A 228682-nucleotide genomic window follows, 5' to 3' on the forward strand; every position below is an offset into this window, starting at 1 on the left:
GGTTCCGGGGGCGCCCCCGGCCCCGGGGGGGGGGGGGGGGGGGCGGGCCCCCCCCCCCCCCCCCGCCCCCCCCCCCCGCGTCCGGTCCGCCCCCGGTGGGGGCGTCCCGGCGATCAGAACTGGCGGGCCAGAATGGCCTGCTTGACCTCGGCGATGGCCTTGGTCACCTGGATGCCGCGGGGGCACGCCTCCGAGCAGTTGAAGGTCGTGCGGCAGCGCCACACGCCCTCCTTGTCGTTGAGGATCTCGAGGCGCATGTCACCGGCGTCGTCGCGCGAGTCGAAGATGAAGCGGTGCGCGTTGACGATGGCGGCCGGGCCGAAGTACTGGCCGTCGGTCCAGAACACCGGGCACGAGGACGTGCACGCGGCGCACAGGATGCACTTGGTCGTGTCGTCGAACCGCTCGCGGTCCTCGACCGACTGGATGCGCTCCTGGGTCGGCTCGTGGCCCTTCGAGATGAGGAACGGCATGATCTCCCGGTAGGACTGGAAGAACGGCTCCATGTCCACGATGAGGTCCTTCTCGACCGGAAGGCCCTTGATGGGCTCGACCGTGATCGGCTTGGACGTGTCGAGGTCCTTGAGGAGCGTCTTGCACGCGAGGCGGTTGCGGCCGTTGATGCGCATGGCATCGGAGCCGCAGATGCCGTGGGCGCACGAGCGGCGGAACGAGACCGACCCGTCGTGCTCCCACTTGACCTTGTGCAGCGCGTCCAGGACGCGGTCGGTCCCGTACATCGTGAGCGTGAAGTCGTCCCAGCGGGCCTCCTCGGAGACCTCGGGGTCGTAGCGGCGCACGCGCAGAGTGATGTCGAAGCTCGGCACGGAGCCGCCGCTGGACCCGGCGGGGAGCTCGACCTTGGATGCGGGTTCGGCAGTAGCAGCAGACATCAGTACTTACGCTCCATCGGCTCGTAGCGGGTGAAGACGACGGGCTTGGTCTCGAGCCGGATTCCAGCCACGCCCTCAGCGGAGGACGCGGCGGTGACCGTCTCGTCCCGGTACGCCATCGAGTGCTTCATGAACTTGGCGTCGTCGCGGTCCGGGAAGTCCTCGCGGTAGTGTCCGCCGCGGGACTCCTCGCGGTGCAGGGCGCCGACCGTCATGACCTTGGCGATCTCGAGGAGGAACCCGAGCTCCACGGCCTCGAGCAGGTCGAGGTTGAAGCGCTTGCCCTTGTCGCCGACCGCGATGTTCCTGTACCGCTCCTCGAAGGAGGCGATGTCGGCCAGCACGGTCTCAAGGGACTCCTTGGTGCGGAACACCTGCATGTTCGCGTCCATGGTCTCCTGCAGGTCGCGGCGGATGTGCGCGACGCGCTCGGTGCCGTTGGAGCTGCGGAGCATGCCCAGGAGGCCCTCGGTCGCGGCCGCGGGGGCCTCGGGGAGCTCCACGTACTGGGCCGTCCTGGCGTACTCGGCGGCGTGGATGCCGGCGCGCTTGCCGAAGACGTTGATGTCCAGGAGGGAGTTCGTGCCGAGGCGGTTCGAGCCGTGCACGGACACGCAGGCCACCTCGCCGGCAGCGTAGAGGCCCGGGATCACGGTGTCGTTGTCCTGGAGGACCTCGGCCTTGATGTTGGTCGGGATGCCGCCCATCGCGTAGTGCGCGGTCGGGTACACCGGCACGGGCTCCGTGAACGGCTCCACGCCGAGGTAGGTCCGGGCGAACTCGGTGATGTCCGGGAGCTTGGCCTCGATGTGCTCGGGCTCGAGGTGCGTGAGGTCGAGGTAGACGTAGTCCTTGTTCGGGCCGGCGCCGCGGCCCTCGCGCACCTCGTTCGCCATCGCGCGTGCCACGATGTCGCGCGGCGCGAGGTCCTTGATGGTCGGTGCGTACCGCTCCATGAAGCGCTCGCCCTCGGAGTTGCGGAGGATGGCGCCCTCACCGCGTGCACCCTCGGTGAGGAGGATGCCGAGGCCGGCCAGGCCCGTCGGGTGGAACTGGAAGAACTCCATGTCCTCGAGCGGGATGCCGCGGCGGAAGGCGATGCCCATGCCGTCGCCCGTGAGGGTGTGCGCGTTCGAGGTCGTCTTGAAGACCTTGCCGGCGCCACCCGAGGCGAACACGACCGACTTGGCCTGGAAGACGTGCAGCTCGCCCGAGGCGAGGTCGTAGCTCACGACGCCGGCCACGCGCTTCTGCTTGAACGGCGTGCCGTCCTCACGGGTGGCGTCCTCCTCGACGAGCAGGAGGTCGAGCACGTAGTACTCGTTGTAGAACTCCACATTGTGCTTGACGCAGTTCTGGTAGAGCGTCTGGAGGATCATGTGCCCCGTGCGGTCCGCGGCGTAGCACGCGCGGCGCACCGGCGCCTTGCCGTGGTCACGGGTGTGGCCGCCGAAGCGGCGCTGGTCGATCCGGCCCTCGGGGGTGCGGTTGAACGGGAGGCCCATCTTCTCGAGGTCGAGGACCGCGTCAATGGCCTCCTTGGCCATCACCTCGGCAGCGTCCTGGTCGACGAGGTAGTCGCCGCCCTTGATCGTGTCGAAGGTGTGCCACTCCCAGTTGTCCTCTTCGACGTTGGCGAGTGCCGCGCACATGCCGCCCTGAGCGGCGCCCGTGTGCGAGCGGGTGGGGTACAGCTTGGTCAGCACGGCAGTGCGGGCGCGCTGGCCGGACTCGATGGCCGCGCGCATGCCGGCGCCGCCGGCGCCGACGATGACCACGTCGTATTTGTGGACCTGCATGCTTGGATGCTCTCTTTCTCGGGCCTTAGACCGCGGGGCAGTAGTCGGCGGCGTGGCGCACACCGTCGATCACGGGGCACGGGTCGAACGTGAAGATCACGAGGGTGCCGAGGATGACGATGAGGGCGCTCGCCGCGTACAGCACGACCTTGAGCCAGAACCGGGTCGCGTCCCGCTCGGCGTAGTCGTTGATGATCGTGCGGACGCCGTTGGTGCCGTGGAGCATGGCGAGCCACAGCATCGCGAGGTCCCAGAACTGCCAGAACGGATCGGCCCACTTGCCGGCCACGAAGCCGAAGTCGATCGCGTGGACACCCTCGCCCACGAGGAGGTTCACGAAGAGGTGGCCGAAGATGAGGACCACGAGGACGATGCCCGAGAGGCGCATGAAGAGCCACGCGAGCATCTCGAACTGGCCCCTCGAGCCGGTCGAGCGCCGGTACTCCGGGGCGATGCGCCCGGTGGCGGAGGTCGTGCGCGGGGCGCGGATCTGCGGTGCTGCGCTCATGTCAGTGGCCTCCCAGTGCAAGCGACAGGTGGCGGATCGCGAAGCCGGCGAAGGCCACGGCCCAGATGGCGAGCACGGCCCACAGCAGCTGGCGCTGGTACTTGGGGCCGCTCTTCCAGAAGTCGACCAGGATCACGCGGAGGCCGTTGAAGGCGTGGAAGAGGATGGCGGCGACGAGACCGGTCTCGCCCAGGGCCATGAGTGGGTTCTTGTAGGTGCCGATGACGGCGTCGTACGCCTCGGGGGACACGCGCACCAATGAGGTGTCCAGGACGTGGACCAACAAGAAGAAGAAGATGACGACTCCGGTGACCCGGTGTCCGACCCAGGACCACATGCCTTCACGGCCGCGGTACAGGGTGCCAGCTGGTTTTGTCGGCACTGAATAAACCTCCCTGCGGGCACCGGCGCCCGCATGGGGCCCATGCGGAGGGGGCAGCCGGCGCGGAGTGGTCCCATCGTGCGGCACGGCGTGCAGCAGGAGAGGGGACTCGCTCGCTTTCTAGAGCTCAAGCCTAAATCTAGGCTTCGCCCAGAGCTTACTCAATTCGGCTTCCATTGGGCGGCAGGGGGGTGGGAATTATCACATCCCGCGGCCTTGCGGTGGGGACGGGGACGTGCGCGGCCCCTGTCCTGATCTACAGTATGGGCGATGAACATGCCTTCCGACTCCACCGTGCCCGCGGCCGCGCCCAATCCCCTCGAGCGCTTCGTCGCGGTGATCCCGGCCGGCGGCGTCGGTACGCGGCTGTGGCCGCTCTCCCGCGCCGCCGCCCCGAAGTTCCTCCATGACCTGACCGGCTCGGGCAGCACGCTCATCCGGGCCACCTATGACCGTCTCAAGCCCCTCGCGCAGGGCCGGTTCCTCGTCGTCACGGGCCGCGCCCACGAGGCGGCGGTCTGCCGGCAGATCCCGGAGCTCGCCGCCGAGGACCTCGTGCTCGAGAGCGAGCCGAAGGACTCCGGCGCGGCCATCGGCCTCGCTGCGGCGATCCTCTACCGCCGTGACCCGGAGACGATCATGGGCTCGTTCGCGGCGGACCAGGTCATCAGCCCGGACTCGGTCTTCCAGGCCGCCGTGCTCGAGGCCGTGCATACCGCGGCTTCCGGCGGAGGCCGGGGCAAGATCGTCACGATCGGCATCGAGCCCACGCACCCGTCCACGGGCTTCGGCTACATCCGGGAGGGCAGCGCCCTCGAGGTCGAAGGCGCACCGAGTGCCCGCTCGGTCGCGGAGTTCGTGGAGAAGCCGAGCCTCGAGGTCGCGGAGAAGTACCTTGCCTCGGGGGAGTACCTGTGGAACGCGGGCATGTTCGTGGCGCCCGTTGCACTCATGCTCGAGCACCTCGCGGCGAACCAGCCCGAGCTCCATGCCGGGCTCATGGAGATCGCCGATGCATGGGACACGCCGGAGCGGGACGAGGTGACGGCCCGAGTGTGGCCCACGCTCCCGAAGATCGCGATCGACTACGCCGTCGCGGAGCCTGCCGCCGCCGCGGGGGACGTCGCCGTCGTGCCGGGTGCCTTCAGGTGGGACGACGTCGGCGACTTCGCCGCGATCGGCCGGCTCAACAGCGCGCGGGAGGACGAGGCCGTGACGGTCATCGGCGAGGGCGCGCGCGTCTTCGCGGACTCGGCGTCCGGCGTCGTCGTCTCCGACACCAAGCGGGTGATCGCGCTCATCGGCATCGAGGATGTCGTCATCGTGGACACTCCCGACGCACTGCTCGTCACCACCAAGGAGCACGCGCAGAAGGTCAAGGGCGCGGTGGACGCGCTCAAGGCCAGCGGCGACACGGACGTGCTCTGAGCGCTCCGTGACGGCCCGCGTCGGCGCGCCGCGGGCCGACCGGGCGGTGACGATAGAGTGAACGCGTGCGGAACTACACGACCGAAGCCGAGCCCACGCCGCTGGTGGGGCCACGCGCCGAGGCGCTCCTGAAGGACCTGATCGCTTTCCGGAGGGACATCCACGCCCACCCCGAGCTCTCCTTCCAGGAGTTCCGGACCACGGACCGGATCATCGAGCGGCTCGAGGCCGCGGGCCTCGCGCCGAAGCGGCTCGACCCGACCGGGGCCGTTGTCGACATCGGCTCCGGCCCCATCGCCACGGCGATCCGCGCAGACATCGATGCACTGCCGATCATCGAGGAGTCCGGCCTTCCCTTCTCCTCCCGCAACCACGGCGTGACCCACGCGTGCGGCCATGATGTCCACACGACCGCTGCGCTCGGCGTCGCGCTCCTGCTGGCGGAACTGGACCGGGAGCGTCCTCTTGGAGCCACCGTCCGCGTCATCTTCCAGCCCGCCGAGGAGACGATGCCCGGCGGTGCGCTCGCGTGCATCGAGCAGGGCGTGCTCGCCGGGGTGCCCCGGATCATGGCCCTGCACTGCGACCCGCGCCTCGAGGTGGGCCGGATCGGCACGCGCATCGGGTCCATCACCTCTGCATCCGACACGATCCGGATCGAGCTCACGGGCCGCGGAGGCCACACCTCGCGCCCGCACCTGACCGAGGACCTCGTCTTCGCCCTCTCCCAGATCGCGATCAACGTGCCCGCGGTCCTGTCCCGGCGCGTCGACGTGCGCAGCGGCGTCTCGATGGTGTGGGGGCAGATCTCCGCGGGGTCGGCCCCGAACGCCATCCCGGCCTCGGGCTCCATGTCCGGGACCATGCGCTGCCTCGACCGGGACGCGTGGCACAGTGCCGGCGAGCTCCTCGACGACGTGGTCCAGCAGGTCGCTGCGCCCTACGGGGTCGACGTGAGCCTCGAGCACACGCGCGGCGTCCCCCCGGTCGTGAACTCCGAGCACGAGACCGCGCTCATCGAGGCCGCGGCGCGGGCCGAGCTCGGGGAGGACGCAGTGGTGCTCACCCCGCAGTCCATGGGCGGGGAGGACTTCGCGTGGTTCCTCGCCGAGGTGCCCGGGTCCATGTTCCGGCTCGGCACCCACACCCCCGGCGGCGAGGAGTACGACCTCCACCGCGGGGACCTCGTCGTGGACGAGCGCGCGATCGGGTACGGCGTTCGGGTCTTCGCCGGCGCGGCACTCCGCAGCATCCGCGACCTCGCGTAGGGCCGGCCCCCGACGGGCAGGTGTACGCGCAGGTAACAAATCGTGAACGATTTGCTTGGGGGCGCACGTCTGTGCGGGGGTGGCGGTCCCCACGGCGGGTAGCCTGTGGGACGTACAACACGTCTGCGTCCGCATCCCGGCGCGATGCCTGCACCCGGGCACCGTGCCCCGTGCTCCTGGAGGACCCCATGACCCCGATCCGCAACCGCTCCGCCAAGGCGCCCCTCACGGGCATTGCGCTGGCCGGCGTCTCCGCCCTTGTGCTCGCCGGCTGCGGCGCGGCCCCCGAGTCCTCCGGCCCTGAGGCCAGCGCGACCGACTTCACGGGCTGCATCGTCTCCGACTCGGGCGGCTTCGACGACCAGTCCTTCAACCAGTCCTCGTACGAGGGCCTCAAGAAGGCGGAGTCGGATCTGGGCATCGAGGTCAAGCAGGCCGAGTCCAAGAGCAACAACGACTTCGCGACCAACCTCAACGGCATGGTCTCTGCAGGGTGCGACCTGACCGTCACGGTCGGGTTCCTCCTCGGCGATGCCACCAAGGCCGCCGCGGAGGCGAACCCGGACTCGCACTTCACGATCATCGACTTCGCGTACGAGAAGCCGATCGAGAACGTCAAGCCGATCGTCTACGACACGGCCCAGGCCGCCTACCTCGCGGGCTACGCGGCGGCAGCCACGAGCAAGACGGGCAAGGTCGCCACCTTCGGCGGCATGAAGATCCCCACGGTGACCATCTTCATGGACGGGTTCGCGGACGGCGTCGAGGCCTACAACAAGGCCAAGGGCAAGGATGTCAAGCTCCTGGGCTGGAACAAGAAGTCCCAGGACGGGACGTTCACCGGCGACTTCGAGAAGCAGGACAAGGGCAAGCAGTTCACCCAGAACTTCCTCGACCAGGGCGCCGACATCGTCATGCCGGTGGCCGGCCCCGTGGGCAAGGGCGCGGGCGCCGCGCTCAAGCAGGCCAAGGCCGCGGGCAAGGACGTCTCCCTCGTCTGGGTCGACTCCGACGGCTACCTCACGGCCCCGGACTACAAGGACCTCATGCTCACCTCGGTCATGAAGAAGATGGGCGAGGCCGTCGAGACTGTTGTCAAGGATGACACCGAGGGCAAGTTCAGCAACGAGCCGTACATCGGCACGCTGGAGAACGACGGCGTCGCACTCGCCCCGTTCCACGACTACGAGTCCAAGGTGAGCGAGGAGACCAAGGCCGAGCTCGAGCAGCTCAAGAAGGACATCATCGACGGCAAGATCACCGTCACGTCCCAGGCCAGCCCCAAGAAGTAGCCGACTGCGTCACGCCATGCGCCGCCAGCGCCGGGTCCCGGTGCTGGCGGCGTCTGTGTGCCGTCACTAGGCTGATGCTGCCGGCCGGCGCCGGAGCTCACCGAAGTGCGCATGCCCAGGACGTGGCCCACAACCAGAACGGTGGTGTCGTGAAGCTCGAACTGCAGGGGATCTCGAAGGCCTTCGGATCCTTCTATGCCAACCAGGACATCGATCTGACCGTCGAGGACGGGCAGATCCACTGCCTCCTCGGTGAGAACGGTGCAGGCAAGTCCACTCTCATGAACGTCCTGTACGGGCTCTACGAGCCCACGGCCGGGCACATCCTCGTGGACGGGAAGCCCGTGGTGTTCCGAGGCCCTGGTGACGCTATGGCGGCCGGGGTCGGCATGGTGCACCAGCACTTCATGCTCGTCCCCGTCTTCACGGTCGCCGAGAACGTTGCCCTGGGCGCCGAGGCGACCAGGGGAGCCGGCCTCCTCGACCTCGAGGTCACGCGGCAGCGCATCCGCGAGATCTCCGCGAAGTACGGGTTCCACGTCGACCCCGACGCCCTCGTCGAGGACCTCCCCGTGGGCGTCCAGCAGCGAGTGGAGATCATCAAGGCCCTCGTGCGCGATGCGAAGGTGCTCATCCTCGACGAGCCGACCGCCGTGCTCACCCCGCAGGAGACGGACGAGCTGCTGGACATCATGCGCCAGCTCAAGGCGGCCGGAACCTCGATCGTCTTCATCTCCCACAAGCTGCGCGAGGTCAAGGCCGTCTCGGACGTCATCACGGTGATCCGCCGTGGGCGGGTCGTGGGCGAGGCCCCGCCCAGCGCGCCCCCGGCCGACCTCGCGGCAATGATGGTGGGCCGCCCGGTGAGCCTCACGATGGACAAGGCTGCTGCGCAGCCCGGAGAAAGCACGTTCGAGGTCGAGGACCTGACCGTGACAGCGCCGAACGGGACGAAGGCCGTGGATGGGCTCTCCTTCCGGATCGCGCGCGGCGAGATCCTTGCCGTCGCAGGCGTCCAGGGCAACGGCCAGACCGAGCTCACGGAGGCGATCCTCGGGCTGCAGCCCCACGTGAGCGGCTCGGTCCGGCTCGAGGGCCGCGAACTGCTCGGCCGCAGCGTCAAGGAGATCCTCCGCTCCGGCGTCGGATTCGTCCCCGAGGACCGGACTGTGGACGGTCTCGTCGGCTCGCTGTCCGTGGCGGAGAACCTCGTCCTCGACCTCTACGACCGCGAACCGTATGCCCGCGGGCTCGCCATGCGCCCTGCGGAGGTCCGCGCGAACGCGGCGCGGAGGGTCGAGGAGTTCGACATCCGCACTCCGTCCCCGGAGGCCGCGGCAGGAACGCTCTCGGGCGGGAACCAGCAGAAGGTCGTCATGGCGCGGGAGCTCTCGCGCCCGCTCAAGCTGTTCATCGCCTCGCAGCCCACACGGGGAGTGGACGTCGGCTCGATCGAGTTCCTCCACCGGCGCATCGTGGCGGAGCGGGACGGCGGCACGCCGGTCCTCATCGTCTCCACCGAGCTGGACGAGGTGCACGCGCTCGCCGACCGCATCGCGGTCCTCTACAAGGGGCGGCTCGTCGGCATCGTCCCCGCCGGGACGCCGCGCGAGGTCCTGGGCCTCATGATGGCGGGGGTGACCCCGGATCGGGCCGAGGCGGCCGCGACGGCCCGCGAGGACGCCTTGGAGGACAACGGAAGCGACTACGACGGAGGCGCCCTGTGAGCCAGCACGACCCGGCGGGCAGCGCCCCGTCCGAGGACACCACCGAGGCAGTCCAGGCGCCCACTGCGGCGCCGGCCGCCTCGACGACCGCGGCAAGGGCGCACGGGGTGAGCGTCCTGCGCGAGATCGTCATGGGCAGCGGCCTCGTCTCGGTGCTCGCCGTCGTCGCAGCGCTCGTCCTCGGCGGCCTGCTCATCGCGAGCACCGACGAGCGCGTGGGGCGCACCGTCGGCTACCTCTTCGCCCGCCCGACCGACTTCCTCTCGGCCTTCTGGAAGGCTGCGACCGGCTCCTACGCGGCGCTCTTCCAAGGTGCCGTGTTCAACCCGCGGGAGGGCTTCGCGCCGCTGCTCGAGACGCTCACGGTGTCCACGCCGCTCATCTGCGCGGGCCTCGGAGTCGCGCTCGCCTTCCGGGCGGGCCTGTTCAACATCGGCGCCCAGGGCCAGATCATCATCGGCGGCACGCTCGCCGCCTATGCCGGATTCGCGTGGCACCTGCCTGCAGGCCTCCACCTCCTCCTCGTGATCGTGCTCGGCGTGGCCGGCGGCGCCGTCTGGGGCGGACTGGTCGGCTACCTCAAGGCCCGCACCGGTGCCCACGAGGTGATCCTCACGATCATGTTCAACTACGTGGCGCTCTACCTCCTGGACTTCCTGCTCAACACGAGCGCCTTCCAGAGGCCGGGGGAGACGAATCCCATCTCCCCGCGCCTGGACGAGACGGCCGTGTACCCGGCGCTGTCCGGCTCGCGTCTGCACCTCGGGTTCCTCGCGGCCATCCTCCTCACGGTCGCCGTGTGGTGGATCCTCAACCGCTCGACGGTCGGCTTCGAGTTCCGCGCCGTCGGCGCGAACCCGGACGCCGCCCGTACCGCGGGAGTCGACGTCGGGCGCGCAACCGTGCTCGTCATGGCCCTCGCCGGTGCGCTCGCAGGCGCCGCGGGCGTCGCGCAGGTGGCGGGCACCGAGAAGGTTCTCACCACCGGCGTCGCCGCGAGCTACGGCTTCGACGCCATCACGGTGGCCCTCCTGGGACGGTCCACGCCGTGGGGCACGTTCGCGGCAGGCCTCCTCTTCGGCGCCTTCCGCGCCGGGGCGGTGCAGATGCAGATCCAGACGGGCACCCCCATCGACATCGTCCTCGTGGTCCAGTCCCTCATCGTCCTGTTCATCGCGGCGCCGCCGCTCGTCCGCTCCCTGTTCGGCCTCGGCCGGGGCGCCAGGAAGCGCGCGGCACAGGCCCGTGAGGGTGCTGACCAGCCCGCCACTGCCACGACCACCGGAGGTAACGCATGAGCGCCGCAGCCCCCGCCGCGACCGCCCCCGCCACGGCGTCCGCCGCCCCCGTCAGCTGGAAGGTGCCGGCCACGCTCTCGGTGCTCGCCGCCGTCGCCCTCGTGGTCTTCGGCCTCTTCGGCTCGGCGCAGACCGCCGAGTTCGGCATCAGCGTGAGCGGCGACGCATTCGCCCTCCCGCCCGTGCGCGTGCCCGGCATGGCGACCTCGCTCGTGCTGGGCGTCGTCATGGCCGCGCTCGCGGCGTACTCGGTGCGGCTCAAGCTCGCAGGGCGTCCGACGCCGGGCTGGGCCGGGCCGGTGTTCGCCGTCCTGTTCGTGTTCTCCTTCCTCGTGTGGGTCGTGGCGAGCGCCCGAACGCCGTCCATCTCCCTGGCCGGACTCATCGCCGGCGCCGTCACGCTGGCCGTGCCCCTCGTCTTCGGGTCGCTCTCGGGCGTCCTGTGCGAGCGGTCCGGCGTCGTGAACATCGCCATCGAAGGCCAGCTCCTCGGCGGGGCGTTCAGCGCCGCCATCATCGCGAGCGTCACCGACAGCCCCGCACTCGGTCTCGTGGCGGCCGCGCTGGCCGGCGCCCTGGTCTCGATGGTCCTCGCCGCCTTCTCGATCCGGTACCTCGTGAACCAGATCATCGTCGGCGTGGTGCTCAACGTGCTCGTCTCGGGCCTCACGGGGTTCCTCTTCACCACGGTCATGCAGGAGGACCCCGAGCTGTTCAACAGCCCCGGGCGCCTCCCGATCATCGAGGTGCCCGTCCTCAGCGCCATCCCGATCCTCGGCCCCATCCTCTTCAAGCAGTCGGTGGTCGGCTATCTCATGTACGCCGCCGTCATCCTCGTCTGGGTCGGACTGTTCAAGACGCGCTGGGGTCTGCGGCTCCGCGCGGTCGGCGAGCACCCCAAGGCGGCGGACACACTGGGGATCAAGGTCAACGCCACGCGGTTCTGGAACGTCACCCTCGGCGGGGCCATCGCGGGAATCGGCGGCTCCTTCTTCACGCTCGTGGCCATCGACTCCTTCACCAAGGAGATCTCCGGCGGCCGGGGGTTCATCGCCCTCGCTGCCCTCATCTTCGGACGGTGGAATCCAATCGGCGCGTTCTTCGCCGCGCTGCTGTTCGGATTCGCCGACAACCTCCAGGCCATCCTGACCATCATCGGCACCCCCGTGCCGAGCCAGTTCATGGCGATGATGCCCTACCTGGTCACGGTCTTCGCCGTGGCGGGGCTCGTGGGCCGGTCGCGGCCCCCGGCGGCGGAAGGCATACCTTATGTCAAGGGCTGACGCCGCTGCCGCGGCCGGGGGGTCGCCCGTGTCAAGGGCTGACGCCGCTGCCGCGGCCGGGGGGTCGCCCGTGTCAAGGGCTGACGCCGCTGCCGCCGTCGACTGGGACGTGCTCACCGCGGCGGCCACGGACGCGATGCGCCGGGCGTACGCCCCCTACTCGCGCTTCCCCGTCGGCGCGGCTGCACTGGTCGACGACGGCCGGGTCATCTCCGGCTGCAACGTCGAGAACGCCTCCTACGGGCTCACGCTCTGCGCGGAGTGCTCCCTCGTGAGTGCACTCGCGATGGGCGGCGGGGGCCGGATCGTGGCCTTCGCGTGCGTCGACTCCGAGGGGAAGGCCCTCATGCCGTGCGGCCGCTGCCGGCAGCTCCTCTACGAATTCCGGGCACCGGGAATGCAGCTCATGACCGTCTCGGGCGTGCGCACCATGGACGAGGTGCTCCCCGACGCGTTCGGCCCCGAGAACCTGGACACCGACAGGAAGGACCCCCAGTGACCGCGAACAGCCCCGCGATCGCGGGCAGCCCCGGGACGTCCGCGGAGCGCTACGACGCCGTCGACGTCATCCGCACCAAGCGCGACCGGCGCGAGCTCTCCGACGGCCAGATCGACTGGGTCATCGACGCCTACACCCGCGGCGCCGTGGCGGACGAGCAGATGTCCGCGCTCGCCATGGCCGTCCTCCTCAACGGCATGACGCACCGCGAGACCGCGCGGTGGACGAGCGCGATGATCGCCTCGGGGGAGCGCATGGACTTCTCGTCCCTGCGCAGCCGCGCCGGCCGCACGCTCCCGACGGCGGACAAGCACTCGACCGGGGGAGTGGGGGACAAGATCACCCTCCCGCTCGCCCCGCTCGTAGCGGTCTTCGGCGTCGCCGTCCCGCAGCTCTCCGGCCGGGGACTCGGCCACACGGGTGGGACGCTCGACAAGCTCGAGGCGATCCCCGGGTGGCGCGCATCCCTCACGAACGACGAGATGATGTCCCAGCTCGGCGATGTCGGCGCGGTCATCTGCGCCGCCGGGGCGGGCCTCGCCCCAGCGGACAGGAAGCTCTACGCACTGCGCGACGTCACCGGGACGGTCGAGGCCATCCCGCTCATCGCCTCGTCCATCATGAGCAAGAAGATCGCCGAGGGCACCGGCGCGCTCGTCCTGGACGTGAAGGTCGGCTCGGGCGCGTTCATGAAGGACGAGGCATCCGCACGCGAGCTGGCCCAGACCATGGTGGCGCTCGGGCAGGACGCCGGGGTGAACACCGTGGCCCTCCTGACGGACATGGACACGCCGCTCGGGCTCACGGCCGGCAACGCCATCGAGGTCGAGGAATCGCTCGAGGTGCTCGCCGGCGGCGGTCCCGAGGACGTCGTCGAGCTCACGGTCCGCCTCGCCGAGGAGATGCTCGCCGCGGCGGGCGTGCACGACGCCGACCCCGCCCGCGCGCTCAGCGACGGCCGCGCGATGGACGTGTGGCGGAGGATGATCGCGGCCCAGGGCGGCGACCCCGACGCCCCCCTGCCTGCCGCACGGGAGTCCGAGACCGTCTATGCCCCCGCGGACGGGGTCCTGGTGGGCCTCGACGCGCTCGCCGTCGGCGTCGCGGCCTGGCGCCTCGGCGCGGGACGGGCCCGCAAGGAGGACGCGGTCCAAGCGGGAGCGGGCGTGCGCCTGCACGCCAAGCCCGGCGCATTCGTGCGGGCCGGCGAGCCGCTCATGACCCTCCTGACGGACACCCCCGAGCGGTTCGCGCGGGCCAAGGAGGCGCTCGAGGGGGCGGTCACGATCGCCCCGGAGGGCGCGCGGCCGGCCCGCCGGCTCATCATCGACCGGATCGCCTGAGCCCCCAGGGGGCGAATGGGGCACCCGGGCCCGCCCCTGGACCCGGCCCGGAATCCGTACTGAGGGGACCGCACGACCGGCGGCGCGTGGGACACTGCTGGGATGATGGAGCAGATCAACGAGGTGATCCTCGCTGCCGCGTCCCAGCCGTGGGTCCCGCCCGCCGTCCTGGCGTTCTGCACCATCGACGGCTTCTTCCCGCCGGTGCCGAGCGAATCGCTCGTGGTGGGGCTCGCCTCGGTCTCCGCCTCGGCCGGGGCGCCCTCGGTCTGGGCGCTGTTCGCGGCCGCCGCGGCGGGGGCGTTCGCGGGGGACAACATCGCGTATGCGATCGGGCGGGCCGTGGGCGTGCACCGCTGGCGCTGGATGCGCTCGATGCGCATGCAGGCAGCGTTCCACTGGGCGCGCCGCGAACTGGACAAGCGCGCTGCCTCGCTCATCATGGTGGCCCGCTTCATCCCCGGCGGCCGGGTCGCCGTCAACTTCACGGCCGGCGCAACCCGGTTCGCCCGCCCGCGATTCGTGGCGCTCACGGCGCTCTCGGCGGTCCTGTGGGGCGCCTACTCGGTCTTCATCGGCCTCTTCTTCGGGCAGTGGTTCGAGGACAACCATCTCCTCGGGGCGGTCATCGCGATCGTCGTCGCGGTGGCTCTGGGGATCGCCATCGACCTCGTGGTCGCGAGGGTCCGGGGGAGCCTGCCCGTGGCCGTCGACCCCGAGCCCGAGGCCCGGGCGGACGGGCGCCACGCTGATCCGCCGCGCGGATGATGCCCGTGTGAAACACGTCATGCGACACTTGGTGAGATCAAGTTCGTCATAGGAGCACCCCGGGCATGCTGGACAGCATCAACGACGTCATCCTCCATGCCGCGGGGCAGTGGTGGATCTACCCCATCCTGCTGGTGTTCTTCTTCGTGGACGGGTTCGCCATGGTGGCGCCCAGCGAGACGCTCATCGTCGCGCTCGCAGCCTACTGGCGCCACAGCGGCGAGCCCAACCTCTGGGTCCTGGGGACCACCGCCCTCGTCGGCGCCATCGCCGGGGACAACATGGCGTACCTGCTGGGCCGCAGGATCGGCACCAACCGCTGGAAATGGATGCGGCGCCCCAGAGTGCAGAAGGTGTTCGCGTGGGCCCGGCACGAGCTCGACAAGCGCGGTGCCGTGCTGATCTTCACGGCCCGCTACGTCCCATGGGGGCGGGTCGCCGTGAACTACGTGGCGGGCACCACCCGGTTCCGCCACCGCACCTTCTTCTGGCTCGATGCGTTCGCCTGCCTGACCTGGGTGGGGTACTCGCTCGCCGTGGGCCTGCTCGCGAGCTCGTTCCCGTGGCTCCACGACAACCCCCTGCTCGGCGTCCTCGTCGCGGTGGTCTTCGCGGTGGTCCTCGGCGTGATCCTCGACCACGCGATCACGCTCTTCCACCGGTGGCGTGACACGGTGGACGCCCGGAACGCCGCCGTCACCGCGGTGGCGGAGCACGCACACGAGCACGAGCACGAGCGCGCGGCCCGCCCCGAGGCTGCCGACGACTACTCACCGCGGCGGCCCGTGGCCCCCGAGCCGGCGGATGCCCCGGACCGCACGCCCGGCGACTGACCCCGTGGCGCGCCTGTCTGGCACGGCCCCCGCGGCTTCTCTACAGTGGGACCGTGACTGAGCCGAATATCGACACCGCCCCGGATCTGACCTTCGATCTGCGGAGCCTGCCCAAGGTCTCCCTCCACGACCACCTGGACGGCGGGCTGCGGCCTGCCACGATCATCGAGCTCGCCGCGGAGGTGGGCCACGAGCTGCCCTCCACTGACCCGGTCGCCCTCGGCGCATGGTTCCGCGAGTCCGCGGACTCCGGCTCTCTGCCCCGCTACCTCGAGACGTTCGACCACACGATCGCGGTCATGCAGACCGAGGCGGGCCTCCGCCGGGTCGCGCGCGAGTTCGTCGAGGACCTCGCGGACGACGGCGTCGTGTACGGGGAGGTGCGCTGGGCACCCGAGCAGCACCTCACCCGCGGGCTGAGCCTCGACGAGGCAGTCGAGGCGGTGCAGGCGGGCCTCGAGGAGGGCATGGCCGCGGTCGAGGAGTCCGGCCGCGTCATCGCCGTGGGCCAGCTCATCACCGCGATGCGCCACGCCGACCGCGGCCAGGAGATCGCCGAGCTCGCCGTCCGCCACCGGGACCGTGGGGCGGTCGGCTTCGACATCGCCGGCGCCGAGGACGGCTTCCCGCCGTCGCGCTTCGCCGAGGCGTTCACCTATCTGGCCCAGAACAGCTTCCCCGCTACGGTCCACGCCGGCGAGGCTGCCGGCCTCGCGAGCATCCAGTCGGCGCTCGTGGACGGCCGCGCCCTCCGCCTCGGCCACGGCGTCAGGATCGCCGAGGACATCGCGGTGGAGTCCACGGACGAGGTCGACGAGGACGGCGTGCCGATCCTCGACGTCACGCTCGGCCCACTCGCCGCCTGGGTGCGCGACCGCGGGATCCCGCTCGAGGTGTGCCCGTCGTCGAACCTCCAGACCGGCGCGATCTCCCAGTGGGGCGAGGACATCCTCGACCACCCCGTGGACATGCTGTTCGAGCTCGGCTTCAACGTGACGATCAGCCCGGACAACCGCCTCATGAGCGGGGTGACCCTCACGGACGAGTACGAGCTGCTGGTCGAGGCGTTCGACTACGACCTCGACGACCTGCTCGAGCTCACGCTCAACGCGGCAGAGGCTGCGTTCCTGCCGCTCGAGGACCGCGAGGACCTGGTCGAGTACATCAACCAGGCCTACGCGAACCTGGCCGAATAGGCAGAGCGCAGATAGGCAGGGCACAGGCAGGCAGGGACACCGAGGACGTGAGCACCGCCGTCGACCGTCTCGTGGAGGTCATCCGACTCCTCCGCGAGCACTGCCTGTGGACGGCGGCGCTCACGCACGCCTCGCTCGTCACGTACCTCATCGAGGAGTCCTACGAGCTCGTCGAGGCGATCGAGGACGGGCATCCTGAGGAGGAGCTGCGCGGAGAGCTCGCGGACCTGCTCCTGCAGATCGTGCTGCACGCCGAGATTGCGCGGGAGCGCGGCGCGTTCGACCTGGACGGCATCGCCGAGGCGCTCACCGCGAAGATGGTGCGGCGCAACCGGCACGTCTTCACGTCCGACGGCGGGCTGCAGCCGAGCTTCCCCTCGTCGGTCGAGGAGATCATCGCCTCGTGGGACGAGGCGAAGCGCGCCGAGAAGGAGCTCAAGACGGGCGCGGACGACGGCGGGTCGCCTCGGCTCGTCGGGCCCGGTGCGCTCGAGGGGCTCCCGCGGCACCTGCCCGCGCTCTCGCTCGCGCAGAAGGCGCTCGGCCGGGCGGAGCGGCGCCGGGCGCTCGACGGCGTCGACCGCCCGGACGGTGCCGGCGGCGCGGGTGCCCCCATTTCGGCGGACGAGGCCCCCATTTCGGCGGACGAGGCCCCCATTTCGGCGGACGAGACCCCCATCTCGGCGGACGAGGCCCCCATTTCGGCGCTGGCCGACGAGGCTGCGCTGGGGGACTTCCTCCTCGGGGTCGTGCAGGCGGCCCGCGCGCGGGGGCTGGACGCCGAGCGCGCCCTGCGCGCCGCTGTCGGGCGCCTGGGGACCTGACCGTTCCGGAGCATGACGGCCGAGCCCGCCCAGCCAGCCCGCCCAGCCAGCCCGGGCCTGCCAGGGTCGCCGCACGCGGGGGCCGTGCGTCACATGGTCGCGGCCCACCGAGGGTGCGACTAGGCTTGGGGCGACACCGCCGTCACCTCCGGTACCACCACCGAAGTCAGCACGCTAGTCAGCACGTTTCCACCAAGGAGCACATCCATGGCGCTTATCGATGCCATCCACGCCCGCGAGATCCTGGACTCCCGCGGCAACCCGACGGTTGAGGTCGAGGTCCTTCTCAGCGACGGCTCCCTGGGCCGCGCTGCAGTCCCCTCGGGCGCCTCGACGGGCGAGTTCGAGGCCGTGGAGCGCCGTGACGGCGACAAGGGCCGCTACCTCGGCAAGGGCGTCCAGCAGGCGGTCGAGGCGGTCCTCGACCAGATCGCCCCGGCACTGACCGGCTTCGACGCGACGGACCAGCGCGCGATCGACCAGGCGATGATCGACCTGGACGGCACCGCCAACAAGGCGAACCTGGGCGCCAACGCGATCCTCGGTGTGTCCCTCGCCGTCGCGAACGCTGCCGCCGACTCGGCGAACCTGCCGCTCTACAAGTACCTCGGCGGCCCGAACGCGCACGTCCTGCCGGTGCCGCTCATGAACATCCTCAACGGCGGCTCGCACGCCGACTCCGACGTGGACATCCAGGAGTTCATGATTGCGCCGATCGGCGCGGAGACGTTCTCCGAGGGCCTCCGCTGGGGCGTCGAGGTCTACCACAGCCTCAAGGGCGTCCTGAAGGAGAAGGGCCTCTCCACGGGCCTCGGCGACGAGGGCGGCTTCGCCCCGAACCTGCCGAGCAACCGTGCCGCGCTCGAGCTCATCACCGAGGCCATCGAGAAGGCCGGCTACACCCCCGGCAAGGACATCGCGCTCGCCCTGGACGTGGCCTCGAGCGAGTTCTTCCAGGACGGTGCCTACCAGTTCGAGGGCAAGTCCCTCTCCGCCTCCGAGATGAGCGCGTACTACGCGGGCCTCGTGGCCGACTTCCCGCTCGTCTCGATCGAGGACCCGCTCGACGAGAACGACTGGGAGGGCTGGAAGATCCTCACCGACACGATCGGGGACAAGGTCCAGCTCGTGGGCGACGACCTCTTCGTGACCAACCCGGAGCGCCTCCAGCAGGGCATCGACGCCAAGACGGCCAACTCGCTGCTCGTGAAGGTCAACCAGATCGGCTCGCTCACCGAGACGCTCGACGCCGTGTCGCTCGCCCAGCGCTCCGGCTACACGACCATCACCTCCCACCGCTCCGGCGAGACCGAGGACACGACCATCGCGGACATCTGCGTGGCCACGAACGCCGGCCAGATCAAGACGGGCGCGCCCGCCCGCTCGGAGCGCGTGGCCAAGTACAACCAGCTCCTGCGCATCGAGGAGGAGCTCGACGACGCCGCGCGCTACGCCGGCCGGAGCGCCTTCCCGCGCTTCAAGGGCTGACCACTGGCCCGACTGCCGGCGGGTCCGCTGCGCTGACAGCTGACGCTGATCGGCGCCGGCGGACTGTTCCCCGGGTTCCTGCGCCGCGGCGGCTATGGTGGAAAGACACCGGCCGCCGCGGCGCATCCGTGTCCGCAAGGATGCTTCCGCATTGTCACGAGGGGAGGACGCTCCATGGCAGCACGCCGTCCTCCCGTGCCCCGGGTAGCCCGCGCCGCCGCCCGGACCTCCCAGACTGCCGGGGCGCCGTCGGCCGCCGACAGGGCCCCGGCTGACCCCATCCGGACCTCGCCCGCTCCCGGCAGGACGACTGATGCCGGTCGGACTGCCAAAGGCAGCCGGACTGCCGATGGCAGCCGGGCCACGCCCGGGGCCGCCTCGCCGCTGCCTTCCGGCGCGCCCTCGTCCGCCCCGCAGCCGGGGCCGCGGCAGCCGGAAGCAGCTGGCGCCGCGCCCCTGCTCCCGGAGTCGCGCGCGCACCGCGGCCGCCGCCCGTCCCGGCTCCGCGTGGGCTCGGGCGCAGCGGGGGTCAGCCCGGGCGAGCGCGAGTCAGTGCCCGCTGCAGGGGGACAGGGAGCGGCGGCCCCTCCGGCGGAGGACGCGCCCGTCCCGGCCCGCGCCTTCTCGGGCCGCATGCTGGCCCTCGCGGTGGTCCTCGTGGCCATCACGATCATGCTCGCCCCGACGGTGAGGGTGTTCCTCAACCAGCGCGCCGAGATCACGGCACTCGAGGCGGACATCGCCGCCAAGGAGGCCGAGCAGCGGGCGCTCGAGCAGGAGATCTCGCGCTGGGAGGACCCCAACTACGTCCAGCAGCAGGCGCGGGACCGCATTAACATGGTGATGCCCGGCGAGACCTCCTACTGGGTGTTCGGGGATCCCGGAGCCCCCGCCCAGGGGAGCGCCGCGGCCCCCGACGTTGGGACCGACCAGCCCTGGACCGCCACCTTCTGGGACGCGCTGCGCCGCGCGGCGACCGACTGACGCCCGGCCGCCGGGGGACGCCCGCCCGCGCCCGGGAACGAGCACGCCCGCACCGAACGAGAGCAAGGACCGTACGTGACCGAGAACCTGCCGCCGCTGGGCGACGAGCCCACGCCGACCGACCTCGAGGTGCTCAGCCGCCAGCTCGGCCGACCCGTGCGGGACGTGGTGACGATCCCCGCCCGCTGCGTGTGCGGGAATCCGCTCGTGGCCGCCACGGCCCCACGCCTCGCCAACGGCACGCCGTTCCCGACCACGTTCTACCTCACGCACCCCGTGGTGACCTCCGCCGTGTCGCGCCTCGAGGCCGGCGGCACCATGGCCGAGATGAATGCGCGGCTCGAGGAGGGTCCCGAGCTCGCCGCCGCGTACAGCGCCGCGCACGAGGCCTACCTCGCCGCGCGCGAGGAGATCGGGCGGCGCGCGGGTACCGGCCCCGTTCCCGAGATCGACGGGATCTCGGCAGGCGGCATGCCCACGCGCGTGAAGTGCCTCCACGTCCTCGTGGGCCAGTCCCTCGCGATGGGCCCGGGCGTCAACCCGCTCGGCGACGAGGCGATCGAGGCCATCTCGCCGTGGTGGACCCGCGACCGCTGCTGGTGCGAGGGCGCCTGGGACACGGAGGGCGCCGTGCCGGACAGGGACCTCTCGCGCCACGGGCCACAGGGGCTGCCGGCGATGACCGGTCGGCCCGCGCCCGTGCGCGCGTCCCGCGCGGCAGGGGAGCCCGACGGATGGACAGGGGAAGCACGGCCCGGAGCCGACGCGGCTGCGCATGAGCCGAGCAGGCCGAACGAGCCGAACAGGCAGAGCGAGCCGAACAGGCAGAGCGAGCCGAACAGGCAGAGCGAGCCGAACAGGCAGAGCGAGCCGAACAGGCAGAGCGAGCCGACCAGGCAGGGCCAGCCGAACCAGCCGAACGAGGGGGAGCAGGGAGCATGAGGGTCGCCGGGATCGACTGCGGAACCAATTCGATCCGCCTGCTCGTCGCGGACACGGACACGCGCGCGGGAGGCGGCGCCGCCCTGAAGGACGTGCACCGCGAGATGCGGATCGTGCGCCTCGGGCAGGGGGTGGACGCCACGGGCATGCTCGCCCCCGAGGCACTCGAGCGCACCTTCGCCGCCGTCGACGAGTACGCGGCCACGATCCGCAGCCTCGGCGCCGAGCGCGTGCGCTTCGTCGCCACGTCAGCGACCCGCGACGCCGGGAACCGGGACGAGTTCACCGAAGGAATCGAGGCCCGCCTCGGCGTGGAGCCGGAGGTCGTGACCGGGATCGAGGAGGCGTCGCTGAGCTTCGCGGGCGCAGCGAGCGTGCTCCCGCTCGAGCCCGGCCGGCCCGTGCTCGTCGTCGACCTCGGGGGCGGGAGCACCGAGTTCGTCCTCGGCGACGCGGACGGCGTCATGGCCGCGCGCTCGGTGGACATCGGCTGTGTGCGGCTCACGGAGCGCCACCTGCGCTCGGACCCGCCCACTGCCGCGCAGATCGCGGCGGCGGAGCACGACGTCGATGCCGCCATCGACGCGGTCCTCGCCGAGGTGCCGCTCGGCCGGGCGACGGCGGTGGTCGGCGTGGCAGGGACGGTCACCACGGTCACGGCCCATGCCCTCGCGCTCCCGGAGTACGACCCCGCGCTCATCCACGCGACCGAGCTGCCGCTCGACGTGGTGGACGCGGCATGCGCCTCGCTGCTCTCGCTCACACACGCCGAGCGGGCCGCCCTGCCGTACATGCACCCGGGCCGCGTGGATGTCATCGGGGCCGGTGCTCTCGTCTGGCGGCGGATCCTGGCCCGGGTCGCGGACCTCACGGGGGGCGGCCTCCGCACCGCCGTCACGAGCGAGCATGACATCCTCGACGGCATCGCCCTGAGCACGCTCGCGGGACGGCCGCGGTGAGCCGGGTGGAGGGATCGGCGCGCACCCCGGCCCGGACGCGCACCGCGGGCCAGGCGTTCCGCGCGCTCGCGGCATTCGCAGCCGCCGTCGTCGGCCTCATCCCCGCGCTCGCGGCCGGACTGCTGGTCCCCGCCGCCCCGGCCGCTGCGGACAGCATCCGGGACCGCGAGTACTGGCTCGAGGAGTACGGCATCGAGAAGGCCTGGGACGTCTCCAAGGGCGCCGGCGTGAAGATCGCGGTGATCGACAGTGGGGTCGACGGGAAGCACCCGGACCTCAAGGGCGCGGTGGCCGGCGGCTTCGATGCCTCGGGGGCCGGCGCAGCCAACGGCCAGAAGCCGATCGGTGCACGTACCGAGCACGGGACGCTCGTTGCATCGATGCTCGCGGGCCGGGGGCACACCGACGGCAGGAAGACGGCCACGGGCGGCCCGGACGGTGTGGTGGGCGTCGCCCCGGAGGCGAAGGTCCTCGCGGTCTCGACGTGGCTCGGATCGCCGAACCCCGCAGGACGCTCCGACCAGGACCAGATCCCCGAGGCCGTGCGCTGGGCAGTGGACCAGGGCGCGAAGGTCATCAACATCTCCCTCGGCAGCACGCAGCAGTCCTGGCCCGAGAGCTGGGACGCCGCATTCCTGTACGCCGAGCAGCGGGACGTGGTGATCGTGGCCGCCGCGGGCAACCGCGAGGGCGGGAACGTCCAAGTGGGCGCCCCGGCCACGATCCCGGGCGTCCTGACTGTCGCGGGGCTGGACCGCAAGCGCAAGGCCAGCGTCGACTCCTCGTCTCAGGGCATCAGCATCGGCGTCGCGGCGCCGGCGGAGGACCTCGTGGGCGCGCTGCCGGGGAGCGGATATGCCGAGTGGGCTGGCACCTCCGGCGCCGCACCGATCGTCGCCGGCGTCGCTGCACTGATCCGCTCGAAGTGGCCCGAGCTCACGGCCGCCCAGACCATCTCCCGCATCGTATCGACCGCGAAGGACGCCGGGACCCCCGGCCACGACCCGCTCTACGGCTTCGGGGTCCTGGACGCCGAGGCGGCGCTCACGGCCAAGGTGGCGCCCGTCAGGGCCAACCCGCTCGGCTCGATCGCCGAGTGGATCCGGGTCCACCGGAAGGGCGCCCCGGTGGCGCAGGTGCCCTCGAACGGCGCGCCCGCGGCCCCGGGCGAGGGCAATCACGCCGTTCCCGAGCCGGCCGCCCCGCAGGCACAGCCCCCGGCGACCGGAACGAATCCCTGGCCGGGCGTCGTCGTCCTCGGAAGCGCCGCGGCGATCGCGGCGATCCTCGTGGCCGGGGCGCTGCACCTGCGCCGGATCGCGTTCGCCCCGGCCCGCGGGCGTGCCGTCGCGGACGCCGACGACGCCGACGGTCCGGGTCCCGCCGGAGGGCCGGAACCGGCCCTGAGGGAGGCCCGCCCCGAGCGCTAGTGAATATTTTCACAAGCTGCTATGCTGGCGTCATGCCTTCCTCGCTCCAGCTTGTCGACCGCCCCCGCGTCCTCGTCGTCGGTGGCGGCTATGTCGGCCTCTATGTGGCCCTGAACCTGCAGAAGAAGATCGCCAAGGCCGGCGGCATCGTCACGGTCGTGGATCCGCTTCCCTACATGACGTACCAGCCGTTCCTGCCCGAGGTGGCCGGCGGCAACATCGAGCCCCGCCACGCGGTCGTCTCGCTCCGCGAGCACCTCAAGGGCTCCGAGATCATCCAGGGCTCTGTGACCGCCGTGGACCACGCCAACCGCAAGGCCGTCGTGACCCTGCCGGGCGGCCAGGGCACCCTCGAGGTCCCGTACATGGACGTCGTCCTCGCTGCCGGCGCCATCACGCGGACGTTCCCGATCCCCGGCCTGGCCGAGAAGGGCATCGGCAACAAGACCATCGAGGAGGCCGTGGCCCTGCGCAACCAGGTCATCGAGCGCATCGAGTTCGCCTCGACCGCCTCGGACCCGGCCGCACGCAGGCGCGCCCTCACCTTCGTCGTCGTGGGCGGCGGCTTCGCCGGCATCGAGACCATCGCGGAGCTCGAGGACCTCGCCCGCGAGGCGGTCCGCAACAACGGCCGCGTGAGCCAGGACGAGGTCCGCTTCGTCCTCGTCGAGGCCATGGGCCGCATCATGCCCGAGGTCACGGCCGAGCAGGCCGAGTGGGTCGTGGAGCACCTCAGGGGCCGTGGCGTGGAGGTCCTCCTCAACACGTCCCTCGCGAGCGCCGAGGGCCCGCTGAAGCTCATCAGCCTGCCGGACAAGTCCCCTGCGGACGAGTTCGAGGCGGACACCCTCATCTGGACCGCCGGCGTGCAGGCGAACCCCATGGTCCGCTCGACCGACTTCCCGCTCGAGCCGCGCGGCCGCGTGCGCGTCCTCCCGGACCTGCGCATCGCCGGTGACGAGGGCATCATCGAGAACGCGTGGGCCGCCGGCGACATCGCCGCTGTCCCCGACCTCACCGGCAAGGGCCTCCCCGACGGCACGTGCGTTCCGAACGCCCAGCACGCCCTGCGCCAGGCCAAGGTCCTCGCGAAGAACCTGTGGGCCAACCGCTGGGACAAGCCGATGGCCGACTACAAGCACAAGAACCTCGGCGCCGTGGCCGGCTTCGGCCCGTGGAAGGGCGTCGCGAACATCAACCTGCTGGGCCGCATCGGCCTCAAGGGCCCGCTCGCGTGGCTCGCGCACCGCGGCTACCACGGCATGGCCATCCCGACGTTCGAGCGCAAGTTCCGGGTTGTGCTCGACTGGTTCTCGTCGCTGTTCTCCGGCCGCGACACGACCCCGCTCCAGGGCCTCGAAGCCCCGCGTGCAGCGTTCGAGGCGGCGGCGCGTCCCGCGCCCAAGCCCGCGGCAGCACCGGCGTCGGCCCCCGCTCCCGAGGCCGCCACGGCCGCAGGCGAGAAGGAGAAGGTGGGCGCCGAGGCGAAGTAGCCCCTGCGGAAACGCCTGCGGCCCACGGAGGCCATCCACGACGGCGATCGTCGCCCCGCGCGGGCACGGTCGCCGTCGGCGTCTCCACCGTGCGTGCCAGTAGGCTGGTGCCGCGCCCCAGTAGCCCAATCGGCAGAGGCAGCGGACTTAAAATCCGCTCAGTCAGGGTTCGAGTCCCTGCTGGGGCACCGTGCCCGAAGGCCCGTCTTCCCCCGCGGAAGTCGGGCCTTCGGCGTCTCCTGAGCAGAACTTACCGAGGCGTTACAAGGATGTGACCTGAAACACTGTATTGAGAGTTAAGTGCTCTATTAGCCTGTCTCTCAATCAGGAATACCTGATTGTTCGCATCCGGGGGGCCACAGTCCCCCGATGGAGGAGATTGAGCATGATTCCACGTCCTTCGGCCCTGCCGCGCGCTGCGAAGCTGAGCGCGCTCGGGATCGGTGTTGCCCTGCTTGCCACCGCGTGCGGCGGCGGCTCGGGAGCGCCCTCGGGCACGTCCACGACCACTGCGGCCGACGGCAGCGCCATCGCGTGTCCCGCTCCGTCCGGCTCTGCTGGCAGCGAGGCCGCTGGCGGCACCCAGGCTGCGGGAGACGTCCCCGCGTCCAAGACCACCACGGCTACGCCCCTCAAGATCGGCTCGCTGCTGCCGACCACCGGTTCGCTGGCCTTCCTCGGCCCGCCCGAGATCGCGGGCGTGAACCTGGGCCTCAAGGAGGTCAACGCCGCTGGCGGTGTGCTCGGCAAGCCTGCCCAGGTCATCCACCGCGACTCCGGCGACACCAAGACGGATATCGCGACCCAGTCCGTGACGAACCTGCTGGGCCAGGGTGTGGGCGCCATCATCGGTGCAGCATCCTCCGGCGTTTCCAAGACCGTGATCAACCAGATCACGGGCGCGGGCGTCGTCCAGTTCTCGCCGGCCAACACGTCGCCGGACTTCACGACGTGGGAGGACAAGGGCCTCTACTGGCGCACCGCGCCGTCCGACGTCCTCCAGGGCCGCGTGCTCGGCAACTACATGGCCAGCTGTGGCGCCCAGACCCTCGGAATGATCGTCCTCAACGACGCCTACGGCACGGGACTCCAGAAGAACATCAAGGAGGCCTTCGAGTCCGCTGGCGGCAAGGTCGTCGCGGAGGAGCTCTTCAACGAGGGCGACTCGCAGTTCAGCACCCAAGTGGACAAGGTCCTCGCGGCGAAGCCGGACGCGATCGCCCTGATCACGTTCGACCAGGCCAAGCAGATCGTGCCTCTCATGACGGGCAAGGGTGTCAAGCCGACCCAGATGTTCTTCGTGGACGGCAACACGTCCGACTACAGCAAGGACTTCAAGGCCGGCACGCTCAAGGGCGCGCAGGGCACCATCCCGGGCACCTTCGCGAAGGAGGACTTCAAGAAGAAGCTCCTGGCCGTCGACCCCAAGCTCAAGGACTACAGCTACGCAGGCGAGTCCTACGACGCGGTCAACCTCATCGCGCTCGCGGCTGAGGCCGCAGGCAGCGTCAAGGGGACCGACATCGCCAAGCAGCTCAAGGCAGTGTCCGAGGGCGGCGAGAAGTGCAACGACTACGCAAGCTGCGTGACCCTGCTCCGCGACGGCAAGGACATCGACTACGACGGCCAGTCCGGCCCCGTGACGTTCTCCGACGCCGGTGACCCGACCGAGGCGTTCATCGGCATCTACGAGTACGGCGAGGACAACAAGTACAAGCCGGTCCGCGAGGAGTACGGCAAGCTCTCCTGAGCCGCCGGCCTTTCGGAACCGCTGTATCAGAAGGCCCCGTCCCGCAAGGGACGGGGCCTTCCCCGTGCTCAGGGCGCCGCGCCGAGCCCCACAGCCGTCCTCTGGCGCATGGCAGGCGGGGATGCAGTCCGCAGCGGTTGCGGTCGCCCCAGCGGGCTCCAGAGCGCCGTGCAGGGCCACAGGAGCCCTGAGGCGCCGGATCGCGTGCCTGCCGCGGGCGGCGACAGCCCGCCTTTCCGTGGGGGAGGGGCGCGCTGGCGGGCGCCTTCCGGGGGCGTCCTCCGGCGCGCTGAGCGCAGACGACGGCGCCGCCCACCTGGTGCGGTGGACGGCGCCGTCGACAGGGCGGGAGAGAGCGGACGCTACTGCCCGCTGCCCTCCACGGTCTCGGCAAGGGTGCCGAGGTAGAGCTGGATCACCTTGGGGTCCTTGAGCAGCTCCCGGCCCGTGCCCGTGTACGCGTCGCGGCCCTGGTCGAGGACGTAGCCACGGTCGCAGATCTGCAGGCAGCGGCGGGCGTTCTGCTCGACCATGATCACGGAGACGCCTGCCCGGTTGATCTCGTGGACCCGCAGGAAAGTCTCGTCCTGCTTGACGGGGGAGAGTCCGGCCGAGGGCTCGTCGAGGAGCAGCACGGCGGGGTCCATCATGAGCGCTCGGCCCATGGCCACCATCTGCCGCTCGCCGCCGGAGAGGGAGCCGGCGCGCTGGGCACGCCGCCGTCCCAGCTCGGGGAAGAGCTCGGTGACGAAGTCCCAGCGCCTGCTGAAGTCCTTGGGGCGCTGGAACATGCCCATCTGCATGTTCTCCTCGATCGTGAGGGTCGTGAAGACGTTGTTCGTCTGGGGGACGAACCCGATCCCGCGGCTCACGAGGCGGTTGGCCTTGAGGCCCGTGAGGTCCTGGCCGCGCACCACCACGGAGCCGGAGTGGACCTTCACGAGGCCGAACATCGCCTTGAGCAGGGTCGACTTGCCGGCGCCGTTGGGGCCGATGATGCCGATGAGCTCGCCCTTGCGCGCCTCGATGCTGCAGCCGTTGAGGATGTTCACCCCGGGCAGGTAGCCCGCGACGAGATCCTTCACGGTGACGACGGCCTCGTCTGTGGCGGCCGCTGGGGCCGCAGAGGCGGTGCTGTGCTTGGTCACCGGTCCTCCTCCTTGCGTGTCTCGGTGTCGACGTGGAGGGTCTCGGCACGCTCGCCGAGCACGGCCTCCGGGGCGATGATCCCGGCGTCCGAGGTCCCGACCACGGACTTCTCGTCCTCGGCCAGCTCTTCCTCGAGTGCCTCGACCCCGCCTGCGGCGCCGAGGTCGACGTCATGGTGGGCGCCCAGGTACGCGTCGATCACGGCCTGGTCCTTCATCACGGTGGCGGGCGGCCCCTCGGCGACGATCTTGCCCTCGGCCATGACCACGACCCAGTCCGCGATGTGCCGGACCATGTGCATGTCATGCTCGACGAACAGCACGGTCATGCCCTCTGCCTTGAGGTTCTTGATGTGGTCGAGGAGGCTCTGGGTCAGGGCGGGGTTGACGCCGGCCATGGGCTCGTCGAGCATGACGAGCTTGGGGTTGACCATGAGCGAGCGCGCCATCTCGAGCAGCTTGCGCTGTCCGCCCGAGAGCGAGGCCGCGTAGTCGTCCCGCTTGGCATCGAGCTTGAACTTGGCGAGGAGTCCCTCGGCCTGCTCGGTGAGCTGCTTCTCGCGGCTGCCCCAGATGCCCTTGAACAGGGCGTTGCGCAGCTTCTCGCCGGGCTGCTGGGACGCGCCGAGCCGCATGTTCTCCATGACGGTCAGCTTGCCCATCACCTTGGTGAGCTGGAAGGTGCGGACCATGCCCATGCGCGCGACCTTGTAGGAGGCGACGCCGGCGAGGTCATTGCCCTCGAACTGCCACGTTCCCGTGTTCGGGGTGTCGAACCCCGTCAGAAGGTTGAACAGCGTGGTCTTGCCGGCCCCGTTGGGGCCGATGAGCGCCGTGATCTTGTGGCGGGGGATCTCGAGGTACTCGACATCGACCGCGTTGTTGCCGCCGAAGCTCCGGCTCACGTTCTCCGCGACCACGATGGGATCGCGCTTGCGGCATCCGGGCGCGGCCTCCCCGACCGCGATCGGCCGGGCGTCCGTCATGTAGTCGGTACCGGACGGCACCGGCTGGCCGGCCTCCGGTCCTGGCCCTTGGGGGGTGGGTGCAGCGTGGCTCATGCGAATGCCAGCTCCTTCTTGTTGCCGAACACGCCCTGGGGCCTGAAGATCATGAGCAGCATGAGCGCGACACCCACGAGGATGTAGCGCAGCTGGCCGGCCTGGGTCGTGGAGAGCCAGGTGATGGCATCGGACTCGATGAGCCCGTACAGGACGCCCTGGGTGAGCGAGAGCACGACCCAGAACATCATGGCGCCGACCACCGGGCCGAGGACAGTGGACATGCCGCCGAGGAGGAGGCAGGTCCAGAGGAAGAACGTGAGCTCGGTGCCGTAGTTGGCGGGCTGGACGACATCGCGGGGCAGGGTGAAGACCATGCCTGCGAGTGCGCCGAGGATGCCGCCGATCACGAGCGCCTGCATCTTGTACGAGTAGACATTCTTGCCGAGCGAGCGGACGGCCAGCTCGTCCTCGCGGATGCCCTTGAGGACGCGGCCCCACGGGCTCCGCATGAGGAGCCAGACCACGAGGCATGCGACGATGACGATTCCCCAGCCGAACACCCGGTAGAAGAAGTCGTTGCTGCTGAAGCCGAAGTAGTCGCCCTCGGGGAACGGGTTGAGCTTCAGGAAGTCCTGGCGGAACGCTGCGAGGCCGTTGGCCGAGCCCGTGACGTCGGTCAGCGTGTTTGTCGTGACCACGTAGCGCACGATCTCGGCGGCGGCGATCGTGACGATCGCGAGGTAGTCGGCCCGCAGGCGCAGCGTCGGGATACCGAGCAGGAGCGCGAACAGCACGGCGGCGACAACCGCCACGAGAAGGCCCACCCAGAAGTTGGCCTGGAAGTGGATCGTGGTCATGGCGAAGCCGTAGGCACCCACGGCCATGAACCCGGCCTGCCCGAAGTTGAGCAGGCCCGAGTAGCCGAAGTGGACGGCGAGGCCGAGCGCCGCGAGGGCGTACGCCGCCGTCGTGGGGCTGACGATCTCCGCGAGAGCGCTGCTGAGAATGAATCCGAAGTCCATGTGTGCCTCCTCAGCCCACTCGCTCGCGGCGGCCCAGGATGCCCTGCGGCCGGAACAGGAGAACGGCGATCATGATCGCCAGGGCCCCCACGTACTTGAGGTCGCTCGAGACGCCGAACACGGTGGTCAGCTCGACGAAGACGCCCACGACCACTGAGCCGACGAGGGCTCCGAAGACGGTCCCGAGCCCGCCGAGGGTGACGCCGGCGAAGATCATGAGGAGGATCTGCTGCCCCATGTCGAACGTCACGCCCGGGCGGTAGTAGGCCCAGAGGATGCCGCCGAGCCCCGCGAGGAGGCCGCCGGTGACCCACACGATCCGGATGACGGCGTCGACGTCGATGCCGGAGGCGGCGGCCAGAGCGGGATTGTCCGCGACGGCGCGGGTCGCCTTGCCCAGACGGGTCTTGAGCAGGACGAAGCCGATGATCAGGATCACGATGAGCGAGATGACGAGGGACCAGAGGTTGTTCGGCGAGATCGAGATGGGCCCGAGCTGGATGTCCGGGCTCTGGGCGAAGGGCAGCTGCTGGGTGGCGCCGCCGAAGAAGAACAGGATGACGTAGCGCGCAGCGAGCGCGAGCCCGATGCTGACGATCATCATCGGTACGAGGCTTGTGCCGCGCCGTCGGAGGGGCTTCCACAGCCCGGCGTCCTGGACGTAGCCGGCAGCTGCGCTGGCCACGAGCGCGAGGATGATCGCGAGCCAGAAGGGCAGTCCGGCGGCGCTCAGGCCGAAGACAGTGACAGCTCCGAGCGTGACCATCTCGCCGTGGGCGAAGTTCGTCAGGCCCGTGGTGCCGAAGATCAGGGAGAGGCCCACCGCGGAGAGGGCGAGCAGCAGGCCGAAGCTCAGCCCCGCCACGAGGCGATTGAGCAGCTCCTGGCCGAAGTTGCCCTCGACCACCTGGATGCCCTTGCCGAAGGCGAAGATCGCACTCACGTTCGAGGTCTGGTTGAAGGTGACCGAGCGCGGGTTCTCCTGGCCCTCCGCGAGCGCGACGCCCTCGGGAAGGGTCGACTCGTCCAGCTCGAGCTGGTATGTGCCCTGAGTGGGGACGCCGATCGACCACGCGCCGTTCTGGGCGGAGGTGGCGACGCCCTCGAAGCCGTCGCCCGTGACCTTGATCTCGACGCCGGCGAGGGGCTTGCCCTCGTTGCGGAGGAATCCGCTGATCGAGTTCTGGTACTGGGTCTGGGCCGGACTGGGGGACGGGCTGGGCGAGGTGGTCGCCACGGCCGCCGGGGCAAGCGCCAAGAGCACTGCGAGGAAGGCGCCGATCAGGGCGCCCGCAGCAAGGATCGCCCTCGGCAGCCGCAGCGGGTGTGCGGCCTGGGCTGTGCGTTTCACTTAATGGGCCTCCGTTATCCGGGAGTTCTGCTGGCGCAGTGCCAGCGGGCGTTCGGTGCGCGGGCGTGCGGCATCGTCAGGGATGTGATGCAGCTCACCCATGGAACGCAATGTTACTCGCGGGACAGAGGCCCTCGGTGCGGATTCCGGGGACCGCAGGGTAGCGATCCGGTAACAACTGTGAAGTTCCGGCTCGATCTGGAAGTAGTCGCTCTTACCTTTCCGGAGGGGAGTCCTTCGGAGGGCTAATGGCTCGCCCCGGTAGCCGGCGCCGCGCGCGGGGGGATCAGAGGTAGAGGCCGTGCCCGCTTGCGGGTTCGCTGCTCTCGGCAACCGCGTGCAGATCGCGCTCGCGCAGCAGGATGTAGTCATGGGCGGACACCTCGACCTCCGCGCGGTCCTCGGGGTCGAACAGGACGCGGTCGCCCTCGGACACCTGGCGGACGCTCGGGCCGGCCGCGACCACTCGTGCCCAGGCGAGGCGCCGGCCCAGCACAGCCGTGGCCGGGATCACGATGCCCGACGCCGAGCGGCGCTCGCTCGCGTCCTTGTCCAGCTCGACGAGGATGCGGTCGTGGAGCATCCTCAGCGGCAGGCGCGGCGGCCTCCCCGGTCCGGCGGAAGGAGGGCTGGCGGCGGACGGAAGGGCAGGCTTGCTGGGCGCGGGACGTTCGCTGGGCACCCGACCATTCTAGGTTCGTGCGCCGCTGCGGCTCCCACGGGGCTCGGCTGCCCCGCGGGGATCCTGCGGGCAGGCCGTACGCGCCCCGGCTGGGAACTTTCCGCCTGTCCCGTTCGTGGCCACAATTGAGCAGGGCCCACGAGCATCGAACGGGCCACGAGTGCGAACACCGTCATGAACACCCAGTGCCTGCCCACGGAGCAGGCCGTCGACAAGGAGCCGACATGGCAATTGGGGGCAACCCGGTCTTCCGGGGCAAGAACTTCAGGTCCGCGGTGGCCACCGCCCCGCCCGTTCCCCAGGCCCCGTACGGCCAGAACCCGTACGGCCAGTACGGACAGCCGGCCGGCCAGAGCGGCTACGGGCAGAACCCCTACGGCCAGAACCCCTACGGCCAGCCCTCTGCGCAGCCGCAGGGTCAGCAGATGACGCCCGAGCAGCTCGACCAGATGTACAAGGCGCCGTCCGCGGGTCCGGTCGAGACGGGGCGCATGACGTACGACGACGTCATCATGAAGACTCTCGCGTGCCTGGGCCTCGTGGTGCTGGGCGCGGGCGTGACGCTGTTCGTCTCCCCGGCGGCCTCCCTGGGCCTCATGGTCCTGGGCGCGATCGGCGGGCTCATCCTCGCCCTGGTCAACTCGTTCAAGCGCGAGCCGTCTCCGGCGCTCATCCTCGCGTACGCGGCCCTCGAGGGCCTCTTCCTGGGCGGCCTCACGCGCATCATCGACGCCTTCGCGCCGGGCGCGGGCTTCCAGGCCGTGCTGGGCACCGTGGTCGTCGCCGGAGTGACCCTTGCCCTCTACAAGAGCGGGAAGGTGCGGGCCACGCCCGGCCTGGCCAAGTTCTTCCTGATCGCGATCGTCGGCTACCTCGCGTTCAGCCTCGTGAACCTCGGCCTCGTGCTGTTCGGCGTGGTCGACAGCCCATGGGGCATGCGCGGGATCGAGATCATGGGCATCCCGCTCGGGGTCATCGTGGGGCTGTTCGCCGTGGTCCTCGCCGCGATCGCGCTCATCTTCGACTTCAACAGCATCGAGGAGGGCGTGCGTGCAGGCGCTCCGCGCCGCTTCGCCTGGACGGCCGCGTTCGGCCTCACCGTGACGCTCGTGTGGCTCTACACCGAGATCCTGCGCCTCATCGCGATCTTCAACAGCAACGACTGACGCCCCACCCGGGCGCACTGCACCACTGTCTGGGCCAAGCGCCCCGCGTGCTCTGCACGCGGGGCGCTTTCCGTGTCTGCCTCCGACGGCCCCCGACTGCAGGGCTTCACAGGAGGCGGCGTGCGCCGTCCGCCGGCAGCACAGTGAACACGTCCGGTGCGGTGAACCCGGCTGCGGCGAACGCCTCGGCGACGGCCGCACGGACCGCGCCTTCCGCCGTCGTGGGCACGAGCGCGATGGCCGAGCCTCCGAACCCGCCGCCGGTCATCCTCGCCCCGAGGGCGCCCGCGCCGCGTGCCGCCTCGACCGCGAGGTCGAGTTCGGGGCACGAGATCTCGAAGTCGTCCCGCATCGAGGCATGGCTGGCGTCGAGGAGGGGGCCGATCGAGGCCGGGCCCGCCTCCCGGAGGGCCCTGACGGTCTCCAGGACGCGCCCATTCTCGGTGACGACATGGCGCACCCGCCGGAACGTCACGGGATCGAGGAGCCCGCGCGCCTCGTCCAGGTCCGCGGCTGAGACGTCCCGGAGTGCTTCGACGCCGAGCACCTCGGCCCCGAGCTCGCATGAGGCACGCCGGCTCGCGTACCCGCCGTCGGCGTGGGAGTGGGCCACCTTCGTGTCCACCACGAGGACGACGAGGCCGGCCTGGGCGGGGTTGAACGGGATGAGCTCGGCGCTCTGGTCCCGGCAGTCCAGGAACACTGCGTGCCCCGAGGCGCCCCGCAGCGAGGCCGACTGGTCCATGATGCCGGTCGGCGCGCCGACGAAGTCGTTCTCGGCCCGCTGCGTGAGGAGCACGAGCTCCTCTGCGGAGAGAGAGGTGCCCGAGAGGTCTGCGAGCGCCGTCGCCACCGCGCACTCGATCGCGTGCGAGGACGAGAGCCCCGATCCGAGGGGCACGTCCGAGTCCAGGACGAGGTCCGCTCCGGGGACCCCGATGCCGCGATGGGCGAGCGCCCAGGCGACCCCGGCGGGGTATGTGGTCCAGCCGGGCGCTGTCCCCGGCGCAAGGGATCCGAGCTCGAGCTCGACGACGCCGTGCCGCCCGTACGTCGAGACGAGCCGCAGTATGCGGTCGGGCCGGCGCCGCACCGCGACCCTCGCGGCGCGGTCGATCGCGAAGGGCAGGACGAAGCCTGCGTTGTAGTCCGTGTGCTCGCCGATGAGGTTCACCCTTCCCGGCGCCTGCCACACGCCGTCGGGCGTGCCGCCGAAGTGCGCTGCGAAGGCGTCGAGGACGGCGGCGGCTGGGGTGTCGGGGGAGGGCGCACCGGACGCGGACGGGGCGCCGGACGTGGGGGGAGTGCTCATACCGCGGCCTTTCCGGCGACGGCGGCGCGCACGCGCTGGGCCGTCTCCTCGGGTGTCGTGTCGTTGATGAAGGCGCCCATCGCGGCCTCGGAGCCGGCGAGGAACTTGAGCTTGTCCGCGGCCCGCCGCGGCGAGGTCAGCTGGAGGTGGAAGCGCGAGGCGGGGCGCAGCACCCGGTCAAGGGGCGCCTGGTGCCACGCGGCGATGTAGGGGGTGGGCGTCCCGTAGAGCGCGTCGAAGCCCTTGAGGAGCCGGAGGGTGAGATCCGCGAGCTCGTCCTTCTCGGCCCCGGTGAGGGCGGCGAAGTCGGCGGCGTGCCGGTGGGGCACGAGGTGCACCTCGAGCGGCCATCGCGCGGCGAAGGGGACGAACGCACTGAAGTGGCCGCCCTCGATCACCATCCGCTCGCCCGCGGCGCTTTCGCGCTCGAGCAGCGTCCCCAGGAGCGTGCTCCGGCCGTCCTCGGCGTCGAAGAACCGGCGCGCGGCGGCCCCCAGCTGTGCCGCACGGGGCGTGATGTACGGGTACGCATAGATCTGGCCGTGGGGGTGGTGGAGCGTGACGCCGATGTCCGCCCCCCGGTTCTCGAAGGGGAACACCTGGCGCACGCCGGGCAGGGCGCTGAGCGCGGCCGTCCGCTGGGCCCAGGCCTCTACCACCGTCCGCGCCCTCTCGTACGGCAGCTCGGCGAACGCTCCGGTGTGCGAGGGAGTGAAGGACACCACTTCGCAGCGGCCCGCCGCGGCGGCGACGGTGCCCCAGGGGAGGGCATCCGGCAGGTCCGCCGCCACGGGGCCCAGGGAGGGGAAGCGGTTCTCGAAGACGACCACGTCGTAGTCCGGATCCGGGATTTCGGAGGCGTTCGACGGCGTGGTGGGGCAGAGCGGGCACGCGTCGGCAGGCGGGAGGTGGGTCCGGGTCTGGCGGTGGGCAGCGACGGCGACCCAGTCGCCGCTGAGCTCGTCGTACCGGACCTGGCCAGGCTCCGGGCGGGCCGGAAGGGCGCGAGCGTCCGGGACAGGGACCCGCGGCGCGGTGGCGGGGTCGTCGAAGTACAGGATTTCGCGGCCGTCGGCGAGCCTCGCGGAGGCGACGCGGGCGGAGGAGGTGTGGTGCATCGTTTCCTCGCTGGGCAGGGTGGGGGGCTGGGACTGGGCTGGGTGGCTGGGCCGGGTCAGGGGACGTCGGCGACGACGACGTCGGGGACGCTCTGGCGCACCTCTTCGAGCGCGGCGTCGGAGAGCTGGTTGTCGGTCACCAGGGTGTCCACGGCATCGAGGGGGAGGATCGTCGCGAGGCTCACGAGCCCGTACTTGCTGTGGTCCGCGAGGACCACGAGACGGGCCGCCGCCCCCGCCGCCGCCCGGTTCGCCTCGGCCTCGAGCATGTTGGGCGTGGTGAGGCCGGCGCGCGGGTGGAGTCCGTGGACGCCCATGAAGCAGGTCTCGACGTGGAGCTGCGCGAGCGTCGAGGTCGTCAGGGGCCCCACGAGTGCCTCTGACGGCGTGCGCTCCCCGCCCGTGAGGATGGTGCGCACCCCGTGGCCGGGGTCCCCGAGTGCCTCGGCGACCTTGATCGAGTTGGTGGCGACCGTGAGATCGGGCACGGTTGCCAGGAGGCGTGCGAGGGCGAAGGTCGTGGTGCCCGCGGTGACGAAGATCGTCGCGCCGGGCCGGACGAGCTCGAGGGCGCGGGCCGCGATGGCCTCCTTGGCGTCCGGCCGGTGCCCGATCTTCGCGGCGAACCCGGGCTCGGCGAAGCCGACGTCCGCCGGTCGGGCTGCCCCGCCGTGCACGCGCCGGGCGAGACCCTGCTGCTCGAGGTGCTCGATGTCCCTGCGGATCGTCATCTCCGAGACGCCGAGGGCAGCCGCGAGCTCGGCGACGCGCACGGCCTCGCGCCCCTCGAGCTCGTGCACGATCCGCGCGTGCCTTTCCGCTGCCAGCATGATGTCCCCCTCGGTGGAGCCCCGGTGAAGCCGGCCGCCAGCAGGCGGCCGATGTCACATCGTCGATCTATTTCTAACAAAAGATAACATTGGAGCGGCCGCTGCGGAAGAGGTCCAAGGACTGTAGCGTGGCGGTCATGGCCTCGTCATCCGTTCCCCCGCCACCCTCTGCCCCCACTGCCCCCGGTGCCGCGCGGCGCGCGGCCACCGGCATCCAGCACACCATCGCCCGCGGCGGTGGCACCGCCGTGGTGACCGAGCTGGGAGCAGCCCTCCGCTCCTACTCGCGCAACGGCGTCGTGCTCGTGGAGACGTTCGGCGACCACGAGATCCCGCCGGGCGCGTGCGGGCTGACCCTCGCACCCTGGGCCAACCGGATCGAGGACGGCCGCTGGACCCTCAACGGCCAGGTGCAGCAGCTGGACATCACCGAGCCCTCGAAGGGGAACGCGAGCCACGGGCTCCTGCGCAACACCGGGTATGCGGCTCTCGCTGCGACGGAGGCCTCGGTGGTCCTCGAGGCCGTGGTCTTCCCGCAGCACGGCTACCCCTTCCTGGTCCGCCACAGGGTCGAGTACGCCCTCGACGATGACGGCGGCCTGAGCGTGACGCAGACGCTCTCGAACGATTCGGCCGAGCCCGCCCCGTACGGGCTCGGTGCGCACCCGTACCTGCGCCTCGGCGAGGTGCCCACGGAGGAACTCGTGCTCACCGTGCCCGCCGCGACCCGGCTGGCGGCCGACGAACGGAAGATCCCCCGGTCTGCCGAGCCGGCCCAGGGGGAGTGGGACCTGCGCCCGGGCCAGCGCGTGGGCGGGCTCTCCATCGACGCCGCGTACACCGGCCTCGCGAGGGAGGGGGGCGTGGCCCGCAGCACTCTGGCCGCCCCGGACGGCCGCGCGGTCTGGCTGTGGCAGGACGACGCGTGCCCGTACGTGCACGTCTACATCTCGGACCGCTTCCCGGGCCGGCCCAAGGCGGTCGCGCTCGAGCCGATGACCGCGCCCGCCAACGCGTTCAACAGCGGCGACGGCCTGCGCTGGCTCGGGCCCGGCGCGGCGGCCTCGATGCGCTGGGGGATCGGATCCCGCCTCTGAAAGGATGGGCCCATGGAGGACAGAACTGCACGCATCCAGTCCGAGCAGCCCCCGGCCCCGGCCGCCAGCGCTGCGGCCGCCGTCGAGCGGCGTCGCTCCGCCCGGCCCGTGACGGAGGCAGAGCTCCCGTTCGCTCTGCGCATCGCGGCCGCCTGGTCGTGGCGGCTGGCCATCATCCTCGTGGTGGGCTACGGCGTGGTGTGGGCCCTCGCACAGCTGAGCTTCCTCGTCATCTCGGTCCTCGTCGCAGCGCTCCTCGCGGGGCTCCTGCTGCCCGTGGTGAGGCTGCTCCACAGGGCAGGCCTCCCGCGCGGGCTCGCCGTGGCGCTGACCGAGGTGGGCTTCATCGCTGCGGTCGTCGGCGTCCTGGTGCTTGTGGGACGTCAGCTGACCGCCGGGTTCCGCGCCCTGTGGAACCAGGCGCTCGAGGGCGTGGCCGAGGTCCAGCGGTGGCTCGCCGAGGGTCCCCTGCAGATCAGCGCCTCGCAGCTCGACGCATACCTCAAGGAGGCCCAAGACCTCCTGAGCTCCAACCAGGGCTCTCTCGTGAGCGGGGTCCTGAGCGTGGGCAGCTCGGCCGGCCACCTCATCACCGGGGCGCTCATCGCGCTCTTCGTCCTCGTGTTCTTCCTCCTCGAGGGGGAGCGGATCTGGACGTTCCTCGTGCGGCTCCTCCCGCGCCGGGCGCGGCCCGCGGCAGACGGCGCCGGGCGCAGCGGGTGGGCGTCCCTCGTGAACTATGTCCGGGTCCAGGTCCTCGTCGCCGCCGTGGACGCGATCGGCATCGGCGTGGGCGCCGCGATCCTCGGCGTCCCGCTCGCCCTGCCCCTGGGCATCCTCGTCTTCCTCGCCTCCTTCATCCCGGTGGTCGGTGCGCTCGTGAGCGGCGTGGTCGCCGTCCTCCTCGCCCTCGTCGCGAACGGGTTCGTCAACGCCCTGATCATGCTCGTGATCGTCGTGGCGGTGCAGCAGATCGAGAGCCATGTGCTGCAGCCGCTCATCATGGGCCGCGCGGTGTCCCTGCACCCGGTCGCCGTGATCCTCGCGGTCGCCGCAGGGTCCTACCTCGCAGGAATCCCCGGCGCCCTGTTCGCGGTGCCCACGCTCGCCGTAGCGAACTCGGCCGTTCGCTACATCGCGGCCCGGGCGTGGGACACTGAAAGGGTGCCCGCGGCCGTCGCCGACGCGCCGCCGGGCGGCCAAACCCCCGTGGACCCCAAGGAGACCTGAGCATGGAAGCCCTCTCGACACTCGCTGTGACGCTGGACGATGTCCTGGCCGCGCAGGAGCTGCTCGAGGGCATTATTGCCGTGACGCCGATCGAGACCTCGAGGGCCCTCGGGCAGATGGTGGGCGGCGAGGTCTACCTCAAGTGCGAGAACCTCCAGCGCGCGGGCTCGTTCAAAGTGCGCGGCGCGTACGTGCGCATGGCACGGCTCAGCCCGGAGGAGAAGGCCCGGGGCGTCGTGGCCGCCTCCGCCGGCAACCACGCCCAGGGCGTGGCCGTCGCCGCGAGGCGGCTCGGGATCCGCGCCCGCATCTACATGCCCGTGGGCGTCGCGCTGCCCAAGCTCCAGGCCACCCGCTCGCACGGGGCAGAGGTGGTCCTCCACGGCCACAACGTGGACGAGGCTCTCGCCGAGGCCAAGCGCTACGCCGAGGAGACCGGCGCCGTGTTCGTCCATCCGTTCGACAACGCGGACGTCGTGGCCGGCCAGGGCACGGTGGGCCTCGAGATCCTCGAGCAGGTCCCGGACGTTGACACGATCGTCATGGGCGTGGGCGGTGGGGGCCTCCTCGCCGGCGTCGCGGTGGCCGTCAAGGCGAGGGCCCGCGAGCTCGGCCGCGAGATCCGTGTGATCGGGGTCCAGGCGGAGAACGCCGCGGCGTACCCGCCCTCGCTCGCGGCGGATGCCCTCGTCCCGCTCGCGTCCGTCTCGACGATGGCGGACGGCATCGCCGTGGGCCAGCCCGGCCAGATCCCGTTCAGCATCATCCGCGAGCTGGTCGACGACGTCGTGACCGTGAGCGAGGAGTCCCTCGCCCGCGCCCTCATCTTCCTGCTCGAGCGCGCCAAGCTCGTGGTCGAGCCCGCCGGCGCGGTCGGCGTCGCCGCCCTCATGGACGGCAAGCTCGCCGAGCTGGGGATCCAGCCCAAGAAGACGGCCGTGATCCTCTCCGGCGGCAACATCGACCCGATGCTCATGCTCAAGGTCATCCAGCGCGGCCTCTCCGCCGCGGGCCGCTACTTCACCGTCCGCATGATGCTGGACGACCGCCCCGGCTCCCTCGCGACCATCTCCCGCATCATCGCCGAGAACGACGCCAACGTCACGGGCGTGGACCACACGCGCGTGGGCGGCTCGATCAGCATGGGAGACGTGGCCATCACGATCGACATGGAGACGAAGGGCCACGAGCACTGCGAACAGGTCCTGCGGGCCCTGCGTGCCGAGGGCTTCCAGCCCATCGTCATCCACGTCTGAGCGCGAGCGCGCCGGGCAGGCGCGAAGAGGGGGAGCACATGGGGGCGGAGCTCGCTGGCAGGGCGCGCGCGGGCCTGGTCACGATGATCGCGGTCACGGCGGTGCTCTACGCGCTCCAGATCGCCAACATGGCCACGCTCGGCTGGCTCGCGAGCACGTTCGGGATCCGGCCGCGGGACCCGGAGAGCCTCCCGGACATCCTCACCTCGCCGCTCGTGCACGACCCGACCGGGTGGGGCCACCTCGCCGCGAACACGCTCCCGCTGATCGTCTTCGGCTTCCTCGCGTTCCTCGCCGGGGTGCGCGAGTTCCTCACGGCCGTGGCGCTCTCGTGGCTCGCCTCGGGGATCGGCGTGTGGCTCTTCGGCGGGAGCATCTTCGGCCTGCCGTCGATCACGGTCGGTGCCTCCGGGGTCATCTTCGGGCTGTTCGGCTTCCTCCTCGTGCGCGGGTTCCTCAACCGGCGCTGGGGCCAGATCCTGCTCGCCGTCGCCCTGTTCATCGCGTACGGCGGGGTGCTGCTCGGCGCGCTGCCCACGCTGGAGCGCGGCATCTCATGGCAGGCACACCTCTTCGGGCTCCTGGGCGGGGTCGCCGCCGCGGTCGCACTGCGCTCGCGCGAGCGGGGCCCGCGCCCGCGTTCCCAGACGCGCTCGCGCTGACGCACGCCAGCCAGACGACGACGGCGCCGCCCCCGCGCAAGGGGGGCGGCGCCGTCGTGCGCTGGCCGGGTGGGCCGGGCCGTCAGCCGGAGTACGGCGTGGCCGAGACGATCTCGACCTCGATCTCGCGGCCGTTGGGCGCCGTGTAGGAGAGCTTGTCGCCCTGCTTGTGGCCCACGATCGCGGCGCCGAGCGGGGACTTCTCGCTGAAGACGTCCAGATCGGTGCCGCCGTCGGCGATCTCGCGGGAGCCGAGGAGGAAGCGCTCCTCGTCCCCGGCGATCTTGGCGACGACGATCATGCCGGGCTCGACGACGCCGTCGTCCGCGGGCTTCTCGCCGACGTGCGCGTTGCGCAGCAGCTCGGTCAGCTGGCGGATGCGGGCCTCGATCTTGCCCTGCTCCTCCTTGGCGGCGTGGTAGCCGCCGTTCTCCTTGAGGTCGCCTTCCTGGCGGGCGGCCTCGATGCGCTCGACAATCTCGTGCCGGCCGGGTCCCGAGAGGTGGTCCAGCTCGGCCTTGAGACGGTCGTAGGCCTCCTGGGTGAGCCAGGCGCCGCCCTGATGGGTCGTGGTGGACATCTCGTCTCCTCGTTGGGTTTCTTCCAAGCAAAGACCCCGCCTGCGGGCTGGGCGCGCCTACGGCATGATGCCTCGGGAGCGCTTTCTCGACCACCGGCGGGGCAAGGGCTGTTGATCCATTCTAGTGACACTGCGGGGCGAACCCAAGCTGGGCGGGCCCGCGTGTCCCGGGCCGGGGCTCAGCCGCCGGTGATCCAGCAGGAGTCGACGACGGCGCTCACGGCGCCGCTCTCGGTGCGCAGGGGCACGGTGACCGGCGTGGTGACAGTGCCGCTCGCGCCTGCGCTGGGACCGACGGCGATCTCCTTCCAGCCCACGACGGCGTACGACTCGGAGAGTGCCTTGACCGCGCACACGGCGCTCGCCGAGGCGTCCTTGGACACCTCGAAGTCGATCTCGGCGTGCCAGGGGTCCTGGACCCGGAAGCCGACGTCCTTGGACCTGACCTCAGGCTGCCCGACGCCCACGGCGAGCCACGCGGCGACCGCGATGCCCAAGGCCAGGCCCACTGCCACCAGCACGCGGGCGGCGGTGCGGGAGAGGCCTCTGCGGGGGCTGCCGTAGCGTGCCGCGAGGGCAGGGTTCGCGCTGATGTCCGGGTCCACCCGGCTATTCTAGGAGCCGTGTCTGAGAACGAGCGCCCGCTGAGGCTCCTCGCGGTCCATGCCCATCCCGACGACGAATCGAGCAAGGGCGCGCCCATGATGGCCAAGTACCTTGCCGAAGGCCACGAGGTCATGGTCGTCTCCTGCACCGACGGCTCCCGCGGGGACATCCAGAACCCGCGCATCCTCGACGCGCCCCACCCCCTGCGCGACATGGCCGGGGCGCGGCGGCTCGAGATGGCCGCGGCCCAGCGGGTCATCGGCGTGCAGCACCGGTGGCTCGGCTTCACGGACTCTGGCCTGCCTGAGGGGGACCCGCTCCCGCCCCTGCCGTGGGGATCCTTCGCGACGCTCCCGCTCGAGCAGGCCGCGGCGCCGCTCGTGCGCCTCATGCGCGAGTTCAGGCCGCACGTCGTCGTCTCCTACGACGAGAACGGCGGCTACCCGCACCCGGACCACATCATGGCGCACCGGATCGCGGTGGAGGCCTTCCACGCAGCGGGGAAGGCGGACGCCTACCCGGACGCGGGCGAGCCGTGGGAGCCGGCCAAGCTGTACTACGACGTCCCGTTCAATCCGGACCGCGTGCGCAGGATCCACGACGCGCTCGTCGCGGCGGGGCTCGAGTCGCCCTACGCGGACTGGATCGCCAAGGCCGCGGAGAACGACGCCGAGGGGCACCGCCCGTGGAAGTCCCGCCATCGGGTCACGACCCAGGTGGAGTGCTCGGCCTACTTCGCGGTGCGCGACCGCGCGCTCGCGGCGCACGCCACCCAGATCGATCCCGACGGATGGTTCTTCGCCGTCTCCCTCGAACTCCGGGAGCGCGAATGGCCGTGGGAGGACTACTCGCTCATGTCCTCGAGCGTCGGCGGCCCTGCAGAGGGCGAGACCGAGACGGACCTCTTCGCCGGGCTGCGCTAGGCGCATCTCTTGCAGGGCCGGCCCTCCGCGCCCCCGGGATAGGATGTTCCGGTGCTGAACCTCCTCGTTGCCCTCACGCCCACGCCGTCTCCCGACGGGACCCTCAGGCCGGGGCTGTCCGAGGACCAGATCACCCCCGGCACATGGGGGTTCCTGCTCACCGCGTTCGTCGTGGTCCTCACCATGCTCCTGATCGTGGACATGGTGCGCCGCCTCCGCCGCGTGCGGTACCGCGCGCAGGTCGAGGAGCAGCGTGCCCAGGCCCAGCAGGCTGATGAGCGGGGAGACACCGGGGAACAGGACAGGGCCGGCCAGTAGCGACGGCCCCTGGCCCACCGGGCCCCGCGCTTTCCTCTGCTTGCGCCTTCTTGTCCTTGTGCCTTCCCCGCCCTTGTGCCTTCTCGGCACCCGGCGGGCAGGGCAGACTGGCCCCATGGCCAACCGACTCGCAGGCTCCCCGTCCGCCTACCTCCGCCAGCACGCCGACAACCCCGTCCACTGGCAGCCCTACGGCGAGACGGCCTTCGCCGAGGCGGCCCGCAGGGACGTCCCCGTCTTCATCTCGATCGGCTACGCGGCCTGCCACTGGTGCCATGTGATGGCCCATGAGTCCTTCGAGGACCCCGCGGCCGCCGCAGTGCTCAACGAGGGCTTCGTGTCGGTCAAGGTGGACCGCGAGGAGCGCCCCGATGTGGACACGGTGTACATGGCCGCGTGCCAGGCCATGACGGGGGAGGGCGGCTGGCCTCTGAGCATCTTCGCCCTGCCGGACGGCCGGGCGTTCTACGCCGGCACCTACTTCCCGCCCACGCCGCACCCCTCCCGCCCGAGCTTCCGGCAGGTGCTCGACGCCGTGCGCGAGGCGTGGACCGAGCGCCGCGAGGCGGTCGAGCGCCAGGCAGGCTCCCTCGCCGAGGGCCTCGGCGGGCTGTTCTCGGCGCAGCTCCTGCGCCTCGACGCTCGCGCCGGGGAACAGGGAACCGGCGGGCTGGCCGCCCTGACGGCGGACGCCGTCGTGCGCCTGGGGAAGGCCGAGGACCCCGAGAACGGAGGCTTCGGGCGCGCACCCAAGTTCCCGCCGTCGCCTGTGCTCGCGTTCCTTGTCCGGCACGCCGCGACCCAGGCGCCCACAGCGGGGGCGGCGCGCGCACTTGCGGGGCGCACCCTCGCGGCGATGTGCCGTTCGGCGCTCTTCGACGTGCTCGGCGGCGGGTTCGCGCGCTATTCGGTGACCGCCGACTGGTCCCTCCCGCACTACGAGAAGATGCTCTACGACAACGCCCAGCTCCTGCGCGTCCTCGCGCACTGGGTGCGCCTCGGCGGTGACGCCGGGTTCCCCGCCGAGGAGGCGCGCGCGGCCGCGGTGCTCACGGCGGACTGGCTCGTGCGGGAGATGGGCCTGGCCGGCGGCGGTTTCGCCTCTTCGCTCGACGCCGACTCGGAGCGGGACGGCCACGCGGTGGAGGGCGGCTACTACGTGTGGACCGCCGCCGAGCTCGCGGAGGCGGCGGGGGAGCGCGACGCCGCCCGGCTGGCCTCGGTCTTCGGCGTCCCCGCGGGCGGGGCACGCCGGGGCGGCGCGCACGCCGGGGGCGCTGCGCCCGGCGCGGCAGAGGGCGTCGAGGGGCGCTATGGCGGGCCGCTCCACGCGGCCCGCGAGCTGGGCCCGGACGAACGCGCGCTGCTCGAGCGGCACCGGGAGGCCCTCGCGGCAGCGCGGTCCAGCCGGCCCCGCCCCGGCCGGGACGAGAAGGCCGTGGCCGGCTGGAACGGCCTGGCCGTCGCCGCGCTCGCGGACGCCGCGGCAGTCCTCGGCCGCCCCGACCTGCTCGGGCATGCACGGCGCGCCGCCGTGCTCCTGTCCGAGACGCACTGGGACGGCAGCCGCCTGGCCCGGGTCTCCCACGGCGGGGTGGCCGGAGGCGTGGAGGGGATGCTCTCCGACTACGCGGCGTGCGCCGAGGGCGCCTACGCGCTCTACGCCGCGAGCGGCGAGGACCGATGGTTCGTGTGGGCCGGGGAGCTGCTGGACGCAGCGCTCTCACGGTTCGTGGCGGACGGCCTGCTCTCCGATGTGCCGGTCGGGGCGGGCACGGACGCAGGGGATGCGGTCGGGCTGGCCGGTGCTGGCGCAGCGGGGCCCGGCATGGCCGCAGCCGGCGGGGCGCGCCTCCTCGATGCGATGGACAACGAGGCCCCGAGCGGCGCCTCCCTGCTCGCCGGCGCGCTCCTGGCCCGGAGCGCCTACACAGGGTCGTCCGCGGACCGTGAGGCCGCGGCTGCGGTCCTCGCAGGGCTCCCCGGCCTCGTGGGCCAGTCGCCCCGGGTGGCGGGCTGGCTGCTCGCCGTCGCGGAGGCCGCCGTCGCGGGCCCGCTCGAGGCGGCGGTCGTAGGGCCGCTCACGGGCCCGCGCGCGGCCGAGACGCTGGCGCTGCACCGCGAGGCGCTCTCCTCGCCGAGCCCCGGGCTGGTCATCGCGCTCGGCGAGGCCGGCACGCCGGGCGAGGCCGGCACGCCGGGTGAGGCTGGCAGCTCCGGCGAGGGGGCCGGCGTCGTGCCCCTCCTCGCGGGGCGCACCGGCGCGGACGACGGCGGGCCGCTCGCCTACGTGTGCCGCGGCTTTGCCTGCCGCCTGCCAGTGCGGGCCCCGGAGGCGCTGCGCGCCGAGCTCGCGGGGGAGGCCGCGCGAGCCTGATCAGGACGGCTGGGGCAGGCCAGCGTTGTCAGGCGGCCCGGATGCTGAGGACGGCGATGAGGATCGCCGCGAAGTGCGTCGCGAAGGCCACCACGGTGAACGCGTGGAACATCTCGTGGAATCCGAAGTGCCGGTAGCTGAAGTTGGGACGCTGGAGGCCGTAGAACACGGCGCCGGCGATGTAGAGGGCGCCGCCCGCGCAGACGAGCACTGCCGCGGGGACGCTCGCTGCGAAGAACTGCGGCAGGAACAGCAGCGCCGCGCAGCCCAGCACCACGTAGACGGGAACGTAGAGCCACCGGGGCGCGCCGAGCCACAGGACGCGGAACAGGACGCCGAAGAGCGCCGCCGCCCAGATGGCCGTGAGCAGCCCGGCCGCCAGGGGGCGGGGGAGGAGCGCGATCGAGAGGGGCGTGTACGTGCCCGCGATGACGAGCATGATGTTCGTGTGGTCGAGGCGCTTGAGCACGGCCTTGGTGCGCGGGGCCCACGTGCCGCGGTGGTAGACCGCGCTCACGGCGAAGAGCGAGAGGCCCGTGGCCGCGTAGACGGCGACTGCCGCCTTGTTCTCCGGCCCTGGCGCGACGACGAGCAGCACGATCCCCGCGGCGAGCGCGAAGGGCGTGGCCACGGCGTGGATCCAGCCCCGCCATGAGGGCTTGATGGCCAGGAGTTCGGCCCGGGCCTCCGGTGTCGCCTGCATGGCCCACACCCTATCCTACTGGCGAGTAACCTGAAAGGGGCCGGGCGCGTGCTGCGGTAGCCTAGAGGGGCATCAGCGGCAGGCCCGGCAGGGCGCGGACCCACGGGCGGGAGGGGCATTTGGAACTGCCCGGTTTCCTCTACGGCTACTACGAGCGGCGCCTCATGCGCTCGCTGGACCGGACCAGCATCCCCGGGCACATCGGCGTCATGGTGGACGGCAACCGCCGCTGGGCCCGCCAGTTCAATGCCCCCACGAGCCAGGGCCACCGCGCGGGGGCCGACAAGATCCACGAGTTCCTGGGCTGGTGCCGCGACCTCGGCGTCCGGGTCGTGACGCTGTACATGCTCTCCACGGACAACATGAGCCGTTCCAGCGAGGAGCTCGACGAGCTCACGGCGATCATCGCCGAGACCCTGGACCGGCTCGACGAGGACCCGACCGTGTCCGTCCACGCGATGGGCGCCCCCGAGCTGCTCCCCGACCACCTCGCCGAGCGGCTCGCGCGGCTCTCGTCCAAGCCCAGCCCCTCCGAGCCGCTCCACGTCAACGTCGCAGTCGGCTACGGCGGGCGACGGGAGATCGTCGACGCCGTGCGGGAGCTCCTGCGCGACGCCGTGGCACGCGGCGAGGACATCGCCGCCCTCGCCGAGCGGCTCGATGTGGAGGACATCTCGCGCTTCCTCTACACCGCCGGCCAGCCCGACCCTGACCTCGTGATCCGCACCTCCGGGGAGCAGCGGCTCTCCGGATTCCTCATGTGGCAGAGCGCGTACAGCGAGTTCTACTTCTGCGAGGCGCTGTGGCCCGCCTTCCGCAAGGTCGACTTCCTCCGCGCCCTCCGCGACTACGCGGGGCGCAACCGGCGCTTCGGCGCCTGAATGACACCAGCGTAGTTTTTCGGGACCGACGCGCGCCGTTCACCGTCCCGTCACGTGAGCGGGCTTACATTGACCGCATCGGGAGGCAGCCCGCCGCCCGATGCGGGGAGGCCGAGAATGGGCTTGCGTCACAGCAGCGCCAGGGGGCCGGTCCCGGCCTCGCGGCCGAGCCGGACGGAACTGGATGACGCCGGGGGTCACTCCCTGGGGGCTGGAGTCGACGTGACAAGCATCGGGGCAACCCACACCGCACTGCCCGCACAGTCCGCTGCAGCGCACAGCACCGACGACGGGGCGCGCAGGACCTACGTGCTGGACACGTCCGTGCTGCTCTCGGATCCGAGGGCGCTCCTGCGCTTCGCCGAGCACGAGGTGGTGATCCCCGTCGTCGTGATCACCGAACTCGAGGGCAAGCGCCACGATCCCGAGCTGGGCTACTTCGCCCGCAAGGCACTGCGCCTCCTGGACGACCTGCGCGTCCGCCACGGGAGCCTCAACCAGGCTGTGCCCCTCGATGCCGACGGTGGAGCGGCCGGGGGGACGCTCGTCGTCGAGCTCAACCACATCTCCGCCGACGTCCTGCCCGCCGGCTTCCGCAGCGGGGACAACGACGCGCGCATCCTCGCAGTAGCGCAGAACATGGCCAACGAGGGCAGGGCAGTGACGCTCGTGTCCAAGGACCTGCCGATGCGCGTCAAGGCCTCGGCCATGGGACTCGCGGCCGACGAGTACCGCAACGAGCAGATCGTCGACTCGGGTTGGACCGGCGTCGCGGAGGTCGACGCGGACGAGGAGCAGGTCTCCGCGCTCTACGGCCACGAGGCGGTCCTGCTGCCTGAGGCCGCCGAGATGCCCGTCAACACCGGCCTCGTGATCCTCTCCCCGCGCGGTTCCGCGCTCGGACGGGTCGGCGCGGACAAGCAGGTGCGCCTCGTCAAGGGTGACCGGGACGTCTTCGGGCTCCACGGCCGCTCCGCCGAGCAGCGCCTCGCGATCGACCTCCTCATGGACCCGGGCGTCGGCATCGTGTCCCTCGGCGGCAAGGCGGGCACGGGCAAGTCCGCGCTCGCGCTGTGCGCAGGACTCGAGGCGGTCATGGAGCGGCGTGAGCACAAGAAGATCGTGGTGTTCCGGCCCCTCTACGCCGTGGGCGGCCAGGAGCTCGGCTACCTGCCGGGCTCAGAGACCGAGAAGATGAACCCCTGGGCGCAGGCCGTGTTCGACACGCTCGGGGCGCTCGTGAGCAAGGATATCCTCGACGAGGTCATGGACCGCGGGATGCTCGAGGTCCTTCCGCTCACCCACATCCGGGGCAGGTCGCTGCACGACTCGTTCGTGATCGTGGACGAGGCGCAGTCGCTCGAGAAGAACGTCCTCCTGACCGTCATGAGCCGCATGGGCCAGAACTCGAAGATCGTCCTCACGCACGACGTCGCGCAGCGGGACAACCTCCGCGTGGGCCGGCATGACGGGATCGCCGCGGTGGTCGAGACCCTCAAGGGCCACCCGCTCTTCGGGCACGTGACGCTCACGCGCTCGGAGCGTTCGCCCATCGCCGCACTCGTCACCGAGATGCTCGAGGGCGCCGAGATCTAGGAGCCGACGCCGAGGAAGGCGGCGGCCTGCGGGCCGCCGCCGACCTCGAGCTCCCAGCCGGGGCGGCGGAAGGCCTCCTTGGTGGCCCGCGCCTCGAGGCCATAGCCGCGCCCCTGCTCGTCGCGTCGCAGCCACGAGCCGGTCTCGACCGTCCTGCGGTCCGCGAAGCGGGAGGCGCTGATGTCCTGCGCCCCGAGCATCGCGCCGTCGTGCGCGAAGATGCCGAACTGGACCGTCCACGCGTCGGCGCCCACCTCCGAGCGGCGCCCCCAGACCCAGCGGGCCGTGTTCGCCGCGAGCTCTCCGGGGGGTGCTCCCGTCCACGGCACCGCGAAGGGCATGCGGGCCGGGTCATGGATCCCGGAGAGGACGGCCTCGGCCAGAGCCGGGAGGTCGTCGTCCCGCAGGGGGCGCAGGACGAGTCGCGGCGTGCCCAGGCGGAGCCCGAAGAGCGGCCACACGTCGTTGAGGGTCAGCATGGCGCTACGCTAGTGCACGCCGTGGCGGGACACCCGCGAGGGCACGGGTCCGATAAGGTCCAACCGTGACCAACCGTCTTCCCGAACTGTGGCAGGACAGCCCCGTCGCCTTCTGGCTCGTGGTGGCGTGCCTGTGCTATTTCGCGTGGATGGCCGCGCGCCTCGCCGTCATCGACATCCGCAGCCACCTCCTGCCCAACCGCATCGTCCTACCGAGCTACTGGGCCGCGGTGCCCCTCGCCGCCGCTGCGGCGATCGGCACCGCGGGGGCGGTGTTCGACCTCGCGGCCGTGCTCCGTGTGCTCGGCGGTGGAGCCGTGCTGTGGCTCGTCTACTTCGTCCTCCGGGTCGTCTATCCCGCTGGCATGGGGTTCGGAGACGTCAAACTCGCGGGGGTGCTCGGGCTGTACCTGGGCTTCCTCAGCTGGGGCCACCTCTTCTGGGGCACCGCTGCCGCGTTCCTGCTCGGGGGGCTGTCCGGGATCGCGATCATCGTGTCCCGGCGCGGGAACGCCAAGTCCGAGATGCCGTTCGGCCCTTTCATGCTGGCCGGCGCCGCCCTCACGCTCCTCCTCCCGGCCTGACCGCCCCGGCCCACACCCTTTCCGGGGTCACCTTCCTGCGACCCGGGGTCACCTTCCTGCGACGCGGGGTCACCTTCCTGCGACGCGGGGTCACCGGGCCGGTTCCACATAGTGCGTACGCCCGGCCGGGTCCAGCGCCCAGTCAATGGCCCGGCGATGAAGAGGCGGAAGGTCCGGCAGTTCGCCAGGGGGGAACCAGCCGACCTCGAGGTTCTCGTCATCGGCGACCCGGGCCTCGCCAGAGAGGTACCGGCATCCCATCACGACGTCGAGGTACTGTGCGTGGTCGCCATTCGGGTACACGACAGGCGCCGTCGTCCCGACACCGGCCACGTGTGTGACCTCGACGTCTACACCGGTCTCCTCGAGGACCTCGCGCACCGCTGTCGCGGCCGGCTCCTCGCCGGGTTCGATGATGCCGGCTGGCACCGTCCACCGTCCGTTGTCGGCCCGCCGCACCAGGAGCAGCCGTCCGGCATCGTCCGTGACCACGGCCTTGACTCCCGGGAGCCAGAGGGGATGGCCGCCGATCTTGTCACGCAGGGCCAGGATGAAGTCGGGGATCGGCATGGTCCAAGCCTAAGCCGGGTACGACGGCGGCCGCGGCCTTGGGCGGAAGGCCGCGGCCGCCGTCGTGCGCGCCGGGGTGACCCCGGGACGCAGGGAGGTGACCCCGGGACGCTGGGAGGTGACCCCGGGACGCTGGGAGGTGACCCCGGGACGCAGGGAGGTGACCCCGGGTGCAGGGGGCTGCTACTTGTTGTTGCCCGTCATCGTGGTGACGTCGAGCGCCTTGTCGAGGTCGGCCTCGGAGACCTTGCCCTCGCCCTCGCCGACGAAGCCGAGCTTCTCGGTGGCCTGGCGGATGGTCAGGCCCTCCTTCACGGCGGTCTTGGCGATCTTGGCGGCGTTCTCGTAGCCGATGTACTTGTTCAGCGGCGTCACGATCGAGGGCGAGGCCTCCGCGAGGAAGCGCGCGCGCTCCTCGTTCGCGGTGATGCCGTCGATCATCTTGTCCGCCATGACGCGCGAGGTGTTCGCGAGGAGGCGGATGGACTCGAGCAGGTTCGCGGCCATGACCGGGATGCCGACGTTGAGCTCGAAGGCACCGTTCGTGGAGGACAGGGCGATCGTCGTGTCGTTGCCGACCACCTGTGCGGCGACCATGATCGCTGCCTCGCAGATGACCGGGTTGACCTTGCCCGGCATGATCGACGAGCCCGGCTGGAGGTCCGGGATGGCGATCTCGCCGAGGCCCGTGTTGGGGCCGGAGCCCATCCAGCGCAGGTCGTTGTTGATCTTCATGAACGAGTACGCGATGCTGCGCAGCTGGCCCGAGGCCTCGATGAGGCCGTCGCGGTTCGCCTGGGCCTCGAAGTGGTTGCGGGCCTCGGTGATCGGCAGGCGCGAGTCCGCCGCGAGCAGCTCGATGACGCGCTGGGGGAAGCCGGCGGGAGTGTTGATGCCGGTGCCGACCGCGGTGCCGCCGAGGGGCACCTCGGCGACGCGGGGGAGGGAGGCCTGGATGCGCTCGACGCCGTAGCGCACCTGTGCTGCATACCCGCCGAACTCCTGCCCCAGGGTCACGGGAGTTGCGTCCATGAGGTGCGTGCGCCCCGACTTCACGATTCCCGCGAACTCGGCTGCCTTGCGCTCGAGGGACTCCGCGAGGTACTCGAGGGCCGGGACGAGGTCGTTCAGGAGCGCATCGGTCGCGGCCACGTGGACCGAGGTCGGGAAGACGTCGTTGGAGGACTGCGACGCGTTGACGTGGTCGTTCGGGTGCACGGTCGTGTCCGAGCCGCCCTCGGCCAGTGCGCGGGTCGCGAGCTCGGCGATGACCTCGTTCGTGTTCATGTTGCTCGAGGTCCCCGAGCCCGTCTGGAAGACGTCGATCGGGAAGTGGTGGTCGAACTCGCCCGAGGCGACACGGTCGGCAGCCGCGGCGATCGCCTGGGCGCGCTCGTCGTCGAGCACCCCCAGCTCGGCGTTGGCGAGCGCGGCGGCCTTCTTGACGCGCGCGAGGGCCTCGATGTGCTTGCGCTCGAGGGTCTTGCCGGAGATCGGGAAGTTCTCGACCGCGCGCTGGGTCTGGGCGCGGTAGAGGGCGGCGGCGGGGACGCGGACCTCGCCCATCGTGTCATGCTCGATGCGGTATTCGGAGGCAGGGGCCTGCACTGCAGAGTCAGTCATGGCTCCCAGAATAGGCCCCTGCGCGGACCGGCTCCGAACTGTGGCTAGACGTTGCCGAAGCCCGAGACGAGCTCGGCCTTGCCCTCCGCGAGGCGGTACGTCACGCCCAGGACAGCGGTGCGTCCCTCGTCCACGGCGCTCGAGATGGTCTGCGAGGTGGCCAGCAGCCGCTTGGCGGTCTGCTTGACGTGCTCGACCACGGTGTCGTTGACCTCGGTCACGCCGTTGCGCTGGGCGGTGATCACCGAGGGCATGATGCGCTCGACGAGGTCGCGGACGAACCCGCCGGGCATCTCCCCGCTCGTGTACGCGTCGATCGAGGCCGTGACGGCTCCGCAGGAGTCATGGCCGAGGACCACGATGAGCGGGGCCCCGAGCACGCCGATCGCGTACTCGAGCGAGCCGAGCACGGCGTCGTCGATCACCTGGCCGGCCGAGCGCACCACGAACGCGTCGCCGAGGCCGAGGTCGAAGATGATCTCTGCCGCGAGGCGGGAGTCGGAGCAGCCGAAGATCACGCAGAAGGGGTTCTGGCCGCCCACGAGCTCGTCGCGGCGGGCGGAGTCCTGGTTCGGGTGGCTGCTGGTGCCGTGCACGAATCGCTGGTTGCCCTCGCGCAGGGTGCGCCAGGCCTGGGCAGGGGTGAGAGTCTCAGACACACGCACACTCTAGCGCGGGGCGCCGCCGGCCTCAGCTGCGGAGCGACCCGATGACGGCCGCGGCAACGGCGTCCAGCTCGTCGAAGCCCGCAGAGCCGCTCAGCACGACAGTCGTGCCGCCCACCTCTGCGACGAGGCTCTTCTCCGTCCCGGGCCTGTCGTAGAGCGTGAAGTCGACGCCGGCAACGGTGCGCGTGCCCGTGACAGGCGCCTGCTTGACCTCCGTGAGGAGCCAGGTGGGGTTCGCCGAGGCGGTCTGGACGAGCGAGACGAACTGCTGCTGGGGCGTCGTCCACCCCACATCCCAGTGCGCCACCCCGTCCGCGCCAGCAGGGTTCCACCTCGCGTAGTTCGCGGAGTAGCCAGCGGGCAGCTCCGGCGCCGCGGGCTCGAAGCCCGCCACCGGGGCAGCGTTGCGCGCGACGGCGGTCACGTCCGCGGCGGGGCGCGTCACCTCGCCCTTGGGGGCGACATTCAGGAGGACCACCGGCAGGATCGCGAGCACGCTCACCACGAGGGCCATGACCATGCCGATGACCGAGGCGTTGGCGCGCTTCGCGGCTGCCTGGCTCAGGACCGGCTTGACGGGGGAGGACATTTCGCTGCTCACCCCTCCATGGTCCCGCATGGGCGCGCGTGCAGGCGAACCGGGGTGCCGGCGTGGGGCACGTCATCGTGGGCAGGAGGCGGAAGAGGAAGACTATGATCGAGACAAAGCCCGCTCGAAGAAGAGGTCACCGTGCCCCCAGCGCCGATCGACAGCCAGTACTCGACCCTGTCCAGCTCCCTCAATGTCGGAGTCCATGAGCCGGACCGCAACCTCGCTCTCGAACTCGTCCGCGTCACCGAGGCCGCGGCGATCGCCGGCGGCCACTGGGTCGGCTTCGGCGACAAGAACAAGGCGGACGGCGCCGCGGTCGACGCGATGCGCTCCTTCCTGCAGACGGTCCACTTCAACGGCGTCGTGGTGATCGGCGAGGGCGAGAAGGACGAAGCGCCCATGCTCTACAACGGCGAGCGCGTCGGCGACGGCACTGGGCCTGAGGTGGATGTCGCCGTCGACCCGATCGACGGCACCCGCCTGACGGCCCTCGGCATCAACAACGCACTCGCGGTCCTCGCGGTCGCGGAGCGCGGGACGATGTTCGACCCGTCCGCGGTCTTCTACATGGAGAAGCTCGTCACCGGCCCCGAGGCCGCCGACCTCGTGGACCTCCGCCTCCCGGTCAAGCAGAACCTGCACCTCATCGCCAAGGCCAAGGGCGTCAAGATCAACCAGGTCACGGTCTGCGTCCTGGACCGCGACCGGCACAAGCCCCTCGTCGAGGAGATCCGCGCGGCGGGTGCGCGCACCAAGTTCATCATGGACGGCGACGTCGCGGGCGCGATCGCCGCGGCCCGCTCGGGCACCGGCGTCGACGCGCTCATGGGCGTCGGCGGCACCCCCGAGGGGATCGTCGCGGCATGCGCGATCAAGTCCCTCGGCGGCGTCATCCAGGGCCGGCTCTGGCCGACGAGCGACGAGGAGAAGCAGAAGGCCATCGACGCCGGCCACGACCTCGACCGCGTCCTGACCACGAACGACCTGGTCACGAGCGACAACTGCTACTTCGCGGCCACGGGCATCACGGACGGCGATCTGCTCCGCGGCGTGCGCTACGAGAAGGACCGCGTCAAGACACAGTCGATCGTGATGCGCAGCAAGTCCGGCACTGTCCGCTTCGTCGACGCCGAGCACCACGCGAGCAAGTGGGAGCCCTGGGCGCGCCAGGCCTGAGCACGGTCCGGAGGGCCAGGTCCTCCAGGCCCTGCTGCACCGGCTCAGCCGCGCTGCAGCAGGGCCTTCGTGCGTGAGAGCACCGTCCGCGCCACCGAGCGAAGGACCCCGCGCAGGCCGCGGAGGCCCTGGTAGGCGGCGTAGCGCCCCTTGTCCACCGGCAGGTCCCACGTGCCCGTGCGCGCCACCTCGTGGCCCCCGAAGGACTTCTTGAACGCGCTGAACCCCGCCCAGCGGTGGTCCGGCTGGTCCGCTGGCGCAACGCCCCAGAGGTCCACCCAAGCGAGCCCCTTGGCCTTCGCATCGAGGATGAGGGCGACGACGAGGGGGATGCCGGCGCTGAGCCGGCGGTGCGCGTCATCGATGGCCGCGTGCGCATAGGTGCGGGTGTCCGCGGTGTCGTAGACGAGTGCCGCGGCGATCGGGGTTCCCTCGAGCTCGGCGATCCAGAGGCTCGCGGCTCCGGCAGGCATGAGCGTCTGGGCGACGGTGCGAAGGTAGGAGTCGCTCTGCGGGGTGAAGCGGCCTCGCGCCGCCGTCGCATGCAGAAGCCGGAGCAGGATCCCGAGCTCGGCCGGATCGTCGCTCGAGCGGACCGTGACGCCCTTCTTGTGGATGTTCCGGTGCAGGTTCCGGTTGGTGGACTTCATCGCCCCGAGGATGTCCTTCTCGTCCCCGTCGAGTCCCACGAGCCACGTCAGCTCGGGCTGCAGGTCCGAGGGCGCCCGCGTGAGGCCGAGGCCGCGGAGCGCGGCCGCTGGGTCTCCGCCGAACGGCGCCTCCACCGGCTCGATCCGCACTGCCATCGCCCCGAGGCGGCGCGCCTCCGCCTCGAGCGAGCCGAGGGCAGCGCGCAGGGATTCAGCGGTGGAGGCCACGGGGCCATAGGGCGCGTAGAGGATCGTGCCGAGGGCGTTGCGCTCGAGCGTCGCGAGGTACCGCCAGCCCGGTCCGCCGCGCTCGACGACGGTCTGGCCGAGGGCCCGCTGCACCTCGCCCCACAGCGGTGTCTGGAGGAAGTGCTCCATCAGGCGTGCACCCCCGCGTCCGTTGCCTCGATCCGGTGGACGGCCAGGCCCGTGGTGACCGCGAACGCGAGTGCTCCCTCGGGGCCGGGGTGCGCGATGGCGGGCGCCTCCGCGGCGGGGACGAAGGCGCTGTCCCCGCGGTGCATCACGAGGTCGCCCCTCGGCGAGTCGAGGGTCAGGCTCCCGCTCACGCACAGGACGACGGCGGGCCCGGACTGGGCGACCGGCACCGGTTCGCCGCCCGGGCGGGCATCGATGCGCTGGAGCTGGAACTCGGCGAACGGAGGGCGGTAGACCTCCTGGCCGAGCTCCGATTCCTCGGCCGCGAGGCGCGGGACGCCGACGGCGGCGAACACGACCGTGCGCAGGAGTTCGGAGACGTCGACGTGCTTGGGCGTGAGGCCGCCGCGCAGGACGTTGTCGGAGGACGCCATGACCTCGATTGCGAGGCCCTTGAGGTAGGCGTGGACGTTGCCCGCCGCGAGGTAGAGGGCCTCGCCGGGTTCGAGCGAGACGCGGTTGAGCATGAGCGAGATGAGCACACCCGGGTCCGAGGGGTACTCGGCGGCGAGCTGGGCTACGGTGAGCAGGTCCCGATCGTCCGTGCCGGACGCCCTCACTGCCGCGGCGGCCGCGTCCACGCAGCCGCGCACCTGCTCGCCGCCCGCGATGAGCCGGGCGAAGGCAGTGCGGAGGGCCTCGGCCTCGTCGGGGGTGCGCAGGAGCTCGGCCACCTGCTCGGTGACCTCGGCAGCCTCGGAGTACTCCTCAGCGGTCAGGAGCGCTGTGAGCTCTTCGAAGAGGACGGCCGCGCTTCCGGGCGACCGGAAGCCGGAGAGCGCCTCGAACGCGGTGAGCGCGAAGACCATCTCGGGCTTGTGGTTGTCGTCCCGGTAGTTCCGGTGCGGGGCGCCGCGGTCCACCCTTGCGGCCTCCTCGGCGGCGAAGCCCGCCCGCGCCTGCTCGAGGGTCGGGTGGACCTGGAGCGAGAGCGGGCCCGCCGCCGCGAGCACCTTGAGCAGGAACGGCAGCCGGGGTCCGAAGGCCTCCACGCTCTCGGGCCCCAGCATGCCCTCCGGGTCCACGGCGATGAGCTCCTCGAGGGTCATTCCGGGGTCCCCGTCATCGGGATCGGAGCCGCCGGCGAGGACGGAGGGGGAGCCGGGGTGCGCGCCGATCCAGAGCTCGGCCTCGGGGTCGCCGCTGGGGGTCCGCCCGAGCAGGTCGGCGATGGCGGTCCGTGATCCCCACGCGTAGTCGCGCAGGGTGTTGTGCAGAAGGTGCATGGAAGGTTTCCTCGCTGTTCCAGGCGGTGTCAGAGGGGCGTGCATTCGCCGTTGCCGGCGACGATCGCCGTCAGGAGCTCGTTCTGCCCGGTGCTGAAGAGGTGGTCCAGCCGCTCCGCGGTGACGGGCACGCCGTCGGGGCCGACCTCGTTGTAGGGCCCGGCCGGCACGGGGACGGCACCCGCGCGGGCAGCAGCCACCGGGAGGGACGGGATCAGGGCGGGGGCTGCGAGCCCGACGCCGCCGGAGTGGCCCGAGACGCCCCCGGCCGTCGTCGTCGTGCGCGCGCCGGAGGCCGAGCCCTTGGGATCGTCCGCCGAGCCCGAACTCGCGGCGATGACCTCGTCGACCTTCGCGTGGATGGCGTCGAAGTCGGGGTATGTCGGGAAGGAGGCATCGAAGTCCGGCGGGCCCACGACCATGCGGCCCACGGGCTCGCCCTTGCCCTTGAGCGCGAGGTCGACGAAGCTGCCGAGCTGGCCCGAGGAGATGTTGGACTCCACGACCTTGGTGCCGGCCTCTGCGATGTCCTGGAACTTGGTCAGGACGGCCGTGGGATTGAGCTGGTTGATCATGGCCTGCTGGATGCACTGCTGGCGGGCGATCCGGTCGTAGTCGCTCGCGAACTCCCGGCTGCGGCCGTACCACAGGGCGTGGTAGCCGTCGAGGCGCTGTTCCCCGGGAGCGATCCAGCCCTTGGGCTGCGCATGGCCGCCGTAGTCGTCGAGCGACTCTCCGCTGATGGGGACCCAGCCGCCGGCCTTGACCCGGACGCCTCCGAGCGCGTCGATGAGCTGCTCGAACCCGCCCATGTCCACGATCACGTAGGCCTGGATGGTGAGCCCGAGCGTGCCTGAGACCGCCTCCATGGTCGCGTGCGCGCCGGGGTCGTCCACACCGGGGTAGAGGTCCCGGTGGTCCGAGTTGACCTCGGTGTTGATCGCGTTGATGAGGCACTCGTTGCCGCAGTTGTAGCCCTCCGGGTACACCTGCCGCATCGGGGAGCCCTCGGCGAACTGCGCGTTCTGGAGGTTGCGGGGGATCGAGATGAGCGCCGTGCGGCCGCTCTCCGCGTCCACGCTGACCACCGAGAGGCTGTCCGGTCGGCGTCCCACCCTGTCCTCGCCCGCGTCCCCGCCCATGACGAGGAAGTTGTACCGGCCGTCCACCGGCTCGATGGCGGGGCCGCCGCCGAAGATGCTGCCGATCGCCGAGCGGCCCACGCCGATGAGGTAGGCGGCATAGGCGAGGCTCCCGCTCGTGGCCACCATGGCGAGGACGAGCGCGATGACGACGACGGGCCGCATCCGCTTCTCGAGGAGGGGCACCCGGATGAGCCGGAGGGTGTCGATGAAGAGCACCGCCCAGCCGATCGCGAGCGCCGTGAGCACCGCGACGAGGACGAGCGAGAGCACAGGGTGGGTCACCGCGGTGAGCGCAGCGCCGCGGTTCACGAGGGCGACGACGATGGCGAGGCCGAGCAGGGCCCAGGCCGCCACGGTCACGGCGAGCGCCCGGCGCCCGAGGCGCCGGTTCCCGGCCATGAGCTGGGCGCTGCCGGGGACGAGCACTGTGAGCGCGAGCAGGGTGAAGGCCCGCTTGGTGAGATGGGCGGGGGACGCGCCCTCGGGGTGGCGGAGCGGGTCGGTGTGCTGGATGCGGCCGGGGCTTCGGAGGGCCATGCTCTGTCCGCCCGGCCCTAGCGGGCGCCCCGCGGCGGGATGTTGCCGGAGGCGAAGACCTCCGCGGCCTTCGCGCGGAGGGACTCGCCCTTGCGTGCGGCCGTGGCGTTGAGCTCGTCTGCGAACCCGGCCAGCTCCGAGGCGAGGCGCTCGCCGAGCGCGTCCGGTGAGGACGCGAGGATGCGGACGGCCAGGAGCCCGGCGTTGCGCGCACCTCCGATCGACACGGTCGCGACGGGGACGCCCGCCGGCATCTGGACGATCGAGAGCAGCGAGTCCATGCCGTCGAGGGTCTTGAGGGGGACCGGGACGCCGATCACGGGAAGCGTGGTCACCGAGGCCAGCATGCCCGGGAGGTGCGCCGCGCCGCCGGCGCCCGCGATGATGGCGCGCAGCCCGCGCTCCCTCGCACCCTTGCCGTAGGCGATCATCTCCTGGGGCATGCGGTGGGCAGAGACGACGTCCGCCTCGAAGGGGATGCCGAACTCCGCGAGGGCGTCCGCCGCGGCCTCCATGACGGGCCAGTCCGAGTCCGAGCCCATGACGAGGCCGACGAGGGGGGCGGGCGTGCTCATGCATTCTCCTGGGTGGTGGCGGGGACGGCAGTGGGCGGCGCCGGGTGATCGGCGGACGCCCCGTCGCGGATGATCGCAGCGACGCGCGAGGCGCGGGCGCGGAGGTCCTCGGGGGACGAGCCCGGCCCGCCCACGAGGTTGACGTGGCCGATCTTGCGGCCGGGGCGGACGCCCTTGCCGTAGCTGTGGACCTTTGCCGCGGGATCGGCAGCGAGGGCCGCCGGGAACGCGCTGAAGAGGTCCTGGTTCGCGCCGCCGAGGTAGTTCTTCATGACCGCCCAGTCGCCGAGGACGTCGGTCGCGCCCAGGGGCAGGCCCAGGACCGCGCGCAGGTGCTGCTCGAACTGGCTCGTGACCGAGCCGTCCTGTGTCCAGTGGCCCGTGTTGTGGGGTCGCATGGCGAGCTCGTTGATGAGGAAGCCCGGCCCGCGGCCCGGCGTCTCGAAGAGCTCCGCCGCCATGACGCCCGTGACCCCGAGTCTCTCGGCGATCTCCAGGGCGGCTGACTGCGCGGCGCGGGCGACCTCGGGGGCCAGGCCCGGTGCGGGGGCGACGACCTCGTCGCACACCCCGTCGACCTGAACGGTGTGGACCACAGGCCAGGCCCGCATCTCGCCGCCGGGCGTGCGGGCCACGAGGGCGGAGAGCTCGCGCGAGAAGCCGACCATTTCCTCTGCGAGCAGTGGAGACATGGTGCCGAACCAGTCGATGCACTCCTCGGCGTCGGCCGCCGAGCGGAGCACGCGCACTCCCTTGCCGTCGTAGCCGCCGCGGGGGGTCTTGAGCACGATCGGCCAGCCGGTGGCGTCCCCGAACGCGATGAGGTCCTCGACATGGTGCACCGCCGCCCACCGTGGGTTCGGCAGGCCGAGCCCGTCGATCGCAGCGCGCATGCGCAGCTTGTCCTGGGCGTGGACCAGGGCGTCGGGGCCGGGCTGGACGTTGACGCCATCGGCGATGAGGGCCCGCAGGTGCTCGGTGGGGACGTGCTCGTGGTCGAACGTGAGGACGTCGACGCCGTGGGCGAACCCGCGCAGGTCCTCGAGGCTGCGGTAGTCCCCGACCGGGGCGTGGCGGACGGAGGGGACGGCAGAGACGTCGTCGGACTCGGCTAGGACACGCAGCTCGAGGCCGAGGGCGGTGGCAGCGGGGGCCATCATGCGGGCCAGCTGGCCGCCGCCGACCACGCCAATCACAGGGAAACTCACCAGCCCAGCCTACCCAACCTGCGTCAGACCCAAGAGTCCGCCGAGGCTGCGGCGGTACAATTCACACGCCCCGCACGTCGCCACGCCCGTCCGGCACCGTCGGCGGGGCGCCACACCACCATCAGCGGAGGATCATGATCAGCACCATCTCCGAGCGCCTGCGCGGCCTCGTCTCGCTCTTCTGGCGCGAGGTCGCCAAGTTCGGAACGGTCGGCGGGATCGCGTTCGTGATCGACTCCGCCGTCTTCATCTGGCTGCTCAACGGCCCGCTCCACAGCGGCGAGGTCTGGGCCAAGTCGATCGCGACGGTCGTGGCGAGCATCTTCTCGTGGGTCGCCAACCGCTACTGGACCTTCCGCCACCGCAAGCAGGCGAACGCGCTGCGGGAGGCCGTCATGTTCGCCATCATGAACGGGATCGGCCTGCTCATCGCCGCCGGATGCGTCGGCTTCACGAAGTACATCCTCGGCATGACGGACAAGGTGTCGATCTTCGTGGCCGGGTCGATCGTCGGCCTCGTGCTCGGCACCATCTTCCGCTTCTTCGCCTACCGCTTCTGGGTGTTCAACGAGGAGCTCGACGCCGAGCCCGGCTACGAGGACGACCACGAGATCTTCGAGGTGCACGAGCACCGCCAGGGACCGGGCCCGCAGCGCGCGGAGTCCGCGTCCGGCCCGGGCCAGCCGGCCCCCGAGCACGGCCCCGACGTCCCGGGCGCCTGAGCGTCAGCCGGCGTCCGGGTGGGCGCCGGCGTCCGCGCCGGTGACCTGCTCCGTCGCGAGGAGGTGGTCGGTGACCTCGACTGCCGGGTGCACGAGCACCGCCGAGCCGTCCGCCGCCCACGCGCCCAGGAGGCCCGCGAGCACCTGGGGCAGGCTTCCGTCCGCGCCCACGAGCACCCGTGCGCGGGCGGGCGCGCCGCTTGCGAAGCCGGACATGAGCGCGCTCTGCGTGTAGGAGCTTCCTGCCGTGCGCAGCGCCTCGTCCGAGCCGAGCGGGGGATCGAAGGGCTCGTAGGAGTCGGCGAACTGCCGCACGAGCGCCGCATAGTCGAGGGTGCCGGCAGGCAGGGGTCCCGGGAAGGACATCGCCAGGGCGGGCAGGGCCACTGCCACCTGCGTGCCTGTCCCTGCCGGCGTCTGTGCCTGCGTCCCGGCGCCGGCTCCAGCATCTGGCGCCGCCGTGAAGACGAGGTCCGCATCGCCGTCGTCCACCACGACCGCCCCGGCCTGCCAGGCCGCGAGCGCCAGCACGGCGCTCTTCCAGTGCCCGGGCAGGTCGATCCGCACGCGGGTCCCGCGCTCGGCGTCGAGCTCCTCGGTGAGGAAGTTGGACGTCTTGGCCACCCAGTTGTCGAGGACGCGGCCCGAGAGCTCCACCCGTTCGCCGTCCGGGCCGTACCACGTTAGCCGGGGAGAGGCCGAGTTGCCGGCGCGCAGCTGGTGCAGGAGGTCGAGGATCGTCGATGCCATGCCCCCATTGTTCACCTCGCCGGGTCGCATGGGCAGGTTCCCAGCGGATTCCCAGATTACCTTGATGTGATTTTCCGCGTCATGGTCTGGGTACATCACCCTCGGATCCGGCGAGAGCACACCGCGCGCATCGCTGGTCCGGTCCACAGGCGCACGCGCTCCGTGCCGCCGGTCGGTCCGCCCCGAGGCGTGTTGACTTGGCATCTTGAGCGCAGGATTCGTAGAATCCGCGCTCACCGCTTGACGGGCACGAGTTACACGCGTGTAATTAGGACCGGACAGTAACTGCGCCGGAGTCCATCGGATGAACCTCATCCGATGGACTGGGGGACCGGCACCCGGGGGCAACTCCTGGCGCTGGTCACCTGCCGGTATGGGGGCAGGACTACGACCAGAGGAGGAGCACCGTGGGACAGGCGGAGCGTATCCAGTACACGTTCGAAACAGCTGTGGCAGGGCAGGCGTCGGAGAGCTTCCGATCGCGCGGGATTCCCGCGGATTGGTATGTGGACCCAGCCGATCCAGAGGCCCAGGGTAAGTACCAGATCCAGAGCGTCGCCACTCTCGAGGACGCGGCCACCGCCTTCCTCGCGGCACACGACGAAGACGACGACGAGGCGGACGGCCTCGACGAGATGCCGGCCGACGAGGCCGTGGAGCGGGCGCTTGCCCTGCTCGCAAGCCCCGAGGAGCACACTCCGCGCCCGATCATGCTGGACCTCGTCCAGCCGGGGGAGCCCGAAGAGGGCGAGCTCGCCTGGCAGGCAGAGGCCCTGTGCGCCCAGACCGACCCCGAGGCGTTCTTCCCCGAGAAGGGCGGTTCGACCCGGGACGCCAAGAAGGTCTGCGGCTCCTGCACGGTCCGTGCCCAGTGCCTCGAGTACGCGCTCGCCAATGACGAGCGCTTCGGCATCTGGGGCGGCCTGTCCGAGCGCGAGCGGCGCCGGCTGCGCAAGCGGGCGGTCTGACCCTGGAGTCCGTGAACGTCACCGCGGTCGTCGTCGCGCACGACGGCGCCCCGCACCTCCGCACGACCCTCGCCGCGCTCGCGGCCCAGACCCGCCCAGCCGACGCCGTCGTCGGGGTGGACGCGGGATCCCGCGACGGGGCGGCCGAGGTCCTGCGCGAGCGCCTCGGCAGCGCGAACGTCACCGCCGCCCGGACGCCCGGCGGCTTCGGCGGCGCCGTGCGGCGGGCGGTGGAGGCGCTCGTTCCCGCAGGGCAGGGCGCGGAGCACGAATGGCTCTGGCTCCTGGCCGACGACTCCGCGCCCGCGCCCGATGCGCTCGCCGAGCTCCTCGCGGCTGTCGAGCGAGCGCCGAGCGTGGCGGTCGCCGGCTGCAAGCAGCTCGACGCCGACGAGCCCCGGCGTCTCCTCGACGTCGGGCTCTCGGTGAGCCGCTGGGCCGAGCGGCTAGCGCTCATCGACATCGACGAGCAGGACCAGGGCCAGCACGATGCGCGGAGCGACGTCTTCGCCGTGAACTCGGCGGGCATGCTCGTGCGGCGGGACGTGTGGGAGCAGCTGGGCGGATTCGACCCCGCGCTCCCTGCCTCCGGTGACGACATCGACCTGTGCTGGCGCGCGAGGCTCGCGGGGCACCGCGTCGTCGTCGTCCCATCGGCGCGCCTCTACCGGGTGGATCGCCCCGAGGCCGCCGGCGCCGCCTTCGCCGCCCGGCGCGCAGAGGTCTACTCGCGCCTCAAGCACGCCCCATGGTGGCAGCTGCCCTTCCAGGCGGTCGGCGCACTGCTCGGGGGGCTCTGGCAGCTCCTCGCGGGAATCGTGCTCAAAGAGCCCGGCCTCGGCATGGCCCGCCTCGGCGCGAGCCTTGCCGGCCTCGGCGCCCTGGGGCACCTCGTCCGCGGGCGGCGGCGCGCGGCGAGGACGCGGAAGGTGTCCCGCTCGGTGCCGCTCGCCCTCACCACGTCGCGCTCCGAGATCTGGGCGCACCGCCGCGCCCTCCTCGAGTCGACGGCCGCGGAGACGGACTCGGTGATCGGAGACGGAACCGGCAGCGCCGAGGGGATGAGCGAGCCCACGGGGGACTCGCAGCACGACTTCGCGGCCCTCGCGGTCGCCGCCCGCGGCTGGGCAGGGACCGGCGCCCTCGTGGTCGCCGGCGTGGCCCTGCTCGCCTCGGCCCTCGCATTCCTTCCGCTCCTGGGCGCCGACGCGGCCTCGGGGGGCGCCCTCCTGCCGGTCTCGCCGGACCTCTCGGACATCGTCGCGAACGCCACCGCCTGGTGGGCCCAGATCGGGGCCGGCGAGCCCGGCCACGGCGACCCTTTCGATGCCGTGCTCGTCCTTCTCGGCGCCCTCGGCCTCGGCGAGACGAACCGGGCTGTCGTCATCGCGCTCCTCATCGCAGCTCCCGCGGCGGCCATCGGCGCGTGGGCCTTCGCGGCCGCGTTCACCGGCCACCGCGCTCCGAGGGTCCTCGCCGCGCTCGTCTGGGCGTCCGCCCCGGCCCTCCTCTCGGCTCTCGCCGAGGGCCGTCTCGGCGCCGCGGTGGCGCACGCTGCCCTTCCGTGGGCTGCGCTCGGGATGCTCCGTGCCGTCGGCGGCGCACGCGTCCGCGGCACCCTCGGGGCGCACCACGTCCCCCGCCCCGGCTCGGGCGGCACCCCCTCGTGGACGGCAGCCGCTGCCGGGGGGCTCGCGCTCGCCGTCGCAACGGCCGGCTCCCCGTCCCTGCTGGTCCTCGCGGCCGTCCTCGTGGCCGCGGCCTCCCTCGCGCTGCGGGCTCGCGCTCGCACGCTGTGGTGGTCGCTCGTCCCGTCCGCCGCGCTCGCGCTCCCGGTGTGGACGGCCGCGCCCGAGGACCCGCGGGCATGGATCACCGATCCTGGGCTCCCGCTCCCGTACGGGGCGCCGGAGCCCTGGCAGCTCGTGCTGGGCCAGCCGAGCTGGTTCGAGCCGGGGGCACCGCTCGCGGGCCTCGCGTCGCTTCCCGCAGGTGTGCCCTGGTCGCTCGTCGCCGCGCTCGCGCTCGGGGTCCCGGTGCTCGCCGCAGCCGCGGCGGCAGCCGTGCTCCTGACCGGGCGCCGCGGTGCCGCGGCACGCTCGTTCCTTGCCGCCGCCGTCGTCTCCTTCGCCTTCGCGTGGGGCATCTCGCGCCTCCCCACGGCCGTCGCGGGCGACTCGCTCGCGGCCCCCTTCGCCGGACCGGCCGTGGGAGCCGGTGTCCTCGCGCTCCTCGCTGCGGGCGCGCTCGGGGCGGACAGGCTCCTCGAATACCGCCGGGAGGCGGCCGCGCGCCCCTCCTCCGGGGACGCCCGGCCGCGGCTCGGCACCGCTGCGACTGCCGTCGCAGCGGTGCTCGTGGCCCTCGGTCCCGTCGCCGCGCTCGCGCACTGGGGAGCAGCCGGCCTCATGCCGGCCGCCCCGGTCGCCGGCGCGCTGGGCCCCGAGGTCCTCGTCTCCCCCGCACGCGAGCGCACGCTGCCCGCCACCGCCTCCGACCTCGGCGAGGGACTGCAGCAGACGCGCACCCTCGTCCTGCGCAGCACGGACGCCGGCGGCTTCAGCGCGGCGCTCATGCGCGGCGGCGGCACAACCGCAGACGCCCTGTCCGCCACCGCCGCTGCGAGCGGCGTGGTCGGCCCCTGGGGCTCGGAGCGGGTCGCGGACGACGACGGCGCTGACGCCGCCGTCCGCGAGGCGGTCGCCACGATCGCCGCAGCCCAGGGAGTCGACCCGGGGGAACGGCTCGAGCAGCTGGCGGTGGGCTTCGTGGTCCTCCAGGAGCGCAACGGCGCCGATGCGTCCACGGCCGCCCGGATCGATGCGGTCCCCGGCCTCGTCGCTGTGGGCCGCACCGAGGCCGGCTGGCTGTGGCGCGTCACTCCCCGGTCGGGCACGGCGGCGGACGGCCTCGCCATCGCGCACCGTGCCCGCATCGTGGATGCCGCCGGGGCCACCGTGGCCTTCGTGCCCTCCGGGCCCCAGCGCGTCTCGTCCTACGTGCCTGCCGGCACTGAGGGGCGCCGCCTCGTGCTGGCCGAGAGGACTGCGCCCGGCTGGTCTGCGACTCTCGACGGCCGACCGCTCAAGGCGTCACCGAGCGGATGGGCCCAGGGGTTCGTGCTCCCCGCCGCGGGCGGACACCTCGACGTGCGCTACGACCACCCGGCCGCCGTGCCGCTCGCGGTGCTCGCGGCCGCGGTCTTCGGGGTGACGCTCCTGCTCTCGGTCCCGGCCCGGGCGAGGCGCCACGCCACCGGGACCGGCCTGGGCCCCCGGCCTCCCCGGCCGGGGGCCGGACCGACCAGCGCCGAGCGCAGCGCCATGCCGAGACCAGGGCGCGCAGTGCCCCCCGTTTCCGAGGACCAGGAGAAGGAGGCACGCCGTGACGAAGCCCGCGTCTGAGCATCCGAAGGGCTCCCGCGAGGCGCGCACAGGCCGTTCCGGGACGGACGGATCGAGCGTCGGAGCGCGCCGGCGCGCCCGAGCAGCAGCCGCTGCGACCGTCGGAGGGCTCATCGTGCTCATCGGCGGCGGTCTCGCGGCCGCAGGGTCTGCGCTCCCGGTCCCGGCGTCGCTCACGGACTCGGGGCCCCGGATGGCGGAGGTCCCGGCAGGGGACACAGTGAGGGCCTGCCGCGGCCCCGCGCAGCTCCTCAAGGGCACGCCCGTGGACGGCGATGCCGAGTTCAGCCCGGACAGCACGATTGCCGCGAGCTCCGTGACCGGAGCGGTCCTCTCGGGACCCACCGGGACTGTCCCGCCGCTCGAGCTCGCCGCCCCGGAAGGCCAGGCCATCCGCTCCGTGCCCGGATCCAAGGCACCCGCCGGCTCGGCGAGCCAGCCCCGGGCATCGGTGGTCGCCGGCCAGCGGGCCACCGGCCCGCTGGCCTTCACGGCGCGCGCCGAGGGGGAGACCGCCCCGTCCGCGGGCGCCTTCATGGCCTTCTCCGCCGGAGACGGCGACCTCGTGGGGCTCGCGGCGGCGGCGTGCACTGCGCCCGCCAACGACCAGTGGATCGTCGGCGCCTCGACCCTCGTCGGCCGCACCTCGGTGCTCACCCTGACCAACTCCAGCACCACACCCGCGACCGTGAGCCTCGAGTTCTACGGCGACGAGGTGCTTGCCCAGGCCCCGCCAGGCAGCCGCGGCCTCCAGGTCAAGCCGGGCGGGTCGACCTCGCTCGTCCTCTCCGCGTTCGTGCCCGACCAGAGGAACCTCTCGGTGCGGGTGCGCAGCACGGGCGGCCCCGTGGCCGCGTCGGTCCAGCAGTCGACCCTCCGGGGCCTCGTCCCGGGCGGGGTGGAGTTCCTCACGCCGGCCGCCGCCCCCGCCCCGAGCCAGACTGTCACGGGCCTCGAGCTGCAGGACCCGGGCGCCGTGCGCAGGCTCGCCGCCGAGCCCGGGTTCGAGGACGCCGCCCCCGCCGTCCAGCTGACCGTCCCGGGTGCGGTGGACGCGGTTGTGCAGCTGAAGGTGTACGGAAGGAGCGGGCCGGTGCCGCTGCCCGGCGGCGGCGTGGTGACGGCGAAGGCCGGCACTGTCACCGAGGTCCCGCTGGCCGGTCTGCCGGCCGGGACGTACAGCGTCTCGGCGACCGCGGATGTGTCGTTCACGGCCGGGGCCCGCGTCCCCCGGGGGACAGACGGCACGAAGGTCCTCGACTTCACCGCCCCAGGCGCGGCCGTCCGGCTGGGCGACAGCCACGTGGTGCCCGTGGGCCGCGACGGCACGCGGGCCCTCGTCTTCGGAGTCCCCGAGGGGCGGGCAGCCATCCGTGCGGTCCCGGTCACCGAGGACGGCCGCAGGCATGCGCCTGTCTCCCTCGACGTCGAGGGAGGCACGACGGCGGTCCTCGAGGCTGCGGAGGAGGCTGGCGGTTCTCCCGTGGTCGCCTATGTCGTGGACGCTTCGGGGGACCCGGCCTTCGGCACGTTCGTCCTGATCGGGCGGGGGACCTCGATGGCGGAGGCGGCGTTCGTGCCGCCTGCGGCCGGGACCCCGGCCCTGCCTGTCAGCCTCGGCTACTGACCACTGCCCCGGCTGCCGGGATGCCCGGGCTGCCGAAAGGCCTCAGTGCAGCCCGCGGTAGTACGGGTCGAGGGTCTCGGGGGCGACGTTGAGCATGAGCGCCGTGTACTCCACCACCACGTCGTGGACCAGCTCCTGGGCCTCGGCCGGGCTTCCGGCGGCCGTCTCGACGACCCTCCGGTAGACGGTGATGCGGGGCGCGCGGCCGCGTCCGCCGGGCGTGTACCGGCCCTGTGCTGGACGGCCGCCCTCGCGGAGCAGCCGCTCGAGGCCGGGCGGGATCTCCTCGACTGCGTACTCCACGCCGTCGAGCTCCGAGCCCCGCAGCTCCTGCAGGCGGTCGGCTGCATCGAACACCCAGTCCTCGAACCGTTCCGCACGGGTCCGGCTTGCCGGGAGGACAGAGGGGAGGATCTCGCCGCGGAGGCCGCGGCCGTGCCGATCGCGGCGCCGCGATCGGAAGCTGCGGCGTCCTCGGCCCGCGCCAGTTCCCGCGGGCCCTGCGCCCGCCTCCGGAACTGACCGGACGGTGAGGCTGTGCCCCGGCCCGGGTCCCGGTGAAGGCTCCGGCGACGGGGGGAACGGACGATCCTGCATGTATCGACTGTAGTCTCCTCCGGCACGGCGGGCGAGCCAGGTTCCGCGTCGGGCATCCGGGGACGGACGTGCGCTCCGGACCGCGGCGCGCGGGCGGCGGTGGCGTGCCCAATGTCCCGTCCGGCGTCCACGGCGCGGTAGTGTGCTGTGCCGTGGGCCCACTACGCCAATGTTCTCGATCTGCCTGCCGCCTGGCCGCGGTGGCCACACTCACGTACGTCTACGCTGACTCCACCGCCGTGCTCGGCCCGCTCGCGACCTTCGCGGAGCCCCACAGCTACGACCTCTGCGCGATGCACGCCGAGCGGCTCACCGTGCCGCGCGGGTGGGAGGTCCTGCGGCTCGCCGTGCCGGCCCAGCCGCCGGCCAGCGCGGACGACCTCCTCGCCATCGCAGAGGCCCTCCGCGACCCGGAGCCCAAGCCCGAGCAGGCCGAGCAGGCCCCCGAGCGCACTGCCCGCCCCCCGCTCGAGGCACCTCCGGGCACGGAGCTCCTCTCCCGCCGCCACCTGCGCCTCCTGCGCGAGCCGTTCTAAGCCTGCCCCCTCATCCCGCCGCGCACGGGCGACCGGCTCGCTCCTGCCGCTGGACGCGGCTGTAGGCTAGTGCCCATGCCGAATCTCAGCCCCTCGCTGCTTGCAGTGCTCCGGTGCCCGCAGACGGGATCCGCCCTCGTCCAGAAGGGCGATGCCCTCGTCGCCACCGCGGTCGGCGCGGACGGTTCCGTGCCCGAGTACGCGATTGAGGACGGCATCCCCGTCCTGCTGGTCCCCGAGCACACGACCGATTCCCGCACCGTCCAGGAGCACGCATGACCCTCGAGTACAAGGTTGCCGACATCTCCCTCCACGAGGCAGGCCGGCACCAGATCCGCCTGGCCGAGCACGAGATGCCGGGGCTCATGGCCCTGCGCGAGGAGTACGGCCCGTCCCAGCCGCTCAAGGGCGCGCGGATCGCAGGGTCCCTCCACATGACGGTCCAGACCGCGGTCCTCATCGAGACCCTTGCCGCACTCGGCGCCGAGGTCCGCTGGGCCTCGTGCAACATCTTCTCGACCCAGGACGAGGCGGCCGCGGCCGTCGTCGTCGGATCCGGCACGGCCGAGGAGCCCAACGGCATCCCGGTCTTCGCATGGAAGGGCGAGACGCTCGACGAGTACTGGTGGACGGCCGAGCAGATCCTCACCTGGCCCGGCGCTGCGGAAGACCCTTCGCTCGGCCCGAACATGATCCTGGACGACGGCGGGGATGCGACCCTGCTCGTGCACAAGGGCGCCGAGTTCGAGGCCGCGGGAGCGGTCCCGCAGGCATCCGAGGACGACCCCGAGGAGTACCGCATCATCCTCGACGTCCTGCGGGCGGGCCAGGCGCGTGACCCGAAGAAATGGACGAGGATCGCCGCCGGGATCAAGGGTGTCTCCGAGGAGACCACCACTGGCGTCCTCCGCCTCTACCAGCTCGCCGAGCAGGGCAGTCTGCTGTTCCCGGCGATCAACGTCAATGACGCCGTGACCAAGTCGAAGTTCGACAACAAGTACGGCATCCGCCACTCGCTCCCCGATGGGATCAACCGCGCCACCGACGTCCTCATCGGCGGCAAGGTCGCGGTGGTCTGCGGCTACGGTGACGTGGGCAAGGGCGCCGCGGAGGCACTGCGGGGCCAGGGCGCGCGCGTCATCGTCACCGAGATCGACCCCATCTGCGCGCTCCAGGCGGCGATGGACGGCTACCAGGTCTCGCGCCTCGAGAGCGTCGTCGGGGTCGGGGACATCTTCATCACCACGACCGGCGGCAAGGACATCATCATGGCCTCGCACATGGCCCAGATGAAGGACAAGGCCATCGTCGGCAATGTCGGCCACTTCGACAACGAGATCGATATGGCCGGGCTCGCGAAGGTCCCGGGCATCGGCAAGGTGGAGATCAAGCCTCAGGTGCACGAGTGGGTGTTCCCTGCGGCAGGCGACGGCTCCACCGCCGAGCACTCGGTCATCGTCCTCTCGGAGGGCAGGCTCCTGAACCTCGGGAACGCCACAGGCCACCCCTCGTTCGTGATGAGCAACTCGTTCACCAACCAGACGATCGCCCAGATCGAGCTCTGGACGAAGCGCGAGCAGGGCGAGTATGCCAACCAGGTCTACGTCCTGCCGAAGATCCTCGACGAGAAGGTGGCGCGCCTGCACCTGGATGCGCTCGGCGTGGAGCTGAGCGAGCTGACCAAGGAGCAGGCGGAGTACCTCGGGATCGACGCCGCAGGACCGTACAAGTCTGACCAGTACCGGTACTGAACCCCCTGCCGGAAACGGGCGCGCGCGCCGGAATCGTCTCCCGACCGTGGTCGGGACGTGACCGGGGCGCGCGCCGGCCTGCCGTACCCTTGATGGAGGATTTGCCCGCCCTGGAGGCGAGGCGCGCGAGAGACGGGGGACAGCCATGGGTGACCGGACGGGGATGGGCCGAGGGGCGAAGATCGGGCTCGCATCCCTGCTCGTCGTCGGTGTGCTCGGGGGTGCGGCAGGAGTGGCCACATCACCCACCTGGGCGCGCCCCGCACCGACGTCGGAGGCCGCGAGCCCGGTGCGCTCGGAGCCCGGCCTCGTCGTCCCGGTCGTCAAGCCGCTCGAGCTCGGCGTCACCCCCACGGACGGCGCTGCCGAGGTCAACCCCGCCGTGATCCCGCAGGTCAAGGCCATCAACGGCACGGTGGTCTGGGTCCGCCTTGCCGACTCTGCGGGCGCCGTGGTGCCGGGCGAGACGAGCGCCGACGGCACGACGTGGACGGCCACCGAGCCGCTCGCCTTCAACACGGCGTACACCTACGAGTTCACGCTCGCCGACGGTGCAGGGCGCGAGACCGCGAAGAAGCAGTCGTTCCACACCGTGACGACCGCGAACGAGGCCGACGCGGCCGTGTTCCCGGAGAACGGCTCCACGGTCGGGACGGGCCAGCCGATCCAGATCACCTTCAGCGAGCCCGTGCTGAACAAGGCCGAGGTCGAGAAGGCGGTCAAGATCACCTCGACGTCCAAGCAGGCCGTCAAGTGGCACTGGTACAGCGACCGGATGGTGCGCATCCGCCCCAAGGCCTTCTGGGCGCCCAACTCCACCGTGCGCATCTCCCTCAAGCTCTTCGGCGTGGAGTTCGGCAACGGCATGGTGGGCAACTTCAACGCCGACGTGAGCTTCAAGACCGGTCCCACGCGGCTCGCGGTGGTCGATGACCGGACCAAGACCATGAAGGTGTACATCAACGGCGCCCACGTCAAGACATTCCCAGTCACGCTCGGGGAGCCCGACTGGCTCTCGCCCACGGGCTACGCGCCCATCATGGAGCAGCAGCGCCGCTCGAAGTTCAACGCCGGCAGCATCGGCCTCAAGCCCGGCGACAAGGGCTACTACCCGCCTCTGACGGTCGAACACGCGAACCGGCTCACCACCTCGGGCGTGTACGTGCACCAGGCGCTGCCGTCCGCGTACTCCTCCGTGGGCGTCCGCAACGTCTCGCACGGGTGCGTCGGGCTCCTCCCCGCGGACGCGGCCTGGTTCTTCAACACGTTCAAGCCCGGAGACGTCGTCCAGACCCTCAACACGGGCGCCCCCGCTGTCGAGCCGCTTGAGGGCTGGGGCGACTGGAACATGGACTGGAACACCTACGCCAAGCGGTGACGGCGCCAGCGGTGCCGGCGGGTACAGTGCCATAACGCTTCAGTCACACCCGGCTCCATGGTCAGGGGCCACTCCGGCCAGCCGGTACGGTTGGAGCAGACCATGCTTGCAGAAGGCCCCCCGGGCCGTGAGTGGACGGTGGCAGTGTTGACCGACAGACGAACCGGACAGGACCCGCAGACGGGCCCCGACGACTCCCCAGCCGGGGGTGGTCCCGCTGGCGAGCGCCTGCGCCGAGGCGGCGGAGTGGGCCGGCATGCGGCCTCGGGTGCCCGCAACGGGGCGGCGGCAGATCCGCCTGCAGGCGGACTCACCGACGGCCCCTCTGGGGGCCTTGGCGGCCCGGCCGGCGCCCCAGACCACGAACTGCCGGCGCACACGAGTGCACTCAACATGCGGCCTCCGGCGGAGGACGTGGAGCGTCGCCGCGCCGAGCGTGAGGCTGCCGCGCGGGCCAAACCCGTGGCACCGCGCGTGACGCAGGTGTTCATGGCGATGCTGCTGCCGTTCCTCATCCTCATCGGGGCCGTCCGTGCCGTCGCGAGCCCGGTGTTCCTGTGGGCGGAGTACTTCCGCCCCGGCTTCCCCGGAGACGGGTACGGCTTCTCGTCGGAGGACCGGCTCACCTACGGCTCGTATGCCGTGGACTACCTCGCCAACTTCGCCTCCCCCCGCTATCTGGGGGACCTCGTGCTCGCCAGCGGCGAGAAGCTCTTCAGCGAGCGGGAGGTGGCGCACATGGCGGACGTCAAGCTCGTGGTCCTCTCGGCCTACGGCGCCGGGGCGGCCCTCCTGGTCTTCTTCGTGGTGGTCTACCTCGCGATCCGGCGCACGCGGGGGGCGTTCGCCCGCGGGCTGTTCGCGGGATCGCTCGTGACGGTCTTCCTCGTGGTCGCCCTCGCCGTGCTCGGCCTGCTGGGCTGGCAGCAGTTCTTCACGGAGTTCCACCGCATCTTCTTCGCGGACGGCACGTGGACCTTCAGTCTCGAGGACACGCTCATCCGGCTGTTCCCCGGCCAGTTCTGGATCGACGCGGCCCTCGCGATCGCCGTCCTGACCTTCGTGACCGCTGTTCTCATCGCCGTCTTCACGTGGCCCCGGCGCGTCCGCGAGGACGACGGCGGCACTGCCCTCGAGGAGAGCGGTTCGGACGAGGCGGGGCCCGCTGCCTAGCTTTCCGCTGCCTGGCGGTCTGCGAGCCCGAGGACGCTCAGGAAGCCCTCGTCATCGAGCAGGCCGAGGCGACTGGCTTCGAGCACCTCGATGCCCGCACCGCGGAAGAAGTGGATGAGCCCCGGGTCCAGGCTCCCGGGCCCGGAGACGACCGTGGCCAGTGACCCGCCGAACCCGGCCCTGAGGGCCCGGTAGACGAGGCGGTCGAACACCGCATGGCGGGCCCGGAGCCTCCGTCCGGGTCCCTCGCCGTGGCCCGCCGCAGCGGCGGCCAGTGCGGCCGAATACTCCCGCGCCGTGTCCGCGGCACGTTCGAAGACGGCCCCGCGGACGCCCTCGCCGGCGCGCGCCCGGGCCGTGGCGTAGCCCGTCTCGAGGACCCGTGGGACCGCGAGGAGGAACGTGGGGCGGAAGGCTGCGAGGTCCGCTGCGCGCTCCTGGGCGCGGCAGTGGCCGATGACGGCTCCGCCAGCCACGCAGGTGATCTGGACCGTGCGGGCGAGGAGCTGGTCAAGCGGGAGGAACAGGAGGGTCCTCGCACCGGCGCCCACGACGTCAGGCAGGAGGGCGGCGAGGTTGAGCGCGCCCCCCGTGAGGCGGCCATGGGTGACCTCGTGGGGGCCGCCCGCCCTCTCGGCGCCGGTCGGGTACACGAGCGTTGCCGCGGAATCCGCCCGGGCAGCGGAGCGGTGCCGTTCGAGCTCGGCATCCGAGACCCCGAGCCCGGGGCCGGCGAGGCTGCGCAGGGTGGCGCCCTCGGCGTCGTCGTCCATGAGGGTGACTGGCAGCCAGCCGTCGCCGAGAGCGGGCGCCGCCGCCACCGCCTCGTCGACAGCCCGAGCGAGGCTGGCGTCCTCGACGAACACGCGGCGCACCCGCGCATCGGAGAGGACGGCGGTGATCTGCTCGGGGGGCGCGCTCGGATCCAGGGGGACGGTGACACCGCCGGCGAACCACACCGCGAAGTCTGCCAGCGCCCACGCATAGCTCGAGGCGGACATGATGGCGATGCGGTCGCCCGGCCCGGTCCCGGCGGCGATGAGCCCTCTCGCGAGCGCCCGGACCTCGTCGAGGAAGTCTGCTGCACCCACGTCCGTCCAGCCCTGGGCTGTAGGGCGGGCGAAGAGCGGCGCGTCCGGGGCGGCAGCGGCCCTCTCGAGCAGGAGCGTCGCCGTGCAGTCAGGCCGCGTCCCGACCGAGGCCGGGGTCGAGGCCTCACGGCGCAGGGCGTTCGGGGTGGCCGGTGTCATGGGCTCCTCACGTCCAGCTGGGCATCCACAGGCGTAGCCGCCATTCCAGATAGGGGATGGGCTCCGCGGTCCAGAGGGGCACGAGGTAGGCCGAGACCGCCAGTGCCGCGAGAACGAACACTCCGACGGCGAGGAAGCCTCCCTGCCGCCGCCACGCGGGGGCCCCGGGCCGCCCGAGGAGGAGCCCGAGGGCCAGGGTGAGCGCGAGCACGAGGTACGGCTCGAACGCGACCGAGTAGAACGCGAACATCGTGCGGTCCGGGAACGAGAACCAGGGCAGGTACCCGGCGGCGACCCCGGCCAGGACGGCTCCCGCGCGCCAGTCCCGCCGCCCGGCCCAGAGCAGCAGCACCACACCCAGGGCAAGGGTCCCTGCCCACCAGATGAGCGGGTTGCCCACCGCCAGGACCGCGGAGGAGCAGTGGTCCGTCCCGCACGCCCCGGAGGGCTCCGTGTAGTAGAAGGACGTGGGCCGCCCCTGCACGAGCCAGCTCCACGGGCTCGCGGCATAGGGGTGCGGAGAGGACAGGCCGCTGTGGAAGCGATAGGCCTCCGAATGGTAGTGCCACAGCGAGCGCAGGGCTTCGGGCACCCACGCCCATGCCGGGTCAGGATGCTCCGCGGCCCAGGTGCGGAAGTAGCCCTCCCCGGACGCGAACCACCCCCACCACGTCGCCGTGTAGACGGCCGCCCCGACAGCCACGATCGAGGCGAAGGCCAGGGGGGCATCGCGCACGACGGCGGCGGGCAGCCATGCGCGGATCCCGGCCGTGCGTCGCGCGCTGGCGTCCCAGAGCACCGTGAGCAGGCCGAATGCCGCCACGAAGGCGAGGGCCGACCACTTCACGCCCACGGCGAGGCCGAGGCACACCCCGGCCGCGATGCGCCACCACCGCACGCCGAGCCACGGACCGAGCACGAGGGCGCTGGGCGCGAGGCGGCCGTCCGGGGAGGCGAGGCCGCCGAGGCGGGCGGCCAGCCGGCGTCGTCCGTCCACGCGGTCAGCGAGGAGCGCGCAGAACGCCGCGAGGACCCAGAACGAGAGGAACACGTCCAGGATGCCGGTGCGGGAGAGCACGAGGTGGTGGCCGTCCACCGCCAGGAGCAGGCCCGCGGCAGCGGCGAGCGTGTGCGAGCGGAAGAGCGACCGGGCCGCCCACGCGGTGAGCATGACGGAGAGCGTGCCCACGAGCGCGGCCGTGAACCGCCACCCGAACGGGTCCCCGGGACCGAAGAGTGCCAGCCCCAGCGCGATCATCCATTTCCCGACCGGGGGGTGGACCACGTACTCCGGGGTGGCGAGGAGTCCGCTCATGTCCCCGCGCACGAACAGCTCGTTGGCCTTCTCCGCCCAGTTCCGCTCGACCCCGGAGACAAGGTAGGAGTAGGCGTCCTTGACGTAGTAGGTCTCGTCGAAGACGAGCGCGTGCGGGCGGCCCAGGTCCGTGAACCGGAGCACGGCCGCCACGAGCCCCACCGCGAGGGGGACGGCCCACACGAGCACCCGCTCGGCCCGGGGAAGGGCCCGCCGGGGGACCATGCCGCCCAGGAGCCGCTCCCTCAGCGCATCCGGGGTCTGGGAGCCAGACGGCGGGACGAGCCACGTGCGCGGCGAGTTCCACCCGGCTCTCTGCGCGCGGGTCTGCGTGGGAGTGCTCATCCCGGCCCATGCTACCTGCGCTGCTCCCTCCCGCCCTGCGCCGATCCCGCCCCGGGCCGCTCCCTCCGTCCCGTCCTGTGCCGCTCGCGTAGGCTTGGCGCGTGCACCAGCCTGGAGAACCCCTGACCGAGCCCGCCGTAGAACGCGGGGGGACGGGCGCCGTCGTGCTCGCGGCAACGCCGATCGGGAACCTCGGCGACGCGAGCCGCCGTCTCGTGGAGCTCCTCGCGGAGGCGGACGTCGTCGCGGCGGAGGACACGCGCCGCCTCCAGCGGCTCGTCCAGGGGCTCGGGGTGCGCCCGAAGGGGCGGGTCGTGAGCTACCACGAGCACAACGAGGCCGCGAAGACGCCCGAACTGCTCGAGGATGTGCGCGCCGGTCGGACGGTGCTCCTCGTGACGGACGCCGGCATGCCCGCGGTCTCCGACCCGGGGTACCGCCTCGTGGAGGCCGCCGTGGCCCAGGGGCTCACCGTGACGGCGGTGCCGGGGCCGTCCGCCGTGCTCACAGCGCTCGCGCTCTCGGGCCTGCCCACGGACCGCTTCTGCTTCGAGGGCTTCCTGCCCCGCAAGGCCGGGGAGCGCGCCCAGCGGCTCGCCGAGCTCCGTGACGAGCGCCGGACCATGGTGTTCTTCGAGGCGCCGCACAGGCTGGGCGCCATGCTCGCGGCGGTGGCCGCAGCGTTCGGCGACGACCGCCGACTCGCGGTGTGCCGGGAGCTGACAAAGGCCTACGAGGAAGTGCTGCGCGGGAGCGCGGGCGAGCTGGCGGCCTGGTCCGCGGCGAACGAGCCGCGCGGTGAGATCGCCGTCGTGGTCGAGGGCGCAGCCGAGGCGGCGCCGGCACGCGTCGAAGACCTTGTGGAGGGAGTCGAGGCGCTCGTGTCCGCGGGGACCCGCCTCAAGGAGGCTGTCGCGCTCGTCGCCGAGGAGGCAGGCGCGAGCAAGCGGGAGCTCTACGCCGCTGTGCTCGCGGCCCGCTGACGGGTCGGGACGGCGCGTCGAAGCCCCGGGATTCCGCGGAAGCCCCCTGTGCACCTGCACAGTACGGTCGGGTGATCGTGGTGCCGTAATGCGTGGACACGGGCGCCGGGCGCGTCCTAGCGTGGAATCAGTCCACTCACGCTCGCTGTCGAGCGTGCTGCCAGAAGGAGCCGACGTGTCCCAGAACACCGCTGTCACCCCTGAGCGCGAGCGGGAGCTGCTCGCCTCCGTCCCGACGGGTCTGCTGATCAACGGCGAGTGGCGTGAAGCCGCCGGCGGCAAGACGTTCGACGTCGAGGACCCCGCCACCGGGAAGACCCTCCTCTCGATCGCGGACGCTTCGAGCGAGGACGCGGTCGCGGCCCTCGACGCCGCCGACGCGGCGCAGGCCTCGTGGGCCCGGACCGCCCCGCGCGAGCGGGCCGAGATCCTCCGCCGCGCGTTCGACCTGGTCACCGAGCGCGCCGAGGACTTCGCTCTCCTCATGACCCTCGAGATGGGCAAGCCGCTCGCCGAGGCCCGTGGCGAGGTCACCTACGGGGCCGAGTTCCTCCGCTGGTTCTCCGAGGAGACGGTCCGCGACTACGGCCGCTACGTCACGACGCCGGAGGGCAAGAACAAGATCCTCGTCCAGCGCAAGCCGGTGGGACCCTGCCTCCTCATCACGCCGTGGAACTTCCCGCTGGCCATGGCCACCCGCAAGGTGGGCCCGGCGCTCGCAGCGGGCTGCACGGTGATCATCAAGCCGGCCAAGTTCACCCCGCTGACCACGCAGCTGTTCGCGTCGGTGCTGGTCGAGGCCGGCGTGCCGGCCGGGGTGGTCAATGTGGTGTCCTCCTCGAGCGCGTCCGGCATCTCCGGCCCGCTCATGAAGGACTCCCGCCTGCGCAAGGTCTCCTTCACGGGCTCGACGCCGGTGGGGCGCCGCCTGCTCGCCGACGCCGCCCAGAACGTCCTCCGCACGTCCATGGAGCTGGGCGGCAATGCGCCGTTCATCGTCTTCGAGGACGCGGACCTGGACAAGGCCGTGGAGGGCGCCATGGCGGCGAAGATGCGGAACATGGGCGAGGCCTGCACGGCTGCGAACCGCTTCCTCGTCCAGGAGTCGGTGGCCGCCGAGTTCACGGCCAAGTTCGCTGCGGCCATGGGCGCCCTCACCCTGGGCCGGGGCACCGAGCCGGAGTCGAAGGTGGGCCCGCTCATCGATGGCGGTGCGCGCAAGGACGTCCACGCCCTCGTGACCCAGGCCGTCGACGCCGGCGCGACGGTGGCGACCGGAGGCTCGCCGGTGGAGGGCGAGGGCTACTTCTACGCCCCGACCGTCCTCGCGGATGTCCCGAACGACGCCGAGATCCTCAGGAACGAGATCTTCGGCCCCGTCGCCCCGGTCACGACCTTCGCGACCGAGGAGGAGGCGATCCGCCTCGCCAACGCCTCGGAGTACGGCCTGGCCTCGTACCTCTACACCCGTGACTACGCGCGCATGTTCCGCGTGGCCGAGCAGATCGAGTTCGGCATGGTCGGCTTCAACGCCGGCGTCATCTCCAACGCGGCGGCCCCGTTCGGCGGCGTCAAGCAGTCCGGCCTCGGCCGGGAGGGCGGGGCCGAGGGCATCGCGGAGTACACGACGACGCAGTACATCGGCATCGCGGACCCCTACGCGGGGTGACCCGCTCAGCCGGTCACAGCGGGCGGAGGGATGGCCCGCATCGCGGACCCCTACGCGGGCTGACCCGCTCAGCCGGCTAGCCCCTCCGGGTGACGCGCGCCCAGAGGGCACGGGCTCTGGTCCCTGCAGCTGCGGCTGCGGGGGCCAGCCGCGTGAAGGGGCGGGCGAGCCAGGCCACGGACGAGGGCGGCACGGCAGCGATGCGTGCACGGCTGAGGGGGGCCTGGGAGGCCTTCCCGGCGCGGTGGATGAGCTCGACGGCGCGGCGCGCGGCGTCCTCGTCGGCGGTGTAGCCCGGGCGTCCGAAACCGTGGCGTTCGTATTCGCGCGTGAGCGTCGCGAGGGCGGCGCGGACGCTCCCGTCGTCGCCCGGAGCGGGGCCTGGCGGGTCGGGGCCGTCCGCGCCGTCGCGGCCGTCCCACACCGCCAGGCGTGCAGTGTAGGTCCGCGGGGTGTCCGAGGGCCTGGGGGCGAGGCCGTGGTCGGTGCCGATGGCTTCGAGCTCCTCCCAGATGCCGCCCAGGCCCCGGGCGAGGCGGCGGCGGCGCTGCACAGCCCGGACCGTCGCCGGGAGCGCCACGGCGAGGAGGATGGCGAGGGCGGCGAGGACGGCGAGCACTGGCGAGGCGCCCGAAGTGGGCCTCGCGTCCGGGGTGCCGTCTCCCGCTGGCGGGGTCGGCGTGGGCGTGGCCGTCGGAACGGGTGCTGCGGATTCGGGCGAGAGGGCGTCGCCGGGCACATCCCGGTTGGTGCTGGCCCCGGCGCCGGCGTCTTCGGAGGTTGCGTAGTCGGGCACCACTCCGCGTGAGGGGGTGGGCTCGAAGGGGACCCAGCCGAGCCCCTCGAAGTAGAGCTCGGGCCACGCGTGGGCGTCCCCGCCGTCGACCGCGAACTCCGGCAGCTCTCCCGCCCCCGGCACGGCGACGGTGCGGCCAGTCGCCGTGCCGGGGGCGAACCCGACGGCGATCCGGCTCGGGATGCCCAGCGTGCGGGACATGACGGCCATGGCCGCGGAGAAGTGGATGCAGTAGCCGGTGCGCTTCTCGAGGAACGTCTCGAGGACGTCCATGCCGGTGCCGTCGTAGCCGTCCTCCGCGGGGGTCTCCTCGGAGTAGGCGAAGCCGCGGAGGTATGACTGCAGGGCGAGCGCCCGGGCGTAGGGCGTCTCTGCGTCCTGGGTGACGGTCGCAGCCGTGTCCCGGACGAGGTCTGGAACCCCGCGCGGGACCTCCTGGACCGCGGAGCTGATGCCGCGCGGGGCATCCTGTGCGGCCGCGAGGCTCCGCCTGGTGATGACGGGCATGACGGAGCGCACCACGTAGGACTGGTCTCGGCTGGCCGCGGGCTCTCCCTTGATGCTCAGGTCCGCGGGGTCCCAGCCGAACCGCCCGCGCTCGCCCGTGACGGAGACGGGCGCATACGGGGCTGGCAGGTAGGGGCTCGTGAAGCCGCCCGTGGTCACCGCCGTGGTCGCGGCGCGTGTGCCCGGGGCCGCAGCGAGCGAGAGCCGCGGCGAGATGCCGTCGAGCGGGTACTGGCGCTGGCCGTCGCGGTTCGTGGGCGCCCAGGTCCCCCCGTCGAACCGGTCCACCGTGACCGTGCGCAGGTAGAGGGGCCTGTCCGAGTCGGTGGCGTAGCGGAGCACGCTCACCCCCGTGGCACTGCGCAGGTCGCTGCCGAGGGAGATGAGGGGATTGAGGCCCACATTCTGGCCGAGCGCGCCGAGACGGGAGCCTTCGGGGAAGAGCCCGCGGTCGAACCCCGGCACAGCCTGCGCGAGCACGAGCGCGGCGGCCACGATGCCGGCGGCCAGCGCCGCGATCCTCGCGGGGGAGGCGGCGGCGGCGAGCCTCGTCGGGGCCGCTCGGGGCCCATCACGGTGCCTCTCCGGCACCCGGACCGCGCCCTCGGGCGGGGCGGCCGCGAGGAGGCAGAGGTACCCGCCGGCGGCCGCGGCGAATCCGGCCGCTCCGATGCTCTCGGGCTTGAGCATGGCGGGGACCGTGAGCAGCGCGAGCAGGGCGATGCCCGAGAGCGCGGGGAGGCGGCACGAGAGCGCGATGGTCTCCGCGACGAGCGCGAGGAGTGCGATCGCTCCGGTCAGGAGTGCCACCGTCCCGACGTTCGGCGATGCGGGCACGGTCTCGTACAGCACCGTGTCCCAGGCCTGGACGGCGGCCTCGCGGGCAGCGACAAGCGCCGGGGGGCCCGGGACGAACCCCGCGATGCTCTGGTCGCGGAAGAAGAGGAAGCACATGGACGCCGTCCAGCCGGCGAGGCCGGCGAGCGCCACCGGGACGGGGTGCCATCGGAGGGCGCGCGCGACGCCGGCCGCCGCCAGGGTGGCGCACGTCACCATCGCGACGGGGTACAGCCAGCCGTACCCGCGCAGCACCCCGGCAAACGAGACGGAGCCGCCGATGACCGCGAGGGCCAGGGCGAGCTCCGCGGCGGCGAGGCGCCAGGGGGACGCCGTCATGGTGCCCCCTCTGCGCCGACCGCGCGGGCGAGGGCGGAAGGGTCCCGGTCGAGGGCCAGCCAGGCGGCCCTGACCTCGGTGCGCGGGCTGGCCTCGGCGACCTGCCAGCCGGCATCGCGGAGGATCTCGGCGGCGTCCCGCGAGCCGCGGGCGTGGTCGGTGACGATCAGCGCGAGGGCACGCTCGCTTGTCGCCGCGCTCGGGGCGAGGCTGCGTGCCGCGGCCGCACTGGTGCGGCCGAGCACCGCGACGACCGGTCCCCGGCCGCGGTGTGACTCGAGCCTGTCCAGAAGCCGGTCGGCGAGCCCGTCTCCCTCGTCGGCCGCGTGCGTGGGCGCGATCGCCGCGAGGCCCTCGGCGATGGCGGCGACCCCGCGTGGGCCGGCGTGGAGGGCGTCGTGCAGTCCCTCGTGCCCTCCCTCGCCCGAGGGGGAGGGCGCCGACGGGGAGGACGCGAGGGCGGGGGAGCCGGAGGTGTCCACGAGCCGCAGCGAGTAACCGAGGCCAGCGAGGTGGGCGGCGGCGGACATTGCGGCCGTGACGGCCCACTCGAAGGACGGGGACGGGCCGGCCCCCGAGGGGAAGGCGTCGTGGCGGAGGTCGAGCACGAGCGTGGCCTCGGGGGACGTGGCGGACTCCTCCTGCCGGACCATGAGCTCGCCCTGGCGCGCCGTGGCCGCCCAGTGCACGCGCCGCATGGGGTCCCCGGGCCGGTACTCCCTCGTCATGACGTCGTCGTCGTTGGGACTCGACTGCATGCGCGTGGGGACCGAGCCCTCCGCCCCGCGCAGGCCCGCGAGCACCGCGGAGGCGAGCGGCACGGCGGCGGGGGTCACCACGAGCCGGGTGTCCCCGCCGAGCCGGGCGCTCTGGGAGGCGAGCCCGAAGGGGTCGGTGTACCGGGCCTCGACCGGGCCGATCCGGTACAGGCCGCGCTGGCGGCACCCGAGCTCGTAGCGGTAGCTGCTCGCCCCGTCGCGCCCCACCACACGGCCGGGGTAGGCGAACGCGGGCCCCTGGCCGAACGCGGCGGGCAGGACCTCGGCCATCGCCAGAGTGCCGGCGAGGATCCCGCTGTGGCGCAGGCGCAGCGTCACCTCCGTGGCGGACCCCGCCTCCACCACCTCGGGCCGGGGCTCGCGCCGGACCTCGAGGCTCGGCCTCGTGAGCGCATTGGAGGCCAGCGCCGCGAGGGGCACGAGGGCGAGGAACACGGCCAGCTGGAGGAGGTCCCTCCGCCCCAGGACCTGGGCGGCCACGAGCACGACGACGGCCGCCACCACGAACGCCCACCCCCGGCGGGTGAGCGCCCCGCGCCAGTCGCGGACGCCCCGCGCCCTGCGGTCTGGCCCCCGCCCCGCCGGCATGGGAATCGCCTCCTCAGGCCCGTCGCCGCATGCTGCCGGCCCCGGGAGCCGGCACCGCCACGCCTGCGACGATCCCGTCCAGGACCGATGGGGCCGTCATCCCGCTTCCGGCAGCACGCCGGTCCAGGACCAGCCGGTGGGCGAGGACGGAGGACGCCATGGCGGCGACGTCGTCCGGGAGCACGAAGTCCCTCCCGGAGAGCGCCGCCCGGGCCTTCGCCGCGCGCAGGAGCTGGAGGACCGCCCGGGGGCTGGCCCCGAGCCGGAGGCGCTCGCTCGCCCTCGTCGCCCGCCCGATCGCGACCGTGTACTCCTTCACGGCTGCCGAGACGAAGACCGACCGGACGGTCGCGGCCATGGCGCGGACGTCATCGCCGGAGACGACCGGCTCGAGGCCCACGAGCGGTGAGACGGACTGGTGCGTCTCGAGCATCTCGGCCTCCGCGGCCGCGTCCGGGTAGCCCATCGAGATGCGGGCCATGAACCGGTCGCGCTGGGCCTCCGGGAGGGGGTAGGTGCCCTCCATCTCGATCGGGTTCTGGGTGGCGACCACCATGAAGGGCTCGTCCAGGGCGTAGGAGGTGCCGTCCACGGTGACCTGGTGCTCCTCCATGCACTCGAGGAGCGCGGACTGGGTCTTGGCGGAGGCGCGGTTGATCTCGTCGCCGATCACGATGTTCGCGAACACGGCCCCGGGGCGGAACTCGAACTGCCGTGTGGCCTGGTTGTACACGGACACCCCGGTGACATCGCTGGGGAGGAGGTCGGGGGTGAACTGGATGCGGTTCACGGTGCAGTCGATGGTACGCGCGAGGGTCTTGGCCAGCATCGTCTTCCCGACGCCGGGGACGTCCTCGACCAGGAGGTGGCCCTGTGCGAGCAGGACCGTGAGGGCGAGCCGCGCGGCCTCCGCCTGCCCGTCGATCACCCGTCCGATCGAGGCGAGGATCCCCTCGCAGAGCTCGCCGAACCGCTCCGCGCCCATCGGTTCGGGGACGGCCACCGAGCCATTGCGGGACGGGTCTACGCGCAGCGCTGTGGGGTGGTCGCCGAGCCGCGCCGGTCCGCCGTGATGTGACTCCAAGGGATCCCCCTCACCGTGCGCTTCACCGTGCTGCGCCTCTGCGCTTCCCACGTTACCCTTGCGGCCCGCCCGCTGGCACCCGCCGCTGGCACCCTCCGCTGGCCGGTGCTCCTTGCGGTGCCTGCGGTCTGGCTAGAGTGGGGGCCATGTGCTCTTCCGCGCCCCCTGCCGCCTACCGTTGGACAGACGAGACCGGCGGGGCCGCCGGGAGCGGAGGCCAGGACAGGGATGGCCAGCGCAGGGCATCGACCGACGAGTCAGGGCGCCGACGCAGGCTCGAGTACCCGCCGGCGCCGGAGCCGCTCCCGGTACCGGTGGTGGACAACCACACGCATCTCGACTTCCGCGACGGCCTCGTGGAGGTCGGCGTCCGCGAGGCGCTCGACGCCGCGGAGGCCGTGGGCGTGCACCGTGCCGTCCAGGTGGGCTGCGACCTGCCCTCCTCGCGGTTCACGGTCGAGGCGGTCGACGCCGACCCCCGCCTGCTCGGGGCCGTGGCCCTGCACCCGAACGACGCCCCGCGCTACGCGGCCCGCGGAGAGCTCGAGGCGGCCTATGCCGAGATCGAGTCGCTCGCAGCCCACCCCCGCATCCGCGCGATCGGGGAGACGGGGCTGGACTACTTCCGCACCCACGGCGAGGCGCTGTCGGTGCAGGCCGACTCGTTCCGATGGCACATCGACCTCGCCAAGCGACTCGGGAAGACCCTGCAGATCCACGACCGCGACGCGCACGACGACGTGGTGCGGGTGCTCGCGGAGGAAGGCGCCCCGGAGAGGGTCGTCTTCCACTGCTTCTCGGGGGACGAGGCCCTGGTCCGTGTGTGCAATGAGAACGGCTGGTTCATGTCCTTCGCGGGCACCTTCACGTTCAAGAACGCCGCAGGGCTCCGCGAGGCGCTCGCCGTGGCGGATCCGGGCCGCGTGCTGGTCGAGACGGACGCGCCCTTCCTCACCCCGCACCCCTACCGCGGCCGGCCCAACGCGAGCTACATGGTGCCGTACACCGTGCGGGCGATGGCCGAGGTCCTCGGTGCCGACCTCGCGGCCCTCTGCGCGCGGATCGGCACCAACACCGAGGAGGCCTACGGGCTCTGGGACTGAATCCTGCGCCCGCCGGTCACTGACGGGTGCGTCTGTGACCGTCCTGTGATTCTCGGCACGCTTTCCTTGGCCTACGGTAACGGTTCGGTTACAGTGGATGACCATAGCCGGGGTCGGAAGAGGCCACCGGACGCGCGCCCTCCCTCCCGGGACCACCGGCGAGGGGGAGGCAGCCGGCATCTGGTGCCCGCCCGGCGTCGTACGACGGCGGCAGGAGCCCCCTGTGCCGGGCGTCCAGTGCCCGCCGTGCCCGGGACCACCGAGGATCGGGCACCACGTGAGCAGACACTCCGCGCACCGCGCACTGACGACGCCGGCATGGCACTCCCTGCGCACCCCGCGCTCGCCCCTCCGAGTGGCGTCCCAGGCCGCCGTCGTCGCCGCCCTCGCCCTCGGCACCACGGCCTTCGTGGCCAACGGCAAGACGGTCACGCTGAGCGTGGACGGGGAGACGAGCACTGTGACGACGTTCGCGGGAACGGTCGGGCAGGTCGTCCAGAGCGCTGACGTGGAGCTGGCCGGAGCGGACCGGGTGAGCCCGGCGCTCGACTCGGCCCTCGCCAACGGCGCCGTCATCACGGTGGCGCGCGCCAAGGAGGTCACCGTGCAGCTCGACGGCGCCGAGCGCACGGTCCAGACGACCGTGCCCGACGTCGGCGGCCTCGTCGACGAGCTCGGCGTGGCCTCCAACTCGGTCGTCTCCCTCGACGGAGACGCCCTCGAGGGCGGAGCGCGCCTCGCCGCCGCCGGCACCGTCCTGCAGATCACGACGCCGAAGGACGTCACCGTCGTCGTGGACGGCCGCGCGGTCAAGCGCACGACGACGGCCGCGACCGTGGGCGACCTCCTCACCGAGCTCGAGACCGCGCCCCGCCCGGGCGACCATGTCTCCGCGCCGGCGAACGCCCCCGTCGTGGCCAACATGGTCCTCAAGCTCACCAGGGTGGGCGCCTCGAACGCCCCGACGGTGACCGAGACCCTCCCCTACAGCACCGAGAAGACCTCGGACCCCCGGCTCGCCAAGGGCCAGACCAAGGTCCTGCGCAAGGGCGTCGCCGGCGCGGTCCAGAAGACGTACCGCGTGGTGACGGTGGACGGACGTGTGGCGGTGCGCAGGCTCGTCTCGGAGACCGTCACGAAGGAGCCCGTGGCCGAGCGGATCGCTGTGGGCACGAAGTCCGCCGCTCCCGTCGTGGCGAACGCGGCCATGTGGGAGGCCATCGCGCAGTGCGAGTCCGGCGGCAACTGGTCGATCAACACGGGCAACGGCTACTACGGTGGCCTCCAGTTCGACATCCCCTCCTGGATCGCCAACGGCGGCGACAAGTACGCCCCCAACGCCTCCCTGGCCACGAAGGACGAGCAGATCGCGGTCGCCAACACGTACTACGCCAAGGCCGGCCTCGCCCCGTGGGGCTGCGCTCACGTCGTCGGAGGCTGAGGCCCCCGCTCCGGGGCCTGCCGGGCCTCGGAGGGGCGAGTACGATGCTTTGGTGACAGACGCACCCGGATCCCGCCCCCTCCTCGGCGCCGCAGACATCCGCTCCCTCGCGTCAGAGCTGGGGATCCGGCCCACCAAGACGCTCGGGCAGAACTTCGTGATCGACGGCAACACGATCCGCCGGATCGTGTCCGCGGCGGGCGTGGGCCCCGAGGAGACGGTCCTCGAGGTCGGTCCCGGGCTCGGATCGCTCACGCTCGGCCTCCTCGACGCGGCGGCCCACGTCGTCGCGATCGAGATCGACCCGGTCCTCGCCGGAAGGCTGCCCGCCACCGTCCAGCGGTGGCGGCCGGACGCGGTCGGCCGGTTCGACCTCGTGACCTCGGATGCGCTCAAGGTCACCCGGCTGCCGGCCGAGCCCACGGCAGTCGTGGCGAACCTGCCGTACAACGTGGCCGTCCCCGTGGTCCTGCACCTGCTCGAGCACTTCCCGAGCCTGCGACACGGGCTCGTCATGGTCCAGGAGGAGGTCGCGGACCGGCTCGCCGCCGGGCCCGGCTCCAAGGTCTACGGCGTGCCGAGCGTCAAGGCCGCGTGGTACGGCACCATGCGCAAGGCGGGCGTGATCGGCATGAACGTCTTCTGGCCCGCGCCGAAGATCCACTCGGGCCTCGTGGGATTCGTCCGCACCGACCCGCCGCAGACCACGGCGTCGCGTGCCGAGGTCTTCGCGGTGGTCGACGCCGCGTTCGCCCAGCGGCGCAAGACCCTGCGCGCGGCCCTCTCGGGCTGGGCGGGGAGCGGCGCGGAGGCCGAGGAGATCCTGCGCGCGGCCGGCGTCGAGCCGAGCGCCCGCGGCGAGGTCCTCGGCATCGCGGACTTCGCCCGCATCGCGGAGCAGAAGGCGCTCCGCGCCGCCGCCCGCTAGCGTGGAGCCCATGAGCACCCCCACACGCCCCGGCTCCGGCCGCATCCCCGCAGGCCCTCCCGCGCGCCCGCGCTCCGTGCGCGCCAAGGCCCCGGGGAAGGTCAATGTGTCCCTGAGCGTGGGCCCGGCGCGTCCCGACGGCTACCACTCGGTGGCCAGCGTGTACCTCGCCGTCTCCCTCTTCGAGGAGGTCACGGCGACCACCACGGCCGAGCCCGGCGTCACGGTGAGCCTCAGCCCGGAGAGCACGCTGGACCTCGAGGGCGCCGAGATCCCCCTCGACGAGCGCAACCTCGCCGTGAGGGCCGCGCGCCTCATGGCGGAGGTTTCCGAGAAGGCCACCGGCGTGCACCTCGAGATCACCAAGCGCGTGCCTGTGGCCGGCGGCATGGGCGGCGGATCGGCCGACGCCGCGGCGACCCTCCTCGCGTGCGACGCGCTGTGGGACAGCGGCCTGTCCAAGGAGGAGCTCGCCCACCTCGCCGCCGAGCTCGGGGCCGACGTCCCCTTCGCGCTCCTCGGGGGCGCCGCGGTGGGACTCGGGGTAGGCGACCGGCTCTCCCCGGCCCTCGCCTCGGCCCGGCTCGACTGGGTTCTCGTCCCCGCCGACTACGGCCTCAGCACGCCCGCGGTGTTCGCCGAGCTCGACCGGCTCCGAGGCGCCGAGGGCATCGACGTCCCCGAGCCGACCGAGGTCGAGGCCGGCATCCTTGCGGCCCTCCGCAGCGGCGACTCGGGCGGGCTCTCCCACCTGCTCGTCAACGACCTCCAGCGCGCGGCGATCAGCCTCGCGCCCCAGCTGCGGGACACGCTCGGCTGGGCGGACTCCCACGGCGCGCTCGCGTCCCTCGTCTCCGGCTCGGGCCCCACGGTGGCCGTGCTCGTCCGGGACGCCGCCGCCGCTGCCGAGACAGTCGCCTCGCTCGCGCACCTCGGCGTCGAGGCCCACGCGGTCCACGGCCCGGTTCCGGGTGCGCGCATCCTGAGCGATACCCTGCTGTAGTCCCTTTTCGCGTCTGCACAGGAGGATCCCCTTTGGCGCACCTGCTCGGCGGCGAGAGCCTCTCCATCTCCTTCGGCACCCGCACCGTGCTGGACGGCGTCACGGTGGGGCTCGACGAGGGGGACCGGATCGGGATCGTGGGGCGCAACGGCGACGGCAAGTCGACCCTCATGCGCCTGCTCGCCCAGCGGATCACGCCGGACTCCGGCCGCGTCACGAAGCGCCGGGACGTCACGGTCGGCTACCTCGACCAGTCTGACGTCCTCGACGGCGACCTCACGGTCGGCGTCGCGATCGTGGGGGAGCGCGCGGACTACGAGTGGGCTTCCAACCCCGCGATCCGGGAGATCATGGGCGGCCTCGTGGAGGACGTGGACTGGCACGCCCAGGTGCGCTCCCTCTCCGGGGGGCAGAAGCGCCGGGTGGCGCTCGCGAAGCTCCTCATCGAGCCCCATGACGTGATCATGCTCGACGAGCCCACCAACCACCTCGACGTGGAGGGGGTCGCGTGGCTCGCCCGCCACCTGAAGACCCGCTGGCGCGCCAACGAGGGGGCGTTCCTCGTAGTGACCCACGACCGCTGGTTCCTCGACGAGGTCTGCACCGACACGTGGGAGGTCCACGACGGGATCGTGGACCCGTTCGAGGGCGGCTACGCGGCCTACGTCCTCGCGCGGGCCGAGCGGGACCGCATGGCCGCCGTCGTGGAGGGCAAGCGCCAGAACCTCATGAAGAAGGAGCTCGCGTGGCTCCGCCGCGGCGCACCCGCCCGCACGTCCAAGCCGAAGTTCCGCATCGACGCCGCGAACGACCTCATCGCTGACGTCCCCGAGCCGCGCGACACGGTGGCCCTGTCCCGCATGGCCAGCGCGCGCCTCGGCAAGGATGTGATCGACCTCGAGGACGTCACGCTCGCGTACGACGGCGATGCCTCCTCCGGGGCTCCGCCCCTCTTCGACCACGTCACCCTGCGCCTCGCGCCGGGGGAGAGGGTCGGAATCGTCGGCGTCAACGGCGCCGGCAAGTCCACGCTCCTGCGGCTCCTCGCCGGCGAGATCGCGCCGACCGCGGGGCGGGCCAAGCGCGGCAAGACCGTGGTCCCTGCGGTGCTCAGCCAGGAGGTGCGCGAGCTCGACGAGGTGGCGGACCTGCGCGTCGTGGAGGTCATCCAGCGCGAGAAGCAGACCGTGGTGGTGGGCGGCAAGGAGCTCAGCGCGGGCCAGCTCGTCGAGCAGCTCGGCTTCACGAACGAGAAGCAGTGGACACGTGTCTCCGAGCTCTCCGGCGGCGAGCGCCGCCGGCTCCAGCTCCTGCGGCTGCTCGTGGGCGAGCCGAACGTGCTCATGCTCGACGAGCCCACCAACGACCTCGACACCGACACGCTCGCGGCCGTGGAGGACGTCCTGGACGGCTGGCCCGGCACGCTCGTCGTGGTGAGCCACGACCGCTACCTGCTCGAGCGCGTGACCGACCACCAGCTCGCCCTCCTCGGCGACGGGAGGATCCGCGACCTGCCCGGCGGCGTGGACCAGTACCTGCAGCTCCGCGAGGAGGCCCTCGCCGTGGCTGAGTCCGCGGCAGGCTCGACCGCGGCCGCTGGCGGCACTGCCGGCGGAAGCGGCGCCGCGAGCGGCCGGGGGAGCGCTGCCACCCCGGCCACGGCGGGCGGCGGGCCAACCATTGCCGGCGGCTCCGCACCGGCGTCGCGCTTCACGGAGGCGCAGAAGCGCGAGGCGCGCAAGGAGCTGGCCAGGATCGAGCGGCAGCTCGGGAAGCTCGCCGCGCAGGAGGAGAGGCTCCACGCCGACATGGCGGCCTCGGCGGACGACTACGGCCGGATCGGCGAGCTCAACACCCAGCTGCAGGACGTCCTCGCCCAGAAGGACGAGCTCGAGCTCGCGTGGCTCGAGGCCTCCGAGGTGCTCGAGTAGCCGGTGCCCGAGCAGGGGGCGCCGGTGCAGCCGCGCGCTCACGGTCCCCGGGATCCGGGGAGTGCCGGCGGGGTCGAGCGGTATGCGTGGCCTGTGGGCGTCCTGGTCTCGACGGTGTGGCGGGCCGGCCCCCTGGGTGAAGAGAAGCGTCTGATTCGGGGTATGGGCGGGGTCGCGGAGCTGCCGGTCGCCGAGCCCTCGGCCGCGCCGATGAGCAGGGGCCAAGCCCTGGTCGGCGCCCCGTGCCGGGTCCCGCCCCCATCCATGGGCGGGACCCGCCCGCGCGTGGCGGGGCCGCGCGCCATCCATGGCAGACCATGGCAGAATTGACCACTGTGCTGCGCGCGCCGCGCCCGCCCGGGATGCTCCCCGGGTCCCGCCGCGCACCGCACTCCGCCCTGGTGTAACGGCAGCACGCCGGCCTTTGGAGCCGTGCAGTCTAGGTTCGAATCCTAGGGGCGGAACGCGAGCGGCCGGTGGCCTGGGGGACAGCCGGCTGCGGCACCCCGGCTAGAATGGCCGGAGCCAGCCGCCAGTGCGCACCCGCGCGCTGGCCGGCAGGCGCGAGTGACGAGCTGATCGACGCGTTGAGTGACGAGGAGAGCCACCGACAGTGAATGCGGACCCCACCGGACAGAGCGCACCCGCACCCGAGAGGCAGGATGCGCGGCATTCCGGGCCCGCCGCCGTCATCGTCCTCGCCGCAGGCGCCGGCACGCGCATGAAGTCGCGCACGCCCAAGATCCTCCACCCCCTCGGCGGGCGCTCCATGATCGCCCACGCCCTCGACGCGGCGCGCGCCCTCGCACCCGGCCGGCTCGCCGTCGTCGTCCGCCACGAGCGTGACCGCGTGGCCGAGCACATCGCCGCCCTCGACCCCGACGCCCTGATCGTGGACCAGGACGACACGCCCGGGACGGGCCGCGCGGTGGAGGTCGCCGTCGACGCGCTCGACGCCGCCCTCGCCGCCGAGGGCGCGGAGCTCGCGGGGACGGTCGTGGTCACCTACGGCGACGTGCCGCTCCTGACTCCGGGACTCCTCGGCGAGCTCGTGGCCGCGCACGAGGCCGGCGGCAACGCCGTCACGGTCCTGACCGCGGTGCTCGAGGACGCGACGGACTACGGCCGGATCCTCCGGGGCGAGGACGGCAGCGTGACCGCCATCCGCGAGCACAAGGACGCGGACGAGGCCGAGCGCCGCATCCGCGAGGTCAACTCCGGCATCTACGCCTTCGACGCCGCGGTGCTGCGGTCCGCACTGCACGAGGTGACCACCGAGAACGCCCAGGGCGAGAAGTACCTCACGGACGTGCTCGCGATCGCGCGGGCCGCGGGCGGCCGCGTCGCCGCGCTCTCCACCGAGGACCGCTGGCAGGTCGAGGGCGCGAACGACAGGGTGCAGCTCCAGGCGCTCGCCGCCGAGCACAACCGCCGCACGGTCGAGGCGTGGATGCGCGCCGGTGTCACGGTCGTCGACCCGGCCACGACGTGGATCGACTCCACCGTGCGCCTCGCCGAGGACGTCACGGTCAAGCCCAACACGCAGCTGCACGGCGCCACCGTGGTGGAGCGCGACGCCGTGATCGGCCCGGACACGACCCTCACCGACGTCGTGGTCGGCGAGGGCGCCACCGTCAAGCGCACCGACGGCACGAAGGCGGAGATCGGCCCGGGCGCCACGGTGGGCCCGTTCACCTACCTGCGCCCCGGGACGCGGCTCGGGGCCGACGGCAAGATCGGCGCGTTCTACGAGACGAAGAACGCCGTGATCGGCGCCGGGGCGAAGCTGAGCCACCTCGGGTACGTCGGCGACGCCGAGGTCGGCGAGGGCACCAACATCGGCTGCGGCAACATCACGGCGAACTACGATGGCGTGAAGAAGCACCGCACCGTCATCGGCGCCCACGTCCGCACGGCCTCCAACACGGTCTTCGTGGCGCCCGTGAGCGTCGGCGACGGCGCCTACACGGGCGCGGGCGCCATCGTGCGCAAGGACGTACCTGCCGGCGCCCTCGCCCTCTCGATCGCGCCCCAGCGCAACGCCGAGGGATGGACCGAGGCCAACCGGCCCGGTTCGCCGTCCGCCGAGGCAGCGGCGCACGCCCGTGCCGCAGTAGCCCGCGCCGCGGCCGAGAACCAAGCCCCCGCTGATTCCCCCGCCCCGACAGAAGAAGGCAAGTAGATGACCGAGATCACGGCCCACGGCGAGAAGCGCCTGGTCCTCGCTTCCGGGCGCGCCCACCCGGAGCTCGCGCAGGAGATCGCCAAGGAGCTCGGCACCGAGCTGCTGCCCACGAGCGCCTACGACTTCGCCAACGGCGAGACTTACGTGCGCTTCGAGGACAGCGTGCGGGGTACTGACGCCTTCGTGATCCAGGCCCACCCGGCGCCGATCAACAACTGGATCATGGAGCAGCTCATCATGATCGACTCGCTCAAGCGCGCGAGCGCCAAGCGGATCACGGTCGTCTCGCCGTTCTACCCGTACGCGCGCCAGGACAAGAAGCACCGCGGCCGCGAGCCGATCTCGGCCCGCCTCATCTCGGACCTGTACAAGACCGCGGGCGCGGACCGGCTCATGAGCGTGGACCTGCACACCGCGCAGATCCAGGGCTTCTTCGACGGCCCGGTGGACCACCTCATGGCCATCCCGCTCCTGGCCGACTACGTGCGCACGCGCGTGGACCTGAACAAGGTCACGGTCGTCTCACCGGACACGGGCCGAGTGCGCGTCGCGGAGCAGTGGGCCGAGCGGCTCGGAGGCGCCCCGCTCGCGTTCGTGCACAAGATGCGGGACGTCAACGTGCCGAACTCGGCAGTGTCGAAGACCGTGGTGGGCCAGATCGAGGGCCGTGACTGCGTGCTCATCGATGACATGATCGACACCGGCGGCACGATCGCCGGCGCCGTCGCGGTGCTCAAGAACGCCGGCGCGCGCTCGGTCATCATCGCCGCGACCCACGCCGTGTTCTCGGACCCCGCCGCGCAGCGCCTCGCCGAGTCCGGCGCGCGCGAGGTCGTCGTGACGAACACGCTGCCCCTGCCGCCCGAGAAGCGCTTCGAGCAGCTCACGGTGCTCTCGATCGCCCCGCTCATCGCGCGCGCCATCCACGAGGTCTTCGACGACGGCTCGGTCACGAGCCTCTTCGACGGCCGCAGCTGATCCCCCAAGAGGGAGAGCGCAGCACGACGGCGAGGCCCGCCCCGCGCGGTGGGCCTCGCCGTCGTGCGTTCTGGTAAGCTGGACGGCGAACCTTGGCGAGGGAGCGGCGAGAAGCGCCCTCCGTGATCGACTGGGTCAGATCTCCTTCGGCGATGCGCCCCGGAACGGGCCGGCTGGAGGCGTGACGGCTCACGCCTCGCCTTCCGAATCGAAGGAGACACCCATGAGCGAGAAGCTTGCAGCCGAGCTGCGCACCGAATTCGGCAAGGGCTACGCCCGCCGCACGCGCGTCGCCGGCAAGATCCCCGCCGTCATCTACGGCCACGGCGCCGAGCCGGTCCACGTTGCCCTCCCGGGCCGCGAGACCACGCTCGCCCTCCGCGTCGCCAACGCGCTGCTGACCCTGGACATCGCGGGCGACGAGCACCTCGCGATCGTCAAGGACGTCCAGCGCAACGCGGTCCGCCAGACGATCGAGCACATCGACCTCCTCACGGTCCGCCGGGGCGAGAAGGTCACCGTGGATGTCCCCGTGCACGTCAACGGCGAGGTCGTCGCCGGCGCGGTCGCCAACCAGGAGGCCGTGACCGTCTCGGTCGAGGCCGAGGCCACCCACCTCCCGACCGCCCTCGAGGTCAGCGTCGAGGGCCACGAGCCGGGCCAGCACGTGCACGCCTCCGACATCGTCCTCCCCAAGGGCGTCACCCTGCTCACCGACCCCGAGACCCTCGTCGTGAACGTCTCCGAGCCGGCCGTCCTGGCCGAGGAGGAGCCCGCCGCCGAGGGCGAGGCCGCTGAGGGCGAGACCGCCGAGGGCGAGGCCGCCGAGGAGTCTGCCGAGTAGTCTCGTGCACCAGGACTGAGGCGGCCCGCCACGAGATGGCGGGCCGCCTTTTCCCTGCCTGCGCCTGTTCGGCGCCTGCACCGACTGTCCGCCGCCCACCAGCACCCCAGGAGCGAGAATGACCGACACATGGCTCATTGTGGGCCTCGGCAACCCCGGGCCCGAGTACAGCCAGAATCGCCACAACGTGGGCCAGATGGTCCTCGACGAGCTCGCCGCACGGGTCGGCGGCAGGTTCGCCTCGCACAAGGCGGCGCGTGCCGCAGTGCTCGAGGGCCGGCTCGGCATCGGGGGGCCGCGTGTGGTGCTTGCCAAGCCGCTCACCTACATGAACACCTCCGGAGGGCCGACCTCGGCGCTCGCGAAGTACTTCGGCGTCGGCCCGGGGCGCGTTGTGGCGGTCCACGACGAGATCGACATCCCCTTCAACACGGTGAAGCTGAAGCTCGGCGGGGGAGAGGGCGGCCACAACGGCCTGCGCGACATCTCCAAGGCACTCGGGACCAAGGACTACCTACGCGTGCGGGTGGGCGTGGGGCGCCCGCCGGGGCGCATGGACACGGCCGACTACGTGCTGCGCGACTTCGGCACGGCGGAGCGCAAGGAGCTCCCGTTCCTCATCGACGAGGCAGCGGACGCCGTGGGCGTGCTCGTCGACGACGGGCTTCTCGCCGCCCAGCAGAAGTTCCACCCCGCCAAGCCGTGAGCCTGCTGCGGGCTGCCCAGTCCTGTAACTAGGGGCTTTGGTCCTTGCCGGTCCCCACAGGCTGGCATGTACTCTGGCCCCAGCGGGTTCGATGGGGGACTGCGCTGCTGGGGCGGAGGGTGCCATGAGGGTGGGTCTTGGCGTGGCGGGAGCGGGTGCGCTTCCCCATGAGGCCACCCTGCGCGCCACCGACCGCCTCCAATGGGCCCGGAGCACGCGCCGCCGCGAGATCGGCCAGGCCCTCGCGGCGCTGGGCGAGCCGGAGACGTACGGAGTGGTCATCACCGGCGAGACCCGCTTCGGGAAGTCCGCGGTGGCGAGCGCGCTGCTCGAGCAGATCGATCCATCGGTGCACACCGTGCGGCTGCGCAGCACCATCGTCGGAAGCGAGACGCCCTACGGCGCTCTCGCCGCCCTCATCGCGCGGCTGCCCCCCGAGACCCCCGGCGACCCGGCATCCACGATGCGCGGGATCCAGGACATCCTGGCCGCGGACGCGGACGGCAGGCCGGCGGTACTCGCCCTCGAGACCTCGAGGAACCTCGACGAGCTGAGCACGGCGGCCCTCGTCAACATCGTCGTGACGGGGACGGCCAAGCTCGTCATCGTCGCCGACCGCACCTCGGACCTGCCCCCGGACTTCCACTGGATGCTGGCCGAGGACCGCCTCCGCGACATCCCGCTCCCTCCCCTCACGCCCGAGGAGACCGCGGCCGCCGTGACGGAGCTCCTCGGCGGGCTTGTGCCGCAGACCGTGAGCCTCGAGCTGCACACCCGGGCCCGGGGCAATCCCCAGATCCTCCTCATGACGGTGGCCGAGATGCTCCGGACGGGTACCCTGCGGGTCTCCGGCGGCGTGTGGATGACCGCCGGCGCCGACGAGGAACGCGGAGCGGGACCGCTGCGGCAGGTCGAAGACCTCGTCCGGGCACGGGTGGAGCGCGAGCCGCCTGAGATCCGGGCCGTGGTCGAGGGCCTGGCCTGCGCGCGCCGGCTGCCCCTCGAGATCCTCGTCCGCGTCTACGGCCCCGACGTGGTGGTCCGCATGGAGGAGTCCCGCCTCATCGTCGTGGACGACGGGGGCCGGCACATGGTCGCGCTGGCGGACCCGCTCATCGGCGACGTGGTGAGGTCCTGGCTGTCGGTCACGCGGCGCCGCGAGCTGCGCGATCTCATCATGGGCGGAGGGGAGCCGGCGCCGGAGCTCCTCACGACCTTCGAGCTCCTCGGCTTCGCGGCGTGGACGCGCGAATGCCACTCCGTGCTCTCGCCGCGGCTCGCGATCGCGGCGGCCACTGCCTCGCTGAGGCTCTACGATGCCCAGTTCGCGCTGCGCTGCCTCGAGGGGGTGGCCCGCGAACAGGACACATGGGCCGCTGTCCAGCGCCTCCGCGCCCGCGCCTCCCTCCTGCTGCAGGTGCCCCGTCAGGCGCTCGCGAGCCTGGACGCCGTGGCCGCCGAGGAGTCGGCCGCCCAGAGCGCGTCGGACGCCGCCTGGTCGGCCGCGGCGAGAGCGGAGGCCCTCCGCTGGATCCCCGGCCGGAGCGACGAGGCGCCGCGCGTGCTCGAGGACGCCCGCGGAGAGGTGCTCGTCCGCTCCGGCATGGGCCGGGAGGACGCCGACCTGGAGCGCGAGACTGGGCACGCTCTCGAGATCCTCGACCTCGCCGAGTTCGAGCACTTCGCCTTCAGGGGGGACTTCGCAAGGATCATCGACCGCCTCGAGGCCGCGAACGCCGCCGGAACTGCCCATGACCCCGACTTCCCGCTCATGGTCCAGTGCCTCCTCATGGAGGCCCGGACCGCGATGGGCCGGGAGCAGGAGGGCCTGGCGCTCATGCACGAGGTGGCGAGCGCGCTCGGCGGGGCCGTCCACGAGGCGAAGATCCGTCACGAATTTGGGGTGCGCGCCTTCAACGTCCTCCTCCTCAACGGGCACTGGAGGCAGTGCCTTGCACTCGTCAAGGGAACTGTGAAGACGCCGCTCGCACGCGCGTCGGCGCTGGGCGGCTCCCTCGAGCTCGGCATCGGCCTCGCCCACGTCTACGCCGGCAGGGGAGCGGAGGCGCTGCCCTCGCTCCTGGCCGCCACCGCGATGCTCGAGCATCAGCCCGTCTTCAACACCCTCGGCGCAGCGTACGCCGCGACCGCCTTTGCCTATGCCCAGCTCGGGGACACTGCGTCCGCGCAGCACTACCTCGCGAAGCTGGATGCGCTGCCCGTACTGCCCTGCTCGCACGCGACCTCCGCGTCCACCGAGTTCTGCTCACTCCTGGCACGCCGCTGGGCCGGCGACTCCGGGGCCGTGGCCCGGCTCGTCGAATCGGCCCGTACGGACATCGCCGCAGGGCGGTGGACGATGGCCGGCCTCAAGCTCGTGGGCGCCACCGTGGGAGCCACGGACGACGAGCTCCGGCTGCTCGAGGACGTGTGCGGGCGCCGTCAGGGGTCGCTCGCGCGTCTCGGGCTCCTCCTGGCCCGTGGCACGCGCACCGGGGCCCTCGAGGACCTCATCGCAGCGGGCGACCTCGCCGCCGAGCTCGAACTGGACGCGCTCGAGGCCCGCTGCGTCGCGGTCGCGATCGACGCTGCCAGGGATGCAGGGGACACCGTCACCGTGCGCCTCCTGCAGACCCGGCTCGACCGGTTGGCCGGAACCCGCGTGCCCGTGCTCCCCGTGGTCCCGCGCACCTCGCTCCCGTCTCTCACAGTGCGCGAGCAGGAGGTGGCAGCACTCGCCGCCCGCGGGACCTCGAACCGCCAGATCGCCGAGGACCTCAGGCTCTCGGTGCGCACAGTCGAAGGGCACCTGTACCAGGTCTTCTCCAAGCTCGGTGTCGCCAACCGCGCCGAGCTCGCGGCGGTCCTATGAGTGCGCAGGCGGCACGCGGCCGATGAAGACGGAGAGCGCGCTCGGCAGGACCCGCGACCTCGAGAGGTGCCTCGGCCTCCTTCGGGAGCCCGGAGTCGCCGGCGTGCTCATCATGGGAGAGATCGGCGCGGGCAAGTCGATGCTTCTCGACGCGGCCGTGCGCGAGCTCGCAGGCGAGATGCAGGCGCTGCGCGTGCACGGCAGCCCGGCCCTCGGCAAGGTCCCTTTCGGTGTCCTTGCCCCCTTCCTCGGAGCGCTGCCGGCGGACGAGGCCGATTCCCGTGTGGCGGTGCTGCGCGCCTTCTGGCGCGAGGTGGAGTCCCTGCGCAGCGGCGGACAGGGGCCGCTGCTCCTCGTGATCGACGACGCGCACGAGCTCGACACGGCCTCGAGCGAGGTCATCGCCGAGCTCATCGGTGCTCGCTGGGCCAAGGCGGTCATCGCCTCCCCGAGCGGCGCTGCCCTTCCGCGGCCTCTCCTCGAGCTGTGGCTCGACGGCGGGATCGAGCGCCTCGACCTTGCGCCACTCACTGTCCAGGAGGCCGCGCACTACCTCGAATCGACGCTCCTCGGGCGGGTCCTGCCGGCCACGGTGCGGGTACTCTGGCGCGAGGCCGGCGGGAACCCCCTCGTCCTGGGTCGGCTCGCCGAGGAGGCGCGGCAGGCAGGCTCGCTCCTCCAGCACGGGGGAACCTGGCTCCTCACGGGCGAGCTCGTGCGGGCGGGGGACGGGATCGTCGGCCTCGCCCGGGAGCAGCTCGCGCGCCTCACGCCCCATGAGCGGGAGGCCCTGAGCCTCATCGTCGTCGCCGAGCCTGCGCCCCTCGAGCTCGTCGAGAGGCACTTCAGCGCCGAGGTGGTGGACGCGCTCGTCGCCAAGCGGATCGTCCGCCGGCCGGTGGGTCCCGACGGGCTCCTCAGGCTGAGGCACCCCGTGTACGGAGATGCGATGGTCCAGCTCATCCCGCTCACTCGGTCCCTCCAGCTGCGCCAGTTCGCCACCGACTACGTGACCCAGCAGACCACCACTGCAGAAGGGCTCCTCCGTGCTGTCTCGTGGGCGCTGGACTGCGGCTTCGCCATGGACGATGCGACCCTGCTGAGGGCTGCCCAGCTCTCCGTCAGGCTCTTCGAGAACGCCCTGGCGGTCCGGGCAGCCGCTGCCGTGCAGGGACCCGACGCGCGTGGGGCCGCAAAGGGGATCCTCGCGACCGTCGCCTACAACCGGGGCCAGTACGCCGAGGCCGCAGCGATGCTCGAACCCACGGTGGACAGTGCAGGGCGCGTCCGACCGCATCTTGCAGGGTGCCTCATGTGGATCGCGTGCCGGGCTGCCCTCGGCCATGATCCGCAAGCGATCCGCCGCGACGTGCTTGCCCTCGGGCCCGCCGGGCAGGAGGACGGCGCGGCAGCGGAGCCCGGGGTGCGCGGCGCGGCAGTGGAGCCCGGGGTGCGCGGCGCGGACCTGGCCCGGGGCGCCGAGGCACGGTTACTCGGCTTCGTCGCCGATTCCCTCACCGGCGAGTACGGGGCGTTCGAGGCCTGGCAGGCAGGGGAGCCGGAGCGGACGGCCGACGCCGCCGCGGACCCCGCACCGCTGCACCACGGCGAAAGCACTGGCGAGGCGCCGCGGGAGCCCAGCGATGGCCCGGCGGCCGCTGCCGGCCCCGAGGAGCTGACAGCCGGGATAGTGCGCGCCTCCCTCGCGGCCGAGATCCTCGTGGCGCGCGGGGAGCCGCACCGTGCCATGGCCGTGACGGCCGTGGCCCTGACAAGACTCGAGGCTGTGCGGCCCAGGGACCCGTTCGTGGTCGGCATGGGGGCTGCCCGCCACGTTGCCGCGGCCTGCGCGGCGGGCGAGTGGGAGACCGTGGAACGGGCCCTCGAGGGCTTCCTCGCCGAATCGAACGCGGGCCTCATCTCGGTCGGTGCCGCCGCTGAGGCCGGGAGGGGGCTCTCCCTCATCCGGCAGGGCAGGCTGCGCCAGGCGTGGGCGCGGCTCGCCCCCGCCGTGGACGCGCTCAACGAGCGGGACCCCCAGCAGGTCCTCGGGCTCACCGCCGCGCTCGCGGCATACGCCGGGGCGAGGACGGGACGCACGGCGGACGCGCTCACGCTCCTCGCCGGCTCGGCGGAGAACGGCGTCCCGACGGCGGCATTCCTCAGGCCGCTCGCCGAGCTCTTCGGCGCGGCCGCCGCCTGCGCCCTCGATGCCCAGCCGACGGCGCGCGAGGCGCTCGCCGCCCGTGTCCGGGCAGCAGCGCAGGCCGGGCACCGCGACGTCGCCCTCCAGGCGGAGCTCCTGTGGTTCGAAGCGGGCGGACGCGACCGCATCCCCGAGCTGCTCGCGGCCGCCCAGGCCGTGAGGGGACCCTGGGCGGGCCAGGCCGCAGAGCTCGCACGGGCCTTCGCCGACGGCGAGCCGGACGCGCTCCTGGCCGCGGGGGAGAGGCTGCGCGAGGCCGGACTGCTGCTGTACGCGGGCGAGGCGTTCGCCGAGGCCTCCCGGGCTCTCGACCGGGCCCTGCGCCGCAGCGAGGCGAAGGCCGCGTGGGAGGCCAAGTGCGCGTGCGATGCGGAGCTCGGAGAGGAGGCCGCGGCCGCCGCGGTCACTGAGGCCAAGTCGCTCACGCGCCGCGAGCGGGAGATCGCCGCGCTCGCCGCCGCCGGGCTCAGCGACCGTGAGATCGCAGACCGCCTGATCGTGTCCGTGCGCACCGTGGAAGGCCACTTGTACCGCTCCTACGCCAAGCTCGGGGTCACGCGGCGCGAGCAGCTTGCCGCCGCTTTCAGCGCGCTCGCGGAGGACCGCGGGCTGGCGCCCGAAATGCCGCACGACGACGGCCGGGAGCCTGAGTACACCCCGCATGGGGCCAAGTAGTCCGCGCCCGGGCCCCAGCGCAAAGTCGAGTACCCAGCGGGAGTGCACGCCCGGCGCGGCGAGTGCGAGAGTTGTGGTGTGGCCGAAGTCCCGACAGGCGGAGGCCGCATCAGCCGCAGGACTGAGCCGGCGACGTCGGAACCTCCCCGAGACCAAGGTTCCTCCCCCAGCCGCCGCCGGCTCGCCTGCGGTCTTCTCTGTGTCCGGAGCCGGTCTCCGGACGGCCCGCGGGGGCCACGTTTTCCGCATGGGACAATGGATTCCGGCACGGTGATGTGCCGTAATGAAGAACCTCTCCTGCTCCGGCAGCTGTCCCACCCCTAAGGAGCCAGTCCGTGGCCCTGGCCAAGACCCCGACCACCCTCCAGCAGGCCGCGCGGGCCCTCGACGACGCCGAGGTCCTGCGCATCAGGAACGACTTCCCGGTCCTCGCCCAGGAGGTCCATGGGCATCCCCTCGTCTACCTCGACTCCGGGGCCACGAGCCAGAACCCGCGCAGCGTCCTCGAGGCCGAGCAGGAGTTCTACGAGCAGCGCAACGCTGCAGTCCACCGCGGCGCCCACGAGCTCGCCGTCCAGGCGACCGACGCCTTCGAGGACGCCCGCGCCGCAGTCGCCGGCTTCGTGGGCGTGGACCCGGACGAGCTGGTGTGGACCTCGAACGCGACCGAGGGCATCAACCTCGTGGCCCAGTCCCTCGCCACCGCGAGCGTATGGGCCGAGAAGGGCCGCGGCGGCGAGGAGACCCGCGCCCTCGCGATCGGCCCCGGGGACGAGATCGTCGTGACCGAGCTCGAGCACCACGCGAACCTCATCCCGTGGCAGGAGCTCGCCTTCCGCACGGGTGCCACGCTCCGGTGGATCCCCGTGGACGACGACGGCCGCCTCCGCCTCGAGGAGGCCGAGTCGGTTGTCGGGCCCCGCACGCGGGTCCTCGCGTTCGCGCACACCTCGAATGTGCTCGGCACTCTCGCCCCGGTCGAGGAGCTCGTGGCCCTGGCCCGGCGTGCCGGCGCCCTCGTCGTGCTCGATGCCTGCCAGTCGGCCCCCCACCTCGCTCTGGACCTGCGTGCGCTGGACGTGGACTTCGCCGTGTTCTCGGGCCACAAGATGCTGGCGCCGACCGGGATCGGCGCCCTCTACGGCCGCCGCGCCCTGCTCGACGCGCTCCCGCCGTTCCTCGTGGGCGGCTCCATGATCACCACAGTCACGATGGAGCGCGCGGAGTACCTCCCGGCGCCCCAGCGCTTCGAGGCCGGGACCCAGCGGATCTCCCAGGCCGTGGCGCTCGCAGCCGCGGTGCGCTACCTGAAGGAGACCGGCATGGACCGCATCCACGCGTGGGAGGAGCAGCTGGGCGCGCGCCTCGCCGAGGGCGTCGCCGCGCTCGACGGCGTGCGCCTCCTCGGTCCCCGGGCGGGGGAGGAGTGGCATGGGAGCCAGCGGATCGGCCTGGCCGCGTTCGATGTCGAGGGCGTCCACGCGCACGACGTCGGCCAGTACCTCGACGCCCGCGGCATCGCCGTCCGCGTGGGGCACCACTGCGCGCAGCCGCTGCACCGCCGGCTGGGCCTCACGGCGTCCACCCGGGCGAGCGCCTACCTGTACACGACCACCGCCGACGTCGACGCGTTCCTCGACGCGCTCGGAGACGTCCGCGCCTACTTCGGAGCAGCACGATGAGCCTCGACTCCCTGTACCAGCAGCTCATCCTCGAGCACTCCAAGGCCCGCCATGGCTCCGGGTTCGCCCCCGAGAGCGCAGACGGCACCGAGGGCGGCGACATGACGGGTGCCGACGGCGGCGCGCCCCGCGGACGCGGCGAGTCGCACCAGCTGAACCCGGTGTGCGGCGATGAGGTGACCGTTCGCGCGGAGGTCGCGGACGGCGTCGTGCGCTCGCTGCGGTGGGAAGGCGCCGGGTGCTCCATCTCGATGGCGTCCGCCTCAGTCCTCCACGGGCTCGCCGAGGGCGCGCCGCTCGCCGAGTTCGACGAAGTGGTCGCGGCCTTCCGGGACATGCTCCGCTCGCGCGGCAGCGTGGCCGGGGACCCCGAGGTCCTCGGCGACGCCGCGGCCTTCGAGGGGGTCTCCCGGTACGCTGCGCGCGTCAAGTGCGCGATGATCGCGTGGGTCGCCGCGGAGGACGCCGTTCGCCAGGCCCGCGGCTAGCCGCACCGGCCCCGAACGGCAGGCCCCGGAGGGCCGTCAGCTGCTGCCCTCGGAGCGCTGGAAGAGGTCCGGCACGCCGTCGCCGTCGGCGTCGACCTTCTCGAGCGCCTCGACCCGCTCGTAGTGGCGGTTGCGGGCGCGCAGGACCACCGTGGCCAGGAGCGCCGCGGTGAGGGACCCGGTCAGGATCGCGACCTTCGCATGCTCGTCGTGCGCGCTCCCGAGGCCGAAGCTGAGCTCCGCGATGAGCAGCGAGACGGTGAAGCCGATGCCGGCCAGCACCGAGAGGCCGAACACGTCGATCCACTTGAGGTCCGGGTCGAGGTTCGCGTGGCGCGTCTTGGTGACGAGCCACGTGGAGCCGAAGATTCCCAGCGTCTTGCCCACCACGAGGGCCAGGGCGATCCCGATGGCCACAGGATCCTTCGCCGCATCCACGAAGCCTTCGAGGCCGCCGAACGCGACGCCGGCGGAGAAGAACGCGAAGACGGGCACCGCGACTCCCGCGGAGAGCGGGCGGAGCCGGTGCTCGAAGACCTCCGCGAGGCCCGGCCCGGCCTCGGGCCCGCCAGCCTTGGCGCTGCGCAGCACCGGCACGGTGAAGGCAAGGACCACGCCGGCCACGGTCGCGTGGACCCCGGAGGCGTGGACGAGCGCCCACGTTGCGAAGCCGAGGGGAGCCAGCAGGTACCAGGCACGGATCCGCTTCTGCACGAGGAAGGCGAAGAGGCCGAGGGGGATGAGTGCGAGAAGGAGGAAGACCGGCTCGAGGCCGGTCGAGTAGAAGAACGCGATGATGCCGATCGCGATGAGGTCGTCCACGACCGCGAGGGTCAGGAGGAACGTGCGCAGCGCGGCGGGCAGGTGCGTGCTGATGACCGCGAGCACGGCGAGGGCGAACGCGATGTCGGTCGCTGTGGGGATGGCCCAGCCCTTGAGGCCCTCGGAGCCCGTGGTGAGGAGGACACCCACGTACAGCAGCGCCGGGACCACGACGCCGCCGCAGGCAGCGACGATCGGCACGAGCGCCGTCGACGGCTTGCGCAGGTCTCCGGCGACGAACTCGCGCTTGAGCTCGAGGCCGGCCACGAAGAAGAAGATGGCGAGGAGGCCGTCCGAGGCCCAGTGGCCGAGCGAGAGGTCGAGGTGCCACGGCGCGTAGCCGAGATGGAGGTCCCTCAGCGCGAAGTAGGCGTCCCCGGCGGGGGAGTTGGCCCACACGAGCGCGGCGACGGTCGCAATGAGCAGCAGTGCGCCGCCCACCGTCTCCTTGCGGAGGATCTCGGCGACGCGGCGGTACTCGAGGTAGCTGCCGCGCGCGAACACGCGGGGCTGGGGAGGGGTTCCTCCGGGTGGTCCGGGGCGGTTGGACGGTGCGGACGCCATGCAGGGCTCCTTCGTGCGGGGTCGACAGAGGACTCGCCGACCAGACTTCCCGGCACACCCTGCGTCCACTGTACCGGCCACCCCCGAAGGTCACGAAACGGTAAAGGTCAGTGCTAGGATCGGCATCCGATGCAGACACAGACGACGACGCAGCCAGCGATGACCCTCCAGCCCGCCCCGCCGGAGACGGGGACCCGGGCCCCCGCACGCCTCGAGTCGCTCGACGGGCTCCGCGGCGTCGCGGCCCTCGTCGTGCTCGTCTGCCACCTCCTGCTGACCGTGCCCCAGCTGGGCGCACTCGCCTTCCACTCGGGGACGCCCTCCGCCGGCACGTGGGAGTGGTGGCTCGTCGAGACCCCACTGCACGTGGCGTGGGAGGGCACCGGCGCCGTCTACGTCTTCTTCGTCCTCTCGGGCTTCGTGCTCGCGCTCCCGTTCACCCGGGACGCCGGGCCGCGCGGCTGGGCGCAGTGGCGCGCCTACTACCCGAAGCGGCTCGCCCGCCTCTACCTGCCGGTGTGGGGTGCGGTGGCGTTCGCGGCCCTCGTGTGGGCCCTCATCCCGCGGCCCGAGACCGGGAGCGGGTGGGTGGACGCGATGGGCGCGCCCGTGACGTGGGGGCGGATCGCGGGGGACCTCACGCTCCTGTTCACGGACGGCCTCGTGGTCCCGCCGCTGTGGTCGCTGCGCTGGGAGATGTGGTTCTCGCTCCTGCTCCCGCTGTACGTGGCTCTCGGGATCGTGCTCCCCGCGCGGCTGCGGGCACCGGCGTGGGCTCCCTGGCTCGTCGTCGCGGCGCTCCTGGCGCTCGCGGCTCCCTCGAACGACGGCGTGGCGCGCTGCCTTCCGCTGTTCATGCTCGGCGTGCTCCTCGCGGCACAGCAGGAGCGGCTCGCTGTCCTCGCTGCCCGGGTTCCGGCGCCGGCCTGGCCGCTCGTCCTCGCCGGGGGCCTCGCCGCCATGTGGCTGCCCTGGATGTGGGATCCGCACGCGTCCCCGAGCCATCTCGCGCGCGCCGTCGGCGCGGTCGTCCTCGTGGTCGTGGCCGTCCACTGGGCACCCGCCGTCCGCGGCCTCTCGGGGCGGCTGGCCGGGTGGCTCGGGACCGTCTCGTTCAGCCTCTACCTCACCCACGAGCCGATTGTCGTGGCCGCCTACCACGTGGCCGGACCCGGCGGGACGCTCGAACGCGCCGGGATACCCGCCGGCCTGTGGCTCTCGGTCCCTCTCGGGCTTGCCGGCTCGCTGGCCATGGCCGCCGTCTTCCACCGGGCAGTGGAACGCCCCAGCCACCGCATCGCGCAGTGGCTGGGGCGCCGGTTCCGCTGAGCCGCAGGCAGGGCTGGCCCGCCGGCCTCAGGCCAGCAGCGTCCTGAACCCCACGACCGCGACGGCCGCACCGAGCGTCATCGAGACGGCCACGAGGAACAGGTGCACGGTCAGGAACCGTGTGGCACGCCCGCTCTCATCACGGGCCCTGGGGTCCTTCATGACGCGGCGGAGGAACTGGGGCCACACCACGAGGTTCCAGGCCCCGGCGACGATGAGCAGCCAGGAGAGGGCGGCGGGCAGCTGCACTACTGGGCCTGCTTCGCGAGCCAGGCGTCGGCCTCCGACGCCTGGAGGTTGAGGGCCTTGCCGACCATGGGCTCGGCCGCCGAGGCGATCTTGCCGCCGAGGAGGGGGACCGAGGAGGTCACCGAGCCGGTGAGCTCGACGCGCGTCGAGCCGCCCTCGGCCACGAGGCGCTGGACCGCGGCCACGTCCACCGGGGCGCCGGCGACCTTGACCGTGATGTCGGCCTGACGCGAGCCGTCGGCCTCCGGGGCGCTCCACACCTCGGTCTGGGTGACGTTGAGGTGCTCGCCCACGACCTTGCGGGCGATCTCGGGGAGGCGCTGGGTCGGCACCTGGCGGACCACGGTGGCCGTGAACGCGCCGGCCGGGTCGCCCTCGATGGAGAACGACTCGAGCCGGCCGCCGACGAGCTCGCTGACGTGGCGCTGGAACGCCTCGTCCGTGAGCACCGCGGCGACGCGTGCGACGGGGTGGGACAGGGTGGTGCTGGCTTCGAGTGCCATGGGGTCCTTCCGTGAGGATCTGGGGGTGGCAGCCCGCCTCCGGCCATGGGGTGCCGGGGCCGGGCCGTGAACCATACTAGGCGCTGGCCGGAGCGGGTCAGGCTGCCTCGGACCCGTCCGCAGATGTGCGACGGGCACGCACCGCGAGGGCGGTCCCGAGGGCCGTCCCGAGCACCGCGCCCAAGGCCGTGCCCAGTCCGTTGGCGGCGATGTCCCACGCCGACGGGGTCCGCTCCGGGAGGAACGCGAACTGCGCTGCCTCCGCCGCGGACGAGGCAACGACGGCCGCGGCCGTGGCCGCCCACACGCGCCAGCCGAGCAGCGCGGCGATCACGCCGAAGGGCACGAAGAGGGCGACATTCGCGAGCCACTCGGCCTGCCGGTAGCCGAGCCAGCGGGGAAGCCCGTGGCCGTGCAGCCACGCGAAGGCCTCGGCGAGCTGGGCCGCAGCCGGCCGGTCCACGGGCGCCGGCCACAGGAGGACCCCCGCCACGCAGGCCGCGTACACGGCCGCGGCCGCCACCAGGGCTCGGCGGGTGCGCGGGGAAGTGTCCATCGTCCCCATGCTATTGGCTAAGCTGGGACAGCCCCGGACCCTGCCCAGTGTCCGGGCTTTCGTGCTGCGACACCGCTGGCGTGGCGCGGACCGGCCGGCCCCGGGCCGACCGGTCCCGGCTGCCCGCGGCGTCAGTGAGGAGTCCTTACGTGACCGTCAACGCGCTCCGCCCCGCCGGCCTGCACCGCGTGCCCGTCCTCGACGGCCTGCGCCGCGCCGTGGGAGAGGACCCGACCGTCGCCCGCTTGCGCGACTACGCCGCCAAGCCCGGCGGCCGCCGCAGCCAGGACCTCCAGATCGCCGCCCCCGCAGGGCTGCGGCCCGTGGTGCTCGCCGAGGTTCTCGAGAACCTCCCCGAGCCCGGCGCCGTCGTCCTCGCCGTCACAGCGACAGGACGCGAGGCCGAGGACCTCGTCGCCGCGCTCGGCGCCTACCTCCCGCCCGAGGCGGTCGCGCTCTTCCCCAGCTGGGAGACGCTCCCGCACGAGCGGCTCTCCCCGCGCTCGGACACGGTGGGGCGCCGCCTCGCCGTCCTGCGCCGGCTCGCGCACCCGAACGGAGGCAGCACAGCCGCCGCGCCGGCCGCAGCGGCAGGTGACGGGGCGGCGCACGCGCTGCGCGTCGTCGTCGCCCCCGTCCGCGCGGTGCTCCAGCCTCTCGTGGCCGGCCTGGGCGACCTCGTCCCCGTCTCGCTCTCCGTGGGCCAGGAGCGGGCGTTCGACGACGTCGTGCGCGCGCTCGCGGACGCTGCCTACGCGCGGGTGGACATGGTCACGCACCGCGGCGAGTTCGCCGTGCGCGGCGGGATCATCGACGTCTTCCCGCCCACCGAGGACCACCCCGTGCGCATCGAGTTCTTCGGCGACGAGATCGAGCACATGCGGTGGTTCGCCGTCGCCGACCAGCGCTCACTCGCGGGCCCCTCCGTGCACCATCCCACCTCGCTCTTCGCACCGCCCTGCCGGGAGCTGCTCATCACGCCTGCGGTGATGAGCCGCGCCGCGAAGCTGCGGGGGCGGCTGCCCGCCGCGGACGAGCTGCTCGAGAAGATCGCCGGCGGGATCGCGGTGGAGGGCATGGAGTCCCTCGCGCCGCTGCTCGTGGACCGGATGGTGCCCTTCATCGGGGAGCTGCCCGAGGGCTCGCTCGTGCTCGTCATGGAGCCCGAGAAGGTCCGCACGCGCGCGCACGACCTCGCCGCCACGAACGAGGAGTTCCTCGCCGCGGCGTGGGCCACGGCGTCCGACGGCGGGGCGGCGCCCCTCGACGTGAGCCTCGCCGCGGGCACGGGGTCCGGGGACGACGCCGGGCATGCCGGCCGGCTCGAGGACGCGAGCTTCGCGACGCTCGCCGACACCCGCGCCGCTGCCCAGGGCCGTGGCGTGTCCTGGTGGTCCATGACCTCCCTCGGGATCGACGAGGAGACCGTCCTGGACGTGGACGTCCTCACGATCGCGGCCCGCGAGCCCCGCGGCTACCAGGGCGACGTCGCCGAGATGATGGCCTTCATCGGCGGGCGCGTGAAGGACGGGTGGCGCGTGGTCGTCGCGACCGACGGCCCCGGTCCTGCCCAGCGCCTCGCCGAGCTCTTCCACGACGCCGGTGTCCCGTGCAGCCGCGTCGACGGGCTCGAGCGCGCCCCCGAACCGGGCATCATCGAGATCACCACCGCCCCCGCCGGGAAGGGCTTCGTCCTCGACACGCTCACACTCGGCCTCCTCACGGAGGCGGACCTGCTCGGCCGGTCGAGCGCCGCGGGGACCCGCGACATGCGGAAGATGCCCTCCCGCCGGCGCAACGCCGTCGACCCCCTCTCGCTGCACGCGGGGGACTTCGTGGTGCACGAGCAGCACGGGATCGGGAAGTTCGTCGAGCTCGTGCAGCGTCGGGCCGCAGGCAGTGCCCAGGCGGCGCGGGAGTACCTCGTGCTCGAGTACGCCCCGAGCAAGCGGGGCGCGCCCGGGGACCGGCTCTTCGTCCCGACGGACCAGCTCGACCAGGTCACCCGCTACGTCGGCGGGGACACCCCCGCCCTGTCCAAGATGGGCGGCGCCGACTGGGCCGCCACCAAGTCCAAGGCCAAACGGGCCGTCAAGGAGATCGCCGGGGAGTTGATCCGCCTCTATTCGGCGCGCATGGCCTCACGCGGGCACGCGTTCGGCCCGGACACGCCGTGGCAGCGGGAGCTCGAGGAGGCGTTCCCGTACATCGAGACGCCGGACCAGCTCACCACGATCAACGAGGTCAAGGCGGACATGGAGCGCGAGATCCCCATGGACCGGCTCGTCTCCGGGGACGTCGGCTACGGCAAGACCGAGATCGCCGTGCGCGCCGCGTTCAAGGCCGTCCAGGACGGCAAGCAGGTGGGCGTGCTCGTGCCGACCACCCTGCTCGCGCAGCAGCACTACGAGACGTTCTCCGAGCGCTTCTCAGGCTTCCCCGTGCGCGTCCGCGCCCTCTCCCGCTTCCAGAGCGCGGCCGAGGCCAAGGACACGCTCGAGGGCGTGAAGAACGGCTCGGTGGACGTCGTCATCGGCACGCACCGGATCCTGTCCAAGGAGGTCGCATTCAAGGACCTCGGCCTCGTGATCATCGACGAGGAGCAGCGCTTCGGCGTCGAGCACAAGGAGGCGCTCAAGAAGCTGCGCACCAACGTGGACGTCCTCGCGATGTCCGCCACCCCGATCCCGCGCACGCTCGAGATGTCCCTGACCGGGATCCGCGAGACCTCCACGCTCGCGACCCCGCCCGAGGAGCGGCACCCGGTGCTGACCTACGTGGGGCCGTACACCGACAGGCAGGTCTCCGCCGCCATCCGGCGCGAGCTCATGCGCGAGGGCCAGGTGTTCTTCGTGCACAACCGGGTCTCCTCGATCGAGCGGATCGCGGCGCAGATCCGCGAGCTCGTGCCCGAGGCGCGCGTCGAGGTCGCGCACGGGCAGATGTCGGAGAGCCGGCTCGAGCAGATCATCGTGGACTTCTGGGAGAAGCGCTTCGACGTCCTCGTGTGCACTACGATCATCGAGACCGGCCTGGACATCTCCAACGCCAACACGCTCATCGTGGACGGCGCGGACAAGTACGGGCTCTCCCAGCTGCACCAGCTGCGCGGGCGCGTGGGCCGCGGGCGCGAGCGGGCGTACGCGTACTTCCTCTACGCGGCCGAGAAGCCGCTCGGCGAGGTCGCGCTCGAGCGGCTCAAGGCCGTCGCGGCGCACAACGAGCTCGGCGCGGGCATGCAGCTGGCCATGAAGGACCTCGAGATCCGCGGCGCGGGAAACCTGCTCGGAGGCGAGCAGTCCGGCCACATCCAGGGCGTCGGCTTCGACCTCTACATCCGGCTCGTCGGCGAGGCCGTGGCCGACTTCCGCGGCGAGGGCGAGGAGAAGGCGGCCGAGATGAAGATCGAACTGCCGATCAACGCCCACCTCCCGCACGACTACGTGCCGGGGGAGCGGCTCCGGCTCGAGGCCTACCGCAAGCTCGCCGCCGCGACGGACGATGCCGCGATCGAGGAGGTCATGGCCGAGCTCGCGGACCGCTACGGCACACCGCCGGCGCCGGTCGAGAACCTCGCGGCCGTGGCCCGCTTCCGGGTGCGGGCCCGCGCCGCCGGCCTGACCGACGTCGCCCTCCAGGGGAACATGGTGCGCTTCGCGCCCGCGGACCTTCCCGAGTCGAAGCAGATGCGGCTCACGCGCATGTACAAGGGGGCGCAGTACAAGCCGGCGCTGAACGCGGTGCTCGTCCCGAAGCCCAAGTCCGCGCCCATCGGCGGCCACGACCTCGCGGACGGCGAGATCCTCGCGTGGGCCGGGCAGGTCATTGATGCGGTCTTCACCCCCTAACCGTTTCGGGCACAGCTATTTGCCCCCAGGAGCGTTTTGGGTACAGCTATTTGCCCTCAGAAGCGTTCCGGGTACAGCTGCTGGCCCTCAGGAGCCTTTCGGGTACAGACAGCAGGCCCACGAGGGTCAGCCTCGGTAGCCGTGGGCGCGGAGGGCCGCAACGACCTTCGCCACGACAAAGGCCTCGCCTCGGGCCATGTCCTCCTTGGTGATCTTCACTTGGAGCCATCCGGCTGAGCGCGTGCGGCGGTCCCGGACGTCGTCCGACGCGCGCTGGGGCCCCGTGAGGTGGTGCTCGCCTTCATACTCAAGGCACACCCGGAACTTCGGATTGCCCAGATCCACCCAGATTGTCGCGCCCCAGGGATCGGTGACTGGGCAGTTCGGGGTGAACTTGGGGAGCCCGGCTCGTTCTAGCATCTGGCGCAGATGCGACTCCTGCGGGGAATCCACGCCGACCGCAAGAAGCTCGAGCGCGATCCTCGCACGACCGAGTCCCACAACGCGGTGCCGGCTTTCGACGAACGAGCGGAGACCGGCGAGCGGCACCACGGCGGTGCGCGGGTAGTAGGCGCGTTCGTGTTCGGAAACGAGGTACTCCCCGGCGGTGATGACATCGTCCATGCTGAGCCGCTTGATCGAGCACAGGTCCAGCCACGTCCTCGAGGGTGTAGTGACCCGGGTTCCGTCGAGAAGGGCGACTTCGTCGTCCTTCAGACGGAGGCGGTGCCCCCGCACCTGAGCGCGCCGCGGCTGGCCGAGCCGGTCGTTCGCCGAGGGATCGGGCGGTGCGGCCCGGGACAAGTCGATGAGGGTCGCGTCTTCGGCCCACGAAGGCAGCGGAATCCTGTGGACCATCGCCGCGCTGAGGTGGCTCAATGCCGTCGTCGGGTGCAGAACGGTGTACGGCCGTGCCCTCTGGAGCAGCGTTTCGCGGGAATGCACCGGTGTGCGGATGCCGCGGCTCGGCACCAATACGCCCCGGTCGCGGAGGCTCCGTTCATCAACGCCGAGATCGGGCGCCTCTTCAACCGTGTAGGAAGCAGTGGGCGGAATGGCGGGGGCTGACTGGAGGACCATGGCCCCATTGAGCCATAAGCACTTGGCTGGCCGCAGAAGTTGTCCACAGGTCCGACATCTCGGGTACAGGAGACCCCCCCCCGTGGAGTGCAGAAAGGCCCGGCCGAGGTGGTTCGGCCGGGCCTTATGCGTACCCGAAACGCTCTGGGGTGGGTTTATGTGTACCCGAAACGCTCTGGGGTGGGTTTATGTGTACCCGAAACGCTCTGGGGTGGGTTTATGTGTACCCGGAACGGGGAGGGTCAGCGGTGCTCGTCGCCGGAGTCCGAGGCGCCCGTGATGGTCATCGGGACGAAGTAGGCGAGCGCGAAGAGCCCGATGAGGGCCGCCATCGGCCACACCGTGTCCAGCGTGAGGAACTGCACGAGGTAGAGCCCGACGAGGAAGATGGCCATGAGCACCACGAAGATCACGACGCTCCCCGTGAGGCTGTTGTTGTTCTCGAGGGGGCGCTTGCTGTTCTCGTCCATGTCTCTCCCTGGTGCGAAAGGTCCTAGTAGCCGCCGGTGCCGGAGCCGCCGGTGACGATGGCCACGCCGGAGCTCGCTCCGATCCGGGTGGCGCCAGCTGCAATCATAGCCCGCGCGTCGTCCGCCGTGCGCACGCCGCCGGAGGCCTTGACACCCAGCGTCGGGCCGACCGTGGCCCGCATGAGCTGGATGTCCTCGACCGTCGCGCCGCCGCCGTTGAACCCCGTGGACGTCTTGACGAAGTCCGCGCCGGCCTCCACGGCCGCCTCGCACGCCAGGACCTTCTGCGCATCGGTGAGCAGCGAGGTCTCGATGATGACCTTGAGGATCGAGGAGCTCCCGTGGACAGCCTCGGCCACCGCCTGGATGTCCTCGACGAGTGCGCCGCGGTCGTCGGCCCGTGCGGCGGCGATGTTGATGACCATGTCCACCTCGTCGGCACCGTCCAGGACGGCCCCGCGGGCCTCGAAGACCTTGACGTCAGTGGGCGTGGCACCGAGCGGGAAGCCGGCGACGGCGCACGTGAGCACGCCGGAGCCCTTGAGCGCCGTGACGGCGGTCTTGACCCACACCGGGTTGACGCACACGGCCTTGAACCGGTGCTGCACCGCCTCGCTGCACAGGCGCAGGACGTCCGCCTCGCTCGCCTCAGGCTTGAGCAGGGTGTGGTCGATGTAGCCGGCGAGGTCCGCGGGGCTCAGCTCTGCGGGGTCGGAAGGCACGGCGGCGTCCTTTCGTCGTGGTATGGGCCGGGACGCGCGGTGGCGCGGTCCGGAATCCCATACTGGCACATCCGGCGGCCGCACTTCGCGGCGCAGGGGCGGCGGGGTCCGCGGAACGCCAGCGGCGGGGAAGGCCCAGAGGGCGGGTGGGCATGAGAGCGCCGCACCGCCGCGCGCGGCCGGATGGCCGGGCGCGCGGCAGCGCGGCGTCGAGGGGAGGGCGCCCGACGGCGTTCCCCGGGCCTGTCCCTAGACGGTGGGCGGCGGGGTGGTTCCGGTGGAGTGGACGCCCGACGGCGGGGTGGTTCCGGTGGAGTGGGCGCCCGACGGCGGGACGTTGCCGCTGCCGGAGACGGCGCCGGCAGTGGTGCCGGCCCCGACGGACGCGCGGCCCGGTGCGGCACCCGTACGGGCACGGGCCTCGGACTCGGCGCGCTCGAGGTATCCCTCCCAGCGGCGGCTCATCGGGCCGATGAGGCCACCGCCGACCCCGACGATCGCGATGCCGGCCACGGTAGCGAGGGCAGCGATGAGGACCGGGGTGGTGACGGTGACCGCGATGTCCACCTGGTTGAGCGCGGCGATGATGCCGAGGGCGAGGATCGCCACGTAGCTCGCGGTGGCGAGGGCCCTGCCGTAGGACGCGCCGGAGAGCGCGGCACCGACGAGGTTCCGCACGGCGCCCGCGATCGCGGCGGCGATCACCACGATGATGAGGGCCACGGCGACCTTGGGCAGGAACGCAACGATGTCCGTGAGCAGGTCGCTGATCGGATTGGGCCCGAACACGCCGAATGCGAACTGCAGGACGAGGAGCACGAGGGCGTAGTAGATGACCTTGACGATGATGTCCGTCGGATCGAGGGCCGACTTCGCGAGGGCCTGGCGGAGCCCGCCCCGCTCGATGAGGCGGTCGAATCCGAGCCGGTCCAGAAGCATCGTCAGGCCCTTGGCGATGAGCCGGGCGACGATGAGGCCGACGATGAGGATGAGGAGGAACAGCGCGAACTTCGGCACGAAGTCCGCGATCGAGCTCAGGCCCCTGTTGATGGCATCTTGCATTGTCCAGTCTCCTGTCGATGTGGCAGCAGTGGCTGATATGGCGCGTGGGACGCCGGGGATCCCACGGGCCAGCCTTGGGCCAGCCTTGGGCCAGCCGCCCGTTCAGCGCAGGACTCTGAGCCGGTATCCCCTCTTGACGACCGTCTGCACGAGGTCCCTACCCCCGAGGGCACTGCGCAAACGGTTGACTGCCATGTCGAGTGCATGGTTCGAGCCGCTGGCCGAGACGAGCTGCGTGAGGGGCTCCCGGTGCACGACGTTCCCGGCGGCGTCGAAGAGCGCCCGGAACAGCGCCATGGGCGCGGGCGCGAGCGGCACCTCCTCGCCGTCCACGAGCAGCGCGCTCCCGCGCACCTCGACCTGCCCGGCCGCGGTGGCGAGGCTGCGGCCTGCACGCTCCGCGAGGCGGTCGGTGACGAGCTTGACGAGCGCGCCCATCCGGTAGCGCTCCGGCACCCAGGGGCGCAGGCCCACGGCCTCGAGAGGTGCGGCGGTGACGGGGCCTACGGCCGCGGTCGCCACAGGCCCGCGCAGCGCGGCCAGGAGCGCGTCGTAGGCGCCGAGCTCATGCGCGGTGCTGAAGAGTGCGTCCACGGCGGGCGCGCTCGTGAACGTCACGACGTCGAGCTCCCCAGCGCACACGGCCGTGATGAGCGCCTCGAGCCGGTCGCCGCCGTCGGGCCGCACCCACCGGTACGGGGTCACGGTGACGAGCTCGGCGCCAGCGTCCCGAAGCCGCGCGAGCTGGATGCGGTCCGTGAACCCGTGCAGCTGGACGCCCACGGTCTTCCCGTCGAGACGCCCCCCATGCGCCTCGAGGATGAGGTCCACGAGCGAGGCGGTCGTCTCGTCCGGGGAGATGCCGGAATCGGACAGGCCCGCGGCACGGACGGCCCCGCGCGCCTTGGGCCCGCGCACGTACACCGCGGACGCATCCAGGGCCGAGTGCAGCTCCTCGCCGAGCCCGGCGGCGTCTGCCACCTCGGTCCAGCGCCGCAGCCCGTAGGCCGTCGTGACGATCACGAGGTCCGGCCGGGCCGCGATGAGCCGCTGCGTGTCCTCGATGACGCCGAGGTCCTGCTCGACCGGGGCGATCGTGAGCGCGGGCGCGTGCAGGACCCGGGCCCCGCGGCGCGTGAGCGCTTCGATGAGGTCCTCCGAGCGCCGGTGGGACGTCACGCCGACCCGGAAGCCCTTGAGCGCCGACTCGAGGGCCTCGGGCCTGCCTGGTTCTGCGGTCCTTGCGGGACCCGCCGCCATAGCGGGCGCCTCAGTCCTGGCCGGATCGTGTGCCACGGCTGGGGTCATGCGCGGCCTCCGGCCGGCGCTGCGCCCACTGGCTCGGCTCCTGCCGGATGCGCCAGGAGCTGCTCCGCGAGCCCCTCGAGCTCCGCGGCCGCCCCCGCGGCCCCGAACCCGGCGAGCCGCACGACCTCCCCGATGACGATCACGGCCGGGTTGGCGCACCCGCCCGTCTCCGCTTCGGCACGGCCGAGCTCCGTCACCGTGGTGCGCTGCCCGGCGAGGTGGCCGCGCTCGACGACGGCGAGGGGGGTCCCGCTGTCCAGCCCGGCACGGCGCAGGCCGGCTGCGAGGTGGGGCAGGGTCGCTATCCCCATGAGCACGACGACGGTGCCTCCTTCGGCTGCGAGGCCGGCCAGGCTCTCGTGCTCGGTGGAGGTCAGCGGAGCGTGGCCGGAGACGACCGTGAAGGAGTGGCTCACGCCGCGGTGGGTCACGGGGATCCCGGCGGCCGCCGGGACGGCGACCGCGCTCGAGATGCCGGAGACCACGCGCACGGGCACGCCCGCGGCGGCGCAAGCCGCCGCCTCCTCGCCCCCGCGGCCGAACACGAACGGGTCCCCGCCCTTGAGCCGGACCACGTTGGCCCCGCGCCCCCCGCAGCCGTGCTGGGCATGCTCGACGATCAGCCGGTTGATCTCCTCCTGCGGCACCTTGTGGTGGCCCGGGAGCTTGCCCACGTCGATGAGCTGCGCGGCCGTGAGCCCAGCGAGCTCCTGCCACGGGGCGAGCCGGTCGTACAGGACCACGTCGGCGTCGCGGAGGGCCTCGAGGGCGTCGGACGTCAGCAGGCCGCGCGAGCCCGGGCCACCGCCCACGAGCGTCACGTGCCCGCGGGGGCCGGCCGCCGGCTCCTGCACCTGGGGGACGCCGAGCGTGCGGTAGTGCGCCAGCACGGGCGCCCACCCGGCGTCGGGCGCGCCTGCCGCCGAGCGCTGGGCGGCACTGCCGACCACGGCGACGAGCGCCGGGCGCGAGGGCACCGCCACGGCGCCCAGGTACGCCTCGGGCGAGTCGTAGAACGCGATCCTCGCACCGGCACGGCGGTAGCGTGCGAGGGCCTGGCGGGACTCCTCCGCGTCGCCGAGCACCACGACGGGCAGGCCCTCGAGGGAGAGGGAGAGCGAGAGGTTCGGCTGCATGGCTCAGGCCTCCTGGCCGACTGCGACGGACCGGACGGGGATGGTGGCGCCGAGCGAGACCTTCTCGCGCTCTGTCGCAGGGCGGATCTGGTCGCGCTCGGCGACGTGGACGATCGAGTCATCGGATGCGTCGGGGGCGTTGACGAACGAGCGGAAGCGGCGCAGGCGCTCGGGGTCCGCGAGGGTCGCGGCCCACTCGTCCTCATAGGAGTCGACGTGCTTGGCCATGGCCGCCTCGAGCTCGTCCGCGATCCCGAGCGAGTCCTCGACGACGACCTCGCGCACGTGGTCGATCCCGCCGTCGAGCTCCGCCTGCCAGTGCGCGGTGCGCTGGAGGCGGTCCGCCGTGCGGATGTAGTACATGAAGTAGCGGTCGATGTACCTGATGAGCGTCGTATCGTCCAGGTCCTTCGCGAGGAGCTGGGCGTGCGCGGGGGTCGCGCCGCCGTTGCCGCCCACGTAGAGGTTCCAGCCGTCCGCGGTCGCGATGACGCCCACGTCCTTGCCGCGCGCCTCGGCGCACTCGCGCGCGCAGCCGGAGACGCCGAGCTTGAGCTTGTGCGGGCTCCGCAGGCCTCGGTAGCGCAGCTCGAGCTGGATGGCCATGCCCACCGAGTCCTGCTGCCCGTACCGGCACCACGTGGACCCGACGCAGCTCTTCACGGTGCGCAGGCTCTTGCCGTACGCCTGCCCGGACTCCATGCCGGCGGCGATGAGCTCTCCCCAGATCTCCGGGAGCTGCTCGAGCCGGGCGCCGAACATGTCGATGCGCTGGCCGCCCGTGATCTTCGTGTACAGGCCGTACTTCTGGGCCACCGAGGCGATGACGCCGAGCTTCTCGGGCGTGATCTCGCCGCCGGGGATGCGCGGGACCACCGAGTAGGTGCCGTCCTTCTGCATGTTCGCGAGGGCCCGGTCGTTCGTGTCCTGGAGGGCGCCGCGGCCGGCGTCGAGGACGTAGGCCGAGTGCTGCGAGGCGAGGATCGAGGCGATGGTCGGCTTGCAGATGTCGCAGCCCGCGCCGCTGCCGTAGCGGGACATGATGTCCTCGAACGAGGTCAGCTGCAGGACGCGGATGTTGTCGAAGAGCTCCTGGCGGGACAGCGGGATGTGCTCGCACAGCGCCTTGGAGACCGTGACGCCGGACTTCTGCAGCTCGGCCTCGAGGAGCTTCTTGATCATTGGCACGCACGAGCCGCACTGCGTGCCCGCCCTGGTGCAGGCCTTGAGGCCCGCAACGTCCTGGACCGGATCCTGTCCTTCGCACGTCCCGCAGCCGTTCACCGCGTCGCGCAGCGCCCCCGCAGCGACGTTGTTGCACGAGCAGAGGATGGCGTCGTCGGGCAGCTCGGTCTCGGGGGCCTCGCCGCCGGATGCCGAGAGGAACGCGCCCGGCTCGGCGGGGAGCTCGCGGCCCAGGAGGGGGCGCAGGCTCAGGTACGGGGAGGCGTCCCCGACGAAGATGCCGCCGAGGAGGGTCCGCGCGTCGTCCGTCGTGACGATCTTCTGGTAGACGCCGCGGGCCGGGTCCGCGTACACGATCTCGAGCGCGCCCGGCTCCTCGGCGAAGGCGTCGCCGAAGCTGGCCACGTCCACCCCGGAGAGCTTGAGCTTGGTGGCGGTGTCGAACCCGGGGAAGGTCGCCTCGCCGCCGTGGAGACGGTCCGCGACGATCTCCGCCATCGTGTTGGCCGGGGCGACGAGGCCCAGGCACATGCCGCCGAAGCTCGCGACCTCGCCGATCGCCCACACGTTCGGCGCGCCGGTCGCGCACGCCTCGTCGATCACGACGCCGCCGCGTGGCCCGAGTTCGAAGGCTCCATCCGTCTGGGTGCCCGGGGCGTCCCCGGCTTCCCCGGACGCGGCCACGGCGTCCCGGACGAGCTCGTCGCGGGGACGCACGCCGATGGCGACGACGACGAGGTCCGCGGGGATGACGCGCTCGTCTGCCATGAGCACGCCCGTGACGGCGCCCGCCCCGCCGTCCTCCGTCTTCTCGAGAAGGACCTCGGACGGGAACACGCCGCCGTGCATCGTGAAGCCCTTGGCCCCGATGAGCCGGGTGAGGGCCTGGCCCGCGCCCTCGTCGAGCTGCCGGTTCATGGGCCACGGGGAGCCGTCGATGATGACGGACTCGGCGCCGAGGGACTGTGCGCCGGCCGCGGCCTCGATGCCGAGGAGCCCGCCGCCGATCACGGCCACGACGGGCGTGCGGCCCAGGGTCTCGGCCAGCCGGCCGATCTCGGCGCGCAGGAACCAGACGTCCTCGAGGGTGCGGTACACGTACGTCCGGTCCGCGCCGGGGATGGGGAGGCGTGCGGCGTTGGAGCCGGTGGCGAGCACGAGCTCGTCGTAGGGGACCGCGACGGGCTCGCCCGAGGCGTCCTCCGCGTGGACCGTGCGCGCCCCAGTGTCGATCCGCACCGCGCGGGTGCCGGTCCTCAGGTCGACGCCGGGCGCCTCCCACAGCGCGGCGTCCCCCAGGGTGAGGTCCACGTCGCCGAGGAGGGCCTTGGAGAGCGCCACGCGGTCGTAGGGGAGGTGGGCCTCCTCGGTCAGGACCGTGACCTCGAAGCGGCCGGCGCCACCCGGGCCCTCGAGGGCCCGGGCCGTCATCGCATCGACGAAGCGGTGCGCGGCGGGGCCTCCACCGATCACGACGACGCGGCGGGGCGACGCGGCGTCGGAGAGGGTCTCTTCCGAGGTGCCAGCGGCGGGCTGGCTCGGGGTGGGGATGCTCACGGTGCGGCCTTCCGGTCGGGGAAATCGAGGACTTCCTCCAGCGTAGGAAGAGGCGATTTCGCACCCGTTGCCCGGGTGTAACGGTCCTTCGACGCATATGTCACAGGGGTGTTTCACCGTGGTGAGGCCGGTTTAACGTGCCGGTGACACGGCATCAACCCGGGTGAAATCGCCCCGGCCCTAGCGTGGATGCATGACCACCACAGCCCTCCCCACCGACTCACCGGCCGACCTCGAGACAGCAGCCGTCGAGACCTGGCACAGCGTCTGCGTCGTCGAGGACCTCGAGCCGAACTGGGGCGAGGCGGCCCTCGTCGCCGGCCGCCAGATCGCCGTCTTCCGCCTCTCCACAGGAGAGGTGTACGCCGTGGACCAGCGCGACCCCGTGACGGGGGCCTACGTCATGTGCCGCGGCATCGTCGGGTCCCGCGGGGACCGCCCCACCATCGCCTCGCCCCTGCACAAGCAGGTGTACGACCTGCGCACTGGCGAGCGCCTCGACGGCCCCGGCGCCGCGATCACCGCATTCCGAGTCCGAGTGGCGGACGGGATCATCGAGATCGCGCGCTAGAGGCCCAGCGCCTCCCGCACGTCCTCGAGCGCGGCGTCCATGGCCTGCCGGGCGGCGAGGCGCACGTCCGGGAGCTCGAGGACGCTGTCCACGGGGCGTACCACCTCGAGGTAGCACTTGAGCTTCGGCTCGGTCCCGCTGGGCCGGACGATGACGCGCGTGCTGTCCCTCGTGGTCCAGAGCAGGCCGTCCGTGGGCGGGAGGCCTTCTGATCCTGCCGAGAGGTCGACGGCCTCCTCGATGGGGGAGCCGGCGAAGGACTCCGGCGGGGTGTCCCGCAGGCGCGTCATCATGGCTCCGAGGAGCCCCAGGTCTGCCACCCGCACGCTCAGCTGGTCCGTCACGTGCAGGCCGTGGAGGAGCGCGAGCTCGTCGAGCCGGCGCGTAAGGTCCGCGCCCTCGGCCTTGGCGGCGGCCGCCAGCTCGGCCACGAGGAGCGCCGCTGAGATGCCGTCCTTGTCCTTCACGAGCTCTGGCGCCACGCAGTAGCCGAGCGCCTCCTCGTACCCGTACACGAGCCCGGGCACGCGGGAGATCCACTTGAAGCCGGTGAGGGTCTGCTGGTGGCGGAAGCCCGCCGCCTCCGCGATCCGGGCGAGCAGGCGCGAGGAGACGATCGAGTTCGCGAAGACCGCCTCCGCGGAGGCACCGGCTCCGACCCGCGCCACGATGTGGGCGCCGAGCAGCGCCCCGACCTCGTCTCCCCGCAGCATGCGCCATTCGCCCGTGGCCAGGTCCGGCACGGCCACTGCGCAGCGGTCCGCGTCCGGGTCGTTCGCGATGACGATGTCCGCACCCTGCTCGCGCGCGGCCTCGAGCGCGAGGTCGAGCGCCCCCGGCTCTTCGGGGTTCGGGAAGGCCACGGTGGGGAACGCCGGGTCCGGGGCGGCCTGGGCCTCGACGAGGCGCACGTCCGTGAATCCGGCCTCGTGCAGCACGTCCCGGGCCGTCTCCCCGCCTACCCCGTGCAGCGGCGTGAGGACGATCCGCAGGTCCCGGGCCGGGAAGAGGTCCGGCCGTGCCAGGGCCACTACCGCATCGCGGTAGTCGTCCGCGACCGAGCCCGGGAGGATGGTCCACCCCTCCTCGGCCAGCGGGATGCCCTCCACAGGCCCGGCGGCGTCGATCAGCGCGGCGATCTCGGCGTCGACCGGGGCCACGATCTGCGCGCCCCGGCCGGCCTCGTCCACGGCCCGGCCGCCGAGGTACACCTTGTACCCGTTGTCCTGGGGCGGGTTGTGGCTTGCGGTCACCATGACGCCGCCGTCGCACCCGAGCGCGCGCAGCGCATAGGCGAGCACCGGAGTCGGCAGGGGGGCGGGCAGCAGGAACGTCTCGATCCCAGCCGCGGTGAAGACGGCGGCTGTGTCCCGCGCGAACGCGTCGGAACCCGTGCGGGCGTCGAAGCCGACGACGGCGCGCGGCCGCCCGGCGTCGTCCGCTGCCCTCTGCCTCAGGAACGCCGCGAGCCCCGCGGCCGCCCGGCGGACCACCGCGCGGTTCATGCGGTTCGGCCCCGGGCCGAGGGCTGCCCGCAGGCCCGCCGTGCCGAACTGCAGCGTGCCGGCGAACGCGTCGGCGAGCTCCTGGAGGGCGGCCGGCTGTCCCTCGGAGGCGTGGGCGATCGTCTCGCGGAGCTGGGCCGCGGTGCCCGGGTCCGGGTCCGCCTCCGCCCACGCGCCGGCGCGGGCGAGGAGCTCGTTCAGCTCGGGGTCGGGGGTGCTCATGGCTGGGGTCCTTTGCGGGGTCAGGCAGGGGGAGGGCGCGCGCCGGTGTCAGACCGCGGCGATCACGTCCGCGAGCAGGCGGGAGATGCGCGGGCCCGCGGCGCGGCCGGCCTCGAGGACCTCCTCGTGGCTGAGCGGCTCGGGGCTGATGCCTGCGGCGAGGTTGGTCACGAGGGAGATGCCGAACACCTCGAGCCCCGCGTGCCGGGCCGCGATGGCCTCGAGGGCCGTGGACATGCCGATGAGGTCGGCCCCGATCCTCTTCGCGTACTGCACCTCGGCAGGCGTCTCGTAGTGGGGGCCGGGGAACTGCGCGTACACGCCCTCGGAGAGGCTCGGGTCCACGCCCCGGGCCAGCTCGCGCAGGCGCGGCGAGTAGAGGTCGGTGAGGTCCACGAACGTGGGGCCCTCGAGCGGGGACGTCGCCGTGAGGTTGATGTGGTCGCTGATGAGCACGGGCGTTCCGGGGGCCCAGTCCGGGTTGAGGCCGCCGCACCCGTTGGTCAGGACCAGCACCCGGCAGCCGGCGGCGGCGGCGGTGCGGACCCCGTGGACCACGGCGCGGACACCCCTGCCCTCGTAGTAGTGGGTCCGGGCGCCGAGCACGAGGGCGCGCTTGCCGTCCGCGGTGAGGACGGAGCGGATGGTGCCCACGTGGCCCTCCACCGCGGGCGCGGAGAAGCCGGGGACCTCGCTCGCGGTGAGGGTCGCCGTCGTCTCCCCGATGAGGTCCGCCGCGCCGCCCCAGCCCGATCCCAGGACGAGGGCGATGTCGTGGCGGGGCACGCCGGTTGCGCGGGCAATGTGGTCTGCGGCGGCCTGGGCCAGCTCGAAAGGCTCGGAAGTCACAGGACGAACCTACCAACGCGCCGCCCGCGTGGCACGCAGCCACTCTCGAGGGGCAGAATGGTCTTCCGTGACGATGAATCCTGACTTCGCGGCCCCCCATATCGCAGTCCTCGGCGGAGGCCCCGGCGGCTACGAGGCCGCCGCAGTGGCGGCAGCGCTCGGAGCGCAGGTGACCCTCGTGGAGCGCGCGGGCCTCGGCGGCTCCGCCGTCCTCACCGACGTGGTCCCGTCCAAGACCCTCATCGCGACCTCGGACCTCATGACCCGCGTCGAGGAGGCGGCGGCCCTCGGCATCCGGCTCGGCGGCCCCGGCGCGAGCGCGCAGGCCGCCTCGGACCAGCCCATCACGCGCGACGACCTCCACGCCGACCTGCGGGTGGTCAACGAGCGCCTCCTGGGCCTGGCCCGCCAGCAGTCCGAGGACATCCGGGCCGGCCTCGCGGCCCAGGGCGTGCGGATCGTCATGGGCTCGGGGCGGCTCGCCGACTCGGGCGCCCTCGAGGTCGCCACCGCGGAGGGGACCGAGCGGATCGAGGCGGACGCCGTCATCGTCGCCGTCGGCGCCCACCCCCGCGCGCTGCCCACGGCCCGGCCGGACGGCGAGCGCATCCTGAACTGGGCCCAGATCTACAGCCTCGAGGAGCTCCCCGAGGAGCTGATCGTGGTCGGCTCGGGCGTGACCGGCGCGGAGTTCGCCTCGGCGTACAACGGGCTCGGCTCGAAGGTGACGCTCATCTCCTCGCGGGACCGCGTGCTGCCCGGCTCGGACACGGACGGCGCCGAACTGCTCGAGAAGGTGTTCGAGCGCCGCGGCGTGCGCGTCCTGTCCCGCTCGCGTGCGGAGGCCGTGGAGCGGACGGAGGGCGGCGTCGTCGTCACCCTCGGCGACGGCACCCAGGTGACGGGCTCGCACTGCCTCGTGTGCGTCGGCTCCATCCCCAACACCGCCGGGATCGGGCTCGAGGAGGCGGGCGTGGCGCTCACCGAGAGCGGCCACGTGAAGGTCGACGGGGTCTCCCGGACCACCGCGACCAACGTGTACGCCGCGGGGGACTGCACAGGCGTGCTCGCCCTTGCGTCTGTGGCGGCGATGCAGGGGCGCATCGCCGTGGCGCACATCATGGGCGACCATGTCACGCCGCTCAACCTCGGGCACGTGGCCTCGAACATCTTCACCTCGCCGGAGATCGCCTCTGTGGGCGTCTCGGAGGACGACGTGACGAGCGGCCGGATCGCCGGTGACGTGGTCACGCTGCGGCTCAAGAGCAATGCCCGCGCCAAGATGCGCAACACCACGGACGGGTTCATCAAGATCATCTCGCGCAAGGGCTCCGGCACGGTGATCGGCGCCGTGGTGATGGGCTCGAACGCGTCGGAGCTCATCTTCGCCCTGGCGCTCGCCGTGGAGCAGAAGCTGCACGTGGACGACGTGGCGAACACGTACGCCGTGTACCCCTCGCTCTCCGGCTCCCTCGCCGAGGCCGCGCGCCGCCTCCACGTACACCTCTGACCCGGGCCGGTCTCCTGACCCGGGCCGGCCCGGCGCAGGCCTTCCGCGATCGGGGCGGGCGGGCGCACACTGCCTGCATGGAACCCCGGACCGCGGCCCAGGCCGCCGAGGACGCATCGGCGCCGCCGGGCGCCGACGAGAGGTTCGCCGGCTACGGAGTCATGGGCGTCCCGTTCGCCTTGGGGCATGTGCTCGCGCTGCGGCGCTTCCCCGTCTCCACCGTGGGCCCCGCCTACAGCGCCGTCTGGATCCGGGATCCGGCCGGGCGGTGGACCATGGCCGCGAGCGCCCCACCGGCCCAGTCCTGCGCCCGGTACTTCGGCGCGGCGGTCGAGCTGCAGGTCGAGGCGCCCGTGGAGATCGCCTGGACCGGCGCGCGGGAGCTGCGCGTGGAGGTCCCGGCCCCCGTCTCGCTCGAGTGGTCGCTCTCGCTGCGTGCCACCCCGCTCACCTCCGCCATGTCCGCGGCCTGCGCCGCGATCCCGGACGGCGTGTGGCGGGGTCGGGCCTTCTCCCGGGCCATGGGGCTCGTCGCGGCGGGCGCGCTGCGGACCGGGACGCTCCGGCTCGCGGGCACGACGCCGAACGGGCACCATTTCGTGGCGCGTCCCCGCCGCGTGTGGCTCGTGGAGGACTCCACGGCAAGCCTGGACGGGACGGCCCTGGGCCGCCCGGCCCCGCTCCCACAGCAGGCGGCGCTCGGGGACTTCTGGCTCCCGCAGCGCGGGCTGTTCATGGCGGGCTGGTCGGCTTTCGCGACGGCCTCGTGACTGCCAGCCCTTGATGCGCGGCGGTGGGGCCCCCACCATGTGTGCCATGGGACACACGCATTCGGATGACGACGAGGCGCTCGCCTCGATCGAGAGGCACCACTCGCACATGCTCGAACGCGCCACGGCGCTCTCCGACGCCCTGATCGCCGCGGTGGACGCGGGGGATGTGAACACGGCCTACGACGAGAAGGCCAATCTCGTCTCGTGGTGCGAGGACGAGCTGATCCCCCACGCGCTCGCCGAAGAGGGGCCCCTGTACGGGGGAGCCCGCGGAACACCCGAGGGGCGCCTGCTGGTCGAGGGCATGCTCCAGGACCATCAGGCCATCGTGGGGCTCGTCGACGAGCTGCGCGCGGCGGACGGGGCGCATGCCGCGGCGCTCGGCCTCGCCGTCACGAGGGCGTTCAGGCTCCACCTCCAGAAGGAGAACCGCCTGCTGTTCCCGTTCATCGCCGGGAGGGAGGATCTCTCGCTGGCGGACTCCGTGGCGGGGCTGGAGCAGATCGTCGGCCCCTAGGCCCGCGGGGTCACACGGCCACGGCCGCGAAGTGCGCCTCGATGAGGTCCCGCACGGAGTCCCTGCAGCCGCCGCACCCGGTGCCCGCACGGGTTGCCTTGGCGACCTCCTCGACGGTCGAGCACCCGCCGGCCACTGAGTCGGCAACCTCGCCGTGGGTCACCCCGGCGCAGCGGCAGAGGGTGGCCCCGGGCCCTGCGTGCGGGGCGGAGGCGGCCCCCAAGGCTGCCTCCGGCCCGTCCAGGCGGAGGATGACCGACCGGTCCGCCGGCAGTTCGGCGCCGGACTCGAAGAGCAGTGTCAGCTCCGCCGCCGCGCGCGGCATGCCGAGCGCCACGAAGCCCTGAAGCACGCCGCCCCGCGTGGCCATCTTCACGTAGGCCCCGTGCTCGGGGTCCGCCCACACCGCCACCCTGAGCGCGGTGGGGGAGCACGCGTCCTCGAGTGGGTCCGCGTCCCACGGGTCCGCGGTCACGGCACCGGCGACTGCGAGGTTGACCCCCCGGGCCTTGAGCAGGATCACCCCGGGCCTCTCCGGCGCGAGGGGAGCGGGCTGCGCCTCGCCGAGGAGCTCGTGGCGGAACTGCGCGGCGAGCCAGTCGGCCTGCCGCCAGCCCGGCGCGATGAGCCCGCTCGGGGCCCCGCCCCGGCCGTCCTCGGTGCAGTCGGCGCACATCGGGTCCGCGCAGCAGACCTGGGCGCAGTCGCCGATCGCGAAGACGTGCTCGGTGTGCAGGGCACGCAGCGAGTGGTCGACGAGGATCCCGGCCTCGACCGCGAGTCCGCCGCCCTCGGCGAGCTCCCGCCGGGGCCGGGCCCCGCATGCGAGGAGCAGGAGATCGCCGTCCACCGCCGAGCCGTCCTCGAGCAGGAGCGCCCGGAACGCGCCGTCCGGCCCCGTCTCGATCCCCGTGGAGCGTGCGTTGCCCGCCACCCGGACGCCCTGCCGGCGCAGGGACGCGGCGAGGGTGCCGCCGCCGGCGCGGTCGATGGAGCGGCCGAGCGGCCGGTCGCCGTGGTGGACGACCGTGACCGTGGCTCCCTCCTCGCTCGCCGCGAGCGCGGCCTCGAGTCCCAGCACCCCGCCGCCGAGGACCACGATGCGGCGGTGCCCCTCGACCGCCTCGGCGAGGCGGCCGGCGTCGTGCACGTCCCGCAGCGCCGTCACCCCCGCGGGGAGCACGGGGTTCAGCGGGTCCGGGTTCAGCCCGGTGAGGTTGGGCACGACGGCGCGTGCCCCGGTTGCGAGGACGACGCGGTCGTAGGGGAGGGCGGTGCCGTCCGCGAGGAGGACGCGGCGGCGCGAGCGGTCCAGCCGCACCGCCCGCGTGCCCGTGATGACGCGCACGCCGTCAGCGGCCAGCTCGGCGGAATCGGCGAGGCTCATCGAGGCCAGGCTCGTGCGGCCCACCCCGAGGTCCGCGACGAGCACCCGGTTGTAGGCGGCGTGCTCCTCCTCGCCCACGACGGTGAGCTCGACCAGCCCGCTGGCTGCCGCCGGGCGGAGCTCGTCCACGAAGCGGGCCGCGACGGGGCCGAAGCCGACGACGACGATGCGGGTCATGATGCCTCCTGGCGGTCCAGCGGTGCTTCAGCGGGCTCGACGAGCACGCGCGTGGTCTTGAACTCGGGCATGCCCGAGATGGGGTCCGTCCGCTGCTCCGTGACCTGGTTCGCTGCCCCGAGGCCCGGGAAGTGGAACGGCAGGAACACTGTGTCCGGCCGGATCCCGGCGGTGAGCTCGGCTCGGGCGAGGACCACGGGCTCGGGCTGCGCCGCGCCCGGGGTGCCCGCTCCGCGGGGCCCCTGCGGGGCCGCGTGCTCGCGGCGGACACGGACCCACGCGCCGTCGGCAATGCCGAGCCCTGCCGCCGCGGCAGGGTGCACGGAGAGCCTGACCTCTGGCTGGGCGGCGGAGAGGGCCTCCACGCGGCGCGTCTGGGCGCCGGACTGGTAGTGCTCGAGGAGCCGACCGGTGGCGAGCTGGAAGGCGCCGGCGCCCGCGCTCGGCGCCGGCGCGGACGCGCGCACTGCCACGAGCCGCGCGCGTCCGTCCGGGTGGGCGAACCCGTCCGTGAAGAGCCGCGGCGTGCCCCCGGATCCGGCGGGGCACGGCCAGTGCAGGGCCTCCCCGGCGTCGAGCCGCTCGTACGTGATGCCCGAGTAGTCCGCGAGGCCGCCGGAGGACGCTGCCCGCAGTTCCTCGAACACCTCGCGCGGGTCCTCGGGGAAGGCCGAGGGGGCGTCCAGCAGGGCCGCGAGCCGGTTCATGATCCACAGCTCGCTGCGCGCGCCGGCGGGGGCCTCGACGGCGCGGCGCCGGCGCAGCACCCGGCCCTCGAGGTTCGTCATGGTCCCCTCCTCCTCGGCCCACTGCAGGACGGGGAGGACGAGGTCCGCCTCGCGGGCGGTCTCGGAGAGGAAGAAGTCGCACACCACGAGGAAGTCCAGTGCCCGCAGCCCCTCGCGCACGGCGGAGACGTCTGGCGCCGAGACCACCACGTTGGCCCCGTGCACGAAGAGGCACCGCACACCGCCCGGAGCGTCCGCAGTGGCCGGCTTTCCCAGCGAGGCGAGGAGTTCGACGGCGGGAACGCCCGGGCCGGGGATCGCCGCCTCGGGCACGCCCCACACCCGTGCGACGTGCTCGCGGGCGGCGGGGTCGGTGATCTTGCGGTAGCCGGGGAGCTGGTCCGACTTCTGCCCGTGCTCGCGCCCGCCCTGGCCGTTGCCCTGGCCCGTGAGCGTGCCGTAGCCGCCGCGCTCGGAGCCCGGAAGTCCCAGCAGGAGGGCGAGGTTGATCGCCGCAGTGACGGTGTCCGTGCCGTCCGCGTGCTGCTCGATCCCGCGGCCGGTGAGGATGTAGCAGGAGCCCGTGCGGGCCGAGGAGGCGAGCCGCTCGGCGGCCTCCCGCAGCACGTGCGCCGGGACGCCGGTGGCCGCCTGCACCCGTTCGGGCCACCACGGGGCCACGGAACGGATCACGGCCTCGAGGCCCGCGGTGCGCTCGGCGACGTAGGAGTGCGCGAGCAGGCCGTCGTTGATCACGATGTGCGCGAGGCCCAGCAGGAGGATGAGGTCCGTGTGCGGGGCCGGCTGCAGGTGCGTGCCCGCACCGTCCGCCGTGAGCTCGGCGGTGGCGGAGCGGCGGGGGTCGACGACGATCAGGCCGCCCCCCGCCCGCGCGCCGGCGAGGTGCTGGACGAACGGCGGCATGGTCTCGGCCACGTTCGAGCCCAGGAGGAGGACCGTGTCCGCCGTGCCGAGGTCCGTCACGGGGAAGGGCAGGCCACGGTCGATCCCGAACGCGCGATTGCCCGCGGCCGCGGCGGAGGACATGCAGAACCTGCCGTTGTAGTCGATCCGGGATGTGCCGAGCGCGAGCCGGGCGAACTTGCCCAGGAGGTAGGCCTTCTCGTTGGTCAGCCCGCCCCCGCCGAACACGCCTACCGCGTCCTTCCCGTACCGCTCCTGGGCGGTGCGGACCTCCGCCGCCGCCCGCTCGAGGGCGACGTCCCACGGGACGGGGCGGAGCACGCCGTCGTCCGAGCGGAGGAGGGGCTCCGTGACGCGATCCGGATGCGCCAGGAGCTCCGCCGAGGTCCAGCCCTTGCGGCACAGTCCGCCGCGGTTGGTGGGGAACTCGCGGCCCGCGACCTCGGGCTGCGCGCCGGACGCGGGGCCGCCCGCCCCCGCCGGAGCGGGAGCGAGCGACATCGCGCACTGGAGCGCGCAGTACGGGCAGTGCGTGGCGGTAGGCCGGGATGCGGTGCCGGCGGTGGAGACTGCCGGGGCGGGCGCGGAGCTCATGTGTCAGGCCTTCGTTGTGGCGACGAGGCTGCCCTTGCGGAGGTAGCAGAAGGCGGTCACGCCGAGCATGAGGACGTACGCGGCCACGAAGCCGAAGAACGCTGGGACGTAGGAGCCGGTAGCGGTGCTCGAGGCGCCGAGCAGCTGGGGGATGAGGAACCCTCCGTAGGCGCCGATCGCCGAGATGAGGCCCAGGGCGGCCGAGGCGAGGCGGGCGGTCTGGGCCGGCTCGGCGCCGGCGCGGGCAGCGCGGCTGGCGGTGCCGAAGATCACCGGGATCATGCGGTACGTGGTGCCGTTGCCGAAGCCGCTCGCGGTGAAGAGCGCCAGGAACAGGGCCAGGAAGAGCCAGAAGTTCTTCAGGGGCAGGGTGGCGATGAGCGTCAGGGTGATGACCGCCATCGTGGCGAACGCCGCGACGGTCATGCGGGCGCCGCCGAACCGGTCCGCGATGCGGCCGCCGTACGGGCGGGCCAGCGAGCCCACGAGAGGGCCGAGGAAGGCGAGGGAGAGTGCGGCCGCGCCGATCTGGAAGGAGGAGAACTCGGGGAACATGTCCTTGATGAGCTTCGGGAACACCCCCGAGAAGCCGATGAAGGAGCCGAAGGTGCCGATGTAGAGGAACGCCATGACCCACAGGTGCGGCTCCTTGAGCGCCGCGATCGAGCCGGCGAGGTCGCCCTTGGCATTGGCGAGGTTGTCCATGTTCTTCCAGGCCCCGAACGCCGCGAGGAGGATGAGCGGAACCCAGATGAGGCCCGCGACGGCGAGGCTCGTGCCGGTCACGAGCACCGCGGTGATGCTGACCGCGACCGGGACCACGAGCTGGGCCACCGCTGCGCCCAGGTTCCCGCCGGCAGCGTTGAGCCCGAGCGCCCAGCCCTTCTCGCGGGCCGGGTAGAAGAAGGTGATGTTCGCCATCGAGCTCGCGAAGTTGCCGCCGCCGACGCCCGCGAGCGCGGCCACCGCGAGGAGGGCCCAGAACGGCGTGGCCGGATTCGAGACGCACACGGCGAGCCCGATCGCGGGGACGAGCAGCAGCAGGGCCGAGACGATCGTCCAGTTGCGGCCGCCGAACCGCGGCACCATGAAGGTGTAGGGGATGCGGAGGGTTGCGCCGACGAGGGCCGGCATCGAGATCAGCCAGAACGTCTCGGAGGTGCTCAGGGTGAAGCCTGCGCCCGGGAGCTGGACCACCACGATGGACCACAGCTGCCACACGACGAAGCCGAGGAACTCGGCGAAGATCGACCAGCGCAGGTTGCGGCCGGCGATCGCACGGCCCTCGGTCTCCCACTGCCGGGTGTCCTCGGGATTCCAGTGCTCGATCCAGCGGCCGCGCCTGGTGGAGAGGCGGATGCTCGGGGCCGAGCCTGTCTGGGGGTGGGTGGCGCCCACGGTGGGTGCGTCCGTCGATTCTGTGCTCACTGTTCCTCCTGGAAGGAAGGGGGTGGGGGATCACTTCCTACGCTAGGAACGGTGCGTTTCACCGAGCGGCATGAGGTGTAACAACGCTGTGACATCTCCCTCTCACCGTGCGGGGGTGCGGGTGAGCGCAGGACCGCCTGCTGGGAAGCAGAGCCGATGTCTCACAATGTGGACTTGATGTCCGATGGGCGGAATGCCCGTGACTAGGATTGCGCGTACCCACGTTCCGGGCCGATGTCAATGAGCGGCCCCTTCTGCGAAGGCGAATCGTCATGTCCACCTCACCAGCGGTGACACAGCCGGCTTCAGGGAAGTCGGCCAACACCCGTGGCCGCGTCATCTTCTCGAGCCTCATCGGCACCACCATCGAGTTCTTCGACTTCTACGCGTACGCGACAGCCTCGGTCCTCGTGTTCCCGAAGCTCTTCTTCCCGAACGCCTCGGACATCAACGCGATCCTGTCCTCGTTCGCGATCTTCGGCGTCGCCTTCATTGCCCGTCCCGTCGGCTCGGTCCTCTTCGGGCACTTCGGCGACCGGCTGGGCCGCAAGGGCACGCTCGTGGCGTCGCTGCTGACCATGGGCCTCGCCACCTTCTTCATCGGCCTCCTCCCGCCGGCCACCACCGCCGGCTGGCTCGTCCTCGCGCCGCTGCTCCTCGTCGTCCTGCGCTTCTGCCAGGGCCTCGCGCTCGGCGGCGAGTGGTCAGGCGCCGCGCTGCTGGCCACCGAGAACGCGCCCGCGAACAAGCGCGCCGTGTGGGGGACGTTCCCGCAGCTCGGGGCCCCGATCGGCTTCATCCTCGCCAACGTGCTGTTCGTGGTCCTCAACATGACCATGACGCCCGAGCAGTTCATGGCCTACGGCTGGCGCATCCCGTTCCTCGCGAGCATCGTCATGGTGGCCGTGGGCCTCTACGTGCGCCTCAAGCTCGTGGAGAGCGCGTCCTTCCAGAAGGTGGTCCAGGAGGACAAGGTCGCGAAGCTCCCGCTGGCCGCGACGTTCAAGCACCACTGGCGCGCGGTGGTCGCCGGGACGTTCATCATGCTCGCCACCTACGTGCTCTTCTACCTGACCACGAGCTTCACCCTCACCTACGGCACCGCCACCAACAGTGTCGAGGCTGCCCGCGCCGCCGCGGAGAAGGCGGGCAAGCCGTTCAACGAGGCCGCCTTCGTCCCCGGTCTGGGCATCGACCGCAGCGAGTTCCTCTGGATGCTCATCCTCGGCGTGGTGTTCTTCGGCATCTTCACCGCGGTCTCCGGCCCGCTCGCCGAGAAGTACGGCCGCCGGAAGTTCCTCCTCTGGGTCACGTCCGGAATCCTCGTGTTCGGCCTCACATGGGGCCTCATGTTCGGCCCGGGCAAGGGTGCGGCCCTGGTCGGCCTCATCGTCGGCTTCACCCTCATGGGCCTCACTTTCGGGCCGATGGCGGCGATCCTGCCCGAGCTGTTCCCGGCGAACGTCCGGTACACGGGCTCGGCTGTCGCGTACAACCTCTCCTCGGTGATCGGCGCGGCGCCGGCCTCGTTCGTGGCGATCGCCCTCTGGCAGGCGGGCAAGGGCAGCACCGTCTGGGTCGGGGTCTACCTCGCCGTCGCGGCCGTCCTCACGATCGTGGCGCTCCTGCTGACCAAGGAGACGAGGGACCGGGAGTTCGAGGCGAACGTCTCCGCCTGACCCCCACGCCCTCGCAGCGGCCCCGCATCCTGATCCGGATGCGGGGCCGCTCCCGTTTTGCGGGTCAGGGCATTGCTATTAATCAATTCGATGGTTATATTCGGGGTGGCCGCCCTTTCGGAGGGCGGCGGGGGACCAGCGGCGCGGGACAGGCGCCGCCACGAATCCTTCTCGTGCGTGCCGTGGAACGCCACGGCAGGATGACGCCCGGCCTGGTCCGCGGCGTCGACATGGAACAACATGCCGCACTCTCACCGGAGAACTCCCATGCACCAGCACGCCCTTCGCCGCGCCGCCGTCGCCTGCGCGGCCGCCGCACTCACCCTGACAGCCCTCCCGGCCCACGCCGTCACGTCAACGACGGATCTCACCACTCTCACGGCGGGGGACCTCGCCGCGACCCTCCTCGGCCCGGGGATCACGGCCGCCAACATCGTCTACACCGGCGCGCCGGGAGCGTCCGGCACGTTCGCCGGCGGAGCCACGACCGTCGGGTTCGACACTGGCGTCATCCTCACGACCGGCTCCGCGGCGGGCGCCCTCGGGCCCAATGACGCTGGGAACACCACGACCGCGAACGGCGCGGCCGGCGACGCCGACCTGACGGCCCTCTCCGGCGTGGCAACCCATGACGCCAGCGTCCTCGAATTCGACTTCACGCCGAACGCCGACACCGTCTACTTCGAGTACGTGTTCGCCTCCGAGGAGTACCTGGAGTTCGTCAACTCGTCCTTCAACGACTCCTTCGCCTTCTTCGTCAACGGGGTCAACTACGCGCTCGTCGACAACGCCGGCGTCCTCGAGCCGATCACGATCAACAACATCAACCCCGGGAAGAACGCGGCCCTGTACGTGGACAATCCCGGAACGCTCAACGTCGAGTACGACGGCCTCACGACGGTCCTGACGTTCATGGCACCCGTGAACACGGGGGTGCCGAACCACATCAAGCTCGCCATCGCCGACGGCTCGGACTCCATCCTGGACAGCGGAGTGTTCCTCAAGGCCGGCTCGTTCAGCACCACACCGCCCGCTGGGGACGCCAAGGTGACCGGCGGCGGCTCCATCGCACAGGCGGATGGGAAGGTGACACTCGGGACGCAGGTGATCCGCGACGACCAAGGCCTGCGCGGCAACCTCCAGGTCAATGACCACCGCACGGGGACGAAGTTCCACGGCTACAGCGTCAACGCCCTGTCCGTGACCGGTTCCACGGCGGTCTGGAGCGGCGAGGGCAGGCTCGACGGCGTCGACGGCTACACGTTCACGGCCACGCTCGAGGACAACCGGAACGGCAACTCCGCCAAGAAGGGCCCGGCGGACACCGTGCACGTGGTCATCAAGGACGGCGCGGGAACGACAGTCTGGGAGAACACGGCCGTTGACCTTTGGGGCAACGTGACCGTCCACGACGAGTAGGGCCTCCGCCAAGGGGACGAGACCCCACAACAACGGGGACGAGACCCCGCAAGTGGGGGGGACGGGACCCCGCAACGGATTCTCTCCGTTGTGGGGTCCCGTCCTGTCCGCTGTGGGGTCCCGTCCCGCTTGGTGCGGGGTCCCTGCGGGTCAGTCCTCGATCGTCGCGATGACGGCGCCCGCGGAGACGGTCTGGCCCGCCTCGGCGGCCAGGCCGCGCACGGTGCCGGCGCGGTGCGCGGTGAGGGGCTGCTCCATCTTCATCGCCTCGAGCACGACGACGAGATCGCCTTCCGCGACCACGTCCCCGTCCGCGACGGCCACCTTGACGATCGTGCCCTGCATGGGCGCCGTGAGCGCGTCCCCGCCTGCCGCGCCGGCGGAAGCACCACCGCGCACGGCGCGCGCCTTCTTCGCCTTGCCCTTCGCCGCCTTGCCGCCGCCGATGGCGAGCCCTGCGGGGATCGTCACCTCGAGGCGCTTGCCGCCCACCTCGACGACCACGCTCTGGCGCTCGCCGGCGTCGTCCGCGCCAGCAGGGGACGCCGGGTGCGCGTACGGGGCGAGCGTGTTCTCGAACTCCGTCTCGATCCAGCGCGTGTGCACGCCGAACGCCCCCTCGGCCGGCGCGAACGCCGGATCGCGGACCACTGCGGCGTGGAACGGGACCACGGTGGGCATCCCGGTGATCGTGAGCTCGTCGAGGGCCCGGCGTGACCGCTCGAGGGCCTGGCCGCGGTCGCGGCCGGTGACGATGAGCTTGGCGAGCATCGAGTCGAAGCTGCCCGAGATGACCTCTCCGGCCTCGATCCCGGAGTCCACGCGGACTCCCGGGCCCGTGGGGTAGCGCAGCGTCTCCACCGTGCCGGGCGCGGGCATGAAGTTGCGGCCCGGGTCCTCGCCGTTGATGCGGAACTCGATGGAGTGGCCGCGCACTTCGGGATCGTCGTAGCCGAGCGCCTCGCCGCGGGCGAGCCGGAACTGCTCGCGCACGAGGTCGATGCCCGTGACCTCCTCGGACACGCAGTGCTCCACCTGGAGGCGGGTATTGACCTCGAGGAAGCTGATGACGCCGTCCTGCCCCACGAGGAACTCGCACGTCCCCGCGCCGAGGTACCCGGCCTCCTTGAGGATCGCCTTGGAGGACTCGTAGAGCCGCTTGTTCTGCTCGTCCGTGAGGAACGGCGCGGGCGCCTCCTCGACGAGCTTCTGGTTGCGCCGCTGCAGGGAGCAGTCGCGGGTGGAGACGACGACGACGCTGCCGTGCGCGTCCGCGAGGCACTGGGTCTCCACATGGCGGGGGGAGTCGAGGAAGCGCTCGATGAAGCACTCGCCGCGGCCGAACGCCGCCGTGGCCTCGCGCACCGCCGACTCGTACAGCTCGGGGATCTCCTCGAGCGTGCGCGCGACCTTGATGCCGCGCCCGCCGCCGCCGTACGCGGCCTTGATGGCCACGGGCAGGCCGAACTCGCGGGCGAAGGCGAGGACCTCCTCGGCCGATCCCACCGGGTCCGCGGTGCCCGGCACGAGCGGGGCGCCGACCTTCTCGGCGATGTGGCGTGCCCGGACCTTGTCCCCGAGCGCCGCGATCGCCTCGGGCGAGGGGCCGATCCACGTGAGCCCGGCGTCCATGACGCGCTGGGCGAACTCGGCGTTCTCGGACAGGAACCCGTAGCCGGGGTGCACGGCGTCCGCGCCGGAGGCCCGGGCCGCGTCCAGGACCTTGTCCATGACGAGGTAGGACTCGGCCGCGGTGGAGCCGCCGAGCGCGAAGGCCTCGTCCGCGAGGCGCACGTGCAGAGCGTCGCGGTCCGGCTCGGCGTACACGGCGACGGAGGCGATGCCCTCGTCACGGGCGGCTCGGATGACGCGCACGGCGATCTCGCCGCGGTTGGCGATGAGGACCTTCGTGATGGGGTGGCTGGCGGCAGTGGGGGACAAGGCGACTCCGTTCTCTACTGCCCGCAGCCTAGCGTCCCCTTGGTGGGATCGCCCATACAGGTGGCGGTATCCGCGCCGCAGGACCGTTTTATTTGTAGGGTTCGTACAAACGCGTGCTGGTCAGCGCACGACGGCGGCGGCCCACCAGTCCGTGAGCCTCACCCCCGCGCCGGCCAGCAGGGTCCGCAGCGTGGAGACCGAGAGGCCGACCACGGCGTGCGGGTCGCCGTCGACCCGGGCCAGGAACGCCCCGCCCAGGCCGTCGATCGTGAAGGAGCCCGCGCAGTGCAGCGGCTCGCCCGTGGCGACGTACGCCTCGATCTCCTCGGCGCTCATGTGCGCCAGCTCGACTGACGCCGAGGCGAGGGCGCCCGCGCCGGGCGGCAGGACGGCGTCGTGCGCTGCGGCCCCTCCGTCAGCCGTTGCCGCACTGTGCGCCCCGGCGCGCCGGTCCACAAGCCAGTGCCCCGTGTGCAGCACGCCGGCGCGCCCGCTCATCACCGCGAGCCGCTCCCGCGCGACCTCGGCGGTGTACGGCTTGCCGTGCGCCTCGCCGTCGAACTCGAAGACCGAATCGCACCCCAGCACCAGCGCGCCCGTGGCGGCGGGGAGCGCCGCCACGGCCTCGGCCTTGGCGCGGGCCAGCAGGAGGGCGGTGTCCGACGGGCTCGCGCCGGGATGCGCCGCGGCGACGGCCTCCTCGTCCACATCCGAGACGAGGACCCGGTGCGGGATGCCGGCCTCCTCGAGGAGCTTGGTGCGCGCCGGGGACTTCGAGGCGAGGATGAGCTCGGGCGGGCCCTGCTGGGCGGCATGGACGGTCGGGGCCGTGCGGTGGCTCGGGGCAGCGTGGTCGGTCACGCGGCCCAGCCTAGCGCCGGGCTGCCCGGATGTGGCGGGCCAGGTACCTCGGGTTCATTGCTGGACTCCTTCCGGTGCTGCGGCCCGGGGCTTGCGGGCGAAGCGGATGTACCACGCGAGCATGAGCGCCATGGCGAGGGCGTAGAACGCGTGCAGCGCCCAGATCGGGCCGGGCGGGAGGCTCAGGACGTAGACCGTGTGGATGGCATTGCCGAGGTTCGCGATCACGAGGAACGCGGGGCTGTACGAGGACAGGTCATGGGTCCGTGCCGCCTTGGCGAGCATGGGCAGGTTGCCGGCCGCGAACAGTGCGGTCGAGGCCATGCCGGCGATCAGTGCAGCATCCATGGCTCCACGGTAGGACTGCGGCCCGGCCGCGGCATCGGCAGTATTGACCCTCTTCCGCGAAAGGGCGTGGTCAGTTCTGACCAGACGCGAGTCCGTGCTCGTAGGCGTAGGCCGCCGCCGCGGTCCGTGAGGCCACCCCGAGCTTGGCCAGGATGCTGCCGACGTGCCGCGCGATGGTCCGCTCGCTCACAAAGAGCCTGCGGCCCAGTTCGCGGTTGGACAGCCCCGCGCTCATGTACCGCAGGACCTCGAGCTCGCGCGGGCTGAGGGCCCCGGGGGCGGGGACGGACGACGGCGTGCGGCCGGCGGGGGCGGCCCCGTCCGCCGGCCGCTCGGGAAGCCCCAGCGCGGCGAGCTCGGCGAGGGCCGGTCCCGCACCCAGCCCTTCGAACACCGCCCGGGCCGAGGCGAATGCCGCGCCCGCGCGGGCAGTCTCGCCCAGCGCGAGGCAGATCCTGGCCTGCAGCGCGAGGCAGCGGGCCGCCTCGTACACGCCGCCGATCTCGGACCAGAGCGCGAAGGCGCGCCGGGCGGACTCGTGGGCGGCAGCGGCGTCGTCGTGCTCGAGTACCCGCGCCCGGGCCGCGGCCGCGAGGGCGAGCGACCACGGAGTGGCGTGGGAGGCCGCGACCTCCGCGAGCTCCCGGGCGGCGTCGCGCGCGGCGGCAGGATCGCCGGCGGCGAGCTCGACCTCGACGACGGCGGGCAGGAGGGCGCGGGCGTAGGCGTCGTTGGTGCGGATCGCCGTCCCGCGCAGGAGCTCCTGGGCCTCGGCCGGGCGGCCCTGGTCGAGGCGCAGGAGCGCGAGCCCGGGCAGCGGGTCCCACCCGCACGCGTGGGCCCGCGCGTACGCGGCCTCGGCACCCGGGGCGTCACCGCGCAGGCGGCAGATCTCCGCCTCGGCGTAGAACCCGCCGAAGCCCGCGTTGACATTGCCCTGCTGGTAGAGCGCCTGGGCGGCGCGGGCGGTCTCGAGCGCCTCGTCCCACTCGCCGTGGAGCTGGTAGAAGAACGAGCGGTGCATCTCGCACTCGCCGGTGAAGCTGATGAGCGAGGGCTGGGCTCCGCACCAGTGGTCCAGGGCGCGCGTCCATTCGCGGGCGCGGGACAGGTCCAGGGCGAGCTCGCAGATCTCGATCGCCCCGCAGAAGAGGACGCCCGATGCCACGGGGCCGGCCAGATTGGCCAGCGCGACGGCGATGACGTCGTCGAGGAGGCGCAGCGCATCGTCGAACCTCCCCATCCCGACCCACGCATGGCTCAGGCCGAGTCGGGCGATCGCGAGGATCTCGTCGTCCCCGAGGGGCTCCGCAAGCGCCACCGCGCGCTGGAGCGCGGGCTCCGCAGCGCCTCCGCCCTCGGTGTAGAGCCTCATGATGGCCGTGGGAAGCATTCCGAGGACGTGCTGCGGCGTCGGCCCGTCGAGCCGGTCCAGGATCTGGTTGGTGCGCGCGGACCAGCCCGCGGCCGCCGAATGGCGCCCGTGCGTCGCGAGGAAGAGGGTGAGCCAGCCCGCCGTGTCGGCCGCGGCGAGGAGGTCCCCTCGTGCGGCGTGGCCCTCGTGGGCGCGGGCGAGGGCGGCCGCCGCGTCGTCGATCCTGCCCATGAGGGCGTAGGAGCGGCCCAGCGCGTCCAGGTCCGCGGGGGAGAGCGCGTCGCCGGAGGTGGCCAGCTCCGAGGCGGCGCGCTCGAAGCCCGCGGCAGCGTCGCGCCACTGCCGCCCGCGGAACGCCGAACGCGCGAGGCCGAGGGTACCGGGCATAGGGCTCCTCGGGCCGGATCAGTCCTCGATGCCGTCAGGATAGATCCGCCCCGGGCCGTGCTCAAGGCGGCCCCACCAGCCCACGCGGCTGCCCCGCCTACCGGGCCAGCGCCTCCGGCTCGCCTTCGACGCGGTGGCGGGGGCCCGCCGTCGTGCGCTCGAGCTGGGCGCCCTCGATGTCCAGGTCCGGGAGGAGCCTCTCGAGCCAGGCCGGAAGCCACCACGCGCCCCGCCCGAGCAGGCGCATGACGGCGGGCACGAGGGTCATGCGCACCACGAACGCGTCCAGGAGCACGCCGAGCGCGAGCCCGAACCCGAGCGGCCGGACCATCGTCAGGTGGCTGAAGATGAAGCCCGCGAAGACGCTCACCATGATGATCGCCGCGGCCGTGATGACGCGGGCCGCGTGGTGGAAGCCCGTGCGGACCGCGAGGTGCGCCTCCTGGCCGTGCACGTAGGACTCGCGCATGCCGGAGGTGATGAACACCTGGTAGTCCATCGCGAGCCCGAACAGGATGCCGATCAGCAGGATCGGCAGGAAGCTCAGCACCGCGCCCGGGTGCGTCACGTCGAAGACCGGTCCCAGCCAGCCCCACTGGTACACCGCGACGATCGCGCCGAACGCTGCGCCGAGGGAGAGCAGGAAGCCGCCGGTCGCGAGCAGCGGGACGAGGAGGGAACGGAACACGAGCATGAGGAGGAGCAGGGAGAGGCCGACGACGATCGCCAGGTAGGGCGGGAGGGCATCGGCGAGCTTCGCCGAGATGTCCACGTTCGCCGCCGTCTGGCCCGTGAGGCCGATCGTGGCGCCCGTGTCCTCCCGGATCTGGGCGCCCTTGGCGCGCAGGTCGTGGACGGCCTGGACCGTGCTGGCGCTCGCGGGGCCGTCCGTGGGGATGACCTGGAAGACGGCGGTGCGGCGGTCCTCGCTCAGGGCGCTCGGCACGGCCGCGACGACCCCGGGGACGTCCCGGAGCTCGTCCGCGATGTCGAGCTGCTTGGCCTTCGCGGCCGCCTCGTCGAGGCCCGCGGGGAGCTCTCCGACGACGACGATCGGGCCGGTCATGCCTTGGCCGAAGTAGGTGCCCGTGGCCGAGTAGGCCTGGTAGGCGCTTGACTCGACCGGCTCGGATCCGCCGTCGGGCAGTGCGAGCCGGAGTGAGGCGGCGGGGACCGCGAGGGCACCGAGCAGCACGACCGAGGCGGCCACGGAGACCCAGGGGTGCCGGGTGACCCACGCGCCCCAGCCACGGTTGGACGCAGCGATGTCTGCGCGCTCCTCCTCTTCCTCGTGCCCCGCCCGGGCGTTCTCCGCTGTGTTCTGCCTGGCGGCCTCCGCCCACCGGCGCCTGGAGATGATCCGGCGTCCCGCGAAGCCGAGCACGGCCGGGAGGAGGGTGATGGCGACGAGCACGGCGACGGTCACGGTCGCGGCGGCCGAGAGGCCCATGACTGCCAGGAACGGCAGGCCGGGGACCACGAGCGCCGCGAGGGCGATCACCACGGTCATGCCGGCGAAGACCACCGCGTTGCCCGAGGTGCCAGTGGCAAGGGCCACCGATTCCCGCGGGTCCATGCCGTGCAGGAGCTGGTTCCGGTGCCGGTTGACGATGAACAGCGAGTAGTCGATCCCGACCGCGAGGCCGAGCATGAGGCCCAGCATCGGGGTCACGGAGCTCATCTGGACCATCGACGTGAGGGCGAAGGTGCCGCCCACTCCCACTGCCACGCCGGCGAGGGCCATGAGCAGCGGGAGGCCTGCCGCGACGAGTGTTCCGAGCATGACGATGAGCACGAGCGCGGCGACCGTGACGCCGATGGCCTCGGCGGCGCCGAAGATCGAGGAGATGTCCTGGGTCAGCTCCTTGCTCGCGTGCGCCTCGACGCCCGGGACAGAGCCGGCGAGGCTCTGGATCTCCTCGCGCAGCGCCACGGGGAGCGCATCGGTGGACTTGGTGAACTGGATCGACGCGATGGCGGCATGTCCGTCGTCGGAGACGAAGCGGAGCCCTTCCGCGGACTGGGCCTCGCGCTCGCCGAGGGCGAGATCGGCCTTGCCGTCGGCGAGCTTCGCGGCGCCCTCGTCCGCCTCCTTGCGCCCGGCGTCGTAGCGGGCCTGGCCCGCCTCGAGCTGCGCGCGGCCGGCGTCGATCTGCGCCTGCGCGGCCGCGGTGGCCTGGGCGACCGCGGCCTCGGGGAGGCCCTGGGCGGCGAGCGCCTGCTTCTGGGCGTCGAGCTGGGCCTGCCCGGCGTCGAGCCGGTCGCGGTTGGCGTCGAGCTCCGCCTTCGCCGCGGCGAGCTTCGACTCGCCGGCCGCCAGCCGGGCCTCGTTCGCGGCGATCTCCTGCTTCCCCGCGGCGATCCTGTCCGAGGCGCCGTCGAGCTGGTCCTGGCGATCGAAGGGGTCCACGACCGCCTGGACGTCCTCGAGGTCCCCGATCCGCTCCAGGGCACCCCCCACGGCGTCCTTCTGGGCATCGGTGAAGGAGCCGTCCTGGGCCTCGAAGACGATGCTCGCGTTGCCGCCGGCCGCCGCCGGCAGGTCCGCCTTGAGCTTGTCCAGCACGCGCTGGGTCTCGGTGCCGGGGATCTGGAAGTTGTTCGTCATGGTGCCGTGGAACGCGGCAGCCGAGCCGCCCACGGCCGCGATGACCACGAGCCAGAGGGCGAGGACGAGCCCACGGCGGTCGTAGGCGAAGCGGCCGAGGCGGTAGAGGAGGGTAGCCATGGGAATCCTTCTGCGAGAGGGACGGAGTGTGGAGGGAGGAGTCTTGACGGAGGAGTCTGGAGGGGGACGGGCGGCGGGGCCGGGGGCTACTGCGCGAACCCGGCCTTGAGGTGGGTGATGGCTGCGGTCAGCAGCTCCCGGAGGCGGGTGAGGGACGACGGCGAGAGGTCGCCTCTCGCCTCCGCGAGCCAGACCTCGAGGGCGGCCTTCCCGCAGGAGATGACGCTCCCGGCGAGGGCCTGGACGTAGAGGTCGTCGAGGGTTCCCGCCTCGTCGCGCTCGCGGATCGCGGCGACGATCTTCTCGCCGCACTCCTCGAACGCCTGGAGCTGGTAGCGGGTGACGGGGTCGTGGCCGTGTGCCACGAGGAACGACTCGGCCATGGGGGCGATGAGCTCGTTGTCCGCGAGGCCCAGGATGACGGTGAGCGCCGATTCGAGGAGGGGCTCGCCGGGGGGCCGGTCCCGGAGCTGCTCGAGGGCGCGGTCCAGGAACCCGAAGGTCGGGGCCGCGATGGCCTCCTCGGGGCTCGTGAAGTAGTTGAAGAAGGTCCGGCGGGAGACGCCGGCCGAATCGGCGATGTCCTCGACCGTGAACCCCCCGAGTCCGCGCTCGCGGGCCAGGGAGAGGACGGCCGAGACGATGGCGTCCCGCGTCGCGGCCTTGTTCTGCTCGCGGCGGGAGAGGGTCTCAGGGGTCACAGCATTACACTAGGTGCAAACTTGCACTCCGTGCAACATCAGCCCTGGCGAATCGGGACCAGGCCTTGGCGGGCCAGCTCAGGCTTCGATGACGTACGGCCGCATCATGTCGTTGTCCTCGTGCTCGAGGATGTGGCAGTGCCAGACGTAGGGCCCGGTGAATGACGAGCCCATCGCGAGCGGCGCCCCGCCCGCCGCGCCCGCGCCGAAGGGCACGAGGATGCGGGTGACCTCCCCGGGCATCGCCACGATGGTGTCCTTCCAGCCCCGCTCCGGCGGCGGGGACGGGCGGCCGATGAGGAAGGGCTCGGGCGAGACCGCCGCACCCCGCCCCGGGACGACGAGGCCGGTCTCGGGGTCGGCGAAGTCGGTGGCCTCGATGTAGCGGTCCACGTGCAGCCGCTGCCTGTCCAGCACTTGGAACTGGACGAAGTGCAGGTGGATCGGGTGGGCGTCGCCGGTGGTGTTCACGAGTTCCCAGAGCTCGAGCGAGTCCTTGGCGACCACCGTCGGATAGGGGTCCGCGAAGTGCCGGTTGTTCAGGAGCGCAGTGATCGGCACGTCGTCCTCGTCGACGACTTCGACGAGCGCCATGGGCCGCACGGTGAGGTCCTCGAGGCCGGCAGCGACGTGCGCGAGGCGTGTCATCGGCGTCGGCCGCAGCTGCACAGGGATGGGGGCCGTGAACCCGGGAGCCGAGGTGACCCTGAACTGCATGATCTGGGGGAGCGGCATGCCGCCTCGGCGGACGGCGACCGGGCCGTCGGGGAACGGCGACCGGGCCGAGTTGGCGAGGACGACGGCGCTCCCCGCCGCGAGGAGGGAGAAGTCGACGACGATGTCCGCGCGCTCGCCGGGCCCCAGCACGAGCCTCGTGAACCGCACGGGCGCGTCGAGGAGCCCGCCGTCCGTGCCGATCTGCTCGAAGGGCAGCGACTCCCCACCGTGGGAGAACCTCAGGAGGTAGAAGCGGGCGTTCGAGCCGTTGTAGACGCGGAAGCGGTACTTGCCCCGGGCGACGTCGAGCGTCGGCCACGCCGTGCCGTTCACCGTCGCGACGTCGCCGAAGAACTCGGGCGACCAGGGCCGGTCGAGGTCCGGGTTGGGCGGATAGGCGAACGAGCCGTCCTCGGCGAACACGCGGTCCTGGATGATGAGCGGAACCTCGAACGGGCTGGCGGGCAGGTGCACGCCGTCGCCGGTGTCGATCCCGGAGCCCGGGGCGTCGCGGAGCAGGTAGCCCGAGGCGAGCCCCGCGTACACGTTGAGCCGGGTGATGCCGAGCGCGTGGTCGTGGTACCAGAGCCCCGCGGCGTCCTGATGGTTGTCGTAGTGGTAGTCGTAGGACTGGCCGGGCAGGAACGTGTCCGTCGGCCCCCCATCCGAGTCCGAGCGGGTGTTGCCCCCGTGGAGGTGGAGGGAGGCGCGCGGCGCCGTGCGGTCCGCGGAGCCCGGCGGGACGAGCCCGTCGTCGACGGCGAACGCGAGCGGGTGCGGGCCGAGCTCGTTGTGGACCCGGAGGGTGAAGGGCTGCCCCTTCTGCGCGACGATGACCGGGCCCAGGTACGTCATCGGCAGGGACGCGTGCTGGTAGCTCAGCGTGCTCGTGGGGCCGAGGCCAGGGTGGAAGCGGTGCTGCGCGTTGCGCATGGTCAGCTCCGCCAGGCCGCCGCCTCGCATGTCGAGGATGCCGGGCACGGCGAGGGCCTCGGTGAAGGGAGTGAGGCCGAGCGGTACCGCCGCCTGTGCTCTCTGGGCTCTCTGGGCCGTCAGCGGGGGCACGAGCGCCGCGGTGCCCGCCGCCGCGAAGCCTGCCTGGATCAGCCGCCTGCGTGAGATTTCCATGGCCCGGCTCCTCATGAGCTATGACGTCCGTCGCTCCACGGTAGGCATGCCGTGCGACGGGCCGACAGGGCTATTGGACCCGGCTCAGAGGGGCGGGCTCGGCGGGTGCGGCTGCGCGCCGGAAGGAGCCGGGGGGGCCTGCACGTGCTGGCCCGCCCGGCCCAGTTGGCCGGCATGGTCCACGAGGTACGCCGACTGGCCCGTGGCCCCCGCCTCTCCGCGCGCGAGGGGGATGACCCACACCGCCGTGCCATAGCAGCACACCTCGGTCCAGTTGGGCCCGAGCTCGGATGTGTCGAAGCGCATCGCCACGATCGCGTTCGCCCCGCGCTGCTGGGCCTCGGTGACCATGCGGTGCATGACCTGCCGGCGGCTCTCGTAGAGCGCCTGGGTCATCTCGGGCAGCTCGCCGCCGCCGATCGAGCGGAGGTTGGCCATGAACTGCGCCCCGACGTCGCGGGCGCGGACCGTGAGGCCCATGACCTCGCCGAAGACGGCGTCGATGCGATGCCCGGGGATGTCGTTCGTGGTGACGATGAGCATGGCCCCAGCGTAGCCACGCATCGGCACCCGTGGACGCCAGAACGCCGCATCGCGACACGCTGGGATCCGGTCCGGATAGCGGCGTGTTGCGATGCGGCGTTGGGAAAGGGTGGCCCGGCAGGCGGTGGGCTAGGAGCGGGAGGCGGCCAGCTCGGCGTCGTGCGCGGTGCGGTCCTCCTGGGCGCCCTCGCCCGTGCTCGACTCGTCGTTGAACGGGTCGCCCTGGCGCGGGGCGTTGTAGAGGCCCTCGTCGAGGATGCCCTGGCGCTTCGCGACGATCGTCGGGACGAGCGCCTGTCCGGCCACGTTGACCGCCGTGCGGCCCATGTCCAGGATCGGGTCGATCGCCAGCAGCAGGCCCACACCGGCCAGCGGCAGGCCGAGGGTCGAGAGGGTCAGGGTGAGCATCACGACAGCGCCCGTGGTGCCGGCGGTCGCGGCGGAGCCGAGCACCGAGACGAGGACGATCAGAAGGTACTGGCTCAGGTCGAGGTCGATCCCGAAGAACTGCGCGACGAAGATCGCGGCGATCGCGGGGTAGACCGCGGCGCAGCCGTCCATCTTCGTGGTGGCGCCCAGCGGCACGGCGAAGGACGCGTAGCCCGAGGGCACGCCGAGGTTGCGCTCGGTGACGCGCTGCGTGAGCGGCAGCGTGCCGACCGAGGAGCGCGAGACGAATGCGAGCTGGATCGCCGGCCACGCGCCCGAGAAATACTGCTTGACTGAGAGGCCATGCGACTTCACGAGCGCCGGGTAGAGGACGAACAGCACGAGCGCCAGACCGGCGTAGACGGCGAGCGTGAACTTCCCCAGCGCGCCGACGGTGTCCCAGCCGTACGTGGCCACGGCGTTGCCGATGAGGCCGACCGTGCCGATGGGGGCGACGCGGATGATCCACCACAGGACCTTCTGGATCACCGCGAGGGCGGAGCGCGTGAAGCCGAGGAACGGCTCGGCCGTCGCGCCGACCTTGAGCGCCGCAACGCCGACCGCGATCGCGATGACGAGGATCTGCAGGACGTTGAAGCTCACGGTCGTGGTCGCGCCGGTCTCGGTGATGGCGGTGGTGGCACCGAGGCCCAGGAAGTTCTTGGGGAAGAGGCCGGTGAGGAAGGCCCACCAGTCGCCGGTCCTGCCCTCATACGCGGCCTCCTGCGTGATGCCCGTGTTGGCGCCCGGCTGCAGGAGGACCCCGAGGCCGATCCCGATGAGCACCGAGGCGAACGCCGTGATGGCGAACCACAGCAGCGTGTTCCACGCGAGCCGTGCGGCGTTGGCCACGTCGCGCAGGTTCGCGATGGAGCTCACCACGGCGGTGAAGATGAGGGGCACGACGGCGGTCTGCAGCAGTGCGACATAGCTGGACCCGAGCGTGGCGAGGGTTGCGCCGAGGCCCGTGGGGGTCGCCTTGGTGTGGCCCGTGTACTTCGCGACGAGGCCCAGGGCGAGTCCGACGACGAGCGCGGCGATGATCTGGGGGCCGAACGAGGTCGCCCAGGCGGGCAGCCGGCGTCCGGCGGGGGTGCTGGTGGAGGTGGTCACCCGGACACGGTACGGACGTGACGGATAGCAGAGAAACTGGATGTTGAGAAGTGTTACCCCGAATGTGACGGCGCGGATCCCCGGGATGCCCCGGAAATCCGCGCCGTCACAGGCAATTATTACGCTATTCGCGCCCCCCCGCTATGGCGAACATCTCAGCCAGCGCGCCCCTCCTGCCCAGCCTGCCTCAGCCCAGCAGCGCGCGCCGCAGCGTGTCGAGGCCCACGGACCCCAGCCCGAGCGCCTGGGTGTGGAACGCCTTGAGGTCGAACTCGCGGCCCTCCGCCGCGGCCCGCTCCTCGAGGCCTGTGCGGATCTGCTCCCAGAGCCGCTGGCCCACCTTGTAGGAGGGGGCCTGCCCCGGCCAGCCGAGGTACCGCGTGAACTCGAACTTCAGCTGGCCCTCGCTGATCGGCAGGTTCTCCCGCAGGAACGCGTAGCCCTTCTCGGGGGTCCACGAGCCCGAGCCCCAGCGCTCGGGGATCTCGAGCTCGAGGTGCACGCCGATGTCGAACACGACGCGCGCGGCCCGCATGCGCTGCATGTCCAGCATGCCCATGAGGTCGCCCGGGTCCGAGAGGTAGCCGAGCTCCTCCATGAGCTTCTCGGCGTACAGCGCCCAGCCCTCGCCGTGGCCGGAGACCCAGCAGATGTTCCGTCGCCAGGAGTTCAGGGACGCGCGCAGGTATGTCGCCGTGGCCACCTGCAGGTGATGGCCCGGGACCCCCTCGTGGTACACGGTGGTGGTCTCGGCCCAGGTGGTGAACGTGTCCTCGCCCTCCGGAACGGACCACCACATGCGGCCCGGGCGCGAGAAGTCGTCCGAGGGGCCCGTGTAGTAGATGCCGCCCTCCTGGGTCGGGGCGATGAGGCACTCGAGCCTCCGCAGCGGCTCCGGGATCTCGAAGTGGGTCCCGGCCAGGTCGGCGACCGCCTGGTCGGACAGCCCCTGCATCCAGGCGCGCAGCGCCTCCGTGCCCTCGAGCTTCCGGCCCGGGTCCGCGTTGAGGATCTCCTTGGCCTCCGCGATCGAGGCGCCGGGGCGGATCTGCTCGGCCACGCGCTCCTGCGCGCGGATCAGCCGGTCCAGCTCCTCGACTCCCCACGCGTACGTCTCCTCGAGGTCCACCGTGGCGCCGAGGAACTGGCGGGAGGCCAGCGCGTACCGCTCGCGGCCAACGGCGTCCTTCTCCGGGGCGGCCGGCAGGAGCTCGGCCTCGAGGGCGTCCGCGAAGCGCGCGTACGCCGCGGCAGCGCTCGCGCACGAGTCCGCGAGGGCCGCGGCGAGATCGTCTGGGAGGCGCACGACGGCGTCGTCCGCACGCCCGTCCGCATCCGCGCTGGGGCCGCTGCCCGCCTCGCGCGGGAGGGAGGCGCTGGAGGCGAGCTGGGCGAAGAAGCCCGTGCCCTCATCGGCGTACTTGCGCGTCTGCTCGACGACGGTCCGCACCTGCCGTGCGGACGCCACGCGCCCGCCCGCCGCGGCCGCGCGGAGCGACTCGAGGTACCCCTCGAGCGCGGCGGGGACGTTCGCGGCGCGGCCGGCGATGTGCTCCCACTGCTCGGCGGTGTCCGTGGGCATGAGGTCGAAGATCGCGCGGATCTCCTGCGCTGGCGAGGCGATGTTGTTCAGCTCTGCGAGGTGCCAGCCGCTCGCGTGCTGCTCGAGGACGAGTCCGAGCCGCTCGCGCATCGCGTCCAAGGTGACCGCATCCGTCGGGTCCGCGGCCTCGAGTCCGTCCAGCCGTGCGAGCGTCTCGCGGGCGAGCGACGCCTGGGCGTCGTGGCCGGCGGGGGAGTAGTCGCGGTACTCGGTCTCGTGCCCGGGGAAGCCGAGCTCGGTGGCGAGCGCGGGATCGAGGGCGAGCAGCGCGTCCGTGAACGCGTCCGCGGCGGCGTCCACGGCGGTGCGCTGCCGTGCTGCGGGGACCGCGGGGGTGTCCCCGGCCGGGCGGCCCGTGGGATCGATGGCGGGGTCAGTCGTGTTCTGCGTCACCGTCCGAGCCTATCCCTCCCGCGCGAATCTGTGAAACACATGGTGCAGATTTTCTCGTTTGCCCGGCGGAGGCGGGGGTAGCGAGCCGGTGACCGCCTGGACGACCCAGGACCCCTGATCGAGGAGGAACCCGTGGCCGAGCGACCCAACCCCATCCAGATCCAGCAGTTCCTCGAAGGCGTGGACTACCCCGCGGACAGGGCAGCCCTCGTGGCCGCGGCCGAGGAGCAGGGCGCCGATGCAGACGCGCTCGCCGCGCTGCGCGCCATCCCCGAGGGCACGTACAGCAAGCCCACGGACGTCAGCTCCGCCGTCGCGGACGCAGACCGGCAGGGCGGGGACCAGCCCGCCGACGACGAGGACGAGCGCAGCGGCGAGCGGTTCGACGCCGGCTGAGCCCCTCGGCCCCGAGGCCGCCGGGCAGCCGGAACCGGCCTCGGGGCGGGCCCGGCGCCCCGAGCACTGGGCGGCCCCGCACGAGGGCGCAGGGCCCGTCGAGCTGGATGTCCTGATCCCCACGCGCGCCCGCCCCGCCGAGCTCGCGGCCGTCCTCGCCGGGCTCGCCGCGCAGGAGGACGCGTCCTTCAGCGTCCTGGTGAGCGACCAGAGCGACGGGCCACCCTCCTGGGAGCACCCTGCCGTCGAGGCGATGGCGCGCGTCCTGCGCGCGCAGGGCCGCCCGGTGCGGCTCGTGCGGCACCTCCCGCGCCGAGGCCTCGCCGAGCACCGGCAGTTCCTCCTCGAGGAGTCCGCTGCGGAGCGCGTGCTCTTCATGGACGACGACGTGTGGCTCGCCTCGGGGGCGCTCCGGCTCCTCGTGCAAGCCCTGGACGACCTGGGCTGCGGGTTCGTGGGGATGCCCGTCCAGGGCCTCTCGTACCTCGGGGACCGCAGGCCGGCCGAGCTCGAGCCGTTCGAGCTGTCCGACGCCCCGGTAGAGCCGGAGGCGATCGACCGCGACGCCGAGGCGTTCGGGCGATGGACCCTGCACAACGCCGCCAACCCGGCCCACCTGGCCGACTCCCTCGCGCAGTCCTCAGGCTTCGGGCCCCGGGGATGGGCCGCCTACAGGGTCGCGTGGATCGGCGGATGCGTCCTCTACCGCCGCCACGCCCTCGTCGAGTGCGGGGGGTTCGGCTTCTGGGGCGAGCTGCCTCCCGAGCACGCCGGAGAGGACGTGGTCGCCCAGTGGCGCGTCATGGAACAGCATGGCGGCGCGGGGATCCTCCCCTCGCACGCCGTGCACCTCGAGAGCCCGACGACAGTGCCCGTGCGGGATGCCGAAGCGTCCGAGGTCCTCGCCGGGAAGGAATGAACCGGCCCCGCGTCCCGCTACAGCCGGCCGCGGCGCTGGCTGTCCACGTTGCGCGGGCGCAGGGCCGCCCGGCGGATGCGCTCGCGGCGCGTGGGAGCCACCCGCTCCTCGTCCGGCTCGCCCCCCGAGGCCGCGGCGAGGACAACCGCCACAGCGGCGAGCTCCTCCGGAGTGGGCAGGCCCTTGTCCACCGAGAACAGCACCGGGACCGCCGGCACCTCGGGCGCAGCAGGCGACTCCCCGGCGTCGTACGCCCCGGCGGACACCGGCCCGCCGTGCACCCGGCCTGCGGGCTCCGGCTGGGAATCGGGGGTGCTCACAGCGGGATGTTCCCGTGCTTCTTGGCCGGCATCGCCACGTGCTTGTCCCGCAGCGCGCGCAGGCCGCGCAGGAGCTCGACGCGGGTCTCGGACGGGGCGATGACCGCGTCGACGTACCCGAGCTCGGCGGCCTGGTACGGGTTGAGCAGCTCCTCCTCGTACTGGCGGATGAGCTCCGCGCGCCTGGCCTCGACACTGGCCGCCGTCGCGCCCTCCACCGCCGCTGCGGCCGCGAGCTCGCGGCGGTACAGGATGTTGACCGCGCCCTGCGCCCCCATCACGCCGATCTGCGCCGTGGGCCACGCGAAGTTCAGGTCCGCTCCGAGCTTCTTCGAGCCCATCACGATGTACGCGCCGCCGTAGGCCTTGCGGCAGATCACGGTCAGCTTCGGCACGGTGGCCTCGGCGTATGCGTACAGGAGCTTCGCGCCGCGGCGGATGATCCCCTGGAACTCCTGGTCCTTGCCCGGCAGGAAGCCGGGGACGTCCACGAGCGTGACGATCGGTATGTTGAACGCGTCGCAGTGGCGGACGAACCGCGCGGCCTTCTCTGAGGCGGCGATGTCCAGCGTGCCCGCGAACTGGATGGGCTGGTTGGCCACGATGCCGACCGTGTGGCCCTCCATGCGGCCGTACCCGATGATGACGTTGGGCGCGTAGAGGGCCTGCATCTCGAGGAAGTGGGCGTCGTCCACGATTCCCTCGATCACGGTGCGCATGTCGTAGCCCTGCGCCGCCGAGTCCGGGACGAGCGTGTCGAGGGCGAGGTCGGCGTCGCCGGCCTCGAGCTCCTGCTCGTGCTCGAGCACGGGGGCCTCCACGAGGTTGTTCGACGGCAGGAAGTCCAGGAGCTCGCGGACGAACTCGATCGCGTCCTTCTCGTCCGAGGCGAGGTACGTCGCCGTGCCGGTCGTCGCGTTGTGCTGCCGCGCGCCGCCGAGGGTCTCCATGTCCACCTCCTCGCCCGTGACGGTCTTGATGACGTCCGGGCCGGTGATGAACATGTGGCTCGTCTTGTCCACCATCACCACATAGTCGGTGAGGGCGGGGGAGTAGGCCGCGCCGCCGGCGCAGGGACCCATGATGAGCGAGATCTGCGGGACCACGCCCGAGGCTGCGACGTTGTTCCGGAAGATGTCCGCGAACATCGCCAGGGAGGCCACGCCCTCCTGGATGCGCGCGCCGCCGCCGTCGTTGATGCCCACCACGGGGCACCCGTTGCGCAGCGCGAACTCCTGCACCTTGACGATCTTCTCGCCGTTGACCTGGCTCAGGGAGCCGCCGTAGACGGAGAAGTCCTGGCTGTAGACGGCAACGAGGCGTCCGTCAACAGTGCCGTGCCCGGACACGACGCCGTCGCCGAGCGGCTTCTTCTTCTCCATGCCGAAGGCGGTGGAGCGGTGCACCCGGAGCGTGTCGAACTCGACGAACGAGCCCTCGTCCAGGAGCATGTCGATGCGCTCGCGGGCCGTGTTCCTGCCGCGCGCGTGCTGCTTCTCGATCGCCTCCTGGCCGGAGGGGGCAAGGGAGCGTTCCCGGCGCTCGCGGAAATCCGCGATCTTGCCTGCAGTGGTGGTCAGGTCGTGGGTCACGCTCTCTCCCGCTCGTGAAGTGGCCATGTAGGTTCCGCACAAGCTGCGGAGACATCACCCCAGTCTAGTCAGGCCCCCCGGGCGCGCGCCTGTAGGAAACCTACAACGTCTCGGCGCCGCGCAGCCGTCCCGCCGCCAATGGCCGCGACCCGTTGTTACTGGTCAGTAACATGTGCCGTACACTGTGGCGTATGACGACGATCACACCCGGCGCGTCCAGCGCACCGCACGCGCCGCTCGCCGGCCGCACCCTCCTCATGAGCGGCGGCAGCCGCGGGATCGGGCTCGCCATCGCACTGCGGGCCGCCCGCGACGGCGCGAACGTCGCCCTGCTCGCGAAGACCGCCGAGCCGCACGCGCGGCTCGAGGGCACGGTGTACACGGCCGCCGAGGAGATCGAGGCGGCAGGCGGCCGCGCCCTGCCCATCGTCGGGGACGTGCGGGACGACGACGCGGTGGCCGGCGCCGTCGAACAGGCCGCGGCGCACTTCGGCGGCATCGACGCGGTCGTGAACAACGCCTCGGCGATCGACCTCTCGGGCACCGAGGACATCCCGATGAAGCGCTACGACCTCATGGCGGACATCAACGCGCGCGGCACGTTCCTGCTCTCCAAGCTCTCCATCGGCCACCTGCGGGCCTCGGCACGCGCCGGACGCAGCCCGCACATCCTCACCCTCTCCCCGCCGCTGAACCTGGACCCGAAGTGGGCCGGGGCCCATCTGGCCTACACGATGGCCAAGTACGGGATGAGCCTTACCACGCTCGGCCTCGCAGAGGAGCTGCGGCCCGACGGGATCGGAGTGAACTCGCTGTGGCCGGCCACGCTCATCGACACGGCCGCGATCCGCGCGATGCCCGGAGGGGACGCCCTCGCCAGGGCGGGGCGCTCGGCGCAGATCGTCGCCGACGCCGCCCATGCCGTCCTGACGAGCGATCCGAGGTCCACGACCGGGAACTTCTTCACCGACGAGGAGGTTCTGCGGGCCGCGGGCGTGGAGGACTTCGCCCCCTACAGCCTCGGCGCACCCGAGGACCGGCTCGTCCCTGACATCTTCCTCTGACGCCGTGGGGCCCGCCTGGGTTCTGCCCGGCGGGACCCGTTCCGGGGCCCGCCGCTCCACGACCGGACCGCGCGCACCCGCGCTGGATAGGATTCACGCATGGACATCCCCGAGCGCCCGGGCCGCGCGCCCCTCGACCGGACACTCCTCGGGCCGGACCTCGCCTCCGCTGCCGGCCTGTCCCGGCTCGAGGTCGTCGACGAGATCGGCTCGACCAATACCGAGCTCGCACGCCTCGCCGCCGTGGAGCCGGACGGATGGGGCGACCTGTCCGTGCTCGTGGCCGAGCACCAGAGCGCCGGCCGGGGCCGTCTCCAGCGCCACTGGGAGTCCCCGACCGGCACGTCACTCTCTGTCTCCGTGCTCCTGCGGCCCCGCAGCCGCTCCGGCCGGCCGCTGCCCACGCAGGGCTATTCCTGGTTCTCGCCCCTCGCAGCGCTGGCCCTGCGCGAGGCGCTCGCCGAGGCCGCCGGCCTCGAGGCAGGCGTGAAATGGCCCAACGACGTGGTCATCGCGGGACGCAAGGTCTCCGGGATCCTCGCCCAGCTCGCCCCCGGCGCGCACGGCGGGCCCCCCGCAGTGGTCCTGGGCACCGGGATCAATGTGGGCCAGACCGAGGACGAGCTCCCGGTCCCGACCGCCACGAGCGTCGCGATCGAGGCGGGGCGCCCCGTGGCGCGCGAGGCGGTCCTCACCGCCTATCTGAAGGCCTTCGGGCGCAGGTACCGCGAGTTCTGCGCGGTCGACGGCGACCCGGACGCCCCTCTCGTGGCGGGCCGGGGGCTCGTGGGCCAGGTCCAGGACGCGACCATCACCCTCGGCAAGCGCGTCCGGGTCGAGCTCCCCGGCGGCCGCTTCCTCGAGGGCAGGGCCACGGGCCTCGACCCCCACGGGGCACTCCTCGTCCTGGAGGACGACGGTTCCCGGCACGCGGTGGCCGCGGGCGACGTCGTCCACCTCCGCCCTGCCGACGGCGGCTATGCGTAGGCTCCTCGCACCGGGGGAGCAGGTCATCGCGGTCACGCGCCAGCACCGGCGCCTGCTCGTCCTGCCCGCACTCGTGTTCGTGCTCGCATGCGGCGCGGCGGCGTTCACGGCCGGCTGGCTCTCCCGCGGGCACCTCGAGGAGGCCTTCCCCTGGATGCCGGCGGCGGCCCGGCCCTGGCTCATGCTCGCTTCCGCCGTGCTGGCCGCATGGGCCGTCGCTGCCTACAGCGTGCGCCGCTTCCTCGCATGGAACGGCCTCACCTACGTGCTCACGAACCGGCGGGTCCTGCGGCGCCGCCGTGGCCTGCGCAGCCAGGAGCAGGAGATGCCGCTCGCCTTCGTGACGGGCGTCGAGGTGCGCCAGGGCGTCCTCGAAGGCTGGCTCGGGTCGGGGACGCTAGCCTTGGCCTCGGGCAGGTCGGGCCAGCTCACGCTCGCCGACGTGCCGGAGGTCCGCCGCTTCCGGCAGTTCGTCCTGGACGCGGTGGACGAGCTCCCGCGCGCGCTCGTGGGTACCGACGACGCGCGGCCGGGGGAAGGCCCGGCGGCCGACGGACGGCCGTGGGAACGGGACGGGCAGCAGTGGGAAGGGAGGGATGACTGATGGAGCAGACGGGCGGGGAGGACGAGTCCCGCGCAGCCGCCGTGCCAGAGGAGTCCCGCCGCACCGCCAAGGAGCTCGAGTCCTTCCTCCTCGGCGGCGAGCGCACCCTCAAGAGGCGCGAGGTCGCGGCCGGCGTGGGGCTCTCCCTCTACTCGGCGCGCAAGCTCTGGCGCGCGCTCGGGATGCCGAACTTCACCGATGACGACCTCGCCTTCACGCTCGCAGACCTCGAGCACCTCAAGGTCATGCCGCGGCTCGTGCGCGAGGGGGTCCTGACCGAGGACGCCGCGCTCTCCGTGACCCGCGCCATCGGCCAGATGACCGACCGCATGGTGGTGTGGCAGGTCGAGGCCCTCGTCGAGGACATGGTGTCCACCCAGGGGATGAGCGATGCCGAGGCCCGGCTTGCGCTCGTGGACCTCATCCCGGACCTCGTGGCGCCGCTCGAGGAGATGCTCGTGTACTCGTGGCGCCGCCAGCTCACCGCGGGCGTCCAGCGCCTCGCGCTCCGCGCCCAGGCCGGACTCGAGTCGAGCGCTCCCGGACGCGACGGCAGCGAGGACGACTCCCCGCTGCCGCTCGCGCGCGCCGTGGGCTTCGCCGACCTCGTCTCCTACACGTCCCTGTCCCGGCGCATGAACGAGAAGACCCTGGCCCAGATGGTGCAGCGGTTCGAGAACCGCTGCGCGGAGATCATCTCGGTGGGCGGCGGGCGCCTCGTCAAGACCATCGGGGACGAGGTCCTCTACATCGCCGAGACGCCCACCGCCGGCGCGCTCATCTCCCTCGCCATGGCCCGCGAGTTCGCCGAGGACGAGATCCTCCCGGAGTGCCGGGTCGCGATGGTCTGGGGCCGGGTCCTGAGCCGGCTCGGGGACATCTACGGGCCAACCGTGAACCTCGCCGCGCGCCTCACTGCGCTCGCCGAGCCGGGCGAGGTGCTCGTGGACGACGTGACCGCCAAGGCGCTCGCCGGCGACGAGCGCTTCGTCTTCACCCCGCGCGAGGCGCAGACCGTGCGCGGGTTCGGCGAGATCCACCCCGTGACCCTCCAGGCGGGCTCGGGGCCCGGCATCGTCCTCGACTGACCGGTCCCGCAGCCGGGCTTCCGGCCGGCCGAGTCCGCCCCGCTGGAGCGGTGGGGAGGGCTCCCCATCGCCGGTGCGCGCGCGGGCGGGCTAGGCTGGTCTGCGGGCTGCGCGCGCTTCGGGGAGGGGCGGCGCCGCCTGCCGTCATTCGCACAGGAGGGGAACGAGTTGACGCTCACATCGGAACAGGCCGCGTGGTTCGCGGAGACGTTCGAGAAGCTGGTCGCGAACGTGGGCCAGGCGGTCCTGGGCAAGCCCCACGTGGTGCGCCTCGCGTTCACAGCGATGCTCGCGGAGGGCCACATCCTCCTCGAGGACGCGCCGGGCACCGGCAAGACGTCCCTGGCCCGCGCGCTGGCCGCGACCGTCCAGGGGACGAACTCCCGGATCCAGTTCACGCCGGACCTGCTTCCCTCGGACGTCACCGGCGTGACCATCTACGACCAGAAGACGCAGCAGTTCGAGTTCCACAAGGGCCCGATCTTCGCCAACATCGTCCTCGCGGACGAGATCAACCGGGCCTCGCCCAAGACCCAGTCCGCGCTCCTCGAGGTCATGGAGGAGTCCCGCGTGACGGTGGACGGTGCCACCTACGAGACCGGGCGGCCGTTCATGGTCATGGCGACCCAGAACCCGATCGAGCAGGCCGGGACCTATCGGCTGCCCGAGGCGCAGCTGGACCGGTTCCTCATCAAGACCTCGATCGGCTACCCGGACCACGCCGCCACCGTGCAGCTCCTGGGCGGCTCGGCGGTGCGCGACCGCTCGCGGGGCCTCTCGCCGATCATCACGACCCAGGCCGTCGCGGAGATGGCGGACCTCGCCGCGGCCAACCACGTCGACCCGGCGGTCCTCGAGTACATCTCCCGCCTCTGCGAGGCGACCCGCGAGGCGTCCGAGACCCGTCTGGGGGTGAGCGTCCGCGGCGCGATCGCGATGGTGCGCGCAGCGAAGGTGTGGGCCGCCGCGTCCGGGCGGAACTTCGTGCTCCCTGACGATGTCAAGGAGCTCGCCGCGGTCGTGTGGACGCACCGTTTCGTCATGGACGCCGAGGCGGAGTTCGCCGGCGTCACGGCCGAGCGCGTGCTCGAGCGCGTCCTGGCCGAGGTGGCCGCACCGCAGTCCCGCGCCGGCGTCTGAACCGACGCCCATGGTGACCTCTGCCGCGCGCGTCCGCGACGCCGTCGTCCGCGCCGCCGTGATCTGGAAGCGCTGGCTGCGCCCCGTCCTCAAGGCCGTGAGCCCGCTCGGCTGGGCCGTCGCGGCCGCCGCTGCCGCCCTCGGCGCCGCCGGTGCCCTGTGGGGCTGGCAGGAGGCGAGCGCCGCCGCGGTGCTCGCTGCGGCTCTGTTCGTCCTCGCCGTCGCGTTCGTGCTGGGCCGCAGCTCCTACGCCGTTTCCCTGGACCTCGCGCGCAGCAGGGTCGCGGTCGGGGACAGCGCTGTGGGCAGCGTCGAGGTGGTCAACACCGCGGCGCGGCCCGTCCTGCCGTCCCTGCTCGAGCTGCCCGTCGGCGCCGCCACCGCCGTCTTCCACCTCCCGCGCCTGCGCCCGGGTGTGCCGCACGAGGACCTCTTCACCATCCCCACGCAGCGGCGCGCCGTGATCGTGGTGGGCCCCGTCCGCTCGGTGCGGGCGGACCCTGTGGGGCTGCTCCGCCGCGAGGTCATGTGGACCGAGCCCGAGGACCTCTACGTCCACCCGCGGACCACCGTGCTGGGGACGTCCGCGGCCGGGTTCATCCGGGACCTCGAGGGCCAGCCCACCAACGAGCTGGCCACCTCGGACGTCTCCTTCCACGCCCTGCGCGAGTACGTGCCCGGGGACGACCGCCGCCACATCCACTGGAAGACCACCGCCCGCACCGGGACCCTCATGGTGCGCCAGTTCGAGGAGACCCGCCGCGCGCACCTCGCCGTGTGCCTCTCCGTGAACCTGGACGAGTACGGCGGCGAGGAGGAGTTCGAGCTGGCCGTCTCGGTGGCCGGCTCGATCGGCCGCCAGGCGGTCGCCGAGCAGCGCGAGCTGAGCGCGATCACCCAGCGGGGCCCGCTGCGCACCGAGAGCGCGCGGCACTTCCTCGACGACCTCACCCGGCTCCAGGGCGCCTCCCTGCGCGCGGGGGCCGTGGACGCAGCGCGCCTCACGGCGGACGCGGTGCCGAACGCCTCGGTGGTGATCCTCGTCCTCGGGTCCCTCGTGCGCCCCGCCCAGCTGCGCGCGGCGGCGGCCATGGTGCCGGTCGGGATCCGCTCGGTCGCGGTGCGCTGCGAGGAGGGCGCCGCTCCCGGGAAGGCCTCGATCGGGGACCTCACGGTGCTCACCGTGGGCTCCCTCGAGGACCTCGGCCCCGTCCTGCGGAAGGCGGCGGCATGACGGCGGCGTCGCGGCCCCGCACGACCGTGGGCAGGCCTGCACGCACGGAGCCGCGGCGCAGCGCCCGGCTGCGCGCCCTCGATTCCGCCGCGGTGCTCGCGCTCACCGCGCTCTCCGCCTTCGGGCTCCACCTCGCCTACGGCGGCGACCTGCGCTATCTCCTCGCGGCGATGGCCGGCGCCGTGCTCGGGCTCGGCGTCGCGTACGCCTCGGCAGCGCTCCGGCTCGGCGTGCTCGTCACGGCCGCGGCTGCCGTGCTCGCCTACCTTCTGGGCGGGGGCTTCGTCGCGACGCCGGACGAGTCGGTGGCCGGATTCCTGCCCTCCCTCGAGTCCCTGCGCACCCTCCTGCTCGGCGTCGTGGTGGCGTGGAAGGACAGCCTCACCGTCGCCGCACCGCTCGGGACGGGTTCGGGCCTCCTCGTGCTCCCGTACCTGGCCTCCTTCGCCGCGGGGCTCGCGGCCGGCCTCGTCGCCTGGCGGCTGCGCGGGCCGTACTGGCCGCTCCTCCCGCTCGCAGCGCTGTTCGGCGTCGGAATCGCGTTCGGCACCAACGAGGCGTTCGCGGCGATGCCGCGGGGGATCGCGTTCGCCGTCGTCGCTGTGCTGTGGGCCTCCGTCCGCCGCAACGCCGCGCGCACGGACCCGTCGCTGCGCGCGTCGGGCGAGACGACCGTGCCGGACGCGGCGGCCGCCCGCACCGCCCAAGTCCGCCGGCTGGGCCTCGGCGCCCTCCTCGTGGCCGCCGCGACGGCCCTGAGCCTCCTCGTGGCGCCCGCCCTCACCGCCGGTGCCCAGCGGGAGGTGCTCCGCGACCGCGTGGTCCCGCCCTTCGACCCGCGCGACTACATCAGCCCGCTCTCGTCGTTCCGCAGCCTCGTCAAGGACCAGCGCAGCGACACGCTCTTCACCGTGACGGGGCTGCCTGAGGGCGCCCGCGTTCGCCTCGCAGCGCTGGACTCCTACGACGGCACTGTGGCGAACGTGGACCAGAGCGGCTCGGGGAGCTTCGCCAAGGTCGGCGAGGCGGCCTCGCTCGCCTCGGGGGACCGCAGCGCGACGGCCGGGCGCACCTACACCCTGGGTGTGACCGTGGGGGACTACTCGGGCTTCTTCGTCCCCGGCGGGCGCACGACGACGGGCATCGCCTTCGCCGATCCCGGCAGTCCCGCGGCGGAGGGACTCTACTTCAACGAGGCCACCGACACAGCCATCACGACCGCGGGCCTCGCCGAGGGCGATGCGTACACGGTCCAGGTGAGCGAGCCGGCACGCCCCGACGACGCGGTCCTCGCCCAGGCGCCCTTCGCGAAGGTCCCGCTGCCCTCGGTCGAGGGGGTCCCGCAGGTCCTCCAGGCCAAGGCCGGGGACATCCTCGGCGACAGCCAGAGCCCCATCGCGAGGGTGCGCACCCTCGAGTCGTACTTCCAGAAGTTCGGTGCGTTCAGCAGCGGCCTCGTCGCCGAGGGCCAGGTGCCGAGCCTGTCCGGGCACGGGGCGGGGCGGCTGCGTGCGATGCTCACGGCCAAGCAGATGGTGGGCGACGACGAGCAGTACGCCGTGGCGATGGCCCTCATGGCCCGGCAGCTCGGGATCCCGGCGCGTGTGGTCATGGGGTTCTACCCCGCGCAGCCTGCACCCGCTGGAGGCCGGCCCGGACAGCCGCTCGAGATCACCGGCAAGGACGTCCACGCGTGGGTCGAGGTGGCGTTCGAGGGGCACGGATGGGTCGCATTCGACCCCACCCCGCCGACGGACAACGTGCCGATCCCGCCGGACCCCGAGGCCCAGTCCAAGCCGCGCCCGCAGGTCCTCCAGCCCCCGCCCCCGCCGCAGGCGCCGGTCGAGCTCCCACCGGACTCGCGCCCGGACGTGCTGGACGAGGAGGAGCGCGAGAACGACCTCTGGCTGTTCCTCGGCCCAATCCTCGCCGTGGTCGGGATCGCGATGGTGCCGCTCGCCGTGCTCGCGCTGCCGCTCATGCTCATCGCATGGCTCAAGCTCCGGCGCCGGCGGCGGCGGTTCGGTGCCGCGCATCCCGCGGACAGGGTGGGCGGCGCGTGGAGCGAGGTCACGAGCTTCGCGGCGGACGCCGGCGCTGCCCTGGACTCCCGGGGTACGCGCCGCGAGAACGCCGCCTCCCTCGGGGACGCCTTCCCCGCGGCGGCAGGCACGACGACGGCGCTGGCCGTGCGCGCGGACGCCGCCGTGTTCGGGGCGGGCCAGCCGAGCGAGGACGAGGTCCGCGCCTACTGGTCCGACATGGACGGCTCTCTCGAGCAGATCCGCGCATCGATGGGCTTCTGGCAGCGCCAGCGGGCCAAGTACTCGCCGCGATCGCTCGTCCTCGAGGCCGGGCTCGCGTCGGCGCTGCGCGGGCGGCGCCGGGGACGGGGGAGGTCATGATCCGCTGTGGCAGGATGGTCCGGCGGGGGGCGCTGCAGGGCGCCGGATGCGGCGCACCCGCGCTGCGTCGAGCACGGGGAATGGTGGCTGATGGTTAATCTCGAGCTGGTCAATGCATCGACGGGTCGGAGGGCGGGTGCGAAGCTCATCGACCTCGCCCTCCTCTGGGTGCTCCAGGGCATCCCCTTCGCGCTCGCATCCAGCGCCGCGCTCGGCCTCTCGGGCAGCCGGTACCCCACAACGGACGACCAGCGCGCGCTGTTCGCCGCCGCCGTCTGGCTCACGGTGGGGTCCGTTCTCGGGCTCGCGCTCTGGATCTTCTCCTGGGCGTGGGAGGCCACCACGGGGAAGACGCCGGGCCAGGCCATGCTCGGGATCCGCACGAGCGGACCCGACGGGCTGGCCCCCGGGTGGGGCAGGGTGTTCGTGAGGAACCTCGTCTTCGGGCTCGTGTGCCTCATCCCGGTCGCCGGGACCGTGCTCGCGCTCGTCTCGAACGCCTTCGACGCCAACGGAAAGCGCCAGGGCTGGCATGACAAGGCCGCGAAGACGTTCGTGTTCGACGTCCGCCTCGGCCGCAACCCGCTCACGAGCGGCGGCATCAACGGGCCCGCCTCGTTCGCGCCGCGGATCGAGCTTCCGCCGGTCCAGCAGGTCGTCTCGCCGGTGGCCGCCGCCTCCGCGGGCCCCGCGCCCGTCATCCCGTCGCCGCCCGCCGCGCCGTCGCCGACTCCTGTGCCTGGGCCGGCCACCGCGCCTGCTCCGGCAGAGTCCATCTCCGCGCCTCCCGCTGCGCCTGCCCATGCTGCGCCTGCCCAGGCTGCTGTACCTGCGGCCGCGACCGCGCCCGTCGCCATCACCCCGCACCCCGACGATGACGTCGCAGCCACGCGTGTCTCCTCCCGGGCAAGGGGACTGCTGGGCCGGGAGGGCGCCGTCTCCGGGATCGACACGGTCCTCAGCTTCAGCGACGGGCGCTCGGTGGCGCTGCGTGGTCCCGTGCTCGTGGGCCGCAACCCGGCCGCCTACGAGGACGAGACCGTCCAGGAGCTGGTCGTCGTGGAGGACCCGGCCAAGAGCGTGTCCAAGACGCATCTCGCCGTCTGGGGCGAGAACGGCCGCGTGTGGGTCCAGGACCGCAAGTCGACCAACGGGACGCGCCTCGTCCGGTCGGACGGCTCGGCGATCGCGGCACCGGCCGGCACACCCGTCGAGGTCGACGCGGGGGACGTCGTCCACTTCGGAGACCACTTCTTCTCGATCGGCAGGTCGCGCGCATGAGCGATGAGGCCGGCGACCCCCGACTGTCCCTCGCGGTCGGCTTCGCCACCGACAGGGGCCTGCGCCGGGAGATCAACGAGGACGCCTTCCTCGCGGCGGACCCCGTCTTCATGGTCGCGGACGGCATGGGAGGGCACGAGGCCGGAGAGCTCGCGAGCCAGCTGTGCGTCGCCACGCTGCGTGAGGCTCCCGCGCTCAGGCCGGGCACGCACAGCGCGACCGCGCAGGACATCCAGCGGACGATCGAGCTCGCCGACCAGCGGATCCGGGACGCCGTGGGCTCCCGGGCCGGCACCACCCTGAGCGGCGCCGTGCTCATCGAGATCTCCGCGGTCCCGTACTGGCTCGTGGCGAACGTGGGGGACTCGAGGACGTACCGGCTCGCGCGCGCCGGAGGCCTCGAGCAGATCAGCGTGGACCATTCGGAAGTGCGCGAGCTCCTGGACGCCGGCCGGATCACCCCGGAGGAGGCGCTCGTGCACCCCCGCCGCCATGTGGTCACGAGGGCGCTCGGCACCGGTGAGGACGCCGAAGCCGACTTCTGGCTGCTCCCCGTCCAGGACGGGGACCGGCTGCTCGTCTGCTCGGACGGCCTCACGTCCGAGATCTGCGACGGCGAGATCCAGGCGATCCTCAGGGGCCACGGGCACCCGCAGGACGCCGCGGAGGCGCTCGTCGACGCCGCGATCCGCGCCGGCGGCAGGGACAACATCACCGTAATCGTCGTGGACGTCCACGACGAGGCCGACGAGCTCGGGCTCCCCGAGACCGCCCCCCGCCTGCGCTCCGACGAGGACACCCTGGACCGCGCGGGCACCACAGAGCCCACGGACGAGCGGGAGGCGGGCCGATGACGGTCGAGCCACTGGAAGGCGGGCCCCTGCGGGAAGCGCCGATGACGACATGCGACTACCGCCCCGGGAAGGGGTGGCTCCTCGTGGCCCGCGGGCCGCTCACCGTCCTCCTCCCTGCGGACGCGGGGGCGCCGCTCGCAGGCCGCCTCTGGGAGATCCTGGGCAGCGGGACCGACCTGTACGGGGTCCTCGACGCCCTCACGGCCGAGTTCGGCTTCGCGCGCCTGCCGGCGTTCGGGATCGCCGAGCGTGCCGATCGGCTGCGGCTCCTCGTGCGAGGTGGCGTCACGGCGGCGGTCACGACGCCGGCCGGCACCGAGTCGCTCAGCGGCGCCGAGGTCGGCACGTGGCTCGAGCGGGGGTTCGCGGACTGGTCCTCGCTCGAGATCACGGGCGCTGCGAGCAGCGAGCCCGCGCTTCCCCTCGCTGCGGGGGCCGTGGCGGCCGCGTCGATGACAGTCTCCGCAGCCCGTGGAGGGACTGAGGCCCGCTACGGGGCCTCCGCGCCCGAGAAGGCCGCTGGGCCCGAGAAGGCGGCAGGGCCCGAGAAGGCGGCAGGGCCCGAGAAGGCGGCAGGGCCCGAGACGCGGGACGCTGTGCCCGAGGCGACGGCTGTGCCTGAGGCGACGGCTGTGCCTGAGGCGACGGCTGTGCCTGAGGCGACGGCTGTGCCTGAGGCGACGATCCTGCCGGATGACGAGACTCTGTCGGCCGGCGCTGCGGTGCCCGTTGGCGCGGTGCCCGTGGGCGAGGCGCCCGCTGGCGCAGGTACTGCTGGACCCGAGGCCCCGGGCGGCGCTCGAGGGTCCGACGGGCCCGTGGATGCGGCGACGGCGGATGACCACGCGACCAGCACGTCGTCGTACGACCTCCTGTGGGGGAACACGGTGGTGCGTTCCGTGGAGGACGCGGCAGTCCGGACCGAAGAGGTCCCCGACGAGGGCGAGGCCGAGACAGCGGCCGACGGGCGGGCGGCCGACGGGCGGACCACCGACGGGCGGGCGGCCGACGAGCAGACGACCGAGGAGCACGTGCGGGCGGAGCAGGCGACGCTCGAGGAGGCACCGGTGGAGCAGCCGGGCTCGTGGACGCCGCCGAGCCTGCTCATCGAGTCCGTGCCGCAGGCGCAGGACGAACAGGGCGGCGAGCGGCGGTCCATCACGTCGGAGCTCTTCGGGGACCACGACGGGGAGACGGTCCTCCGCAGCGACCTCGCGGACATCGGAGCGGATACGCCGGAAGCTGGAGGAGGCGCCGGAGCGGCCGCCCCGGGTGGGACAGGCTCTGCAGCGGCCCCGGGGACGGACCGGGACGAGCGAGGGCAGAGCCCGGTGGGCGCATCGGCCCCGATGCCCAGCGCTGGCGACGACGGCCCACGCGTGCTGGGCCGCGTGTGCCCGCGCGGCCACGCGAACCCGCCGTCGGCTGCCCAGTGCAGCGCGTGCGGGGAGCCAGTGACGGGCGAGGCGCGCGAGGTGCCGCGCCCCGCGCTGGGACGGGTGAGGCTCCCGGGAGGCGAGGCGATCGAGCTGACCCAGCCGCTCGTCGTCGGCCGCCAGCCGTCCGTGTCCCGCGTGGCGAGCGGGGGCATGCCGCGCCTCGTGACGGTCGCGAGCCCCTCGGGGGACATCTCCCGCAACCACCTCGAGGTGCGCCTCGAAGGCTGGCACGTCATGGTCCGCGACCTCAAGGCCACCAACGGCACGGTCGTGGAGAGGGCCGGGCAGTCGCCGCGGCGGCTCGCGCAGGGCGAGATGATGATCGTGCTCGACGGCGACGTGGCCGACCTCGGCGACGGCGTCACCCTCCGCTTCGAGGCGGTGCCGTGAGCTCGAAGCGCCCTCCCGCCCCACCGCCCGAGCTCCCGGGCTTCCGGTACCTGAGCCTGCTCGGCTCCGGCGGGTTCTCGGACGTGTTCCTCTACGAGCAGGACCGGCCGCGCCGCAAGGTCGCGGTCAAGGTCCTCGTCTCGGACCTGCGCACCGAGAGCGCCAGGCGCCAGTTCGAGTCCGAGGCCAACCTCATGGCCCAGCTCTCCTCCCACCCGTACATCGTCACGATCTACGAGGCGCGCACGACCGCGGACGGGCACTCCTACCTCGCGATGGAGTACTGCTCGCGGCCCAGCCTGGACATCCGGTACCGGCGCGAGCGGCTGAGGGTGGACGAGGTCCTCGCGATCGGGGTCCAGGTGGCCTCCGCGGTGGAGACCGCGCACCGGGCGGGGATCGCGCACCGGGACATCAAGCCCGCTAACATCCTCGTCACGGACTACAACCGGCCCGCGCTGACGGACTTCGGGATCTCCGGGACCGTGGAGGGCAGCGGGGACACGGACCTCGGGCTGTCCATCCCGTGGTCCCCGCCCGAGTCGTTCCGCGGCGGGGCGGCGGACGGCGTGCGGCTGGACGTGTGGGCGCTCGGTGCCACCCTGTACACCCTCCTCGCGGGGCGCTCGCCGTTCGTGGTGACGGGCGGGGACAACTCCCAGCGTGCCCTCATCCAGCGCATCCACTCCTCGCCCGTGCCCCCGATCGGCCGGGCAGACGTCCCCACGTCCCTCGAGCTCGTCCTCGCCACGGCGATGGCGAAGTCCCCGGCCGGGCGCTACTCCTCGGCGCACACGCTAGCGCTCGCGCTGCAGAGGATCCAGAGCGAGCTGAGCCTGTCCGTCACCCCCTTCGAGGTGCTGGAGGAGGCCGCGGACGACGACGACCCGGACGCGGGATTCGAGGCGACGCGCGTGCGCGGGGTCGTCTCGATCGACGCCCAGGGCCCGGCGCCCCAGTCTGGGGGCGGGCCCAGGACAGGGGACCGGCGCCAGCCAGGGGCCGGGAACCCGCCAGGAGCCGCGAACCCGCCAGGGGCCGCGAACCCGCCAGGGACTGGGCACCACGCGGGGCCCGGGGGCCAGACGGGGCCCGTCACCCGTCCCGTGCCTCCGCCGGACGACCCGACGGTCGCCCGGCCGGAGCCGGCCGCCGGTTCGCCGGACGAGACGGTGCTCCGCGGCGCCGCGGCCGGCGTCGGAGGCGACGCGACGGTCCTGCGCGGGCATGGTCTGGCCGGCGACGCGACGGTGCTGCGCGGGCAGCCTCCGGGTGGGCATTCCCCGGGAGACGCTGCCGGGGACGCGCCCGAGGAGGCCGGGGCGCGGGAGGCCCGCGGCCGGCGTCGTGCGCTCATCGCGACGGTCGCGGCGGGCGCCGTGCTCGCTGCCGCTGTCATCGCGGGCGCGATCGTGGCCCCGGGCCTCGCCGACCGGCCCGCCCCGGACGCGCCGACCCACAGCGCCCCGCCGGTCGATGCCGCGGACACCGGCGCCGTACCGGACGTCGAGGCGCTCAAGGCGGCGGACGCGGGAGCATCCGTGGCCTTCACGTGGAAGAACCCGGACCCCGAGCCGGGCGACTCCTACCTCGTCTCCGTCCTGCGGCTGACCGGCCAGGAGCCGCCGCGCACCGTGGCCGGCACGAGCGCCACGGTTCCCAAGGAGCCCTCGGGGCCCACGTGCGTGCGGGTCGTGGTCAGGCGCAGCGACGGCTCCGTCGGCGCCATGGACGAGACCGCGCCGAAGGCGTGCCTCCCATGACGCGCGGGGACATGGACCATGGGACGCCGAGGACGGGCGCACCGGGAACGGGCGCACCGGGAACCGGGGCCGCGCGGGCCGGGGACCTCGTCGTCGACTTCTGCGGCGAACTGTACAGACCGCGTCCGGAGGCGGTGTTCGGGATAGGGCGCGAGGGCGACCTCGAGATCGACGACAACCCGTACCTGCACCGGCGCTTCCTCGAGATCACCCACACCGAGGGGATCTGGTGGCTGGCCAACGTCGGCTCGCTGCTGTCCGCGACCGTCGCGGACGTGACCGGCGGCCTCCAGGCGTGGGTGGTGCCGGGGGCGCGGATCCCGCTCGTGTTCGGGCACACGAACGTCGTGTTCACGGCCGGGTCCACGACCTACGAGTTCGCCGTCCGCGTCCGCACGCCCGCGTTCCTCCAGCGCGCCTCGGGGCCGGACCCCGAGGATGCGGCGGGGGACACGACGATCGGGCCCATCACGTTCACGGAGTCCCAGAAGGCGCTCATCGTGGCGCTCGCGGAACCGCTCCTGCGCCGCGACGGGACGGGCCTGAGCTCCATCCCCACCTCCGCCGCGGCGGCGAAGCGGCTCGGATGGGCGCTGACCAAGTTCAACCGCAAGCTGGACAACGTGTGCGACAAGCTCGACCGCGTCGGGGTGGCGGGGCTGCGCGCCGGCGGCGGACGGCTCGCCACGAACCGGCGGGCGCGGCTCGTCGAGCACGCCGTGAGCTCGCACCTCGTGACCGCCGAGGACCTCGCCCTGCTCGACGCCCAGACGCCCGCAACGGAAGGAGACTGATGCGGATCAGGCTCACCCTCAGACGCGATCCCGCACCGGCCGCAGACCTCGCGGTCACCGTGGACGGGCTCGCGACCGTCGGCGACATGGCCCGGGAGCTCTGCCTCGCGGACCCGGCCCGGGCGGGCGCGGGCGCGGGCGCGGCGGACCTCGAGGGCCTCACCCTGAGGATCGAGGAGTCCGTCCTGGCCGGCGGCATGACCGGACGCGTCCTGGACCCCGCGGAGAACCTGCTCGAGTCCGGCCTGAGGCAGGGCTCCACCGTCTCGATCTCGCGGGTCGACCCCCGCGCGGGCAGCACGGGCACTCCGAGGATCGACCGCGGCCCGGCCGCCGCGACCCTCCGCGTGGTCTCCGGGCCGGATGCGGGGGCCGAGTTCTCGCTCCCGGTCGGCGCGAGTGTCCTGGGCCGCGGCGCAGGCGTTGACGTGTCCCTCACGGATCCCCTCGTGTCCAAGCGGCATGCCCGCATCACGGTGGGGGAGACCATCGAGATCGTGGACCTGAACTCGTCCAACGGGCTGGTCATGGACGGCCACACGGTCTCGCGCGCAGCGCTGGCCTCGTCGGACACCGTCACGGTCGGGGACACGGTCCTCTCGGCCGTGGCCCTCGGGCACGGCGCGGGCCGGGGCCAGACGTCCCCGCTCGTGCCGTTCAACCGCTCACCGCGCGTCGTGCCCAGGTTCGCACTGCAGGAGCGCGAGCTGCCCGAGGGGCCGCAGCGGCCCCGGATGCAGCCGTTCCCGCTCGTCATGCTCCTCGTGCCCATCGCGATGGGGGCGGTGCTGTTCGCCGTCCTGCAGAACGCGCTCTCCATCATCTTCATGGCCATGATGCCGCTCTTCGCGGTGGGCATGTGGCTCGAGTACCGACGGCAGGCCAAGAAGGAGCTGCGCGAGGAGACAGCCCTCTTCGAGGAGCGGCTCGCGGAGGCCGCCCGCCAGATCACCGGACTGCAGACCCTTGAGAGGGCCGTCCGGCTCCAGGAGGCGCCGTCCGTGGCGGAGACGGTGGACTCCGTCTACCGGCTCGGGCCGCTGCTGTGGACCCATGCCCCCGAGCACCGGGAGTTCCTCACGGTGCGCCTCGGCCTTGGAACCGCCCCGAGCAGGGTCAGGATCGTCGCACCGCCTCAGAACCAGACGCTGCCCGAGTTCACCCGCCGCCTGCACGAGGCGGTCGAGCGCTTCTCGGACCTCGAGGCCGTTCCCATCACGGCGAGCCTGCGCCAGGGCGGCGGGCTCGGAGTCGCCGGCCCGCGCGGGCTCGTCGAGGACATCGCCCGCGGGATCGTGCTGCAGATCGCCGGCCTCCACTCGCCCGCCGAGGTGGCGATCGCCGGTCTCGCCTCGCACGCGTCCAAGGAGCGCTGGGACTGGCTCCAGTGGCTCCCGCATGTCGGCTCGCCGCACTCGCCGCTCGCCGGGGACCACCTCGCCGCCGGCTCCGCGGCCGGCACCCTCCTGCTCACACGGCTCGAGGAGCTCCTCGCCGTCCGCCTCCGGGAAGCGGACGGCGCGCCCCGCGGACGCCGCGGCCCCCTCGCAGGAGATCACGAGGGGATGGACGAGCCCACCGTGCCGAGCGTCGTCGTCGTCATCGAGGACGATGCCCCCGTGGACCGGGGCCGGCTCACGCGCCTGGCCGAGCTCGGCCCCGACGCCGGCATCCACGTGGTGTGGGTCGCCGCGAGCGCCGAGCAGCTCCCGCAGTGCTGCCGCGACTTCATTGTGGTCGACGCCGGGCACGGCGCCACGAGCGGGCATGTCCGGCTCGGCCGCCACACGCACCCCGTGAGCTGCGAGAGCGTGGACGAGGCACTCGCCGTCCAGCTCGGCCGCATGCTCACCCCCATCGTGGACGTGGGCAAGCCGGTCGACGACGACTCCGACCTCCCGCGGTCCGTGAGCTACGTGACGCTCGCCGGGGCGGAGATCGCCGACGACCCGGGAGCGGTCGCGGAACGCTGGCAGCAGTCCAACTCCGTGCGCGCCACCGCAGTGGCCCAGCCCAAGGCCAAGGGCACGCTGCGTGCGCTCGTCGGCTCCAAGGGCGTGGAGCCGTTCTTCCTCGACCTCAAGAACGAGGGCCCGCACGCGCTCGTGGGCGGCACCACGGGCGCGGGCAAGTCCGAGTTCCTGCAGTCGTGGGTGCTCGGCATGGCCAGCGCGTACAGCCCGGACCGGGTGACCTTCCTCTTCGTGGACTACAAGGGCGGCGCGGCCTTCGCAGAGTGCGTCGACCTCCCGCACACGGTGGGGCTCGTGACGGACCTCTCGCCTCACCTCGTGCGCCGGGCGCTCACGTCCCTGCGCGCCGAGCTGCACTACCGCGAGCACCTGTTCAACCGGAAGAAGGCCAAGGACCTCCTCGCCATGGAGCGCGCCGCGGACCCGGAGACGCCCCCGTACCTCGTGATCGTCGTCGACGAGTTCGCCGCCCTCGCCGCCGAGGTGCCGGAGTTCGTGGACGGGGTGGTGGACGTGGCCGCGCGCGGCCGCTCGCTCGGGCTGCACCTCATCCTCGCCACCCAGCGCCCCGCGGGCGTGATCAAGGACAGCCTGAGGGCCAACACGAACCTGCGCATCGCGCTGCGCATGGCGGACGAGGCGGACTCCGAGGACATCCTCGGGGAGAAGACCGCCGCATCCTTCGACCCGGGCATCCCCGGCCGCGGCGCGGCCAAAACGGGGCCGGGGCGGATCCAGGGCTTCCAGACCGGGTACGCCTCCGGATGGACCACGGAGGAGCCCGCGGAACCCCGCATCGACATCGTGGAGATGGACTTCGGCTCGGGCCAGGCCTGGGAGCGGCCGGCCGCGGACGCCCTGGGCGCGGACCCTGGGGCCGGGGCGCGGACCGAGGGCCCGAACGACATCGCCCGCATGGTCGCCGCGATCTCGTCCGCGGCGGACCGCACGGGCATCTCCCTGCCCCGCAAGCCTTGGCTCGCCGAGCTCGCGCACACGTACGACCTCGCGCGGCTGCCCAACCCTCGCACGGACGAGAGGCTCCTGCTCGGCGTGGTGGACGACCCCGCCCGCCAGAGCCAGCCCACGTTCTCGTACGAGCCCGACCGGGACGGCAACCTCGCCCTGTACGGCACGGGCGGCTCCGGCAAGTCCGCCGCGCTGCGCACCGTCGCGGTGGCCGCGGCGGTCACGGTGCGCGGCGGCCCGGTCCAGGTCTACGGGATCGACGCGGGCTCGCGCGGCCTGCACATGCTCGAGGGCCTGCCGCACGTCGGCGCCGTCATCGACGCGGACGACACCGAGCGGGTCGGGCGGCTCATGCGCCGCCTCGGCGCACTCGTCGACGAGCGCTCCGAGCGCTACGCCGCGGCCCGCGCAGGCAGCGTGGGCGAGTACCGGCGCCTCGCTGGCGCCCCCGACGAGGCGCGCATCATCGTCCTCATCGACGGCATGGGCGCCTTCCGCGAGCTCTACGAGTACTCCTCGGACAGCGCCGTGTTCGACCTCCTCACGCAGCTCGCCTCGGACGGCCGGGCCGTGGGCGTCCACCTCGTCATGACCGGGGACCGCACCACGTCCATCCCCGCATCGATCGCGTCCTCGGTGCAGAAGCGGATCGTCCTGCGCATGACCGGGGAGGACGACTACATGATGTTCGGCGAGCCCAAGGACGTCGTGACCCCGCAGTCGCCGCCCGGGCGCGGCGTCGTCGGGGGCCTCGAGGTGCAGCTCGCGATCCTCGGCGGCAACGCGAACGTCGCCCTCCAGGCGCGCGAGATCGGGCGGCTCGCCGCTGCCATGCGGCGTCAGGGCGTGCCCGAGGCGCCGGGCGTGCAGAACCTGCCGGACGTCGTCCTCGGCGCTGAGCTGCCCGCGGACGGCGGGCGCGTGCCCCTCGGGATCGAGGACGCGAGCCTCGAGCCGCTGTGGGTGGACCCCTCAGGTGCGTTCCTCCTCGCGGGGGCGCCGGGCTCCGGGCGCACGACGGCGCTCGTCGCCCTCGCGGCAGGGCTGCGGCGGGTGCGGCCCGGGGTGCGGCGTGTGTACGTCGGGGCGAGGAAGTCCGCGATCGCGTCGCTTCCCCTGTGGGACGCCTCCTATACGGGAGAGGACGCCGTGGCGCAGGCCGCCGAGGAGCTCCAGCTCGACGTGGGGACCCGCGAGTTCGCGCTCTTCGCCGAGGGGATCGCCGACTTCGACTCGACCCTGGCCGAGAGCGCCCTCACGGGGCTCGTGACGGCGATGGACCGCGAGGGACTGTGGGTGGTGGGGGAGGCCGAGACCTCCGCGTGGAGCTCCGCGTGGAGCCTCTCGCAGCCCTTCAAGAACGGCCGGCGGGGCCTGCTGCTCAACCCCGGCGAGCATGACGGCGACTCGCTCCTGAACACCTCCCTGGGCCGCATCCGCAGCCCGCAGTACGTGCCCGGTCGCGGCTACTACGTGGCGCGCGGGCGGGCCTCGAAGGTGCAGACGGCGTTCGAGGACCTCGCAGGGCTGGCGCGGGGGTAGGGCAAGATAGTTCCCGTGAGCCCTGAACCCGCGCAGCCTGAGACCGAGACCACGAGCCAGCCCGACGCCGTCGTGCCCTCTGCCTCCCTCCGCGAGGAGTACGAGGCGCTCGCCGACGAGGTGCGCCGCCACCGCGCCCTGTACTACAACCAGGACGCGCCGGAGATCTCGGACGCCGAGTTCGACGAGCTCTTCCGCCGCCTCGAGGAGTTCGAGGCCCTGCACCCGGAGCTCGTCTCGAACGACTCGCCCACGCAGGAGGTGGGCGGCGCGGCGACCTCGGCGTTCGCGCCGGTCGAGCACCTCGCGCGCATGTACAGCCTCGAGGACGTCTTCTCGGTCGATGAGCTCGAGGCGTGGGTGCGCCGCGCCGAGGCCAGCGTCGCCGCGCTCGGCCTGCCCGCGGCGAAGTGGCTCACGGAGCTCAAGATCGACGGCCTCGCCGTCAACCTGCTCTACCGCGACGGCGAGCTGGTCCGGGCCGCGACCCGCGGCGACGGCCGCACGGGCGAGGACGTGACGCACAACGTGCGCACCATCAAGGACATCCCGCAGCGGCTCGCCGGCACCGGCCACCCCGCCGAGGTGGAGATCCGCGGCGAGGTGTACATCCCCACGAAGGCATTCAACGAGTTCAACGACGCGCTCATCGCCGAGGGCAGGGCGCCGCTGGCCAACCCGCGCAACGCCGCCGCGGGCTCGCTGCGGCAGAAGGACCCCGCGGAGACGGCGAAGCGGCCGCTGAGCATGTTCGTCCACGGCATCGGCGCGCGCGACGGCCTCCCGGCCGCGAGCCAGGCCGAGGCCTACGCGCTGCTGACGTCCTGGGGCCTGCCCACGAGCCCCTACGCCGAGGTGCTGGGCTCCTACGAGGAGGTCCTGGCCTTCATCGAGCAGTACGGGGCGAAGCGGCACAGCCTCATCCACGAGATCGACGGGATCGTGGTCAAGGTCGACGACTTCGCCACCCAGCGCGCGCTCGGGCACACCTCCCGCGTCCCGCGCTGGGCGGTCGCGTTCAAGTACCCGCCCGAGGAGGTCCACACGAAGCTCCTCGACATCCGCGTCAACGTGGGCCGCACGGGCCGCGTGACCCCGTACGGCGTCATGGACCCGGTCAAGGTGGCCGGCTCGACCGTGGAGATGGCCACGCTGCACAACCAGGACGTGGTCAAGGCCAAGGGCGTCAAGATCGGCGACATCGTCGTGCTGCGCAAGGCCGGGGACGTCATCCCGGAGATCGTGGGGCCGGTGCTCGCGCTGCGGGAGAAGCAGGACCCGCCGGTGCGGGACTTCGTGATGCCCACCGAGTGCCCCTCGTGCGGGACCACGCTGGCCCCCTCGAAGGAGGGCGAGGTGGACATCCGCTGCCCCAACGCCCGCTCGTGCCCCTCGCAGCTGCGCGAGCGCGTGTTCCACCTCGCCGGGCGTGGCGCGTTCGACATCGAGGCGCTGGGCTGGGAGGCCGCGATCGCGCTCACCCAGCCGGCCGCGCCCGAGGTCCCTCCGCTGACCGACGAGGCCGGCATCTTCGACCTCGCCCCGGAGGACCTGCGCGAGGTCATGATCCGCCGGGAGAAGCGCTCCAAGGGCGTGGCCACGGGGGAGTGGGAGCTCGTCCCGTACTTCTGGACCAAGCCCACGGCCAAGACCCCCTCGAAGCCCAGCGCGAACACCGAGAAGCTGTTCCGCGAGCTAGAGAAGGCCAAGTCCCAGCCGCTGTGGCGCGTGCTCGTGGCCCTCTCGATCCGGCACGTCGGCCCCACCGCCTCGCGCGCCCTCGCGACGCGGTACGGCTCGATGGACGCGCTCCGGGCGGTCCTCGCGGCGCCCGACGCGCGCGAGCAGCTCTCCGACGTGGACGGCGTGGGCCCGATCATCGCTGACGCGCTCATCGAGTGGTTCGCCGAGGACTGGCACACCGCGATCGTGGACCGCTGGAAGGCGGCAGGCGTCGTCATGGCGGACGCGCACGACGAGAACGTGCCCCGCACGCTCGAGGGGCTCACCGTGGTCGTGACCGGCACGCTCGAGGGCTTCTCGCGGGACGAGGCCAAGGAGGCCATCATCGTCCGCGGCGGCAAGGCCTCCGGGAGCGTCTCGAAGAAGACCGACTACGTGGTGGCAGGCGAGAGCGCCGGCTCGAAGCTGGACAAGGCCGAACAGCTCGGCGTCCGCGTCCTCGACGAGGACGGCTTCCGCGCGCTCCTCGCGGAGGGGCCTGCGGGCGTGGGAGGTGCGGCCGGCGTGGGCTATTCCGTGCCCGAGGGCGCCGCTTCCAGCGGGGAGGCCGCTTCCACCGGGGAGGCCGCCGCGGATACTGCAGCCGACGAGGACGAGATCGCGGCCGCCATCGGCGAGGCCGAGGAGGACGCATGAGCATGGGCCCGCAGCACTCCGACGGCCCCCTGGACGCCCTCCTCGCGACGGCCCGCCGCGCCGCGGCGGCGGGGGCGGCCGTCCTCGCGGCCCGCGACCCGGGGATGCTCGCCGCCGAGGACGCCGGCCAGGAGACCAAGAGCTCCGGGAGCGACTGGGTCACGGCGTTCGACCTCGCCGCAGAGAAGGCCGTCCGCCGGGTCCTCGCCGAGGAGCGCCCGCATGACACGGTGACGGGCGAGGAGCAGGGCACCACCCGCACCGAGCGCCCGAGCGGCTTCCGCTGGTCGATCGACCCCCTCGACGGGACGACGAACTTCATCCGGGACATCGTCTACTACGGCACGAGCGTGGCCGTGGCCGATTCCGACGGCAGGTGGCTGGCCGGCGTCGTGCATGCGCCCGCCCTGGGCCGTGAGTACTGGGCGGTGCGCGGAGGCGGCGCATGGCGCAGCGACCGGGGCGGGCAGCCCCGGCGGCTCGAGGGGCCGGTGCCGGGGCGCGACGCGGAGGGCTCGGCGCTCCTCGCCACAGGCTTCAGCTACGACCCGGCCGTGCGGGCCGAACAGGCGGAGGCCATGGCCGCCCTCATGGACGGCTTCGGGGACATGCGCCGGCTCGGCTCGGCCGCCCTGGACCTGTGCCTCGTGGCGGACGGAACGCATGACGCCTACGGCGAGCGGGGCCTCAACGAGCACGACTTCGCCGCCGGTGCCCTCATCGCCGAGGAGGCCGGGTGCTGGGTGCGCCGGCCCGCGCTCACGAGCACGCTCGAGGGCGGCCCGTCCGACGACGAGCGCCTCGCCGCGTGGACGTGCGCGGGCGGGATCGAGTTCTCCGGGAGGTTCCCTGCCGGTGGCTGAGCGGAACGCCCCGGAGGGGACGCGCGGGCCCGCGGTGCGCGAGGCGGCGCCGGCGGACTACCCCGAGATCGCCCGGATCACGCGGGACGCCTACCTCGGCGCTGGCTACTTCGAGGGCCCCGAGCACCCCTACATGGTCCAGATCGAGGACGTCGCGTACCGGGCGGCCCGGGGCACCGTCCTCGTCGCGGAGCGGGCGGGGCGCATCGTCGGCTCGGTGACCGTGATGGCCCACGGCGACGGGTTCGACCAGGTCGCGCGCGAGGGCGAGTTCGAGTTCCGCCTGCTCGTCGTCGATCCCGGCGTGCAGCGCACGGGGGCCGCCACAGCCCTCGTGGACGACGTCGAGGCGCGGGCCAGGCGCGCGGGCGCGTCCGCCGTCGTGCTCACCACCGGGCCGGACTGGGACGCCGCCCACGCGCTGTACGCGCGGCTCGGGTACAGGCGCGCCCCCGAGCTGGACTGGCCGGTGCCGGGCGCGGACATCATGCTGCAGGTCTACCGCAAGGCCCTCTGAGCCAGGAATCCTGCACACGCCGGCCTCCTCCGGACGGAACGGCTGGTGCGGGAGCCGCGGCAGCGCGCCGTCGTCCGCGCGCCGCGACTAGACTGGACGGCGAACCTTCTGCACCCACTTCACAGGGAGATCCATGGCTGAGATCACTCGCGACGACGTTGCGCACCTCGCGCAGCTCGCGCGGATCGAGATGAGCGAGGCGGAACTCGACAAGATGGCGGGCGAACTGGCCCACATCGTCGACGCCGTCAAGAGCGTGAGCGAGGCCGCTGGCCCCGACGTCCCGGCCACGAGCCACCCGATCCCGCTGAGCAACGTCTTCCGCGAGGACGTGGTCGGTCACGTCCTGACCCCCGCCGAGGCGCTCTCCGGCGCCCCCGACTCGGACGAGGACCGCTTCAGGGTCCCGGCCATCCTGGACGAGGAGTAAGCCATGACCGAGAAGAACCTCAACGAGCTGATCACGTCCAGCGCCTCCGTCCTCGCCGAGCGTCTCGCCGCGAAGGAGGTCTCCTCCGAGGAGGTCACCCGCGCGCACCTCGACCGCATCGCCGAGGTCGACGGCGGGGAGCGCGGCGTCCACGCCTTCCTGCACGTCAACACCGAGGAGGCGCTCGCCGTCGCCCGCGAGGTGGACTCGATCCGCGCCGCCGGCGGGGACGACGCCCCCGCCCTCCACCCGCTCGCGGGCGTCCCGATCGCGATCAAGGACCTCATCGTCACGGTCGGCCAGCCCACGACGGCCGGCTCGCGCATCCTCGAGGGGTGGCACAGCCCCTACGACGCGACCGTGATCAAGAAGATCCGCGCCGCGAAGCTGCCGATCCTCGGAAAGACCAACCTCGACGAGTTCGCGATGGGCTCCTCGACCGAGCACTCGGCCTTCGGCCCCACCCGCAACCCGTGGGACCTCGACCGGATTCCCGGCGGCTCCGGCGGCGGCTCCGCAGCTGCGGTCGCGGCGTTCGAGGCTCCGCTCGCGCTCGGCACCGACACGGGCGGCTCGATCCGCCAGCCCGGCGCCGTGACCGGCACGGTCGGCGTCAAGCCCACCTACGGGGCCGTGTCCCGCTACGGCGCGATCGCCATGGCCTCGTCGCTGGACCAGATCGGCCCCGTGTCCCGCACGGTGCTCGACTCGGCCCTGCTCCAGGAGCTCGTCGGCGGGCACGACCCCTTCGACTCGACCTCGCTGGCCGACCCGTTCGACACGCTCGTGGCCGCCGCGAAGTCCGGCGCCGGGAGCGGTCTCGAGGGGCTGCGCATCGGCGTCGTCCAGGAGCTCGGGGGCGAGGGCTACCAGGCCGGCGTCGAGAACCGGTTCCACGAGGCACTCGAGCTCCTCAAGGGCGCGGGTGCGCAGATCGTCGAGGTCTCGTGCCCCAACTTCAAGTACGCCCTGGGGGCCTACTACCTCATCATGCCGAGCGAGGTCTCGAGCAACCTCGCGAAGTTCGACGGCGTCCGGTACGGCCTGCGGGTTCTGCCGCAGGACGGCCCGATGACGATCGAGCGCGTCATGGCCGCGACCCGCGCCGCCGGGTTCGGCGACGAGGCCAAGCGCCGCATCATCCTCGGCACCTACGCCCTCTCGGCCGGCTACTACGACGCCTACTACGGCTCGGCCCAGAAGGTCCGCACGCTCATCCAGCGCGACTTCGACGCCGCGTTCGCCCAGGCCGACGTGCTCATCTCCCCGACGGCGCCCACCACGGCGTTCCGCCTCGGCGAGAAGCTCGACGACCCGCTCGCGATGTACCTCAACGACGTCGCGACGATTCCCGCCAACCTGGCCGGCGTCCCGGGCCTGTCCCTGCCGGGCGGCCTGGCCGACGAGGACGGCCTGCCCGTGGGCATCCAGCTCCTCGCCCCGGCTCGCGAGGACGCCCGCCTCTACCGCGTCGGCGCCGCGCTCGAGTCGCTGCTCGAGGCGCAGTGGGGCGGCCCGCTGCTCGCGAAGGCCCCGTCATTGACGGCTGCCACTGCTGCGACGGCCGCGACGACCGAAGGAGTGAAGTAGAGATGGCTTCCACTGACGAGATCCTGACCTTCGAGACGGCCATGGAGCGCTTCGACCCGGTCCTCGGCTTCGAGGTCCACGTCGAGCTCAACACCAAGACGAAGATGTTCTCCTCGGCACCGAACGCGTTCGGCGACGACCCGAACACGAACGTCAACGAGGTGGACCTCGGCATGCCCGGCGTCCTGCCAGTCGTGAACAAGGCGGCCGTGGAGTCGAGCATCAAGATCGGCCTGGCCCTCAACTGCCAGATCGCCGAGTCCTGCCGCTTCGCCCGGAAGAACTACTTCTACCCAGACACGCCGAAGAACTTCCAGACGTCCCAGTACGACGAGCCGATCGCGTTCGACGGCTGGATCGACATCGAGCTCGAGGACGGGACGGTGTTCCGGGTCGAGATCGAGCGCGCGCACATGGAGGAGGACGCCGGCAAGCTCACCCACATGGGAGGCGCGACCGGCCGCATCCAGGGCGCCGACTACTCGCTCGTGGACTACAACCGCGCTGGCGTCCCGCTCGTCGAGATCGTCACGAAGCCGATCGTCGGCGCCGGCTCCCGGGCGCCTGAGCTGGCCCGCGCGTACGTCTCGGCGATCCGCGAGATCGTGAAGAACCTCGGCGTCTCGGACGCGCGCATGGAGCGCGGCAACGTCCGCTGCGACGCGAACGTCTCGCTCATGCCGAAGGGCACCACGACGTTCGGCACGCGCTCGGAGACGAAGAACGTCAACTCGCTGCGCAGTGTCGAGCATGCCGTGCGCTTCGAGATCCAGCGCCACGCAGCCGTCCTCTCGGCGGGGGAGAAGGTCACGCAGGAGACGCGCCACTGGCACGAGGACACGCGCACGACGACGGCCGGCCGCCCCAAGAGCGACGCCGACGACTACCGCTACTTCCCGGAGCCGGACCTCGTCCCGGTGGTCCCGAGCCGCGAGTGGGTCGAGGAACTGCGCGCGACCCTCCCCGAGCCGCCGGCAGAGCGCCGCAAGCGGCTCAAGGAGGCCTGGGGCTACGCCGACGCCGAGTTCCGCGACGTGGTCAATGCCGGCGTCATGGACGCGATCGAGGAGACCATTGCCGCGGGCGCGTCCCCGCAGGCGGCGCGCAAGTGGTGGATGGGCGAGATCGTGGGCCGCGCCAAGACGGCCGACGTCGACCCGGCCGAGCTCGGCGTCACGCCGGCTGCGATCGTCGAGCTCAACGGGCTCGTCGAGGGCGGCAAGCTCAACAACAGGATGGCCGGCCAGGTGCTCGACGGCGTGGTCGCCGGCGAGGGCACCCCGACCGAGGTCATGGAGGCCCGCGGCCTCGTGCTCGTCTCCGACGACGGTCCCCTCCTCGAGGCCATCGACGCCGCCCTCGCCGCCCAGCCCGACGTCGCGGACAAGATCCGCGGCGGCAAGGTCCAGGCCGTCGGCGCGATCGTGGGCGGGGTCATGAAGGCCACGCGCGGGCAGGCCGACGCCGGCCGCGTCCGCGAGCTCATCCTCGAGAGGCTCGGCGTCAGCGCCTAGCAGCGCCCGCGCACGACGGCGCCTCCTCCTTTCGGGTCTTCGGAACCTTCTGGCGGGGGCGCCGCGTGCGTATTCTGGCGCCGTGACCGCCTCATCGAGCCCCCTCATCCAGTACCACGCGACCGTCCTCGGGAGCCCGGACCCGCAGGCCGCGGTGAGGTTCTACGCGAATCTCCTCGGCTGGGAGATCGGCAATGACGAGCGGGACTGGTGCACCCTGCGCAACCCGGCCGGCGGGCCGGGCCTGTCCTTCCAGCTCGAGGAGGACTTCGCGAGGCCTGCTTGGCCGGAGCAGCCGGGGGAGCAGCAGATGATGATGCACCTCGACCTCCTCGTCGGGGACCTCGGGAAGGCTGCCGCCCACGCAGAGTCCTGCGGGGCGGAGCGGGCCGCCCACCAGCCGCAGGACGACGTCCTCGTGTTCACCGACCCGGACGGCCACCCGTTCTGCCTGTTCGAGAAGTGAGCCTGCTCGGGCACCACGGGCGTGCCGAAGGAGTCCGGCGAGGCCCGGGATTCCAGGCACGCGATCGGAGGTGCCCAGCTGGAGACACCGCCTTGCCCGCGCCCTACCCTTGAGGCATGGACGTCGCAGCATCGCTGCGCCATGCAGTCCGGAGGCACCCCGTGCTGAGCGCCACGGCAGGAATCGTGGCGGCCGCAGCCTTGGCCATTGCGCTGTACCTCTTCCAGCCGTGGCGGCTCTTCACGAGTTCGACGCTCGTCGAGGCAGTGCCCACAGCCACCGCGCCGGCCACCCCGCCTGCCGCGGACGCCCCCACCGGCGGGCCGACCACTGCGTCGTCTGGCAAGGCCCCGGCCACCTCCGCCCCGCCCGCGGCCACCTCTGTCCCGTCCCCGGCCACCTCCGCCCCGCCCGCGGGCCCGCGGGTCCTCGCCCGGGGCCAGGTCATCAGCCACGAGCACCCGAGCTCGGGAACGGCCATCATCCTCGAGCTGCAGGACGGCTCCCGGATCCTGCGCTTCGAGGGCCTCGACACGTCAGACGGCCCGGACCTGCGCGTCTGGCTCACGGATGCGCCCGTCATCGAGGGCCCCGCGGGCTGGCACGTGTTCGACGACGGGCGGTACCTGGATCTGGGCGAGCTCAAGGCCAACAAGGGCGACCAGAACTATGCGATCCCCGCCGAAGCGGATCTGGGCGATCTCACGTCGGTCTCGGTGTGGTGCCGGCGCTTCGCGGTGTCGTTCGGCGCGGCATCGCTCGCGGCGGCGTAGGGTTCAGCGCCCCTCGGCCTCGGCCACGAGCTCGCCCACGAGCGCCCGGAGCGCTTCTGCGACCATGCGGACCGAGCGGCGCCTGGCGTTCTCGGGCCGCACGAGCAGGTCGATGCTGCGGTGGGTCGCGATGCCCGAGAGAGGCCGCAGCACCACCCCCGCGGGCAGTCCGATCGCCGCGGTATACCGGGGGAGCAGGCCCAGGACGCCCCCGCCGGCCACGATCGCGGCCACGGTCGAGTAGTCGTTGACCCGGTGCGCCACCTCGGGTGCGAGGCTCGCCACCGCCCCGATCGCAGCGAGGACGTCCGCGGGCGAATACCCCGCCCGGCTCGAGACCCAGCGCTCGCCCGCGACGTCCTGCGGGGCGAGCGCGCCCTGGGCGGCGAGCGGGTGACTGGCCGGGAGGGCCACATCGAAGGGCTCGCGGACGAGGGGGACCACCTCGAGGCGGTCCGCCGGCCAGCCTTCGCTGTGCGCCATGCGATGGGCCAGGACGATGTCGTACCTTCCGGTGAGCGCCGGGAAGCCGTGCTGCGGCACGTCCTCGTCCGCGAGCCGCAGCCGGGGCACGCGGGGTGCGGGCCCGGCGTCGTGCGCGCCAGCCACCTCCTCCTGCGCGAGCCGAGCAGCGAGGCGGCCGAAGAGCGCCTGCGCGGCGGAGTGGAAGGCGCTCACGCTCACCGTGCCGGCGGGGTCCTCGTGGTAGGCGCCGATCGCCGCGCGCGCGTCCGCCATGGCGCGCACGACGGCGCCGCCCGCCTCCGCGAGCACCCTCCCCGCATCGGTGAGCACGAGGGTGCGGCCCTCCTTGCGCGTGAGCGGCACCCCAGCGCTGCGGGCGAGGAGCGCGAGCTGCTGGGAGACGGCCGAGGGGGTGACCATGAGCTCGTCGGCCACCGCCTTGACGCTTCCGAGCTCCCCGAGCTCGCGGAGGATCTGCAGCTGCCGGACATCCATGCCCCAAGGATAAGCAGAAGCTAAACCATCTGTTGAGAAGGAAGCGGTTGTTCTAAGCCGTCGGCTGGCCTTGAATGGGCTCATGAAAGCCCTCTACAAGCCCGCCCCCGGCGCCGGCTTCGAGTTCACCGAGCGTCCTGAGCCGGAGGCCGGGCCCGCCGAGGTCAAGATCCGCGTCCTCGCCGCCGGCATCTGCGGGACGGACCTCCACCTGCAGTCCTGGGACGCCTCTGCACAGGCCATGGCCAGTGCGCCGTTCATCCCCGGCCACGAGTTCTTCGGCGAAGTGGTCGAGGTGGGCGAGGACGTCCGGGACGTCAGGGTCGGCGACCGCGTCTCGGGCGAGGGCCACGTCGTGTGCGGCGTGTGCCGCAACTGCCGCGCGGGGCGCCGCCAGATGTGCATCCACACCGTGAGCGTGGGCATCCAGCGGGACGGGGCGTTCGCCGAGTACGTCGTGATCCCGGAGACCAACGTCTGGGTGCACCGCGACCCGTCCATCACCCCCGAGCTCGGCGCGGTCTTCGACCCCTTCGGCAACGCCGTCCACACGGCCCTGAGCTTCCCGCTCGTGGGCGAGGACGTCCTCATCACCGGGGCTGGGCCGATCGGCCTCATGGCCATCTCGGTGGCCCGCCACGCCGGCGCCCGCAAGATCGCGATCACGGACGTCTCCGCCCCGCGCCTCGCCCTCGCGCGGCTCATGGGCGCGGACCTCGCCGTGGACGTCTCCACCATGACCCTCGAGGACGCCCAGCGGGAGCTGGGCATGGTGGAGGGCTTCGACGTGGGGTTCGAGATGTCCGGGCGGCCCTCGGCACTGCAGGGGATGATCGAGAACATGAACCACGGCGGCCGGATCGCCATGCTCGGCCTGCCGGCCGGGCCCGCGGAGATCGACTGGGGCAAGGTGGTCACGCACATGCTCACCCTCAAGGGGATCTACGGCCGCGAGATGTACGAGACCTGGTACGCGATGAGCGCCATGCTGTCCTCCAACCCCGTGCTCCGGCGCAACATCGCCGCAGTGGTCACGGACGTCCTCCCGGCCGCGCGCTGGGAGGAGGGTTTCGAGACCGCCCGGTCCGGCAGGGGCGGCAAAGTGGTGCTGGACTGGTCGGGCGTCTGAGCCGGGTCCGGGAGAACGCGAGAAGAGGAGACACAGGATGTTCACGACAGTCAGGGACCAGCTCGCCGCAGAGCTCGCCGAGATCCGCGCCGCGGGGACGTTCAAGGAGGAGCGCCACATCGACTCGCCGCAGTCGGCGCACATCCAGGCCGGCCCGCTCGGGCAGCCGGCGGGGGAGGTGCTGAACTTCTGCGCCAACAACTACCTCGGCCTCGCCGACCACCCCGACCTCATCGCCGAGGCCAAGCGCGCCCTCGACGAGCGCGGCTTCGGCATGGCGTCCGTCCGGTTCATCTGCGGCACCCAGGACGCCCACCTCGAGCTCGAGGCCCGCGTCTCGCAGTTCCTCGGCACCGAGGACACCATCCTCTTCGGAAGCTGCTTCGACGCCAACGGCGGGGTGTTCGAGGCGATCCTCGGGCCGCAGGACGCGGTCATCTCCGACGCGCTCAACCACGCCTCGATCATCGACGGCATCCGCCTGTGCAAGGCCGCCCGCCTGCGGTACGCGAACCGGGACATGGGCGAGCTCGAGGCGCGCCTGCAGGAGGCCGCGGCGATGCACGACGGCGCCGGCGCACGCCGGGTGCTCATCGTCACCGACGGCGTGTTCTCGATGGACGGCTACCTCGCCCCGCTGGACGAGATCTGCGGCCTCGCCGAGAAGTACGGCGCGATGGTCATGGTGGACGACTCCCACGCGGTCGGCTTCATGGGCGCCACCGGGGCGGGGACCCCTGAGCACGCGGGCGTGTCCGACCGCGTGGACGTCTACACGGGCACGTTCGGCAAGGCCCTCGGCGGCGCCTCCGGCGGGTACGTCTCGGGCCGCGCCGAGATCGTGGCGCTCCTGCGCCAGAAGGCCCGCCCGTACCTCTTCTCCAACTCGGTGGCCCCGGCGATCGTCGCCGCGACCCTGCGTGCGCTCGACCTCGTGGCCGGGTCCGGCGAGCTCCGCGCCCGGCTCTTCGAGAACGCCGCGCTGTTCCGGCGCCGCATGGGCGAGGAGGGGTTCGAACTGCTGCCCGGCGAGCACGCGATCGTGCCGGTGATGTTCGGGGACGCAGCGCTCGCGGGCCGCATCGCCGCCGGGATGCTCGCCCACGGCGTGTACGTCACGGCGTTCTCGTACCCCGTGGTGCCCAAGGGCCAGGCGCGCATCCGCGTCCAGCTCTCGGCAGCGCACACGCCGGACGACGTCGAGGCGGCCGTCCGCGCGTTCGTCGCCGCGCGCGAGGCTGTCTCCGCCGGCGGACCGGCTGACCACGAAACGGCGGCCCGCGCGGAGTAGGGTGGCGCTCATGACGGGCACCAACAGCTACGGAAGCGCCAACGATGTCGACGTCCTGATTGTGGGAGGCGGGATCGCGGGCCTCTCGCTCGCGGCCGAGCTCGCGGGCCGGTGCCGCGTTGCCCTCGTCGAGGCCGAGCCGTCCCTTGCCTACCACACGTCCGCGCGCTCGGCCCAGCAGCTCATCCCGAGCTACGGACCCGCGCCGGTCCAGGAGCTCACGCGGCGCACGCTCGCCCGGCTCGCCGCGGTCCAGGAAGAGGCGCACGACGCCGTCGGGCGGCTCGCGTGGCCCAGCCGCTTCATGCTCGTGGGCACTGAGGCGGAGGTGGCCGAGGAATCCCACGCGGGGATGCAGCGCCTCGACGTCGGCCAGGCCCGGGCCCTCGTCCCCGTCCTGAGGGAAGGCGCCTTCGAGGCCGCTGCCCTGGACACCGATTCCGTCCGCACCGACGCTACGGCCCTCCTCGCCCACCACGAGCGGACCGCCCGGGCCGGCGGGGTCGCGGTCCATGTGGGCAGCCCGGTCCACACGGCCCAGCGCGTCGGCGAGGGCTGGCTCGTGGGCGCTGGCGCCGAGGGCTTCCACGCGGCGAACGTGGTCAACGCCGCGGGAGCCTGGGCGGACGACCTCGCGGTGCTCTTCGGCGTCGAGCGCCTGGGCCTCCAGCCGTACCGGCGCACGGCCGCCCTCGTGTCCCTCGCGCGCCCGCTCGACCCGGACACGCCCATGGTCGCCGCGGCGGACGGGACCTGGTACTTCCGCCCGGACGCTGCGGGCGCGCTCGTCTCGCCGTCGGAGGCCGAGCCGTCCCGCGCCGAGGACGCTGTGCCCCGGCCGGGGGACATCGAGCGGACGCTGACGCTCATCCGCAGCGTCGCCGACTTGGAGGTGACCGGCGTCGTGAAGGCCTGGACCGGGCTGCGCACCTCGCCGAAGGACGGCCTGCCGGTGCTCGGGTTCGACCCCGAGGCCCCCGGATTCTTCTGGCTCGCCGGACAGGGCGGGTACGGGTTCCAGACCTCCTCGGCGATGGCCGAGGAGGCGGCGGGGCAGCTCCTCGCCGGCCGCGACGCGCTGCGCGCCGGGACACATCCGGTATCCGAGACAGCGCGGGCGCTGGACCCGCACCGGCTGTCCGTGCGGCAGTAGACGATAGCTGCATGACCCTCCTCATCGACAACATCGGCGAGCTGTCCACCCAGCACCTCACGGAGGAGCCGGACGCCACGGCCCTGTCCGCACGCGGTGACGCCGCGGGCGTGCTCCGGGACGCCGCCGTCGTGCTCGAGGGCGAGCGGATCGCCTGGGTGGGGCCGTCGTCGTCCGCCCCCGCCGCCGACGAGCGCTACGACGCGGCCGGCCGTGCCGTGCTGCCCGGCTGGGTCGACTCGCACTCCCACCTCGTCTTCGCCGGGGACCGCACCGCCGAGTTCGAGGCCCGCATGGCCGGCCAGGCATATGCGGCCGGCGGCATCGGCGTCACGATGGGTGCCACCCGGGCGGCGTCCGACGACGAGCTGCGGCGCCTGCTCGGCGCACGCGTCGCGGAGGCGGTCGCCGGGGGGACGACCTACCTCGAGACGAAGACCGGCTACGGCCTCGATGTGGAGAACGAGGTGCGCAGCGCCGTCCTCGCCGGCGAGTCCGTGGACGAGGTCACGTACCTCGGGGCGCACCTCGTGCCGGGGGGCGCCGATGCCGAGGAGTACACCGACCTCGTGTGCGGGCCCATGCTCGAGGCCGTGCTGCCGCACGTGCGCTGGGCCGACGTGTTCTGTGAGGCAGGGGCCTTCACCGAGGAGCAGTCGCGTCGCGTCCTCGAGGCCTGCCGCGCGGCCGGGCTCGGCCTGCGGGTGCACGGCAACCAGCTCGGGCCCGGCGCCGGGGTGCGCCTCGCGGCCGAGTTCGGGGCAGCGAGCGTGGACCACGTGAACTTCCTCGACGACGCCGACGTCGCGGCACTCGCGGCGACCTGGGCGTCATGGGCCGGCCCCGGGTCCGCGGAGGGGGCGGGGACCGTCGCGACCGTCCTGCCCGCGTGCGACCTCTCGACCCGCGCGCCCCTCGCGCCCGCCCGGCGCCTCCTCGACGCGGGGGTCCAGATCGCCATCGCGTCCAACTGCAACCCCGGCACGAGCTACACGAGCTCCGTGGGCTTCTGCGTCACGACCGCCGTCCTGCAGATGGGCCTGTCCGTGCAGGAGGCCGTCCGCGCCGCGACCTTCGGCGGCGCGCTCGCGCTGCGCCGGCATGTGGGCCAGGACGCGGACGGGAAGCGCGCGGTGGGCTCGATCGCCGTCGGGCACCGCGCCGACCTGCACATGCTCGACGCGCCCTCGGCCACCCACCTCGCGTACCGCCCGGGGATGCCGCTCACCCACGCCGTGTGGCGGGCGGGGCGCCGCGTCCGCTGACCATTGCGGGGTCGCGTCCCTCTCGTTGCGGGGTCGCGTCCCTCTCGTTGCGGGGTCGCGTCCCTCTCGTTGTGGGGTCGCGTCCCTCTCGTTGTGGGGTCCCGTCCCTCTCGTTGTGGGGTCCCGTCCCTCTCGTTGCGGGGTCGCGTCCCTCTCGTTGCGGGGCCCGCACCGCGGCAGGGGAGAATGGGCGCATGCCGGAAGCACCCGCCGTCGTCCGTTCCACCTCGCGCGCGAGATGGCGCGCCCAGCTGCTCATCGTCCTGGGGCTGTCGCTCGGGCAGTCCGCCGTGTACTCAGTGGTGCAGCTTCTCGACAAGGCCACCCGCGCGCCCCTGGCCGAGGGCACCAGCACGCTCAACCGCTCGCTCAGCTCGCGCGAGTACTTCGACCTCGCGTACCAGCTCCTGGACATCCTCTTCGCCCTCGTGCCGGTCGCGCTCGTGCTCTACTTCGTCTGGGACACGGTGGCGCGGCAGGTGGCGCCCGGCGGGGCGGCGCTCCCATGGACGACGCCGTTCACCCGCCTCGGCCTCGACGCCGCGCGGCCGGCGCGGGATGGGTTGTGGGGCGTGGGGCTGTTCCTCGCGATCGGGATACCGTCGCTCGGGCTCTACTGGGCGGGCCGTGCCCTCGGGATCACGACCGCGATCATACCCAGCGCCCTCGACGCGCACTGGTGGACCGTGCCCGTCCTCGTCCTCTCGGCCTTGCGCCACGCGGTGCTCGAGGAGGTGATCGTGGTTGCGTTCCTGCTGGGCTGGCTGCGGCGGCTGGGGTGGGGGCCTGCGGCCGCCGTCGCCGCGAGCGCAGTGCTGCGCGGGAGCTACCACCTGTACCAGGGGATCGGGCCGTTCGTGGGGAACGTGGTGATGGGGATCGTGTTCGCGCTCGTGTACCGGAAGTACGGGCGCGTCATGCCGCTCGTCATCGCTCACGCCCTCTTGGACATCGTCGCGTTCGTGGGCTTCAGCCTGGCGGGACGGGCGATGGGCCTCGGGTAGGGGACGGGACCCCGCAGCGAAGGGGACGGGACCCCGCAGCGAAGGGGACGGGACCCCGCAGCGAAGGGGACGGGACCCCTCAACGCTGTGGGGTCCCGTCCCGGCGGTTGTGGGGTCCCTGGCGCTCAGATGGTGACGAGGCCGTTCGCGGTCTCGAAGGTGACGCTCATGATGCCCGGCGTGCCCTTCGGGGCGATCCACTCGACGTCGACGTCCTCGAGCGGCTTCTCGACCGGCTCGCCGAGCCACTCGGTCACACGCTCCGCGGAGCCCGCGATCGTCAGCTTGCTCACCTTGACCGTGCCCGGGTACGCGTTCGAGGGGTGGAGGGACGGGTCGCCCTCCCACTTGAGCATGTACGGGACCTGCGGGTCGGCGATGAGCCCGAGGATGCCGATCTGCTTCCAGACGAGCTCGCGCCCGTCGGGGAACTTGCGGTTGCCGGGGACGGCCTGGCGTCCGAGGCGCTCCTCGAACGGCGCAAGGTCCTGGACCTCGACGCACCAGCCCATCCAGCCGCCGCCCGCAGCGCTGCGGGCGCGCACGGCCTGGCCGAACGGCGCCTTGTCCGACGCCGGGTGGTCCAGCACCTCGACGACCTCCAGATAGTGGTGGTCCGTGAGGGGGATGATCATGTTGCGGGTGCCGAAGCGCGGGTGGACCCCGCCCTTGACTGCCTCGACCCCGAGCGCGTTGGCGATCCGCTCCGTGGTGGCCATGAGGCCGTCTCCGTCGCAGGCATAAGAAACGTGGTCCATACGCATGTGAGTCATGGTGCCACTTTGTGACCGGCACCTCAGCTTAGGGTTGCCTTACCTGGGGTGCAGGCGGGGCGGGCGGCCGTCGGGGGATCCCGAAGCCGTCGCCGGGCGGGCCCGCGACTGGTGGTGCGCAGCCCGGCCCCGTCCCGGAGGAGGGGCCCGCGGGCCGGTCCTCTCGAGGATCGAGGCCGCGCTGCGGCCAGGCGATGAGCTCGCCTCGGTTCACGGGCACGTGTCCGGGGCGCCCTGGCTCTTCGGCGGGTTCGTCGTGCAGGCGGACTGCAGGTCCTGCGGCTCGGGGCTCGTGTTCGTCGTGTTGCCCTGCGTCTCGGTCGTGGACGTGGAGCCGACTCCGGCCTGGTTCTTGCCCGGACCCGTGAAGGTCGTGCAGGTGACGGTGCCCTTGTCCTTCGTACAGTTGTCGGGCAGCGGCGCCGCCAGGACCGGCCCGGCCGAGGCGCCGAGCAGAAGGGCTGCGAGCGAGAGCGAAGCGAGTGTCTTGCGCATTGTTCTGGTCTTCCTTGAGTGGAAGCGGTGCTCTTTGGCCCGAGCCCAAAGAAGAGCTCCCCCGGGCGGCTCCCGCCACGGGAGCCAGGCCGCCGCCGCGTCCTCCCCATGCTCGCCGGCGGCCGCTGGTGCGGCACCGCAGCCGGAGCGCGGGCTCCTTGATCGCCGGCCTCGAACTGCGGGATACATGGTAGAACCCACCGCGCAGCTCCTCCAGACGGAGCGAACTCCCAATTCGGGTCTCCCGGGCGGAGGCCCCCCCGGCGCCCCTCTCGGCTCTAAGGCGGAGGCCACGGCGCGAGCCGGCGCTGTCCGGAACGAACGTTCCGATCGCGGCGCAGCGCTGTGGCTTGACTCACGCGCTCCACAGCACGAGGCTGGGAATCGGAATGAACGTGCCGACGAGCCCCCAGCGGACCTCCGCTGCCGCTTCCGCCCGAGGCGGCCACGACGCGGGCCGAGCCCTCGCCGCCGAGGTGCGGGCCCGGCGTCGTGCGCTCGGCCTGAACCAGCGCGACCTCGCCGAGCTGGCAGGGGTGAGCGAGCGGTTCGTGCGCTTCGTCGAACAGGCAAAGCCGAGCATCCAGCTCGACGCCCTCCTCGCGGTCCTCGACGCGCTCGGGCTCGGGCTCGCGGTCCGCCCGCACACGCCGCGCAGCCCGGAGAGCGCGCCGTGAGCCGCCACCGGATCGCGGACGTCTACAAGGCGGGCGTCCTCGCGGCCCGCCTCGAGCGGCATGCCGGGGGCACCCGCTTCTCCTACCTCCCGGGCTACCTCGCGGCCGGAGGGGAAGCCGTCGCGACCACGCTCCCGCTCAGCCCCCGCCCCGTGGACGCCGCCGCCGGCGCGGTGCCCCCGTTCTTCACGGGACTCCTGCCGGAGGGGCGCCGGCTCGCCTCGCTGCGCCGGGCGGTCAAGACGAGCGCCGACGACGAGCTGGGCCTCCTCATGGCAGCCGGCTCCGACCCGGTCGGGGACGTCCAGATCGTCCCGCATGGCGAGCCGCTCCCCGCGGACGGCGGTAGCCCGCCCGGCGCGGGCACCGAGCACGCCGTCGAGCTGGACCCGCGCCGGCCGCCGGATTTCGCCGCGCTCGTGGACGACCCCACCCTCGTGGACCCGAAGGCCCTCGCGGGGATCCAGGACAAGGTGAGCGCGGGCATGATCTCCGTGCCCGCCGCGGAGACCGGGCGCCGCTACATCCTCAAGCTCAACGCGCCCGAGTTCCCGCATGTGGTGGAGAACGAGCACCTCATGTACCGGTTCGCGGCGAAGCTCCGCATCCCCGTGAGCCCTGCCCGGCTCGTGCATGACGTCGCCGGGCGCGCAGGGCTGCTCGTCGAGCGCTTCGACCGGCCGCCGCAGCCGGACGGGAGCACCCTGCGCCTCGCGGTCGAGGACGGCTCGCAGCTGCTCGGGCTCTACCCGGCGGACAAGTACAACGTCTCCTACGAGGAGCTGTGCCGCGCGGTCGCCGGGCAATGCGCGGCCTGGCTGCCGGCGCTGCGCAGCCTCGCGGTTCAGGGCGCGTTCGCGTGGCTCACGGGCAACGGGGACCTGCACGCGAAGAACGTCTCCGTGGTGCGGGCGCAGGCCGGGGCGGGCGGGCCAGGCGGGCCCGTCGCGCCGGGGGAGTGGCGCGTGGCTCCCGTCTACGACATCCCCTCCACGGTCCCGTACGGGGACAGGTCACTCGCCCTGCCCCTCGGCGGCAAGCGCACCGGGATCTCGCGCCGGCACTTCCTGGGCTGGGCGGTGGAGCTGGGCCTCCCGCCTCGGGCCGCGGAGGGCGTCGTGGACCTTGCGCTCAAGGCCTCGGCCCCGCTCGTGGCGGCGCTCGGGGCGGACGACGCCGGGCCCTCGCCGTTCGCGCCCAGCGTCACCCGGGCGTGGCTCAAGGAGCTGCGCCACCGGCGGCGGCTCATGGAGGGGTAGGGCAGGGACCCCGCAAGCGTCCGGCAGGGACCCCGCAAGCGTCCGGCAGGGACCCCGCAAGCGCTGGGGGTCACAGTCGGTCACACTCTTGGCCCGCCGACGGGCCCCGCCCCTACACTCGCCAGTAGGTCATGAGCGCCAGCACGAAGCCCCGGCTTGCTGGCCGGCAACCCTCCTGATGCGGTGGGGTGCCCCGGGTGAGGACCTGGTCCGGCGAGAGCCGCCGGGCAAGCGCAGCGCGTGAGGAGCTTGCTATGTCCAGCAACCCCGAGTGGTCCTTCGAGACCCGCCAGATCCACGTCGGCCAGGCCCCGGACGCCGAGACCGGCGCCCGGGCCCTGCCGATCTACCAGACCACCTCGTTCGTCTTCCCGAGCACCGAGAGCGCGGCGAACCGCTTCGCCCTCGCAGAGCTCGCGCCCATCTACACCAGGATCGGCAACCCGACCCAGGACGCGGTCGAGCAGCGCATCGCGAGCCTCGAAGGCGGCGCTGCCGCGCTCCTGCTCTCCTCGGGGCAGGCGGCCACGACGTACTCGGTCCTCACGGTCGCCGAGGCCGGGGACCACGTCGTCGCGTCCGCGAGCCTCTACGGCGGCACATACAACCTCTTCAAGCACACCCTGAAGAAGTTCGGCATCGAGACCACGTTCGTCGAGGACCCGGACAGCATCGAGGAGTGGAAGGCGGCTGCCCGGCCCAACACCAAGGCCTTCTTCGCCGAATCCGTCTCGAACCCGCGCCAGAACGTCCTGGACATCGAGGCGGTCGCCGCCGCGGCCCACGGAGCCGGCGTCCCGCTCATCGTGGACAACACGGTGGCGACCCCGTACCTGCTGAACCCGCTCGCCCACGGCGCGGACGTCGTCGTGCACTCCGCGACGAAGTACCTCGGCGGGCACGGCTCCGCGATCGCAGGCGTGATCGTGGACGGCGGAACGTTCGACTACGCCAGGGACCCCGAGCGCTTCCCCGGCTTCAACACCCCGGACGAGAGCTACAACGGCCTCGTGTTCGCGCGCGACCTCGGCGTGGGCGGCATCCTCGGCGCGAACCTCGCCTACATCCTCAAGGCCCGCGTCCAGCTCCTCCGGGACCTCGGCTCGGCGGTCTCGCCCTTCAACGCCTTCCTCATCGCCCAGGGCCTCGAGACCCTGAGCCTGCGGGTCGAGCGCCATGTCGCCAACGCCCAGAAGGTCGCCGAATGGCTCGAGGCGCGCGACGACGTCGCCTCAGTGGCGTACGCGGGCCTCGCCTCGAGTCCGTGGCACGGGCTGGGGAAGAAGTACGCGCCGAAGGGCACGGGCGCGATCGTCTCGTTCGAGCTCGCCCCGCGCACCGGTGGCTCCGCGCCCTCGGCGGCCGCCGCGGCCGACGCCGGCAGGGCATTCGTGGACGCGCTCGCCCTGCACTCGCACGTGGCGAACATCGGCGACGTGCGCTCGCTCGTCATCCACCCGGCCTCGACCACGCACGCACAGCTGACCGAGGAGCAGCAGCGCGCGGCGGGCGTGACCCCGGGCCTCGTGCGCCTCGCGGTCGGGATCGAGAACATCGCGGACATCCTCGCGGACCTCGAGGCCGGGTTCGCTGCAGCAGCAGCTGTCGCCGGCGCCGCCCAGGCCGCCGAGCCCGCTGCGGAGCCGGTCGCGTGACCGTCGTCGACCGTTCCGCCCAGATGGCCGCGGCCCCCGGCAGGACGACTGCTGAGCGCGCCGAGGACGGCGTGCTGCGCACGCTCGCCGTCGGCGCGCTCCAGCTCGAGGCGGGCGGCGCGCTCCCCGAGGTCGAGCTCGCGTACGAGACATGGGGGGCCCTCAACGCGGACGCGTCGAACGCCGTCCTCATCCAGCATGCGCTCACGGGCGACACGCACGTGGCCCAGGGTGCCGGCGACGAGCCGGGCTGGTGGGACGCTCTCGTGGGCCCCGGCAGGCCCGTGGACACCGAGAAGTACTTCGTGGTCGCGGCGAACATGCTCGGCGGGTGCTACGGGAGCACCGGGCCGTCCAGCCTCGACCCGGACGGGACCCCGTGGGGCTCGCGGTTCCCCTTCGTCACGATCCGGGACTCCGTGCGGGCCGAGGCACGGCTTGCAGACCGCCTCGGGATCCGGCGCTGGCACGCCGTGCTCGGCGGCTCGATGGGCGGTGCGCGCGCGCTCGAGTGGGCCGCCACGCACCCTGACCGTGTGGCGCACGCCGTGGTCGTGGCGATCGGAGGCTACTCGACGGCCGAGCAGATCGCGCTCGCGCAGGCGCAGCTGCTCGCGATCCGCCAGGATCCCCACTTCCGGGGCGGCGACTACTACGGCGGGCCCGCCCCCGAGGCCGGTCTGGGGCTCGCGCGCCGGATCGCGCACATCTCCTACCGTTCGGAGGCCGAGCTGAACTTCCGCTTCGGCCGCCGGGGGCAGGGAGCGGAGAACCCCCTCGAGGCGCCCCACGGAGCGGGCCGGCGCGGGCGGTACCAGGTCGAGAGCTATCTGGACCACCAGGCCTCCAAGCTTGTGGGGCGGTTCGACGCGAACAGCTACATCTCCCTCACCGAGGCGCTCATGAGCCACGACGTGGGCCGCGGCCGCGGCGGCCTGCAGAGCGCCCTCGCACGCTCCAGGGCGCAGTTCTTCCTCGCCTCGGTGAACTCGGACCGCCTCTACTTCCCGGAGCAGAGCGACGAGCTCGCGCGCGCCCTCCCCGGCGAGGTGCCCGTCCACTCGATCGACGCGAAGATCGGGCATGACGGGTTCCTCACAGAGATCGGGCAGCTGGGCGCGGAACTCCGCCGCCGCGTCTTCACGCTCTGACACCTGCGGGCGATCAGGGCGCAGCTGGGCGCAGAACTCCGCCGCCGCGTCTTCACGCTCTGACGCCCCTGGCGCGCTAGCCGGCCTCGCCCGAGCCGAGGGGGGCGCCCGCGCCGAAGACGGGCTCCGCCGTCGGGCGCTTGGCGGAGATGCCGTCGCCGCTCGAGCGGTGCCGGAGCCGGCGGACCACCCACGGGACGAAGTACTCGCGCGCCCAGACGAGGTCCTCGGCGCGGGCGGCGCGCCACGAGCGGGTGCGGGCCGGTTCGGGCTGCATGGGCTCGAGGCTGTGGGGCACGTTGAGCGCCTCGAGGGCCATGATCGCGATCCTGTGGTGGCCCAGCGGGGAGAAGTGCAGCCTGTCGCTGTCCCACATGCGCGGGTCGGAGAGCTCGCGCAGCGCCCACATGTCCGCGATGACGGCGTCGTGCCGCGCCGCGACGACGCGCAGGTTCTCGTTGTAGATCGCCACTTTGCCGCGGATCGCCCCGAGCACGGGCGTGGCGCCGATGTCCGGCCCGTTGAAGAGCAGCACCGTGGCGCCGGCGTCGGCGAGGCGGCCGACGGCGTCGTCGAGCCTGAGTGCGAGGGCGTCGGGGTCGCTTCCGGGCCGCAGGAGGTCGTTCCCGCCGGCGGAGACCGAGACGAGGTCCGGACGGAGGCCGAGGGCGGGCTCGAGCTGCTCGCCGAGGATCCTGGCCATGAGCCGGCCGCGGATGGCGAGGTTGGCGTAGGCGAAGTCCTCGGTCCCGTGCGCGAGCTCCTGGGCGAGCCGGTCCGCCCAGCCGAGGTGCCGGCCGGGGTTCTCGGGGTCCGGGTCGCCGATCCCCTCGGTGAAGGAGTCTCCGAGCGCCACGTAGCGGTGCCAGGGGTGGCGCGGCCCGGCGGCCGGTGCGTTCGGTTCAGCGATGCTACCCACGGGTACATTGTGCTCCCGCGGCGTCCAACCGGGCAACGGCATATGGTTGAAGCTTCAAGTCCGTGGAACAATGGCTGCATGACTGACGCCCCGGCCGCAGACGCCCGTCCGAACCCCGCCTACCCCGCCCACTATCCCGAGCCCCACGCCGTCTGGAGCCGACCCGAGGGAGAGCGCGCCGGCACGCCGCTCCTCGTGCTCCTGCACGGCTACGGCGCCAACGAGGCAGACCTCATGGGGCTCGCGCCCTACCTCCCCGAGGATTTCACGATCGTCTCGCTGCGCGCTCCCCAGGTCCTCGCCCCGGGCGCCTACCAGTGGTTCCCGCTCATGGCCGCGCAGGACTTCTCGATGTCCGCGGTCGAGTTCGCCACGGAGTACATCCTCGAGTGGCTCGACTCGGTGCGCGCCCAGCACTCGTCCGTGACCCTGCTCGGGTTCTCCATGGGCATGGCCATGGCCACCTCGCTCGTGCGCCGGCGCCCGGGTGGCTTCGCCGCCCTCGTGGGGCTCTCCGGCTTCGCGGTCGACCCCGCCGCCGCGGGCGCAGGCGCCGCCGTGGGCGCAGACGGGGACGCCGGAGGATACCGGTTCTTCCGCGACGGCGAGCTGGACGGCACGCTGCCCATGTTCTGGGGCCGCGACCAGGCGGACCCGGTCATCACGCAGGACAAGATCGAGTACACGATGGGCTGGGTGCGCGGCCACGTGGACCTCACCAAGGTCACGTACCAGGGCATCGCGCACAGCATCTCGGGCCCGGAGATCGCCCACGTCAAGGAGTTCCTCGAGCTCAAGGTCCTCGCCCGCTGACGCGGCTCCCGGGGTGCGGGGCCCGGCACAACGGCGCGTGCCCGGCGTCGTGCTCGGCCCGCCGCCTCAGCCGCGCGGCACGAGCCGTACGCTGCGCCCGCCGAGCTCGACCACGTCCCCGGCCGCGAGCTGGCGGCCGCGGCGCTCCTCGATCTGCCCGTTGACCTTGACGAGGCCGTTGCGGATGAGGTCGGCGGCCTCGACCCCGTCCTCGACGAGGGAGGCGAGCTTGAGGGCCTGGCCGAGCCGGATGGTGCCCTCGCGGATCTCGAGGTCGTCGGGGGTGCTGCCGGTCGGGCGGGTGCCGGAGGATTCGCGAGGGGCCATGCTGCAACTCTAGGCTAGGCGGGTGAACGACCCCCTCGGGCCCGCCGGACAGGGCCCCCGCCGCGCGCCGACGCCCTCCCGGATCCCGGCCCCGCTCTGGCTCGGGGCAGCCGTCCTGGCCGGAATCGCCATCCCCGCCCAGGGCCGCATCAACGGCGCGCTCGGCCTGCGCCTCGGCGACGGGCTCGCGGCGGCGCTGACGAGCTTCGGAACCGGTCTCGTTGTGCTCGTGGCGCTCACGGCCCTCGTGCCGTCCCTGCGCGCCAGCGCGAGGGGCATCCTCCCCGCGGTGCGCGAGGGACGCATCCCGTGGTGGTACCTCGGAGCGGGCCTCCTCGGCGCGCTGTTCGTGCTCGGGCAGGCCGCCACGGTCGGCGTGCTCGGCATCGCCGTCTTCACCATCGCTGCGGTGACGGGACAGACGGTGAGCGGGCTCCTCGTGGACCGCGTGGGTTTCGCCCAGGGAAGGGTCCGCAGGATCACCGGAATGCGCGCCATCGCCACGGTGCTCACGCTCGTCTCCGTGGCCTATGCGGTGACACCCAAGCTCGGGACGGGGATCGACCCGCTCCTGCTCGCCGTCCTGGTGCTGCTGCCCTTCGCCGGCGGGTTCGGGCAGAGCTTCCAGTCCGCCATGAACGGCGCGAGCGGGACAGCCTACGGGAACCCCCTGACGGCCACGCTCGTGAACTTCGTCTCAGGCACCTCGGGGCTCGCGCTCGTGTGGGGCGTCAAGGCCGTCGTCGCAGGCCCGGCCCGGCCGCTGCCCGGGGACTTCCCCGCCGACTGGTGGTACTATCTCGGCGGCCCGCTCGGGATCGTCTTCATCGCCGCCGCGACCGTGCTCGTACGCCACCTCGGCGTGCTCCTGACGGGGCTGGGAATGATCGCGGGGCAGCTCCTGGGCTCGCTGGCCCTGGACGTCGTCGTCCCCGCGCCGGGGAGCGTCGTCGCCCTCCCCACGGTCATCGGCACGGTGGCCACCCTGGGCGCCATGGTGCTCGCGACCCTGCCCTGGAACCGCCGCCTCCTGCGCGCGCGGTGACCTCCCGGCGTCGTGCGCCGGTACCCTTGGAACTGCACGCTCCCGCTGTGCACCCCACCGGACCGCACCCAGCGGCCTGAGAAGTACGGAGGAAACCCTTTGGCACCGAAGACCTCACTGGACTCGATCGTCTCCCTGGCCAAGCGCCGCGGATTCGTCTTCCAGGCGGGTGAGATCTACGGAGGCTCCCGCTCGGCGTGGGACTACGGGCCCCTCGGCGTGGAGCTCAAGGAGAACATCAAGGAGCAGTGGTGGCAGACCTTCGTCCGCGGCCGTGAGGACATGGTGGGCCTCGACTCCTCGGTGATCCTGCCCAAGCAGGTGTGGGAGGCCTCGGGCCACGTCGCGACGTTCACAGACCCGCTGGTCGAGTGCCTCCAGTGCCACAAGCGCCACCGCCAGGACCACCTCGTGGAGGCCTACGAGGCCAAGAAGGGCCGCAAGCCCGAGGACGGCATGGGCTCCATCCCGTGCCCCGACTGCGGCACCGTGGGCAAGTGGACCGAGCCGCAGATGTTCTCGGGCCTGCTCAAGACCTTCCTCGGCCCCGTGGACAACGCCGAGGGCCTGCACTACATGCGCCCCGAGACGGCCCAGGGCATCTTCGTGAACTTCAACAACGTCGTCACGACGGCCCGCAAGAAGCCGCCGTTCGGCATCGGCCAGATCGGCAAGGCGTTCCGCAACGAGATCACGCCCGGAAACTTCATCTTCCGCACGCGCGAGTTCGAGCAGATGGAGATCGAGTACTTCACCGCGCCCGACGAGGCCGATGCGTGGTTCAAGCACTGGGTCGAGGAGTGCTGGGACTGGTTCGTGGACCTGGGCATCAACCCGGAGAACATGCGCCGCTTCGACGTCCCCGAGGACGAGCGCGCGCACTACTCCGCCGGCACGATCGACATCGAGTACCGCTTCGGGTTCCAGGGCTCCGAGTGGGGCGAGCTCATGGGCATCGCCAACCGCACGGACTACGACCTCGGCAGCCACTCGAAGGCCTCCGGCCACGAGCTGAGCTACTTCAACCAGGCCACCAACGAGCGCTACATCCCGTACGTGATCGAGCCCTCGTTCGGCCTCACCCGCTCCATGATGGCGTTCCTCGTCGACGCCTACACCGAGGACGAGGCTCCCAACACGAAGGGCGGCGTGGACAAGCGCACGGTGCTTCGCCTCGACCCGCGCCTCGCGCCGGTCAAGGCCGCGGTGCTCCCGCTCTCGCGCAACGAGGACCTCTCGCCCAAGGCGCGTGACCTCGCCGCCGAGCTGCGCAAGCACTGGAACATCGAGTTCGACGACGCCGGCGCGATCGGCCGCCGCTACCGCCGCCAGGACGAGATCGGCACGCCGTTCTGCATCACGGTGGACTTCGACACCCTCGAGGACCAGGCCGTGACCATCCGCGAGCGGGACACCATGTCCCAGGAGCGCGTCTCCCTCGACAAGGTCGCCGGCTACCTCGGCTCGCGCCTGCTGGGGGCCTGAGCCGCGCATGGCTGAGCTGACGTACCGGCCGTGGCGCGAGGGCGACGACCAGCTCCTCGTGCAGGTGTGGGGCGACGCCGAGGGCGCAGCGGCGGAGCAGTTCCGCGGCGCCTTCGCCCCCGACTCCGAGGGCGGGCAGGACCCTGACGGCGGCAGTGGCAGTCACGGGATCTGGCGCCGGTGCGTCGTGGCCGAGGACCAGGGCATCCCCGTCGCGGCGGGCGTCGTCTTCTCCTCGCCCCTGCACCCGCAGCGCCTGTGGGCCTACGTCGAGGTGGCGCGCGACCACCGCCGCGCCGGGGTGGGCAGCGAGCTGCTGCGCCGGCTGCGGGCGGCGGCGGCAGCAGCGCCGTCGTGGGCGGTGCACTCCGTGGGACAGGCGCACGACGGCGCGGCGCCGCGGCTGCGCTCAAGGGTGCCCGCCGGCGGTGCGGGCGCGGCGTTCGCGGCCGCGCGGGGGTTCGGCGAGCTCCAGCGCTCCCGCCACGTGGTGGTGCGTCCCGGCGCTCTGCGCCTCTCGGCGCTCGGCGACGGCTCGCAGGGGTCCGAGTCGTCCCCCCTCGTCGAGGACCTCGCGACCGGCTCGGTGGAGCTCTCCGACACGGTAGGCCGTTACTACACCGAGGTCCACGCGTGGGACCCGCCGGCGCCCCTGGGCGTGGGCCGGGCCCAGCAGCTGTTCCTCTCCGACGCCGCCGGTGCGCACGGTGCGGTGGTGCTGCGCGAGCCTCCCGCGAGCGCGTTCGGATCGGGCGTCGCGCCGTCGAGGAAGGGGCGCCTGCGGGCCTTCGCGGTCAGCTATGCAGGCCCGGCAACGGCGCTCGCGGAGGAGCCCTCCGAGGTGTTCCTGGGCCACGAGCCGCGGCTTTCGCCCGAGGAGGCCCGGGACGCGGTCCGGGACCTGCTCGCGCTCATCGCCTACCAGCACCCCGTGCGGCTCGAGGTGGACGACGCGATGACGGCGCTCACCGCGGTCGTCGGCCCCTTGGTCGCCGCCGGCAGCGCCGAGGCGGGGCCCGAGACCATCGTCGTCGGGGACTGACGTGGGTGCGGGCCACGGGCACGGGCACCTCCACGGCCAGGCGGACGAGCACGCGGCGCCGACCGCTGCCGCCCGCGCCGCCCGGCGGCGCGCCACGTGGATCCTCGCGGCGATCCTCGTTCCGATGGGGATCGCGGTGGTCGCGGCGATGATCGCGATGTGGCCCTCCGGGGACCGCTCGGGCCTCCAGCTCTCCAACCCCTATGCCCTCGCCCAGGGCGTGACGATGGACACCGGGACCGTGCGCTCGGTGAGCGTCGCGCCCTGCTCCGGTGCGGCGTCGGCCGATCCCGGCGCGACCGAGGCGGGGGCCGACGCGGAGCCCGGCTCGGAGTGCAGCTTCGCCGCGACCCAGCCGGACGCCGGCGGGGCGGAGGTCCGCGTGGCGCTCAACCCGGACGTGGTCTCGTCCCGGGGCGTCAACCCGGGGGACCGCATCCGCTATCTGAACCTCACGGGCATCCAGGGCGAGCAGGCCGGCACCCCAGCGGCGGGCGCCCCGCCCGCCTACGTGTTCACGGACTTCGTCCGCACCGTCCCCATCCTGCTCCTCGCGGCCGTCTACGCCGTGGTCGTCGTGGCGGTGGCGCGCTGGCGGGGCCTGCGCGCGCTCCTGGGCCTCGGCGGCGCGTACGCGGTGCTCGTGATGTTCGTCCTGCCCGGGCTGGTGGAGGGCAAGCCCCCGCTCGCGCTCGCGCTCGTGGGCTCCACCGTCATCATGATGGGCGTCCTGTACTTCGCGCATGGGCTCTCCGCGCGCACGTCCACGGCGCTGCTGGGGACCGTGTTCGGCCTCATCGTCACCGCGCTCCTCGCGGCGTGGGCCACGGATGCGGCCTTCCTCACGGGCACGGGCGGGCATGACGCGGCGAGCCTCGTGAACATGGGCGGGAACATCTCGATCTCGGGGATCATCCTCGCGGGCCTCATCATCTCGGGGCTCGGTGCGCTCAATGACGTCACGATCACACAGGCGTCGGCGGTGTGGGAGCTCTACGAGCTCGCGCCGCACACGTCCGCGCGCAAGCTCTTCTCCTCGGCTCTGAGGATCGGCCGGGACCACATCGCCTCGACCGTGTACACGATCGCCTTCGCCTACGCGGGGGCGGCGCTCCCGCTGCTCATCATCGTCATGCTCTACGAGCGGCCCTTCCTCGAGGCGATCACGAGCACCGAGCTGGCCGAGGAGGTCGTGCGCACGCTCGTGGGCTCTGTCGGCCTCGTCCTGGCCATCCCGATGACGACCGCCGTGGCGGTCGCAGTGGTCAAGGCAACCGGCGCCGCCCGTCTCGCGGGGGCCGCGGGCGCGCCCTCGTCCGAGGCCGCACGGCTCGCCGAGGACGAGCGGCGGGCCGAGGGCGCGTGGCGCGCCGAGGAGGAGCGGCGGTCCGAGGGCGCGTGGCGCGCCGAGGAGGAGCGGCGGGCCGAGGGCGCGTGGCGCGCCGAGGGGGAGCGGCGGGCCGACGAGCTGCCGACACGCCGCTCACGCCGCGGCCGCTGACCGCGCCCTGGTTGCGGGGTCTCATCCCCTGACGGCATTGCGGGGTCATCCCCAGTTCCCCGCCTCAGTGAGCGGCGCTCGCGTCGGGCCGTCAGAGCGACCCGCCGGCGGCATCCGGCGCGCTCGCGTCACGCCCACCGTCGCCCACCCGCTCACGCGCCACGAAGTTCTCGAGGTCGAACAGGTTGCCTCCGGCGCGCTGGGCCACGTTGAGCAGTGTGGTCATCGAGGCGACCTCCTCGACCTGCTCCTTGAGGAACCAGAGCATGAACTGCTCCCCGAGCGCGTCTCCCTCATCCCTGGCGGCTGCGAAGAGCGCCTCGATCTGCTCAGTGACCTTCTGCTCCTGCGAGAGCGCGAGGGCGATCGGCTCGGTCGCGGAGGAGAAGTCGTTGCGGACCGGATCCACGCCCGGGATCTCCACCGCGATGTTCCGGTCCACCATGTACTGGACCATCATCATCGCGTGGTTGCGCTCCTCGAGCGACTGTCGGTAGAAGTGCCGCGCGAGCTGGGGGAGGTCCTGCCCGGAGAACCAGACGGCTACGGCGATGTACTGCTGGGACGCGGCGAATTCGTGCTTGATCTGGCTGGCCAGCAGGTCTGTGAAAGTGCTCATGGCCCAGCCTAGGCGCGGTAGCGCGCTGCGGGCGAGACTCCGCAGCGCCGTCATTGGTCCTCAACAGACCTGTTCTGCGGGGATCTGCACGACGGTCCCCGGGAGTTCTCCACATACGACGCCGGGCGCCTACCGCCCGCGTGCACCGCTTCGTAGCGTCGTGGTCACCTGCTGCCGATCTGGCGGCTGAGGCGACGAGCGGGAGGACCGGCATGGGCAAGGCAGCACGGAACAGGACAAGGGCGGCGGAGGTCCGGCGCGCCGCCGGGGACCGGGCTCCCGCAGGGCAGCGGCAGAGAGGCGTGCGCAGGCTGCCGGCCGCCGGCATGCCCTCGGGGGCGGCGGCATCGGCGGACAGCCACTCTGACGCCCTGCCGGACCGGTTCCTCCCCGGCTTCACGCGGGGCCAGGCCGGGCTCCTCCGAGGCGGTGTCATGGCCGCTGTGCAGGCGCTCGGATACAGGGCAGCGGACCGGGGCGACCACATCCGCGTCACCGGCGGGCCCTTCCGGGGCGCGGGAGCACAGCTGGGCTTCGCAACGCTCGCGAACAAGGCGCGCTGCCTGCCCGAGGAAGAGTGGGCGGACATGACGGACGACCACGTCCGGCAGGTCATCGCCGCAGCCCTCCAGGGGTCCTCCACTCCGGGCAGCCTCGGATACGCGGGCACGGCCCTGCGCGAGCGGCTGTTCCCGCGGTTCATCGCGCCGCAGCGCATGGACCCCGTCCGGCTCGCCGAGGACTACACCTACGCACGGGACGTGGGGGGACTCCCGCTGGGCCTCGCCATCCGCCGGGACCAGACCTCCCTGCTCCTGGGGGACATCCACCTCGCGAAGGCCGGCGGGGCCGCGGAGGCATGGGAGGCGGCCGAGGCCAACCTCTTCGCGGCAGGGATCGGCGAACCCACCGTCTACGGGAAGGGCAGCGCTGCTGTGGTGCTGTTCGAGGGCGAGCATCCGCGCATGGCGTCCTGGCTCGCCTACCCGCAGGAGTTCCTGGCGAGGATCGGCCTCGAACCGGGGCCGCTCGGGGTCCTCCTGAGCGTCCCGGCGCTGCGCCAGATCGCGGTCCAGCCGCTCACCGAGCACTCCACGGTGGAGCACGTGGCCGCCATGCTCGGCTTCAACCGGATCCTCGGCGAGCACGAGGTCGCCCCACTGAGCCCCCATGTGTTCCACTGGCGGCCCGGCGGCCCGGTCACGGCCGCGACGACTGTGGAGCCCGAGGGCCTCGCCCTGACCCTCCCGCGCAGCGTGATGGAGGCGGTGGCGGGGAAGGACAGCGGCGCATGGGAGGTCCCGGCGAGTGTTCAGGCTGCGATTTGACCGCGCTTGACACAATGGATGGGTGACTGCTGTGCCAACCTCTTCTGCCGCCGTGGTGCCGGGCCCCGATGCCCCGGCGCGCCTCGAACTGCCCCCGCTCAGGCTCGGGCGGCTCACGATCGACACGCCGGTGGTGCTCGCTCCCATGGCAGGGATCACGAACACGGCGTTCCGGCGCCTGTGCCGGGAGTTCGGCGGCGGGCTCTACGTGGCGGAGATGGTCACCTCGCGGGCGCTCGTGGAGCGCCACCCGGAATCCCTGCGGATCATCGGGCATGACGAGGACGAGAAGGTCCGTTCGGTCCAGCTGTACGGGGTGGATCCCGTGACGGTAGGCCGCGCCGTGAGGATGCTCGTCGAGGAGGACCGCGCGGACCACATCGACCTCAACTTCGGATGCCCTGTCCCCAAGGTCACCAAGCGCGGCGGTGGCTCCGCGCTGCCCTGGAAGACCGACCTCTTCACCCAGATCGTGCAGACGGCCGTGCGCGAGGCGGACAGGGGCGGCATCCCGCTCACCGTGAAGATGCGCAAGGGCATCGACGAAGACCACCTGACCTACCTCGACGCCGGCCGGATCGCGAGGGACGCCGGTGTCGCAGCCGTGGCACTCCACGGGCGCACCGCGGCCCAGTTCTACTCGGGCACCGCGGACTGGGACGCGATCGCGCGGCTCCGCGAGGCCCTCCCGGACGTGCCCGTGCTCGGCAACGGGGACATCTGGAGCGCCGAGGACGCCATCAGGATGGTGCGCCGCACCGGAGTGGACGGCGTCGTCATCGGCCGCGGGTGCCAGGGCCGGCCCTGGCTCTTCGGGGACCTGCAGGCCGCGTTCGAGGGCAGCGGCGAGAGGATCCGTCCCGCACTGGGCGACGTGGGGGAGGCGTTCTACCGCCACGCGCAGCTCCTCGTGGAGTACTTCGAGGATGAAGGCAAGGCCCTGCGCGACATCCGCAAGCACGTCGCCTGGTACTTCAAGGGCTACGCCGTGGGCGGCGAACTGCGCGCCCGACTCGCCCAGGTCAACGACCTCGAAGAGCTCCGCGGGCTCGTCGACACGCTCGACGCTGACATGCCCTACCCCGGCGCGGAGGCCGAGGGGCCGCGAGGGCGGGCCGGCTCGCCCAAGCGGCCCGCGCTCCCGCACCGCTGGCTCGAGAGCCGCAGCATGGACGCCGACGAGTCGCACGCGATCGCGGCGGCGGAGCTGGACGTGTCCGGTGGCTGACGCGGTCGCGGAGGGCATCCGCAGCTACAGCGAGGCGGACACGAGCCGCTGGGTCGTCGAACCGCCCAAGAAGGGCTACCGCAGCGACTTCGAGCGCGACCGCGCCCGGATCCTCCACTCGTCCGCGCTCCGCCGACTCGGAGCGAAGACCCAGGTCGTGGCGCCCGACACCGACGACTTCGTCCGCACGCGGCTCACGCACTCCCTCGAGGTCGCCCAGGTGGGGCGCGAGCTGGGCCGGGTCCTCGGCTGCGACCCGGACGTCGTCGACGCCGCCTGCCTGAGCCACGACCTCGGCCACCCCCCGTTCGGGCACAACGGGGAGAGCGCGCTGCATGAGATGGCGCACGCGATCGGCGGGTTCGAGGGCAACGCCCAGACGCTGCGGCTCCTCACCCGGCTCGAGCCGAAGGTCCTCGACGCCCAGGGGCGCCCTGCCGGCCTCAACCTCACCAGGGCGAGCCTGGACGCCGCCTGCAAGTACCCGTGGACGGCCGTGGAGGCGCCGCTCGTCCATGGGCACCGGACCAGCAAGTTCGGCGCCTACGAGGACGACGCCGAGATCTTCTCGTGGGTGCGCGCCGATGCCCCCGAGGGCCGCAGCTGCATCGAGGCCCAGGTGATGGACCTCTCGGACGACATCGCGTACTCGGTGCACGATGTCGAGGACGCGATCGTGGCCGGCAAGTTCCAGCTGCGGTGGATGGACAATCCGGACCACCGCGCCCGCGTGGTGGGCTACACGCAGCAGTGGTACCTCCCGCACAGCGACCCCGCCGAGATCGACGCCGCGCTCGCCCGTCTCGAGGCGACCCCCGTGTGGGTGCGCGAGGCGGACGGGTCGCGCCGCTCGATGGCGGCGCTGAAGAACATGACGAGCCAGCTGATCGGGCGCTTCTGCGACGCTGCCCTGTCCCTGACCCGCGCGGCCTACGGCCATGCACCCCTCACGCGGTACGCGGGCGAGGTCATGGTGCCCGAGGAGACCGTCATGGAGATCGCGGTCATGAAGGGCCTCGCCACGACCTTCGTCATGACCACCGACCACCGGCAGCCGATCTACGAGCGCCAGCGGGAGGTGCTGTACGCGCTCGTCACGGCCCTCAACTCGAGCGGCGACCGGCACCTCGAGCCGAGCTTCGCCGCAGACTGGAGCGCGGCCGAGGACGACGCCGCACGCCTGCGCGTCGTCATCGACCAGGTCGCGTCCCTGACCGATGCCTCGGCGCTCTCCTGGTACGAGAGGCTTGTCGGGAGCCTCCCGAGCCTGTGGTGATGCCGACGACCGCGTCCCCGACTAGGCTGGTCCAGTGGCCGGCCTGATCAAGAACGAGGACATCGCGGAGGTCCGCGCGAGGACGGACATCCGGGAGGTCGTCGAGGGCTATGTGACCCTCAAGAGCGCCGGAATCGGGTCGTGGAAGGGCCTCTGCCCCTTCCACGACGAGCGGACCCCCTCCTTCCACGTCCGTCCCCAGGTGGGCACCTACCACTGCTTCGGCTGCGGCGAGAGCGGCGATGTCATCAGCTTCGTCATGAAGATGGACCACACGGCCTTCGCCGAGACGGTCGAGAAGCTCGCCGCGCGAATCGGCTACGAGCTGGCCTACGAGGAGGGCGCCGGTCCCCGCCGCGAGGAGGTCGGCCGGCGGCAGCGGCTCCTGGACGCCCACAAGGTCGCGGCGGAGTACTTCCAGGCCCAGCTCCTCACCCCCGCCGCGGCGGCCGCGCGCCAGTTCCTCTTCGAGCGGGGCTTCGAGCGAAGCGTGGCCGAGCAGTTCGGAGTCGGCTTCGCCCCGCAGGGGTGGGACAGCCTCCTCAAGCACCTGCGCTCCAAGGGCTTCCGGGACGAGGAGCTCAAGCTCACGGGCATGTTCTCCGAGGGCAATCGCGGCCTCTACGACCGGTTCCGGGGGCGCCTCATCTGGCCGATCCGGGACATCGCCGGGGATGCGATCGGATTCGGCGCGCGCCGGCTCTTCGAGGACGACCAGGGCCCGAAGTACCTCAACACCCCGGAGACTGCTCTCTACAAGAAGTCGCAGGTCCTCTACGGGATCGACATGGCGAAGCGGAACATCGCCAGGAAGCGCCAGCTCGTGGTGGTCGAGGGCTACACCGACGTCATGGCCTGCCACCTCGCAGGGGTAGACACGGCGGTGGCCTCGTGCGGCACTGCCTTCGGTGCCGAGCACATCAAGATCGCCCGGCGCCTGCTCTCGGACGACGGCACCGGGGGAGAGGTCGTGTTCACGTTCGACGGCGACGCGGCGGGGCAGAAAGCGGCGCTCAAGGCCTTCGAAGAGGACCAGCGCTTCGTCGCCCAGACCTACGTGGCGGTCGAGCCGAGCGGGATGGACCCCTGCGAGCTCAGGCAGAACCATGGCGACACGGCCGTCCAGAAGCTCATCGGGACGCGGCGGCCGCTCTTCGAGTTCGCGATCCAGGCCGCTCTGCGCCGGCACAACCTCGACTCCGTCGAGGGGCGGATCGCGGCGCTCCGGGAGGCAGCCCCTGTCGTGGCCCAGATCCGCGACCATGCGATCCGGCCGGCCTATACCCGCGAGCTTGCGAAGTGGCTCGGCATGCCGCTCGAGGATGTCTCCCGCGCGGTCTCTGCGGCAGGGCGCCGCGGAGACGCTGCGCCGGGCGGCACGCCGTCCCGGAACGGCGCACCGGCGCCGGGGCCCCAGCAGGGGAGCCGTGCAGGCTCCGGCCCGGGGGCCGACTACCCGAGCCCGCAGGAGCCAGGCAGCCGTGCGCCTGCGGACGGCCCACAGCCTGCCCCGTGGCGGGCAGACCCTCGGGACCCGGTCGCCCTTATGGAGCGCCAGGCACTCGAGGTGGTGCTCCAGCAGCCGCACACGCTCGATTCCACCGCGTGGGCCGAGTTCTCGGCCTCCCGGTTCGTGGCTCCTGCCCACGTTGCCGTCCACAGCGCGATCGGTGCCGCCGGGGGACCCCGCGAGCAGGAGGCCGCTGCCGCGTGGATCGAGCGGGTCAGGCACGAGCTCCCAGCGGCGCTGCACCCGCTCCTCGCCGAGCTTGCCGTCACCCCCCTCCCGGCGACGACCGAGGCCTCCCTCGAACGGTACTGCCGGGACATCCTCGCGGGCCTCGCGGAACTCCAGATCACGGCCCAGAAGGCCGAGATGATGGGTCAGCTCCAGCGCCTTGACGCCGCGGCCTCGCCCGAGGAGTTCCAGCGGCTCAACCGCGTGCTCATGGAGCTCGAGCTGCGCCGCCGCGCCCTGCGCGGGCGGGACTGACCGGGCGGGGCGCGGCCCGCCGTCGGCCCTCCCGCCCCACGGGCGCCGGCCCGCCCGGGCGGGGCGCGGCCCGCCGTCGGGCCTCCCGCCCCACGGGCGCCGGCCCGCCCGCGGGGCCTTCCGCGGCCCCGCGAAGTGGGGGCACTGTGCGCCCGCCGCCGATTTCCGCTCGGGCCCCCTGCCCTGCTAGGGTAGATCCCGCTGCAATCCCCCGTAGCTCAATTGGCAGAGCATTCGACTGTTAATCGAAGGGTTACTGGTTCGAGTCCAGTCGGGGGAGCCATGGCGGGTCCGATGCATCGGTGCCGCCGCGGCTGCACACCTTCCCCCGTAGCTCAATTGGCAGAGCATTCGACTGTTAATCGAAGGGTTACTGGTTCGAGTCCAGTCGGGGGAGCGAGAAGAAGCCCGTCCCGGGCCCGCAGTGCGCGGACCGGGACGGGCTTCCTGCATTCAGCGCGCGCGCCGCCGTTGACCCGGCCGCGCCTCCGTGCCGTCCAGAGGCGCACTCCTTCCACGGTGGTAGTTTGGTCACGGACTGCGCTTCACGCTGCTGGACCGAAGGGAAGGGGCCCCGAATGAGTGGACGCCACAGCATGCCGGCGGCGCGCCGGCCGAAACTGGCCGCGCTACCAGATCTCACGCGACAGGCGCTCCGGCTCGCGCCGCGCCAGATCAATGACGAGATCGCGCTTGCGAAGATCGAGCTCAAGAACAAGGGCGTCCAGGCCGGCGTCGGAGCTGGGCTCTTCGGCGTCGCCCTCGTGTTCCTGGGGCTCCTCGTCATCGCCCTGGTCGTGGCTGCCATCCTCGGGCTCGCCACCGTCATGCCCGGCTGGCTCGCGGCCCTGATCGTGGGCGGGGTCTTCCTGCTGATCCTCGTCATCGCTGCGCTCCTCGGCCTGGGCTGGGTGAAGAAGGCCCTTCCGCTCCTTCCCGAGGACGCGATCCGCGGCCTCCGGCACGACCTCGCCGTGGTCCGGGAAGGCCGCGCCTTCGACCCCCGGCTCCTGGACCCGTCCACCATCCAGTACAAGCGCGCCCAGGCCACCAAGGAGGCCGAGAAGCTCAAGGCCAGGGCCGAGAAGGAGGCGCAGGACAGGGTCCACGGCAAGGTCCACCTGCCGCCGCCGAGCGAGAAGGAGCTGCGGGAGCGGCTCGACAAGCGCCGCGACCACCTCCTCGACGTCCGTGAGGACCTCGTCCGGGAATTCGATGTCAAGCTCCAGGCCGCGAACCTCGCCGACGATGTCCGCCACCGGTTCGCGTCCTCGTCCGTGCGCACGACGACGGGCGGCGGCGTGGGCGCGAGGGGCGCCGCTGGCGGGGAGCGCCCCGGCGCCGGAGAGGCGATCAGGGAGCGCTGGGCCCCCCTCGCCGTCTTCACGGTGTCGGCAACCGCGTTCGTGGTTCTCCTGCGCAGGCTGGTGAAGAGCTGAGCGCTCCGGCGCCCCCAGCTCGTCATCGGGTCACGGCAGCGCCTCAGCGCCAGGAGGCGCGGGGGCAATGAGGATCTTCGGGGCGGGCGCTCGCCCGGGGCACGAGCCGGTGGACCGCGATCTGGTCCTGACGGTGCCGAACGCCCTCACCGTCCTCCGCTTCATGGGCGTGCCCCTCTTCATGTGGCTCGTCCTCGGCGAGAAGGAATACGGGTGGGCCGTCGTGGTCCTCGCGATCATGGGCAGCACGGACTGGGTGGACGGCTACGTGGCCCGGCGCTTCGAGCAGACGTCGAGGCTCGGCAGGATCCTCGACCCTGCCGCGGACAGGCTCGCCCTCCTCGCCGTCGCCCTGACGCTCGTCCTCGCGGACGTGGTCCAGTGGTGGTACCTCGCGGCGCTCCTCGTCCCTGATGTCGTGCTCGGCACGGCCTCGCTCTTCTACTTCCGCAGCCACCCGGACCTTCCCGTCTCGCGCATCGGCAAGCTGCGCACGGCGTTGCTGCTCGCCGGCACCCCCCTCCTGGTCCTCTCGAAGCTGGCCCTGCCCGGGGCGGAGGCCAATGCTGCGGTCGCGTGGGTCCTGCTCGGGCTCGGTCTCATCGGGCACTGGATCGCCGCCGTCAACTACTTCCGGGCGATCGTCCGCAAGGGCCGCCCGGTCCGCGAAGAGCGGCTCGACGAGCGCGAGGCGGGGCTCTGATGGTCTGGTTCGCAGTGTTCCTCGCGGTGCTCGGGGCCTTCTTCCTGGCGCTGGGCGCGCAGCGTCAGGGCAGCGCTGTCAAGGCGGACACGGGCGGGCTCGCGCTCAGCTCGAACGGCTTCCTGAGGCTCCTGCGCAACCCCCGCTGGGTCTTCGGGCTCGTGCTCCTCGCCGCAGGGATGCTGTGCAACATGGTCGCGCTCGTCTCCGCGCCGCTCACGGTCGTCCAGCCCATCGGTGCGATAGCCCTCGTGATCACCACGGTCGTGAACTCCAAGGACCAGGGCATCACCATCAACCGGCCCACGGTCGTGGCCATCACCTCGTGCGTCCTGGGGTCCGCGCTCTTCGTGCTCCTCGCAGTCACAGCGACGGTCGAGAACCACGCGGTCGAGCCGGACCAGGAGCTCGCCATCGTACTGCTCCTCGCGCTCGCCGTGGGCGTCTTCGGCTCGCTCGCCGCGATGTTCAGGCACCGCATGAGCGCGTTCGTGTACATCATCGGCGCCGGGGTCCTGTTCGGGTTCGTGGCCGTTCTCACGAGGATCATCGGGCGGAACCTCCTCGACCCGAACGGCCTGTTCCTCCTCAACGTCCAGTGGTACTCGATCGTCGCGATCGCGGCCGCCGGGGCGCTCGGCTCCTGGTTCGTCCAGAGTGCGTACTCCGCAGGCCCGCCCGACCTCGTCATCGCAGGCCTCACCGTGGTGGACCCCATCGTCGGCATCGCGATCGGGATCACCATCCTCGGCGAACTGCGGCCCGACGTGCCCGCCGTCCTCGCGATTGCCATGGTCGTGGCCGCCCTCATTGCTATCGTGGGGGTCATCGCCCTCTCCCGGCACCACCCCGAAGTCGCCAAGCGGCGGAAGGACGCAGCACGCGAGCTGCGGGGCGGGAAGGGGCCGGGGAACCTGCCCACCCTGGCCGCCGAGCGCCGTCGTGCGCCGAGGCCGGCACAGCGGACCGGAACCGCCGGTCCGCCCGACGAGGAGACCATCCGTGACGATGCCCGCCCCCGAGCCGGACGCGACCCAGAAGCCGCTGACGATCCTCATCGGCGCTGACACCTACCCGCCGCACGTCAACGGCGCTGCCCAGTTCGGCTACCGCCTCGCCAAGGGCATGACCGCCCGTGGGCACCGGGTCCACGTGGCAGCGTGCCGCGCGGAGAAGGGCGCCAGCTTCGCCGAGACGCGTTCGGAGGCCGTGGTCCACCGGCTGCGCTCGCACTCGGTGCCCACGCACGAGTACTTCCGGATCGTCTTCCCGTGGGAGGTCAAGAAGGAGATCTCGGCACTGTTCGACCAGGTGCAGCCGGACGTCGTGCACATCCAGAGCCACTACATGATCGGCGAGCACGTGCTCTACGAGGCCGTGAAGCGCGGCATCCGCGTGGTGGCCACGAACCACTTCATGCCCGAGAACCTCAACCCGTTCCTGCCTTTTCCGCAGTGGTTCAAGGACGTCATCGGCCGCATCTCGTGGAAGGACATGGGCAAGGTCATGGGGAAGGCCGACGTCGTGACCACGCCGACCCCGCTCGCAGCGAAGGCCATGCGCGACCACGCTTTCCTGCGTGAGGTGCAGCCGCTCTCGAACGGGATCGACGTGGCCGCGTACGAGCCGCGACCGGGCGAGGACCCAGCGCCCAACCCCTACCCGACCGTGCTGTTCGTCGGGCGCCTGGCCGAGGAGAAGCATGTGGATGTGCTCATCAAGGCCCTCGCCCAGACCCCCGTGGAACTGGACGTCCACCTCGAGATCGCGGGCGGGGGCGAGGTCCGTCCCGCACTCGAGGCCCTCGTGGACCGGCTCGGGCTGCGCTCCCGCGTGCGGTTCCTCGGGCTCGTCTCGGACGAGGAGCTCCGCGCGACATACCTCCGGGCGGACCTGTTCTGCATGCCGGGGACGGCCGAGCTTCAGTCCCTCGTGACGCTCGAGGCGATGAGCGCTTCCACGCCAGTGGTCCTTGCCGATGCGATGGCACTCCCGCACCTCGTGGTGGAGGGGGAGAACGGCTACCTCTTCAGTCCCAACGACCCCGAGGACCTCGCCGAGAAGATCACGGCTGTCCTGGGGGCCCCGGCCGACGAGCGCCGCCGGATGGGCGCCGCGAGCCACGCCATGGTCCAGAAGCATGGCATCAAGGCCACACTCGACACGTTCGAGGCGCTGTACCGGGGCGTCGATGGGACGGCGGGGCGGGTCTGATGCCTTCCGGCCAGTGGGCTGCGCCGAGCACGGGCCGCTGACTGACAGTAGGATGGACAGGTCCGCGCATCGCGGCCCGCCCCCGCGCAGGCCGCCGCGGCAGGGGGCGTTAGCTCAGCCGGTCAGAGCAGGGGACTCATAATCCCTTGGTCGTGGGTTCAAGTCCCACACGCCCTACTCCGATGCATTCCCCCCGGACGCCTGGGACAGGCTCCGGGCGTCGAAGGCCCACGGTCATTGACCGGGGGCCTTCAGCCGTTTCCGGCACGGACGCGCCCGCGCTCAGGACCAGCCCTTGACGGGGACGGTGGCTGACACGGTAAGTTACTCACGAGTAGCAAGCTGCTGGGGGCCGCTGTTCCGCCTCCCCAGCCGCTGACCCGTCCAGGAGGATCCATGACCGTCCCAGCTCCCGCCCCTTTCACCTCCGTAGGCCAGTCCCCGGCAGACCTCCTGGATTTCGAGTCGCTGCTCTCGGAGAAGGAGCGGAGCCGCCTCGACGAGGTGCGCGTCTGGCTGGCGCGCGAGGTCGAGCCGATCGCGGTGGACTGCTGGAACCGCGCCGAGTTCCCGCACACCCTCGTGCCGTCGCTCGCCGAGCTCGACGTGGTGAGCCCGGTGCGGCGGCAGGGGCACTCCCACCTCCTCGCCGGGCTCATCCACGCGGAGTTCACGCGGGCCGATGCCTCGATCGCGACCTTCATGGGCGTGCACGACGGGCTCTTCACGGGCTCGCTCGAACTCCTCGCCTCCGAGGAGCAGAAGGCCGCCTGGCTGCCCGATGTGTACGCGCTCGAGAAGATCGGTGCGTTCGGCCTGACGGAGCCCGCGAGCGGCTCCGACGTAGCGGGCGGGCTGCGTACCACGGCGCGCCGCGAGGGCGGCTCGTGGGTGCTCAACGGCGCCAAACGGTGGATCGGCAATGCGACCTTCTCCGACTGGGTCGTGGTCTACGCCCGTGACGAGGCGGACGGCAGCGTCAAGGGCTTCCTCGTCGACACGGCCCTGCCCGGCTACCGCGCGGCCAGGATCGAGAACAAGATCTCCTTGCGCACCGTGCAGAACGCCGACATCACGCTCGACGGCGTGCGCGTGCCGGCGGACTTCAAGCTCGCGCACGCCAACAGCTTCAAGGATGTGAACCGCGTCCTCAGGTCCACGCGCCTCTCCGTTGCCTGGCAGGCAGTCGGCCAGCAGCTCGCGGCCTACGACATCGCGCGAGGCTACGCGCTCGAGCGCGAGCAGTTCGGCAGGCCCCTTGCCTCTTTCCAGCTGGTCCAGAGCCAGCTCGTGACCATGCTCGGCAACGCCGTGAGCTCGATGGGCATGATGGTGCGCCTGGCGCAGCTCGAGGATCAAGGCCTGGGCCGTGACGAGCAGTCTGCACTCGCCAAGGCGTTCACCACGGCCCGGATGCGCGAGTCTGCGGCCCTCGGCAGGAGCCTGCTGGGCGGCAACGGGATAGTCACGGACCATCGGATGGCGAAGGTCTTCGCGGACGCCGAGGCCATCTACTCCTATGAGGGGACCCATGAGATCAACACCCTCGTGACCGGCCGTGCGGCCACGGGCATCTCCGCGATCGTCTGACCGAGGAGTCCGCGCAGGCCCTCCGAGCTCCTCCCGGGGGTGGGGACGGCCCACGGGAGGAGCACGGACGGCCTGCGGTCCTCGATGAACTGGAGCGGGTCGGTGTACCCGTCTCCGCGGCGGACGCCCCAGTGCAGGCAGGGCGCCGCCGGGCAGTGGCCCGGCGAGGACTCGAGCGTGCCTATCGCCTGGCCCCGGGCCACCGCTGTCCCCACGGCGACGGACGCGACGACGGGCTCGAAGCTGCTGCGGAGCCCGCCGCCGTGGTCGACGGTGACCACGCTGCGGTCCACCACCCGCCCCGCGAACACCACTGTGCCCGCCGCAGGCGAGTGGACCTCCTCGCCTGGCCCGGCGAGGTCAACGCCGCGGTGCCCGCTCATCCACGGCTTGGGGGGTGGGTCGAAGGGGCGGACGACGGCGGGCCGCGGCTCGAGCGGCCAGGTCCACGCGCCCTGGTCGGACGGAGGTTCGCCCGCGGCGGCGGTTCCGAGCACGAGCGCGGCCAAGGCGACGCACGCGCGGGGGCGGCTCCCGCTGGCGGGGCGGCTGTTCCGGCGGGACCGGGGGAGTGCTGGCATGACCCGAGCATCCCGCTCCGGACCGTGCCACCCAAGGCCCGAGGTGCACTATGTGGACGACACGCCGCGGTCCGCGGCTGTGGAGGAGAAGAAGCCCCATCCGGCCGGCGCCCTGCCGTCCGCCGACGCGGTGGGGCTGCCCGGGCCGCGCGCCGCCCTGTAGTACACTGGGATCCGCGGCCTACCAGCCCGCCTTTGCTGTGCCAGAATCGTCGGCGCGCAGGGCGCGATGGGGGGTCGACTCCGCGCATCCAGCGTCCCAACCAAGCTCCCGGCCTCCGGCACGGGCGCGCGGGCGGGGCACTGCGTCCCGGCGGTCCGCTCCGGCGGTTCGGCGACGCAGGGGGTGCCAGGGGCGAACGGCCAGCCGGCCGTCGTCGTCAACAACCGTCAACTATGGCAGGGGCAAGGGCCGCCGTTCGGCGCCCTCGGACTTGAGACCTGCCGGAAGGAGCGTCGGCATGCCCGTCGTTACCATGCGCCAGCTGCTCGACAGCGGCGTCCACTTCGGTCACCAGACCCGCCGTTGGAACCCGAAGATGAAGCGCTTCATCTTCACCGAGCGCAACGGCATCTACATCATCGACCTCCAGCAGTCGCTGTCCTACATCGACCGCGCCTACGAGTTCGTCAAGGCCACGGTCGCCCACGGCGGCACCGTGCTCTTCGTCGGCACCAAGAAGCAGGCCCAGGAGGCCATCGCCGAGCAGGCCACGCGCGTCGGCCAGCCGTACGTCAACCAGCGCTGGCTCGGCGGCATGCTCACCAACTTCTCCACGGTTGCCAAGCGCATCCAGCGCCTCAAGGAGCTCGAGGAGATCGACTTCGAGGACGTGGCCGGTTCGGGCCGCACCAAGAAGGAGCTCCTCATCCTCCAGCGCGAGAAGGACAAGCTCGAGAAGACCCTCGGCGGCATCCGCAACCTGACCCGCACCCCGTCCGTGCTCTGGATCGTTGACACGAAGAAGGAGCACCTCGCGGTCGACGAGGCCAAGAAGCTGGGCATCCCTGTCGTGGCGATCCTCGACACGAACTGCGATCCGGACGAGGTCGACTTCCCGATCCCGGGCAACGACGACGCCATCCGCTCCGTGAACCTCCTCACGCGTGTCGTGGCCGACGCCGTCGCCGAAGGCCTCATCGCCCGCACGAACCGCGCCGCCGGCAACGAGGGCGCCCAGGCCGAGCCGCTGGCCGAGTGGGAGCGCGAGCTCCTCGAGGGCCAGAAGGCCGAGGAGGCCGCTGCCGAGGCTCCGGCCCAGGCTGAGGCTCCGGCCCAGGCTGAGGCCCCGGCCGAGGCTCCGGCCGAGTCCGCCGAGTAGCTCGAACCAAGACCCTCTCCGGGGCCCACCAGGATCCGGAGACTTCCGGCAGGATGGCCTCCCTCGACGAGGGGTGCCATCCTGCCGGCCGGAAGAACTGAAGAACAACGACAGAGGGGTTCACATGGCGAACTACACCGCTGCTGACATCAAGGCCCTGCGCGAGCGCACCGGCGCCGGGATGATGGACGTCAAGAAGGCACTCGACGAGGCCAACGGCGACGCCGACAAGGCCATCGAGATCATCCGCATCAAGGGCCTCAAGGGCGCTACCAAGCGCGAGGGCCGCTCGACCGCCGAGGGCCTTGTGGCCGCGAAGGTCGAGAACGGCGTCGGCGTCATGGTCGAGGTCAACTGCGAGACCGACTTCGTTGCCAAGTCCGCCAAGTTCATCGAGCTCGCCGACAAGGTGCTGGCCACGGCCGTCGCCTCCGGCGCTGCCGACCTCGATGCCCTCCTCGCCGCTGACGTCGACGGCAAGCCGCTGAGCGAGTTCGTCGTCGAGGAAGGCGCCGTGCTCGGCGAGAAGGTCGTCATCCGCCGCCTTGCCCGCGTCGAGGGCCAGACGGTCGACGCCTACCTGCACAAGACGTCGAAGGACCTCCCGGCCCAGGTCGGCGTCCTCTTCGCTGTCGACGGCGAGGGCGAGGCCGCCCAGACCGCCGCGCACGACGTCGCCGTGCACGTGGCTGCAATGGCCCCGAACTACCTCCGCCGCGAGGACGTCCCGGCCGACCTCGTCGAGTCGGAGCGCCGCATCGCCGAGGAGACCGCGAAGGCCGAGGGCAAGCCCGAGGCTGCGCTCACGAAGATCGTCGAGGGCCGCGTGACCGGCTTCTACAAGGGCGAGGTCCTCCTCGACCAGGCGTTCGCCAAGGACGCCAAGAAGTCCGTCGGCCAGGTCCTCTCCGAGGCCGGTGTCGAGGCTACTGCAGTCGCGCGCTTCCGCGTCGGCGCCTGACACAGCGCATCAGGGGGCGGTCACTTCGGTGACCGCCCCTTTGCTGTGCCGTTACTCTAGACCAAGGCTCATGCCCAGAACCGCCCGAGCCAGAAACGCCCGAGGGGACACATCCATGGAAACCGTTCAGACCGCCGACTCCGCTGCCCCCACCGACTCCGCTGCCCCCACCGACTCCGCTGCCCCCACCGCTCTCGCAGACTCTGCCGCCCAGGGAGCGGAGCGCCGGCCGCAGCGCCGGCGCCGGGTGCTCCTGAAGCTCTCCGGCGAGGTCTTCGGGGGAGGCAAGCTCGGGGTTGACCCGGCCACCGTCCGCGGGGTCGCCGACCAGATCGCTGCTGCCGTCGACGACGTCGAGATCGCCATCGTGGTCGGCGGCGGCAACTTCTTCCGCGGCGCCGAGCTCTCCCAGTCCGGCATGGACCGCTCCCGGGCGGACTACATGGGCATGCTCGGCACCGTGATGAACTGCCTGGCCCTGCAGGACTTCCTCGAGCAGGCCGGGGTGGAGACGCGAGTGCAGAGCGCCATCACGATGGGGCAGGTCGCGGAGGCGTACATTCCGCGCCGCGCCATCCGGCACATGGAGAAGGGCCGCGTCGTGATCTTCGGCGCCGGCGCGGGACTGCCGTACTTCTCCACTGACACCGTCGCCGCGCAGCGCGCGCTCGAGGTGCATGCCGACGTCGTCCTCATGGCCAAGAGCGGGGTCGACGGCGTCTACACGGCGGACCCGAAGAAGGACCCGACCGCGGTCAAGCTCGAGCGGCTCACCTACGACGAGGCGCTCCGCCGTGACATCCGGGTCATGGACCAGACGGCCATGACGATGTGCAAGGACAACAGGCTCGCCATGGTCGTGTTCGGCATGGAGGGGCAGGGCAACGTCACGAGGGCGATCCGCGGGGACAAGCTCGGCACCCTCGTCACGGTCTAGGCCCAGACGGGCCGATCCCGGGCGTCACGGACCCGCCGCGCCCGCGCGTCTGGCCGCCCCTCTTGGCGGCTAGGATGGTCGTAGCCCAGCGGCCACGCCACGGCGTGGCGCTGTTCCACCACGCTGCCGCACAGATTCACCAAGGAGACCGACGTGATCGAAGATACCCTGCTCGAGGCCACCGAGAAGATGGAGAAGGCCGTCGAGGTGGCCAAGGAGGACTTCGCGTCGATCCGGACCGGCCGGGCCAACCCGGCGCTGTACGCGAAGGTCATGGTGGACTACTACGGCACGCCGACCCCACTCCAGCAGCTCGCGTCGTTCCAGGTCTCGGACGCGCGCACGATCCTCATCACGCCCTACGACAAGACCGCCCTTCGGGACGTCGAGAAGGCGCTCAGCGACTCCGAAGTCGGCGCCAACCCGTCCAACGACGGCAACGTGATCCGCGTGGTGCTCCCGGAGCTCACGCAGGAGCGCCGCAAGGAGTACGTCAAGATCGTCAAGGGCAAGGGCGAGGACGCCAAGGTCTCCATCCGCTCCATCCGCCGCAAGGCCAAGGAGTCGCTCGACAAGCTCGTCAAGGACGGCGAGGTCGGCGAGGACGAGGGCGCGCGCGGCGAGAAGGAGCTCGACGCCCTGACCAAGAAGCACGTCGAGTCGATCGACGACCTCGTCAAGCGCAAGGAAGCCGAGCTGCTCGAGGTCTGATGAGCGTGCCCCTTCCCGAGCCGCGTTCCGCTGACCCGGGAGCTCCCGCTCCCGGGAGCCGGCGTGCGCAGAGGGCCGTCAAGCCCTCGAGGGCGGGCCGCGACCTCCCCGCCGCGATCACGGTGGGCCTGGTCCTGCTCGGGGGGCTCCTCGGCGGGCTCTTCCTGTGGCCGATCGGCTTCGTCGCGATCGCCTTGGCGGCCGCTCTCCTGGGTTCGTGGGAGGTCTCGCGAGCGCTCACCCTCCACGGCACCGCCGTGCCGGTGGCCCCCGTGCTCGCGGCAACCGTGGCGATCCCCCTCAGCGCCTACTTCGGCGGGCCGGAGGCGCAGCTCTTCGCCCTCGTGGCGGGCGCCGCGGCCGTGCTCGTCTGGCAGAGCCTCGAACCGGCGGAGGGGGCGGCGAAGAGCGTCTTCGCGGGGGTCTTCGTGGTCCTGTGGGTGCCCTTCCTCGTGTCCTTCGCGGTCCTGCCGCTGCGGGATGCGGTTCAGCCTCCGGGGTTTGGGCTGTGGCCCGAGGGCGTCGTGCCGCAGGGCGCGCTCGAGATCGCACTCACGCTCGTGCTCATCGTGGCCAACGACACGTTCGGGTACATCGTCGGTGCAAGCCTCGGCAAGCACCCGATGGCTCCCAAGATCAGCCCCAAGAAGTCCTGGGAGGGCTTCGCAGGCTCGGTGGGCGGATCGCTCGCGGTGGGGATCCTCGGCGCGGTCTTCCTCCTGGGCCTGCCCTGGTGGGCAGGCGCGGTCCTCGCAGTGGTGGTCGTGGCAGCGGCGACCGCCGGGGACCTCGTGGAGTCGATGGTGAAACGCGAGCTCGGCATCAAGGATATGAGCAGCATCCTGCCAGGCCATGGGGGCATGATGGACCGACTGGACTCCATCCTGTTCGGCATGCCGGCCGCCTATCTGGTGTTCAGCGTCCTGCCCGGCGCCTAGGTGCTGTCGGGCTGTGCCGGACGGTGAGGCCGGTCCGGCCCCGATCGCGGGCCGGGCGGGAGAAGGAGACGATGATGGGCCCATCAGCCCATGAGAGGAAGGAAGCACGTGGCGTACAGTGACGGCCGCGCTGCTGCGGGGTTCGACCGCGTGGCCCGCGGGGATCTCGGGTACAGCCCCCGGCAGGTCGAGAAGTTCATGGAGCGGGCACGCGCCTACCTCGAGGACAGCTCGGCGCCCCCTGTGACGAGCCGCGAGGTCCGCACGGTCTCCTTCGACGCGGTGCGCGGCGGGTTCGATGCGAGCGAGGTGGATGCGGCTCTGGACCGGCTCGAGGACGCCTTTGCCCGGCGCGAGCGGGATGAGCTCATCACCGAGTCCGGCGAGGAGGCCTGGCTGAGGGAGATCGGGCAGCTAGCGGGCATCCTCCGCGGCCGGCTCGTGCGCTCGGACGGGGAGCGCTTCCGCCGCCCCTCGAGCGCGAAGGCCCCGAGCTACAGCACCGATGACGTCGACGCGTTCTGCGTCAGGCTCCTCGACTACCTCGAGCACGGCTCGCCCATGAGCGCCGACGAGGTGCGCACGGCCGTGTTCCGCACGGTGACGGGCGACGAGGGCTACGAGGAGACCCAGGTCGACGCCTTCCTCGACCGCGTGGTCGAGCTCATGGCCGCGATCGACTGATCCCCGGCCAGCCCCAGCGCCGTGCTCACCGCGCCCGGCCTGCCGTGGGCTCAGGGGACGGCTCGGGCGTGTGGAGCCGGACGAGGAAGCGGTCGGTGCCGCGCGGGATCGCGCTGCGGGTGGCGCGGGAGACGGCGGCCATGGTCCCGAAGGCGAGCGGGACGCTCCATGCGGCCGGCTGGGCGCACGCGACCGCGAGCACGCCCAGGGCGCCCGGGAGGGGGCCGGTCGCGAGCGCGGCGGAGACCGCGAGGGCGCTCCCGCACGCGAGGGCGCCGGCAGCCATGCCGGCGATGGCCCCGGCCGCGGTGAGGCCCCGCCACCAGATGCCCAGCACGAGGAGCGGGCAGAGTGTGGACGCCGTGAACGCGAAGACGAGCCCCACCGCTCCGGCGAGGGCCTGCTCGCTCGCGATGACCGCGGCGGCCAGCGGAACGAGCGCCGACAGCGCGGCGGCGGTGCGGAAGCCCCTCACGCTCCCGCCGAAGAGCTCCTGGCTCATCACCCCGGCCACCGAGACGAGCAGGCCGGAGGTCGTGGACAGGAACGCCGCCATGGCGCCGGCGAGCACGAGCGCCGAGAGCGCTGTGCCGGCCGGGCCCGCGACGAGCGCGGAGGGCAGGAGCAGGACCAGGGCGTCGCCCTGGTCCGCGAGCCCGGGGGCGGCCAGGCGGCCGAGCACCCCGAATGCCGTGGGGAAGACGTAGAACACCGAGAGCAGGACCAGCACGATCACGGTGGTGCGCCGGGCCGAGCGCCCGTCCGGGTTGGTGTAGAACCGTACGAGCACGTGAGGCAGCCCGAGCGTCCCGAAGAGCAGGGCCGCCGTGACCGAGAGGCTCAGGTAGCCCGCCCCTGCGCCGCTCCCGGTCCCTCCGCGGGGGAGCCCGCTGCCCACGGTGGCGGCCCCGGCTCCGCTGCCCGGGCCGGGCAGTCCGGCGCCTTCGAACAGGCCCCCGGCGGCTCCCAGGTCCGGCGCGCCGCGCCCGGCGACGTGGAGGGCGAGGAACACTGCCGGCAGGGCGATCGCGGCGAGCTTGAGCCAGAACTGGAACGCCTGCACGAACGTGATGGAGCGCATCCCGCCGAGCATCACGGCGAACACGACGACGGCCACGACGGCAGCGGAGCCCACCCACCCGGGAAGGCCCGTCGTCGTGCGCACTGCGAGCGCGGCGCCCTGAAGCTGCGGCACGATGTAGAGCCAGCCGATGAGGACCACGAGCACGCTCGTGGCCCGGCGGACGGCGAGCGAGCCGAGCCGCGCCGCCGCGAAGTCCGGGACGGTGTAGGCCCCCGAGCGGCGCAGGGGCGCGGCCACGAACAGCAGGAGCATGAGGAACCCGGCGGTGTAGCCCACGGGGTACCAGAGCGCATCGGAGCCGCTGACCATGATGAGGCCGGCGACGCCGAGGAAGCTCGCCGCCGAGAGGTACTCGCCGCCGATCGCGGATGCGTTCCACCACGGGCGCACGGTGCGGGAGGCGACGTAGAAGTCGCCGGTGGTGCGCGAGATGCGCAGCCCGTAGAAGCCGATGAGGACTGTCGCAGCCGCGACGAGCGCGAGGGTCGCGATGCCGATCCCCGGGATCACCGGCGGTCCTCGAGCAGCTCTGTGAAGCGTTCCTCGGTGCGGTTCGCCGCGAGGTTGTACACGGCCCCGCACAGGATGGCGGCGGGGTAGGGCAGGACCCCCACGAGGAGCCACACGAGCGGAAGGCCGGGCAGCCAGGGCAGCCGCTCCGCGAGCGAGGAGAGCGCCCACACGGCGCCGATGGCCGCGAGGAACGCGCCCGCCACGGTCGACGCGAGGCGGAGCTGGGAGCGCATGAGGGAGCGGAGCACGAGGCCGCCCACCTCGGACTGCTCCTCGAGCTCGCGCGAGAGCGGCGGCGGCTGCGGCGCTGGCGCGGCAGAGGACTGCGGGGCCGTGACCCGGACCCGCCGAGAGGGGTCCACGGCCCGGCGGGCGGGGAAGGACCCGTGCGGTCCGTCCGCGGGCGGGAGGGCGGGGCCGCTCATGCGCGCGGCCGGATCCGGGTCGAGGCGAGGCGCTCCCGCAGGCCGGGCAGGAGGCGGCGGCTCACGGGCAGCTCGGTCCCTCCGACCATCACAGTGGCCTGCGGTCCTGTGAGCCGCAGCTCCCCGACGGCGTCCATGGCCACGAGGTACGAGCGGTGGATCCGCACGAACCCCGCGGGCCCCCACTGGCGCTCGAGGTCGCTCAGGGCCACGCGCACGAGGTAGCTCGCGTCCGCAGTGTGGAGGCGGGCGTAATCGCCCTGGGCCTGGACGAAGGCCACGTCGTCGCGGCGGATCATGCGGGTCACGCCGCCGAGCTCGACCGTGATGAGCGCGGGCTCGGGGGCAGGCCGCCCGGCGCCGGCGGCCTCGCGCAGCTCGGCGATGCGCCCTACGCAGCGCGCGAGCCGCTCGGGGCGCACGGGCTTGAGGAGGTAGTCCACGGCGGCGAGGTCGAACGCCTCGAGGGCGTGGTCGTCGTCGGCCGTGACGAAGACGACGGCGGGCGGCGCGGCGAAGCGGGCGACGACGCGGGCGAGCTCGAGCCCGCTCAGGCCCGGCATGTGGATGTCCAGGAAGATCCCGTCCACATCCTCGCGCTCGAGGATGCGCAGCGCCTCGGTGCCCGAGGTGGCGGTGTGCACCGCCCCGACCCGGTCGTCCCGGCCGAGGAGGTAGGAGAGCTCCTGCACGGCGGGCAGCTCGTCATCGACGACGAGGACGGTGATCATGCCGATCAGTCTAGTGGCGGTCCGACCTCATGGCCGGGCTGCGACTTCGGGATGCGCAGTGTGATGAGCGTGCCCTCCCCGGGCGCGGTCTCGACGACGAGGCCATGGTCGTCGCCGTAGACCTGCCGCAGGCGCGCGTCGACGTTGCGGAGCCCCACGTGGTCCCCGCCCGCGCGGCCGGCCAGCACCTCCCGGACCCGTTCGGGGTCCATGCCGGCGCCGTCGTCCTCGACCCTCACGAGCGCTTCGTGGGGCGTGTCCTCTGCCGTGATCTGGATGTGGCCCACGCCCTCGCGGGCCTCGAGTCCGTGGCGGACCGCGTTCTCCACGAGGGGCTGGAGGCTCAGGAACGGGATGGCGGTGCCGAGCACCTCGGGCGCGATGCGCAGGCTCACCTGGAGGCGCTCGCCGAACCGCGCCCGCTCGAGCAGGAGGTACCTGTCGATGCTGCGCAGCTCCTCGGCGAGGGTCGTGAAGTCCCCGTGGCGCCGGAACGAGTACCTCGTGAAGTCCGCGAACTCGACGACGAGCTCCCGCGCGCGCTGGGGGTCCGTGAGGATGTAGGACGCGATCGCGTTGAGGGAGTTGTAGATGAAGTGCGGGCTGATCTGGGCCCGCAGCGCCCGGACCTCGGCCTCCATGAGCAGTGTCCGGGAGCGGTCCAGCTCGGCGAGCTCCGCCTGCGTCGCGACCCAGTCGGCGAGCTCGCCCGTGGCGCGCACGAGCCCCGCGCCCGCGTCCTGCGCGAATGCGACGACCGTCCCCACCACACGGGACCCGGCACGCACCGGGGCGACGACCGCGCTGTGCAGCCGGCACTCCGGCTCGCGGCAGCCGACGGCCTGGCAGTCGACCTCGTCCGGGCCCGCCACACGGGTGCGGCCCTGTGCGAGGGTCTTGGCGGCCAGCGCCATGACGGCCGACGCATGCGCGGCACCCGCCCCGTCCCACGCGAGCAGCCGTGACTCGTCGGTGAGGGCGAGGGCGGGGGAGCCGATCATCGACCTGAGGTGCCGGACGGCCTTCGTCGCGCCCTCCGGGTCGAGGCCCGCCCGCAGGGACCGGCCCGCCTGGGAGGCGGCGTGGAGGATCGTGTAGCTCGCGCGCTCCGCCTCGCTGCCGAAGTCCCGGCGCGAGCGCCACAGCCGCCATGCCGCGGTCCCCGCGGCTGCGCCCGCGAGGAGCACGAGCACGAGGACCGCGAGGGAGAGCGCGTCGGAGGTCATGCACGCAAGGCTAGCGGCCCCGGCGCCGCGTCCCGGCCCGCTCAGACCGTCCGCTGGGGCCGGCGGGCGCCGCCGCAGGCCACGGACGGAGCAGGCCCGGGAGGCAGCCGCCCGGCCTCGCCGCTCGGCGTCGTGCGGGCGCCGCTCGGCGCACGGGAGGCGCCGTTGGCCGACCGGGCCCGGATTCAACTGGATCGAAGGCCCCGCGAGCGGGGAGAGTGATCTGCATCACTCATCCGCCGGGTCCTGCCCGGCCTGTCGAGGAGGATCCATGGGCAACGATGCCTCGGGCGGCGCCGCGGAGGGCACCGCACCGCAGCCAGACTTCCGGCTGGTCCAGGCCAGCGATGAATTCCAGACGCTGCGCAAGAGCCACCGCAGCTTCGTCTTCCCTCTCGCCGGGGCGTTCCTGCTCTGGTACTTCCTGTACGTCCTGCTGGCCGACTACGCGCACGGCTTGATGTCGATCCGCGTGGCCGGCAACATCACGCTCGGCCTCGTGCTGGGCCTGCTCCAGTTCGTGAGCACGTTCGGCATCACGGCCTGGTACGTGCACCACGCCAACAAGAAGCTCGATCCGCAGGCGGAGGCCATCCGCACCGAGATCGAGGGCCACGACTTCGACGCCGCACCGGCTGTGGGCGCGTCCACCGAGGAAGGCACCCGATGAACCTGACCGAGAGCCTCCTCGAGAGCACGTGGCTGAACATGGCCATCTTCGGCCTGTTCGTCGCCGTGACGATCGTGATCGTCATCCGCGCGAGCCGCAACAACAAGACCGCCGCGGACTACTACGCGGGCGGCCGCTCCTTCACGGGCGGCCAGAACGGCACCGCGATCGCCGGCGACTACCTCTCCGCCGCCTCGTTCCTCGGCATCACCGGCGCGATCGCGGTGAACGGCTACGACGGCTTCCTGTACTCGATCGGCTTCCTGGTCGCGTGGCTCGTCGCGCTCCTCCTCGTCGCGGAGCTCCTGCGCAATACCGGGAAGTTCACGATGGCGGACGTGCTCGCCTTCCGCCTGCGCGAGCGACCCGTGCGCATTGCGGCCGCGAGCTCGACCCTCGCCGTGTGCTTCTTCTACCTCCTGGCCCAGATGGCCGGCGCGGGCGCCCTCATCGCGCTCCTGCTCGGCATCTCGAGCTGGGAGGGCCAGGCGCTCGTCATCACCGTGGTGGGTGCGCTCATGATCATGTACGTCCTCCTGGGCGGCATGAAGGGCACCACGTGGGTCCAGATCATCAAGGCCGTCCTGCTCATCGCGGGCGCGTTCGCCATGACCATCTGGGTGCTCGCGCTCTACGGGTTCAACCTCTCGTCCCTGCTCGGCAGCGCCGTCGAGGCCGGCGGCGATAAGCTCCTCAACCCGGGCCTCGCCTACGGCAAGAGCGAGACGAGCAAGCTGGACTTCATCTCCCTGGGCCTCGCGCTCGTGCTCGGCACCGCGGCGCTCCCGCACGTGCTGATGCGCTTCTACACGGTGCCCACCTCGAAGGAGGCCCGCAAGTCGGTCGTGTGGGCGATCTGGCTCATCGGGGGCTTCTACCTCTTCACCCTCGTGCTCGGCTACGGCGCGGCGGCGCTCATCGGCGCCGACACCATCAAGGCAGCGCCCGGCGGCGTCAACTCGGCCGCGCCGTTGCTCGCGTTCGTCCTCGGCGGGCCGGTCCTGCTCGGGTTCATCTCGGCCGTGGCCTTCGCGACGATCCTCGCGGTGGTCGCCGGCCTCACCATCACGGCAGCCGCCTCGTTCGCCCATGACATCTACGCGAACGTCATCGCGAAGGGCCGCACCACCGCGGCCACCGAGGTCAAGGTGGCGCGGCGCACGGTGATCGTGATCGGCATCGCGGCGATCGCGGGCGGCATCTTCGCCAACGGCCAGAACGTCGCTTTCCTCGTGGCACTGGCGTTCGCGGTCGCGGCCTCGGCGAACCTGCCCACGATCCTCTACTCGCTCTTCTGGAAGCGCTTCACCACGAAGGGCGCCCTGTGGAGCATCTACGGCGGCCTCGCCTCGGCGATCGGGCTCATCGCCTTCTCCCCGGTGGTCTCCGGCGCGAAGACCTCGATGATCCCGGGCGCGGACTTCGCGTGGTTCCCGCTGAACAACCCCGGCCTCGTCTCCATCCCGCTCGCGTTCTTCCTGGGCTGGCTCGGGACGGTCCTGGACAAGGGCACCGAGGACCCGGCACGCCAGGCCGAGATGGAGGTCCGCTCCCTCACGGGCGTGGGCGCCGAGAAGGCGGTCTCGCACTAGGGCCCCACACGGGGCGCGCACCAAGGCCTTACCAGGGGGCGTCGCCGTCCCCTTCCCGCTCCAGCGCATGACGCCGGGCGGCAGCTTCGACGCCGGAGCCGCCGACCGGCGTCGTCCGTGTGCGCGGGGAACAGCCGCGTGCCGAGATCCCCGAGGCCCTCTGGAGGCGTGCGAGGGGCGGGATGCGCTCAGGGCCGCGTCAGCGCGGCAAGATCCTCAGGGCGTCGAGGCGGAGGGGATCGCCTTCCCAGCGGAAGGCCACATCGAACGAGCGCGAGCCGCACACGAGGTAGCCCCGGGCCTCGCCGCTCGGGCGCTGGCCGGCGCGCGAGAGCGACTCGGCATGGGGGAAGTCCGCGCGGCATAGGCCGCCCACGCCGAGCTCGGTCAGGGCGCTCGTGAGCGCGGACTCCGAGAGGTGATCCCTGAGCGCGGGCGTGAACTGGGCGTAGGCGCTCGCAGTGCTGCCCGAGGCGAGGTCCGCGCTCATCTGCTCCGAGGCGCGCCGCACGGCAGCGTCGGGGCTGAAGACGGAGCCCGCGAGCACGATCGCGGCGACCGCCGCACCGGCGAGCGCCGCCATTCCCGCGCCGAGGCCCACCCAGAGCCAGCGCCGGCCCGTGCTGGCGGGCTGTCCATCGGGCGCGGGCGCCCAGGGCTGCCCGGCCTGCTGGGCCTGTCCGGCCTGCCAAGGCTGTCCCGGGGGGCCGGCGTGTCCGCGCGGCCGCTGGTCCGGCAGTCGGGGGAACGTCATGGCTGCTCCCTCTCCTCTCTCTGGGCGATCGTCTGGCGGTCTCTGGCCCCGGGGATGCCTGCCGCGCCCCGGCCGGTGCGCTCACGCCGGTGGCCGCGGGCCCCGCTCGAGCAGGGGGTCCATCCTGAATGGTATGAGCTCGCCCATCGCGAGTGCCGTGTCGGTGCGCTCCACGCCGTCGCACGCGAGGATCTTGCCGTTGATCCGGAAGAGGTCCTCGGCGTCCACCGCCGCGACCCGCAGCAGGATGTCCGCCGTTCCGGTGAGGCCATGGCCCTCGAGGACCTCGGGGATCCTCGCGATCTCTGCCGTGATGGACGCGAGCCGGCGCTGCTGGACGTGCACCGTGATGAAGGCCAGCAGCGGGTAGCCCAGGGAGGCGGGGTTGATCCGGCGGTCGAACCCGAGGAACGCATGCGAGGCCTCGAGCCGCGCGAGCCGCGCCTGGACGGTGTTGCGGGAGAGCCCCAGGGCCTGGGCGAGGGCCACGACGGTGCGGCGCGGATCCTCGGCGAGTGCCCGCAGGATCCGGGCGTCCGTGGCGTCTACGGGGTGCATGATGCGCAGAGTAGCACGCCGCAGCGACGCCAGACTGGGCTGGATGCTCAATCGCTGGCTCTTCGGTTGTACCCCTTGTGCATTGTGAGTATGGTCACACTCAACTGGCGGCGACGCGGCCGCCGGGCGCGCAGGGACTGGCGAGACGACGACGACAAGGGGCTGCGAGGACCGTGTCCACGTACCAGATGACCACCGGAGCGGACGGCGATCCCGTCCAGCTCCTCACACCGGGAGGGGAGCGCCGGGCCGACAGCCGCTACGACCGCTACCTCTCCGATCTCGACGGCGACCACGGCGGCGAGGTGCTGGCCGCGCTCTACGAGGACCTCGTCGTCGTGCGCCGCATCGACGCCGAGGCGACCGCCCTCCAGCGGCAGGGCGAGCTGGCCCTGTGGCCGCCGTTCCTGGGGCAGGAGGCCGCGCAGATCGGCTCGGGCCGGGCCCTCGCCGAGGGCGACTTCGTGTTCTCGAGCTACCGCGAGAACGCCGTTGCGTACTGCCGCGGCGTGGACGTGGGGGACATGATGCGCGTGTGGCGCGGCAACGCCAACGCCGGCTGGGACCCCTTCGAGGTCAACATGGCCCCGACCCAGGTCATCATCGGCGCCCAGGCACTCCACGCCACCGGCTACGCGATGGGCATCCAGTTCGACGGCGCCGAGGCCGCGGCGATCACGTACTTCGGCGACGGCGCCACGAGCCAGGGCGACGTGAACGAGGCGATGGTCTTCGCCGCGAGCTACCAGGCGCCGGTCGTGTTCTTCTGCCAGAACAACCAGTGGGCCATCTCCGAGCCCGTGGGCCTCCAGGCACACGTGCCGATCGCCCTGCGGGCCCCCGGCTTCGGGATCCCGAGCGTGCGCGTGGACGGCAACGACGTCCTCGCCTGCCTCGCCGTGACCCGCGAGGCCCTCGAGCGAGCGCGCAGCGGCAACGGGCCCTCCTTCATCGAGGCCGTCACCTACCGCATGGGCCCGCACACCACCGCGGACGACCCGACGAGGTACCGCGACCCCAACGAGCTCGAGGACTGGAAGGAGCGCGACCCGATCGCGCGCCTCGAGGCGCACCTGGACGGGCTCGGCCTCCTCGACGACGCCCTGCGGGAGCGCGTGCGTGCGGCGGCCGACGACGTGGCGGCGCGGCTCCGCGAGGCCACGGTCCACATGCCCGACCCGCCCGCCGCGGCCGTGTTCGAGCACGTGTACACCGAGCCGAACAGCTGGCTGGAGCGCCAGCGCGACCACTACGAGCGCTACCGCGCAGGCACCGACGAAAGCCACCTCGCCGGCACCGACGAGCGCCACCACGCCGTGGAAGGAGCCTGACATGGGCGAGATGACGTTCGGCAAGGCCATCAACGCAGGCCTCCGGCGCGCCCTCGAGCGCGATCCCAAGGTGGTCCTCATGGGCGAGGACATCGGCCGGCTGGGAGGGGTCTTCCGTATCACTGACGGGCTGCAGAAGGACTTCGGCCCGCACCGGGTGATCGACACGCCGCTCGCAGAGTCCGGGATCATGGGCACCGCGATCGGCATGGCCTACCGGGGCTACAGGCCCGTGGTGGAGATCCAGTTCGACGGGTTCGTGTACCCGGCGTTCGACCAGATCGTCTCCCAGGTGGCCAAGCTGCACTACCGCACGCGCGGCCAGGTCACGGTCCCCATCACCATCCGCATCCCGTTCGGCGGCGGCATCGGCTCGCCCGAGCACCACTCCGAGTCGCCCGAGGCCTACTTCACGCACACCTCGGGCCTGCGCGTCGTGGCCGTGTCCAATCCGCAGGACGCGTACGCGATGGTCCAGCAGGCCATCGCGTGCAACGACCCCGTGGTGTTCTTCGAGCCCAAGCGGCGCTACCACGACCGCGGCGAGGTGGACGAGTCCGTGGGCCTCGAGGGGCCCGGAGGGCTCGGCATGGGCCAGGCCCGGGTGGCCGCTGCGGGGGAGGACGTCACGCTCGTCTCCTACGGGCCACTCGTGAAGACGTGCCTCGACGCCGCGCTCGCCGCCGCGGACGAGGGCGTCTCGGTGGAGGTGATCGACCTGCGCTCGCTCGCGCCGGTGGACTACCCGGTGATCGAGGAGTCCGTGCGCCGCACCGGCCGGCTCGTGGTCGCCCACGAGGCGGCGCAGTCCGGCGGGCTCGGGGCCGAGATCGCAGCGAGCATCACCGAGCGGTGCTTCTACTACCTCGAGCACTCGCCGGTGCGCGTGACGGGCTTCGACATCCCGTACCCGTACTCGAAGCTCGAACACCACCACCTGCCCGACCTCGACAGGATCCTCGACGGCGTGGACCGGGCGCTGGGCCGCCCCAACTCCCTCTCGGGCCTCGAGGAGGGCCAGTGACCGTGACCGACACCGCCCGGCCCACCGCCCCGCAGGCGGGGGCCCCGTCCTCCGGAGGCACCGTGATCCGCGAATTCCGCCTGCCCGATCTGGGCGAGGGCCTCACCGAGTCCGAGATCGTCGCGTGGCGCGTGGCCGAGGGCGACTCGGTCACCCTCAACCAGGTGATCGCCGAGGTCGAGACCGCGAAGGCTGTGGTCGAGCTCCCGAGCCCGTACACGGGCACGATCGCGCACCTCCTCGCAGAGCCCGGCACGACCGTGGCCGTCGGCACGCCGATCGTGGCCTTCGAGGTGTCCGCCGACGCCGGCCGGCCCCCTGCGGGCGGAGCCGCCGGCGCGGGGGCAGGTTCGGGCGAGTCCGCCCGCCCTGGCGCGCCCGGCAAGCGCGAGCCGAACCTCGTGGGCTACGGGGCCATGGTCGAGGGGTCCGGCCGCCCAGCCCGCAAGGCCCGCTCGTGGGCCACGGCACCGGCATCCGATGCGGAGCCGGCGGCTCCCGGCGTCCAGCAGCGCGCCGCCGAACAGCCCGGGCCGGAGCAGCGCGCCCCCGAGCAGCCCGGGCCGGAGCAGCGCGCCCCCGAGCATGCGCCCTCCCTTGAGGCGGGCCGGCCGGAGCGCCCTCGCTCCACCCCTCCAGTGCGCAAGCTCGCCAAGGACCTCGGCATCGAGATCGCCCAGCTCTCCGGCACGGGACCGCGCGGACTCATCACGCGCGACGACGTCCTGGCCGCGGTGGGCACTCCCGGCGGCACTCCTGCACCGGAGACCGGAGCAGGCGGCGGGACGACGGCGGGCGGAGGCGGCGGCGTCGTGCGCCCGGCGGGCCAGGAGGCCCAGCGGCCCCCAGCGGATGTGGCGCGCCAGACGCGCACACCGATCAAGGGGGTGCGCAAGCACACCGCGGCGGCCATGGTGACCAGCGCCTTCACGGCGCCGCATGCCACCGAGTTCCTGACCGTGGACGTCACGCCCTCGATGGAGCTCCTCGCCCGGCTCAAGGCCAGCCGCGCGTTCGCCGGGCTCAAGCTCACGCCGCTCACGCTCGTGGCCAAGGCTGTGCTGATCGGGCTGCGGCGCAACCCCACGCTCAATTCGCACTGGGACGAGGACGCGCAGGAGATCGTCCAGTACCACTACGTCAATCTGGGGATCGCCGCGGCCACGCCGCGCGGGCTCATGGTGCCCAATATCAAGGACGCGGACCGCCTCACCCTGCCCGAGCTCGCCGAAGCCCTCGCGGGGCTGGCCGCCACGGCGAAGGAAGGCCAGACCAGCCCGGCGGACCTGAGCGGCGGGACGGTCTCGATCACGAACATCGGCGTGTTCGGGATCGACGCCGGCACCCCGATCCTCAACCCCGGGGAGGCTGCGATCGTCGCCATGGGCCAGGTGCGTCGGCAGCCGTGGGAGCACGAGGGCCAGATCGCGCTGCGGCAGGTCATGACGCTCTCGCTCTCGTTCGACCACCGGCTCGTGGACGGCGAGCAGGCCTCGCGCTTCCTCGCCGACGTGGGCGCGATCCTCGCCGACCCGGGCATGGTCCTGACCATGGTCTGACGGGACGGGACCCCGTGTCGGAGGGGACGGGACCCCGTATCGGACGGGACGGGACCCCGTATCGCTTGCGGGGTCCCTGGCGCCCACTTGGGGTCAGGCGGGGGCCTCCAGAGCGGCCATCGCCATGGCCGTCAGCATCCGGCGGGCGGACGACGACGGGACGCGCCCCCCATGCCGGCGCACCGAGTGCGGGGTCGAGTTGATGAGGCCGAAGGCGGCCTGGGCCCGCAGCCTGCGCTCCGTGGCGCTCTCGGCCGGGTGGAGCGACGCGAGCGACTCGCTCCAGATCTCGACGTAGGCCAGCTGGAGCGCGCGGACGCGCTCGCGGTCGTCGTCGGCGAGCGAGGGGAAGTCCCGGTC

At 72.5% G+C, this 228682-nt stretch carries 193 protein-coding genes, 5 tRNA genes, 2 pseudogenes and 1 riboswitch (1 of these 201 running past the window's edge); of the genes and pseudogenes, 126 read left to right on the top strand and 74 right to left on the bottom strand.

Features of this window, described 5'->3' with window-relative positions:
* Positions 1 to 113: 113 nt before the first annotated feature.
* The 4 genes from ABCQ75_RS00050 to sdhC are packed head-to-tail and all read right to left on the bottom strand — an operon-like array spanning position 114 to position 3582.
* On the bottom strand, positions 114 to 893 hold the full coding sequence (locus tag ABCQ75_RS00050; protein WP_345882339.1) for a succinate dehydrogenase iron-sulfur subunit: 780 nt from the start codon (positions 891 to 893) through the stop codon (positions 114 to 116).
* Positions 893 to 2692: a succinate dehydrogenase flavoprotein subunit gene (gene sdhA, locus ABCQ75_RS00055; RefSeq protein WP_345882340.1), complete on the bottom strand. Its 1800-nt coding sequence runs from the start codon at positions 2690 to 2692 to the stop codon at positions 893 to 895. The genes ABCQ75_RS00050 and sdhA overlap by 1 nt, the downstream gene beginning before the upstream one ends.
* Before the next feature lie 25 nt (positions 2693 to 2717).
* Positions 2718 to 3200, bottom strand: a complete 483-nt coding sequence (locus ABCQ75_RS00060) for a succinate dehydrogenase hydrophobic membrane anchor subunit (RefSeq protein WP_345882341.1) — start codon at positions 3198 to 3200, stop codon at positions 2718 to 2720.
* A 1-nt stretch (position 3201) separates the two neighbouring features.
* Complete coding sequence (gene sdhC / locus ABCQ75_RS00065) at positions 3202 to 3582, bottom strand: succinate dehydrogenase, cytochrome b556 subunit (protein WP_345882342.1); 381 nt, start codon at positions 3580 to 3582, stop codon at positions 3202 to 3204.
* A 270-nt stretch (positions 3583 to 3852) separates the two neighbouring features.
* Between sdhC and ABCQ75_RS00070 the strand changes: the two genes are divergently transcribed.
* The 20 genes and pseudogenes from ABCQ75_RS00070 to ABCQ75_RS00165 all read left to right on the top strand — a co-directional run bounded on the left by ABCQ75_RS00070 (position 3853) and on the right by ABCQ75_RS00165 (position 26387).
* Positions 3853 to 5010, top strand: coding sequence for a mannose-1-phosphate guanylyltransferase (locus ABCQ75_RS00070; RefSeq protein WP_427916006.1), 1158 nt, complete (start codon positions 3853 to 3855; stop codon positions 5008 to 5010).
* A gap of 65 nt (positions 5011 to 5075) precedes the next feature.
* Positions 5076 to 6278 (top strand): amidohydrolase, encoded by a 1203-nt coding sequence (locus ABCQ75_RS00075; RefSeq protein WP_345882343.1) that lies wholly within the window; start codon positions 5076 to 5078, stop codon positions 6276 to 6278.
* Between the two features lie 188 nt (positions 6279 to 6466).
* Positions 6467 to 7570: a BMP family lipoprotein gene (locus tag ABCQ75_RS00080; protein ID WP_345882344.1), complete on the top strand. Its 1104-nt coding sequence runs from the start codon at positions 6467 to 6469 to the stop codon at positions 7568 to 7570.
* 149 nt (positions 7571 to 7719) lie between these two features.
* Positions 7720 to 9297, top strand: a complete 1578-nt coding sequence (locus ABCQ75_RS00085; RefSeq protein ID WP_345882345.1) for an ABC transporter ATP-binding protein — start codon at positions 7720 to 7722, stop codon at positions 9295 to 9297.
* A complete protein-coding gene (locus ABCQ75_RS00090; RefSeq protein WP_427916007.1) occupies positions 9294 to 10595 on the top strand; it encodes an ABC transporter permease in 1302 nt (433 codons plus the stop codon). Before ABCQ75_RS00085 ends, ABCQ75_RS00090 begins: the two co-directional genes overlap by 4 nt.
* Entirely contained in the window at positions 10592 to 11878 is a 1287-nt protein-coding gene (locus ABCQ75_RS00095) for an ABC transporter permease (RefSeq protein ID WP_345882346.1), read from the top strand. Before ABCQ75_RS00090 ends, ABCQ75_RS00095 begins: the two co-directional genes overlap by 4 nt.
* A gap of 70 nt (positions 11879 to 11948) precedes the next feature.
* Positions 11949 to 12377, top strand: a complete 429-nt coding sequence (locus ABCQ75_RS00100) for a cytidine deaminase (RefSeq protein ID WP_345882347.1) — start codon at positions 11949 to 11951, stop codon at positions 12375 to 12377.
* The gene (locus ABCQ75_RS00105; RefSeq protein WP_427916008.1) at positions 12374 to 13720 is read left to right on the top strand and encodes a thymidine phosphorylase; all 1347 of its coding nucleotides are present in this window, start codon (positions 12374 to 12376) and stop codon (positions 13718 to 13720) included. The genes ABCQ75_RS00100 and ABCQ75_RS00105 overlap by 4 nt, the downstream gene beginning before the upstream one ends.
* 105 nt (positions 13721 to 13825) lie before the next feature.
* The gene (locus ABCQ75_RS00110; RefSeq protein ID WP_345882904.1) at positions 13826 to 14488 is read left to right on the top strand and encodes a DedA family protein; all 663 of its coding nucleotides are present in this window, start codon (positions 13826 to 13828) and stop codon (positions 14486 to 14488) included.
* A gap of 65 nt (positions 14489 to 14553) precedes the next feature.
* Positions 14554 to 15321, top strand: coding sequence for a DedA family protein (locus tag ABCQ75_RS00115; RefSeq protein ID WP_427916009.1), 768 nt, complete (start codon positions 14554 to 14556; stop codon positions 15319 to 15321).
* Between the two features lie 53 nt (positions 15322 to 15374).
* Positions 15375 to 16517, top strand: coding sequence for an adenosine deaminase (locus tag ABCQ75_RS00120; protein ID WP_345882348.1), 1143 nt, complete (start codon positions 15375 to 15377; stop codon positions 16515 to 16517).
* A gap of 47 nt (positions 16518 to 16564) precedes the next feature.
* Positions 16565 to 17341: a MazG nucleotide pyrophosphohydrolase domain-containing protein gene (locus tag ABCQ75_RS00125; RefSeq protein WP_345882349.1), complete on the top strand. Its 777-nt coding sequence runs from the start codon at positions 16565 to 16567 to the stop codon at positions 17339 to 17341.
* 207 nt (positions 17342 to 17548) lie between these two features.
* The gene (gene eno / locus ABCQ75_RS00130; RefSeq protein WP_345882350.1) at positions 17549 to 18829 is read left to right on the top strand and encodes a phosphopyruvate hydratase; all 1281 of its coding nucleotides are present in this window, start codon (positions 17549 to 17551) and stop codon (positions 18827 to 18829) included.
* Between the two features lie 507 nt (positions 18830 to 19336).
* The gene (locus ABCQ75_RS00135) at positions 19337 to 19813 is read left to right on the top strand and encodes an FtsB family cell division protein (protein ID WP_345882351.1); all 477 of its coding nucleotides are present in this window, start codon (positions 19337 to 19339) and stop codon (positions 19811 to 19813) included.
* A gap of 75 nt (positions 19814 to 19888) precedes the next feature.
* A pseudogene (locus ABCQ75_RS00140) lies at positions 19889 to 20539 on the top strand (DUF501 domain-containing protein); the annotation flags it as partial.
* A 212-nt stretch (positions 20540 to 20751) separates the two neighbouring features.
* Positions 20752 to 21714: a Ppx/GppA phosphatase family protein gene (locus ABCQ75_RS00145; RefSeq protein WP_345882352.1), complete on the top strand. Its 963-nt coding sequence runs from the start codon at positions 20752 to 20754 to the stop codon at positions 21712 to 21714.
* Positions 21711 to 23144 carry a S8 family serine peptidase gene (locus tag ABCQ75_RS00150; RefSeq protein ID WP_427916010.1) on the top strand — a complete coding sequence of 478 codons (1434 nt, stop codon included), beginning with the start codon at positions 21711 to 21713 and terminating at the stop codon, positions 23142 to 23144. Before ABCQ75_RS00145 ends, ABCQ75_RS00150 begins: the two co-directional genes overlap by 4 nt.
* 32 nt (positions 23145 to 23176) lie before the next feature.
* Positions 23177 to 24637 (top strand): NAD(P)/FAD-dependent oxidoreductase, encoded by a 1461-nt coding sequence (locus ABCQ75_RS00155; protein ID WP_345882353.1) that lies wholly within the window; start codon positions 23177 to 23179, stop codon positions 24635 to 24637.
* Between the two features lie 114 nt (positions 24638 to 24751).
* A tRNA-Leu gene (locus tag ABCQ75_RS00160) sits at positions 24752 to 24825 on the top strand.
* Positions 24826 to 25022: 197 nt separating this feature from the next.
* The gene (locus ABCQ75_RS00165) at positions 25023 to 26387 is read left to right on the top strand and encodes an ABC transporter substrate-binding protein (protein WP_345882354.1); all 1365 of its coding nucleotides are present in this window, start codon (positions 25023 to 25025) and stop codon (positions 26385 to 26387) included.
* Positions 26388 to 26749: 362 nt separating this feature from the next.
* Here the strand turns inward: ABCQ75_RS00165 and ABCQ75_RS00170 are convergent, their stop codons facing one another.
* The 5 genes from ABCQ75_RS00170 to ABCQ75_RS00190 all read right to left on the bottom strand — a co-directional run bounded on the left by ABCQ75_RS00170 (position 26750) and on the right by ABCQ75_RS00190 (position 31495).
* The gene (locus ABCQ75_RS00170; RefSeq protein ID WP_345882355.1) at positions 26750 to 27535 is read right to left on the bottom strand and encodes an ABC transporter ATP-binding protein; all 786 of its coding nucleotides are present in this window, start codon (positions 27533 to 27535) and stop codon (positions 26750 to 26752) included.
* Positions 27532 to 28521, bottom strand: coding sequence for an ABC transporter ATP-binding protein (locus tag ABCQ75_RS00175; protein ID WP_345882907.1), 990 nt, complete (start codon positions 28519 to 28521; stop codon positions 27532 to 27534). The genes ABCQ75_RS00170 and ABCQ75_RS00175 overlap by 4 nt, the downstream gene beginning before the upstream one ends.
* Positions 28522 to 28592: 71 nt before the next feature.
* A complete protein-coding gene (locus ABCQ75_RS00180; protein WP_345882356.1) occupies positions 28593 to 29561 on the bottom strand; it encodes a branched-chain amino acid ABC transporter permease in 969 nt (322 codons plus the stop codon).
* 10 nt (positions 29562 to 29571) lie between these two features.
* A complete protein-coding gene (locus tag ABCQ75_RS00185) occupies positions 29572 to 30912 on the bottom strand; it encodes a branched-chain amino acid ABC transporter permease (protein ID WP_345882357.1) in 1341 nt (446 codons plus the stop codon).
* Between the two features lie 286 nt (positions 30913 to 31198).
* Complete coding sequence (locus ABCQ75_RS00190) at positions 31199 to 31495, bottom strand: GroES family chaperonin (RefSeq protein WP_345882908.1); 297 nt, start codon at positions 31493 to 31495, stop codon at positions 31199 to 31201.
* 323 nt (positions 31496 to 31818) lie between these two features.
* Between ABCQ75_RS00190 and ABCQ75_RS00195 the strand changes: the two genes are divergently transcribed.
* Positions 31819 to 32760, top strand: coding sequence for a Bax inhibitor-1/YccA family membrane protein (locus ABCQ75_RS00195; RefSeq protein ID WP_345882358.1), 942 nt, complete (start codon positions 31819 to 31821; stop codon positions 32758 to 32760).
* Between the two features lie 106 nt (positions 32761 to 32866).
* Here the strand turns inward: ABCQ75_RS00195 and galK are convergent, their stop codons facing one another.
* Genes galK through ABCQ75_RS00210 form a run of 3 tightly spaced genes read right to left on the bottom strand, consistent with a single transcriptional unit; the run spans position 32867 to position 36020 of the window.
* A complete protein-coding gene (galK, locus tag ABCQ75_RS00200) occupies positions 32867 to 34072 on the bottom strand; it encodes a galactokinase (RefSeq protein WP_345882359.1) in 1206 nt (401 codons plus the stop codon).
* Complete coding sequence (gene galT, locus ABCQ75_RS00205; protein WP_345882360.1) at positions 34069 to 35190, bottom strand: galactose-1-phosphate uridylyltransferase; 1122 nt, start codon at positions 35188 to 35190, stop codon at positions 34069 to 34071. The genes galK and galT overlap by 4 nt, the downstream gene beginning before the upstream one ends.
* A gap of 56 nt (positions 35191 to 35246) precedes the next feature.
* A complete protein-coding gene (locus tag ABCQ75_RS00210) occupies positions 35247 to 36020 on the bottom strand; it encodes a DeoR/GlpR family DNA-binding transcription regulator (protein ID WP_345882361.1) in 774 nt (257 codons plus the stop codon).
* A gap of 137 nt (positions 36021 to 36157) precedes the next feature.
* Between ABCQ75_RS00210 and ABCQ75_RS00215 the strand changes: the two genes are divergently transcribed.
* The 4 genes from ABCQ75_RS00215 to ABCQ75_RS00230 are packed head-to-tail and all read left to right on the top strand — an operon-like array spanning position 36158 to position 40265.
* Positions 36158 to 37117, top strand: coding sequence for an aldose 1-epimerase family protein (locus ABCQ75_RS00215; RefSeq protein WP_345882362.1), 960 nt, complete (start codon positions 36158 to 36160; stop codon positions 37115 to 37117).
* Positions 37118 to 37129: 12 nt separating this feature from the next.
* Positions 37130 to 38347 carry an AI-2E family transporter gene (locus ABCQ75_RS00220; protein WP_345882363.1) on the top strand — a complete coding sequence of 406 codons (1218 nt, stop codon included), beginning with the start codon at positions 37130 to 37132 and terminating at the stop codon, positions 38345 to 38347.
* A 2-nt stretch (positions 38348 to 38349) separates the two neighbouring features.
* Complete coding sequence (ilvA, locus tag ABCQ75_RS00225) at positions 38350 to 39603, top strand: threonine ammonia-lyase (RefSeq protein WP_345882364.1); 1254 nt, start codon at positions 38350 to 38352, stop codon at positions 39601 to 39603.
* A gap of 38 nt (positions 39604 to 39641) precedes the next feature.
* On the top strand, positions 39642 to 40265 hold the full coding sequence (locus ABCQ75_RS00230) for a rhomboid family intramembrane serine protease (protein WP_345882365.1): 624 nt from the start codon (positions 39642 to 39644) through the stop codon (positions 40263 to 40265).
* A gap of 82 nt (positions 40266 to 40347) precedes the next feature.
* Here the strand turns inward: ABCQ75_RS00230 and greA are convergent, their stop codons facing one another.
* Together greA and ABCQ75_RS00240 are read right to left on the bottom strand one after the other, a co-directional pair.
* Positions 40348 to 40845, bottom strand: a complete 498-nt coding sequence (gene greA, locus ABCQ75_RS00235; RefSeq protein ID WP_345882366.1) for a transcription elongation factor GreA — start codon at positions 40843 to 40845, stop codon at positions 40348 to 40350.
* A 179-nt stretch (positions 40846 to 41024) separates the two neighbouring features.
* A complete protein-coding gene (locus ABCQ75_RS00240) occupies positions 41025 to 41450 on the bottom strand; it encodes a DUF4307 domain-containing protein (RefSeq protein ID WP_345882367.1) in 426 nt (141 codons plus the stop codon).
* 18 nt (positions 41451 to 41468) lie between these two features.
* On the opposite strand from ABCQ75_RS00240, the gene mca reads away from it, so the two are divergent.
* The 3 genes from mca (at position 41469) to ABCQ75_RS00255 (ending at position 45069) form a co-directional block, all read left to right on the top strand.
* On the top strand, positions 41469 to 42374 hold the full coding sequence (gene mca / locus ABCQ75_RS00245) for a mycothiol conjugate amidase Mca (RefSeq protein ID WP_345882368.1): 906 nt from the start codon (positions 41469 to 41471) through the stop codon (positions 42372 to 42374).
* A 51-nt stretch (positions 42375 to 42425) separates the two neighbouring features.
* Positions 42426 to 42692 carry a hypothetical protein gene (locus tag ABCQ75_RS00250; protein ID WP_345882369.1) on the top strand — a complete coding sequence of 89 codons (267 nt, stop codon included), beginning with the start codon at positions 42426 to 42428 and terminating at the stop codon, positions 42690 to 42692.
* 115 nt (positions 42693 to 42807) lie between these two features.
* Complete coding sequence (locus tag ABCQ75_RS00255; protein ID WP_345882370.1) at positions 42808 to 45069, top strand: thioredoxin domain-containing protein; 2262 nt, start codon at positions 42808 to 42810, stop codon at positions 45067 to 45069.
* A 28-nt stretch (positions 45070 to 45097) separates the two neighbouring features.
* On the opposite strand, the gene trhA is transcribed toward ABCQ75_RS00255, so the two are convergent.
* Complete coding sequence (gene trhA, locus ABCQ75_RS00260; RefSeq protein WP_345882371.1) at positions 45098 to 45772, bottom strand: PAQR family membrane homeostasis protein TrhA; 675 nt, start codon at positions 45770 to 45772, stop codon at positions 45098 to 45100.
* A 119-nt stretch (positions 45773 to 45891) separates the two neighbouring features.
* On the opposite strand from trhA, the gene ABCQ75_RS00265 reads away from it, so the two are divergent.
* Both ABCQ75_RS00265 and ABCQ75_RS00270 read left to right on the top strand, forming a co-directional pair.
* Positions 45892 to 46653: an isoprenyl transferase gene (locus ABCQ75_RS00265; RefSeq protein WP_345882372.1), complete on the top strand. Its 762-nt coding sequence runs from the start codon at positions 45892 to 45894 to the stop codon at positions 46651 to 46653.
* A 252-nt stretch (positions 46654 to 46905) separates the two neighbouring features.
* Positions 46906 to 48249 carry a PhoH family protein gene (locus tag ABCQ75_RS00270; RefSeq protein ID WP_345882909.1) on the top strand — a complete coding sequence of 448 codons (1344 nt, stop codon included), beginning with the start codon at positions 46906 to 46908 and terminating at the stop codon, positions 48247 to 48249.
* Here the strand turns inward: ABCQ75_RS00270 and ABCQ75_RS00275 are convergent.
* Positions 48246 to 48728 carry a GNAT family N-acetyltransferase gene (locus ABCQ75_RS00275; RefSeq protein WP_345882373.1) on the bottom strand — a complete coding sequence of 161 codons (483 nt, stop codon included), beginning with the start codon at positions 48726 to 48728 and terminating at the stop codon, positions 48246 to 48248. The genes ABCQ75_RS00270 and ABCQ75_RS00275 overlap by 4 nt on opposite strands.
* Before the next feature lie 65 nt (positions 48729 to 48793).
* Here ABCQ75_RS00275 and ABCQ75_RS00280 point away from each other — a divergent pair, with 65 nt between their 5' ends.
* Positions 48794 to 49312, top strand: a complete 519-nt coding sequence (locus tag ABCQ75_RS00280) for a prepilin peptidase (RefSeq protein WP_345882375.1) — start codon at positions 48794 to 48796, stop codon at positions 49310 to 49312.
* A gap of 90 nt (positions 49313 to 49402) precedes the next feature.
* Here ABCQ75_RS00280 and ABCQ75_RS00285 read toward each other — a convergent pair whose 3' ends face one another.
* The 4 genes from ABCQ75_RS00285 to ABCQ75_RS00300 all read right to left on the bottom strand — a co-directional run bounded on the left by ABCQ75_RS00285 (position 49403) and on the right by ABCQ75_RS00300 (position 52774).
* Complete coding sequence (locus ABCQ75_RS00285) at positions 49403 to 49882, bottom strand: NUDIX hydrolase (protein ID WP_345882376.1); 480 nt, start codon at positions 49880 to 49882, stop codon at positions 49403 to 49405.
* 183 nt (positions 49883 to 50065) lie between these two features.
* Positions 50066 to 51505 carry a class II fumarate hydratase gene (locus tag ABCQ75_RS00290; protein WP_345882377.1) on the bottom strand — a complete coding sequence of 480 codons (1440 nt, stop codon included), beginning with the start codon at positions 51503 to 51505 and terminating at the stop codon, positions 50066 to 50068.
* A 44-nt stretch (positions 51506 to 51549) separates the two neighbouring features.
* On the bottom strand, positions 51550 to 52164 hold the full coding sequence (locus tag ABCQ75_RS00295) for a carbonic anhydrase (RefSeq protein ID WP_345882378.1): 615 nt from the start codon (positions 52162 to 52164) through the stop codon (positions 51550 to 51552).
* A 31-nt stretch (positions 52165 to 52195) separates the two neighbouring features.
* The gene (locus tag ABCQ75_RS00300; protein ID WP_345882379.1) at positions 52196 to 52774 is read right to left on the bottom strand and encodes a DUF4245 domain-containing protein; all 579 of its coding nucleotides are present in this window, start codon (positions 52772 to 52774) and stop codon (positions 52196 to 52198) included.
* Positions 52775 to 52903: 129 nt separating this feature from the next.
* On the opposite strand from ABCQ75_RS00300, the gene glpX reads away from it, so the two are divergent.
* Positions 52904 to 53941, top strand: a complete 1038-nt coding sequence (gene glpX, locus ABCQ75_RS00305; RefSeq protein WP_345882380.1) for a class II fructose-bisphosphatase — start codon at positions 52904 to 52906, stop codon at positions 53939 to 53941.
* A gap of 44 nt (positions 53942 to 53985) precedes the next feature.
* On the opposite strand, the gene ABCQ75_RS00310 is transcribed toward glpX, so the two are convergent.
* From ABCQ75_RS00310 to ABCQ75_RS00330, 5 genes are read right to left on the bottom strand one after another with little or no spacing between them, the layout of a single operon-like run.
* Positions 53986 to 54969, bottom strand: coding sequence for a lipid II:glycine glycyltransferase FemX (locus ABCQ75_RS00310; RefSeq protein WP_345882381.1), 984 nt, complete (start codon positions 54967 to 54969; stop codon positions 53986 to 53988).
* Positions 54969 to 56255 carry a mannose-6-phosphate isomerase, class I gene (gene manA / locus ABCQ75_RS00315; RefSeq protein ID WP_345882382.1) on the bottom strand — a complete coding sequence of 429 codons (1287 nt, stop codon included), beginning with the start codon at positions 56253 to 56255 and terminating at the stop codon, positions 54969 to 54971. The genes ABCQ75_RS00310 and manA overlap by 1 nt, the downstream gene beginning before the upstream one ends.
* Positions 56256 to 56284: 29 nt before the next feature.
* On the bottom strand, positions 56285 to 57937 hold the full coding sequence (locus ABCQ75_RS00320; RefSeq protein WP_345882383.1) for an LCP family protein: 1653 nt from the start codon (positions 57935 to 57937) through the stop codon (positions 56285 to 56287).
* A gap of 17 nt (positions 57938 to 57954) precedes the next feature.
* Positions 57955 to 58512 carry a 5-(carboxyamino)imidazole ribonucleotide mutase gene (purE, locus tag ABCQ75_RS00325; protein WP_345882384.1) on the bottom strand — a complete coding sequence of 186 codons (558 nt, stop codon included), beginning with the start codon at positions 58510 to 58512 and terminating at the stop codon, positions 57955 to 57957.
* Entirely contained in the window at positions 58509 to 59672 is a 1164-nt protein-coding gene (locus ABCQ75_RS00330) for a 5-(carboxyamino)imidazole ribonucleotide synthase (protein WP_345882910.1), read from the bottom strand. The genes purE and ABCQ75_RS00330 overlap by 4 nt, the downstream gene beginning before the upstream one ends.
* A gap of 182 nt (positions 59673 to 59854) precedes the next feature.
* On the opposite strand from ABCQ75_RS00330, the gene ABCQ75_RS00335 reads away from it, so the two are divergent.
* Positions 59855 to 60442 carry a GtrA family protein gene (locus tag ABCQ75_RS00335; RefSeq protein ID WP_345882385.1) on the top strand — a complete coding sequence of 196 codons (588 nt, stop codon included), beginning with the start codon at positions 59855 to 59857 and terminating at the stop codon, positions 60440 to 60442.
* 3 nt (positions 60443 to 60445) lie between these two features.
* On the opposite strand, the gene ABCQ75_RS00340 is transcribed toward ABCQ75_RS00335, so the two are convergent.
* Positions 60446 to 61192, bottom strand: a complete 747-nt coding sequence (locus tag ABCQ75_RS00340; RefSeq protein WP_345882386.1) for a TIGR03089 family protein — start codon at positions 61190 to 61192, stop codon at positions 60446 to 60448.
* 407 nt (positions 61193 to 61599) lie between these two features.
* Between ABCQ75_RS00340 and ABCQ75_RS00345 the strand changes: the two genes are divergently transcribed.
* From ABCQ75_RS00345 to ABCQ75_RS00355, 3 genes are read left to right on the top strand one after another with little or no spacing between them, the layout of a single operon-like run.
* The gene (locus ABCQ75_RS00345) at positions 61600 to 62160 is read left to right on the top strand and encodes a WhiB family transcriptional regulator (protein WP_345882387.1); all 561 of its coding nucleotides are present in this window, start codon (positions 61600 to 61602) and stop codon (positions 62158 to 62160) included.
* Between the two features lie 11 nt (positions 62161 to 62171).
* Complete coding sequence (locus ABCQ75_RS00350) at positions 62172 to 65564, top strand: glycosyltransferase (RefSeq protein ID WP_345882389.1); 3393 nt, start codon at positions 62172 to 62174, stop codon at positions 65562 to 65564.
* Positions 65545 to 67191, top strand: a complete 1647-nt coding sequence (locus tag ABCQ75_RS00355) for a DUF5719 family protein (protein ID WP_345882390.1) — start codon at positions 65545 to 65547, stop codon at positions 67189 to 67191. The genes ABCQ75_RS00350 and ABCQ75_RS00355 overlap by 20 nt, the downstream gene beginning before the upstream one ends.
* A 42-nt stretch (positions 67192 to 67233) precedes the next feature.
* Here the strand turns inward: ABCQ75_RS00355 and ABCQ75_RS00360 are convergent, their stop codons facing one another.
* The gene (locus ABCQ75_RS00360) at positions 67234 to 67548 is read right to left on the bottom strand and encodes a metallopeptidase family protein (RefSeq protein ID WP_345882391.1); all 315 of its coding nucleotides are present in this window, start codon (positions 67546 to 67548) and stop codon (positions 67234 to 67236) included.
* Between the two features lie 392 nt (positions 67549 to 67940).
* Here ABCQ75_RS00360 and ABCQ75_RS00365 point away from each other — a divergent pair, with 392 nt between their 5' ends.
* The 5 genes from ABCQ75_RS00365 to ABCQ75_RS00385 all read left to right on the top strand — a co-directional run bounded on the left by ABCQ75_RS00365 (position 67941) and on the right by ABCQ75_RS00385 (position 72626).
* Positions 67941 to 68324 (top strand): DUF3499 domain-containing protein, encoded by a 384-nt coding sequence (locus ABCQ75_RS00365; RefSeq protein WP_345882392.1) that lies wholly within the window; start codon positions 67941 to 67943, stop codon positions 68322 to 68324.
* A gap of 75 nt (positions 68325 to 68399) precedes the next feature.
* Positions 68400 to 68603, top strand: a complete 204-nt coding sequence (locus ABCQ75_RS00370) for a Trm112 family protein (RefSeq protein WP_345882393.1) — start codon at positions 68400 to 68402, stop codon at positions 68601 to 68603.
* Positions 68600 to 70075 carry an adenosylhomocysteinase gene (gene ahcY, locus ABCQ75_RS00375; RefSeq protein ID WP_345882394.1) on the top strand — a complete coding sequence of 492 codons (1476 nt, stop codon included), beginning with the start codon at positions 68600 to 68602 and terminating at the stop codon, positions 70073 to 70075. Before ABCQ75_RS00370 ends, ahcY begins: the two co-directional genes overlap by 4 nt.
* A gap of 145 nt (positions 70076 to 70220) precedes the next feature.
* On the top strand, positions 70221 to 71453 hold the full coding sequence (locus ABCQ75_RS00380; protein WP_345882395.1) for a L,D-transpeptidase: 1233 nt from the start codon (positions 70221 to 70223) through the stop codon (positions 71451 to 71453).
* Between the two features lie 393 nt (positions 71454 to 71846).
* Positions 71847 to 72626 carry a TIGR01906 family membrane protein gene (locus ABCQ75_RS00385; RefSeq protein ID WP_345882396.1) on the top strand — a complete coding sequence of 260 codons (780 nt, stop codon included), beginning with the start codon at positions 71847 to 71849 and terminating at the stop codon, positions 72624 to 72626.
* Here ABCQ75_RS00385 and ABCQ75_RS00390 read toward each other — a convergent pair.
* Both ABCQ75_RS00390 and ABCQ75_RS00395 read right to left on the bottom strand, forming a co-directional pair.
* Positions 72623 to 73876 carry an AMP-binding protein gene (locus ABCQ75_RS00390; RefSeq protein WP_345882397.1) on the bottom strand — a complete coding sequence of 418 codons (1254 nt, stop codon included), beginning with the start codon at positions 73874 to 73876 and terminating at the stop codon, positions 72623 to 72625. The two genes, ABCQ75_RS00385 and ABCQ75_RS00390, sit on opposite strands and share 4 nt — an antisense overlap.
* Positions 73877 to 73883: 7 nt before the next feature.
* Positions 73884 to 75536: a dolichyl-phosphate-mannose--protein mannosyltransferase gene (locus ABCQ75_RS00395; RefSeq protein ID WP_345882399.1), complete on the bottom strand. Its 1653-nt coding sequence runs from the start codon at positions 75534 to 75536 to the stop codon at positions 73884 to 73886.
* A 101-nt stretch (positions 75537 to 75637) separates the two neighbouring features.
* On the opposite strand from ABCQ75_RS00395, the gene rsmI reads away from it, so the two are divergent.
* Positions 75638 to 76519 carry a 16S rRNA (cytidine(1402)-2'-O)-methyltransferase gene (gene rsmI / locus ABCQ75_RS00400; RefSeq protein ID WP_345882401.1) on the top strand — a complete coding sequence of 294 codons (882 nt, stop codon included), beginning with the start codon at positions 75638 to 75640 and terminating at the stop codon, positions 76517 to 76519.
* An 88-nt stretch (positions 76520 to 76607) separates the two neighbouring features.
* Positions 76608 to 78188, top strand: coding sequence for an NAD-dependent succinate-semialdehyde dehydrogenase (locus tag ABCQ75_RS00405; RefSeq protein ID WP_427916011.1), 1581 nt, complete (start codon positions 76608 to 76610; stop codon positions 78186 to 78188).
* Between the two features lie 76 nt (positions 78189 to 78264).
* Here the strand turns inward: ABCQ75_RS00405 and ABCQ75_RS00410 are convergent, their stop codons facing one another.
* The 3 genes from ABCQ75_RS00410 to ABCQ75_RS00420 are packed head-to-tail and all read right to left on the bottom strand — an operon-like array spanning position 78265 to position 83067.
* Entirely contained in the window at positions 78265 to 80667 is a 2403-nt protein-coding gene (locus ABCQ75_RS00410; RefSeq protein ID WP_345882404.1) for a transglutaminase TgpA family protein, read from the bottom strand.
* Complete coding sequence (locus ABCQ75_RS00415; RefSeq protein WP_345882406.1) at positions 80664 to 82034, bottom strand: DUF58 domain-containing protein; 1371 nt, start codon at positions 82032 to 82034, stop codon at positions 80664 to 80666. Before ABCQ75_RS00415 ends, ABCQ75_RS00410 begins: the two co-directional genes overlap by 4 nt.
* Positions 82035 to 82047: 13 nt before the next feature.
* Positions 82048 to 83067: an AAA family ATPase gene (locus tag ABCQ75_RS00420; protein ID WP_427916018.1), complete on the bottom strand. Its 1020-nt coding sequence runs from the start codon at positions 83065 to 83067 to the stop codon at positions 82048 to 82050.
* Positions 83068 to 83264: 197 nt separating this feature from the next.
* Here ABCQ75_RS00420 and ABCQ75_RS00425 point away from each other — a divergent pair, with 197 nt between their 5' ends.
* The 14 genes from ABCQ75_RS00425 to sufU all read left to right on the top strand — a co-directional run bounded on the left by ABCQ75_RS00425 (position 83265) and on the right by sufU (position 102160).
* Positions 83265 to 84221: a TatD family hydrolase gene (locus ABCQ75_RS00425; RefSeq protein ID WP_345882407.1), complete on the top strand. Its 957-nt coding sequence runs from the start codon at positions 83265 to 83267 to the stop codon at positions 84219 to 84221.
* Between the two features lie 277 nt (positions 84222 to 84498).
* Positions 84499 to 85662 carry a transglycosylase family protein gene (locus tag ABCQ75_RS00430; protein ID WP_345882408.1) on the top strand — a complete coding sequence of 388 codons (1164 nt, stop codon included), beginning with the start codon at positions 84499 to 84501 and terminating at the stop codon, positions 85660 to 85662.
* A gap of 52 nt (positions 85663 to 85714) precedes the next feature.
* Positions 85715 to 86590, top strand: coding sequence for a 16S rRNA (adenine(1518)-N(6)/adenine(1519)-N(6))-dimethyltransferase RsmA (rsmA, locus tag ABCQ75_RS00435; protein ID WP_345882409.1), 876 nt, complete (start codon positions 85715 to 85717; stop codon positions 86588 to 86590).
* Positions 86591 to 86600: 10 nt separating this feature from the next.
* Positions 86601 to 87593 carry a 4-(cytidine 5'-diphospho)-2-C-methyl-D-erythritol kinase gene (locus ABCQ75_RS00440; RefSeq protein ID WP_345882411.1) on the top strand — a complete coding sequence of 331 codons (993 nt, stop codon included), beginning with the start codon at positions 86601 to 86603 and terminating at the stop codon, positions 87591 to 87593.
* Positions 87594 to 87625: 32 nt separating this feature from the next.
* A complete protein-coding gene (locus ABCQ75_RS00445) occupies positions 87626 to 89524 on the top strand; it encodes an ABC-F family ATP-binding cassette domain-containing protein (protein WP_345882413.1) in 1899 nt (632 codons plus the stop codon).
* A gap of 392 nt (positions 89525 to 89916) precedes the next feature.
* Positions 89917 to 89988: transfer RNA gene (locus ABCQ75_RS00450), tRNA-Gln, on the top strand.
* Positions 89989 to 90137: 149 nt separating this feature from the next.
* A complete protein-coding gene (glmU, locus tag ABCQ75_RS00455; RefSeq protein WP_345882414.1) occupies positions 90138 to 91706 on the top strand; it encodes a bifunctional UDP-N-acetylglucosamine diphosphorylase/glucosamine-1-phosphate N-acetyltransferase GlmU in 1569 nt (522 codons plus the stop codon).
* Entirely contained in the window at positions 91707 to 92687 is a 981-nt protein-coding gene (locus ABCQ75_RS00460) for a ribose-phosphate diphosphokinase (RefSeq protein ID WP_345882417.1), read from the top strand.
* Positions 92688 to 92910: 223 nt separating this feature from the next.
* Positions 92911 to 93531, top strand: coding sequence for a 50S ribosomal protein L25/general stress protein Ctc (locus ABCQ75_RS00465; protein ID WP_345882419.1), 621 nt, complete (start codon positions 92911 to 92913; stop codon positions 93529 to 93531).
* Between the two features lie 118 nt (positions 93532 to 93649).
* Positions 93650 to 94237: an aminoacyl-tRNA hydrolase gene (gene pth / locus ABCQ75_RS00470; RefSeq protein WP_345882421.1), complete on the top strand. Its 588-nt coding sequence runs from the start codon at positions 93650 to 93652 to the stop codon at positions 94235 to 94237.
* A 124-nt stretch (positions 94238 to 94361) separates the two neighbouring features.
* Positions 94362 to 97109, top strand: coding sequence for a helix-turn-helix transcriptional regulator (locus tag ABCQ75_RS00475; RefSeq protein WP_345882423.1), 2748 nt, complete (start codon positions 94362 to 94364; stop codon positions 97107 to 97109).
* 22 nt (positions 97110 to 97131) lie between these two features.
* Positions 97132 to 99990 carry a LuxR C-terminal-related transcriptional regulator gene (locus ABCQ75_RS00480; protein WP_345882425.1) on the top strand — a complete coding sequence of 953 codons (2859 nt, stop codon included), beginning with the start codon at positions 97132 to 97134 and terminating at the stop codon, positions 99988 to 99990.
* Positions 99991 to 100325: 335 nt separating this feature from the next.
* Positions 100326 to 101672, top strand: a complete 1347-nt coding sequence (locus ABCQ75_RS00485; RefSeq protein ID WP_345882427.1) for a SufS family cysteine desulfurase — start codon at positions 100326 to 100328, stop codon at positions 101670 to 101672.
* On the top strand, positions 101669 to 102160 hold the full coding sequence (gene sufU / locus ABCQ75_RS00490; RefSeq protein ID WP_345882429.1) for a Fe-S cluster assembly sulfur transfer protein SufU: 492 nt from the start codon (positions 101669 to 101671) through the stop codon (positions 102158 to 102160). The genes ABCQ75_RS00485 and sufU overlap by 4 nt, the downstream gene beginning before the upstream one ends.
* A gap of 36 nt (positions 102161 to 102196) precedes the next feature.
* Here the strand turns inward: sufU and nhaA are convergent, their stop codons facing one another.
* Positions 102197 to 103546 carry a Na+/H+ antiporter NhaA gene (gene nhaA, locus ABCQ75_RS00495; RefSeq protein WP_345882431.1) on the bottom strand — a complete coding sequence of 450 codons (1350 nt, stop codon included), beginning with the start codon at positions 103544 to 103546 and terminating at the stop codon, positions 102197 to 102199.
* Between the two features lie 129 nt (positions 103547 to 103675).
* On the opposite strand from nhaA, the gene ABCQ75_RS00500 reads away from it, so the two are divergent.
* A complete protein-coding gene (locus tag ABCQ75_RS00500) occupies positions 103676 to 104875 on the top strand; it encodes an acyltransferase family protein (RefSeq protein ID WP_345882433.1) in 1200 nt (399 codons plus the stop codon).
* Between the two features lie 27 nt (positions 104876 to 104902).
* On the opposite strand, the gene ABCQ75_RS00505 is transcribed toward ABCQ75_RS00500, so the two are convergent.
* The 3 genes from ABCQ75_RS00505 to ABCQ75_RS00515 all read right to left on the bottom strand — a co-directional run bounded on the left by ABCQ75_RS00505 (position 104903) and on the right by ABCQ75_RS00515 (position 106183).
* A complete protein-coding gene (locus ABCQ75_RS00505) occupies positions 104903 to 105124 on the bottom strand; it encodes an SCO4848 family membrane protein (protein ID WP_345882436.1) in 222 nt (73 codons plus the stop codon).
* Positions 105124 to 105627, bottom strand: coding sequence for a DUF2505 domain-containing protein (locus ABCQ75_RS00510; protein WP_345882438.1), 504 nt, complete (start codon positions 105625 to 105627; stop codon positions 105124 to 105126). Before ABCQ75_RS00510 ends, ABCQ75_RS00505 begins: the two co-directional genes overlap by 1 nt.
* Positions 105628 to 105724: 97 nt before the next feature.
* The gene (locus tag ABCQ75_RS00515) at positions 105725 to 106183 is read right to left on the bottom strand and encodes a VanZ family protein (RefSeq protein WP_345882440.1); all 459 of its coding nucleotides are present in this window, start codon (positions 106181 to 106183) and stop codon (positions 105725 to 105727) included.
* Positions 106184 to 106332: 149 nt separating this feature from the next.
* On the opposite strand from ABCQ75_RS00515, the gene mfd reads away from it, so the two are divergent.
* On the top strand, positions 106333 to 110031 hold the full coding sequence (gene mfd, locus ABCQ75_RS00520; RefSeq protein ID WP_345882441.1) for a transcription-repair coupling factor: 3699 nt from the start codon (positions 106333 to 106335) through the stop codon (positions 110029 to 110031).
* A 126-nt stretch (positions 110032 to 110157) separates the two neighbouring features.
* Here mfd and ABCQ75_RS00525 read toward each other — a convergent pair whose 3' ends face one another.
* From ABCQ75_RS00525 to nirB, 7 genes are all read right to left on the bottom strand, one after another.
* A complete protein-coding gene (locus tag ABCQ75_RS00525) occupies positions 110158 to 111111 on the bottom strand; it encodes a hypothetical protein (RefSeq protein ID WP_345882442.1) in 954 nt (317 codons plus the stop codon).
* Between the two features lie 242 nt (positions 111112 to 111353).
* Complete coding sequence (locus ABCQ75_RS00530; RefSeq protein WP_345882443.1) at positions 111354 to 111581, bottom strand: hypothetical protein; 228 nt, start codon at positions 111579 to 111581, stop codon at positions 111354 to 111356.
* Between the two features lie 23 nt (positions 111582 to 111604).
* A complete protein-coding gene (gene deoC, locus ABCQ75_RS00535; RefSeq protein ID WP_345882444.1) occupies positions 111605 to 112303 on the bottom strand; it encodes a deoxyribose-phosphate aldolase in 699 nt (232 codons plus the stop codon).
* A 249-nt stretch (positions 112304 to 112552) separates the two neighbouring features.
* Positions 112553 to 113365, bottom strand: coding sequence for a mechanosensitive ion channel family protein (locus ABCQ75_RS00540; protein ID WP_345882445.1), 813 nt, complete (start codon positions 113363 to 113365; stop codon positions 112553 to 112555).
* 102 nt (positions 113366 to 113467) lie between these two features.
* On the bottom strand, positions 113468 to 114625 hold the full coding sequence (locus ABCQ75_RS00545) for a uroporphyrinogen-III synthase (protein ID WP_345882446.1): 1158 nt from the start codon (positions 114623 to 114625) through the stop codon (positions 113468 to 113470).
* 44 nt (positions 114626 to 114669) lie between these two features.
* Positions 114670 to 115809 carry a uroporphyrinogen-III C-methyltransferase gene (gene cobA, locus ABCQ75_RS00550; RefSeq protein ID WP_345882447.1) on the bottom strand — a complete coding sequence of 380 codons (1140 nt, stop codon included), beginning with the start codon at positions 115807 to 115809 and terminating at the stop codon, positions 114670 to 114672.
* Positions 115810 to 115812: 3 nt separating this feature from the next.
* Positions 115813 to 118545, bottom strand: coding sequence for a nitrite reductase large subunit NirB (gene nirB, locus ABCQ75_RS00555; protein WP_345882912.1), 2733 nt, complete (start codon positions 118543 to 118545; stop codon positions 115813 to 115815).
* 199 nt (positions 118546 to 118744) lie between these two features.
* Here nirB and nirD point away from each other — a divergent pair, with 199 nt between their 5' ends.
* Complete coding sequence (gene nirD / locus ABCQ75_RS00560) at positions 118745 to 119122, top strand: nitrite reductase small subunit NirD (RefSeq protein WP_345882448.1); 378 nt, start codon at positions 118745 to 118747, stop codon at positions 119120 to 119122.
* On the opposite strand, the gene ABCQ75_RS00565 is transcribed toward nirD, so the two are convergent.
* Together ABCQ75_RS00565 and ABCQ75_RS00570 are read right to left on the bottom strand one after the other, a co-directional pair.
* Positions 119119 to 120849: a phospho-sugar mutase gene (locus tag ABCQ75_RS00565; RefSeq protein ID WP_345882449.1), complete on the bottom strand. Its 1731-nt coding sequence runs from the start codon at positions 120847 to 120849 to the stop codon at positions 119119 to 119121. The genes nirD and ABCQ75_RS00565 overlap by 4 nt on opposite strands.
* Positions 120850 to 120897: 48 nt before the next feature.
* A complete protein-coding gene (locus ABCQ75_RS00570; protein ID WP_345882450.1) occupies positions 120898 to 121698 on the bottom strand; it encodes a purine-nucleoside phosphorylase in 801 nt (266 codons plus the stop codon).
* Between the two features lie 67 nt (positions 121699 to 121765).
* Between ABCQ75_RS00570 and ABCQ75_RS00575 the strand changes: the two genes are divergently transcribed.
* From ABCQ75_RS00575 to ABCQ75_RS00585, 3 genes are all read left to right on the top strand, one after another.
* On the top strand, positions 121766 to 123208 hold the full coding sequence (locus ABCQ75_RS00575) for an NAD(P)H-quinone dehydrogenase (protein ID WP_345882451.1): 1443 nt from the start codon (positions 121766 to 121768) through the stop codon (positions 123206 to 123208).
* Between the two features lie 77 nt (positions 123209 to 123285).
* Entirely contained in the window at positions 123286 to 123978 is a 693-nt protein-coding gene (locus ABCQ75_RS00580) for a hypothetical protein (protein WP_345882452.1), read from the top strand.
* A gap of 46 nt (positions 123979 to 124024) precedes the next feature.
* On the top strand, positions 124025 to 124498 hold the full coding sequence (locus ABCQ75_RS00585; protein WP_345882454.1) for a hemerythrin domain-containing protein: 474 nt from the start codon (positions 124025 to 124027) through the stop codon (positions 124496 to 124498).
* Between the two features lie 10 nt (positions 124499 to 124508).
* On the opposite strand, the gene ABCQ75_RS00590 is transcribed toward ABCQ75_RS00585, so the two are convergent.
* Genes ABCQ75_RS00590 through ABCQ75_RS00600 form a run of 3 tightly spaced genes read right to left on the bottom strand, consistent with a single transcriptional unit; the run spans position 124509 to position 129706 of the window.
* Entirely contained in the window at positions 124509 to 126065 is a 1557-nt protein-coding gene (locus ABCQ75_RS00590) for an FAD-dependent oxidoreductase (RefSeq protein WP_345882913.1), read from the bottom strand.
* The gene (locus tag ABCQ75_RS00595) at positions 126059 to 128308 is read right to left on the bottom strand and encodes a molybdopterin oxidoreductase family protein (RefSeq protein WP_345882456.1); all 2250 of its coding nucleotides are present in this window, start codon (positions 128306 to 128308) and stop codon (positions 126059 to 126061) included. The genes ABCQ75_RS00590 and ABCQ75_RS00595 overlap by 7 nt, the downstream gene beginning before the upstream one ends.
* Positions 128309 to 128311: 3 nt before the next feature.
* Positions 128312 to 129706, bottom strand: a complete 1395-nt coding sequence (locus tag ABCQ75_RS00600; protein WP_345882914.1) for an MFS transporter — start codon at positions 129704 to 129706, stop codon at positions 128312 to 128314.
* 302 nt (positions 129707 to 130008) lie between these two features.
* Between ABCQ75_RS00600 and ABCQ75_RS00605 the strand changes: the two genes are divergently transcribed.
* On the top strand, positions 130009 to 131415 hold the full coding sequence (locus ABCQ75_RS00605; RefSeq protein ID WP_345882457.1) for an MFS transporter: 1407 nt from the start codon (positions 130009 to 130011) through the stop codon (positions 131413 to 131415).
* Between the two features lie 267 nt (positions 131416 to 131682).
* Positions 131683 to 132834: a choice-of-anchor L domain-containing protein gene (locus ABCQ75_RS00610; protein ID WP_345882458.1), complete on the top strand. Its 1152-nt coding sequence runs from the start codon at positions 131683 to 131685 to the stop codon at positions 132832 to 132834.
* A 150-nt stretch (positions 132835 to 132984) separates the two neighbouring features.
* Here ABCQ75_RS00610 and ABCQ75_RS00615 read toward each other — a convergent pair whose 3' ends face one another.
* From ABCQ75_RS00615 to ABCQ75_RS00660, 10 genes are all read right to left on the bottom strand, one after another.
* Positions 132985 to 134775: an acetyl/propionyl/methylcrotonyl-CoA carboxylase subunit alpha gene (locus tag ABCQ75_RS00615; protein WP_345882459.1), complete on the bottom strand. Its 1791-nt coding sequence runs from the start codon at positions 134773 to 134775 to the stop codon at positions 132985 to 132987.
* A gap of 120 nt (positions 134776 to 134895) precedes the next feature.
* Complete coding sequence (locus ABCQ75_RS00620; RefSeq protein WP_345882915.1) at positions 134896 to 135561, bottom strand: Maf family protein; 666 nt, start codon at positions 135559 to 135561, stop codon at positions 134896 to 134898.
* Positions 135562 to 135690: 129 nt separating this feature from the next.
* Positions 135691 to 135984 carry a hypothetical protein gene (locus tag ABCQ75_RS00625; protein ID WP_345882460.1) on the bottom strand — a complete coding sequence of 98 codons (294 nt, stop codon included), beginning with the start codon at positions 135982 to 135984 and terminating at the stop codon, positions 135691 to 135693.
* A gap of 70 nt (positions 135985 to 136054) precedes the next feature.
* A complete protein-coding gene (locus ABCQ75_RS00630) occupies positions 136055 to 137746 on the bottom strand; it encodes a helix-turn-helix transcriptional regulator (protein WP_345882461.1) in 1692 nt (563 codons plus the stop codon).
* A 97-nt stretch (positions 137747 to 137843) separates the two neighbouring features.
* A complete protein-coding gene (locus tag ABCQ75_RS00635; RefSeq protein WP_345882462.1) occupies positions 137844 to 140474 on the bottom strand; it encodes an MMPL family transporter in 2631 nt (876 codons plus the stop codon).
* 86 nt (positions 140475 to 140560) lie between these two features.
* Positions 140561 to 141175 (bottom strand): TetR/AcrR family transcriptional regulator, encoded by a 615-nt coding sequence (locus ABCQ75_RS00640; protein ID WP_345882463.1) that lies wholly within the window; start codon positions 141173 to 141175, stop codon positions 140561 to 140563.
* A gap of 78 nt (positions 141176 to 141253) precedes the next feature.
* Complete coding sequence (locus tag ABCQ75_RS00645) at positions 141254 to 143020, bottom strand: multicopper oxidase family protein (protein ID WP_345882464.1); 1767 nt, start codon at positions 143018 to 143020, stop codon at positions 141254 to 141256.
* A gap of 84 nt (positions 143021 to 143104) precedes the next feature.
* Positions 143105 to 143563: a YbjQ family protein gene (locus tag ABCQ75_RS00650; protein WP_345882465.1), complete on the bottom strand. Its 459-nt coding sequence runs from the start codon at positions 143561 to 143563 to the stop codon at positions 143105 to 143107.
* Between the two features lie 129 nt (positions 143564 to 143692).
* Positions 143693 to 145105, bottom strand: a complete 1413-nt coding sequence (locus ABCQ75_RS00655; RefSeq protein ID WP_345882466.1) for a dicarboxylate/amino acid:cation symporter — start codon at positions 145103 to 145105, stop codon at positions 143693 to 143695.
* 187 nt (positions 145106 to 145292) lie between these two features.
* Positions 145293 to 147101: a DUF885 domain-containing protein gene (locus ABCQ75_RS00660; RefSeq protein ID WP_427916012.1), complete on the bottom strand. Its 1809-nt coding sequence runs from the start codon at positions 147099 to 147101 to the stop codon at positions 145293 to 145295.
* A 132-nt stretch (positions 147102 to 147233) separates the two neighbouring features.
* On the opposite strand from ABCQ75_RS00660, the gene ABCQ75_RS00665 reads away from it, so the two are divergent.
* Both ABCQ75_RS00665 and ABCQ75_RS00670 read left to right on the top strand, forming a co-directional pair.
* Positions 147234 to 147497, top strand: a complete 264-nt coding sequence (locus ABCQ75_RS00665; protein ID WP_345882467.1) for a DUF2795 domain-containing protein — start codon at positions 147234 to 147236, stop codon at positions 147495 to 147497.
* Between the two features lie 115 nt (positions 147498 to 147612).
* Positions 147613 to 148416 (top strand): glycosyltransferase family 2 protein, encoded by an 804-nt coding sequence (locus ABCQ75_RS00670; protein ID WP_345882917.1) that lies wholly within the window; start codon positions 147613 to 147615, stop codon positions 148414 to 148416.
* Positions 148417 to 148433: 17 nt separating this feature from the next.
* On the opposite strand, the gene ABCQ75_RS00675 is transcribed toward ABCQ75_RS00670, so the two are convergent.
* Together ABCQ75_RS00675 and ABCQ75_RS00680 are read right to left on the bottom strand one after the other, a co-directional pair.
* A complete protein-coding gene (locus tag ABCQ75_RS00675) occupies positions 148434 to 148736 on the bottom strand; it encodes an acyl-CoA carboxylase epsilon subunit (protein ID WP_345882468.1) in 303 nt (100 codons plus the stop codon).
* Complete coding sequence (locus ABCQ75_RS00680; protein ID WP_345882470.1) at positions 148733 to 150328, bottom strand: acyl-CoA carboxylase subunit beta; 1596 nt, start codon at positions 150326 to 150328, stop codon at positions 148733 to 148735. The genes ABCQ75_RS00675 and ABCQ75_RS00680 overlap by 4 nt, the downstream gene beginning before the upstream one ends.
* 191 nt (positions 150329 to 150519) lie before the next feature.
* On the opposite strand from ABCQ75_RS00680, the gene ABCQ75_RS00685 reads away from it, so the two are divergent.
* From ABCQ75_RS00685 to ABCQ75_RS00785, 21 genes are all read left to right on the top strand, one after another.
* A complete protein-coding gene (locus ABCQ75_RS00685; RefSeq protein WP_345882472.1) occupies positions 150520 to 151392 on the top strand; it encodes an SDR family oxidoreductase in 873 nt (290 codons plus the stop codon).
* 99 nt (positions 151393 to 151491) lie between these two features.
* A complete protein-coding gene (locus ABCQ75_RS00690; RefSeq protein WP_345882473.1) occupies positions 151492 to 152379 on the top strand; it encodes a biotin--[acetyl-CoA-carboxylase] ligase in 888 nt (295 codons plus the stop codon).
* Positions 152372 to 152983: a PH domain-containing protein gene (locus ABCQ75_RS00695; protein ID WP_345882474.1), complete on the top strand. Its 612-nt coding sequence runs from the start codon at positions 152372 to 152374 to the stop codon at positions 152981 to 152983. Before ABCQ75_RS00690 ends, ABCQ75_RS00695 begins: the two co-directional genes overlap by 8 nt.
* Positions 152983 to 154071: an adenylate/guanylate cyclase domain-containing protein gene (locus ABCQ75_RS00700; protein WP_345882475.1), complete on the top strand. Its 1089-nt coding sequence runs from the start codon at positions 152983 to 152985 to the stop codon at positions 154069 to 154071. The genes ABCQ75_RS00695 and ABCQ75_RS00700 overlap by 1 nt, the downstream gene beginning before the upstream one ends.
* A gap of 168 nt (positions 154072 to 154239) precedes the next feature.
* On the top strand, positions 154240 to 155211 hold the full coding sequence (locus ABCQ75_RS00705) for an AAA family ATPase (protein ID WP_345882476.1): 972 nt from the start codon (positions 154240 to 154242) through the stop codon (positions 155209 to 155211).
* Between the two features lie 10 nt (positions 155212 to 155221).
* Positions 155222 to 156445, top strand: a complete 1224-nt coding sequence (locus tag ABCQ75_RS00710) for a DUF58 domain-containing protein (RefSeq protein ID WP_345882477.1) — start codon at positions 155222 to 155224, stop codon at positions 156443 to 156445.
* Positions 156442 to 158850, top strand: coding sequence for a transglutaminase-like domain-containing protein (locus ABCQ75_RS00715; RefSeq protein WP_345882478.1), 2409 nt, complete (start codon positions 156442 to 156444; stop codon positions 158848 to 158850). The genes ABCQ75_RS00710 and ABCQ75_RS00715 overlap by 4 nt, the downstream gene beginning before the upstream one ends.
* 90 nt (positions 158851 to 158940) lie before the next feature.
* Positions 158941 to 160131, top strand: a complete 1191-nt coding sequence (locus tag ABCQ75_RS00720) for an RDD family protein (RefSeq protein ID WP_345882479.1) — start codon at positions 158941 to 158943, stop codon at positions 160129 to 160131.
* Entirely contained in the window at positions 160128 to 160985 is an 858-nt protein-coding gene (locus tag ABCQ75_RS00725; protein WP_345882480.1) for a PP2C family protein-serine/threonine phosphatase, read from the top strand. Before ABCQ75_RS00720 ends, ABCQ75_RS00725 begins: the two co-directional genes overlap by 4 nt.
* A complete protein-coding gene (locus ABCQ75_RS00730) occupies positions 160982 to 162814 on the top strand; it encodes an FHA domain-containing protein (protein WP_345882482.1) in 1833 nt (610 codons plus the stop codon). The genes ABCQ75_RS00725 and ABCQ75_RS00730 overlap by 4 nt, the downstream gene beginning before the upstream one ends.
* Positions 162811 to 164577: a serine/threonine-protein kinase gene (locus ABCQ75_RS00735; RefSeq protein ID WP_345882483.1), complete on the top strand. Its 1767-nt coding sequence runs from the start codon at positions 162811 to 162813 to the stop codon at positions 164575 to 164577. Before ABCQ75_RS00730 ends, ABCQ75_RS00735 begins: the two co-directional genes overlap by 4 nt.
* Positions 164574 to 165371 carry a hypothetical protein gene (locus tag ABCQ75_RS00740; RefSeq protein WP_345882484.1) on the top strand — a complete coding sequence of 266 codons (798 nt, stop codon included), beginning with the start codon at positions 164574 to 164576 and terminating at the stop codon, positions 165369 to 165371. Before ABCQ75_RS00735 ends, ABCQ75_RS00740 begins: the two co-directional genes overlap by 4 nt.
* A complete protein-coding gene (locus ABCQ75_RS00745; protein WP_345882485.1) occupies positions 165371 to 169855 on the top strand; it encodes an FtsK/SpoIIIE domain-containing protein in 4485 nt (1494 codons plus the stop codon). The genes ABCQ75_RS00740 and ABCQ75_RS00745 overlap by 1 nt, the downstream gene beginning before the upstream one ends.
* A 15-nt stretch (positions 169856 to 169870) precedes the next feature.
* Entirely contained in the window at positions 169871 to 172234 is a 2364-nt protein-coding gene (gene ligA / locus ABCQ75_RS00750; RefSeq protein ID WP_345882486.1) for an NAD-dependent DNA ligase LigA, read from the top strand.
* Positions 172231 to 173097: an inositol monophosphatase family protein gene (locus ABCQ75_RS00755; RefSeq protein ID WP_345882487.1), complete on the top strand. Its 867-nt coding sequence runs from the start codon at positions 172231 to 172233 to the stop codon at positions 173095 to 173097. Before ligA ends, ABCQ75_RS00755 begins: the two co-directional genes overlap by 4 nt.
* Positions 173090 to 173614 carry a GNAT family N-acetyltransferase gene (locus tag ABCQ75_RS00760; protein WP_345882488.1) on the top strand — a complete coding sequence of 175 codons (525 nt, stop codon included), beginning with the start codon at positions 173090 to 173092 and terminating at the stop codon, positions 173612 to 173614. The genes ABCQ75_RS00755 and ABCQ75_RS00760 overlap by 8 nt, the downstream gene beginning before the upstream one ends.
* 133 nt (positions 173615 to 173747) lie before the next feature.
* Positions 173748 to 174044: an Asp-tRNA(Asn)/Glu-tRNA(Gln) amidotransferase subunit GatC gene (gatC, locus tag ABCQ75_RS00765; protein ID WP_345882489.1), complete on the top strand. Its 297-nt coding sequence runs from the start codon at positions 173748 to 173750 to the stop codon at positions 174042 to 174044.
* 3 nt (positions 174045 to 174047) lie between these two features.
* Entirely contained in the window at positions 174048 to 175634 is a 1587-nt protein-coding gene (gatA, locus tag ABCQ75_RS00770; protein ID WP_345882490.1) for an Asp-tRNA(Asn)/Glu-tRNA(Gln) amidotransferase subunit GatA, read from the top strand.
* Positions 175635 to 175636: 2 nt separating this feature from the next.
* A complete protein-coding gene (gene gatB / locus ABCQ75_RS00775; protein ID WP_345882491.1) occupies positions 175637 to 177148 on the top strand; it encodes an Asp-tRNA(Asn)/Glu-tRNA(Gln) amidotransferase subunit GatB in 1512 nt (503 codons plus the stop codon).
* Between the two features lie 82 nt (positions 177149 to 177230).
* On the top strand, positions 177231 to 177614 hold the full coding sequence (locus ABCQ75_RS00780) for a VOC family protein (protein WP_345882492.1): 384 nt from the start codon (positions 177231 to 177233) through the stop codon (positions 177612 to 177614).
* Positions 177615 to 177730: 116 nt separating this feature from the next.
* Positions 177731 to 178387, top strand: a complete 657-nt coding sequence (locus tag ABCQ75_RS00785; RefSeq protein ID WP_345882493.1) for a DM13 domain-containing protein — start codon at positions 177731 to 177733, stop codon at positions 178385 to 178387.
* 3 nt (positions 178388 to 178390) lie between these two features.
* On the opposite strand, the gene ABCQ75_RS00790 is transcribed toward ABCQ75_RS00785, so the two are convergent.
* Entirely contained in the window at positions 178391 to 179347 is a 957-nt protein-coding gene (locus tag ABCQ75_RS00790; protein ID WP_345882494.1) for a LysR family transcriptional regulator, read from the bottom strand.
* An 82-nt stretch (positions 179348 to 179429) separates the two neighbouring features.
* On the opposite strand from ABCQ75_RS00790, the gene tdh reads away from it, so the two are divergent.
* The 5 genes from tdh to ABCQ75_RS00815 all read left to right on the top strand — a co-directional run bounded on the left by tdh (position 179430) and on the right by ABCQ75_RS00815 (position 185189).
* Entirely contained in the window at positions 179430 to 180476 is a 1047-nt protein-coding gene (gene tdh, locus ABCQ75_RS00795; protein ID WP_345882496.1) for an L-threonine 3-dehydrogenase, read from the top strand.
* Positions 180477 to 180513: 37 nt separating this feature from the next.
* Positions 180514 to 181767, top strand: a complete 1254-nt coding sequence (locus ABCQ75_RS00800; protein WP_345882497.1) for a glycine C-acetyltransferase — start codon at positions 180514 to 180516, stop codon at positions 181765 to 181767.
* Between the two features lie 10 nt (positions 181768 to 181777).
* Positions 181778 to 182920 (top strand): NAD(P)/FAD-dependent oxidoreductase, encoded by a 1143-nt coding sequence (locus tag ABCQ75_RS00805; RefSeq protein ID WP_345882498.1) that lies wholly within the window; start codon positions 181778 to 181780, stop codon positions 182918 to 182920.
* Between the two features lie 11 nt (positions 182921 to 182931).
* Positions 182932 to 184185 carry an imidazolonepropionase gene (gene hutI / locus ABCQ75_RS00810; protein ID WP_345882499.1) on the top strand — a complete coding sequence of 418 codons (1254 nt, stop codon included), beginning with the start codon at positions 182932 to 182934 and terminating at the stop codon, positions 184183 to 184185.
* Between the two features lie 194 nt (positions 184186 to 184379).
* Complete coding sequence (locus ABCQ75_RS00815) at positions 184380 to 185189, top strand: CPBP family intramembrane glutamic endopeptidase (protein ID WP_345882500.1); 810 nt, start codon at positions 184380 to 184382, stop codon at positions 185187 to 185189.
* Between the two features lie 125 nt (positions 185190 to 185314).
* Here ABCQ75_RS00815 and ABCQ75_RS00820 read toward each other — a convergent pair whose 3' ends face one another.
* Both ABCQ75_RS00820 and ABCQ75_RS00825 read right to left on the bottom strand, forming a co-directional pair.
* Positions 185315 to 185953: a VOC family protein gene (locus ABCQ75_RS00820; protein WP_345882918.1), complete on the bottom strand. Its 639-nt coding sequence runs from the start codon at positions 185951 to 185953 to the stop codon at positions 185315 to 185317.
* A gap of 219 nt (positions 185954 to 186172) precedes the next feature.
* Complete coding sequence (locus ABCQ75_RS00825) at positions 186173 to 186457, bottom strand: hypothetical protein (protein ID WP_345882501.1); 285 nt, start codon at positions 186455 to 186457, stop codon at positions 186173 to 186175.
* 389 nt (positions 186458 to 186846) lie between these two features.
* Between ABCQ75_RS00825 and ABCQ75_RS00830 the strand changes: the two genes are divergently transcribed.
* The 4 genes from ABCQ75_RS00830 to metX all read left to right on the top strand — a co-directional run bounded on the left by ABCQ75_RS00830 (position 186847) and on the right by metX (position 191199).
* Positions 186847 to 187134, top strand: coding sequence for a type II toxin-antitoxin system Y4mF family antitoxin (locus ABCQ75_RS00830; protein WP_345882502.1), 288 nt, complete (start codon positions 186847 to 186849; stop codon positions 187132 to 187134).
* Positions 187131 to 188393 (top strand): type II toxin-antitoxin system HipA family toxin, encoded by a 1263-nt coding sequence (locus ABCQ75_RS00835; protein ID WP_345882503.1) that lies wholly within the window; start codon positions 187131 to 187133, stop codon positions 188391 to 188393. The genes ABCQ75_RS00830 and ABCQ75_RS00835 overlap by 4 nt, the downstream gene beginning before the upstream one ends.
* Positions 188394 to 188520: 127 nt before the next feature.
* A riboswitch (SAM riboswitch) is annotated at positions 188521 to 188633 on the top strand.
* A 14-nt stretch (positions 188634 to 188647) separates the two neighbouring features.
* A complete protein-coding gene (locus ABCQ75_RS00840; protein WP_345882504.1) occupies positions 188648 to 190048 on the top strand; it encodes a bifunctional o-acetylhomoserine/o-acetylserine sulfhydrylase in 1401 nt (466 codons plus the stop codon).
* A 23-nt stretch (positions 190049 to 190071) separates the two neighbouring features.
* Entirely contained in the window at positions 190072 to 191199 is a 1128-nt protein-coding gene (gene metX, locus ABCQ75_RS00845; protein WP_345882919.1) for a homoserine O-acetyltransferase MetX, read from the top strand.
* Between the two features lie 76 nt (positions 191200 to 191275).
* Here metX and ABCQ75_RS00850 read toward each other — a convergent pair whose 3' ends face one another.
* Positions 191276 to 192118, bottom strand: coding sequence for an SGNH/GDSL hydrolase family protein (locus tag ABCQ75_RS00850; RefSeq protein WP_345882505.1), 843 nt, complete (start codon positions 192116 to 192118; stop codon positions 191276 to 191278).
* Positions 192119 to 192196: 78 nt separating this feature from the next.
* Here ABCQ75_RS00850 and ABCQ75_RS00855 point away from each other — a divergent pair, with 78 nt between their 5' ends.
* Entirely contained in the window at positions 192197 to 192931 is a 735-nt protein-coding gene (locus ABCQ75_RS00855) for an alpha/beta hydrolase (RefSeq protein WP_345882506.1), read from the top strand.
* 66 nt (positions 192932 to 192997) lie between these two features.
* On the opposite strand, the gene ABCQ75_RS00860 is transcribed toward ABCQ75_RS00855, so the two are convergent.
* Positions 192998 to 193258 carry an RNA-binding S4 domain-containing protein gene (locus ABCQ75_RS00860; protein WP_345882507.1) on the bottom strand — a complete coding sequence of 87 codons (261 nt, stop codon included), beginning with the start codon at positions 193256 to 193258 and terminating at the stop codon, positions 192998 to 193000.
* 22 nt (positions 193259 to 193280) lie between these two features.
* Between ABCQ75_RS00860 and ABCQ75_RS00865 the strand changes: the two genes are divergently transcribed.
* From ABCQ75_RS00865 to ABCQ75_RS00880, 4 genes are all read left to right on the top strand, one after another.
* Positions 193281 to 194303, top strand: a complete 1023-nt coding sequence (locus ABCQ75_RS00865) for a DMT family transporter (protein WP_345882508.1) — start codon at positions 193281 to 193283, stop codon at positions 194301 to 194303.
* A 99-nt stretch (positions 194304 to 194402) separates the two neighbouring features.
* Entirely contained in the window at positions 194403 to 195788 is a 1386-nt protein-coding gene (locus ABCQ75_RS00870) for a glycine--tRNA ligase (protein WP_345882509.1), read from the top strand.
* Between the two features lie 7 nt (positions 195789 to 195795).
* The gene (locus tag ABCQ75_RS00875; protein WP_345882510.1) at positions 195796 to 196830 is read left to right on the top strand and encodes a GNAT family N-acetyltransferase; all 1035 of its coding nucleotides are present in this window, start codon (positions 195796 to 195798) and stop codon (positions 196828 to 196830) included.
* Between the two features lies 1 nt (position 196831).
* Positions 196832 to 198331, top strand: a complete 1500-nt coding sequence (locus ABCQ75_RS00880; RefSeq protein WP_427916013.1) for a YibE/F family protein — start codon at positions 196832 to 196834, stop codon at positions 198329 to 198331.
* Positions 198332 to 198422: 91 nt separating this feature from the next.
* On the opposite strand, the gene ABCQ75_RS00885 is transcribed toward ABCQ75_RS00880, so the two are convergent.
* Positions 198423 to 198950 carry a ferritin gene (locus tag ABCQ75_RS00885; protein ID WP_345882511.1) on the bottom strand — a complete coding sequence of 176 codons (528 nt, stop codon included), beginning with the start codon at positions 198948 to 198950 and terminating at the stop codon, positions 198423 to 198425.
* 212 nt (positions 198951 to 199162) lie between these two features.
* Here ABCQ75_RS00885 and ABCQ75_RS00890 point away from each other — a divergent pair, with 212 nt between their 5' ends.
* From ABCQ75_RS00890 to ABCQ75_RS00945, 12 genes and pseudogenes are all read left to right on the top strand, one after another.
* The gene (locus ABCQ75_RS00890; protein WP_345882512.1) at positions 199163 to 200278 is read left to right on the top strand and encodes a hypothetical protein; all 1116 of its coding nucleotides are present in this window, start codon (positions 199163 to 199165) and stop codon (positions 200276 to 200278) included.
* Between the two features lie 31 nt (positions 200279 to 200309).
* Positions 200310 to 201506, top strand: coding sequence for a tRNA dihydrouridine synthase DusB (gene dusB / locus ABCQ75_RS00895; protein ID WP_345882921.1), 1197 nt, complete (start codon positions 200310 to 200312; stop codon positions 201504 to 201506).
* Positions 201499 to 202782 (top strand): deoxyguanosinetriphosphate triphosphohydrolase, encoded by a 1284-nt coding sequence (locus ABCQ75_RS00900; protein WP_345882513.1) that lies wholly within the window; start codon positions 201499 to 201501, stop codon positions 202780 to 202782. Before dusB ends, ABCQ75_RS00900 begins: the two co-directional genes overlap by 8 nt.
* Before the next feature lie 34 nt (positions 202783 to 202816).
* Entirely contained in the window at positions 202817 to 204775 is a 1959-nt protein-coding gene (dnaG, locus tag ABCQ75_RS00905) for a DNA primase (RefSeq protein ID WP_345882514.1), read from the top strand.
* Positions 204776 to 204982: 207 nt separating this feature from the next.
* Positions 204983 to 205058 (top strand) — tRNA-Asn (locus ABCQ75_RS00910).
* A gap of 41 nt (positions 205059 to 205099) precedes the next feature.
* Positions 205100 to 205172: transfer RNA gene (locus ABCQ75_RS00915), tRNA-Asn, on the top strand.
* Positions 205173 to 205353: 181 nt separating this feature from the next.
* A complete protein-coding gene (locus ABCQ75_RS00920; protein WP_345882515.1) occupies positions 205354 to 206214 on the top strand; it encodes a phage holin family protein in 861 nt (286 codons plus the stop codon).
* 67 nt (positions 206215 to 206281) lie between these two features.
* Positions 206282 to 206917 carry a CDP-alcohol phosphatidyltransferase family protein gene (locus tag ABCQ75_RS00925; protein WP_345882516.1) on the top strand — a complete coding sequence of 212 codons (636 nt, stop codon included), beginning with the start codon at positions 206282 to 206284 and terminating at the stop codon, positions 206915 to 206917.
* Positions 206917 to 207801, top strand: a pseudogene (locus ABCQ75_RS00930) (DMT family transporter); the annotation flags it as partial. The gene ABCQ75_RS00925 and the pseudogene ABCQ75_RS00930, both read left to right, overlap by 1 nt.
* Positions 207802 to 207925: 124 nt before the next feature.
* Positions 207926 to 209131: a glycosyltransferase gene (locus ABCQ75_RS00935; protein ID WP_345882922.1), complete on the top strand. Its 1206-nt coding sequence runs from the start codon at positions 207926 to 207928 to the stop codon at positions 209129 to 209131.
* A 103-nt stretch (positions 209132 to 209234) separates the two neighbouring features.
* Positions 209235 to 209308 (top strand) — tRNA-Ile (locus ABCQ75_RS00940).
* A 219-nt stretch (positions 209309 to 209527) separates the two neighbouring features.
* Positions 209528 to 210721 carry an acyl-CoA dehydrogenase family protein gene (locus tag ABCQ75_RS00945; RefSeq protein ID WP_345882517.1) on the top strand — a complete coding sequence of 398 codons (1194 nt, stop codon included), beginning with the start codon at positions 209528 to 209530 and terminating at the stop codon, positions 210719 to 210721.
* Here the strand turns inward: ABCQ75_RS00945 and ABCQ75_RS00950 are convergent.
* Positions 210649 to 211302, bottom strand: coding sequence for a murein hydrolase activator EnvC family protein (locus ABCQ75_RS00950; RefSeq protein ID WP_345882518.1), 654 nt, complete (start codon positions 211300 to 211302; stop codon positions 210649 to 210651). The genes ABCQ75_RS00945 and ABCQ75_RS00950 overlap by 73 nt on opposite strands.
* Between ABCQ75_RS00950 and ABCQ75_RS00955 the strand changes: the two genes are divergently transcribed.
* The 7 genes from ABCQ75_RS00955 to ABCQ75_RS00985 all read left to right on the top strand — a co-directional run bounded on the left by ABCQ75_RS00955 (position 211301) and on the right by ABCQ75_RS00985 (position 216855).
* Positions 211301 to 211465 (top strand): hypothetical protein, encoded by a 165-nt coding sequence (locus ABCQ75_RS00955; RefSeq protein ID WP_345882519.1) that lies wholly within the window; start codon positions 211301 to 211303, stop codon positions 211463 to 211465. The two genes, ABCQ75_RS00950 and ABCQ75_RS00955, sit on opposite strands and share 2 nt — an antisense overlap.
* A gap of 298 nt (positions 211466 to 211763) precedes the next feature.
* Positions 211764 to 212624, top strand: a complete 861-nt coding sequence (gene rpsB / locus ABCQ75_RS00960; protein WP_345882520.1) for a 30S ribosomal protein S2 — start codon at positions 211764 to 211766, stop codon at positions 212622 to 212624.
* A 124-nt stretch (positions 212625 to 212748) separates the two neighbouring features.
* Positions 212749 to 213585, top strand: coding sequence for a translation elongation factor Ts (tsf, locus tag ABCQ75_RS00965; protein WP_345882521.1), 837 nt, complete (start codon positions 212749 to 212751; stop codon positions 213583 to 213585).
* A 115-nt stretch (positions 213586 to 213700) separates the two neighbouring features.
* On the top strand, positions 213701 to 214522 hold the full coding sequence (pyrH, locus tag ABCQ75_RS00970; protein WP_345882522.1) for a UMP kinase: 822 nt from the start codon (positions 213701 to 213703) through the stop codon (positions 214520 to 214522).
* Positions 214523 to 214675: 153 nt separating this feature from the next.
* Positions 214676 to 215233 carry a ribosome recycling factor gene (frr, locus tag ABCQ75_RS00975; protein WP_345882523.1) on the top strand — a complete coding sequence of 186 codons (558 nt, stop codon included), beginning with the start codon at positions 214676 to 214678 and terminating at the stop codon, positions 215231 to 215233.
* On the top strand, positions 215233 to 216171 hold the full coding sequence (locus ABCQ75_RS00980) for a phosphatidate cytidylyltransferase (protein ID WP_345882524.1): 939 nt from the start codon (positions 215233 to 215235) through the stop codon (positions 216169 to 216171). Before frr ends, ABCQ75_RS00980 begins: the two co-directional genes overlap by 1 nt.
* Positions 216172 to 216261: 90 nt before the next feature.
* Positions 216262 to 216855: a DivIVA domain-containing protein gene (locus ABCQ75_RS00985; RefSeq protein ID WP_427916014.1), complete on the top strand. Its 594-nt coding sequence runs from the start codon at positions 216262 to 216264 to the stop codon at positions 216853 to 216855.
* Between the two features lie 25 nt (positions 216856 to 216880).
* Here the strand turns inward: ABCQ75_RS00985 and ABCQ75_RS00990 are convergent, their stop codons facing one another.
* The 4 genes from ABCQ75_RS00990 to ABCQ75_RS01005 are packed head-to-tail and all read right to left on the bottom strand — an operon-like array spanning position 216881 to position 220834.
* On the bottom strand, positions 216881 to 218449 hold the full coding sequence (locus ABCQ75_RS00990; protein WP_345882526.1) for a sodium/solute symporter: 1569 nt from the start codon (positions 218447 to 218449) through the stop codon (positions 216881 to 216883).
* Entirely contained in the window at positions 218446 to 218877 is a 432-nt protein-coding gene (locus ABCQ75_RS00995; protein WP_345882528.1) for a hypothetical protein, read from the bottom strand. The genes ABCQ75_RS00990 and ABCQ75_RS00995 overlap by 4 nt, the downstream gene beginning before the upstream one ends.
* Positions 218874 to 219608: a LytR/AlgR family response regulator transcription factor gene (locus ABCQ75_RS01000; RefSeq protein WP_345882530.1), complete on the bottom strand. Its 735-nt coding sequence runs from the start codon at positions 219606 to 219608 to the stop codon at positions 218874 to 218876. Before ABCQ75_RS01000 ends, ABCQ75_RS00995 begins: the two co-directional genes overlap by 4 nt.
* Before the next feature lie 5 nt (positions 219609 to 219613).
* On the bottom strand, positions 219614 to 220834 hold the full coding sequence (locus ABCQ75_RS01005) for a sensor histidine kinase (RefSeq protein WP_345882531.1): 1221 nt from the start codon (positions 220832 to 220834) through the stop codon (positions 219614 to 219616).
* A 271-nt stretch (positions 220835 to 221105) separates the two neighbouring features.
* Between ABCQ75_RS01005 and ABCQ75_RS01010 the strand changes: the two genes are divergently transcribed.
* A complete protein-coding gene (locus ABCQ75_RS01010; protein WP_345882533.1) occupies positions 221106 to 221504 on the top strand; it encodes a DUF485 domain-containing protein in 399 nt (132 codons plus the stop codon).
* Complete coding sequence (locus ABCQ75_RS01015) at positions 221501 to 223096, top strand: solute symporter family protein (protein WP_345882535.1); 1596 nt, start codon at positions 221501 to 221503, stop codon at positions 223094 to 223096. Before ABCQ75_RS01010 ends, ABCQ75_RS01015 begins: the two co-directional genes overlap by 4 nt.
* A 199-nt stretch (positions 223097 to 223295) precedes the next feature.
* Here the strand turns inward: ABCQ75_RS01015 and ABCQ75_RS01020 are convergent, their stop codons facing one another.
* Positions 223296 to 223850 (bottom strand): hypothetical protein, encoded by a 555-nt coding sequence (locus ABCQ75_RS01020; RefSeq protein ID WP_345882536.1) that lies wholly within the window; start codon positions 223848 to 223850, stop codon positions 223296 to 223298.
* 81 nt (positions 223851 to 223931) lie between these two features.
* Positions 223932 to 224408: an Lrp/AsnC family transcriptional regulator gene (locus ABCQ75_RS01025; protein WP_345882538.1), complete on the bottom strand. Its 477-nt coding sequence runs from the start codon at positions 224406 to 224408 to the stop codon at positions 223932 to 223934.
* Positions 224409 to 224596: 188 nt separating this feature from the next.
* Between ABCQ75_RS01025 and pdhA the strand changes: the two genes are divergently transcribed.
* The 3 genes from pdhA to ABCQ75_RS01040 all read left to right on the top strand — a co-directional run bounded on the left by pdhA (position 224597) and on the right by ABCQ75_RS01040 (position 228322).
* Positions 224597 to 225739, top strand: coding sequence for a pyruvate dehydrogenase (acetyl-transferring) E1 component subunit alpha (pdhA, locus tag ABCQ75_RS01030; protein WP_345882923.1), 1143 nt, complete (start codon positions 224597 to 224599; stop codon positions 225737 to 225739).
* A 1-nt stretch (position 225740) separates the two neighbouring features.
* Positions 225741 to 226763, top strand: a complete 1023-nt coding sequence (locus ABCQ75_RS01035) for an alpha-ketoacid dehydrogenase subunit beta (protein ID WP_345882540.1) — start codon at positions 225741 to 225743, stop codon at positions 226761 to 226763.
* Positions 226764 to 226825: 62 nt separating this feature from the next.
* On the top strand, positions 226826 to 228322 hold the full coding sequence (locus tag ABCQ75_RS01040; RefSeq protein WP_345882924.1) for a dihydrolipoamide acetyltransferase family protein: 1497 nt from the start codon (positions 226826 to 226828) through the stop codon (positions 228320 to 228322).
* A 93-nt stretch (positions 228323 to 228415) separates the two neighbouring features.
* Here ABCQ75_RS01040 and ABCQ75_RS01045 read toward each other — a convergent pair whose 3' ends face one another.
* Positions 228416 to 228682, bottom strand: the 3' portion of a protein-coding gene (locus ABCQ75_RS01045) for a TetR/AcrR family transcriptional regulator (RefSeq protein ID WP_345882542.1). Its footprint extends 336 nt past the window's final position; 267 of the gene's 603 nt are visible here — the last part of the coding sequence; its start codon lies off the right edge, out of view; its stop codon occupies positions 228416 to 228418.

The sequence above is a fragment of the Sinomonas halotolerans genome (genome assembly GCF_039615075.1).
In the GTDB taxonomy this organism is placed as follows: Bacteria; Actinomycetota; Actinomycetes; order Actinomycetales; family Micrococcaceae; genus Sinomonas; species Sinomonas halotolerans.

Excerpts from the sequence above, each read along its gene's own strand:
- ABCQ75_RS00050 (WP_345882339.1), bottom strand. The coding sequence starts at position 893 with ATGTCTGCTGCTACTGCCGAACCCGCATCCAAGGTCGAGCTCCCCGCC.
- sdhA (WP_345882340.1), bottom strand. The coding sequence starts at position 2,692 with ATGCAGGTCCACAAATACGACGTGGTCATCGTCGGCGCCGGCGGCGCC.
- ABCQ75_RS00060 (WP_345882341.1), bottom strand. The coding sequence starts at position 3,200 with ATGAGCGCAGCACCGCAGATCCGCGCCCCGCGCACGACCTCCGCCACC.
- ABCQ75_RS00070 (WP_427916006.1), top strand. The coding sequence starts at position 3,853 with ATGAACATGCCTTCCGACTCCACCGTGCCCGCGGCCGCGCCCAATCCC.
- ABCQ75_RS00080 (WP_345882344.1), top strand. The coding sequence starts at position 6,467 with ATGACCCCGATCCGCAACCGCTCCGCCAAGGCGCCCCTCACGGGCATT.
- ABCQ75_RS00095 (WP_345882346.1), top strand. The coding sequence starts at position 10,592 with ATGAGCGCCGCAGCCCCCGCCGCGACCGCCCCCGCCACGGCGTCCGCC.
- ABCQ75_RS00110 (WP_345882904.1), top strand. The coding sequence starts at position 13,826 with ATGGAGCAGATCAACGAGGTGATCCTCGCTGCCGCGTCCCAGCCGTGG.
- ABCQ75_RS00115 (WP_427916009.1), top strand. The coding sequence starts at position 14,554 with ATGCTGGACAGCATCAACGACGTCATCCTCCATGCCGCGGGGCAGTGG.
- eno (WP_345882350.1), top strand. The coding sequence starts at position 17,549 with ATGGCGCTTATCGATGCCATCCACGCCCGCGAGATCCTGGACTCCCGC.
- ABCQ75_RS00145 (WP_345882352.1), top strand. The coding sequence starts at position 20,752 with ATGAGGGTCGCCGGGATCGACTGCGGAACCAATTCGATCCGCCTGCTC.
- ABCQ75_RS00155 (WP_345882353.1), top strand. The coding sequence starts at position 23,177 with ATGCCTTCCTCGCTCCAGCTTGTCGACCGCCCCCGCGTCCTCGTCGTC.
- ABCQ75_RS00165 (WP_345882354.1), top strand. The coding sequence starts at position 25,023 with ATGATTCCACGTCCTTCGGCCCTGCCGCGCGCTGCGAAGCTGAGCGCG.
- ABCQ75_RS00175 (WP_345882907.1), bottom strand. The coding sequence starts at position 28,521 with ATGACGGACGCCCGGCCGATCGCGGTCGGGGAGGCCGCGCCCGGATGC.
- ABCQ75_RS00180 (WP_345882356.1), bottom strand. The coding sequence starts at position 29,561 with ATGGACTTCGGATTCATTCTCAGCAGCGCTCTCGCGGAGATCGTCAGC.
- ABCQ75_RS00190 (WP_345882908.1), bottom strand. The coding sequence starts at position 31,495 with ATGCTCCACGACCGCATCCTCGTCGAGCTGGACAAGGACGCGAGCGAG.
- ABCQ75_RS00195 (WP_345882358.1), top strand. The coding sequence starts at position 31,819 with ATGGCAATTGGGGGCAACCCGGTCTTCCGGGGCAAGAACTTCAGGTCC.
- galK (WP_345882359.1), bottom strand. The coding sequence starts at position 34,072 with ATGAGCACTCCCCCCACGTCCGGCGCCCCGTCCGCGTCCGGTGCGCCC.
- galT (WP_345882360.1), bottom strand. The coding sequence starts at position 35,190 with ATGCACCACACCTCCTCCGCCCGCGTCGCCTCCGCGAGGCTCGCCGAC.
- ABCQ75_RS00210 (WP_345882361.1), bottom strand. The coding sequence starts at position 36,020 with ATGCTGGCAGCGGAAAGGCACGCGCGGATCGTGCACGAGCTCGAGGGG.
- ABCQ75_RS00215 (WP_345882362.1), top strand. The coding sequence starts at position 36,158 with ATGGCCTCGTCATCCGTTCCCCCGCCACCCTCTGCCCCCACTGCCCCC.
- ABCQ75_RS00220 (WP_345882363.1), top strand. The coding sequence starts at position 37,130 with ATGGAGGACAGAACTGCACGCATCCAGTCCGAGCAGCCCCCGGCCCCG.
- ilvA (WP_345882364.1), top strand. The coding sequence starts at position 38,350 with ATGGAAGCCCTCTCGACACTCGCTGTGACGCTGGACGATGTCCTGGCC.
- ABCQ75_RS00230 (WP_345882365.1), top strand. The coding sequence starts at position 39,642 with ATGGGGGCGGAGCTCGCTGGCAGGGCGCGCGCGGGCCTGGTCACGATG.
- greA (WP_345882366.1), bottom strand. The coding sequence starts at position 40,845 with ATGTCCACCACGACCCATCAGGGCGGCGCCTGGCTCACCCAGGAGGCC.
- ABCQ75_RS00255 (WP_345882370.1), top strand. The coding sequence starts at position 42,808 with ATGGCCAACCGACTCGCAGGCTCCCCGTCCGCCTACCTCCGCCAGCAC.
- trhA (WP_345882371.1), bottom strand. The coding sequence starts at position 45,772 with ATGCAGGCGACACCGGAGGCCCGGGCCGAACTCCTGGCCATCAAGCCC.
- ABCQ75_RS00275 (WP_345882373.1), bottom strand. The coding sequence starts at position 48,728 with ATGCTGACCCTCAACGACGTGTGGCCGCTCTTCGGGCTCCGCCTGGGC.
- ABCQ75_RS00285 (WP_345882376.1), bottom strand. The coding sequence starts at position 49,882 with ATGCCGATCCCCGACTTCATCCTGGCCCTGCGTGACAAGATCGGCGGC.
- ABCQ75_RS00290 (WP_345882377.1), bottom strand. The coding sequence starts at position 51,505 with ATGACTGACTCTGCAGTGCAGGCCCCTGCCTCCGAATACCGCATCGAG.
- ABCQ75_RS00310 (WP_345882381.1), bottom strand. The coding sequence starts at position 54,969 with ATGGAGCACTTCCTCCAGACACCGCTGTGGGGCGAGGTGCAGCGGGCC.
- manA (WP_345882382.1), bottom strand. The coding sequence starts at position 56,255 with ATGCACCTTCTGCACAACACCCTGCGCGACTACGCGTGGGGATCACGG.
- ABCQ75_RS00320 (WP_345882383.1), bottom strand. The coding sequence starts at position 57,937 with ATGGCCCTCCGAAGCCCCGGCCGCATCCAGCACACCGACCCGCTCCGC.
- purE (WP_345882384.1), bottom strand. The coding sequence starts at position 58,512 with ATGAGCACGCCCGCCCCCCTCGTCGGCCTCGTCATGGGCTCGGACTCG.
- ABCQ75_RS00330 (WP_345882910.1), bottom strand. The coding sequence starts at position 59,672 with ATGATGGCCCCCGCTGCCACCGCCCTCGGCCTCGAGCTGCGTGTCCTA.
- ABCQ75_RS00335 (WP_345882385.1), top strand. The coding sequence starts at position 59,855 with ATGATCAGCACCATCTCCGAGCGCCTGCGCGGCCTCGTCTCGCTCTTC.
- ABCQ75_RS00340 (WP_345882386.1), bottom strand. The coding sequence starts at position 61,192 with ATGGCATCGACGATCCTCGACCTCCTGCACCAGCTGCGCGCCGGCAAC.
- ABCQ75_RS00370 (WP_345882393.1), top strand. The coding sequence starts at position 68,400 with ATGCCGAATCTCAGCCCCTCGCTGCTTGCAGTGCTCCGGTGCCCGCAG.
- ahcY (WP_345882394.1), top strand. The coding sequence starts at position 68,600 with ATGACCCTCGAGTACAAGGTTGCCGACATCTCCCTCCACGAGGCAGGC.
- ABCQ75_RS00380 (WP_345882395.1), top strand. The coding sequence starts at position 70,221 with ATGGGTGACCGGACGGGGATGGGCCGAGGGGCGAAGATCGGGCTCGCA.
- ABCQ75_RS00385 (WP_345882396.1), top strand. The coding sequence starts at position 71,847 with ATGCGGCCTCCGGCGGAGGACGTGGAGCGTCGCCGCGCCGAGCGTGAG.
- ABCQ75_RS00390 (WP_345882397.1), bottom strand. The coding sequence starts at position 73,876 with ATGACACCGGCCACCCCGAACGCCCTGCGCCGTGAGGCCTCGACCCCG.
- ABCQ75_RS00395 (WP_345882399.1), bottom strand. The coding sequence starts at position 75,536 with ATGAGCACTCCCACGCAGACCCGCGCGCAGAGAGCCGGGTGGAACTCG.
- ABCQ75_RS00405 (WP_427916011.1), top strand. The coding sequence starts at position 76,608 with ATGCGTGGACACGGGCGCCGGGCGCGTCCTAGCGTGGAATCAGTCCAC.
- ABCQ75_RS00410 (WP_345882404.1), bottom strand. The coding sequence starts at position 80,667 with ATGACGGCGTCCCCCTGGCGCCTCGCCGCCGCGGAGCTCGCCCTGGCC.
- ABCQ75_RS00415 (WP_345882406.1), bottom strand. The coding sequence starts at position 82,034 with ATGCCGGCGGGGCGGGGGCCAGACCGCAGGGCGCGGGGCGTCCGCGAC.
- ABCQ75_RS00425 (WP_345882407.1), top strand. The coding sequence starts at position 83,265 with ATGTGCTCTTCCGCGCCCCCTGCCGCCTACCGTTGGACAGACGAGACC.
- ABCQ75_RS00440 (WP_345882411.1), top strand. The coding sequence starts at position 86,601 with ATGAGCACCCCCACACGCCCCGGCTCCGGCCGCATCCCCGCAGGCCCT.
- ABCQ75_RS00460 (WP_345882417.1), top strand. The coding sequence starts at position 91,707 with ATGACCGAGATCACGGCCCACGGCGAGAAGCGCCTGGTCCTCGCTTCC.
- ABCQ75_RS00465 (WP_345882419.1), top strand. The coding sequence starts at position 92,911 with ATGAGCGAGAAGCTTGCAGCCGAGCTGCGCACCGAATTCGGCAAGGGC.
- pth (WP_345882421.1), top strand. The coding sequence starts at position 93,650 with ATGACCGACACATGGCTCATTGTGGGCCTCGGCAACCCCGGGCCCGAG.
- ABCQ75_RS00475 (WP_345882423.1), top strand. The coding sequence starts at position 94,362 with ATGAGGGTGGGTCTTGGCGTGGCGGGAGCGGGTGCGCTTCCCCATGAG.
- ABCQ75_RS00480 (WP_345882425.1), top strand. The coding sequence starts at position 97,132 with ATGAAGACGGAGAGCGCGCTCGGCAGGACCCGCGACCTCGAGAGGTGC.
- sufU (WP_345882429.1), top strand. The coding sequence starts at position 101,669 with ATGAGCCTCGACTCCCTGTACCAGCAGCTCATCCTCGAGCACTCCAAG.
- nhaA (WP_345882431.1), bottom strand. The coding sequence starts at position 103,546 with ATGGCGTCCGCACCGTCCAACCGCCCCGGACCACCCGGAGGAACCCCT.
- ABCQ75_RS00500 (WP_345882433.1), top strand. The coding sequence starts at position 103,676 with ATGCAGACACAGACGACGACGCAGCCAGCGATGACCCTCCAGCCCGCC.
- ABCQ75_RS00510 (WP_345882438.1), bottom strand. The coding sequence starts at position 105,627 with ATGGCACTCGAAGCCAGCACCACCCTGTCCCACCCCGTCGCACGCGTC.
- ABCQ75_RS00515 (WP_345882440.1), bottom strand. The coding sequence starts at position 106,183 with ATGGACACTTCCCCGCGCACCCGCCGAGCCCTGGTGGCGGCCGCGGCC.
- ABCQ75_RS00525 (WP_345882442.1), bottom strand. The coding sequence starts at position 111,111 with ATGGTCCTCCAGTCAGCCCCCGCCATTCCGCCCACTGCTTCCTACACG.
- ABCQ75_RS00530 (WP_345882443.1), bottom strand. The coding sequence starts at position 111,581 with ATGGACGAGAACAGCAAGCGCCCCCTCGAGAACAACAACAGCCTCACG.
- ABCQ75_RS00540 (WP_345882445.1), bottom strand. The coding sequence starts at position 113,365 with ATGCAAGATGCCATCAACAGGGGCCTGAGCTCGATCGCGGACTTCGTG.
- ABCQ75_RS00545 (WP_345882446.1), bottom strand. The coding sequence starts at position 114,625 with ATGGCGGCGGGTCCCGCAAGGACCGCAGAACCAGGCAGGCCCGAGGCC.
- cobA (WP_345882447.1), bottom strand. The coding sequence starts at position 115,809 with ATGCAGCCGAACCTCTCGCTCTCCCTCTCCCTCGAGGGCCTGCCCGTC.
- nirD (WP_345882448.1), top strand. The coding sequence starts at position 118,745 with ATGACCACCACAGCCCTCCCCACCGACTCACCGGCCGACCTCGAGACA.
- ABCQ75_RS00565 (WP_345882449.1), bottom strand. The coding sequence starts at position 120,849 with ATGAGCACCCCCGACCCCGAGCTGAACGAGCTCCTCGCCCGCGCCGGC.
- ABCQ75_RS00580 (WP_345882452.1), top strand. The coding sequence starts at position 123,286 with ATGGAACCCCGGACCGCGGCCCAGGCCGCCGAGGACGCATCGGCGCCG.
- ABCQ75_RS00585 (WP_345882454.1), top strand. The coding sequence starts at position 124,025 with ATGGGACACACGCATTCGGATGACGACGAGGCGCTCGCCTCGATCGAG.
- ABCQ75_RS00595 (WP_345882456.1), bottom strand. The coding sequence starts at position 128,308 with ATGAGCTCCGCGCCCGCCCCGGCAGTCTCCACCGCCGGCACCGCATCC.
- ABCQ75_RS00605 (WP_345882457.1), top strand. The coding sequence starts at position 130,009 with ATGTCCACCTCACCAGCGGTGACACAGCCGGCTTCAGGGAAGTCGGCC.
- ABCQ75_RS00610 (WP_345882458.1), top strand. The coding sequence starts at position 131,683 with ATGCACCAGCACGCCCTTCGCCGCGCCGCCGTCGCCTGCGCGGCCGCC.
- ABCQ75_RS00625 (WP_345882460.1), bottom strand. The coding sequence starts at position 135,984 with ATGGATGCTGCACTGATCGCCGGCATGGCCTCGACCGCACTGTTCGCG.
- ABCQ75_RS00630 (WP_345882461.1), bottom strand. The coding sequence starts at position 137,746 with ATGCCCGGTACCCTCGGCCTCGCGCGTTCGGCGTTCCGCGGGCGGCAG.
- ABCQ75_RS00635 (WP_345882462.1), bottom strand. The coding sequence starts at position 140,474 with ATGGCTACCCTCCTCTACCGCCTCGGCCGCTTCGCCTACGACCGCCGT.
- ABCQ75_RS00645 (WP_345882464.1), bottom strand. The coding sequence starts at position 143,020 with ATGGAAATCTCACGCAGGCGGCTGATCCAGGCAGGCTTCGCGGCGGCG.
- ABCQ75_RS00650 (WP_345882465.1), bottom strand. The coding sequence starts at position 143,563 with ATGCTCATCGTCACCACGAACGACATCCCCGGGCATCGCATCGACGCC.
- ABCQ75_RS00685 (WP_345882472.1), top strand. The coding sequence starts at position 150,520 with ATGACGACGATCACACCCGGCGCGTCCAGCGCACCGCACGCGCCGCTC.
- ABCQ75_RS00690 (WP_345882473.1), top strand. The coding sequence starts at position 151,492 with ATGGACATCCCCGAGCGCCCGGGCCGCGCGCCCCTCGACCGGACACTC.
- ABCQ75_RS00695 (WP_345882474.1), top strand. The coding sequence starts at position 152,372 with ATGCGTAGGCTCCTCGCACCGGGGGAGCAGGTCATCGCGGTCACGCGC.
- ABCQ75_RS00700 (WP_345882475.1), top strand. The coding sequence starts at position 152,983 with ATGGAGCAGACGGGCGGGGAGGACGAGTCCCGCGCAGCCGCCGTGCCA.
- ABCQ75_RS00710 (WP_345882477.1), top strand. The coding sequence starts at position 155,222 with ATGGTGACCTCTGCCGCGCGCGTCCGCGACGCCGTCGTCCGCGCCGCC.
- ABCQ75_RS00715 (WP_345882478.1), top strand. The coding sequence starts at position 156,442 with ATGACGGCGGCGTCGCGGCCCCGCACGACCGTGGGCAGGCCTGCACGC.
- ABCQ75_RS00720 (WP_345882479.1), top strand. The coding sequence starts at position 158,941 with ATGGTTAATCTCGAGCTGGTCAATGCATCGACGGGTCGGAGGGCGGGT.
- ABCQ75_RS00725 (WP_345882480.1), top strand. The coding sequence starts at position 160,128 with ATGAGCGATGAGGCCGGCGACCCCCGACTGTCCCTCGCGGTCGGCTTC.
- ABCQ75_RS00730 (WP_345882482.1), top strand. The coding sequence starts at position 160,982 with ATGACGGTCGAGCCACTGGAAGGCGGGCCCCTGCGGGAAGCGCCGATG.
- ABCQ75_RS00740 (WP_345882484.1), top strand. The coding sequence starts at position 164,574 with ATGACGCGCGGGGACATGGACCATGGGACGCCGAGGACGGGCGCACCG.
- ABCQ75_RS00745 (WP_345882485.1), top strand. The coding sequence starts at position 165,371 with ATGCGGATCAGGCTCACCCTCAGACGCGATCCCGCACCGGCCGCAGAC.
- ABCQ75_RS00755 (WP_345882487.1), top strand. The coding sequence starts at position 172,231 with ATGAGCATGGGCCCGCAGCACTCCGACGGCCCCCTGGACGCCCTCCTC.
- gatC (WP_345882489.1), top strand. The coding sequence starts at position 173,748 with ATGGCTGAGATCACTCGCGACGACGTTGCGCACCTCGCGCAGCTCGCG.
- gatA (WP_345882490.1), top strand. The coding sequence starts at position 174,048 with ATGACCGAGAAGAACCTCAACGAGCTGATCACGTCCAGCGCCTCCGTC.
- gatB (WP_345882491.1), top strand. The coding sequence starts at position 175,637 with ATGGCTTCCACTGACGAGATCCTGACCTTCGAGACGGCCATGGAGCGC.
- ABCQ75_RS00785 (WP_345882493.1), top strand. The coding sequence starts at position 177,731 with ATGGACGTCGCAGCATCGCTGCGCCATGCAGTCCGGAGGCACCCCGTG.
- ABCQ75_RS00790 (WP_345882494.1), bottom strand. The coding sequence starts at position 179,347 with ATGGATGTCCGGCAGCTGCAGATCCTCCGCGAGCTCGGGGAGCTCGGA.
- tdh (WP_345882496.1), top strand. The coding sequence starts at position 179,430 with ATGAAAGCCCTCTACAAGCCCGCCCCCGGCGCCGGCTTCGAGTTCACC.
- ABCQ75_RS00800 (WP_345882497.1), top strand. The coding sequence starts at position 180,514 with ATGTTCACGACAGTCAGGGACCAGCTCGCCGCAGAGCTCGCCGAGATC.
- ABCQ75_RS00805 (WP_345882498.1), top strand. The coding sequence starts at position 181,778 with ATGACGGGCACCAACAGCTACGGAAGCGCCAACGATGTCGACGTCCTG.
- hutI (WP_345882499.1), top strand. The coding sequence starts at position 182,932 with ATGACCCTCCTCATCGACAACATCGGCGAGCTGTCCACCCAGCACCTC.
- ABCQ75_RS00815 (WP_345882500.1), top strand. The coding sequence starts at position 184,380 with ATGCCGGAAGCACCCGCCGTCGTCCGTTCCACCTCGCGCGCGAGATGG.
- ABCQ75_RS00820 (WP_345882918.1), bottom strand. The coding sequence starts at position 185,953 with ATGCGTATGGACCACGTTTCTTATGCCTGCGACGGAGACGGCCTCATG.
- ABCQ75_RS00825 (WP_345882501.1), bottom strand. The coding sequence starts at position 186,457 with ATGCGCAAGACACTCGCTTCGCTCTCGCTCGCAGCCCTTCTGCTCGGC.
- ABCQ75_RS00830 (WP_345882502.1), top strand. The coding sequence starts at position 186,847 with ATGAACGTGCCGACGAGCCCCCAGCGGACCTCCGCTGCCGCTTCCGCC.
- ABCQ75_RS00840 (WP_345882504.1), top strand. The coding sequence starts at position 188,648 with ATGTCCAGCAACCCCGAGTGGTCCTTCGAGACCCGCCAGATCCACGTC.
- metX (WP_345882919.1), top strand. The coding sequence starts at position 190,072 with ATGGCCGCGGCCCCCGGCAGGACGACTGCTGAGCGCGCCGAGGACGGC.
- ABCQ75_RS00855 (WP_345882506.1), top strand. The coding sequence starts at position 192,197 with ATGACTGACGCCCCGGCCGCAGACGCCCGTCCGAACCCCGCCTACCCC.
- ABCQ75_RS00860 (WP_345882507.1), bottom strand. The coding sequence starts at position 193,258 with ATGGCCCCTCGCGAATCCTCCGGCACCCGCCCGACCGGCAGCACCCCC.
- ABCQ75_RS00875 (WP_345882510.1), top strand. The coding sequence starts at position 195,796 with ATGGCTGAGCTGACGTACCGGCCGTGGCGCGAGGGCGACGACCAGCTC.
- ABCQ75_RS00885 (WP_345882511.1), bottom strand. The coding sequence starts at position 198,950 with ATGAGCACTTTCACAGACCTGCTGGCCAGCCAGATCAAGCACGAATTC.
- ABCQ75_RS00890 (WP_345882512.1), top strand. The coding sequence starts at position 199,163 with ATGGGCAAGGCAGCACGGAACAGGACAAGGGCGGCGGAGGTCCGGCGC.
- ABCQ75_RS00920 (WP_345882515.1), top strand. The coding sequence starts at position 205,354 with ATGAGTGGACGCCACAGCATGCCGGCGGCGCGCCGGCCGAAACTGGCC.
- ABCQ75_RS00925 (WP_345882516.1), top strand. The coding sequence starts at position 206,282 with ATGAGGATCTTCGGGGCGGGCGCTCGCCCGGGGCACGAGCCGGTGGAC.
- ABCQ75_RS00935 (WP_345882922.1), top strand. The coding sequence starts at position 207,926 with ATGCCCGCCCCCGAGCCGGACGCGACCCAGAAGCCGCTGACGATCCTC.
- ABCQ75_RS00945 (WP_345882517.1), top strand. The coding sequence starts at position 209,528 with ATGACCGTCCCAGCTCCCGCCCCTTTCACCTCCGTAGGCCAGTCCCCG.
- ABCQ75_RS00955 (WP_345882519.1), top strand. The coding sequence starts at position 211,301 with ATGACCCGAGCATCCCGCTCCGGACCGTGCCACCCAAGGCCCGAGGTG.
- ABCQ75_RS00950 (WP_345882518.1), bottom strand. The coding sequence starts at position 211,302 with ATGCCAGCACTCCCCCGGTCCCGCCGGAACAGCCGCCCCGCCAGCGGG.
- rpsB (WP_345882520.1), top strand. The coding sequence starts at position 211,764 with ATGCCCGTCGTTACCATGCGCCAGCTGCTCGACAGCGGCGTCCACTTC.
- tsf (WP_345882521.1), top strand. The coding sequence starts at position 212,749 with ATGGCGAACTACACCGCTGCTGACATCAAGGCCCTGCGCGAGCGCACC.
- pyrH (WP_345882522.1), top strand. The coding sequence starts at position 213,701 with ATGGAAACCGTTCAGACCGCCGACTCCGCTGCCCCCACCGACTCCGCT.
- ABCQ75_RS00980 (WP_345882524.1), top strand. The coding sequence starts at position 215,233 with ATGAGCGTGCCCCTTCCCGAGCCGCGTTCCGCTGACCCGGGAGCTCCC.
- ABCQ75_RS00985 (WP_427916014.1), top strand. The coding sequence starts at position 216,262 with ATGAGAGGAAGGAAGCACGTGGCGTACAGTGACGGCCGCGCTGCTGCG.
- ABCQ75_RS00995 (WP_345882528.1), bottom strand. The coding sequence starts at position 218,877 with ATGAGCGGCCCCGCCCTCCCGCCCGCGGACGGACCGCACGGGTCCTTC.
- ABCQ75_RS01000 (WP_345882530.1), bottom strand. The coding sequence starts at position 219,608 with ATGATCACCGTCCTCGTCGTCGATGACGAGCTGCCCGCCGTGCAGGAG.
- ABCQ75_RS01005 (WP_345882531.1), bottom strand. The coding sequence starts at position 220,834 with ATGACCTCCGACGCGCTCTCCCTCGCGGTCCTCGTGCTCGTGCTCCTC.
- ABCQ75_RS01010 (WP_345882533.1), top strand. The coding sequence starts at position 221,106 with ATGGGCAACGATGCCTCGGGCGGCGCCGCGGAGGGCACCGCACCGCAG.
- ABCQ75_RS01015 (WP_345882535.1), top strand. The coding sequence starts at position 221,501 with ATGAACCTGACCGAGAGCCTCCTCGAGAGCACGTGGCTGAACATGGCC.
- ABCQ75_RS01020 (WP_345882536.1), bottom strand. The coding sequence starts at position 223,850 with ATGACGTTCCCCCGACTGCCGGACCAGCGGCCGCGCGGACACGCCGGC.
- ABCQ75_RS01025 (WP_345882538.1), bottom strand. The coding sequence starts at position 224,408 with ATGCACCCCGTAGACGCCACGGACGCCCGGATCCTGCGGGCACTCGCC.
- pdhA (WP_345882923.1), top strand. The coding sequence starts at position 224,597 with ATGACCACCGGAGCGGACGGCGATCCCGTCCAGCTCCTCACACCGGGA.
- ABCQ75_RS01035 (WP_345882540.1), top strand. The coding sequence starts at position 225,741 with ATGGGCGAGATGACGTTCGGCAAGGCCATCAACGCAGGCCTCCGGCGC.